The sequence below is a fragment of the Staphylococcus chromogenes genome, from assembly GCF_029024625.1.
GTDB lineage: Bacteria > Bacillota > Bacilli > Staphylococcales > Staphylococcaceae > Staphylococcus > Staphylococcus chromogenes.
Genome location: NZ_CP118953.1, coordinates 1 through 230,686 on the forward strand (window position 1 = coordinate 1; position 230,686 = coordinate 230,686).

The 230,686-nt window shown below is 37.9% G+C and carries 195 protein-coding genes, 2 tRNA genes, 9 pseudogenes, 2 riboswitches and 1 other annotated feature (1 of these 209 cut by a window edge); of the genes and pseudogenes, 157 read left to right on the plus strand and 49 right to left on the minus strand.

Annotated features, from left to right (window positions below):
- From dnaA to gyrA, 7 genes are all read left to right on the plus strand, one after another.
- A complete protein-coding gene (gene dnaA / locus PYW36_RS00005) occupies window positions 1–1,341 on the plus strand; it encodes a chromosomal replication initiator protein DnaA (protein ID WP_037575324.1) in 1,341 nt (446 codons plus the stop codon).
- 181 nt (window positions 1,342–1,522) lie between these two features.
- Window positions 1,523–2,656, plus strand: coding sequence for a DNA polymerase III subunit beta (gene dnaN, locus PYW36_RS00010; RefSeq protein ID WP_084276046.1), 1,134 nt, complete (start codon window positions 1,523–1,525; stop codon window positions 2,654–2,656).
- A 136-nt stretch (window positions 2,657–2,792) separates the two neighbouring features.
- Window positions 2,793–3,491 (plus strand): DsbA family protein, encoded by a 699-nt coding sequence (locus tag PYW36_RS00015; RefSeq protein ID WP_051604977.1) that lies wholly within the window; start codon window positions 2,793–2,795, stop codon window positions 3,489–3,491.
- A gap of 144 nt (window positions 3,492–3,635) precedes the next feature.
- Window positions 3,636–3,857: an RNA-binding S4 domain-containing protein gene (locus PYW36_RS00020; protein WP_037565318.1), complete on the plus strand. Its 222-nt coding sequence runs from the start codon at window positions 3,636–3,638 to the stop codon at window positions 3,855–3,857.
- The gene (gene recF / locus PYW36_RS00025) at window positions 3,854–4,969 is read left to right on the plus strand and encodes a DNA replication/repair protein RecF (protein WP_037575320.1); all 1,116 of its coding nucleotides are present in this window, start codon (window positions 3,854–3,856) and stop codon (window positions 4,967–4,969) included. Before PYW36_RS00020 ends, recF begins: the two co-directional genes overlap by 4 nt.
- 12 nt (window positions 4,970–4,981) lie before the next feature.
- Window positions 4,982–6,913: a DNA topoisomerase (ATP-hydrolyzing) subunit B gene (gene gyrB, locus PYW36_RS00030; RefSeq protein WP_371874982.1), complete on the plus strand. Its 1,932-nt coding sequence runs from the start codon at window positions 4,982–4,984 to the stop codon at window positions 6,911–6,913.
- A 32-nt stretch (window positions 6,914–6,945) separates the two neighbouring features.
- Window positions 6,946–9,600 (plus strand): DNA gyrase subunit A, encoded by a 2,655-nt coding sequence (gene gyrA, locus PYW36_RS00035; RefSeq protein ID WP_103159126.1) that lies wholly within the window; start codon window positions 6,946–6,948, stop codon window positions 9,598–9,600.
- A 51-nt stretch (window positions 9,601–9,651) separates the two neighbouring features.
- On the opposite strand, the gene PYW36_RS00040 is transcribed toward gyrA, so the two are convergent.
- Window positions 9,652–10,464 (minus strand): NAD(P)H-hydrate dehydratase, encoded by an 813-nt coding sequence (locus tag PYW36_RS00040; RefSeq protein ID WP_103159125.1) that lies wholly within the window; start codon window positions 10,462–10,464, stop codon window positions 9,652–9,654.
- A gap of 275 nt (window positions 10,465–10,739) precedes the next feature.
- Here PYW36_RS00040 and hutH point away from each other — a divergent pair, with 275 nt between their 5' ends.
- The 10 genes from hutH to PYW36_RS00090 all read left to right on the plus strand — a co-directional run bounded on the left by hutH (window position 10,740) and on the right by PYW36_RS00090 (window position 23,102).
- The gene (gene hutH, locus PYW36_RS00045; RefSeq protein WP_103159124.1) at window positions 10,740–12,242 is read left to right on the plus strand and encodes a histidine ammonia-lyase; all 1,503 of its coding nucleotides are present in this window, start codon (window positions 10,740–10,742) and stop codon (window positions 12,240–12,242) included.
- A gap of 65 nt (window positions 12,243–12,307) precedes the next feature.
- Window positions 12,308–12,492: a binding site (T-box leader), on the plus strand.
- A 54-nt stretch (window positions 12,493–12,546) separates the two neighbouring features.
- Window positions 12,547–13,827, plus strand: coding sequence for a serine--tRNA ligase (gene serS, locus PYW36_RS00050; protein ID WP_103159123.1), 1,281 nt, complete (start codon window positions 12,547–12,549; stop codon window positions 13,825–13,827).
- Between the two features lie 274 nt (window positions 13,828–14,101).
- Window positions 14,102–14,794: an AzlC family ABC transporter permease gene (locus tag PYW36_RS00055; RefSeq protein ID WP_037575308.1), complete on the plus strand. Its 693-nt coding sequence runs from the start codon at window positions 14,102–14,104 to the stop codon at window positions 14,792–14,794.
- Window positions 14,791–15,117, plus strand: a complete 327-nt coding sequence (locus PYW36_RS00060) for an AzlD domain-containing protein (RefSeq protein ID WP_103159122.1) — start codon at window positions 14,791–14,793, stop codon at window positions 15,115–15,117. Before PYW36_RS00055 ends, PYW36_RS00060 begins: the two co-directional genes overlap by 4 nt.
- A gap of 56 nt (window positions 15,118–15,173) precedes the next feature.
- Window positions 15,174–15,275, plus strand: a riboswitch (SAM riboswitch).
- Between the two features lie 76 nt (window positions 15,276–15,351).
- Entirely contained in the window at window positions 15,352–16,317 is a 966-nt protein-coding gene (gene metX, locus PYW36_RS00065) for a homoserine O-acetyltransferase MetX (protein WP_103159121.1), read from the plus strand.
- Between the two features lie 334 nt (window positions 16,318–16,651).
- Window positions 16,652–17,557, plus strand: a complete 906-nt coding sequence (locus PYW36_RS00070) for a DUF2232 domain-containing protein (RefSeq protein ID WP_037575303.1) — start codon at window positions 16,652–16,654, stop codon at window positions 17,555–17,557.
- An 11-nt stretch (window positions 17,558–17,568) separates the two neighbouring features.
- Complete coding sequence (locus PYW36_RS00075; protein ID WP_103159120.1) at window positions 17,569–19,536, plus strand: DHH family phosphoesterase; 1,968 nt, start codon at window positions 17,569–17,571, stop codon at window positions 19,534–19,536.
- The gene (gene rplI / locus PYW36_RS00080) at window positions 19,533–19,979 is read left to right on the plus strand and encodes a 50S ribosomal protein L9 (protein ID WP_103159119.1); all 447 of its coding nucleotides are present in this window, start codon (window positions 19,533–19,535) and stop codon (window positions 19,977–19,979) included. The genes PYW36_RS00075 and rplI overlap by 4 nt, the downstream gene beginning before the upstream one ends.
- A gap of 145 nt (window positions 19,980–20,124) precedes the next feature.
- Complete coding sequence (dnaB, locus tag PYW36_RS00085; protein ID WP_103159118.1) at window positions 20,125–21,525, plus strand: replicative DNA helicase; 1,401 nt, start codon at window positions 20,125–20,127, stop codon at window positions 21,523–21,525.
- 290 nt (window positions 21,526–21,815) lie between these two features.
- Window positions 21,816–23,102 (plus strand): adenylosuccinate synthase, encoded by a 1,287-nt coding sequence (locus PYW36_RS00090; protein ID WP_103159117.1) that lies wholly within the window; start codon window positions 21,816–21,818, stop codon window positions 23,100–23,102.
- 77 nt (window positions 23,103–23,179) lie between these two features.
- Here the strand turns inward: PYW36_RS00090 and PYW36_RS00095 are convergent, their stop codons facing one another.
- Window positions 23,180–23,464 (minus strand): YrhK family protein, encoded by a 285-nt coding sequence (locus PYW36_RS00095; protein WP_051604985.1) that lies wholly within the window; start codon window positions 23,462–23,464, stop codon window positions 23,180–23,182.
- 288 nt (window positions 23,465–23,752) lie between these two features.
- Between PYW36_RS00095 and PYW36_RS00100 the strand changes: the two genes are divergently transcribed.
- The 13 genes from PYW36_RS00100 to PYW36_RS00160 all read left to right on the plus strand — a co-directional run bounded on the left by PYW36_RS00100 (window position 23,753) and on the right by PYW36_RS00160 (window position 33,392).
- Window positions 23,753–23,827 (plus strand) — tRNA-Glu (locus PYW36_RS00100).
- 6 nt (window positions 23,828–23,833) lie between these two features.
- Window positions 23,834–23,907: transfer RNA gene (locus tag PYW36_RS00105), tRNA-Asp, on the plus strand.
- A 247-nt stretch (window positions 23,908–24,154) separates the two neighbouring features.
- Entirely contained in the window at window positions 24,155–24,856 is a 702-nt protein-coding gene (gene yycF / locus PYW36_RS00110) for a response regulator YycF (RefSeq protein WP_037575295.1), read from the plus strand.
- Between the two features lie 15 nt (window positions 24,857–24,871).
- Complete coding sequence (gene walK, locus PYW36_RS00115) at window positions 24,872–26,704, plus strand: cell wall metabolism sensor histidine kinase WalK (RefSeq protein WP_037575294.1); 1,833 nt, start codon at window positions 24,872–24,874, stop codon at window positions 26,702–26,704.
- A complete protein-coding gene (locus PYW36_RS00120; RefSeq protein WP_037575291.1) occupies window positions 26,694–28,031 on the plus strand; it encodes a YycH family regulatory protein in 1,338 nt (445 codons plus the stop codon). The genes walK and PYW36_RS00120 overlap by 11 nt, the downstream gene beginning before the upstream one ends.
- Window positions 28,028–28,804, plus strand: coding sequence for a two-component system regulatory protein YycI (locus PYW36_RS00125; RefSeq protein ID WP_103159116.1), 777 nt, complete (start codon window positions 28,028–28,030; stop codon window positions 28,802–28,804). Before PYW36_RS00120 ends, PYW36_RS00125 begins: the two co-directional genes overlap by 4 nt.
- 25 nt (window positions 28,805–28,829) lie before the next feature.
- Window positions 28,830–29,612: an MBL fold metallo-hydrolase gene (locus PYW36_RS00130; protein ID WP_037575285.1), complete on the plus strand. Its 783-nt coding sequence runs from the start codon at window positions 28,830–28,832 to the stop codon at window positions 29,610–29,612.
- Window positions 29,613–29,744: 132 nt separating this feature from the next.
- Window positions 29,745–30,083, plus strand: a complete 339-nt coding sequence (locus PYW36_RS00135; protein ID WP_275113503.1) for an ArsB/NhaD family transporter — start codon at window positions 29,745–29,747, stop codon at window positions 30,081–30,083.
- Window positions 30,028–30,441, plus strand: coding sequence for an ArsB/NhaD family transporter (locus tag PYW36_RS00140; protein ID WP_258026753.1), 414 nt, complete (start codon window positions 30,028–30,030; stop codon window positions 30,439–30,441). Before PYW36_RS00135 ends, PYW36_RS00140 begins: the two co-directional genes overlap by 56 nt.
- A 41-nt stretch (window positions 30,442–30,482) precedes the next feature.
- Window positions 30,483–30,992, plus strand: a complete 510-nt coding sequence (locus PYW36_RS00145) for an ArsB/NhaD family transporter (RefSeq protein WP_338140811.1) — start codon at window positions 30,483–30,485, stop codon at window positions 30,990–30,992.
- 404 nt (window positions 30,993–31,396) lie between these two features.
- A complete protein-coding gene (rlmH, locus tag PYW36_RS00150; protein ID WP_103159115.1) occupies window positions 31,397–31,876 on the plus strand; it encodes a 23S rRNA (pseudouridine(1915)-N(3))-methyltransferase RlmH in 480 nt (159 codons plus the stop codon).
- Window positions 31,877–32,029: 153 nt separating this feature from the next.
- Window positions 32,030–32,767, plus strand: a complete 738-nt coding sequence (locus tag PYW36_RS00155) for a Cthe_2314 family HEPN domain-containing protein (protein WP_103159114.1) — start codon at window positions 32,030–32,032, stop codon at window positions 32,765–32,767.
- 214 nt (window positions 32,768–32,981) lie between these two features.
- Window positions 32,982–33,392, plus strand: a complete 411-nt coding sequence (locus PYW36_RS00160) for a hypothetical protein (protein WP_103159113.1) — start codon at window positions 32,982–32,984, stop codon at window positions 33,390–33,392.
- Window positions 33,393–33,652: 260 nt separating this feature from the next.
- Here PYW36_RS00160 and PYW36_RS00165 read toward each other — a convergent pair whose 3' ends face one another.
- On the minus strand, window positions 33,653–34,000 hold the full coding sequence (locus PYW36_RS00165; RefSeq protein ID WP_037576453.1) for a MerR family transcriptional regulator: 348 nt from the start codon (window positions 33,998–34,000) through the stop codon (window positions 33,653–33,655).
- 77 nt (window positions 34,001–34,077) lie between these two features.
- Here PYW36_RS00165 and PYW36_RS00170 point away from each other — a divergent pair, with 77 nt between their 5' ends.
- From PYW36_RS00170 to PYW36_RS00230, 13 genes and pseudogenes are all read left to right on the plus strand, one after another.
- Window positions 34,078–34,761 (plus strand): type 1 glutamine amidotransferase domain-containing protein, encoded by a 684-nt coding sequence (locus tag PYW36_RS00170; RefSeq protein ID WP_103159112.1) that lies wholly within the window; start codon window positions 34,078–34,080, stop codon window positions 34,759–34,761.
- A 21-nt stretch (window positions 34,762–34,782) separates the two neighbouring features.
- Complete coding sequence (locus PYW36_RS00175) at window positions 34,783–35,448, plus strand: SDR family oxidoreductase (protein ID WP_037576449.1); 666 nt, start codon at window positions 34,783–34,785, stop codon at window positions 35,446–35,448.
- Between the two features lie 3 nt (window positions 35,449–35,451).
- A complete protein-coding gene (locus PYW36_RS00180; protein WP_037576448.1) occupies window positions 35,452–36,456 on the plus strand; it encodes an NADP-dependent oxidoreductase in 1,005 nt (334 codons plus the stop codon).
- Window positions 36,457–36,465: 9 nt separating this feature from the next.
- On the plus strand, window positions 36,466–36,831 hold the full coding sequence (locus tag PYW36_RS00185) for a DoxX family protein (RefSeq protein ID WP_103159111.1): 366 nt from the start codon (window positions 36,466–36,468) through the stop codon (window positions 36,829–36,831).
- 313 nt (window positions 36,832–37,144) lie between these two features.
- A pseudogene (isaB, locus tag PYW36_RS00190) lies at window positions 37,145–37,530 on the plus strand (immunodominant staphylococcal antigen IsaB family protein); the annotation flags it as partial.
- 137 nt (window positions 37,531–37,667) lie between these two features.
- Window positions 37,668–37,785 (plus strand): annotated as a pseudogene (locus PYW36_RS00195) (hypothetical protein); the annotation flags it as partial.
- 192 nt (window positions 37,786–37,977) lie between these two features.
- The gene (locus tag PYW36_RS00200; RefSeq protein WP_103159110.1) at window positions 37,978–39,477 is read left to right on the plus strand and encodes an NAD-dependent epimerase/dehydratase family protein; all 1,500 of its coding nucleotides are present in this window, start codon (window positions 37,978–37,980) and stop codon (window positions 39,475–39,477) included.
- Between the two features lie 51 nt (window positions 39,478–39,528).
- Window positions 39,529–40,029 (plus strand): TspO/MBR family protein, encoded by a 501-nt coding sequence (locus PYW36_RS00205; RefSeq protein WP_002467556.1) that lies wholly within the window; start codon window positions 39,529–39,531, stop codon window positions 40,027–40,029.
- 4 nt (window positions 40,030–40,033) lie between these two features.
- Window positions 40,034–40,507: a glycosyl-4,4'-diaponeurosporenoate acyltransferase CrtO family protein gene (locus PYW36_RS00210; protein WP_021459573.1), complete on the plus strand. Its 474-nt coding sequence runs from the start codon at window positions 40,034–40,036 to the stop codon at window positions 40,505–40,507.
- Window positions 40,508–41,998, plus strand: coding sequence for a phytoene desaturase family protein (locus PYW36_RS00215; protein WP_103159109.1), 1,491 nt, complete (start codon window positions 40,508–40,510; stop codon window positions 41,996–41,998).
- 66 nt (window positions 41,999–42,064) lie between these two features.
- A complete protein-coding gene (locus PYW36_RS00220; protein ID WP_037576435.1) occupies window positions 42,065–43,108 on the plus strand; it encodes a glycosyltransferase family 2 protein in 1,044 nt (347 codons plus the stop codon).
- A 55-nt stretch (window positions 43,109–43,163) separates the two neighbouring features.
- A complete protein-coding gene (locus tag PYW36_RS00225) occupies window positions 43,164–44,045 on the plus strand; it encodes a phytoene/squalene synthase family protein (protein WP_103159108.1) in 882 nt (293 codons plus the stop codon).
- On the plus strand, window positions 44,042–45,547 hold the full coding sequence (locus PYW36_RS00230; RefSeq protein ID WP_103159107.1) for a phytoene desaturase family protein: 1,506 nt from the start codon (window positions 44,042–44,044) through the stop codon (window positions 45,545–45,547). The genes PYW36_RS00225 and PYW36_RS00230 overlap by 4 nt, the downstream gene beginning before the upstream one ends.
- Window positions 45,548–45,723: 176 nt before the next feature.
- Here the strand turns inward: PYW36_RS00230 and PYW36_RS00235 are convergent, their stop codons facing one another.
- On the minus strand, window positions 45,724–46,149 hold the full coding sequence (locus tag PYW36_RS00235; protein ID WP_103159106.1) for a pyridoxamine 5'-phosphate oxidase family protein: 426 nt from the start codon (window positions 46,147–46,149) through the stop codon (window positions 45,724–45,726).
- A 183-nt stretch (window positions 46,150–46,332) separates the two neighbouring features.
- Here PYW36_RS00235 and PYW36_RS00240 point away from each other — a divergent pair.
- The 4 genes and pseudogenes from PYW36_RS00240 to PYW36_RS00255 all read left to right on the plus strand — a co-directional run bounded on the left by PYW36_RS00240 (window position 46,333) and on the right by PYW36_RS00255 (window position 49,134).
- Window positions 46,333–47,706: pseudogene (locus PYW36_RS00240) on the plus strand (cryptochrome/photolyase family protein).
- 21 nt (window positions 47,707–47,727) lie between these two features.
- The gene (locus PYW36_RS00245) at window positions 47,728–48,168 is read left to right on the plus strand and encodes an antibiotic biosynthesis monooxygenase family protein (RefSeq protein WP_232160188.1); all 441 of its coding nucleotides are present in this window, start codon (window positions 47,728–47,730) and stop codon (window positions 48,166–48,168) included.
- Between the two features lie 188 nt (window positions 48,169–48,356).
- Window positions 48,357–48,833, plus strand: a complete 477-nt coding sequence (locus tag PYW36_RS00250) for a hypothetical protein (RefSeq protein WP_229717309.1) — start codon at window positions 48,357–48,359, stop codon at window positions 48,831–48,833.
- A 7-nt stretch (window positions 48,834–48,840) separates the two neighbouring features.
- Window positions 48,841–49,134 (plus strand): HNH endonuclease, encoded by a 294-nt coding sequence (locus PYW36_RS00255; protein WP_229717308.1) that lies wholly within the window; start codon window positions 48,841–48,843, stop codon window positions 49,132–49,134.
- A 263-nt stretch (window positions 49,135–49,397) separates the two neighbouring features.
- Here the strand turns inward: PYW36_RS00255 and PYW36_RS00260 are convergent, their stop codons facing one another.
- Window positions 49,398–49,985, minus strand: coding sequence for a hypothetical protein (locus tag PYW36_RS00260; RefSeq protein ID WP_103159105.1), 588 nt, complete (start codon window positions 49,983–49,985; stop codon window positions 49,398–49,400).
- Between the two features lie 241 nt (window positions 49,986–50,226).
- Here PYW36_RS00260 and PYW36_RS00265 point away from each other — a divergent pair, with 241 nt between their 5' ends.
- Both PYW36_RS00265 and PYW36_RS00270 read left to right on the plus strand, forming a co-directional pair.
- Window positions 50,227–50,415 carry a hypothetical protein gene (locus PYW36_RS00265; RefSeq protein WP_103159104.1) on the plus strand — a complete coding sequence of 63 codons (189 nt, stop codon included), beginning with the start codon at window positions 50,227–50,229 and terminating at the stop codon, window positions 50,413–50,415.
- 83 nt (window positions 50,416–50,498) lie between these two features.
- Entirely contained in the window at window positions 50,499–51,005 is a 507-nt protein-coding gene (locus PYW36_RS00270; RefSeq protein ID WP_103159103.1) for a GNAT family N-acetyltransferase, read from the plus strand.
- A 113-nt stretch (window positions 51,006–51,118) separates the two neighbouring features.
- Here PYW36_RS00270 and PYW36_RS00275 read toward each other — a convergent pair whose 3' ends face one another.
- Window positions 51,119–52,588: a C3-binding domain-containing protein gene (locus tag PYW36_RS00275; protein WP_103159102.1), complete on the minus strand. Its 1,470-nt coding sequence runs from the start codon at window positions 52,586–52,588 to the stop codon at window positions 51,119–51,121.
- 129 nt (window positions 52,589–52,717) lie between these two features.
- Between PYW36_RS00275 and PYW36_RS00280 the strand changes: the two genes are divergently transcribed.
- Window positions 52,718–52,834: a winged helix-turn-helix domain-containing protein gene (locus tag PYW36_RS00280; protein ID WP_268233642.1), complete on the plus strand. Its 117-nt coding sequence runs from the start codon at window positions 52,718–52,720 to the stop codon at window positions 52,832–52,834.
- 84 nt (window positions 52,835–52,918) lie between these two features.
- Here PYW36_RS00280 and PYW36_RS00285 read toward each other — a convergent pair whose 3' ends face one another.
- The 3 genes from PYW36_RS00285 to PYW36_RS00295 are packed head-to-tail and all read right to left on the minus strand — an operon-like array spanning window position 52,919 to window position 55,894.
- The gene (locus PYW36_RS00285; protein ID WP_103159100.1) at window positions 52,919–53,899 is read right to left on the minus strand and encodes a FecCD family ABC transporter permease; all 981 of its coding nucleotides are present in this window, start codon (window positions 53,897–53,899) and stop codon (window positions 52,919–52,921) included.
- The gene (locus tag PYW36_RS00290) at window positions 53,896–54,891 is read right to left on the minus strand and encodes a FecCD family ABC transporter permease (protein ID WP_103159099.1); all 996 of its coding nucleotides are present in this window, start codon (window positions 54,889–54,891) and stop codon (window positions 53,896–53,898) included. The genes PYW36_RS00285 and PYW36_RS00290 overlap by 4 nt, the downstream gene beginning before the upstream one ends.
- Window positions 54,892–54,910: 19 nt before the next feature.
- Complete coding sequence (locus PYW36_RS00295; protein WP_103159133.1) at window positions 54,911–55,894, minus strand: ABC transporter substrate-binding protein; 984 nt, start codon at window positions 55,892–55,894, stop codon at window positions 54,911–54,913.
- Window positions 55,895–56,389: 495 nt separating this feature from the next.
- Between PYW36_RS00295 and PYW36_RS00300 the strand changes: the two genes are divergently transcribed.
- The 16 genes from PYW36_RS00300 (at window position 56,390) to PYW36_RS00375 (ending at window position 72,510) form a co-directional block, all read left to right on the plus strand.
- Entirely contained in the window at window positions 56,390–57,103 is a 714-nt protein-coding gene (locus PYW36_RS00300) for a GntR family transcriptional regulator (RefSeq protein WP_103159408.1), read from the plus strand.
- A gap of 27 nt (window positions 57,104–57,130) precedes the next feature.
- The gene (locus PYW36_RS00305) at window positions 57,131–58,249 is read left to right on the plus strand and encodes an SIS domain-containing protein (RefSeq protein WP_103159409.1); all 1,119 of its coding nucleotides are present in this window, start codon (window positions 57,131–57,133) and stop codon (window positions 58,247–58,249) included.
- Between the two features lie 94 nt (window positions 58,250–58,343).
- The gene (locus PYW36_RS00310; RefSeq protein ID WP_103159410.1) at window positions 58,344–59,288 is read left to right on the plus strand and encodes a tagatose 1,6-diphosphate aldolase; all 945 of its coding nucleotides are present in this window, start codon (window positions 58,344–58,346) and stop codon (window positions 59,286–59,288) included.
- A gap of 16 nt (window positions 59,289–59,304) precedes the next feature.
- A complete protein-coding gene (locus PYW36_RS00315; protein ID WP_103159411.1) occupies window positions 59,305–61,071 on the plus strand; it encodes a glycoside hydrolase family 35 protein in 1,767 nt (588 codons plus the stop codon).
- A 17-nt stretch (window positions 61,072–61,088) separates the two neighbouring features.
- Complete coding sequence (locus PYW36_RS00320) at window positions 61,089–61,568, plus strand: PTS sugar transporter subunit IIB (RefSeq protein ID WP_103159412.1); 480 nt, start codon at window positions 61,089–61,091, stop codon at window positions 61,566–61,568.
- 16 nt (window positions 61,569–61,584) lie between these two features.
- Window positions 61,585–62,493 (plus strand): PTS mannose/fructose/sorbose/N-acetylgalactosamine transporter subunit IIC, encoded by a 909-nt coding sequence (locus PYW36_RS00325; RefSeq protein ID WP_103159413.1) that lies wholly within the window; start codon window positions 61,585–61,587, stop codon window positions 62,491–62,493.
- Entirely contained in the window at window positions 62,480–63,379 is a 900-nt protein-coding gene (locus PYW36_RS00330) for a PTS system mannose/fructose/sorbose family transporter subunit IID (protein WP_103159414.1), read from the plus strand. The genes PYW36_RS00325 and PYW36_RS00330 overlap by 14 nt, the downstream gene beginning before the upstream one ends.
- A 15-nt stretch (window positions 63,380–63,394) precedes the next feature.
- Window positions 63,395–63,790, plus strand: coding sequence for a PTS sugar transporter subunit IIA (locus PYW36_RS00335; protein WP_037576389.1), 396 nt, complete (start codon window positions 63,395–63,397; stop codon window positions 63,788–63,790).
- A gap of 29 nt (window positions 63,791–63,819) precedes the next feature.
- Window positions 63,820–64,971 carry an N-acetylglucosamine-6-phosphate deacetylase gene (gene nagA, locus PYW36_RS00340; RefSeq protein WP_103159415.1) on the plus strand — a complete coding sequence of 384 codons (1,152 nt, stop codon included), beginning with the start codon at window positions 63,820–63,822 and terminating at the stop codon, window positions 64,969–64,971.
- A gap of 33 nt (window positions 64,972–65,004) precedes the next feature.
- Window positions 65,005–65,166, plus strand: coding sequence for a hypothetical protein (locus PYW36_RS00345; protein ID WP_157946070.1), 162 nt, complete (start codon window positions 65,005–65,007; stop codon window positions 65,164–65,166).
- Window positions 65,167–65,267: 101 nt separating this feature from the next.
- On the plus strand, window positions 65,268–66,161 hold the full coding sequence (locus PYW36_RS00350; protein WP_103159416.1) for a 5'-nucleotidase, lipoprotein e(P4) family: 894 nt from the start codon (window positions 65,268–65,270) through the stop codon (window positions 66,159–66,161).
- A 162-nt stretch (window positions 66,162–66,323) separates the two neighbouring features.
- The gene (locus tag PYW36_RS00355) at window positions 66,324–67,247 is read left to right on the plus strand and encodes a lactate/malate family dehydrogenase (RefSeq protein WP_103159417.1); all 924 of its coding nucleotides are present in this window, start codon (window positions 66,324–66,326) and stop codon (window positions 67,245–67,247) included.
- Between the two features lie 255 nt (window positions 67,248–67,502).
- Complete coding sequence (gene nrdD / locus PYW36_RS00360) at window positions 67,503–69,365, plus strand: anaerobic ribonucleoside-triphosphate reductase (protein WP_103159030.1); 1,863 nt, start codon at window positions 67,503–67,505, stop codon at window positions 69,363–69,365.
- Window positions 69,352–69,885: an anaerobic ribonucleoside-triphosphate reductase activating protein gene (nrdG, locus tag PYW36_RS00365; RefSeq protein WP_103159029.1), complete on the plus strand. Its 534-nt coding sequence runs from the start codon at window positions 69,352–69,354 to the stop codon at window positions 69,883–69,885. Before nrdD ends, nrdG begins: the two co-directional genes overlap by 14 nt.
- A gap of 203 nt (window positions 69,886–70,088) precedes the next feature.
- Window positions 70,089–71,471, plus strand: a complete 1,383-nt coding sequence (locus PYW36_RS00370) for an MDR family MFS transporter (RefSeq protein WP_169301502.1) — start codon at window positions 70,089–70,091, stop codon at window positions 71,469–71,471.
- A 79-nt stretch (window positions 71,472–71,550) separates the two neighbouring features.
- Window positions 71,551–72,510: an amidohydrolase family protein gene (locus tag PYW36_RS00375; protein ID WP_037576378.1), complete on the plus strand. Its 960-nt coding sequence runs from the start codon at window positions 71,551–71,553 to the stop codon at window positions 72,508–72,510.
- Window positions 72,511–72,643: 133 nt separating this feature from the next.
- On the opposite strand, the gene PYW36_RS00380 is transcribed toward PYW36_RS00375, so the two are convergent.
- Window positions 72,644–74,182 carry a YSIRK-type signal peptide-containing protein gene (locus PYW36_RS00380; RefSeq protein ID WP_103159028.1) on the minus strand — a complete coding sequence of 513 codons (1,539 nt, stop codon included), beginning with the start codon at window positions 74,180–74,182 and terminating at the stop codon, window positions 72,644–72,646.
- A gap of 19 nt (window positions 74,183–74,201) precedes the next feature.
- Window positions 74,202–74,921 carry an exotoxin beta-grasp domain-containing protein gene (locus PYW36_RS00385; RefSeq protein ID WP_037576372.1) on the minus strand — a complete coding sequence of 240 codons (720 nt, stop codon included), beginning with the start codon at window positions 74,919–74,921 and terminating at the stop codon, window positions 74,202–74,204.
- Window positions 74,922–75,556: 635 nt separating this feature from the next.
- Between PYW36_RS00385 and PYW36_RS00390 the strand changes: the two genes are divergently transcribed.
- Window positions 75,557–77,305 carry a hypothetical protein gene (locus PYW36_RS00390; protein WP_133171322.1) on the plus strand — a complete coding sequence of 583 codons (1,749 nt, stop codon included), beginning with the start codon at window positions 75,557–75,559 and terminating at the stop codon, window positions 77,303–77,305.
- 52 nt (window positions 77,306–77,357) lie between these two features.
- Here the strand turns inward: PYW36_RS00390 and PYW36_RS00395 are convergent, their stop codons facing one another.
- Window positions 77,358–79,439 carry an amidase domain-containing protein gene (locus tag PYW36_RS00395; RefSeq protein ID WP_103159610.1) on the minus strand — a complete coding sequence of 694 codons (2,082 nt, stop codon included), beginning with the start codon at window positions 79,437–79,439 and terminating at the stop codon, window positions 77,358–77,360.
- Window positions 79,440–79,649: 210 nt separating this feature from the next.
- Here PYW36_RS00395 and PYW36_RS00400 point away from each other — a divergent pair, with 210 nt between their 5' ends.
- Window positions 79,650–82,478, plus strand: coding sequence for a YhgE/Pip domain-containing protein (locus PYW36_RS00400; protein WP_103159609.1), 2,829 nt, complete (start codon window positions 79,650–79,652; stop codon window positions 82,476–82,478).
- A 66-nt stretch (window positions 82,479–82,544) separates the two neighbouring features.
- Here the strand turns inward: PYW36_RS00400 and PYW36_RS00405 are convergent, their stop codons facing one another.
- Window positions 82,545–83,129 (minus strand): TetR/AcrR family transcriptional regulator, encoded by a 585-nt coding sequence (locus PYW36_RS00405; RefSeq protein WP_103159608.1) that lies wholly within the window; start codon window positions 83,127–83,129, stop codon window positions 82,545–82,547.
- Between the two features lie 164 nt (window positions 83,130–83,293).
- On the opposite strand from PYW36_RS00405, the gene PYW36_RS00410 reads away from it, so the two are divergent.
- Window positions 83,294–85,069 (plus strand): oleate hydratase, encoded by a 1,776-nt coding sequence (locus tag PYW36_RS00410; RefSeq protein ID WP_103159607.1) that lies wholly within the window; start codon window positions 83,294–83,296, stop codon window positions 85,067–85,069.
- Window positions 85,070–85,174: 105 nt separating this feature from the next.
- On the opposite strand, the gene PYW36_RS00415 is transcribed toward PYW36_RS00410, so the two are convergent.
- On the minus strand, window positions 85,175–86,806 hold the full coding sequence (locus tag PYW36_RS00415) for a B domain-containing protein (protein ID WP_103159606.1): 1,632 nt from the start codon (window positions 86,804–86,806) through the stop codon (window positions 85,175–85,177).
- A 755-nt stretch (window positions 86,807–87,561) separates the two neighbouring features.
- Here PYW36_RS00415 and PYW36_RS00420 point away from each other — a divergent pair.
- The 3 genes from PYW36_RS00420 (at window position 87,562) to isaB (PYW36_RS00430) (ending at window position 90,049) form a co-directional block, all read left to right on the plus strand.
- Window positions 87,562–88,392: a CPBP family intramembrane glutamic endopeptidase gene (locus tag PYW36_RS00420; protein WP_103159605.1), complete on the plus strand. Its 831-nt coding sequence runs from the start codon at window positions 87,562–87,564 to the stop codon at window positions 88,390–88,392.
- A 49-nt stretch (window positions 88,393–88,441) separates the two neighbouring features.
- On the plus strand, window positions 88,442–89,329 hold the full coding sequence (locus PYW36_RS00425; protein ID WP_103159604.1) for an alpha/beta hydrolase: 888 nt from the start codon (window positions 88,442–88,444) through the stop codon (window positions 89,327–89,329).
- A 222-nt stretch (window positions 89,330–89,551) separates the two neighbouring features.
- A complete protein-coding gene (gene isaB, locus PYW36_RS00430) occupies window positions 89,552–90,049 on the plus strand; it encodes an immunodominant staphylococcal antigen IsaB family protein (RefSeq protein ID WP_103159643.1) in 498 nt (165 codons plus the stop codon).
- Between the two features lie 100 nt (window positions 90,050–90,149).
- Here isaB (PYW36_RS00430) and PYW36_RS00435 read toward each other — a convergent pair whose 3' ends face one another.
- Window positions 90,150–91,589, minus strand: a complete 1,440-nt coding sequence (locus PYW36_RS00435) for a 6-phospho-beta-glucosidase (RefSeq protein ID WP_103159642.1) — start codon at window positions 91,587–91,589, stop codon at window positions 90,150–90,152.
- Window positions 91,590–91,744: 155 nt separating this feature from the next.
- Between PYW36_RS00435 and PYW36_RS00440 the strand changes: the two genes are divergently transcribed.
- From PYW36_RS00440 to PYW36_RS00490, 11 genes are all read left to right on the plus strand, one after another.
- Window positions 91,745–92,449 carry a GntR family transcriptional regulator gene (locus tag PYW36_RS00440; protein ID WP_103159641.1) on the plus strand — a complete coding sequence of 235 codons (705 nt, stop codon included), beginning with the start codon at window positions 91,745–91,747 and terminating at the stop codon, window positions 92,447–92,449.
- Window positions 92,450–92,577: 128 nt separating this feature from the next.
- Window positions 92,578–93,045, plus strand: a complete 468-nt coding sequence (locus tag PYW36_RS00445; protein ID WP_229717307.1) for a hypothetical protein — start codon at window positions 92,578–92,580, stop codon at window positions 93,043–93,045.
- Window positions 93,046–93,055: 10 nt separating this feature from the next.
- The gene (locus PYW36_RS00450; RefSeq protein WP_172458454.1) at window positions 93,056–93,259 is read left to right on the plus strand and encodes a helix-turn-helix domain-containing protein; all 204 of its coding nucleotides are present in this window, start codon (window positions 93,056–93,058) and stop codon (window positions 93,257–93,259) included.
- Window positions 93,260–93,608: 349 nt separating this feature from the next.
- Window positions 93,609–94,712, plus strand: coding sequence for a DUF418 domain-containing protein (locus PYW36_RS00455; RefSeq protein ID WP_103159639.1), 1,104 nt, complete (start codon window positions 93,609–93,611; stop codon window positions 94,710–94,712).
- Window positions 94,713–94,737: 25 nt separating this feature from the next.
- On the plus strand, window positions 94,738–95,478 hold the full coding sequence (locus PYW36_RS00460) for a CPBP family intramembrane glutamic endopeptidase (RefSeq protein ID WP_169301499.1): 741 nt from the start codon (window positions 94,738–94,740) through the stop codon (window positions 95,476–95,478).
- 239 nt (window positions 95,479–95,717) lie between these two features.
- Window positions 95,718–96,455 carry a GntR family transcriptional regulator gene (locus PYW36_RS00465; RefSeq protein WP_107364088.1) on the plus strand — a complete coding sequence of 246 codons (738 nt, stop codon included), beginning with the start codon at window positions 95,718–95,720 and terminating at the stop codon, window positions 96,453–96,455.
- Between the two features lie 245 nt (window positions 96,456–96,700).
- Window positions 96,701–97,408: a purine-nucleoside phosphorylase gene (deoD, locus tag PYW36_RS00470; protein WP_103159636.1), complete on the plus strand. Its 708-nt coding sequence runs from the start codon at window positions 96,701–96,703 to the stop codon at window positions 97,406–97,408.
- Window positions 97,409–97,420: 12 nt separating this feature from the next.
- Window positions 97,421–98,779 (plus strand): MFS transporter, encoded by a 1,359-nt coding sequence (locus tag PYW36_RS00475; RefSeq protein WP_103159635.1) that lies wholly within the window; start codon window positions 97,421–97,423, stop codon window positions 98,777–98,779.
- 12 nt (window positions 98,780–98,791) lie between these two features.
- Window positions 98,792–99,454: a deoxyribose-phosphate aldolase gene (deoC, locus tag PYW36_RS00480; RefSeq protein ID WP_037577151.1), complete on the plus strand. Its 663-nt coding sequence runs from the start codon at window positions 98,792–98,794 to the stop codon at window positions 99,452–99,454.
- 35 nt (window positions 99,455–99,489) lie between these two features.
- Window positions 99,490–100,665, plus strand: coding sequence for a phosphopentomutase (gene deoB / locus PYW36_RS00485; protein WP_037576764.1), 1,176 nt, complete (start codon window positions 99,490–99,492; stop codon window positions 100,663–100,665).
- 153 nt (window positions 100,666–100,818) lie between these two features.
- Window positions 100,819–101,754 carry an alpha/beta hydrolase gene (locus PYW36_RS00490; RefSeq protein WP_371874992.1) on the plus strand — a complete coding sequence of 312 codons (936 nt, stop codon included), beginning with the start codon at window positions 100,819–100,821 and terminating at the stop codon, window positions 101,752–101,754.
- On the opposite strand, the gene PYW36_RS00495 is transcribed toward PYW36_RS00490, so the two are convergent.
- On the minus strand, window positions 101,721–102,455 hold the full coding sequence (locus PYW36_RS00495; protein WP_103159140.1) for an NAD-dependent protein deacylase: 735 nt from the start codon (window positions 102,453–102,455) through the stop codon (window positions 101,721–101,723). The two genes, PYW36_RS00490 and PYW36_RS00495, sit on opposite strands and share 34 nt — an antisense overlap.
- 168 nt (window positions 102,456–102,623) lie before the next feature.
- Between PYW36_RS00495 and PYW36_RS00500 the strand changes: the two genes are divergently transcribed.
- The 5 genes from PYW36_RS00500 to PYW36_RS00520 all read left to right on the plus strand — a co-directional run bounded on the left by PYW36_RS00500 (window position 102,624) and on the right by PYW36_RS00520 (window position 108,164).
- Window positions 102,624–104,288, plus strand: a complete 1,665-nt coding sequence (locus tag PYW36_RS00500; RefSeq protein ID WP_103159141.1) for an AAA family ATPase — start codon at window positions 102,624–102,626, stop codon at window positions 104,286–104,288.
- Complete coding sequence (mcrC, locus tag PYW36_RS00505; RefSeq protein ID WP_103159142.1) at window positions 104,281–105,318, plus strand: 5-methylcytosine-specific restriction endonuclease system specificity protein McrC; 1,038 nt, start codon at window positions 104,281–104,283, stop codon at window positions 105,316–105,318. The genes PYW36_RS00500 and mcrC overlap by 8 nt, the downstream gene beginning before the upstream one ends.
- Window positions 105,319–105,387: 69 nt before the next feature.
- Complete coding sequence (locus PYW36_RS00510; protein WP_037576752.1) at window positions 105,388–105,885, plus strand: DUF805 domain-containing protein; 498 nt, start codon at window positions 105,388–105,390, stop codon at window positions 105,883–105,885.
- A gap of 186 nt (window positions 105,886–106,071) precedes the next feature.
- Complete coding sequence (locus PYW36_RS00515) at window positions 106,072–106,572, plus strand: DUF805 domain-containing protein (RefSeq protein ID WP_051605017.1); 501 nt, start codon at window positions 106,072–106,074, stop codon at window positions 106,570–106,572.
- A 209-nt stretch (window positions 106,573–106,781) separates the two neighbouring features.
- Window positions 106,782–108,164, plus strand: a complete 1,383-nt coding sequence (locus PYW36_RS00520; RefSeq protein ID WP_103159143.1) for a cryptochrome/photolyase family protein — start codon at window positions 106,782–106,784, stop codon at window positions 108,162–108,164.
- A 158-nt stretch (window positions 108,165–108,322) separates the two neighbouring features.
- On the opposite strand, the gene PYW36_RS00525 is transcribed toward PYW36_RS00520, so the two are convergent.
- Window positions 108,323–108,931 carry a class I SAM-dependent methyltransferase gene (locus tag PYW36_RS00525; protein WP_103159144.1) on the minus strand — a complete coding sequence of 203 codons (609 nt, stop codon included), beginning with the start codon at window positions 108,929–108,931 and terminating at the stop codon, window positions 108,323–108,325.
- 166 nt (window positions 108,932–109,097) lie between these two features.
- Here PYW36_RS00525 and PYW36_RS00530 point away from each other — a divergent pair, with 166 nt between their 5' ends.
- From PYW36_RS00530 to PYW36_RS00580, 11 genes are all read left to right on the plus strand, one after another.
- Window positions 109,098–110,291 carry an NAD(P)/FAD-dependent oxidoreductase gene (locus PYW36_RS00530; protein WP_103159145.1) on the plus strand — a complete coding sequence of 398 codons (1,194 nt, stop codon included), beginning with the start codon at window positions 109,098–109,100 and terminating at the stop codon, window positions 110,289–110,291.
- A 125-nt stretch (window positions 110,292–110,416) separates the two neighbouring features.
- Window positions 110,417–110,620, plus strand: a complete 204-nt coding sequence (locus PYW36_RS00535) for a helix-turn-helix transcriptional regulator (protein ID WP_037576741.1) — start codon at window positions 110,417–110,419, stop codon at window positions 110,618–110,620.
- Window positions 110,617–111,336 carry a DUF3169 family protein gene (locus PYW36_RS00540; protein WP_037576738.1) on the plus strand — a complete coding sequence of 240 codons (720 nt, stop codon included), beginning with the start codon at window positions 110,617–110,619 and terminating at the stop codon, window positions 111,334–111,336. The genes PYW36_RS00535 and PYW36_RS00540 overlap by 4 nt, the downstream gene beginning before the upstream one ends.
- A gap of 193 nt (window positions 111,337–111,529) precedes the next feature.
- Window positions 111,530–112,066, plus strand: a complete 537-nt coding sequence (locus PYW36_RS00545; RefSeq protein ID WP_103159146.1) for a TetR/AcrR family transcriptional regulator — start codon at window positions 111,530–111,532, stop codon at window positions 112,064–112,066.
- Between the two features lie 352 nt (window positions 112,067–112,418).
- Window positions 112,419–113,615, plus strand: a complete 1,197-nt coding sequence (locus PYW36_RS00550; RefSeq protein WP_103159147.1) for a betaine/proline/choline family ABC transporter ATP-binding protein — start codon at window positions 112,419–112,421, stop codon at window positions 113,613–113,615.
- Window positions 113,612–114,247 carry an ABC transporter permease gene (locus PYW36_RS00555; protein ID WP_037576728.1) on the plus strand — a complete coding sequence of 212 codons (636 nt, stop codon included), beginning with the start codon at window positions 113,612–113,614 and terminating at the stop codon, window positions 114,245–114,247. The genes PYW36_RS00550 and PYW36_RS00555 overlap by 4 nt, the downstream gene beginning before the upstream one ends.
- A 17-nt stretch (window positions 114,248–114,264) precedes the next feature.
- Window positions 114,265–115,206, plus strand: a complete 942-nt coding sequence (locus PYW36_RS00560) for an osmoprotectant ABC transporter substrate-binding protein (protein ID WP_037576725.1) — start codon at window positions 114,265–114,267, stop codon at window positions 115,204–115,206.
- Window positions 115,206–115,883 (plus strand): ABC transporter permease, encoded by a 678-nt coding sequence (locus PYW36_RS00565; protein ID WP_103159148.1) that lies wholly within the window; start codon window positions 115,206–115,208, stop codon window positions 115,881–115,883. Before PYW36_RS00560 ends, PYW36_RS00565 begins: the two co-directional genes overlap by 1 nt.
- Before the next feature lie 15 nt (window positions 115,884–115,898).
- Entirely contained in the window at window positions 115,899–116,657 is a 759-nt protein-coding gene (locus PYW36_RS00570) for an alpha/beta hydrolase (protein WP_103159149.1), read from the plus strand.
- 148 nt (window positions 116,658–116,805) lie between these two features.
- Window positions 116,806–117,915: an NAD(P)/FAD-dependent oxidoreductase gene (locus PYW36_RS00575; RefSeq protein WP_103159150.1), complete on the plus strand. Its 1,110-nt coding sequence runs from the start codon at window positions 116,806–116,808 to the stop codon at window positions 117,913–117,915.
- A complete protein-coding gene (locus PYW36_RS00580; protein WP_103159151.1) occupies window positions 117,909–119,258 on the plus strand; it encodes a nucleoside recognition domain-containing protein in 1,350 nt (449 codons plus the stop codon). Before PYW36_RS00575 ends, PYW36_RS00580 begins: the two co-directional genes overlap by 7 nt.
- An 89-nt stretch (window positions 119,259–119,347) precedes the next feature.
- Here PYW36_RS00580 and PYW36_RS00585 read toward each other — a convergent pair whose 3' ends face one another.
- The 6 genes from PYW36_RS00585 to PYW36_RS00610 all read right to left on the minus strand — a co-directional run bounded on the left by PYW36_RS00585 (window position 119,348) and on the right by PYW36_RS00610 (window position 125,504).
- A complete protein-coding gene (locus PYW36_RS00585) occupies window positions 119,348–120,052 on the minus strand; it encodes a Crp/Fnr family transcriptional regulator (RefSeq protein WP_103159152.1) in 705 nt (234 codons plus the stop codon).
- A gap of 21 nt (window positions 120,053–120,073) precedes the next feature.
- Window positions 120,074–121,015: a carbamate kinase gene (arcC, locus tag PYW36_RS00590; RefSeq protein ID WP_103159153.1), complete on the minus strand. Its 942-nt coding sequence runs from the start codon at window positions 121,013–121,015 to the stop codon at window positions 120,074–120,076.
- A gap of 16 nt (window positions 121,016–121,031) precedes the next feature.
- Entirely contained in the window at window positions 121,032–122,450 is a 1,419-nt protein-coding gene (gene arcD, locus PYW36_RS00595) for an arginine-ornithine antiporter (protein ID WP_103159154.1), read from the minus strand.
- 96 nt (window positions 122,451–122,546) lie between these two features.
- Window positions 122,547–123,554 (minus strand): ornithine carbamoyltransferase, encoded by a 1,008-nt coding sequence (gene argF / locus PYW36_RS00600; RefSeq protein WP_103159155.1) that lies wholly within the window; start codon window positions 123,552–123,554, stop codon window positions 122,547–122,549.
- 23 nt (window positions 123,555–123,577) lie between these two features.
- Window positions 123,578–124,804 carry an arginine deiminase gene (gene arcA / locus PYW36_RS00605; RefSeq protein WP_037576707.1) on the minus strand — a complete coding sequence of 409 codons (1,227 nt, stop codon included), beginning with the start codon at window positions 124,802–124,804 and terminating at the stop codon, window positions 123,578–123,580.
- A gap of 241 nt (window positions 124,805–125,045) precedes the next feature.
- The gene (locus PYW36_RS00610) at window positions 125,046–125,504 is read right to left on the minus strand and encodes an arginine repressor (protein ID WP_037576704.1); all 459 of its coding nucleotides are present in this window, start codon (window positions 125,502–125,504) and stop codon (window positions 125,046–125,048) included.
- Window positions 125,505–125,812: 308 nt separating this feature from the next.
- Here PYW36_RS00610 and PYW36_RS00615 point away from each other — a divergent pair, with 308 nt between their 5' ends.
- Window positions 125,813–126,982: an MFS transporter gene (locus PYW36_RS00615; protein ID WP_037576700.1), complete on the plus strand. Its 1,170-nt coding sequence runs from the start codon at window positions 125,813–125,815 to the stop codon at window positions 126,980–126,982.
- Between the two features lie 76 nt (window positions 126,983–127,058).
- Here the strand turns inward: PYW36_RS00615 and PYW36_RS00620 are convergent, their stop codons facing one another.
- The 4 genes from PYW36_RS00620 to PYW36_RS00635 form a co-directional block, all read right to left on the minus strand.
- Complete coding sequence (locus PYW36_RS00620; protein ID WP_069191690.1) at window positions 127,059–127,169, minus strand: SE2200 family small protein; 111 nt, start codon at window positions 127,167–127,169, stop codon at window positions 127,059–127,061.
- 17 nt (window positions 127,170–127,186) lie between these two features.
- Complete coding sequence (gene lqo / locus PYW36_RS00625; protein ID WP_037576697.1) at window positions 127,187–128,680, minus strand: L-lactate dehydrogenase (quinone); 1,494 nt, start codon at window positions 128,678–128,680, stop codon at window positions 127,187–127,189.
- A gap of 160 nt (window positions 128,681–128,840) precedes the next feature.
- Complete coding sequence (locus PYW36_RS00630; protein WP_037576695.1) at window positions 128,841–129,341, minus strand: isoprenylcysteine carboxyl methyltransferase family protein; 501 nt, start codon at window positions 129,339–129,341, stop codon at window positions 128,841–128,843.
- A 378-nt stretch (window positions 129,342–129,719) separates the two neighbouring features.
- Window positions 129,720–131,105, minus strand: coding sequence for an amino acid permease (locus PYW36_RS00635; RefSeq protein WP_115346982.1), 1,386 nt, complete (start codon window positions 131,103–131,105; stop codon window positions 129,720–129,722).
- 594 nt (window positions 131,106–131,699) lie between these two features.
- On the opposite strand from PYW36_RS00635, the gene PYW36_RS00640 reads away from it, so the two are divergent.
- Together PYW36_RS00640 and PYW36_RS00645 are read left to right on the plus strand one after the other, a co-directional pair.
- Window positions 131,700–132,248, plus strand: coding sequence for a DUF4064 domain-containing protein (locus PYW36_RS00640; RefSeq protein ID WP_103159545.1), 549 nt, complete (start codon window positions 131,700–131,702; stop codon window positions 132,246–132,248).
- 101 nt (window positions 132,249–132,349) lie between these two features.
- A complete protein-coding gene (locus PYW36_RS00645) occupies window positions 132,350–133,513 on the plus strand; it encodes an amidohydrolase (RefSeq protein ID WP_103159544.1) in 1,164 nt (387 codons plus the stop codon).
- Window positions 133,514–133,597: 84 nt separating this feature from the next.
- Here the strand turns inward: PYW36_RS00645 and PYW36_RS00650 are convergent, their stop codons facing one another.
- The 3 genes from PYW36_RS00650 to spn all read right to left on the minus strand — a co-directional run bounded on the left by PYW36_RS00650 (window position 133,598) and on the right by spn (window position 135,540).
- Window positions 133,598–134,035, minus strand: a complete 438-nt coding sequence (locus tag PYW36_RS00650; RefSeq protein ID WP_245173732.1) for a VOC family protein — start codon at window positions 134,033–134,035, stop codon at window positions 133,598–133,600.
- 322 nt (window positions 134,036–134,357) lie between these two features.
- Window positions 134,358–134,984 carry an FMN-dependent NADH-azoreductase gene (locus PYW36_RS00655; protein WP_037576676.1) on the minus strand — a complete coding sequence of 209 codons (627 nt, stop codon included), beginning with the start codon at window positions 134,982–134,984 and terminating at the stop codon, window positions 134,358–134,360.
- A gap of 235 nt (window positions 134,985–135,219) precedes the next feature.
- The gene (gene spn, locus PYW36_RS00660; protein ID WP_037576673.1) at window positions 135,220–135,540 is read right to left on the minus strand and encodes an SPIN family peroxidase inhibitor; all 321 of its coding nucleotides are present in this window, start codon (window positions 135,538–135,540) and stop codon (window positions 135,220–135,222) included.
- Window positions 135,541–136,427: 887 nt separating this feature from the next.
- Here spn and mbcS point away from each other — a divergent pair.
- Window positions 136,428–138,011: an acyl-CoA synthetase MbcS gene (gene mbcS, locus PYW36_RS00665; RefSeq protein WP_103159543.1), complete on the plus strand. Its 1,584-nt coding sequence runs from the start codon at window positions 136,428–136,430 to the stop codon at window positions 138,009–138,011.
- A 522-nt stretch (window positions 138,012–138,533) separates the two neighbouring features.
- Here the strand turns inward: mbcS and PYW36_RS11295 are convergent.
- Window positions 138,534–138,632 carry an NAD(P)-binding protein gene (locus PYW36_RS11295; protein ID WP_324837516.1) on the minus strand — a complete coding sequence of 33 codons (99 nt, stop codon included), beginning with the start codon at window positions 138,630–138,632 and terminating at the stop codon, window positions 138,534–138,536.
- 337 nt (window positions 138,633–138,969) lie between these two features.
- Between PYW36_RS11295 and ycaC the strand changes: the two genes are divergently transcribed.
- The gene (ycaC, locus tag PYW36_RS00670; RefSeq protein ID WP_037576666.1) at window positions 138,970–139,611 is read left to right on the plus strand and encodes an isochorismate family cysteine hydrolase YcaC; all 642 of its coding nucleotides are present in this window, start codon (window positions 138,970–138,972) and stop codon (window positions 139,609–139,611) included.
- An 86-nt stretch (window positions 139,612–139,697) separates the two neighbouring features.
- Here ycaC and PYW36_RS00675 read toward each other — a convergent pair whose 3' ends face one another.
- Both PYW36_RS00675 and PYW36_RS00680 read right to left on the minus strand, forming a co-directional pair.
- Window positions 139,698–140,120, minus strand: a complete 423-nt coding sequence (locus PYW36_RS00675) for an Hsp20/alpha crystallin family protein (RefSeq protein WP_037576664.1) — start codon at window positions 140,118–140,120, stop codon at window positions 139,698–139,700.
- Window positions 140,121–140,307: 187 nt separating this feature from the next.
- Window positions 140,308–141,630 carry an Nramp family divalent metal transporter gene (locus PYW36_RS00680; RefSeq protein WP_103159542.1) on the minus strand — a complete coding sequence of 441 codons (1,323 nt, stop codon included), beginning with the start codon at window positions 141,628–141,630 and terminating at the stop codon, window positions 140,308–140,310.
- A 251-nt stretch (window positions 141,631–141,881) separates the two neighbouring features.
- On the opposite strand from PYW36_RS00680, the gene bioD reads away from it, so the two are divergent.
- From bioD to PYW36_RS00700, 4 genes are read left to right on the plus strand one after another with little or no spacing between them, the layout of a single operon-like run.
- On the plus strand, window positions 141,882–142,571 hold the full coding sequence (bioD, locus tag PYW36_RS00685) for a dethiobiotin synthase (RefSeq protein WP_103159541.1): 690 nt from the start codon (window positions 141,882–141,884) through the stop codon (window positions 142,569–142,571).
- Window positions 142,549–143,898, plus strand: a complete 1,350-nt coding sequence (gene bioA, locus PYW36_RS00690) for an adenosylmethionine--8-amino-7-oxononanoate transaminase (protein WP_103159540.1) — start codon at window positions 142,549–142,551, stop codon at window positions 143,896–143,898. Before bioD ends, bioA begins: the two co-directional genes overlap by 23 nt.
- A 1-nt stretch (window position 143,899) precedes the next feature.
- Window positions 143,900–145,012: an aminotransferase class I/II-fold pyridoxal phosphate-dependent enzyme gene (locus tag PYW36_RS00695; protein ID WP_103159539.1), complete on the plus strand. Its 1,113-nt coding sequence runs from the start codon at window positions 143,900–143,902 to the stop codon at window positions 145,010–145,012.
- Window positions 145,005–145,685, plus strand: coding sequence for a 6-carboxyhexanoate--CoA ligase (locus PYW36_RS00700; protein WP_103159538.1), 681 nt, complete (start codon window positions 145,005–145,007; stop codon window positions 145,683–145,685). Before PYW36_RS00695 ends, PYW36_RS00700 begins: the two co-directional genes overlap by 8 nt.
- Before the next feature lie 46 nt (window positions 145,686–145,731).
- Here the strand turns inward: PYW36_RS00700 and PYW36_RS00705 are convergent, their stop codons facing one another.
- Window positions 145,732–147,324 carry an L-lactate permease gene (locus PYW36_RS00705; RefSeq protein ID WP_103159537.1) on the minus strand — a complete coding sequence of 531 codons (1,593 nt, stop codon included), beginning with the start codon at window positions 147,322–147,324 and terminating at the stop codon, window positions 145,732–145,734.
- Between the two features lie 986 nt (window positions 147,325–148,310).
- Here PYW36_RS00705 and PYW36_RS11325 point away from each other — a divergent pair.
- Window positions 148,311–148,442 (plus strand): annotated as a pseudogene (locus PYW36_RS11325) (KxYKxGKxW signal peptide domain-containing protein); the annotation flags it as partial.
- A 476-nt stretch (window positions 148,443–148,918) separates the two neighbouring features.
- On the opposite strand, the gene PYW36_RS00710 reads toward PYW36_RS11325, so the two are convergent.
- Both PYW36_RS00710 and PYW36_RS11415 read right to left on the minus strand, forming a co-directional pair.
- On the minus strand, window positions 148,919–149,065 hold the full coding sequence (locus tag PYW36_RS00710; protein WP_172458421.1) for a hypothetical protein: 147 nt from the start codon (window positions 149,063–149,065) through the stop codon (window positions 148,919–148,921).
- Between the two features lie 579 nt (window positions 149,066–149,644).
- Entirely contained in the window at window positions 149,645–150,913 is a 1,269-nt protein-coding gene (locus PYW36_RS11415) for a hypothetical protein (RefSeq protein ID WP_275113504.1), read from the minus strand.
- Between the two features lie 270 nt (window positions 150,914–151,183).
- Here PYW36_RS11415 and PYW36_RS11330 point away from each other — a divergent pair.
- From PYW36_RS11330 to PYW36_RS00770, 10 genes and pseudogenes are all read left to right on the plus strand, one after another.
- Window positions 151,184–158,530 (plus strand): annotated as a pseudogene (locus tag PYW36_RS11330) (hypothetical protein); the annotation flags it as partial.
- A gap of 3 nt (window positions 158,531–158,533) precedes the next feature.
- Window positions 158,534–159,022: an LPXTG cell wall anchor domain-containing protein gene (locus PYW36_RS11420; RefSeq protein WP_479692481.1), complete on the plus strand. Its 489-nt coding sequence runs from the start codon at window positions 158,534–158,536 to the stop codon at window positions 159,020–159,022.
- A 110-nt stretch (window positions 159,023–159,132) separates the two neighbouring features.
- Window positions 159,133–160,356 (plus strand): accessory Sec system protein translocase subunit SecY2, encoded by a 1,224-nt coding sequence (gene secY2 / locus PYW36_RS00735; protein ID WP_103159224.1) that lies wholly within the window; start codon window positions 159,133–159,135, stop codon window positions 160,354–160,356.
- Window positions 160,357–160,367: 11 nt separating this feature from the next.
- Window positions 160,368–161,924, plus strand: coding sequence for an accessory Sec system protein Asp1 (gene asp1, locus PYW36_RS00740; RefSeq protein ID WP_037576305.1), 1,557 nt, complete (start codon window positions 160,368–160,370; stop codon window positions 161,922–161,924).
- Window positions 161,914–163,473, plus strand: a complete 1,560-nt coding sequence (gene asp2, locus PYW36_RS00745) for an accessory Sec system protein Asp2 (protein ID WP_103159223.1) — start codon at window positions 161,914–161,916, stop codon at window positions 163,471–163,473. Before asp1 ends, asp2 begins: the two co-directional genes overlap by 11 nt.
- Window positions 163,463–164,374 carry an accessory Sec system protein Asp3 gene (gene asp3 / locus PYW36_RS00750; RefSeq protein ID WP_103159222.1) on the plus strand — a complete coding sequence of 304 codons (912 nt, stop codon included), beginning with the start codon at window positions 163,463–163,465 and terminating at the stop codon, window positions 164,372–164,374. The genes asp2 and asp3 overlap by 11 nt, the downstream gene beginning before the upstream one ends.
- Window positions 164,364–166,754: an accessory Sec system translocase SecA2 gene (gene secA2, locus PYW36_RS00755; protein ID WP_103159221.1), complete on the plus strand. Its 2,391-nt coding sequence runs from the start codon at window positions 164,364–164,366 to the stop codon at window positions 166,752–166,754. The genes asp3 and secA2 overlap by 11 nt, the downstream gene beginning before the upstream one ends.
- Window positions 166,755–166,769: 15 nt before the next feature.
- Entirely contained in the window at window positions 166,770–168,275 is a 1,506-nt protein-coding gene (gene gtfA / locus PYW36_RS00760; protein ID WP_103159220.1) for an accessory Sec system glycosyltransferase GtfA, read from the plus strand.
- Window positions 168,268–169,608 (plus strand): accessory Sec system glycosylation chaperone GtfB, encoded by a 1,341-nt coding sequence (gtfB, locus tag PYW36_RS00765; protein ID WP_103159219.1) that lies wholly within the window; start codon window positions 168,268–168,270, stop codon window positions 169,606–169,608. The genes gtfA and gtfB overlap by 8 nt, the downstream gene beginning before the upstream one ends.
- Before the next feature lie 189 nt (window positions 169,609–169,797).
- Window positions 169,798–170,688 carry a PhzF family phenazine biosynthesis protein gene (locus PYW36_RS00770; RefSeq protein WP_103159218.1) on the plus strand — a complete coding sequence of 297 codons (891 nt, stop codon included), beginning with the start codon at window positions 169,798–169,800 and terminating at the stop codon, window positions 170,686–170,688.
- A gap of 126 nt (window positions 170,689–170,814) precedes the next feature.
- Here the strand turns inward: PYW36_RS00770 and PYW36_RS00775 are convergent.
- Together PYW36_RS00775 and fadX are read right to left on the minus strand one after the other, a co-directional pair.
- Window positions 170,815–171,753 (minus strand): annotated as a pseudogene (locus PYW36_RS00775) (class I adenylate-forming enzyme family protein); the annotation flags it as partial.
- Between the two features lie 119 nt (window positions 171,754–171,872).
- Window positions 171,873–173,457, minus strand: a pseudogene (fadX, locus tag PYW36_RS00780) (fatty acid degradation protein FadX).
- A gap of 218 nt (window positions 173,458–173,675) precedes the next feature.
- Between fadX and PYW36_RS00785 the strand changes: the two are divergent.
- The 5 genes from PYW36_RS00785 (at window position 173,676) to merA (ending at window position 177,924) form a co-directional block, all read left to right on the plus strand.
- Window positions 173,676–174,725, plus strand: a complete 1,050-nt coding sequence (locus PYW36_RS00785; protein WP_103159217.1) for an ABC transporter permease — start codon at window positions 173,676–173,678, stop codon at window positions 174,723–174,725.
- A 12-nt stretch (window positions 174,726–174,737) separates the two neighbouring features.
- Window positions 174,738–175,400: an ABC transporter ATP-binding protein gene (locus tag PYW36_RS00790; RefSeq protein ID WP_103159216.1), complete on the plus strand. Its 663-nt coding sequence runs from the start codon at window positions 174,738–174,740 to the stop codon at window positions 175,398–175,400.
- Between the two features lie 12 nt (window positions 175,401–175,412).
- Complete coding sequence (locus PYW36_RS00795; protein WP_103159215.1) at window positions 175,413–175,877, plus strand: AAA family ATPase; 465 nt, start codon at window positions 175,413–175,415, stop codon at window positions 175,875–175,877.
- Between the two features lie 305 nt (window positions 175,878–176,182).
- On the plus strand, window positions 176,183–176,611 hold the full coding sequence (gene hypR, locus PYW36_RS00800) for a redox-sensitive transcriptional regulator HypR (protein WP_103159214.1): 429 nt from the start codon (window positions 176,183–176,185) through the stop codon (window positions 176,609–176,611).
- On the plus strand, window positions 176,608–177,924 hold the full coding sequence (gene merA, locus PYW36_RS00805) for a hypothiocyanous acid reductase MerA (RefSeq protein ID WP_103159213.1): 1,317 nt from the start codon (window positions 176,608–176,610) through the stop codon (window positions 177,922–177,924). The genes hypR and merA overlap by 4 nt, the downstream gene beginning before the upstream one ends.
- A 39-nt stretch (window positions 177,925–177,963) precedes the next feature.
- Here the strand turns inward: merA and PYW36_RS00810 are convergent, their stop codons facing one another.
- Together PYW36_RS00810 and cstR are read right to left on the minus strand one after the other, a co-directional pair.
- Window positions 177,964–178,716 carry a sulfite exporter TauE/SafE family protein gene (locus tag PYW36_RS00810; protein ID WP_103159212.1) on the minus strand — a complete coding sequence of 251 codons (753 nt, stop codon included), beginning with the start codon at window positions 178,714–178,716 and terminating at the stop codon, window positions 177,964–177,966.
- A gap of 2 nt (window positions 178,717–178,718) precedes the next feature.
- Entirely contained in the window at window positions 178,719–178,979 is a 261-nt protein-coding gene (gene cstR / locus PYW36_RS00815; protein ID WP_037576274.1) for a persulfide-sensing transcriptional repressor CstR, read from the minus strand.
- Between the two features lie 137 nt (window positions 178,980–179,116).
- Here cstR and PYW36_RS00820 point away from each other — a divergent pair, with 137 nt between their 5' ends.
- The 8 genes from PYW36_RS00820 to PYW36_RS00855 all read left to right on the plus strand — a co-directional run bounded on the left by PYW36_RS00820 (window position 179,117) and on the right by PYW36_RS00855 (window position 187,269).
- A complete protein-coding gene (locus PYW36_RS00820) occupies window positions 179,117–180,196 on the plus strand; it encodes a DsrE/DsrF/DrsH-like family protein (RefSeq protein ID WP_037576272.1) in 1,080 nt (359 codons plus the stop codon).
- 12 nt (window positions 180,197–180,208) lie between these two features.
- Window positions 180,209–181,549, plus strand: coding sequence for a persulfide dioxygenase-sulfurtransferase CstB (cstB, locus tag PYW36_RS00825; RefSeq protein ID WP_103159211.1), 1,341 nt, complete (start codon window positions 180,209–180,211; stop codon window positions 181,547–181,549).
- Window positions 181,550–181,676: 127 nt separating this feature from the next.
- Complete coding sequence (locus PYW36_RS00830) at window positions 181,677–182,642, plus strand: LacI family DNA-binding transcriptional regulator (protein ID WP_037576262.1); 966 nt, start codon at window positions 181,677–181,679, stop codon at window positions 182,640–182,642.
- Between the two features lie 2 nt (window positions 182,643–182,644).
- A complete protein-coding gene (rbsK, locus tag PYW36_RS00835; protein WP_037576259.1) occupies window positions 182,645–183,526 on the plus strand; it encodes a ribokinase in 882 nt (293 codons plus the stop codon).
- The gene (gene rbsD, locus PYW36_RS00840; RefSeq protein WP_103159210.1) at window positions 183,519–183,908 is read left to right on the plus strand and encodes a D-ribose pyranase; all 390 of its coding nucleotides are present in this window, start codon (window positions 183,519–183,521) and stop codon (window positions 183,906–183,908) included. The genes rbsK and rbsD overlap by 8 nt, the downstream gene beginning before the upstream one ends.
- A gap of 12 nt (window positions 183,909–183,920) precedes the next feature.
- Window positions 183,921–185,417, plus strand: coding sequence for a sugar ABC transporter ATP-binding protein (locus tag PYW36_RS00845; RefSeq protein WP_037576254.1), 1,497 nt, complete (start codon window positions 183,921–183,923; stop codon window positions 185,415–185,417).
- Entirely contained in the window at window positions 185,398–186,336 is a 939-nt protein-coding gene (locus tag PYW36_RS00850) for an ABC transporter permease subunit (protein ID WP_103159209.1), read from the plus strand. Before PYW36_RS00845 ends, PYW36_RS00850 begins: the two co-directional genes overlap by 20 nt.
- Window positions 186,337–186,354: 18 nt before the next feature.
- Complete coding sequence (locus PYW36_RS00855; protein ID WP_103159208.1) at window positions 186,355–187,269, plus strand: D-ribose ABC transporter substrate-binding protein; 915 nt, start codon at window positions 186,355–186,357, stop codon at window positions 187,267–187,269.
- 589 nt (window positions 187,270–187,858) lie between these two features.
- Here PYW36_RS00855 and PYW36_RS00860 read toward each other — a convergent pair.
- Window positions 187,859–189,046: an MFS transporter gene (locus PYW36_RS00860; protein ID WP_103159207.1), complete on the minus strand. Its 1,188-nt coding sequence runs from the start codon at window positions 189,044–189,046 to the stop codon at window positions 187,859–187,861.
- Window positions 189,047–189,165: 119 nt separating this feature from the next.
- Here PYW36_RS00860 and PYW36_RS00865 point away from each other — a divergent pair, with 119 nt between their 5' ends.
- From PYW36_RS00865 to PYW36_RS00900, 8 genes and pseudogenes are all read left to right on the plus strand, one after another.
- Window positions 189,166–190,068: a LysR family transcriptional regulator gene (locus PYW36_RS00865; protein WP_103159206.1), complete on the plus strand. Its 903-nt coding sequence runs from the start codon at window positions 189,166–189,168 to the stop codon at window positions 190,066–190,068.
- Window positions 190,069–190,152: 84 nt separating this feature from the next.
- Window positions 190,153–190,621: pseudogene (locus PYW36_RS00870) on the plus strand (peptide-methionine (S)-S-oxide reductase).
- A 48-nt stretch (window positions 190,622–190,669) separates the two neighbouring features.
- Window positions 190,670–192,673, plus strand: coding sequence for a cation:proton antiporter (locus PYW36_RS00875; RefSeq protein ID WP_037576239.1), 2,004 nt, complete (start codon window positions 190,670–190,672; stop codon window positions 192,671–192,673).
- Window positions 192,674–193,105: 432 nt separating this feature from the next.
- Window positions 193,106–194,431, plus strand: a complete 1,326-nt coding sequence (locus tag PYW36_RS00880) for a YjiH family protein (protein WP_210433488.1) — start codon at window positions 193,106–193,108, stop codon at window positions 194,429–194,431.
- Between the two features lie 311 nt (window positions 194,432–194,742).
- Window positions 194,743–196,686, plus strand: coding sequence for a BglG family transcription antiterminator (locus PYW36_RS00885; RefSeq protein WP_172458422.1), 1,944 nt, complete (start codon window positions 194,743–194,745; stop codon window positions 196,684–196,686).
- Window position 196,687: 1 nt separating this feature from the next.
- A complete protein-coding gene (locus tag PYW36_RS00890) occupies window positions 196,688–197,131 on the plus strand; it encodes a PTS sugar transporter subunit IIA (protein ID WP_103159202.1) in 444 nt (147 codons plus the stop codon).
- Between the two features lies 1 nt (window position 197,132).
- Window positions 197,133–197,417 (plus strand): PTS sugar transporter subunit IIB, encoded by a 285-nt coding sequence (locus PYW36_RS00895; RefSeq protein ID WP_037576225.1) that lies wholly within the window; start codon window positions 197,133–197,135, stop codon window positions 197,415–197,417.
- Between the two features lie 17 nt (window positions 197,418–197,434).
- Window positions 197,435–198,781, plus strand: coding sequence for a PTS ascorbate transporter subunit IIC (locus PYW36_RS00900; RefSeq protein ID WP_037576224.1), 1,347 nt, complete (start codon window positions 197,435–197,437; stop codon window positions 198,779–198,781).
- Window positions 198,782–198,890: 109 nt separating this feature from the next.
- On the opposite strand, the gene PYW36_RS00905 is transcribed toward PYW36_RS00900, so the two are convergent.
- The gene (locus PYW36_RS00905) at window positions 198,891–200,165 is read right to left on the minus strand and encodes a YSIRK-type signal peptide-containing protein (protein ID WP_172458455.1); all 1,275 of its coding nucleotides are present in this window, start codon (window positions 200,163–200,165) and stop codon (window positions 198,891–198,893) included.
- 253 nt (window positions 200,166–200,418) lie between these two features.
- A riboswitch (SAM riboswitch) is annotated at window positions 200,419–200,516 on the plus strand.
- A gap of 61 nt (window positions 200,517–200,577) precedes the next feature.
- On the opposite strand from PYW36_RS00905, the gene PYW36_RS00910 reads away from it, so the two are divergent.
- The 4 genes from PYW36_RS00910 to PYW36_RS00925 all read left to right on the plus strand — a co-directional run bounded on the left by PYW36_RS00910 (window position 200,578) and on the right by PYW36_RS00925 (window position 204,317).
- Window positions 200,578–201,855, plus strand: a complete 1,278-nt coding sequence (locus PYW36_RS00910) for an O-acetylhomoserine aminocarboxypropyltransferase/cysteine synthase family protein (RefSeq protein WP_103159200.1) — start codon at window positions 200,578–200,580, stop codon at window positions 201,853–201,855.
- A gap of 16 nt (window positions 201,856–201,871) precedes the next feature.
- Window positions 201,872–202,024: a hypothetical protein gene (locus PYW36_RS00915; RefSeq protein ID WP_157946068.1), complete on the plus strand. Its 153-nt coding sequence runs from the start codon at window positions 201,872–201,874 to the stop codon at window positions 202,022–202,024.
- Between the two features lie 131 nt (window positions 202,025–202,155).
- Window positions 202,156–202,848 (plus strand): type 1 glutamine amidotransferase domain-containing protein, encoded by a 693-nt coding sequence (locus tag PYW36_RS00920; RefSeq protein WP_103159199.1) that lies wholly within the window; start codon window positions 202,156–202,158, stop codon window positions 202,846–202,848.
- Window positions 202,849–203,126: 278 nt separating this feature from the next.
- Entirely contained in the window at window positions 203,127–204,317 is a 1,191-nt protein-coding gene (locus PYW36_RS00925; protein WP_103159198.1) for an MFS transporter, read from the plus strand.
- Between the two features lie 18 nt (window positions 204,318–204,335).
- On the opposite strand, the gene PYW36_RS00930 is transcribed toward PYW36_RS00925, so the two are convergent.
- On the minus strand, window positions 204,336–205,349 hold the full coding sequence (locus PYW36_RS00930) for an alpha/beta hydrolase (protein WP_103159197.1): 1,014 nt from the start codon (window positions 205,347–205,349) through the stop codon (window positions 204,336–204,338).
- A 201-nt stretch (window positions 205,350–205,550) separates the two neighbouring features.
- Between PYW36_RS00930 and PYW36_RS00935 the strand changes: the two are divergent.
- Window positions 205,551–206,555 (plus strand): annotated as a pseudogene (locus tag PYW36_RS00935) (metal ABC transporter solute-binding protein, Zn/Mn family); the annotation flags it as partial.
- A gap of 46 nt (window positions 206,556–206,601) precedes the next feature.
- Here the strand turns inward: PYW36_RS00935 and PYW36_RS00940 are convergent.
- The 3 genes from PYW36_RS00940 to PYW36_RS00950 all read right to left on the minus strand — a co-directional run bounded on the left by PYW36_RS00940 (window position 206,602) and on the right by PYW36_RS00950 (window position 209,549).
- Window positions 206,602–207,495 carry a fructose bisphosphate aldolase gene (locus PYW36_RS00940; protein WP_103159195.1) on the minus strand — a complete coding sequence of 298 codons (894 nt, stop codon included), beginning with the start codon at window positions 207,493–207,495 and terminating at the stop codon, window positions 206,602–206,604.
- A gap of 297 nt (window positions 207,496–207,792) precedes the next feature.
- Complete coding sequence (gene tcaB / locus PYW36_RS00945) at window positions 207,793–208,986, minus strand: putative multidrug effflux MFS transporter TcaB (protein ID WP_103159194.1); 1,194 nt, start codon at window positions 208,984–208,986, stop codon at window positions 207,793–207,795.
- Window positions 208,987–208,997: 11 nt separating this feature from the next.
- Window positions 208,998–209,549 (minus strand): isochorismatase family protein, encoded by a 552-nt coding sequence (locus PYW36_RS00950; protein ID WP_103159193.1) that lies wholly within the window; start codon window positions 209,547–209,549, stop codon window positions 208,998–209,000.
- A gap of 269 nt (window positions 209,550–209,818) precedes the next feature.
- On the opposite strand from PYW36_RS00950, the gene PYW36_RS00955 reads away from it, so the two are divergent.
- The 3 genes from PYW36_RS00955 to PYW36_RS00965 all read left to right on the plus strand — a co-directional run bounded on the left by PYW36_RS00955 (window position 209,819) and on the right by PYW36_RS00965 (window position 212,792).
- Complete coding sequence (locus tag PYW36_RS00955; protein ID WP_103159192.1) at window positions 209,819–210,610, plus strand: arylamine N-acetyltransferase family protein; 792 nt, start codon at window positions 209,819–209,821, stop codon at window positions 210,608–210,610.
- Window positions 210,611–210,620: 10 nt separating this feature from the next.
- Entirely contained in the window at window positions 210,621–211,181 is a 561-nt protein-coding gene (locus tag PYW36_RS00960) for a TetR/AcrR family transcriptional regulator (protein ID WP_103159191.1), read from the plus strand.
- Between the two features lie 396 nt (window positions 211,182–211,577).
- Window positions 211,578–212,792 carry a 3-hydroxyacyl-CoA dehydrogenase gene (locus PYW36_RS00965; protein ID WP_308446701.1) on the plus strand — a complete coding sequence of 405 codons (1,215 nt, stop codon included), beginning with the start codon at window positions 211,578–211,580 and terminating at the stop codon, window positions 212,790–212,792.
- A 100-nt stretch (window positions 212,793–212,892) separates the two neighbouring features.
- Here the strand turns inward: PYW36_RS00965 and PYW36_RS00975 are convergent, their stop codons facing one another.
- Both PYW36_RS00975 and PYW36_RS00980 read right to left on the minus strand, forming a co-directional pair.
- Entirely contained in the window at window positions 212,893–213,603 is a 711-nt protein-coding gene (locus tag PYW36_RS00975; protein WP_103159189.1) for a hypothetical protein, read from the minus strand.
- Between the two features lie 361 nt (window positions 213,604–213,964).
- Window positions 213,965–215,761: an acyltransferase family protein gene (locus PYW36_RS00980; RefSeq protein ID WP_103159188.1), complete on the minus strand. Its 1,797-nt coding sequence runs from the start codon at window positions 215,759–215,761 to the stop codon at window positions 213,965–213,967.
- A gap of 423 nt (window positions 215,762–216,184) precedes the next feature.
- On the opposite strand from PYW36_RS00980, the gene PYW36_RS00985 reads away from it, so the two are divergent.
- The 9 genes from PYW36_RS00985 to PYW36_RS01025 all read left to right on the plus strand — a co-directional run bounded on the left by PYW36_RS00985 (window position 216,185) and on the right by PYW36_RS01025 (window position 230,093).
- The gene (locus PYW36_RS00985) at window positions 216,185–217,153 is read left to right on the plus strand and encodes a hypothetical protein (RefSeq protein WP_103158939.1); all 969 of its coding nucleotides are present in this window, start codon (window positions 216,185–216,187) and stop codon (window positions 217,151–217,153) included.
- A complete protein-coding gene (locus tag PYW36_RS00990; protein ID WP_229717305.1) occupies window positions 217,153–219,072 on the plus strand; it encodes an McrB family protein in 1,920 nt (639 codons plus the stop codon). Before PYW36_RS00985 ends, PYW36_RS00990 begins: the two co-directional genes overlap by 1 nt.
- Complete coding sequence (locus tag PYW36_RS00995) at window positions 219,056–220,777, plus strand: DUF2357 domain-containing protein (protein ID WP_103158940.1); 1,722 nt, start codon at window positions 219,056–219,058, stop codon at window positions 220,775–220,777. Before PYW36_RS00990 ends, PYW36_RS00995 begins: the two co-directional genes overlap by 17 nt.
- Window positions 220,778–220,789: 12 nt before the next feature.
- Entirely contained in the window at window positions 220,790–223,585 is a 2,796-nt protein-coding gene (locus PYW36_RS01000) for a type I restriction endonuclease subunit R (protein WP_103158941.1), read from the plus strand.
- 45 nt (window positions 223,586–223,630) lie between these two features.
- On the plus strand, window positions 223,631–224,251 hold the full coding sequence (locus PYW36_RS01005; RefSeq protein WP_103158942.1) for a restriction endonuclease subunit S: 621 nt from the start codon (window positions 223,631–223,633) through the stop codon (window positions 224,249–224,251).
- Between the two features lie 4 nt (window positions 224,252–224,255).
- A complete protein-coding gene (locus tag PYW36_RS01010; protein WP_103158943.1) occupies window positions 224,256–225,812 on the plus strand; it encodes a type I restriction-modification system subunit M in 1,557 nt (518 codons plus the stop codon).
- Entirely contained in the window at window positions 225,805–227,001 is a 1,197-nt protein-coding gene (locus tag PYW36_RS01015; RefSeq protein WP_103158944.1) for a restriction endonuclease subunit S, read from the plus strand. Before PYW36_RS01010 ends, PYW36_RS01015 begins: the two co-directional genes overlap by 8 nt.
- Before the next feature lie 547 nt (window positions 227,002–227,548).
- A complete protein-coding gene (locus PYW36_RS01020) occupies window positions 227,549–228,100 on the plus strand; it encodes a hypothetical protein (protein WP_103158945.1) in 552 nt (183 codons plus the stop codon).
- A 400-nt stretch (window positions 228,101–228,500) separates the two neighbouring features.
- Window positions 228,501–230,093: a solute:sodium symporter family transporter gene (locus PYW36_RS01025; RefSeq protein ID WP_037576163.1), complete on the plus strand. Its 1,593-nt coding sequence runs from the start codon at window positions 228,501–228,503 to the stop codon at window positions 230,091–230,093.
- Between the two features lie 373 nt (window positions 230,094–230,466).
- On the opposite strand, the gene PYW36_RS01030 is transcribed toward PYW36_RS01025, so the two are convergent.
- A protein-coding gene (locus tag PYW36_RS01030) for an acetolactate decarboxylase (protein WP_103158946.1) crosses the window boundary here: on the minus strand, window positions 230,467–230,686 show its final stretch. It continues 464 nt past the right edge of the window; only the last 220 of its 684 coding nucleotides appear in the window; its start codon lies beyond the right edge, outside the window; the stop codon is at window positions 230,467–230,469.

The window sequence follows — 230,686 nt, forward strand, 5'->3', positions numbered from 1 at the left end:
ATGTCAGAACAAGAAATTTGGGACAAAGTTCTCAGCTTATCTAAAGAAGAAGTTTCGAGTATTTCTTATCAAACTTGGCTCAAAGACACGAAATTGCATACTCTGTCTGATGAAGAAGCAATTGTACTCGTCAATCAACCTTTCGTTGCAAGTTGGTTGAGCACCAATTATACGGAATTAATTCAAGCTATTATTAAAACTGTTACTGGAAAATCCGTTAATCAGGTGCGATTTTTAACAGAAGCAGATTTTGATGAACTTGAACCCGCTTCATCAGCACAGGCCAAGCCGCCTGTCGCCAATCCCGAAACAAACGGTGAACAATTCAATACGAACAATACTTTTGAAACGTTTGTCATTGGCCCAGGCAATCGCTTCCCGCATGCTGCAAGTTTAGCTGTGGCTGAAGCACCCGCACAAGCTTATAATCCTCTATTTATCTATGGAGGCGTAGGTCTCGGAAAAACACATTTGATGCATGCTATTGGACACTATGTTTTAGAAAACAATCCCAATGCAAAAGTGCTTTACACATCTAGTGAAAAGTTCACCAATGAATTTATCCAGTCTATTCGGAACAACGATACAGAGTCTTTTCGCGAAAAATATCGAAATATTGATATTTTACTCATCGATGACATTCAGTTCATACAAAAAAAAGAACAAACACAAGAAGAGTTTTTCCATACTTTTAATGATTTGCATCAAAATCATAAACAAATCGTCATTTCTAGTGATCGCCCACCTAAAGAGATTTCAACTCTTGAAGAACGTTTAAAATCACGTTTCCAATGGGGCCTTATCGTAGACATCACACCGCCAGATTTTGAAACACGTATGGCGATTTTGCAGAAAAAGACAGAAGAAGAAAATCTTGATATCCCAATAGAAGCCCTCACGTATATCGCTAATCAAATACAAACGAATATTCGCGAATTAGAAGGTGCGTTAACACGTGTCCTTGCATTTTCAAAACTCCAAGGAAAACCGATAACAACAGAACTCACGGCGGATGCTTTAAAAGATATTATTCAAATTCCAAAATCGAAAAAGATTACTATTCAAGATATTCAAAAAGTGGTAGGAGAATACTATGGCGTACGCATCGAAGACTTTGCTGCGAAAAAACGCACGAAATCAATCGCTTACCCAAGACAAATCGCGATGTATCTCTCTAGAGAATTGACCGATTTTTCATTACCAAAAATTGGTGAAGAGTTTGGAGGACGTGATCATACGACAGTCATTCATGCACACGACAAAATTGTTAAAGACATCCAAAATGATCCGACATTAAAGCAAGAAATCGAATCTCTTGAAAAAGAAATACGCAATGCGTAAGAAAAGTGAAATGTGGATAATGTGAAAATCTTATACACACCATGCACAGTTTATCCACATGTGTACAAACTTGATTTCTCTTGTTTTTATGAACTTATCCACTAATCCACAGCACCTATGACTATGATTACTATTTTTAATATAACTATAACTATATAAACGACTGAAAGGAGTTTATGAAATGATGGAGTTTTCTATCAAAAGAGACTATTTTATCACGCAATTAAACGATACATTAAAAGCAATATCTCCAAGAACAACATTACCAATTTTAACGGGGATTAAAATCGAAGCAACGAATGAAGGGGTTGTATTAACAGGTTCTGATTCAGAAATCTCAATCGAAATTACAATTCCTAATCAAGTCGATGGTGAAGATATCGTTGAAGTTAAAGAACCAGGTTCAGTCGTACTCCCAGGGCGTTTCTTCGTAGACATCATTAAAAAATTGCCAGGGAAAGATGTTAAATTATCAACAAATGAACAATTTCAAACATTAATCACGTCAGGTCATTCTGAATTTAATCTTAGTGGTTTAGATCCTGACCAATATCCTTTATTACCACAAGTTTCAAGTGACGATGCGCTACAATTACCTATCAAAGTGCTTAAAAACATTATTGCACAAACGAATTTCGCAGTGTCCACCTCAGAAACACGCCCTGTACTTACAGGGGTCAACTGGCTTATACAAGAAAATGAATTAATATGCACTGCGACCGATTCGCACCGCTTGGCTGTAAGAAAGTTAAAACTTGAAGAAGAGATTGAAGACAAAAATGTCATCATTCCAGGTAAGGCATTAGCCGAATTAAACAAAATTATGACTGAAAATGAAGAACACATTGATATTTTCTTTGCTTCAAACCAAGTTTTATTCCGCGTAGGCCATATTAATTTCATTTCTCGTTTACTTGAGGGACATTATCCAGACACATCTCGCTTGTTCCCAGAGAACTATGAAATCAAATTAGGATTAGATAACAATGATTTCTATCATGCCATTGATCGTGCGTCTTTATTAGCACGTGAAGGTGGAAATAATGTCATCAAATTAAGTACGGGTGATGCATTAGTTGAATTATCATCTACATCTCCAGAAATCGGTACTGTAAAAGAAGAAGTCACTGCACAAGATGTAGAAGGGGGCAACCTCAAAATTTCCTTCAACTCAAAATATATGATGGATGCGTTAAAAGCGATTGATAACGATGAAGTTGAAGTTGAATTTTTTGGGACAATGAAACCTTTTATTTTAAAACCCAAAGATGATGATACGGTGACACAATTAATTTTACCGATACGCACATACTAAAATTACGTTTAAGAAGTCAGGGCGTCCTGGCTTCTTTTTTTGTAAATTAAAAAAGAAATTAGTTTTTAACGTACGTGTAATATAAAAAGAGACTTAGTTTTAGTAAAATAGAATTACATCAATTTGGAGGAATATCATGAAATCTAAAAAAACAGTGCTTATGATCGCATTTGTGTCACTATTTATTTTTCTTGTCATCGGATTAAGCTTGTGGTTTGTTTCTAAAAATCAAACGACAGACATTAAAGACGTCGCTCAACTTCACAAAGATACTGCCCAACAACCTTACCAAGGCAATGCGAAAAATAATGTGACACTTGTAGAATTTGGAGATTATAAATGTCCATACTGCGGGGCGTTCGAAAGAGAAATCAAACCCCAACTTCAAAAAGAGTATATCGACTCTGGCAAAGTCGAACTACGCTATGTGAACGTTTTATTACATGGTGAAGAATCTATGCGAGGCACACGCGCAGCCTTAGCTGTAAATACATATGCACCAGAGGCGTATTGGTCTTTCCATCGTTTTCTATATCAACACCAACCGCAGTCTAAAAAAGCTGTATCTGAAGAGACTTGGTTAACGGACGACTTAATCAAAAGTGGGTTAGATACCTTAAATATTTCTTCACAACAAAAGAAAAAAATCATCCAAGCTTATCAATCCAAATCAGATCAAACACTGACACATGCGAAAAAAGATCATCAATTGGCAAAAAAATATCAAGTCCAACAAGTGCCATCGTTGTATGTGAATGGTCGACATGTGGAAGATGTCACAGATTATCAACAGATAAAAAAAGTCATTGATCAAGAACTTGAAGCGCAAAAATAAGAGGCATGTGTCGGATTTATCGAAAAATGTTTCACGTAAAACGTTTACAAGAGAAATCACCGTATTTCTACACTTTTGCACATGAAATTTTATTGTTAAAACGGTATAATATATAAGTGAGCAAATAGGAATGGAGTGATAGATTTGGCTGAAGAAATAATCGTTGATGGTGAACTCACCTTAGGGCAATTTTTAAATTACGAAGGCATCGTGGAATCCGGTGGCCAAGCGAAATGGTTTTTAAAAGAATATGACGTCTACCTCAACGGAGAACATGAAACACGCCGCGGTAAAAAATTGAGTGATGGCGATCAACTTGATATTCCAGAAGTGGGTTCATTTATTATCAAGTTTGGTGAGCAATGAAACTAAAAACACTCCAGCTTGAAAATTATCGAAATTATGCTTCTGTTTTACTGAAATGCCATCCTGAAGTCAATATTTTAATTGGCGAAAATGCGCAAGGTAAAACAAATTTACTGGAATCGATTTATGTACTCGCTTTAGCAAAAAGCCATCGTACATCAAATGATAGAGAGCTCATTCGCTTTGATGCAGAATATGCTAAAATAGAGGGTGAGCTTAATTTTCGTCACGGAACGATGCCCCTGACGATGTTTATTACGAAAAAAGGCAAAAAAGTAAAAGTTAATCACTTAGAACAAAGTCGATTGACCCAGTATATTGGTCATCTCAATGTCGTACTTTTTGCGCCCGAAGATTTAAACATTGTCAAAGGTGCACCACAAATTCGACGACGGTTTATCGATATGGAATTAGGTCAAATTTCAAGTTTATACTTGAATGATTTATCACAATATCAACGGATTTTAAAACAACGCAATCACTATCTAAAACAGCTCCAACTTAAAAAGACAAAAGATACGACAATGTTAGAAGTGCTCAATCAACAATTTGCACTTTATGCAGTGAAAGTAACGCAGCGCAGACGTCATTTTATTGACGAACTAGAGACCTTAGCGGAACCTATTCATACAGGGATTACGAATGGCAAAGAAACATTAACATTACAGTATATGCCAAGTCTAAAGTTTGAAGACCCCTCGCAATCTGAAGAAGTCTTAACGACAGAAATATTTGATTATATTCAACAACATATGGAGCGAGAAATTGAGCGTGGCAATAGTTTGTTTGGTCCACATCGTGACGACTTATCTTTTAAAGTGAATGGAATGGATGCGCAAACCTTTGGCTCTCAAGGTCAACAACGAACAACAGCGCTGTCAATTAAGCTTGCTGAAATTGAATTAATGCATCAAGAAGTGGGGGAATACCCCATTTTATTACTTGATGACGTTTTAAGTGAGCTCGATGATTCCAGACAAACGCACCTGCTCAGTACGATTCAACATAAAGTACAGACATTTGTTACGACAACATCTGTAGAAGGCATTGATCACGAAATTATGAAAAATGCGAAAGTATATCAAATCGCACAAGGGAATATCGAGAAATAGTAGAAAGTGAAGGTGGAAACATTGGCTGATGTGAACAACTCAGAAAACTATGGTGCCAGTCAGATTCAAGTTTTAGAAGGACTTGAAGCGGTTCGAAAGCGCCCAGGTATGTATATTGGATCAACTTCAGAACGCGGATTGCATCATCTTGTTTGGGAAATTGTCGATAACAGTATCGATGAAGCACTCGCAGGCTATGCAGATGAAATCGAAGTGGTCATCGAAAAAGATAATTGGATTAAAGTTACAGACAATGGACGTGGGATTCCTGTAGATATCCAAGAAAAAATGGGGCGCCCTGCCGTTGAAGTCATTCTGACGGTCCTACATGCCGGTGGTAAATTCGGTGGTGGCGGTTATAAAGTGTCAGGGGGACTCCACGGTGTAGGTTCCTCTGTCGTGAATGCCCTCAGTGAAACACTAGAAGTTTACGTCCACCGAGATGGGCGTATTCACCACCAAGCCTATCATAAAGGCGTACCTGCTTTTGATTTGAAACAAATCGGTGATACGGACAAAACAGGGACAGCCATTCGCTTTAAAGCAGATGGCACGATTTTCCAAGAAACAACAACATACAACTATGAAACATTACAATCGCGTATTCGTGAATTGGCCTTCTTAAACAAAGGGATTCAAATCACACTCAGAGACGAGCGTGACGACGAATCTTCACGTGAGGATAACTACCACTACGAAGGTGGGATAAAGTCGTATGTAGAGCTTCTAAACGAGAATAAAGAAGCAATTCATCCAGAACCTATTTATGTCCATGAATCTAAAGAGGATGTCGAAGTTGAAATTGCCTTGCAATACAACAGCGGTTTTGCGACGAATTTATTAACATATGCAAATAACATTCACACTTATGAAGGTGGGACGCATGAAGATGGTTTTAAACGTGCGTTAACACGTGTGTTAAATAGCTATGGCACGCAAAACAAACTCATTAAAGATGACAAAGAACGTTTATCAGGTGAAGATACACGCGAAGGTTTAACGGCCATCGTTTCAGTGAAACATGGGGATCCTCAATTTGAAGGGCAAACGAAAACAAAATTAGGCAACTCTGAAGTTCGTCAAATTGTAGACCGCATCTTTTCTGAGTTATTCGAGCGTTTCTTATACGAAAATCCACAAGTCGGCCGTGTCATTATCGAAAAAGGAATTATGGCTTCACGTGCACGTCTAGCAGCTAAAAAAGCACGTGAAGTGACACGTCGTAAATCGGCCTTAGATATTTCGAGTTTACCAGGGAAGTTAGCGGACTGTTCAAGTAAGGACCCTTCTGAAAGTGAAATTTTCTTAGTCGAAGGGGACTCTGCCGGGGGGTCTACAAAATCAGGGCGTGATTCACGCACACAAGCGATTTTACCGTTGCGTGGTAAAATTTTAAACGTTGAAAAAGCGCGTTTAGATAAAATTTTAAACAACAATGAAATTCGTCAAATGGTCACTGCATTTGGGACAGGTATTGGTGGAGAATTTGATATTTCAAAATCCCGTTACCACAAAATTGTGATTATGACCGATGCAGATGTCGATGGTGCCCATATCCGAACATTATTGCTGACGTTCTTCTATCGCTTTATGAGACCGTTGATTGAAGCGGGATATGTATATATTGCGCAACCGCCGCTTTATAAATTAACGCAAGGAAAACAAAAATATTATGTGTTTAATGATCGTGAGCTCGATAAATTGAAAGAAACATTGAATCCAACGCCGAAATGGTCTATTGCACGCTATAAAGGTCTTGGGGAAATGAATGCAGATCAATTGTGGGAAACGACAATGAATCCAGAAAATCGTACGATGCTTCAAGTGACGCTTGATGATGCGATTGAAGCAGACCAAACGTTTGAAATGTTAATGGGTGACGTCGTAGAAAATCGTCGTCAGTTCATTGAAGATAACGCTGTTTACGCTAATTTAGATTTCTAGCGTAACGGTTCAATTAGAAGGAGGATATCTTGATGGCTGAAATACCTGAATCAAGAATAAATGAACGAAACATAAGTAACGAGATGCGTGAGTCCTTTTTAGACTACGCGATGAGCGTTATCGTTTCTCGTGCTTTACCAGATGTAAGAGATGGCTTAAAGCCTGTACATCGTCGTATCTTATATGGCCTCAATGAACAAGGTATGACACCAGATAAGCCGTATAAAAAGTCTGCGCGTATCGTTGGGGATGTTATGGGTAAATATCATCCTCACGGTGACTCGTCAATTTATGAGGCAATGGTACGTATGGCACAGGATTTCAGCTATCGTTATCCACTCGTAGACGGTCAAGGGAACTTTGGTTCGATGGATGGTGATGGTGCGGCAGCGATGCGTTATACCGAAGCACGTATGACTAAAATCGCACTAGAGTTATTAAGAGACATCAACAAAGATACCATCGATTTTATCGACAACTATGATGGCAATGAACGTGAACCGAGCGTGTTACCTTCACGTTTCCCAAATTTACTTGTCAACGGCGCATCAGGGATTGCTGTCGGAATGGCGACAAACATTCCGCCACACAATATGACCGAAGTGATTAATGGTGTGCTGAGCTTAAGCCGTAATCCTGAAATGACAATCAATGAATTGATGGAAGATATTACGGGGCCAGACTTCCCAACAGCAGGATTAATTCTTGGAAAAAGTGGCATTAGACGCGCTTATGAAACAGGGCGTGGCTCTGTTATCATGCGTGCCCGTGCTGAAATTGAATCACGTGGGGGTGGTCGCGAACGTATTGTTGTGACAGAAATCCCATTCCAAGTAAACAAAGCACGTATGATTGAAAAAATTGCTGATTTAGTACGTGATAAGAAAATCGAGGGGATTACCGATTTACGTGATGAAACAAGTTTACGTACGGGTGTCCGAGTGGTCATTGACGTGAGAAAAGATGCGAATGCGAATGTCATCTTAAACAATCTCTATAAATTGACACCGCTTCAAACGTCATTCGGTGTAAATATGATTGCGCTCGTCAATGGTCGTCCGCAGCTGATTAACTTAAAGCAAGCGTTATATCACTATTTAGAGCACCAAAAAGAAGTTGTGCGTCGTCGTACAGAATATAACTTACGTAAGGCGAAAGACCGTGCGCATATTTTAGAAGGACTACGTATTGCGTTAGACCATATTGATGAAATCATTACGATTATTCGTGAATCAGATACAGATAAAATTGCCATGGAAAGCTTGCAATCGCGCTTTAATTTATCTGAACGTCAAGCCCAAGCTATATTAGATATGCGTTTAAGACGTCTGACAGGCTTAGAGCGTGATAAAATTGAACAAGAATATAATGATTTGGTTGCTTATATCGCAGAACTTGAAGCGATTTTAGCGGATGAAGAAAAATTGTTAGATCTTGTGCGTGAGGAATTAATTGAAATCCGTGATAAATATGGGGATGAACGTCGTACAGAAATTCAACTTGGTGGCGTAGACAACCTTGAGGATGAAGATTTAATTCCTGAAGAACAAATTGTGATTACATTAAGTCATAAAAACTATATTAAACGTTTACCGGCTTCAACTTACCGTTCACAAAACCGTGGCGGACGTGGCGTTCAAGGAATGAATACCATAGAAGATGACTTTGTGAGTCAACTTGTGACAACAAGTACGCATAATCACGTCCTGTTCTTCACAAATAAAGGCCGCGTCTATAAACTGAAAGGATACGAAGTGCCGGAACTCTCCCGTCAGTCTAAAGGGATTCCAATTGTGAATGCGATTGAACTTGATAGCGATGAAACTATCAGTACGATGATTGCTGTGAAAGACTTGGATTCTGAAGAAGACTTTCTCGTTTTTGCGACGAAAAAAGGACTCATCAAACGTTCAGCACTCAGCAACTTTAACCGTATCAATAAAAACGGTAAAATCGCGATTAACTTTCGTGACGATGACGAGCTTGTCGCGGTTCGTCTGACAGATGGTCATAAACATATCCTTATCGGTACAGCAAATGCCTCATTGATTCGCTTTAAAGAAACGGATGTCCGTGCAATGAGTCGTATTGCCGCAGGGGTCCGCGGTATTAAACTACGCAATGATGATATTGTCGTCGGTTTAGGTGTCGCCAATGAGGATAGTGAAGATGAAGTGCTTGTGGTGACCGAAAAAGGTTACGGTAAGCGCACACCTGTCAGTGAATATCGTCTTTCAAATCGTGGTGGTATGGGTGTGAAAACTGCGAAAATCACAGAGCGTAACGGTCAATTGATTAGTATCGGTACAGTTTCTGGAGATGAAGACATTATGGTCGTCACAAACCATGGTGTGATTATTCGTATGGAAGTTCAAGATATTTCTAAAAATGGTCGTATGACGCAAGGGGTACGTTTAATTAAAATGGCAGATGATCAGTTTGTTTCCACTGTAGCTAAAGTAAAACGTGAACCTGAAGACTTAGAAGAAGTGAACGAAACAACGCCAGATGGCACAACGCAACTGACAGAACAAGTGGTTGAGGATAGTGTTCCAGGCGATACCATTCACACTGAGGGCACTGAGCCAGAAGACAGACGTCAATCAAATGAGCAACGTGAAGATTTACGTCAAGACTTTATGGATCGCGTTAATGAAGATATAGAAAATGCAGATTCAGAAGAATAATAATATAAGAAAAGCCAGAAATGAGCGTCCTTGCTCATCTCTGGCTTATTTTTATTGTTCTAAAGCTTTCATCGCAAATGGAATTTCATCAATGAGTTTAGAAGGAGGCACAACATACATCGTCTCAGATAATTTTTCACCAATATAACTATGCGTGTAAGTCGCACTAGTGATGGCATCAATCGGATTGTCAAATTGACCGACAAAGCCTGTAATCATCCCTGCTAAGGTGTCCCCCATTCCGCCTGTCGCCATGGCGGGATGACCAATTTGTAATTTATATTCATCCTCTTTAAAGAAAATTTCAGTCCCATGTTTTTTCAATACGACCGTCGCTCCTAAGCGATTGACGGCTTCACGATTACGTTCATACGTTTGTTCGGCAATAGGGATACCGCTTAGACGCTCCCATTCCATTTGATGTGGCGTATAAATAACATGGCATGAAGGAATTTCTGGTCGCAATTTGCTTACGATTGAAATCGCATCGCCATCAACGATTAATTTTTGGTGCGGTAAAATATTTTGAAGCAAGAAGGTCATCGCATTATTGCCTTTAAAATCAAGACCCAATCCAGGTCCAATTAAAATACAGTCTGAACACTCGATCATTTTTGTCAGTTTTTTCGTATCGTTAATATCGATGACCATTGCTTCTGGACAGCGTGAATGGAGTGCAGCGTGATTCGTTGGATGTGTGGCAACGGTAATCAATCCTGCCCCACTATATACGCATGCACGGGCTGCAAGCATGATGGCGCCTCCTAGATTGGCATTGCCTCCAATTAAGAGGATACGTCCGTAATCCCCTTTATGTGTTTCTTGTTTACGTTTAGGGATATTGACACTGGTTAAAGTCTGCACACGTTTAACCTCCTTTGTTTAGTTCATGATCATTACGTTATTTTTTTATATTTTAAAGATTCAAACCTATACAATTACTCATAAAAAATAGTCTAAATACAACAAGATATATTAAACCTGTCTCTCAGTTTCGTCAATAGTTAATCGAAGAATCATTTATCACGTTAAATGACTACCTCGATAATACGTTACGGATATTGTGAGAACTATTGTCACGCTATTTTTTGACAACTATACTTGAGTGGGATGAGTTATAAACAAAGGGGGAATTCATGATGACACTACGTTTAACGGGTGATCAGCTATCCATTCATGCGATACGCGAATTTTTAGCACAACAAGGCCAAATAGAAGTCACGACAGATGCGCTTCAACGTGTGCGTCAAAGTCGTGCGACCGTAGAACGCATTATTCAAAACAAAGAAACGATTTATGGTATTACGACAGGATTTGGTTTGTTCAGTGACGTGTTAATCGACCAACAAAAATACAATCAACTCCAAGTTAATTTAATTCGCTCTCATGCCTGTGGAGTCGGGACACCATTTGCGGAAAATGTAGCTTTAGTGATGATGGTGTTACGTTTAAATACATTACTCAAAGGCCATTCAGGAGTGACGACAGACCTTGTCGATCAATTGACGTTCTTTATTAATGAGCGTATTATTCCAGTCATTCCACAACAAGGTTCATTAGGTGCTTCAGGGGATTTGGCCCCTCTTTCACATTTAGCACTGGCACTGATTGGCGAAGGTCGCGTGTCTTATCAAGGGGAGATTTTAGACAGCGCGGACGTCTTAAAACGTTTGAATCGTCAGCCCTTAACGTTACAAGCCAAAGAAGGCCTTGCCTTAATTAACGGGACACAAGCCATGACAGCTCAAGGCGTTGTGACAATGATTGAAGCGGAAAGTCTAGGCTATGAAGCGGAATGGATTGCTTCACTCACACATCAAGCCTTGAACGGTATTACAGATGCCTATAATGAAAAGGTACATCTCGTCCGAAATTTTGAGGAACAAACGGCGGTAGCAAGACGGATGTCAGACTGGCTAGACGGATCGAAACTTACAACGCGTCAAGGAGAGATTCGTGTTCAAGACCCTTATACATTACGCTGTATTCCACAAATTCACGGTGCGAGTTTTCAAGTCTTTAATTATGTTCAAGAGAAATTAGAATTTGAGATGAATGCGGCGAATGATAATCCATTGATTTTCGATGAAGGTGATGACACGTTAGTGATTTCAGGAGGTAACTTTCACGGTCAACCCGTCGCTTTTGCGTTAGATTTTCTAAAAATTGGATTGAGTGAATTAGCCAACGTTTCAGAACGCCGCTTAGAGCGTTTAGTCAATCCACAACTCAATGGAGAGCTTCCAGCATTTTTAAGTCCAGAACCTGGGTTACAAAGTGGTGCCATGATAATGCAGTATGCCGCTGCAAGTTTAGTTTCTGAAAATAAAACGTTAGCCCACCCGGCAAGTGTGGATTCTATTCCATCCTCAGCCAATCAAGAAGACCATGTCTCAATGGGAACCATCGCTTCACGTCATGGCTATCAAATATTAGAAAACGTGCGCCGCGTCCTCGCAATTGAAGCGATTATTGCTTTACAAGCCGTCGAACTAAAAGGCATTGAAGGGTTATCACCAAAAACACGTGAAAAGTACGAAGCTTTAAGAAAGATTATTCCGTCTATCAATGAAGATCGTCAATTTCATAAAGATATTGAACGTATGGCACAGTACTTAAAAGAGGCCGCTTATCACATATAAAAACTGTTCACAATTTAGCCCTTGCGCTACGAAAATGAATTTGCTATATTGAAATTAAATTAATAATCAATTGTTTGTAGGCTAAGTAATATGTATCGATTTCAGAGAATTTGTGGTGGGTGCGAACAAATAATACGTGACATATGAAATCTACCTACGTGAATAACAATTCGGGTCAAACCGTTAACTTTGTAGAGTGCAGACTTTTGTCTGTTAAATAGGGTGGCAACGCGTAAACCACGTCCCTTGTAGTACAGGGGATGTGGTTTTTTTGTTACCTAAAAAATTTGAAAGGATGACATACATGTTAGACATTAAATTATTTAGAACGAGCCCAGAATACGTGAAAGAAAAAATCGCTTTACGTGGTGATGATACATCTGTTGTAGATGAGGTATTAAACCTCGATACACAACGCCGTGAATTGATTCAACAAACAGAAGAGTTAAAATCAGAGCGCAATAAAGCCTCTGAGGCGATTGCACAAAAGAAACGTAATAAAGAAAATGCGGACAATGAAATTAAAGCCCAACGTGAAGTTGGTGAAAAAATTAAAGCGATTGATGCAGAATTAAAAGAAGTGGATACTGCATTACACGATAAATTATCTCGCATTCCTAACTTAATTCATGATGACGTTCCTCAAGGCGCAGACGATTCTGAAAACGTGGAACAAAAAAGATGGGGAACACCAAGATCATTCGACTTTGAACCTAAAGCGCATTGGGATCTCCTAGAATCTCTTAAAATGGCAGACTTTGAACGTGCTGCAAAAGTAGCCCGTGCACGTTTTGTTTTCTTAACAGGTGAAGGTGCGAAATTAGAACGTGCGATAATGAACTACATGTTAACGAAACATACAACACAACACGGTTACCGTGAAATGGTAGCGCCTCAACTCGTGAACCCGAAAACAATGTATGGTACAGGCCAACTACCAAAATTTGAAGAAGACTTATTTAAAGTAGAAAAAGAAGGATTATATACTATTCCAACAGCAGAAGTACCTCTTACAAACTTCTACAGTGATGAAATTATCCAGCCGGGAGTCTTACCTGAGAAATTTACAGGTCAAACTGCATGTTTCAGAAGTGAAGCGGGTTCTGCAGGACGTGACACACGCGGTCTTATCCGTTTGCATCAATTTAATAAAGTAGAAATGGTACGTATCGAAAAACCAGAAGACTCTTGGAATGCGTTAGAAGAAATGACAAGTCATGCGGAAGCGATTTTAGAAGAACTTGGTTTACCGTATCGTCGCGTGATTTTATGTACAGGAGATATTGGTTTTGGTTCTAGCAAAACATACGACTTAGAAGTATGGTTACCAAGCTACAATGACTATAAAGAAATCAGTTCTTGCTCTAACTGTGTAGACTTCCAAGCGCGTCGTGCGAATATCCGTTTCAAACGTGATAAAGAGGCAAAACCAGAATATGCGCATACACTCAACGGTTCAGGACTTGCGGTTGGCCGTACATTTGCAGCGATTGTTGAAAACTATCAAAATGAAGATGGCTCAATTACTGTGCCAGAAGCACTTGTTCCATTTATGGGTGGTCAAACAGTCATCGAAGCTCTTTAAATTAAATAGATAAATAAAATAAAAGCTAAGACATCAACAGCGTGTCTTAGCTATTTTGATGTTGATTATTATGAGTAGGGGAGGGGAAAAGTTAGGGTTTAAACGCTTTTATATATATAAATTGTCTGAAAATTAAGGTGCATTAAAATGTTGTAAATTCAGCGTTTTTAGACATTCTTCAGTCTAACGTAAGACAAACTTCACGCTGACCTTGTAGAAATTTGATGTTGTTTATAATAAAATGGGTTTAATTTTTATGAAGGGGGTAGAAGAGATGGCTTACGTGACGTTCAAACAAGGGATTAAAGATTGTATCCCGACGTTACTCGGATATGCGGGTATAGGATTTTCCTTTGGCATTGTCGGTGTAGCTTCAGGTTTTGGCGTATTAGAAATTGCGCTTTTATCTATACTTGTTTATGCAGGTGCAGCGCAATTTATTATTATTGCGCTCATGGCTGTGCATACCCCCGTTTGGATTATTGTGCTTACGGCTTTAGTCGTGAATAGTCGCATGTTTTTACTCAGCATGACGCTTGCGCCAAGTTTTAAAAATGAACCTTTGTGGCATCGTATCGGCATGGGTACATTGCTCACTGATGAAACTTTTGGTATTGCCATCGCCCCGCATTCTAAAGGAGTGTTTATAGGGCGTCAGTGGATGCATGGTATCAATCTAACGGCTTATCTTTTTTGGATTTTGATTTGTATTTTGGGTGCCTTGTTAGGAGATATTTTACATAACCCGGAAGCGCTAGGTTTAGATTATGCCATTATTGCGATGTTCATCTTTCTAATGCTAAGTCAATTTGAAGGCGTGACAAAAACTAAACTGCGGATATATCTCTATCTCGTAGGTATCGTGACAGTGATGATGTTACTGTTAAGTGTAGTGATGCCGTCTTATATCGCTATTCTATTATCATCAATGCTTGCGGCATGTGTAGGGGTGGTGATGGAGCGATGATGTATATCTTATGGACGATTATTTTATCAGGTGTTGGGACGTTGATTTTACGTATTACACCGTTCATCGCGATTTCAAAATTAGAACTTTCTGATCGCATCATTCAATGGCTCTCTTTTATTCCCATCACGTTATTTACAGCACTAGTTGTAGATGGCTTCATCCTGCAACAACAAGGACAATGGGGTTATCAGTTCAATTGGATTTTTCTATGGAGTGCGTTGCCGACCGCACTGGCTGCATTACTCTCTAGAAGTTTGACTGTTACGGTGATTGTCGGTATTGTTACTGTCGCTATACTTCGACTATTTTTGTCGTATTAAAACAATTTGCAAGAATATTCTGAATGCGTTATGATAACTAATAATTGAATAGAACAAGCTTATTAAGAGAAGTTGAGGGATTTGGCCCTGTGATGCTTCAGCAACCACTTAGAAATAAGTACGGTGCTACAACCAACGAAAGAATCGAGTGATAAGTCGTTTATCGTTAATTTGAGTTGTATTGTCGTACTTAGGCAATACAACTTTTTTATATTTTTAGAGGGAGGGCATACTTTGGCGGAATATAAAGTAGATACGTTATATTTAGGAGAATTTACGATGGAATCTGGAGAAACGATAAATAATTTACAATTGAGATATGAACATGTCGGTCATCCGGGGCAACCCCTCGTTTTGGTTTGTCACGCCTTAACAGGTAATCATTTAACTTACGGTACGGAGGAACATCCGGGGTGGTGGCGCGAAATAATCGATGGGGGTTATATGCCTTTTCACGACTATCAGTTTTTGACATTTAATGTGATTGGAAGCCCGTTTGGTTCTAGCTCTCGTCTCACGGAAGAAAACTTTCCTATGCGACTGACGATTCGAGACATTGTCCGTGCGATTGAGCTCGGCTTACAAGCATTGCAATTTGAAAAAATAGAAGTATTGATTGGTGCTTCACTCGGTGGGATGCAAGTGATGGAGTTATTATACAATCAGAAATTTATTGTAAAAAAAGCAGTTATTCTTGCCGCAACTGCTAAAACCTCGTCTTACTCCCGAGCTTTCAATGAAATCGCACGTCAAGCGATTCATTTAGGGGGTAGGGAAGGCTTAAGTATAGCACGTCAACTGGGGTTTTTAACTTATCGCTCTTCTAAAAGTTATGAAGCCCGCTTCACGCCTGACGAAGTCGTAACATATCAAAAACATCAAGGCGATAAATTTAAAAATACGTTCGATTTAAACTGTTACCTGACACTGCTCGACGTCTTAGATAGTCATGATGTGTTCCGTGGGCGCGAGGATGTCTCTGACGTTTTTCAATCCTTAAATACAAAAGTGTTAACGATGGGTTTCACGGATGATTTATTATATCCAGACGATCAAGTCGCAGCGCTAGGAGAGTACTTCCAATATCATCGTCATTTCTTCGTGCCAGATAATGTCGGACATGATGGTTTTTTACTTAACTTCAATGATTGGGCCCCGTATTTATATCACTTTTTAGAACTTTCAAGATTCAGACGCTAAACTTAGACGAATATGTTACATTTTTGTTATAATTATGTAAATGAGGTGCACAGAGGTGGGCTGTATTTGAGTTGAAATAACTGAAATACAGCTCCACTATTGTTAACAATCTATTACAAAGCTTATTGTGGGTAACCTCCTCTTCGTAAAAGCCTCAATACAACTATTTTAAGCTTGTCAAAATATAGATGGTAAAAATGAAAGCGATGAAAGAGAGGGACACTCAATTTAATGCGCCCTTTACATCGCCATAGTTTCACTTTGACGTCTGTTGTAAACCCTTGTCAAAGCCTGTAAAATAGTGACTATAAATCTAAGTTTGGAAGTGGCGTTATTGTTTTCGAAAATTAAACCTAAAGAAACCCTTTTAGGTACCTTAGCCTTAATTGTGGTAGCTTTAGTCATGCATTTTATGCCAGTGCTAGGCGTTATCATTATCTTTTTTGCACCGCTTCCAGGAATCATTCTTTGGTACCGCTCTAAATATTCATTCGGTTTTGCAGCGCTCATTTCGATTATGGTTGCAACACTGACGGGGAGTTTGTTTGTACAAACCTTTATGATTATTTTACTCCTCGCGAGTTTAGTCATTAGTCAGTTATTAATCCAAAGAGTTTCTAAGGAACGCATATTGTATATTGTCACGATGGTGACGAGTATTGTGACGTTAGGTGCAATGATGATTTTACAAAGCATCAGAATGTTTCCCTATGCGCATGAATTGTTAGAACCTTATAGAAAAGTTGTTAACGAAGCAATTCGAATAGAAAATTTAGATGCCCAATCTTCAAAAGTGTTGGAAGCATCTGTAGAACAAATGGCAATCCAAATGCCAGCGTTTATTGTAGTGGGTCTCACGTTGTTCTTTATGTTGTCGTTACTCATTATTTTTCCGATTTTACGTCAATTTAAAGTAGCAACGCCGGTATATCGACCTTTATATTTATGGCAATTAAGTAAATCTATCTTTATTATATATGCCATTGCTTTGCTCGTAAGCATTGTGACAGAACCATCAACAACGGCTCAAAGCATCAGTTTAAACTTTATCATCGTCTTAGGTTTCTTACTTGTCATTCAAGGTTTAAGTTTTATTCATTATGCTTGTACACTTAAAAAGTTTCCAATAGGTGTGACAGTCCTTTTAATTATTGTAGGGATTTTCGCATATCCACTTACACGCCTGATTGGCTTGTTAGATCTTGGATTAAACTTAAAAAGCATGCTTAAAAAACGTTGAGAGGTGACAAAATGAAACGTCAATCGGTAAAGAAATCGTTACTCTTACCTTTTATATTGATTACGTTAATCGCGATTGCCAGTGTTGGTGTAAGCTTTTTCTTTAGTGTCGTATTTGGTTTTATCGCTGCGATAACACTGTTTATCGTGTTGATTGTGTGTGCTTTTTTATTTAGATGGACGTTTAAAAAACTAGATACGTACTTAGAAGATTTAAGTGGAAAAGTGACATTAGCGAGCAATCATGCTGTTAAAAATATGCCAATTGGGATTATTGTGTTAAACCAAAATGACCAAATCGAATGGATGAATCAATTTCTATCAGAACGGACAGAGCGTAACGTTATTTCCGATCCAATCAATGAAGTGTATCCCAACATACTGAAGCAATTGGATAAGGCGAAAGAAATTGAACTCACGCAAAATGGCTATACCTATCGTGTGAAATATTCCAAAAACGAAGGGATTTTATATTTCTTAGACATTACAGAAGAAGCGGAAATTAACAAAGCCTACGAAGATGAGCAACCGATTATCGCAACACTCTTTTTAGATAACTACGATGAAATTACGCAAAATATGAATGATACGCAGCGTTCTGAAATCAACTCTATGGTGACACGTGTGATTAGCCGATGGGCACAAGAACATAACGTTTATTTTAAGCGTTACAGTTCTGATCAGTTTGTGGCTTACTTGAATCGTCGGATTTTGCGTGAAATCGAGGAAACCAACTTTGATATTTTAAGTCAGTTGCGTGAAAAGAGCGTCGGCTATCGTGCACAGTTAACGCTCAGTATTGGGGTTGGGGAAGGATCAGAAAACTTAATCGATCTTGGCGAAATGTCGCAATCTGGCTTAGACTTAGCTCTAGGACGTGGGGGAGACCAAGTGGCGATTAAAAGTGCGAACGGTAATGTGCGCTTTTACGGCGGTAAGACTGACCCGATGGAAAAACGGACACGTGTGCGTGCTCGAGTGATTTCTCACGCGCTCAAAGATATTTTACTTGAAGGCGACAAGGTCATCGTGATGGGGCATACACGACCGGATTTAGATGCGATTGGGGCAGCAATCGGTGTCACACGTTTTGCGATGATGAATAACCTCGAATCCTATATCGTTCTCAATGACTCAGATATCGATCCGACATTACGTCGTGTGATGGACGAAATCGATCAAAAACCTGAGCTCAAAGAACGTTTTGTCACATCAGATGAAGCGTGGGATATGATGACGAGCAAAACAACTTTAGTCATTGTAGATACGCATAAACCTGAAATGGTCATCGATAAAGATATTTTAAATAAAGCGAACCGTAAAGTCGTCATCGATCATCATCGACGCGGGGAAGACTTTATCGCCAATCCTTTATTAATTTATATGGAACCTTATGCAAGTTCTACAGCTGAACTTGTGACGGAGTTGTTAGAGTATCAAACGACAGAACAACGTTTGACACGTTTAGAGTCGACAGTGATGTATGCGGGTATTATTGTAGATACACGTAATTTTACGCTTCGTACGGGTTCACGTACCTTTGATGCGGCGAGCTATTTACGCGCGCACGGCGCAGATACGATTTTAACGCAACATTTCTTAAAAGATGATATCGATACGTATATCAAACGTTCAGAGTTAATACGTACGGTGAATCTGCAAGACAATGGCATCGCGATAGCCCATGGCGACGAGGATCAAATTTATCATCCTGTGACAGTGGCTCAAGCTGCAGATGAATTGTTAAGTTTAGATGGCGTTGAAGCCTCATACGTGGTCGCTAAGCGTGAAGATGATGTTATCGGGATCTCTGCCCGCTCTCTAGGTGAATTTAATGTGCAGTTGACGATGGAAGCGCTTGGCGGGGGCGGTCATTTAACAAATGCCGCGACGCAAATGAAAGACGTTACCGTCGAACAGGCCATTGAACAATTACAAACAGCCATCCAAGAACAAATTGATAGGAGTGATAATGCATGAAAGTAATTTTCACACAAGATGTTAAAGGTAAAGGTAAAAAAGGTGAAGTTAAAAACGTACCAGTCGGTTACGCAAACAACTTTTTAATTAAAAACAACTATGCGGTCGAAGCGACACCTGGAAACCTTAAAAAGTTAGAACAACAAAACAAACGTATTGAAAAAGACAAACAACAAGAATTAGACGATGCGAAAGCGTTAAAAGCTCAATTAGAAGATCTTGAAGTCGAAGTCACAGCAAAATCAGGAGAAAGCGGTAAACTCTTTGGTTCTGTGAGTACGAAACAAATCGCAGAAGCATTACACAAACAACATGGCATCAAAATAGATAAACGTAAAATGGAACTTTCACATGGTATTCAAGCGTTAGGCTATACGAACGTGCCAGTGAAACTTCATAAAGATGTAGAGGGCGTTATTCGCGTGCATACAGTTGAGAAATAAAACTTTCTCATAATTTATGATTTAAGGGAGTAGGATAGAAATCGATGAGATTTCAAGATTCTACCCCCTTAATTTTTTTGTGAACCACTATGAATAGTGGTAAAATATGTAAAGTATCTAAAAGGACGTAAGGGAGGTTAATCGCATGGATGGAATGTATGAGCATCAACAAATGCCCCATAGCAATGAAGCGGAACAATCCGTGTTAGGTGCGATATTTTTAGATCCAGAATTAATCGCTTCAACGCAAGAAATTCTTTTGCCGGAATCTTTTTATCGTACTGCACACCAACATATTTTCCGTGCGATGATGAACCTAAATGAAGACGGTAATGACATTGACATTGTGACAGTGCTCGACCGTTTGACACAAGACGGGGTCATCAGTGAATCGGGTGGGCCTCAATATCTTGCTGAAATCACATCCAATGTTCCGACGACGCGTAATATTCAATACTATACAGACGTCGTCTTTAAAAATGCAGTGAAGCGTAAGTTAATCCATACGGCGGATAGGATCGCGAACGATGGATATAACGAAGAGTTAGATATTGATACTGTATTAAATGATGCAGAGCGACGCATTTTAGAATTGTCTTCGACACGTGAGAGCGACGGGTTTAAAGATATTCGAGACGTTTTAGGCCAAGTGTATGATAATGCTGAAGCCCTCGATCAAAATAGCGGGCAAACCCCTGGGATTCCAACAGGTTATCGTGATTTAGACCAAATGACGGCAGGATTTAATCGTAACGATTTGATTATATTAGCGGCACGTCCATCGGTAGGTAAGACTGCTTTCGCACTAAATATTGCGCAAAAAGTGGCCACGCATGAAGACCAATATACCGTAGGCATTTTCTCACTTGAAATGGGGGCGGACCAGTTAGCAACGCGTATGATTTGTAGCTCTGGGAATGTCGATTCGAATCGTTTACGGACAGGAACAATGACTGAAGAAGACTGGAATCGCTTTACGGTCGCTGTCGGGAAATTATCTCGTACGAAAATTTTCATCGATGATACCCCTGGGATTCGCATTACAGACTTGCGCTCGAAATGCCGTCGTTTAAAACAAGAGCACGGACTTGATATGATTGTGATTGACTACTTGCAGTTAATCCAAGGCAGTGGCTCACGTGCGTCAGATAACCGTCAACAAGAAGTCTCTGAAATTTCTCGTATGTTAAAAGGGATTGCTCGTGAACTTGAGTGCCCGGTCATTGCCCTTAGTCAGTTATCACGTGGGGTAGAACAACGTCAAGATAAACGTCCGATGATGAGTGACATACGTGAATCAGGATCTATTGAGCAAGATGCGGATATTGTTGCCTTTTTATATCGTGATGATTACTACAATCGTGGCGAAGGAGAAGAGGATGACGATGACGGAGGATTTGAACCCCAAACGAACGATGAAAACGGTGAAATTGAAATCATCATCGCCAAGCAACGTAACGGCCCGACCGGTACAGTGAAACTACACTTCATGAAACAATATAATAAGTTTACAGACATTGATTATGCCCACGCTGAAATGGGATAATAATACAATATAAAAATATTTTTCCGTACATTAAGCAAATTTTTGTTTTTAATGTACGGATTTTTGTTCTTTTCCAAAGCCTGATTTCAACTTAAGTATGTTTTTGAAGAATTCTAGTTTTTGTCTTAAATAAGCTTATTATGCGCTGTGACAAGGTTAAATGAGATTTTCTAATATGTTTTTCTTAAGAGATGATTCTAAAATTTAACGTTCGTTTTTTGGTTTGCATTCCAACTGTGAGACTGGTAAAATACACTTTGGTTAATTGAGAAAACGTTGGAGGTGCTCTTATGTCATCAATCGTAGTAGTTGGGACACAATGGGGAGACGAAGGAAAAGGTAAAATTACAGACTTTTTAGCAGAACAAGCAGATGTCATTACACGTTTTTCAGGCGGTAATAATGCAGGACACACAATCAAGTTTGACGGTGAAACGTACAAATTGCACTTAGTACCCTCAGGTATTTTCTATAAAGAAAAATTATCTGTTATTGGTAACGGTGTGGTTGTAGATCCTGTTGCATTATTAAAAGAATTAGACGGATTAAATGAACGTGGGGTTGCAACTGATAACTTGCGCATTTCGAACCGTGCTCACGTCATCCTTCCATACCACTTAAAGCAAGACGAATTAGAAGAAGAACGTCGTGGTGATAATAAAATTGGTACGACGAAAAAAGGGATTGGCCCAGCCTACGTCGACAAAGCACAACGTATAGGTATTCGCATGGCAGACCTGTTAGATAAAGAAGTATTCGAACAACGCTTAAAAGAGAATTTAGCTTATAAAAATGATTACTTCCGAGGTATGTTTGAACAAGACGCACCTTCATTTGAAGAAATTTTTGAAGAATATTACGAAGCGGGTCAACGTTTAGCACCTTACGTGACAGATACTGCAAAAGTTTTAGATGATGCATTTGTCGCAAATGAAAAAGTATTGTTCGAAGGGGCACAAGGTGTCATGTTAGACATCGACCACGGGACATATCCATTTGTCACTTCAAGTAATCCTGTCGCAGGGAACGTGACAGTAGGTACTGGCGTAGGTCCTACACAAGTTTCAAAAGTCGTTGGCGTATGTAAAGCTTACACATCACGTGTCGGCGATGGTCCATTCCCAACAGAACTTTTCGATGAAGATGGCCATCACATTCGTGAAATCGGCCGTGAATATGGAACAACAACAGGTCGTCCTCGTCGTGTCGGTTGGTTTGACTCAGTCGTGTTACGTCACTCACGCCGTGTGAGCGGTATTACGGACTTATCTATCAATTCGATTGATGTTTTAACAGGTTTAGATACAGTAAAAATCTGTACAGCTTACGAATTAGACGGTAAAGAAATTACAGAATACCCGGCGAACTTGAATGATTTAAAACGTTGTAAGCCAATTTTTGAAGAATTACCAGGTTGGAAAGAAGATATTACAGGCGTACGTAGTCTAGACGAATTACCAGATAATGCACGTCGCTACTTAGAACGCATTTCTGAATTATGTAACGTCCACATCTCTATCTTCTCTGTCGGTCCTGACCGTAATCAAACGAATATCGTTGAAAAACTATGGATTTAATCTTATAGAGGGAAGTCTAACCGTAACGTTGCGGTTAGACTTTCCTATTTTTGTTTTACATGAAGAAAAGACGCATATTAGCGCGATTTAGACGTGGATTTGTCATTGTGATGACGATCAAGTGCCGCCATATGTAAATCATGAATCATCGCAATCAGTGGTCGAATAATCATTTGAATACTTCCGATGACAAACAGTACGGTGCCTTGAAAAACAGTTGTCTCTGAGAAAAATAAAAAGCTCCCAATTAAAAAGATGAGACCTAACACAACATCATTCAGTTGGTAGAGGGCTTTATAAATAAATGATTTCGCATTTTTTTGTTCACTAAAGTTGAGTTGAGCTTGTGGCTTTTTTGGCATTTTATCTGTACCTCCTCGTATTGTTTGATTTACTTTACCCGTTATTAAAAATAAAACTGACATTATGAGAGGACTTTTAGTTGAGGAACCCCCCCTTTAAATGTGAAAAATGTCTGATATTATAGTAAACTAACGCTTCACGCCATAAGTGAAACATATTGATATGACAGACTTTTGAGTGTGTTTTTAAACAATGTAAAGCGTATGTGAAAATTTATTGAAAAAAATTTAAAAATTGTCTTGCACTCAGGAAATGGGGGTGCTATAATCAATCTTGTGTTCAAAAGAGGCTCCTTGGTCAAGCGGTTAAGACACCGCCCTTTCACGGCGGTAACACGGGTTCGAGTCCCGTAGGAGTCACCATGATATGGTCCCGTAGTGGAGCGGTTTAACACGCCTGCCTGTCACGCAGGAGATCGCGGGTTCGATTCCCGTCGGGACCGCTAATTGCTCATCCAAATATGGATGGGCATTTTTTTATACGTAAATATAGGAAAATGTGAGTACGATATAAAGAGCAATGGGTTAAGTTGGAACAGACTTAATGCCGTTGTTTTTTTATTTGAAGCAGAAGAGATTCAAGTAAATAGATAGAATTTGCCCTTTAGAAGTGATACATTATAAGGTATAGGATTATGCCAATTGGAAACGTATAATTTTGCACTTTAATATGAAATGGGGTCAAAGCATATGGCAAGAAAAGTAGTCGTAGTCGACGATGAAAAACCAATTGCAGATATATTAGAATTTAATTTGAAAAAAGAAGGTTACGAAGTCTACGTCGCTTACGATGGTGACGACGCCGTAGATTTAATTTACGAACAAGAACCGGACATCGTTTTATTAGACATTATGTTACCTGGACAAGACGGTATGGAAGTCTGCCGCGAAGTTCGAAAAAAATACGATATGCCAATCATTATGTTAACAGCCAAAGACTCTGAAATTGATAAAGTTTTAGGGCTCGAGCTAGGCGCGGACGACTATGTGACTAAACCTTTCAGTACGCGCGAATTAATTGCACGTGTGAAAGCCAACTTACGTCGTCATTATACACAACCGACACAAGAAGCTGAAGCGCAATCTAATGATATTGCGATTAAAGATATTGTCATCTACCCTGATGCGTATTCCATTAAAAAACGTGGCAAAGATATTGATTTAACACATCGTGAATTTGAATTATTTCATTATTTAGCCAATCATATGGGACAAGTTATGACACGTGAACATCTGCTTCAAACGGTCTGGGGTTATGATTACTTTGGTGATGTACGTACAGTTGACGTGACGATTCGCCGCTTACGAGAAAAAATTGAAGATGATCCCTCTCACCCGGATTATATAGTCACACGTCGTGGTGTTGGTTATTTTCTTCAACAACATGATTAGAGGATGATGCTTAATATGAAGTGGTTAAAACAATTTCAATCCCTTCACACTAAGCTCGTTATTGTCTACGTTTTACTCATCATTATCGGTATGCAAATTATCGGTCTTTATTTCACAAACAGTCTTGAAAAAGAAATGACCGAGACATTTAAGACAAATATCTCCCAAAATGCGAAACAAATAGAGCTCAGTATCGAGAAAATATATGCGGATGAAAATGGGGCGACAAACACCCAAAAAGATATTCAAAATTTATTGAATGAGTACGCCAACCGTAATGAAATGATTGAAATACGTTTCATCGATACAGATCAAATCATTTTAGCGACTTCGAAACAATCGAATCGTCATATGATCAATCAAAAAGCGAATGAAAGTTCCATTCAAAAAGCACTGTCACTTGGGCAAGAAAATTCAGACACAGTACTTAAAGATTATGGTGAAGGAAAACAACGTGTCTGGGTGAAAAATATGCCTGTGACCACAAGTGAAGGAATTATTGGCGATATTTATATCGAATCCAATATCAACCAAGTCTATGACCAATTAAGCAACATTAACCAAATCTTTATCGTCGGAACTTTAATTTCTCTTATCATTACAGTGATTCTCGGGTTCTTTATCGCACGGACGATTACAAAACCGATTACAGATATGCGTAACCAAACGGTAGAGATGTCAAAAGGGAATTATACACAGCGTGTTAAAATCTACGGCAATGACGAGATTGGTGAGTTGGCGCTTGCCTTCAATAACTTGTCAAAACGTGTACAAGAAGCACAAGCCAATACCGAGAGTGAAAAGCGACGTCTAGATTCTGTCATCACCCACATGAGTGACGGCATTATTGCGACAGACCGACGGGGCCGTGTCCGTATTATTAACGATATGGCACTTAAAATGCTCGGTAAAATGAAAGAAGATGTTACAGGACAACATATTTTCGATATTTTAGACTTACGGGATACTTATACTTTAGAAGAGTTGAGTGAGGAACATGATAGCTTTCTCCTCGACATTAACGAAGAAGAAGGCATTATTGCCCGGGTGAACTTTAGTAACATTGTGCAACATACGGGCTTTGTCACGGGTTATATTGCCGTACTCCACGATGTTACAGAGCAACAACAAGTCGAAAAAGAACGTCGGGAATTCGTGGCCAACGTGTCGCACGAGCTCCGCACCCCATTAACTTCTATGAATAGTTACATCGAAGCGTTAGAAGAAGGGGCTTGGAAAGATGAATCCATTGCGCCACAATTTTTATCTGTCACACGTGAAGAAACCGAGCGTATGATTCGACTCGTGAACGATCTCCTTCATTTATCAAAAATGGATAATGAAACCGAACAAATCACAAAAGAAATTGTCGACTTTAATCTATTTATCAATAAAATTATTAACCGTCATGAAATGTCCGCCAAAGATACAACCTTTGTCCGCGACATTCCACAACAATCGATCTTTACAGAAATTGATCCAGACAAAATGACGCAAGTATTTGATAACGTCATTACGAATGCGATTAAATATTCTCGAGGTGAAAAACGCGTGGAGTTTCACGTGAAACAAAATGCGGTTCATAATCGATTAACGGTACGCATTAAAGATAACGGCATCGGGATACCGATTAACAAAGTCGATAAAATATTCGACCGCTTTTTCCGAGTGGATAAAGCGAGAACGCGTAAAATGGGCGGGACAGGTTTAGGCCTCGCCATTTCAAAAGAAATTGTCGAAGCCCACAACGGACGTATTTGGGCTAACAGTGTGGAAGGTCAAGGTACGTCCATATTCATTACGTTACCATGTGAAATGATAGAAGATGGTGATTGGGATGCGGATTAGAGAGTTAATCAAATCTATCATCTTAACCCTCCTCGTCATTTCGAGTCTCGTCTTAACGTTCATGATATGGAACTTTTCACCCGATGTGAACGACACTTACAGTGATACGAATAAAGAAAATACGAAGGCGATTGGTATGCGTTACGATAAAGATGCGGGCCAAGTGATGACTCCCTTACAAATGATACATGTGGATGGGGAGAAGATGGAAGGTGCTCCAGCGACCCCTTATGTAAATGATTTCGCCAAGTTATTCGATAAACATCACATATCGAAAGTTGAAGAATTTCAAAATGATAACGGCCTTGCATTAAATACGTTAAGTGATCGATTAATCATTTTTGACTACCCGACAGACACCCCGCTTGCGATGTATTTGAATGAAGTGATGAACGTCCCGGCAAAAGTTCCGGCGAATTTTAAGTTTAACCGTATTATTTTAGATATTGGGCAGCGTCAAAAAGTAGACGCTTATGCGATTGATGCTGAGCGACATCGTGCGATTCGAATGCGTACCAACGTTTCTGTTAAGACGATTAATCAATATTTAAGTAATATGTCCTCGAGCTTAGAATCGTATACAGATATATTGACGGATCAAACAACAGTCAATAATGCGACGTATTTATATGCGCCGAAAGAACCGAAAGATTTACGCACGTACCGTACGATTTTTAGTAATATCAATGTCGAAGATTTAAATTCAATCTTATTTGACGATACGCCTATTGTGCGAACAACGAAAAGTGGCAACACGACTTACAATAACAATACAGGCATGGTCAATTATGATGCGAACAAAGAAACCTACAGTTATACGAATTTATCCGAAGACGAACATAGTACAAGAGATATGAATGTCGGGATACCAAGAACCTTTGATTTTATAAATAAACATGGTGGGTTTACAGACGATTTTCGTTTGTTTAAAGCCAATAGTGACAAAGGTGAAATGGTCTACCAAATGTTTGTCAACGGTCGACCGATTTTTGACTCAACCATTCGTAACCAAATTAAAGTCATTTGGGGCGAACGAGGCATCTTTGAATACAGTCGAGGATTGTTGAAGACAAATGTGACGGTCGATAACGGTGAAAAACCGAAAGTCTTACCAGAAGCTGAAGAAGTTCGCTCTGAGTTAGCAAGTAATGGGCGCGTGGATTTTGGCAAAGTGCAACTGATGACAGTTGGTTACCGTATGGTGACGAACAATGCATCCAGTGATGGCCTTGAAATTCAGCGCAATAGTCAATTTGTGCCCACGTGGTATATTAAGTATAATCATGCGTGGTATGAATTCAGAGATGGGGAGTTGATTAAACCGTGAACTGGCAACGTGCAAAAACCCTTTTCATTATTGTCTTCTTCCTCGCGAATCTCTGCTTAATTTATATTTACGTAGATAAAGTGAACAAATCACATGTAGATGATTCTGATAACGAAAATGCGGTGAATTTCGAACAAGAAAATATTAAACTGCCGAAAGATATGCCGAACGTAGAAGGTGTGAAAATGCGTTTAATAACCGCAAATTCCCACAATTTCGAAAGTGAAGCCAAAGATGATGACAAAGCTGATACAAGTAATGACGGCTTTACACTGACGCAAAAAATGGATAAAGCCGTGAATGTGAATGAAGATCCGATTTCTACCCTGAAACCGTATATCGATGCGAATGTATACGGGGGAACGGGCTATCAATATCATGAAACAAAAGACGGTAAAATCATCTATGAACAAACGTATGACGGTTATCCAATTATGAATAACAATCGTGCCCGCCTCTCATTCGATGTGGATGGGAAGAAAGTAAAATCCTATACACAGTCAACGATGGAAGACATCCGTCCGTCTAAAGGCGAGAATAACCAACCACGTGATGTCCTTAGCGCACGAGAAGCGATTGAAACGCTATACTACAACCAATATTTAAAATCAGGTCAATCTGTAGACAGTATTCGTTTAGGCTACTACACTGTCGTAAAAGAAACGAATGTACAAGTCTTACAAGCGAACTGGGAAATTACCGTCAATAAAAATGGAAAACCTCATACGTATTACGTTGAAGCGGTATCGTCAAATCCGCAAATTACAGAATAATAGAAAGGGTGGTCACTTGATACGAATGAGTGTCCTCGCAAGTGGGAGTACAGGTAACGCCACTTATGTAGAAAGTGATAAAGGGAGTTTGTTAGTCGATGTCGGCTTAACAGGCAAGAAGATGGAAGCACTTTTCGATCAAATCGACCGAAAAATTTCAGATTTAAACGGAATCCTTGTCACACATGAACATTCCGACCATATTAAAGGGTTAGGCGTGCTCGCAAGAAAATACAACTTGCCCGTCTATGCGAATGAAAAAACGTGGACGTGTATCGAAAAGAAAGATTCACGTATTCCGTCTGCACAAAAATTTATTTTCAATCCATATGAAACAAAATCTATTGCGGGATTTGATGTTGAGTCCTTTAATGTTTCACATGATGCGATTGATCCGCAGTTTTATATTTTCCATAATGACTATAAGAAGCTAACGATGATTACGGATACAGGCTATGTGTCTGACCGTATGAAAGGAATGATTCGAGGAAGTGATGCTTTTATTTTTGAAAGCAATCACGACGTCGATATGTTGCGCATGTGTCGTTATCCTTGGAAGACGAAACAACGTATTTTAAGTGATATGGGTCACGTTTCGAATGAAGATGCGGCACATGCGATGACAGATGTCATTACGGGTCAGACGAAACGCATTTACTTGTCGCATCTTTCACAAGACAACAATATGAAAGATTTGGCGCGCATGAGTGTCGGCCAAATTTTACGAGAACATGATATTGATACCATCAATGAAGTGAAATTATGCGATACAGATAAAGCACAAGCGACACCGATTTATACATTGTAACGACACGAAGGGTTAAAAACGAGAGAAGGCGTTTTTAACCCTTTTTTCAAATTTGGGATAGCACTAAGGGGGAAGCGGGATGTCTAAAAAATCAAAGCAGGACAACGTTTCTAAAATTCAAGCTGATGTATGATGCTGACGCTACTCGCTGTAATTATTTTTGGTCTCACCTTATTATTTTTCATATCGCAACCAAAAGGAGTAGACATCGTCATTACTGCTGTCACAGGGGCACTCATCGCATTTCTCGTCGGTGTGGTCACTCTAAATGATGTGGTGACCGTGACACATATCGTATGGAATGCGACGCTCACATTTATCGCATTAATTATTATTTCTCTTATATTAGATGAAATCGGCTTTTTGAATGGGCAGCGCTTCATATGGCTCATGCTTCTCGAGGCAGTGGGTTTAAATGTTTCTCTATATGATGTTGTTAGGCGCTATTATAGCGGCGTTATTTGCGAATGATGGCGCAACGTTAATCTTAACGCCCATCGTTCTAGCTATGGTGCGACACCTTGGATTTAAAGCGCGGGCAGTCTTCCCTTTTGTGATTGCTTGTGGATTTATCGCAGATGCGACGTCACTACCATTTGCGATTAGTAATTTGGTGAACATCATTTCGGTAGACTACTTTCAAATAGGATTTACGGACTATCTCAAACACATGATAATACCGAACCTTTTTTCGCTAAGCGCGAACATCGTCGTCTCATGGCTATATTTTAAAAAAGCAGTGCCAAAATCTTTTGATGCAACACATATAAAAGCGTCGCATACAGCGATTAAAGATGTCACCCTCTTCCGACTCGCTTGGGTATCTTGATCTTGTTAATGATTGGCTATGTTTTGAGTGAATGGCTCAAAATGCCTGTCTCCTTCATCGCATGTACGGTGGCCGTGATCTTTTTAATCTGTGCGCGTCGGTCATCTGCTGTGAATATGGCAGCCGTCATGAAAGGCGCACCGTGGAATATCGTGTGCTTTTCAGTAGGCATGTATATCGTCGTTTATGGCCTCAAAAACGTGGGCATAACGCAACTCTTAGGCAATGTGCTCACATCCATTTCCAACTATGGATTATTAGGAAGTATTATGGGGATGGGCTTCATCTCGGCACTCCTCTCGTCCAGTATGAACAATCTACCGACCGTCTTAATTGATGCGATTGCGATCAGTCAAGCACAAGTATCAGGACACATTCAAGAGAGCATGATCTACGCGAACGTGATCGGTGCCGATTTAGGACCTAAAATCACGCCCATCGGTTCACTCGCGACGTTATTGTGGCTCCATGTGCTTAATCAAAAAGGCGTAAAGATCAGTTGGGGCCTGTACTTTAAAATAGGCATCGTCATCACCATGCGATTCATATAACAGGAGCCCAAAAAATAGGCTCCTGTTTTTTTTACGTTTATAGAAGAATATACAAAGAAAGTGCTTTGAACAAAAGAGACATTCATGACATATACATAACTGAAAATTGTGATACCGCATGAAGTGTGAATTTGATAAAATGATATGAATAAATGTGCAAAAAGCACTAAAAGTTATCCCCAAATATGTGCACAAAAGTGGAGAGTTATAAACAATCCACATGTTAATAACCCTTTTACTCACAAAGTTATACACATATACACAGACTTATTCACAATTATAGTGGATAAAATCGAAGTTTAGTGTTAAATAATTTATGCAAATTCGGTATAATGAGGATAAACCTGTGAGTAACTGAATAACTTGTGGATAACTCAAGAGTTATAAACAAACTGGAGGAAATTATGAAAATCACCATCATCGCAGTTGGAAAATTAAAAGAGAAATATTGGAAACAGGCTATTGCAGAATATGAAAAACGTTTAAGTGCCTATACAAAAATTGACATTATCGAAGTGCCAGATGAAAAAGCACCCGAAACTATGAGTGACAAAGAAATCGAGCAAGTGAAAGAAAAAGAAGGCCAACGCATCCTATCCAAAGTCAAACCTCAATCCACAGTCATCACACTAGAAATCCAGGGGAAAATGTTGAGTTCAGAAGGCCTCGCCAAAGAACTAGATCAACGCATGACACAAGGTGCAAGTGACTTTACCTTTATCATCGGAGGATCGAACGGCTTACACCAAGACGTCATGAAGCGCAGCAACTTTGCGTTATCATTCAGTAAAATGACTTTCCCACATCAAATGATGCGCGTCGTATTGTTAGAGCAAGTGTATCGGGCATTTAAGATAAACAGAGGGGAAGCTTATCACAAATAAAACTAAAAAAATAGATATTGAGCGATAATATATAATTAATATTTTTAAAAATTTTGAATGTATGAGCTTATTAGGTTCTACATTTTTAATTTTTGGTGTAAAAAACCAACTTATAAATAGTAATATTGTAGTACAAAAAGGAGATTTTCTACAATGACAATAATAATTCACCCGCTACAACATATTGAATCTGCAAATATGAATGATTTGCTTGATCATCTTCCGTTTAATTACTCTATATTAGAAGACTTACACTTTGCTTTTGAGGAAACTGACTCATTTTTTGATTTAACGAAAAGTCACGAAATCCGATATTGGAAAAATATGTTATTTAATCGTATGAATCTTCTAATTCGAAATTATACATACACGATATTCTACTATAATCAAGATATACCTGATGAAGTTTGGTATAAGAGGTCTGGTACCAAAGGACAATCAGTTGAATTTTTTCCTGATTTTAAAGAAGAAGACTATACTAAGCAATTTAATTTTAATTACTTTTCTGAATATTTCTTCTTACAAGGTTTTAGCATATTTGAATTGTTAGGACATATTATAGTAAATATTTACGACATACAATTAAAAATGAATGAAATAAGTTTTCATAAAGCAATAAACAAACTTAAAGAAAAAGATTTAGTAAAATTTTATGCACTTGATAAAATTCGTAATTCCAATGAATTTGATGATGCATCTAAACACAGAAACAACATTACACATAAACAGCATCCACAATTTATATCTTCAGGAATAACTAAATATGAAAATGGTATAGTTACAGCTGGTGTTGGAAATTACACTACGTCTCAAAAAGTTAAAGAAATAATGGATGGGATGTTAATGTGTTTAGAAAAGACAATAGAAATTTTAAATGAAAGTAAAGATTAAATTCTCTTTTAAAGATGTAATTTAAAGGATATTGAATAGAATCAGTAGCATTGTATATAAATGTAGTATCAGGGAGTGAGCAAGAAGCAAAATAAGATATGAAACTCTCAATGCTGCAGATTTGTAAATATTTAATGCTTACCCGATTTTTAATTTATATAAAAAATTAATGGAAAGTTGAGATTATGACGAAAAATACTTTTAGTTCACATTAATGATTGATATTAATGAATGTATAGATAAAATGGGTAGATTATATATTGGAGAAAATGAAAATTCTAAGGGTTTAACACAGGATTCTAGAGAATACTTTGAGCAAAATAATAAAAAAAGTAGCAATAAAAAGTACTATCCTAATTTACCTGACAAAAGTAATCGTAAAACGAGGGACTACAGAAATAAAATAACACATGAAGGTTTGAGTTTTTACCAGACTAGCCATATTGAAATCAATGGTTTAATTTTAGGTGGCCCACAGGAATTTATGACATTACAAAATGAGAAGGAAATAACTGACATAATAAGGTTATTAAAAGAAGATACAGATATATTAGATGAAGAACAGCAGCAACTAGATAATATTATCCAAAAACACCTCAAGTTAACTAAGTTTCCAAATGGTTAAAAAGGAGTGATGAAAATATAGAATGAGCTCATTATTAGAGTTCATTCTATATTTTTTTAGCAATATCATTGATAAGGGGAACGCGTGAAGAGATGGCAGATAAGATAGTTTTAGTACTCTGTAATTTTAGGTATAAGGTATATTATAACCGTTTTAGTCTATCCATCCATCGCCTACTCATTCTATTCTAGCTTATCCGCCCGACGCAATTTTCTGACTCATTCCAGCTTTGCCTATCCACCTATCGCCCTTTTCCTTCGTCACTCGGTCATGGAAGTTTGTATTTCTTGTTCAATTAAGTCGATACGTTTACTGATCAAATTCCGTTGTTCATTCAAGAATTCTAGGTGTGCGCGTAACACGCTTGGGACATCTATTTGGTTTTGATAAAGCATGTCTGTGTTTTTTCGGATTTCTTTTAATGGCATATTCAAATTGCTTAGGCACTGGATAAATTTAATCATTTCGATATCGTCGTCTGTGTATAAACGCTTGTTATTGCTATCTCTGTCGATGTGTTTCAAGATATTCTTTTTCTCGTAATAACGCAGTTTGCTTTTAGGTATATTGCAATAATCTGAGACATATTCAATGTAATATTGTTTCATGTAAGCATATCCTTTCTCTTAAACCAAGGTTTAACTGATATTGTAATCTATATAAACATGAATGAGGAGGAAAGACAATGAAAAAGGCTTTAATTGTTGTAACAAACATTGCGAAATACGATAATTTAGACAGACCTACAGGTGCGTGGTTCTCAGAGGTTACGCATTTTGCGAAGGACTTCTATGATGCAGGTTATGATGTTGATTTCGTAAGTCCGAACGGTGGATATGTACCTATTGATCCTGTCAGTCTTAGCCCTGAAATGATGAGTGTTGAGGACTGGGAATATTATACGGATCACGATTATATGAATCAATTTGGACAAACGTTATCTCCAAAAGAGGTTAATCCTAGCGACTATCAAGCCATTTACTTTGCAGGTGGACATGGTGCGATTTGGGATTTAAGAAATAACAAAGAACTTAACGACATTGCGTTAAGTATTTACAATAACCAAGGCGTTCTCTCTTCTGTATGTCATGGTGCGGCTGGTCTACTCGACATTAAAGAAAATGGCGATTACCTCGTTCGTCATAAAGACGTGACTGGTTTTACAAATAGTGAAGAACAAGCAAATGGTACAACTGAATACATGCCATATTTATTAGAAGACGAATTTATTAGTAACGGTGCACATTTTAAAAAAGAGAATGACTGGAGTAATTTCGCAGTCGTAGATGGTCGCATTGTCACTGGTCAAAATCCTCAATCAGGACATGCAGTTGCTGAACATGCTTTAAAAATCTTAGCTAATCAATAATTTTAAAAAGGAGCGATACACATGAAATCATTAATAATTGGCGCTCATGGTGGCGTTGGTCAACATCTCGTACGCAAACTCAAAGCACGAAACGTTGACTTTAATGCCGGTGTTAGAAAAGAAGAACAAGTTGAAGTTTTAAAAGCAGATGGTATTGATGCAACTTACATTGATGTTGCAAAACAATCTATTGATGAATTAATAGAATTATTTAAACCGTATGATCAAATCCTTTTTTCCGTCGGTTCTGGTGGAAGCACAGGTGACGATCAAACAATCATAGTAGATTTAGACGGTGCAGTGAAAGCAATTAAAGCAAGTGAACACGTCGGTCGTCAACACTTTGTTATGGTATCAACGTACGACTCACGTCGAGAAGCTTTTGATGCGTCAGGCGACTTGAAACCATATACCATTGCAAAACATTATGCGGATGACTACTTAAGACATGCAAATTTAAAATATACCATCGTACATCCAGGCACTTTAACAAACGAACATGAAACGCAACAATTCAATATGAGTGCGCAATTTGAAAATGTACAAAATCCGTCTATTACAAGAGAAGATGTAGCAGAAGTGCTTGTTTCTGTATTAACTGATGAAGCATTACAAGGTCACGAATTTCAAATCATCAATGGTGATTTGTCATTATCAGACGCTACGACTAAATATCTGGAGGAATAATAAATGAATAATCAACAAGTTGTACTTGCAAAACGACCACAAAGTATCCCTCAAGACGATGTATTTAGATTTGAAACAATAGAAACTCGAGAACCACATGCAGGTGAGGTTCAAGTAGAATCCATTTATGTATCTGTAGATCCTTACATGAGAGGCAGAATGAATGATACAAAAAGTTATGTTCAACCTTTCCAAGTGAATGAGCCATTACAAGGTCATATTGTTGGAAAAGTCACACAATCGAACGATGAACGTCTATCTGTCGGCGATTATGTCACAGGCATATTACCATGGAAAAAGATAAATACAGTGAATGGAGACGATGTGACCCCTGTGCCATCAAAAGATGTACCATTACATTTATATTTGAGTGTTTTAGGCATGCCGGGAATGACGGCCTATACAGGATTGCTTCAAATTGGTCAACCACAATCTGGCGAGACGGTTGTCGTGTCAGCTGCATCAGGTGCAGTAGGCTCTGTCGTAGGACAAATTGCTAAGATTAAAGGCGCAAAAGTTGTCGGTATTGCTGGTGGTAAGCAGAAAACAGCATATTTAACAGATGAATTAGGATTTGATGCGGCCATTGACTATAAACAAGATGATTTCGCACAGCAACTCGAAGCGGCTGTACCAGATGGTATTGATGTGTATTTTGAAAATGTAGGCGGCGCAATTTCTGATGAAGTGTTTAAACACTTAAATCGATTTGCACGCGTTCCGGTATGTGGTGCAATTTCAGCATATAATAATGAAAAAGACGATATTGGACCACGTATCCAAGGAACGTTGATTAAAAATCAAGCATTGATGCAAGGTTTTGTAGTAGCACAATTCGCTAATCATTTTAAAGAAGCAAGCGAACAACTCGCACAATGGGTGTCTGAAGGTAAAATTAAATTTGAAGTGACGATAGATGAAGGTTTTGACAATTTACCTTCTGCATTTAGAAAGTTATTCACAGGAGAGAATTTTGGTAAACAAGTTGTCAAAGTCGCTGAAGAATAGCAGAAGACTATGAAAAATATCATCGTAAGATTCATATTTAGTTTACTGTTTTATAAAAGTGGTGTTGCACACTTTAAAAATAAAGATATGTTTTTAAAAATCGTGCCGTCCTATTTACCTTTCAAACAAGCAATAGTTAAGTATTCGGGCATATTAGAATTTATAATTGCTTTTTATGTACTCAGTGCTAAAAATAGATCACGCGTAAGAAAAGTAGTACAAGGATTCCTTTGGCTCGTATTTCCTGCAAATATTTACGCTGCACGTAAGAACATCTCTTACAAAGATGAAAGAGATGAAACAGATAGTGTTAAGCAGCATGTCATTCGTTTACCATTACAATTTGTCATGGTCGCACTTGCGAAACTATTATAAGACTTATCATAGCCACGCCTGGAACATTATTTTTGTTCCAGGCGATTTTTTAATATTTACACTTAAAATCGACGTATATCAAATGATTCTCTTGACAACGCTTATGTGCTCTTTGTTTAAATAAGCTCATTTCAGACATTTACTTTTCAATTTTTCTATAGTGATAAGCTTCTAAATTAAGAAAAGCATAAGTTAATTTGCGTGTATGAGTATAAGAAGAAATAAAAAATGTATTTTATCATGTGATGCTATCGCAACATTGTAACATTAATGTAATAACGTGACCTGTAAGACAAATATGAGGAGGGTTTTTATGAAAAAAGTTTCTAACTTTATTTTAGCTAGTAGTTTAGTTTTGGGCTTTTTCGTAACGCCCGAATTATTTAATATCACTCAAGCACATGCGCAAGAATCTGTGAAACCTTATTATAGTTACAGTGGTTATACAGCAAATCAAAGTAATTTTATTCTAGATAAGAATTTTAAAACATATCAAAAAGCTAATTACTTCAAGATTAATAATCACAAGATTACTAAAAATGCATTAGCTAAAAATAATAAAGATTTACACGATCCAACATATTACGGGGTTTCTAATCATAAAACGAATGGTGTTTTCTTCTTATTAGACGGTAAGTCAGTGAGCAAAAAAAATTATTGAATCATTACGGTGAAGCAAAGTATACATCTACATCAGCCTGAGGCAAAGCATATATGTATAAAATAGAAAATGATGACTTTTAAAATATAAAGTTGTAGTAGATACATTGTAAAATTAACTTAAATTGCTCAAATACTTTTCAATAATATCAGAATATATATTAAATCGAAAGTGATTATATAGTACCAAAGTAAATATAGTACTAATTCCAGCTTATACAGGAAAGGGGAAAGAGTTTTTTTTATACTAGTGACATCATTAAAGCAAGTAAGATTATCCCCTTTTTTAGATAATTGTGATGATTCGTAGACTTAATTCATAATTTCTTGCTAATAAAGATTGAAAAGCTTTAAGAAGGGTACAATATTAAGTAAGAGACTTGGAGCTCTTGTCAATTAAGATAATGAGCAAGTGAGCTTGTTAAGTTAAAGATGAGCTGAGGTAAAGTTTACCTGCCCATCATTTTCTATTTGGAGGCTAAATATATGAAAAAAATATTATTAACAGGCGCTTCGGGATATATCGGTAGTCACTTAATGAATAAATTAAAAGATAACTATGAAATTATAGCTATTTCTAGAAATATAGAAAATAAATCAAATGAACACAATGTTACTTGGAAGGCAGCTGACTTGTTTGATTTAAATGAAATCACTGAGGTAATGGAGGATATTGATATCGCTATATATCTTGTCCATTCTATGATGCCTTCAGCTAAGTTGACGCAGGCGAGCTTTGAAGATATGGATGCATTATTAGCTGATAATTTTGCTAAAGCCGCAAGTTATAACAAAGTTCAGCATATTGTATTTATGAGTGGTTTGATACCTAATACAAATGAATTATCACCACATTTAAGAAGCCGTTTAGAGTGCGAACAGATTTTAGGATCATATGGTGTACCAGTAAGTACTTTAAGAGCTGGTTTGATTATAGGCTCTAAAGGAAGTTCTTACCCTATATTAAAAAAATTAGTAGAAAGATTACCTGGCCTGTTACTACCAAAATGGGCTTATAATACAACATTGCCAGTTGCAATAGACGACGTGATTGACGGTTTATATAAAATTGTAGAGCGTAATCCAAATGAGAACGAATCGATAGATATTGGTGGACCTAGTCATATGACTTATAAAGATCTATTCAAGCAAACTGCAGAGGTACTAGATAAACGATTACCTACGATAGATTTGCCTATTATTCCCATTTGGCTAAGTAAATATTGGGTGAAACTTATTTCAGGTGTTCCAAAAGAAATGGTCTATCCGTTAATGGATAGCTTAATTCATGATATGATTAGAAATGATGAAAATATTGTGAAAGACATTTCTATAGGCAAGATTGATTATAAGGAAAGTGTGCGTAATGCCTTGGAAGAAGAAACTAAGACACAAAAGAAAGGGAAGTCATCACGTAAGGGCAATATTAAAGATGTTAGAGCAATATCAAGGGTAGTCTTACCTAAAGATGTAAATATGATTCAATTGGCAGAATCATATGCAAATTTTTTAAATAGAATTACATTAAATGTCGTTAATAGTGATTTTAACGAAGATAACTTTACGATTAGTGTACCGTGTTTAAATAAGGAATTATTATTATTAAGTAAAGATTTTAAAGCTTCTAATAACGAGAGAATTTTATATCGAATTGTTGGTGGAGATTTCGCTTTAGATTCAGATGGTGGTAATGCGAGATTAGAGTTTAGAAGATTACCTAATAGTGACGCATGTATCATAGCGTTACAAGAATATGAACCGACGTTACCTTGGTGGGTATATAAGTATACCCAGGCAAAAGTTCATAAAAGTGTAATGAATCTTTTTAAATTCAAGATTAATATCCAAAAAACTAATAAAGGAGAATACTTTAATATGAAGAAATTTATTTTACCAATTGTTATTTCAGGTGCAATTGTTTTGAAAGTATATGGATTGAAAAAGTATTTAGCTAGAAAAAATAACATGTCTAATGCCGAACTATAGCTATTAGATATAATAGCTAGTTACTTTTACAAAAAAAAGAGGGGATCAACTATGAAAGCAAACGAGATAATTAAAACAATTATAAAAGTCATAACACCAATTACAGGTGGTAAATTTATAGGGAAATTTGCAGTGAAAAACGCGAGAAAAGATTATAAAAATAATGTTAAACCACCTTTTTCACCACCCGGCTATGTCTTTCCAATTGTGTGGCCAATACTTTATACAACGATGGGCGTAGCTTATGCATTAGTGACTAATAAATCTACTAGTAAGGCTTTGAAAGGTGCTTATTACTCACAATTAAGCCTGAATTATCTATGGTCGATATTATACTTCAAATATAAATTACGCTTTAGTGCGTTGATAGAGAGTGTTGTATTACTGGGCGCAGTAGTTACAACAACTGTAAAATTTTTCAATGTAAAAAAAGTTGCTGGCATTTTACTAGTTCCATATATGCTTTGGAGCGCTTTTGCTACTTATTTAACAGCTGGTAATTGGTATTTAAATAAAGATAACCCAAGCTATACAGCGAAATCTGAGCATTAAATTGATGAAAAAGATTATATATATTGCGCTATATTGGTTTATAGTTCAAATGATTATTGCTCAACTTGGTACTCGTATTAGTTATAAGTTCTTAGAAAAAGATAATAAGTATTTTCGAAGTTGGAATTTTGAACAAGAGGGTCAATTATGGCAACAATTAGTTAAAGTGCAATATTGGAAAGATCATTTGCCAGACGGTCAAAATCTTAACCCTAATATCAGTAGTAAAGCGACTTTCGATTTATCTAAAAATATGAATGATATACAGCGATTTATATTAGAAACTAGACGTGCAGAGGTGGTTCATCTGCTATCCATATTTCCTGTTATTGCGTTTTTTAAAGCGTCAAAAAGTGTTAAAATAATTAATTTTATATATGTCATTATTGCTAATGTGCCTTGTATGATTGTTCAGCGCTATAATCGCCCTAAGTTAATACGTATTTATAATAAATTACAAAAAAGAAAAGGTGATTAAATGGGAAATAAGAAAGTGGTTGTCATAGGAGGTGGCTTGGGAGGGATTGCCAGTGCAATTTGTATGGCTCAAGCAGGCTATCAAGTGGATTTATATGAACAAAATAAGCATATCGGTGGAAAGGTAAATAGGTTGGACATAGATGACTATGGATTTGATCTCGGCCCATCAATTTTAACCATGCCTAAAGTATTTCAAAGCTTATTTCAACGATGTAATGAAAGGCTAGAAGATTATGTTAGTATTCGTAAGTTAAGTTTACAGATTAGAAACGTTTATCCAGATGGCCAAATTTTAGATTTATATGAATCCATGGAAGATATGTTAACAAATAATGAATCGTTAACAAATAAAGATATAGAGCAACTTTCTTCGTTTTTTAGTTATGCACAAAAGATACATCAAGTGGCTGAAAAAAGCTACTTTGATAAGGGGTTAGATACGATGTATGCAATCATTCGTTATCATGGTCCATTTTCAGCTTTAAAACAATTCGACTATTTTCACACAATGCAACAAGCCATTAATAAAAGGGTGGATAACCATTATTTAAGAGAAATGCTAGGTTATTTCATAAAATATGTCGGCTCCTCATCTTATGATGCTCCGGCTGTATTGAGTTTATTACCTCAAATGCAACATGAGGAAGGTTTGTGGTACGTAGATGGTGGCATTCATAAGTTAGCGGAAGCGATGGAACAATTAGCGAGAAAATTAGGTGTGGGCATACATTTTAACACCCCTGTAAAACGTATCAATTATAATAGTCAAAATAAGGTGACAGGGATAACAATAGAAAGTAATAAGGAAATATATGCAGATTACATTATATCTAATATGGAAGTAATCCCTGTTTATAAGTATTTATTGAATTTTGATGCAAACCAAATAAACAAATTGGAACGTAAATTTGAGCCAGCTAGTTCAGGTTATGTCATGCATCTTGGTGTGGACAAAAGTTATCCAGAGCTTCAACATCATAACTTTTTCTTTTCAAGTAATTCTAAAGTTAATTATGATCAAGTTTTTCACCAGTATGTTTTGCCTGAAGATCCGACTATTTATGTGGTGAATACAAATAAAACAGATAAGACACAGGCGCCAGAGGGACACGAGAATATAAAAATATTGCCACACATACCGTACATTCAGAGTAAGTCATTTAGTGAAGCAGAATATCTGCAATTCCGAGAACGTATATTGGATAAATTAGAGTCCATGGGGTTGAAAGATTTGAGAAAGCATATTGTATATGAAGACGTATGGACACCACATGATATAGAAAATACATACAATTCTAATAAAGGAGCTATATATGGCGTAGTATCCAATAAGAAGAAAAATAAAGGTTTTAAATTTCCTAAAAAAAGTCAGTACTTCAAAAATTTGTACTTTGTAGGTGGTTCTGTAAATCCTGGCCCTGGTATGCCTATGGTCACTTTGAGTGGTATGCAAGTAGCAGAAGCTATTATTAATGGAGAAAGTAGTTGAGGCTGAATGATACTTTATATAATAGCAATAGTATTGACGATACTATCACTAATAAGTGGCATGTGTATGTATGCGCGTCGAGCGATTATAAATAACTCCGGAAAAGAAAGAGGTCAGACAGCCGTCAGTGTTATTGTACCTGCTAGAAATGAAGCGGAGAACTTACCTAAATTACTTAACAGTATAAGTAAAGAGCAAGAAATAGAAGTAATTGTTATGGATGATGGTTCAACTGATGAGACACAAGTTGTTGCTAGATATTATGGTGCGAGCGTATATACTGTTGAAAATGATACTACATGGCAAGGTAAGTCACATGCTTGTTGGCAAGGTAGCAAATATGCAACGCATGATTTATTGATGTTTGTTGATGCTGATGTTCAGTTTACTTGTGATGATAGTATTCAAAATATAGCCAATCAATATGATTTACAAGGTGGTAAAGGTTTGTTATCAATACAACCTTATCACAAGATAAAAAAGCTATATGAAAATATATCGGCGATTTTTAATTTAATGACAATCGTAGGTATGAATCAATTTTCAATCACGAAATCAGCAAATAATGAGCAAGGCGCGTTTGGACCCGTCCTTGTGACAAATAAGCAAGATTATAAATTGACACAAGGACATTTGAAAGCTAAAAACCATATCATTGAAGGTTTTGCAATAAGTAAGGCATATCATGAATATGATTTGCCAGTGAATTTGCATGAAGGTCAAGGTGTGGTCAATTTTAGAATGTATCCTCAAGGATATAAAGCTCTATTAGAAGGGTGGAACAAACACTTTGCACTTGGCTCTCAAGTAACTAAAAAGTCTACGCTTACGTTTGTATTTTTATGGCTTTTTGGTTCACTTGTAACAGTATTAGCGATAATTTTTTCAATTAATTTAGGCTTGTTATATATATTATTAGCTATTACTTTATATTTTATATATGCGGTACAGTTTCACATGTTTATTCGGAGAACAGGAAATTTTAATCTCGTTGCGAGTTTATGTCATCCACTGCTCTTCATATGCTTTGTCGTGATATTTTTTAAATCATGGTTAGATATCAATGTATTCAAACGTATATATTGGAAAGACCGTAGAATAGATTTATAGCTTAGTTTTTTATACAAATGGCAAGAAGTTCTAGGCTTACTTAGGAGGCCAATAAATGAATCAATTAGAGAGAGATTATAACCATTGTCACAATATAATGAAAGAACATTCAAAAACGTTCTCATATGCCTTTGATTTTTTGGATCTAAAAAGGAAAAAAGCAATTTGGGCTATTTATGCAGTTTGCAGAATTATAGATGACAGTATTGATAAATACAAAGACCTTGAGCAATTAGACGGCATAGCTAGAGATTTAGATGTGATTTATAGCGATTGTGATTATATTCAAGCGTATCAAAGTGATGCAGCTATTATGAATGCTTTAAGTAATACATTGAATACATATTCAATACCTAAAAAGCCTTTTGAATCTCTTATTCAATATGTGAAAGAAGATTTAGATTTAAAAGTAATCCAAACTGATTCAGATTTATACGATTATTGCTATGGTGTTGCAGGTACTGTCGGGGAATTGTTAACTCCTATATTAGCTTCATCAAATAAAAATAGTTTTGAGCAAGCTAAAGAAGCTGCGATTGCTTTAGGTAAGGCACTGCAAATAACTAATATTTTAAGAGATGTTGGTGAAGATTTTCAAAATGGAAGAATTTACCTTAGTGCAGAAAAGTTAGTTGAATATCAAGTTGATTTGCAATCTGTATATCATGAAGGCATTACGTCAAATTATATTCAACTATGGGAAAGTTATGCTTTAAAGGCAGTTAGTTTATATGATATTGCATTAAATGGTATCAATTATTTTGATACAGAGGTACGTTACATTATCGAACTAGCTGCGACTGCCTATCTTGAAATACTTGAGGAAGTTAGAAAATCAAACTATAGCTTGCATAAGAAAGTATACGTGAGTAAATTGAAAAAAATGAAAATTTATCGTGAAATCAGTGAGAAATATAATAGGAGTGAACCTTTATGAAAATTGCGGTTATAGGCGGTGGTGTTTCAGGGTTAGCTGCAGCTTCAAGATTAGCAGCAAACGGTCACCAAGTAGATTTATATGAAAAAAACCAACAGATAGGCGGCAGGATGAATCAAATTAAGCAAGATGGTTTTACATTTGATATGGGACCAACTATTGTAATGATGCCTGAGATTTATCGAGATGTTTTTAATTATGCAAAAAAAAATATGAATGATTACTTGGAAATTAAACAATTATCACATATATATGATGTTTATTTTAGTGAAACAGATCAAATTCGCGTTCCTACAGATCTTGCTCAATTAAGAGAAATGCTCGAAAGTATTGAACCTAACTCTACACATGGTTTTATGTCCTTTTTAACAGATATATACGAAAGGTACGAAATAGCACGAAAATATTTTCTAGAGCGTACGTTTAGGAAGCCTACAGATTTTTATAATCCTTTTACAATATATCAAGGTATAAAACTTAAAACTTTTGATAAAGCAGATAATTTAATTGAAAAATATGTTGATAATGAAAAAATTCAAAAAATCTTAGCATTTCAAACATTATATATAGGTATCGATCCTAAACGAAGTCCCTCATTGTATTCAATTATACCTATGATAGAGTTGATGTTTGGTGTTCATTTTATAAAAGGTGGTATGTATAGCTTTGTTAAAGCACTTCAAACACTAAATGAAGAATTGAGTACTCAAATTTATACAAACGCAAATGTTGAAGAAATAATCATTGATAGCAGGTATAAGCGTGCGGAAGGTCTAAAAGTAAATGGACGTATAGAAAAGTATGACAAAATAATTTGTACTGCTGATTTTCCATATGCTACTTCATCTTTAATTAAAAAGGAACATCATCCTAAGAAGTATACGACACAGAAAATTGATAATATGGACTATTCTTGCTCAGCCTTTTTAATGTACATAGGGGTTGATAAAGATTTATCTGAAGATATCTTGTTACATAATGTTATATTTTCAAAGGATTTTGACAATAATATCAATGAAATATTTTCCGGGGAAATATCCCAAGATCCATCAATATATGTATACGCTCCTAGTGTGGAAGATCAGTCGTTAGCGCCAGAAGGTCAAACAGGTATTTATGTGCTGATGCCCGTTTCAGAATTGAAAACAAGTAATACGGATTGGTCTGATGAGTCAACAATCACACAAGTGAAAGATATTATTTACAATAAGCTTTCTACGATTAAAGCGTTAAAAGATTTGAAAAAGCAAGTTGTGACAGAAATTATTTATACGCCTAAGGATTTTGAAGGAGATTATAATGCTAAATTTGGAGCAGCCTTTGGTTTAATGCCTACTTTAGCGCAAAGTAACTATTACAGACCGCCTAATGTGAGCAGAGATTACAAAAATTTGTATTTTGCTGGAGCTAGTGTTCATCCGGGGGCAGGAGTGCCAATTGTACTGACGAGTGCTAAAATTACAGTTGATGCTATGTTAGAAGATATTAATAATGGTATATAAAAAACGGGAGTGGGACAGAAATCAAATTTTCTAATATAGATTTCGTAGTCCCACCCCGGCAAGGGTGACTAGGATTGAAAAAAGCTTGATATAATCGCATTTTCAATTCAGTCACCTACTGCCAAATTGAAAACGAGCCTGAGACATCTATTTATGTCCCAGGCTCGCCTTTTTAACTAATCGAACGTAATGGTTTGTGGTGCGTCTAATTTTTTATCGTTCATAATTTTTATGGATTTTGGTATTACTTTAATTACACACAAGTTTGGATCATCCTTAGAGTCAAAAAAGGACTTATCTTGTTTGTTCCAAATCCAATCAATAGTCTCTTGATCTTTCAGTATTTCAACATTAGCATCAATTTCTAGAAAACTACGATTATTCGTTTCATCGTAACCTATAAGTACATGAGCTTTGGGATTATCTTTAAATTCAGCAATTTTTTTAGACTCAATGCTTGTCTTAGTATAAAGTGTGTGTCTATCATTATAAAATACCATGTATCTACTATTAGGTGTATTGTTATGTGCAGTAGATAGGACACCTATTTTTGATGTATTTAATATATTTTCAATTTCATTTTGTAATTGTTCGTTATTCATAATTTAATCACCTCTGATAATAATATACCCTGAAGTTACCTATAATATGTAAGGTATTAAAATTTATTTTATTTTTTAGTGAATTATACAAAAGTTAAAACGGGTATATGATTGAAAACACAATCTTAAGTTAAAGGACAATTATAAAGTGAATTTGTATGAAACAAGCTGGGAGGCAATAAAATGCATTTAGGAGTCATACTTAACAGAGTTTTTAGAACGAAAGATAATCCACTTTTTCAATATATAGTGAAGCATCAAAATGAGATAAATAAATTGTATTTTATCTTACCTTTAGAAGATTTAACTGACGCATCAGAAGTAAAACGTGACTATTACTATAAAGTTGTAAAAGGATTTGTAAATGCTTTAGATAAGCATGATATACAACCTTATATTGTCACATACGAAAAGCTAGGTGAATTAGCAGAAACATTGGCGTTATCTCACGTATTAGTAGCAAAAGATATTATGAGTTATCACAAAGAAATATATGACTATCCTCATGTAAAAAAGGCTTTTGAAAATCACCAAGTTACAGTAATTGGACAGCGCGTGAATCATTATTTTGAGCCAACAAAGATTTTTAATAAACAGCAACAGCCTTATAAAGTATTTACTAGTTTTTATAAAGCAAATCGTCAGGACTTAGTACACACCCCTAAAAAAAAGTTATTAATTTAAGCAGTTGTCTCAAATTGCGGAAAAGGGTTCAAATCAAAGTGACTTAAAATTTGAAAATAATAAAGATATAGAAAAGTTAGCGCGTAAAGCTTGGGATGATTTTTTAAATGGTGACATAGCTCATTATGATAAATTAACTGACGATGTGTCGCAGGATTTTGTAAGTGGATTAGGTAAATATTTAGCATATGGACTACTCGATATTCGTGAAATTATAAATGATTTACTTGAAGATTATGAGAGCGATGAAAAAAATTATGAAGCTTTTATAAGAGAGGTTCTATTCCGTGAATTTTATTATGTGTTAATGACACAGTATCCAGAAACGGCAACTAAATCTTTTTCTGAAAAATATCGAAACATGCAATGGTCGTATAATAAAACACATTTTGAAGTATGGAAAAAAGGTCAAACTGGTTACCCAATCGTTGATGCTGCAATGAAGATGCTGAATCGTACAGGATATATGCATAATCGCTTACGAATGCTCGTATCACAATTTTTAACGAAAAATTTATTTATTGATTGGACTTGGGGGAGGAGTACTTTAGACAGTATTTGATAGATTATGATAATGCATCTAATGTACATGGATGGCAGTGGTCAGCATCAACTGGAACAGATGCAGTGCCTTATTTCAGAATGTTTAATCCTATACGTCAAAGTGAGCGTTTTGATGCGCAAGGGTATTTTATTAAAACACAGCTAGAAATATTTAATGATGTGAGCAGTAAATACATTCATGATCCAACTAAATATAAAGACAAGTTACAAGAAATTTATCATATTGAAATTGGAAAAGATTATCCACAGACTATCGTGAATTATAAAAATAGTAGAGATTATGTTATGGATAAATTTAAGAAATTTTGACATATCATCCAATAAAAAGGAGTGATTCATTTGTTGAAAAATGAAATACATCGTATTTATTTAGAAAAAAATAATAATGAGGTAACTATTAATAGATTTAATGTGACATATCACTATACTATATTAGAACAAATTAATGATTTGCCACAATACGGTTATGCAGTTTTAAACCATTTATATGCTAATCCTGGTTTAGAGGCAGACTTCGAGCGTGTGTTCTTAAATAGAGATAAACATCTAGAGAATACTGAAGGGTTTGAAAATCTATTATTTCTAAAGCCACATAGTACACATGAACATCATGTTATCATTACGTTTTGGCAAGACGAAGCAGCTTACAAACATTGGCAAGAGTCTCAGGAATATAAAGCATCCCATAAAAATAGAGGAACCAAGCAAGGTGCTGATAAATCTATTGTAAACAGAAATCTATCATTTAATATTAGTTTAGAATTTAAATAACATAATTTTTTAATTAAATGATATTTCTACAAACATATAGGCGAGTTATTTAAATACTAACTTGCCTATTTTTTAAGCGATATAAAAATTTTAGCAAAATCACTGATAAGGGGAAGCCTATCATAACAGATGCGGTTTTAAATAATTTAGGAAAGTTAAAATAGTGAATATTCAGGGGGGATGGAACAATGAGGTATTGGGTTATTCCGTGTAATGTAAAAGATTACGATGTTATAAGTGCATTCGAAAAACTAAATGAAGTCGATTGGAAACAGAGCAATAATATGAAATCAGCAGAGAGTGGGGATACAGTTTTAATTTATCTTTCTCGTCCATACTCTTGTATTAAATACATATGTAAGATCAAAAAAGTAAACAAGTCTAAGCCTACAATTGATGATAGTGGTTATGTTAAGAACGGTAGAAATTATAATAATTATGGTAATTACATGCAACTTGAATTAATTGATAGTATAAATGAATCACTATTAACCCGTGAAAACTTAAAACTAAACGGTCTAAAGGGAAATATCCAGGAACCAAGATCATTAAAAGATAACTCGCTAGTGTACATATTAGAAAAATTATCTTCTTTTCAAGAGATGCAAGTGAAAATGAACCTGAACTCGAAAATTTTGTGTATAAAGAAGGAAAATTCAAGTTAGATATGGAGTGAAATTTGAACGTAATCCTCAATTAAGGCAAAAAGCAATTGAAATTCATGGAACGACTTGTAAAGTTTGTAACTTTAATTTTGAAAAAATGTATGGTGATATTGGAAAAGAATTCATCGAAATTCATCACATTAAACCGATGTATTCCATTAGAAGAGAAATTTCTGTCAATCCAGAGACAGATTTAGTTCCATTATGTTCTAATTGTCATAAAATGATACATAGAAAAAGAGACAAACCTCTGACAGTAGAAGAATTGAAAAATAAAAATAAACTATTTTATTTACTCTAATTCAGATGATTCATCATCATATGATGTAATTGACCTTTCTAAACCATATAGAAACTCTTTAGATCATTGTTTAGAAGCAATCCCACAAAAAATAAAAATCGAAGAAAATTATGTTACTAATATCATTGATTATATTAAGTACTTTGGTGAAAATTTATCTGACACTCATTCTGAGTTAATTTATAAATATTATTTATAAATAAACAGAGCATCCTGAACTTTACAATGAGGGATGCTCTCAATATTTTATTTCTTGCTATTACTTAATGTATATTAAAACTATCTAGGATTACTATTAGCTTTCTTCTTTTATTTATATCAGGGGTTCTTACAAAAGTGAGATTATTCCTTTTTATTTTCTTTAATTTCTCTAATTCGATATTCGTATTATACCGAGCCCAATTAAACATATCATCAGTCATATTTTTATGGCTTAAGGTTTTTAAATACAGCTCTTCTTTAGGTGGGTTATACTTACATGTATTGGTGTATTGTTTGTCTTTAGTATAATTTATGGGGATATGATTATTATTATTTATAATTTCTTCTAATTTCGAATAAAACTCATTCAAGCTATTATCATTAGTTATGCAACTTAATAGGGTATATGAGATATTGTTTAAATACTTAGAACTAAAGTCATTGTTTTTTATATTTAAAGTAGTTAGGTAATACTCTGAATTATTATGAAGAATAAGTTGGAAATTTAAGTTTTCTCGATCCCAAGCATCAAAGTAAATAATTATATGTATGCTGTTAAAAACTCCAGTATATTTAACTGCTGTAGTTTCTTTAGGGGAATTTAAACTAAAGTAATCTTTTAATAATTTATCGTAAGTTTTCTTATTCATTGGCCCACCTCTTTTTTATAGAATATCATAACGTGTTGTAAAATAATAAATAAAAAGTAAATGAAAATGACAATAAAAGTGTGTTATATATAAGTGTTTGAATATATTGTTATGTATCTTACGTGAGTTTGTGATTGCTACGTATGGAAATTTAATGAATATAGACCTATAGAAATGTTTTAATATACATTAGGGAAAACTATGTGTTTTATGTCGTATTGTTCCTTGAGGAGATGATAATTTGATTACAATTGATTCAAAAATAAACAAACAAATCGCTAAAAATTTGTCGCTTGAAGGTATGGAAGTATCGAAGGAACAACAAAAACAGATTCTCGAGGTAATTAATAATAAGAAAAAAGTTACGAATGAAATGATTCGTAAAATTGCCTTTCAAAAACAATTAAAGGAGATTAGTGAGTATTTCTGAAACCGCATAAAAGGAATTAAAAATGTGGCTCCAACAAGCTTTTTATAAGTCTTTCTTTAATCAACCCTAATGGAGGAATCTATATGAGAATTAGAGCGCTTGAAGAAACAGATTTAAACTTTATCCACCAGTTAAATAATCAACATGCGACGATGGCCTATTGGTTTGAGGAGCCTTATGAATCGTTAGGGGAACTCAAATCGTTATATCAAAAACATATTTTAGATGAGTCTGAACGACGATTTATTATAGAAGCTGAAAATGAAAAAGTTGGGATTGTAGAACTTGTAGAAATTAATTTTATTCATCGAAACTGTGAAATCCAAATTATTGTGGATGGACAATTCGCAGGGAAGGGTTACGCCAAAGAAGCTTTTAAGCAAGCGATAGATTATGCCTTTTTTATTTTAAATTTACATAAGGTTTATTTATACGTAGATGTAAAAAATGAAAAAGCCATCCATATTTATCAAAAATATAATTTTGTAATTGAAGGTACGTTAAAGGAACATTTCTTTACTAGAGGGACCTACACTGATAGCCATATGATGGGACTTTTAAAACAAAATTGGATTAACAGTAGTATATAACACGTAACATTCCTGATCGAAATACTTTTCGTGATAGTAGTGGTAGTTTTATCTACCACAAAAAAGCCATCCGCATGATACGGATGGCTTTTTCATGTCTTAAAGAGATTCAATTATTTCCAAATTGATGACCAAATGTTTGAAATTGTGCTTGTGATAGAATTTGTCGCCTCAGCAACTTTAATTGCATTTTTTACTGTATTTGGGTTTTGGTAAAACGCATATAAAACTTTACCTGTATTAATGCCTTCAGTGACGTAGTTACGCGTTTTCGCATAGGCGTTGTAAATTGTAGAATATTCATCTTTAGTCTCAAGTGGATTAATGTATGAATTCAAACCACCACCTAAAGTGATCAATACGGATTTATCAACAATGCCTTTATACTCATAATACTTTCCTACGTAGTATTTAGCATCTTCATATTTTTTACTGTAACTATTATACGTATCTGCCACATATTTGTAGCCTTTGTTGAATGTGTCAGAAAGTTTATTGTAACCGTCTGTCACATAGTTTTTGAATGTTTGGCAGTAGCTTGGTGCTTTTGGTGCTATTTCTGTTTGAACGGGTGCTTCTACTTTTGGTGTTTCTGCATTTGGCGTTGTTTGTGCTTCTGTCGCAACGGTTGTGCTTGGTTTTTGTGTATCGTGCTTTTGAATGATCAAGTCTAATTGTTTTTGCAAACGTTCTTTCATGTCGTGAGTGGCTTTGTTCACTTCACGTTGTGCTTGGCGACGGTGATCGATTGAGTCTTTATCTACTAATTGTGTTAAAGCGTCGTTGATTTTGCGGACTTGTTCATCTTGACGTGCGTAGGCGTCATCGATACTGCTGTTTGTAGCTTCAGTTGCTTTTTGATTGTTTTGACGTACTGTTTCATCGTGTTGTGCTGTGATGAAGTCGAGTTGCTGTTGTAATTGTAGTTTTACGTCTAAGGGTGCTTTGTTGACGTTGCGTTGAGCTTGACGTCTGTTTTCAATAGAATCTGTTTTTAATAATTCGGATAATGATGTGTTCGCTTCTGAAGTAAGTTCGTTATCACGTGCAATAGCTTGTTCTCGTGTGAGGTGACCGTTTGTTTGTTGTGTTGTTTCGTTTACTTTTGGAGTTGATTCTGAAGGTGTTTGTTCTGTGTTGTGGTTGACTTCTGGTTGATGATGTAAAGTTTGATACCAAATGTCTTGGCTCTTGTCTGGATTTTGTCTAAGTTGAGAAATGTAATGGTTTTTGTCGTCGTCTGTAAGTGAGTCATTGTTTAAAATGCTGTAATAGGCGTTTTGTTGGCCGGCACGTCGCTCTGGATGATGGCTGTCTTTGATGGATTCTGAGAAAACTTCTTGTGCACGGTTAGGATTTTCTCTTAATGTTTGAATGTGTGTTTGACGTTGTTCTTCTGAAAGACCTTCAAGGTTTAAAACTTTGTAGTAAGCGCGTTGGGCATTGTCGACTTGGTTTGTTTCTGGTTGTTGACCTGTTGTGTTTGTCTCCTCTGCTGCTTTTGCTTCCCCATTCGCAATCATTGTTGTGAGTGTAATTGTTGCTGCTCCCATTAATAATCTAGAAATATTTTTGTTGATCATAACTATCCCTTTCTTTTTTAAATAGAATAACTTTTATTAACACAGAAAAGTGTAACACGCAACTAGTTGTTTTAACATTAAATATTTCTTAATTATCAAATATTGGAATCTAATTTACCGTCCTTGCACGTGTTTATGACAACATTGCGCAAAAAAATTGAATATGATCCAAAAAATCCACAATATATTCGGACGCATCTCTCCGTAGGCTATCAAATGATGAAACAAGAACAAGCGTCACTTTGAGCGCTTACCCGTAGAAAAAATAAAGCACTCAAACCGTTCTTTTTAAAAGAAGGTTGAGTGCTTTTGTTTATATTTTCTTGACGGTCAGTAGTAAATAAATAAAAAAGGGGGCGCCAAAAGCGGCAATAAAGACACCGGCAGGCACTTCTTTTGGTAAAAAAGCAAACGCCCCATAAGGTCAGCGAGGACAAGTGAGGCACCGCCTACAATGGCGGACATTAAAAGCTTTTTGAAATAACTCCCTTTTATAATCGTTTTTGCGATATGGGGCGCAATCAGACCGACAAAGCCAATATTTCCAACAAAACTGATAGCTGCAGCCGTTAGCACTGCTGTGATCATCATTTCGAAGCGTTTCGTCTGATTGACGTTTAGTCCTAATCCAGTGGCGACCTCATCGGTCATTGTCGCAATATTGAGCCTTGGCACGATGAGGAAGAGCAAGGGTAACATCAGGATGAAACATCCTAAAATAATCAAACTATCTAAAAATGTAGCGCCTGATAAACTGCCGACGAGCCAAAGATAAGCTTTTGAAGCGGAAAGTTGACTGGTTGTGACGAGTAGACCGCTCACGAGCGCCATAAATAACGTTTGTAGGGCAATACCAATGATGATAAGCGTCGTCGGTTGGAGGTTTCCACGTTTTTGAAAGGCCATTAAAATGAATGTTGCAACACCTGCGCCCATTAATGTAAAGACCGGTAAAAAGTGGATGCTGATGCCACTCACGAACGCAATAAACAACACAGCCCCTAACGTTGCACCGCCCGTGACCCCTATAATATCAGGAGAGGCAATAGGGTTTTTTAAGACGTTTTGTAAAAGCAGCCCACTGATACCGAGGGCAGCGCCAGCGACTAAAGCTAACACAAGGCGCGGGAGCCGTAACACTTCAATCGTAAATTGATCGGGACTCTCCATGGGATTCATAATATATGACCACAACATAGAGGGACTAATGAACGTTGACCCGAGCATCAGACTCAAACATGAAAGAAGGACTAAGCCTATCACGGCAATGATTAAACGGAGACGATCGTGTTGATGGATGATTGGATTCATAGGCGTTGTATTCCTTTCTTCATAATCGCAATTAAAGTCACAGAACCGATGACGGCGGTAATGACCCCAATAGGAAGTTCCAAAGGTGGAATGATGATGCGAGCGATAATATCAGAAATCATCATCAACATGGCCCCGCACATGGCGGTCATTGGAATTAAATATTTGTAGTTAGGTGGAAGCAATTTTTTCGTAATATTAGGCACAATCAAACCGACAAATAAAATCGAGCCGGCAATAGCGACTGAAATCCCGGCTAATGCACTGATAATCACGATTATTAGGCCTTTCGTTAATTTGATATTTTGACCAAGACCTGTCGCAATTTCATCACTCGTCATTAAAATATTGATGTGCGACGACATTAAAAACGCGATAAATATTAAGCCGAGGACAAGCACAATGACCCAAGGGACCTCCCATAAATTACGAACGGAAACAGAACCCGCAAGCCAAAATAAGAAACCTTGTAAGTTACGTTCATTCATAATCAATAAGCCTTGTGTAAAAGCATGGAATAATGCCGCAATAGCTGCCCCAGCTAAAATGATGCGGTTCGGTGAAAATTGGGCTTGTTTAAACATACCGAGTGCGATAACTAAAAAGGTGACAAAGAGCGCTCCAATAAATGAAATGATAATTAAAAGTTTAAAGGAGCCTAAGCTAAAGAACGTTAAGCCGACAATAACGAAAAATACGGCGCCCGCATTCACGCCAAATAAACCTGGAGAAGCAATAGGATTTCTCGTTAACACTTGCATTAACAGTCCTGCCACAGATAACGCCGCTCCCGTTAGTAATGCAATACCCGTGCGGGAACCTCTAGATTCTGCGAGGAGAATATGGATATCGTTATGAGGATCAAAGTGGAATAACGCCTGTAGCAACTCACTGAGCGGCACAAGCGTCGTTCCTATAATTAAACTCAATATCGTTACAACGATAAGACATAACCCCGCAAGCATCAATTGATAGCGCGGTTTAAGTAACATGAGGTAACTCCTTTATGGATTATGATTGTTTTTTAATCTCTAATTTTTTGTACAAGTCATCGATCATTTCGATAGCAGAAGTGTAGCCCCCTGCCATGTTCCATGTGATTTCATCGACATTGTCAGAAACGCCACCATTTTTTACACCGTGCAAGTTTTTCCATTGTTCACTAGAAGTCCATTCTTCTTTAGTTTTACGAGCTAATTTGGCTTCAGAAGGGTTGGAATCTGAAGTGAAGATGAAAATATGATCAGCATCCATGAGGGGAATACTTTCTTTTGAGGGTAATTGAATAATGTCTTGTCCACTATCCACTAGTTTTTGCTGTTCTTTTGGACGTTTAAATCCTAAATCATGAAGTATATCTCCAGCAAACCCACTGGCATAAATACAAGCATGATCGGTGCGGAAATTGACAACTGAAGCACTCATTGGCCATTTATCGCCAAGTGACGCTTTAGCATCTTTCTTAAATTGAGCGACTTTATCTTCATAGTTTTGTTTCAAGTCATTCGCTTTTTTCTCTTCACCTAAAGCTTTACCCATGAGATCTAACGTCTCTTTAAATTTATAAACCGTTCCAATTGTAATAGTTGGCGCAATTTTGGAAAGTTGTTCATATTGCTTTTCGTTACGGATTTTCGAAGCGACAATTAAGTCTGGTTTTAAATTTGAAATTTCTTCTAAGTTAGGGGAAGGTTCTTGACCGACGATTTGCGTCTCTTTAAGATCTTTCCTCAAATAATCGTATTTCGGTTTTTGCGTCCAAGATTCAACGGCGCCGACAGGTTTTACACCTAAGACCACAGAAATATCTGTGGCGCCTTGATAAAGTGTGACGACACGCTTAGGTTTTCCTTTAATTTCAGTTGTCCCTAAGGCATGTTTAATTTCAACAGATTTGCCGTCCCCTTTCGAATTTGAAGAACCCCCTTTACCACAAGCGGTTAAAACAAAAATCATCGCCAAAGCCATGATGAACATTTTTGATAGTTTTTTCATCCACATGATGAGACCTCCTAGTTGTTAATTGATAATCATTATCAATTATAATGTCTTACATTTCACGTTCTAAGTCAATTAAAATATTTAATTTTTTTAATTTACGTATATGCAACTTTTTGAAATATGGATTTTTATAAAAGAAATATTGATGATTCAACACAATTAACACAACAAAAATTCATAGTATACAGACAGTAGTGATGCCTATTCATAGTAGTCACAGTGTAATCAACATTTTTTAAAGAGATACCGGATAATTTTTAGAACATTTTTGGTCATGTCAAAAAAGTCACTTAGTTCATACCATGAGTGAAGTGAGATTTGATACATAAACATCTATATTTTTAAGGCACATCATAGTAGTAATGGTAGGTTTAAAAAAATACTAAGTTTAAAAAAGAATTTAAAATTACATTCTATGTAAGCCTTTACATCTTAAAAAACAGAAGTTATACTATAAGTGGTTATAACCAGTTGGTTGGAGGTGCGGAAGTGGATAAAAAGAATACAGCTTTGTACTTTCGAGTTTATGAATCTATTCGTAAAGGGATAGAATCTGGAACTTACGCAGAAGGGGGTAAATTACCTTCAGAAAGAAAACTTTGCAAAGATTTCGAGGTTAGTCGTATTACAGTGAGAGAAGCGTTAGATCTTTTAGAAAAGGATCATTTTATTAAAAGAGAACATGGTAAAGGCTCGTTTGTATTGGGCAATCAATATACACAGTTTTTAAACAATTTATATAGCTTCAAAGACGAAATAGAAAAAAATGGTGACAAAGCGAGTACGAAAATGCTCAATATTCAAAGTATTGAAGCGTCACCGTTTTTACAAGAAAAAATGGGGCTTAAGAAAGGTGACCGTGTATATGAATTAGAAAGATTGCGTTTATCCAATGATAAGCCACTCATTTATGAGGTGAGTTACCTGCCTGTGGCGCTTTGCGAGGGATTAGATCAATATGATTTTAATCAAGTTTCACTTTATGAAACGTTGAATCAACATTACAACATTCAAATTACGAATGCATATGAAAATTTAGTAGCAAGCAAACTTAGTAAAAAACATGCTGCGCTACTCAATGGTAAAGAAAATGACAGTTCGATGTATATTGAACGTTTGAGTTATGTCGGTAATGCGGTGATTGAATATACCCAAAGTATTACCGGCAGCAATAAATATAAATATACCGTCAAATTGATGTAAAGGTATACCAACAAGGAGGTTATTATTGTGTTAAATCAAACAGATACTTATAAAGAAATTAAGCAACAACCCGAGATGTGGCGTCGTACAGCCGATATCGTTGCTCAAAAAGTAGACAGCTTTAAAGCATTTATCAAACATATCGAAGATGCAAATCAAGGGAAAAAGTTAAAAGTTTTATTCACAGGTGCAGGTTCTAGTGCTTATGTCGGCGATGTGGCACGCATGGCATGTCACTCCGACCTTTTAAAAGCCTTTGAATTTGAGTCTGTGCCGACGACTCATTTCGTGACAAACCCCGAAGTGTACATTCAGGAGGACACGGCTTATTTAATCGTCTCATTTGCACGTTCAGGTAATAGTCCAGAGACAAAAGGAACCGTTGAAATTGCGAATCAACTGACTAAGCATGCGTATCACTTGTATATCACAAACAATAAAGAAGGCTTTTTAGGGGCATCTGAAGAAAATGATCATGTTTTTAAAATCGTCCTTCCTGATGAAACGAATGACAAATCGTTAGCGATGACGTCTAGTTTCTCATCAATGTTATTTGCGGTTTATGTCCTATTTGGCGGAACTTACCACGAGTCATTTTTCGACATTGCGCATGATAATTTTGATTGGATTGAAAAACAAGCAGAAGCAGTCAGTCAATTAGACTATTCAAAGGTCTTTTACGTAGGAACAGGATTAATTGGAGAATTAACTAAAGAAGTGAGTTTGAAATTAAACGAGCTGACATCAGGTCAGATTGAGATCGCTCGAGAAACAACACTTGGGTTTAGACATGGTCCTAAAGCAGGTTTGAGCGAGGATGCCATCTTTATTATGCTACGCAGTAATCATACTTATATTCGTCAATATGAAGTAGACATTATTGAAGAGGTGGACCAAGTAAAAGATAAATATCAAATCGTCGTGCTAGATGCTCAAGAAGAACAGCGTCCTCACACACTCACGTTACCGGAGTCATCCAACCTCAATGATTTAGAGTTAGCGTTACTCTACCTCATGTTTGGCCAATTACTGGCTGCGAAGAAATCGGTAGCTTTAGGCTTAAATCCCGACAATCCAAGTCCTGATGGATTTATTAATCGCGTAGTAAAAGGGGTTACCATCTATCCTTTGGAAACAGCGGACTAAACCTACACTTTTAACCCATCAGTAGACCTTACTAATAATATTGAATCGTTAAAAGTTGAAAAATAAAACTGAGGTAGAAGGGGAGCGGTTGTAATTGAAAACAAAAGATTTAAGTAAATTAGTAGATAAAAACGGAATTTATGCCGCAGTCGCAGTAGACCAACGCGGAGCATTAATGAACCTTTTAGGTGATAAGGGAACCACTGAGAATTTGACGGTGTTTAAAAAACTTGTCGCTGAAACATTGACTCCAGAAGGGTCAAGCTTTCTAGTGGATCCAGAGTTTGGGACAGAGGCGATAAAGGAAAATGATGCGCATTCTGGTTTGATTTTAGCTTATGAACAAACGGGATATCTCAAAGAACAACCTGGGCGCTTACCACGACTCATTGAAAATCAAAGTGTAAGACGTTTAGTACAAATGGGTGCCGATGCTATCAAGTTTTTACTTTATTACGATGTGGATGAATCAGAAGAAATTAACCAAAAGAAACAAGCGATGATAGAGCGTGTGGGTTCAGAGTGTAAAGCAGAAAACGTACCATTTTTGTTAGAGATTTTAACTTATGACGACACTATAGGTGACGAAAAAGGTGAAGCTTTTGCTAAAGTAAAACCGCACAAAGTCAACCAAGCGATGAAATTGTTTAGTGAGCCACGCTTTGGGGTGGATACATTAAAAGTCGAAATACCTGTAAATATGAACTTTGTTGAAGGGTTTGGTTCAAAAGTCATAATGACGCAAGAGGAAGCCGCCCAAGCCTTTAAAGCGCAAAGTGAGGCGACCGACCTGCCTTATATTTATTTAAGCGCTGGGGTGACTGCACAGCTATTCAATGATTCGCTTGTATTTGCATCTGAACATGGTGCTCGTTTTAATGGCGTTCTATGTGGGCGTGCAACTTGGAAAGGTGCCACAGAGGTATTAATGAACGATGGAGAACAAGCGGCACAGGAATGGTTAAAGAATGAGGGCTTACAAAATCTTATCGCCCTTAATCAAGTGAATCAGCGCACGGCAACGCCTATTCCCGAATAGTATAGGAGGTTATTCCATGAGTCGATTTAAAATTGAAAAGGACTTTTTTTTAGACGATAAGCCTTTCAAAATATTATCTGGAACAATTCATTATTTTAGAATGCCTAAAGAGGATTGGGCTCATTCTCTTTATAATTTAAAGGCACTCGGATTTAATACAGTTGAAACGTATGTCCCTTGGAATTTTCACGAGATGATTGAAGGAGAATATGATTTTACGGGTCATAAAGATGTAGGACTTTTCTTAAAAACAGCACATGATTTAGGTTTATATGCCATTGTAAGGCCGTCCCCTTTCATCTGTGCAGAATGGGAATTTGGAGGTTTACCCGCATGGCTATTGAATGATAGAAATATGAGAATTCGCTCACGTGACCCTAAATTTTTAGAAAAAGTAGAAAAATACTTTCATGAGCTGTTTAAAATTTTAATGCCCTTACAAATCGATAACGGTGGTCCCATCATTATGATGCAAATTGAAAATGAATATGGTTCATTTGGTGAAGATGCAGAATATTTACGTGCCATTCAAGACATGATGATAAATGAAGGCGTTGTGGTGCCTTTTGTGACGTCAGATGGGGCATGGGCGCAATGTTTACGTGCCGGAAGCATGATTAAAGATAATGTTTTACCCACTGGTAATTTTGGCTCTCGCACCCAACAAAATTTTGAAAATTTGAAAGCCTTTCATCAAGAATATGGCAAAACATGGCCGTTAATGTGTATGGAATTTTGGGATGGTTGGTTCAATCGCTGGGGAGAAGACATTATTAAACGAGATGGTCAAGATTTGGCAAATGAAGTGCAAACGTCCATTGAAATGGGTTCAGTAAATTTGTATATGTTTCACGGAGGTACCAATTTTGGTTTTTGGAACGGATGTTCAGCACGTGGAACGAAAGATTTACCTCAAGTGACCTCATACGATTATGATGCGCCTTTAGATGAAGCAGGTAACCCGAATGATAAATATTTTGCCTTACAAAAAATGCTGAAAAAATCGCTACCGTCCATTGAACAATTTGAGCCGAAAATCAAAACGTTCATGGAAGTTAAAAATATTCAATTAGCTGGTAAGGTAAGTTTATTTGAAATTTTAGAGGACATTTCCCATAAAACGCTTCATTTTTATCCGCAAACGATGGAAGAAGCGGGCACAGGATATGGATATATGTTGTATAGAACCACTATTAAAAAAGAAACAGATAAAGAAAAATTCCGTATCGTTGATGCTAGAGACCGTGTCCATTTTTACGTGAATCAGCAACTGGAATATCAGGCCTACCAAGAAGAGATAGGAGATCAGTTTGAAGTCGCATTGGAAGATGATGCTACGATAGATATTTTAGTTGAAAATATGGGACGCGTGAATTATGGCTACAAATTGCTAGCAGCGACGCAACGCAAAGGACTAGGCCAAGGTTTAATGCAAGATTTGCATTTTGTTCAGAACTGGGAACACTATGATATTCATTTTGAGTTACTTAAGGAAGAACATTTTGAAAATGCATGGCATGCCAATCATCCTGCTTTTTATAAGTATGTGTTTGATGTTGAGCATCCTGAAAATACACATATCGATATGCGTCAATTTGGAAAAGGAATCGTATTAGTAAATGGATTTAACATTGGCCGTTATTGGAATATAGGGCCGACGCAGTCTTTATATATTTCAAAAGCTTTATTAAAAGAAGGAAAAAACGAGATCATTATTTTTGATACAGAAGGAAAATTTAGTGAATCTATAAATTTATTGAAAAAAGCACAGTTTTCAAATTAAAAAAGGAGAGATGTAATATGGCAATTATTGCAAATAGAATTGACGGAAGACTGATTCATGGACAAGTCGCAAACTTATGGGCAACCAAATTAAATATTAGTCGTTTTATGGTCATTGATGATGAAGTCGCACAAAGTGATATTGATAAACAAGCACTTAAATTAGCGACACCCGCTGGGATTAAATTAAGTGTATTACCTATTGAAAAAGCGGCTCAAAATATTAAAAATGGTAAATACGATTCACAACGTGTGATGATTATTGCGAAACGCCCAGATCGATTTGTCGAACTTGTACGTCACGGTGTGAAAATAGAGGAACTCAACGTCGGCAACATGTCCCAAACGAATGAAACACGCTCAATCACAAATTCAATCAACGTAATGGACGAAGATATTGAAAACTTTCAAAAATTAAAAGATGAAGGTGTAAAAATTATTTCTCAAATGGTACCAAACGACAAAGCTGTAGATTTTATGACATTAATTAAAGAGTAAATAGGGGGTGTTTGCTATGGAAATTATGTGGTGGCAGATACTATTATTAACAATTTATGCAGGTTATCAAATTCTTGATGATTTACAATTCAACATTTTTGGACATCCTGTGTTTGCAGGGATTGTCTCAGGTTTAATCATGGGGGACATTACGACTGGACTTATCATTGGTGGTGGGATGCAGTTAACTATATTAGGGGTTGGTACCTTTGGCGGTGCGTCTCGTATTGATGCAAACTCTGGAACAGTGTTAGCTGTAGCGTTTTCTGTAGCGTTAGGGATGAATCCACAACAAGCACTCGCAACATTAGCGGTGCCTGTGGCCAGTTTAATGATTCAAACAGATATTCTTGCGCGATTCACAAATACATTTTTTGCGCATCGTATTGATGCAAAAATTGAGCAAATGGATTACAAAGGGATTGAACGTAACTTCTTATATGGTGCAATTCCATGGGCTTTATCTCGTGCGATCCCTGTATGTTTAGCGCTTGTATTCGGTGGCGGCGTGGTGAAAAGCATTGTGAATTATTTAAATGGAGATTTAAAATGGCTTGGAGATGGCTTAACAGTCGCTGGCGCACTATTACCGGCAGTAGGTTTTGCAATTTTACTTCGTTACTTACCATTAAAAAAACATTATCCATATTTTATTTTTGGATTTATTATTACAGCAATTATGGTGACGCTATTTGATGGCATGTCAGGACTCGGTACTGCGGTGGCAGGATTAGATAAAAAGTTTGATATGACGTTCTCATCATTACCTATGCTTGCAATTGCTGCAATTGGCTTTGCTTTTGCGGCTTTAGAATATAAACGCTCATCTACACCAAGAGCGGTATCAGCAACTTCTAATAGCCAGAATAATCAAAATAGTGAAAATGTTGAGGGTGAAGGAGAGATTGATGATGACGAACTATGATCAAAATAATATCAATATATCTGATACTGCTGACACTAAGAACATGAAAAATACAGATAAGCTAACGGGGACACCTCCAAAAACACCTTATCAACTCACTGACAAAGACTTTAGACAAATCAATATTAGAAGTTTATTCTTCTATCAGTTGGGTTGGAACTATGAACGTATGCAAGGTTCGGGTTATTTGTACACAATTTTACCGCAACTACGTAAAATTTATGGCGATGATACTCCTGAACTTAAAGAAATGATGCAAACACATACGCAATTTTTCAACACAAGTAACTTCTTCAATACGATTATTACAGGTATTGATATTGCAATGGAAGAAAAAGAGCAATTTGCGGCAAAAGAATCAATCAAAGGGATCAAAGTAGGTCTGATGGGACCGTTTGCGGCAGTCGGTGATGCCATTTTCGCCTCTTTAATTCCTACAATTTTTGGGGCAATCGCTGCAAATATGGCTCAAGATGGCAATCCGTTTGGTGCATTATTATGGTTTGTGGCTACTTTGGCGATTATCGTTTTCAGATGGAAACAATTGAAGTTTGCCTATAAGGAAGGGATTTCGTTAGTGACAACCATGCAACATCGACTTGAAGCCTTAACCAATGCAGCCACTTTATTAGGTGTATTTATGGTAGGCGCATTAGTAGCCACAATGATACGTGTTAAATTTGCATGGGCACCTAAAATTGGTGATTTAACGATTAATATTCAAAATAATGCAGATATGATATTACCACGTTTATTACCCCTGATTATTGTTTTTGCAATTTATTGGTTGCTAGGTCGAAAAAATATGAACTCTACTAAAGCCATATTTATCGTGATTATTGTTTCTATTATTTTATCTGCATTAGGCGTTATTACAAATATTTAAAAGGATGGGTAGATTATGGAAAAATTGATTTTAGTCAGTCACGGCTCATTTTGTGAAGGCATCAAAGACAGCGTTGAAATGATACTCGGTCCTCAAGAAAATATATATACGGTAGCCTTAACACCTGAACAAGGACAAGAAGATTTTGAAAGCCATTTTAAAGCCCTTGTTCATGAGGGAGATGACATCGTCGTCTTTGCAGATTTACAAGGAGGCACACCAGCGAATACAGTCTCAAAGATGATTATGCAAGGAGAACATTATCAACTTTACACGGGTATGAACTTACCTATGATTATTAGCTATATTAATGCGCAAATGATTGGCCAAGAAGAAGACTATGCACAAAAAGCAAAAGATGGGATAATTCATATTAATGATTTATTAACTTCTGACGATGAGGATGAATAAAGAAAATATTTAAGAAAAGAAGGTATACTATGTCTTATGCAATCGTGAATGGCTCAATCTACACGGAAACAGGTCGAATTCCTAAAGGATATCTCATTATTGAAAATGACATGATTAAAGAAATTAAAGAAGGCCCTTATACAGGTGACTTAGAAACAATTGATGCAGAGGGACAACATATACTTCCTGGATTTATAGACATACACATTCATGGAGGATATGGTGAAGATGCGATGGATGCTTCCTATACAGGACTGCAACACTTAGCCTCTCAGTTGTTATCAGAGGGAACGACCTCCTTTCTTGCCACAACAATGACGCAATCGACTCAAGCGATTGAGCGCGCGCTAAAAAATATTGTTAAAGTGCAACAGGACCAAAAAGGGACAGAAGCGGCTGACATTATCGGTGTCCATTTAGAAGGCCCCTTCATTTCTGAACATAAAATAGGCGCACAAAACCCTAAATTTATTCAGAGACCCACGCCAGATCAATTACAACATTTACAAAATGTAGCCCAGGGTCAAATTAAAATTGTGACCATTGCACCTGAAGTTGAAGGGGCTGAAGAAACAATTAAAGCCATGAAAAATGACGTTATTTTTTCAATGGGGCATTCAGAGGTCACATTCGATCAAGCCAACCATGCTTCTGAAATAGGGGTTAAACATGTCACACATCTTTATAATGCCGGAACACCTTTTGTCCATCGTGATCCTGGAATGTTCGGCGCAGCATGGTTAAACCCAAATATCAATTGCGAAATCATCGGCGATGGCGTACATTCCCATCCAGCGTCAGTAAAAATTGCCTATAAACAAAAAGGGGCAGACCATCTCTACTTAATTACTGATGCAATGCGTGCGAAAGGTATGCCAGACGGTTGTTACGACCTTGGCGGACAAGATGTGATTGTGAAAGACAATGAAGCGCATTTAAAAACCGGTTCATTAGCAGGAAGTATTTTAAAAATGAACGAAGGCTTAAGAAATTTAATGGCATTTACTGAAGACTCCTTAGAAACGCTTTGGAGATGTACAAGCTTCAATCAAGCACAAGTATTAGGTATTGATGACCAAAAAGGCAGTATTAAAGAAGGTAAACTTGCCGACCTTGTGATACTTGATGAGCACATGGATGTGAAACAAACCATAAAAAGTGGTTGCGTTCATCAATTTTAAAAACTATATAAATCCCTTTAAGTGTTGATATTAATGGCACTTAAAGGGATTTTTTCATTTTTACTAACATCAAGAGAGGAGAACCAAAGCCTGATTAAATTAAAAGATTTTAAAAATACCAGAAGAGGCGAATGTGAACACGCCATTTCAATAGCATTTGCACCAGAAAATAAACCCATTAAAACGCTCTCATAATTGTTGAGCTTTTTCATAAAAACACTTATGATATAAACGTATAAGACAATAATTAATTGTTCTACTTTTATACAATATACATAAAAAGGTGAATGGATATTATGAACAAATGGACAAAGACAGCAACGACACTTTTAGCCCTCGGTATGATCACTTCAACAGTTCCTGCCGATACGTTTGCGGGAACACAACAAGCACCGACACAACAAACTCAAGCGCAACATGAACATGACTACACGAAGCAATTAGGCGAACAAAATGTCATGAGTGTGGCGTGGTACCAAAATTCTGCAGAAGCGAAAGCGTTATATGCGCAAGGGTATAACAGCGCAAAAGAAGCGTTAAGCAAAAAAATTAAACACCATAAAGGCGGTAAAAAATTAGCGATTGTGCTAGATATCGATGAAACTGTACTTGATAACTCTCCCTACCAAGCCGCAAGTACTTTAAAGGGGCAATCTTTCCCAACAGGTTGGCATGAATGGGTGAAGAGTGCGCAAGCTAAACCCGTTTATGGTGCGAAAGACTTTTTAACATATGCAGATAAACATGATGTTGAAATTTTTTATGTGTCAGACCGTTCGCATGAAAAAGATTTAGATGCGACAATTAAAAATTTGAAAAAAGAAAAGCTACCTCAAGCTGATAAAAAACATGTGTTACTTAAAAAAGAAGGCGATAAGAGTAAGGAAGAACGTCGCGATAAAGTACGTACAGATTACAACTTAGTGATGCTATTTGGTGACAATTTACTTGATTTTGATGAGCCTAAATCAGCAACACCGAAATCTCGTGATGAATTAGTAAGACAACATGAAGATGAATTTGGTAGTAAATATATTATTTTCTCGAACCCAATGTATGGGAGTTGGGAAGCGACATTATACAACAATGATTACAGTATTGATGCCAAACAAAAATTAGAAAAACGTAAACAATCTCTGAAATATTTTGATATGAAAACGAATAAAGTTAAAACATACCAAGGGGAATAATCCCAAAAGTGGAGGCCCCGTTTTAAAGCCGTAAAACTACTAAAGTTGACGGCTTTTTTGTTTGAAAATACACGACATTTTACGTTTTTATTTTAAATCTGTATCGTATTATATTAAAATATGCTTTAACACTTAAAATCGTTAAATAAAGGAGAGGATAAGATGAAATTAGGTATTATTGGTGTTGGAAAAGTAGGAAGTCAAATTTTAACAGATGTGCAGTCTACCAACTTGTTTTCAAGTATTGTTGTCATTGATTCCAATGAAACGTTAGCGTATGGTGAAGTACTCGATCACCACCATACTCAAGGATTAAAAACGACGAACCATATTGAGATTATCCAAGGAACTTACGACGATTTAAAAGATGCGGATGTGGTGGTCGTTACCGCAAGTGTCCCTATGGACCCTGAAATTTCGGATCGTACGGCTTTAACGAAAGGGAATATTTCTTTAATTGAAGATATTATGAATCAAATTAATGCGGTGACGCAACAACCCCTCGTCATTTTCATTTCAAATCCTGTAGATGCGATGACTTATATTGCGACACAAGCGAATGATTATCCAAATGAAAAAATTATGGGGACAGGGACGTTACTTGAAAGTGCACGCTTTAGAACGTTGATTGCGGATCATTACGACATCGACCCTAAAAGTGTTGAGGCATTTGTTATCGGTGAACATGGTAAAAATGCGGTGCCTGTTTGGAGTAAAGTGACTATCTCAGGGATGTCATTAACAGAATTTGAAACATTGTCTCAAAAACCGGCCATTAATAAAGAAGCCATTACACAAAAAGTCGATAAAGTCGCTTTTGATGTTCTTAAAAATAAAGGATGGACGAATGCGGCGATTTCTAAAACGACGGTCGACTTAATCAAACGCTTAATGTTAAATGAAAAATCTATCTTACCACTCACTTCACTCAACGAAGAGAAAGCACTAGCTATCGGTTTACCGACGTTAACCAATCGCTCAGGGGTCGCACATGTTTTTGACATTGAACTAGATGCCGATGAACGTACCCATTTTGAACAAGCGGAAAAGTATATTAAAGCAACGATTGACGTGAAAAATCAATAATTGATAAGTGATTTTCTCCTATTGAACAACGAACATTGTGTGAGACTTTGTTCGTTGTTTTTTCATATCTCCAACGGTGGAGTTGATTTTTGAACTTTTTATAATCACATTCATTTTAAAATTGTTTACGCTTCAAAGTTCAAAATTTCTCAACAATGCTATGACAGTTATGTTAACACTTCTATTTTTGTTTGAACTACTATATATAGTGTTTTAAATTAACAATAGATACTATATATAGAATGGAGTGGTGAAATGAAACAACTTGAGGTTGCCTTACAAGGTCTCATCACAAAAGATCCAACGGTAGTGAATGAGAATGCGAATAAAGATAGCAACACGTTTTCAACAATGCGAGATTTAACCGCAGGGGTGGTTTCAAAGTCCTATGCGTTAGAACATTTATTACCTCAACGCGTGGCAGAAGCACATATAAATGGTGACATTCACTTTCATGATTTAGATTATCATCCGTTTCAACCGTTGACGAATTGTTGTCTCATTGATGCAGAGTCCATGCTTGCCCATGGGTTTGAAATTGGAAATGCGAATGTGACCTCCCCTAAATCGATTCAAACGGCGACGGCGCAACTTGTTCAAATTATTGCGAACGTGTCTAGCAGTCAATACGGGGGATGTACAGTAGACCGTGTTGACGAATTGTTGAGTACATATGCCCGTCATAATGAGGCACATCACCGTGCAGTTGCTGAACAATTTGTGAAAGCTAAGGCGCAAGAAGACTATATCGATCAACAAGTGACACAAGATATCCACGATGCGATTGAAAGTTTAGAATATGAAATTAACACATTATACACTTCAAATGGACAAACGCCATTTGTCACACTTGGTTTCGGACTCGGAACAGATGAATTGAGCCGAAAAATTCAAACGGCGATTTTAAAAACACGGATTAAAGGGCTCGGTAAAAATCGTATGACTGCCATTTTTCCAAAATTGGTCTTTTCGATTAAAAAAGGCGTTAATTTTAGTAAAGATGATCCAAATTATGATATTAAACAATTGGCGCTCGAATGTTCGACGAAACGCATGTATCCAGATATTCTAAATTATGATGCACTCGTAGACATTTTAGGGGATTTTAAAGCGCCGATGGGATGTCGTTCTTTCTTGCCGGCTTGGCGTGATGTAGAGGGGCATTTTGAAAACAATGGACGTTGTAATTTAGGTGTGGTCACGCTCAATCTGCCTCGAATCGCGATTGAATCTCAAGGGGACAAACACGCTTTTTGGCAATTGTTCCATGAACGTATGGACATTCTCCATGAAGCGCTCCTGTATCGGATAGAACGTGTGCTTCAAGCGACGCCTCAAAACGCCCCGATTTTATATAAAAGCGGCGCATTTAAATATAAACTCCAAGCGGAAGAAGCCGTTGCTAAACTGTTTAAACACCAACGGGCGACAGTGTCTATGGGATACATCGGTTTATATGAAGTTGCCACTGTATTTTATGGACCTAATTGGGAAACGAATGCTGAAGCCAAAGCGTTCACATTAGAGATATTAAAAGAAATGAAAGCGTATCAAGAGCAATGGACAGAAGAAACGGAGATTTGGTTTAGCATTTATAGTACACCGAGTGAATCATTGACGGATCGTTTTTGTCGTTTAGATTATGAAAAATTTGGGGCGATTCCAAACATTACAGATAAAGGGTATTATACTAATTCGTTTCATTATGACGTCCGTAAAGATGTGACGCCTTTTGAAAAGATTGATTTTGAAAAAGACTATGCGCATTTCGCGAATGGTGGATTTATTCATTATTGTGAGTATCCTAAATTAAATCATAATTTAAAGGCGCTTGAAGCGGTATGGGATTATGCTTATGACAAAGTCGGCTACTTAGGGACAAATATCCCGATAGACCGCTGTTATGAATGTGGATTTGAAGGGGATTTTGAAACGACGGCGCAAGGCTATACGTGTCCACATTGCGGGAATCATGATCCGAAAACGATTGATGTGGTGAAGCGGACGTGTGGCTATTTAGGAAATCCAGTTCAAAGACCGGTCATTGAAGGACGTCAAAAAGAAATTTGTGCGCGTGTGAAACATTTAAAGGAAACGGATCCTCATGAGTGCTCTTGATATTGTAGAAGGTCGCGGCTATATCGCTAAAATTGAACAACAGAGTTTTGTCGATGGCGAAGGGGTGCGCGTCAGTGTATACGTTTCAGGGTGTCCCTTTCAATGTGAGGGGTGTTATAACGTGGCCGCGCAAAAATTTACTTACGGGGAGCCGTTCACGGATGAGGTCCTTTCTGAAATCTTAAAGGCATGTGAACCTGACTATATTGCGGGGTTAAGCATTTTAGGTGGGGAACCTTTTTGTAATGTTGATACCACATTAAAATTGGCAGAAGCCTTTCGTAAACGATTTGGTCCGCGCAAAACGTTGTGGGTCTGGACAGGATTTTTGTTTGAATATTTGGCGCGTGATACAGGTCTCCGCTATCAATTGTTATCTCTGATTGATGTACTGGTAGATGGTCCTTTTATTCAGCCTTTGTATCAACCGAATTTAGCCTACAAAGGTTCTTTGAATCAACGGGTCATTGATGTGCGCCAATCATTGGAAAGTGGTTTGCCGTTGAGTTACATTGAATAAAGTTCACAAGAAAATAAGTGCACCACCGATATGCTAAAGACCACCCGCTGTCACTCGGTGGAAAACCCGGAGGACAGTGGGTGTTTTTTATGGAATTCAGTTGTTTGACAAGCGGAATTGATTCCGAATAAAATAAAAGAGAGTTGATTCCGTTTATAGAAAAGAGGTTATTCAAAGTGGATTCAGGTATACAACAGACAGTGATGGATAAAAAGGGCAGTCAACGTGTCGTTGCCGTCATGATGATTGGCGCATTTATTGGGGTGCTCAATCAAACGTTGCTTGCGACCATTTTGCCTGAAATAATGCACGATTTTCAAATTTCAAGTAATACCGTCCAATGGCTTACGACTATTTTTATGTTAGTGAATGGGATTATGATTCCTGTCACGGCCTTTTTAATAGAACGTTTTACGTTACGACAATTATTTTTTACAGCAACCGGGTTTGTAGTAGTCGGTTCTTTTTTATGTTTTATTGGACCAAACTTTTCAATATTATTAGTCGGTAGAGCGGTTCAAGCGTTAGGCGCAGGCATGTTGATGCCACTCACACAAACGCTTCTTTTCATTATTTTCCCCCCAGAAAAACGTGGGTTAGCGATGGGCATGTTTGGGTTGGTCATTGGTTTTGCCCCAGCGATAGGGCCGACAGCGTCAGGGTGGTTTGTTAACTTTTTCGACTGGCGTTACTTATTCTTAATTGTGTTACTTATCGCAGTCGCTGATTTTATTTTCGGCTATGTCACACTTCAAAATATGACACAACTAACGCATCCGAACTTCGATGTCCTCTCGGTGATCGAAACGACGCTTGGATTTGGGGGATTGTTATATGGATTTAGTGTGGCAGGTCAACTTGGATGGACACACCCCGTCGTCTATGTGACGCTCATCCTTTCTATCGTGATTTTAATATTATTTGTGCTACGACAACTGCGTCTTGAAACACCTTTATTAGAATTTAGAGTGTTCAAATATCGTAATTTCACCATTTCTATGATGTTGATTATTTTAATGTTTATGTTATTTATCGGCAGTATGACGATTTTACCGATATTTATGCAAAATACGCTTCACTGGTCGCCATTATTATCAGGTTTAATTCTTTTACCAGGGGGACTTGTCATGGGCTTGCTTTCTCCTGTAATGGGAAAAGTTTTTGATAAAATGGGCGGTCGCAGTTTGAGTATTTTAGGGATGAGTATTATTTTGATTGGCGCTTTATTGTTGGCTCAAATTCATGTGTCAACGCCGATACTCTACATCATCTTTAGTTTTTCTGTCATGATGCTAGGAAACGCCATGATTATGACACCGATGACTACGGCAGCTCTCAATGCGTTACCGATGAAATATATTGCACATGGTACAGCGATGAATAATACGATGCGCCAAATTTCTGCGGCCATAGGTACAGGATTGCTTGTGACAGCGATGACCAGCCTCGCGCAAGGAACGTCTCGAAGCGGAACAGCAAGTGTGGTGTTTGGATTGAATATGACCTATTACATCGTGGCGCTCGTGGCGCTCATCGGTGTTGGACTTGCCTTTTTTGTAAAAAACGAGGTTCCAACAACGAAATAACTGTGAAACAACGTTTGAAAATAACGACGAGTGATACTACTAATATATGAGATGTAATAAATAGTGGGAGGTTGTTGCAATGAGTGATGTTAAAGCGATTGATACACATGCGCACTTATGGAGTGAAGCTTATTTAGAAAAGCTAGGAGCGTTAGGAAGTCAAGGGACAGAGGTGGCCAAAGGGATTCATCAATCTGAAAGTGACGATGACTTAAACAAACGATTCAAAATGATGGATGATGCCGGGGTCGATTTACAAATTCTTTCAGCAACCCCGCAATCGCCACAATGGGGCACAAAAGAAGAAGCGCATCAAAGCGCCAATGAGATTAATACATTATACGAAGCATTAGTGGAAAAACATCCTGACCGTTTTTTAGCCTACGGGGCAGTCTCACTTCCTTACGTGGATCAAGCGATTGAAGAAGCAAAAGCCTTATTGAAAAAAGACGCTTTTGTAGGGATTGCGATTCCAACGCTTGTGAAAGATAAAGTGTCCATTGCTGACCATCAATTTGAAGACTTTTTCAAAGCCATGAATGCGCTACACGCAACATTGTACATTCATCCGACCGGTTGTGGTGCGCAAAGTCCATTAATCAATGACTACGGTCTAGAGTGGGTCATTGGTGCACCGTTAGAATCCACATTTATCACATTACATTTAATAAAAAATGAAATTCCTCAAAAATATCCAAACATTCAATTTCACATTTCTCATCTAGGAGGCGCACTCCCATTTTTCATGACCCGTATTAAAGACAATTATGAAGATTGGCATGCGTTTAATGCCGATCCATATGAACTTTTAAATCGTCAATTTTGGTTCGATACCGCGAACTTCCAAGGATCTTCGTTAGTGAATGCGATTGAAACGTTCGGAGAAGACAAATTTATGATGGGCTCTGACTTCCCATATTTCCAAGATGAAAAATATACACGTGGGGTACAGTACATTAAAGAGAGCGGATTAGATATGGAAGCGGTTGAAGGTGTACTGAGAGGTAACGCTATTCAATTTTATAACTTTAACCATTAAATATAGACAGCGGAGGGTTATTTCAGAAGGGAGAAACTGAAATAACCCTCGCGCTGTTTTTTATTTATAAATAAAGGAGTGTAGTGAAATACATTTTTTCATTGGTCCATCATTCTGCCATCTGTTGTTGCCTTTAGTGACCTTTGTAAATATTGTGCGCTAGTTCTTTTTTATCATAAGCATTGAAATATGTGAGGACATTGCCCAGCTTGTCATAGCCTCTGATTTCATCGCCTACTAGCTGATAATAAGCGGGTGTCACTTCAAGTAACTCATCGAACACTCTCTCTTTCTTTTGTTCTTCAGACTCAGCGACTTGAACTTCTTTAGTGACTAATTTACTTAAAATGTTCCCATTCAATGGGTTTACAACTGTAAAATGAAGTTTTTCTCCATTATTTAAGCGATAACCTGCTTCAGATGCATTGAATGAAAATTCTCCTCTATTATTCACTTGTAAGTCTGGGAATTCATTACCTTCACCGAGACTTGAAGTGACGTTCACGACTGCATTCGCAAACTTAGTTTTACCTTTGATAATTCTAGTGCCTTGACCGCCTTCTACAGGTTTGTCGATTCCGCGATCACTTTCATAAACAAACCCATGTATATTTTCAACTTCTAAATCATCTGCATCATTGTTCAAAGTAACTACTTTTTTCACATCATCAGGACGATACGTTGTTGTTGCAGATGCGACAGTGTCAAAGTCGCTTACTTTAACATTGAAAATTAATGGATTTAACGCTTCTTCCTCATCATCAGGTTTAAATGTAAGTGAGACTAAATCCTCTTTTTTAAGATGATAATTTTCAAAAGGTTTACGTTTAAGGTCAAACTCAAAGTAGCCTTTGTCATCAATATGTTTCCAAATACCTTCATTACGTGATTTCGCTTTTTCTAATGGTGTATTTTTGTCAAAATCGTCAAAACCTAGATCAACAAACTTATTGTTGATGGCAAGTGCTACGCGGCCTTTCACGGATGTATGGCCTTTAATAATGCCAGAATCTTGAATAATAGGTTCTACTAACACTTGGTGATGACCATTCTTTTTCTCTAATTGTTGCGTAGGGATTTCGTATGCCTTGTCGTAACGGCCCGTAGTTGTAGTATCAGTAGCCTCTGCAATCTCTTCTTCCATCATTTCATCTTCTGAACCCTCATCCTCAAGTTCAAAATTTAAGTTTGATGATGAAACATCCACTTTTTGGTTATAAACAATTTTTCGGTCTTTTAAATCAAATTCAAAATCTCCAGATTCACTTGCCGTTGTAAATCCATCATTCTCACCTTCAACAGAGCCTACGCTTTTCCCGTCCAAAGTGAGTGAAACAATTTGATTAGGCACCGTTTTACCTGTGATTTTTGTGTCTCCAGGCTGAACTTGATTTAATCTAACAAAGTTCTCCTGTGTGTCTGCTTTTGTCTCTTTTTGTTTTGGATCAACTTGTTCAAGGGAGTGAACAGTTGGATTCACTTGTGTTTCAGTATTAAGCTGAGGTTTCGTTTCAACCTGCTTTTCTAAAACAGTTTGTTTTGCTGTTGGCTGATTAACCTCAGCTACATTTTCAGAAGCTTCCGCTTGGCCTTGTATTGTTATATACATTGCCGCGATGGCAACCGAAACTAAGCCGACTTTCATTTTACGTAGCTTAAAATTCTTTCTCATCATAAACTCCTAGATATTATTATTTATATTCCACATCGATACGATCAATATATTTAGTATCAACTACATCACCCATGCGTTCTTCTTCTAATTTTTTACTTAAGTCAAAAGTATAGTAATCATTTGCAAGGTCTCTGTCTTTCATTTTTATAACAATTTTTCCGGCATTATTACCATAGCTATATAAGCCATGTTTATCTATTAATTCTTTTCTTAACTTGAAGTCCAGTTCTTTAAGAGATACTTCTTCCTTTTTTATTTGATATTGCTGAAGGTCTTGAGTTGTTTTAAGGCCGTTTTTATTTCTTTCTATTGAAAAAGGTACTTTTTTAACGTAGTCAGTGTATTCTTGGCTATTTGGTTTTGTAATACCACCAATTGACTGATTATTGACTTGTCTGGAAGAGTCTTCTCTAACGACAAATACATCTACATTAGTTAGATCGCTATCGTTTTTAAATCTATCTTTATCTGAACCAGTTAACCTTACATCAATCGGTTGATGTATAGTTTCATCTAAGAATTCAACTTTATTATCAATTCTATGTCCAGAAAGATTGTGATGGTCGAAGCTTGATTTTTTATAGTAATTAATTAATTCTTGAGTAGACTTTGGTGTTAAGTAAACACCATCAGAATTAAAACCAGTAGCATCTACAGATTGAGCGTGTGTTGTCATAACACCTGTTGTTAAAATTCCTAATGCTAAGCTTGTTTTAGCGATTGTAGATAATTTCATTTTCATTGCTCCTCTTTTTCTATTTCCCAAAGTAATTGATTATTCGTGATTACGTAATACTAACAATCACCCTTATTATAAGCGTGAGGAGTTCTATTTATAATTAAATTCTGCTTAACTAAACATTAATGATTTTTAATTAAGTTATAAATAGTTAAAGTTTAGAGAGTAAATGCTATTAAAGGGATATCTTTTCCAAGGATTAAATATGAATGAGGGGAATATAGAAATAGTAATTCTGTTAAGAATTATGGGGAATCACATTGTAATAGCACTAAAAAAGTACCGAGGCCTCATTAGGTCATCGGTACGATTCTGTATTTTTATTTTTTTGAAAATATTATTGAAAATTTTTAATTAACCAATCATGAACATACTCCTAATTTCCAATAAGGTAGTTTGTTTTAAAATATAATAATAGAATGTTTCATTTGCACTATAAAAAATTATCATTTTTGAAGGAAGTTAAAAAGAAATTTATGATAACTTCACTAGTAAAGATGAATAAAAATAACTAAAAGAGCTATTATCTTCATCTCAAAATATAGTATAATTTCAAGGTACATTCCCATGTGATTTTGCGAGAAAATGTGTTAAATTACGTCTATAATGTTATTGAGCAAAAATAGAAAGGTATGAAAAAGGTGAGAGACACATATTGGAATAAGTCCAATCATTTAAGCCGTTCATTGAAGATGTCTAGTGCTACTTTGATTATCATCACGGGTATATTGGGAAATCAATTTACGCCAATCGCGCATGCTGAACAAGTGACACAAATCGAGCGTCCGACATCTCTAGAAGCATATATACAAAAAAGCCAAGCGGACATTCAAAAGTTAAAAACACTCTCGGCTCAACAAAAAGCACAGTTGAATACAGACATTCATCAAGCACAAAGTATTGATGAAATAGACCGTTTATTAAAAGAGGCTCATGTTGATTTTTCATCAAGAGAAGAGGGAAATCAAGCATCTTCTTTACGTCAATCTCCTTCAGAAATGAATCAAAAATTAGAAGAACTGCGTAGCAATCACGAACAAATCAATCAAAATATAGACCGTTTTTTTACTGAAGTTGATTCTTCTACTCATAAAGTTGATGGGGGTAAACTATCTGACGTAAATTTAAATGATGACGCGACATTATCTGCCCGTCATTTAGCAGAGACATTGAATCAAAAAGAGCCCGATACCAGTAATTTGAAAAAGAATCTTCACCAGTTGTTATCTGTTTCTGATGAAAATCAAGGTGCTTTAGACCATTACGTCGCAACGAAAGAGGAGGGCTTAAAGGCTTTTGAATCTAAACTTGCGACTGAACCGAATTTATCAGAGGAACGTAAGGCACTCTTAAATAAAGAGATTCAGTCTATCCAACGTGAGTTAAATGAACAAAATGATGTTGTGCGTCAACGCTTAAATACGGTGGATAATAAACCAGAAGCGGTACGTGCGTTGATTGGAGAGACGCTAAACGACAAAGAAGCGGCTAATGTATTAAAACGGATACAAACAGATGGCAAATCGAATGCGCAAATTGCGAATCAAATTGTGAGTCAATTAGACCGTTTCACAACGTTAACGAGTGATGATTTACTACGTTCAATGTTAGAAAATACGACGCAACGTAAAGATTTAATTGAAACCTTATTGTCTACGCGTTTTGATAGCACAGAAGCATCGAAAATAGCAGATGACATTTTAAAAGGTAATCCGACGAATGCGCAAATCTTGGAACGTCTGAAACAGCGTTACGGCCCTGATATGACAGCGGATGATATTTTAGAAAATGTGTTTGACCAAGCGCATAATCAACGCCAAGCTTTAGAAACTATCTTAAAGTCTAAATTCAGTCCTGACGTAGCCCATGCCCTTGCTGAGCGACTTGAAAATAAAGCAAACGCACGTGGAGAACTTCTCAAATTGTTAAAATCAGATGCGGATACGCATTTTAATCAGCTTATCAAAGCGAATAATGATATCCAACGGTTAAAGTCTAAAATACATGGGATGTTTAATCCTTTAGACCGTATGCAAGATTTATTTAATCCTTCGCATAGTCGTCTTTTAGAGGGAGGGTTACTCAGAGGGCAGTCTAACCTCTTTAATCCATTAGGGTTATTAGACCAATTGTTAAATGGTAAAAGTCTATTAGATAATATTCCGGACCTGCCTAATCCGACACAAGGTCGCGCGTTATCTTTACTTAAACCGACAGATAGTTTCTTGAGTGGTCTGTTTGATCATAATGGCAATTTTGACTTACCGGCAGCAGGCCAAATCGCGAAACAACGCCTTCTTCCTTTAGGTATATTGATGATTGTTATCGGTGGCTTCCTCTTCTGGGGCCTCAAACGGCGTCATTCCCATAAGTCTTCATAAACAAAAATGCTCCATGTCATCACCTTAGAGTGATGGGCATGGAGCTTTTCTATTAATGTTTTCCTTGGATATAAGTTAGGTCTTTTGCTTCTTGTGCGTCAATCGTGCGGTAGGAGATAACGCCAAGGCCTTTGACATTGGATTCTGAAATAACGATAGAGCCGTCACGGTTTACTTTTTCAACGAATGCGACATGACCATAAACACTGTCTGCCCCTTGTTGACCGGCTTCAAATACAACGGCGCTATGTACTTTAGGAGTCATACTGATGTCGTAGCCATCATCTTCCGCACGGTTATCCCAGTTGCGTGCATCTCCTAAATCTCCTCCAATATGAAGGCCGTATTGTGCCATACGGTTGTAGACGTACCATGTACATTGACCATGTGGATATGGAGACGTACCGTCCGTTTCAACAAATGGTTTATAGTCTGAGCCTGCCTCTTCAGGAGTTGTAGTGTCATGTGTGAGGTCAGGCATCTGTTTTTTATCAAATCGTGTTAAATCATAATGTTTAATAATGCTGTTGAGCTTATCAGCATAATGTGAGTCCGTCGCATAAGTTGTTGAGAGATGTTCTGTTGCTGAACGATAACTTGCGGCTTCACTTTTCCATGTAGGCTTGTAGATGTCAGGGTTGCCATCAATGCCGTTTTTCATTAAGTCCGCATAGTCTTCTAAAGACGCTTTTTGGTTTGGATAACTGCGAAATGATGCTGAAATTTGATACATCTGACCGCCATTGTCTTCTAGTGTATTGAACGTTGCGGATTGCCCTTTATAGGCGCCTTTAATGCCAAATAAATTATAATGAGGCGCTCGAGCTAATGCACTATTTCCGGAATCCGATTCTAAAATTGCTTGTGCCATCATGACAGAAGCATAAATGTCCTCTTTTTGTCCGATATCATGCGCATCTTTTGCGATTTTTTTTATGAAATCACGTGTACTTTTATTTTCCGCAATCACAAAGTCTTGAGAATCGTCAGAGCCAGAGAATCCTGGTAATGTTTCGAATGTAGCTGTCGATCTCAAGTTCGCATCTTTAAAATCATCTTCAAAAGATTGTTTAGGCGCTTCACGTTTTTGATACGCTTCTTTTGAAGGGAGTTGAGGATTTTTTGTTTGTGTATTGCTCTGATCTTTTGATGTCTCAGTTATTTGATTTTTTTGGTTTTCATAGTGAGACGCTGTATCTTTTGATTTTTCACTGTATTCATCTAATACCGCATCAATCACATGGTCGTCTGAACTTGAGGCGGACGCATCTTCATCTGAAGAGGGTTGTGATGTCTCTGTTTCAGTTGAAGGTGTTTCGTTTGAAGACACATCTGTGTCAGCATTTGTCTTAGGTGTTTCTGATGTTTCCTCTGTAGCGTCCTGTGTTGTGGACGGTTCCGTCGTTTCCTCAGTAGAAGACGGTTCTTGAGAGGTATGGTTCTGTTCGTCTGACGTTTGAGATGGTACCGTAGAGTCACTGATACGATCTAGTTCATCGGCAATAGCTTTGTCGCTTTCAGAAAGGTGACTGTTATCACGTGATGGTGTGGATTCAGTCGCCGGTTTTTCTGGTGAGGGTTCGTCCTGTGTTGTTGGTGCCGACTGCGCTTCATCAGTTGACTTTGTGTTGTCTGTTGTTGGTGCTTCCGATGATGGTGTTTCAGTAGACGGTTGCTCCGACTCTGTCGCTTGATGATTTGAAGAGAACCACGTGTGCCACATATTTGAAAGACTCAAAGATTTGAGAGGCGAAGGATTAATGAAATCATAGTCATTTGAAAAATGGTCGTTCAAATAAGATGAAGTGCGGTCTGAATCCTCATCACGTTGTTCTTTTTGTGTTGCACGTGGCGTATCTTTTGTTTTAGATGATTTTGTATTTTCTTCTTTCTTATTTGAAGAGGAAGATTTTTCGGTTTGTGTTTCTTCATTAGATGATGCAGTTTCATCAGAGGGTGTTTCTTCTGATTTTGATTTGTCATCGAGGGATGATGATTCATCAGAAGAGATTTCTTCTGATTGGGGTGTTTCAGATATATGTTTAGCGGTTTCTGCATGGACGTGAGAAACGGGGAGTGACGGTATTACTAAAGTACTCGACAGCATGCAAATCAGCAATTTCTGTTTCTTCATGAACTTACCTCTTTCTAAAAATTTTAGTCTTACTCTATACAAATGACAATACAGCTTGTTAAAATGATAATGATTATAACAAAAGTTGACGGTCATCAACGTTATTGTTGGTATGTACTTATTGAACTCATTATAACAATTTATTTGAAAGAAACAAACTGCCATTTGAATTAAATGTATGAGAAATATAAAATATGCTTGAGGTGCAAAATGAAAAACGCAATTAAATTATTTTTAATGGATTTGAAAAAGATTATGAAAGCACCCGCTGTATTTGTCATCCTTGCAGGCCTCTCTTTACTCCCTTCTTTTTATGCGTGGTTCAACTTAGATGCCACTTGGGACCCTTATGGGAATACGAAAAATATAAAAATTGCCGTCGTCAATGAAGACGAAGGGGACAAGGTGAGAGGCAAGCATATTAATGTCGGTAATACAGTGGTGGATCAATTGAAAAAGGATGACCACTTTGACTGGGAATTTGTCAGTCGAGAGAAAGCAGATCATGATTTAAAAATGGGGAAATATTATGCGGCGATGTACATACCCAAACCGTTTACCCATGAGATTACAGGCACGCTTCGTAAAAAGCCACAACGCGCCAATATCGAGTATAAGGTCAATCAAAAACTGAATGCGATTGCGCCGAAAATGACAGATGCGGGTACGAGTGCGATTGTGCAAAAAGCGAATGATAAGTTCAACGAAACGGTGACCAAAGCATTGTTAAAAGAGGCCAATCGTCTCGGCGTTAAACTTGAAAATGAAATTCCAACAATTAATAAAATTAAAGATGCAGTTTCTACAGCCAATCATGCCGTACCGAAAATCAACGAAATTGCGAAAAAGGTTTTATATTTAGACAGTCATCAAGATGAGATTGATCAATACGCAAATGAGTTTAGAAATTTGGGTCGTCATAAAGGAGACGTCTTAAATGCTGTAGATAAGCTTAATCAAGTAAACGCGGCGGTGCCTGCCTTAAATGAGCGTGCGAAGTTGATTTTAGCGTTAGATGCGTATATGCCAAATATTAAACGTGCGTTAAATGTAGCATCGAATGATGTCCCGAACGCATTCCCTAGAATCAATCGCGGGGTGGATGTGGCGAGTCAAGGCGTCGATGCAGGATTACAAGGGTTGAATGATGCTGAAAGTTATTTGAATGCCATTGACCAACGTTTACAACGCATACAAGGGAATGTTCAAAATGCTCAAAATACAAATCAAAACGTGACAAATCGTTTGGAAAATAATGTTCAAACCGCACCACAGAGTGCTTCAGCACATCAACACATCCAAACGGCACAAATGAGTACAAGTAGTAGTGACGCGCCAAGCGGGTCACCGTATGATGCGAATGATATCAATGCGATGGAATCAGCGTTATCTAAAGCGCTGTTAACGATGTCTCAGCAAGCAGACACACAAGCTGAGAGCAGTCAAAAAGATATTTCAGCATTAAAAAATGTGCTTTACGGGGTGCTCTCATCTGATCAACCGAAAGATTTTGTTCCAACGCTTGATCATTTAAAATCACGTTTAGAAGTCACAAGCCAAACGAATCAACAACTCATCGATACGATGAAAGAGCTTGAAAATAAAGAAGGGATTGACCTTTCAGCGCCGATTAAAGAGCTAGAGTCTACGAACAATCAAGTGAACAATGTCATCAAAAATTTGAATCAGCTCAGCACTTCATTGTCGAATGGTAGTACAGGTAAAGCAGAAGCCGTGGATATTTTGAAAGCATTGCCAGACTTAAATGACACGCTAGGACAATTACGTCAATACATTCAATCTGATTTAAATCAAATCTTAGTGGATGTTTCAAAAACAATTACAGCGGCCTTAGCTGATGGCAATCAGAAGTTATCGACGGTTCAATCTAAATTAGATACGATTCATCAAGTGATTCAAGACGGACAGTCTCTACTTACCACAGTCAAAGATCGACTCAACGTCATTCAAAGTGAATTACCATTAATTGAGCAACGTTACATGGATGCGATGGCAGTGGCTCAGCGCTACTATCCTACCCTTGAAAATAATGTATCGCGTGCAGCGTCATTTGTACGCAATGATTTGCCAAGATTAGAGCAACGCTTAGCCGATACGACAGCAACTGTGAATCAAAATGTGCCAGCCTTATTTAGTCGCTATGACCAATTAGTACAACTGTTAGATGAAAATCAACCCCAAGCGAAACAACAGTTACATCTACTGGCACAATTTATCCGTAATGATTTACCAAGTGTTGAACGTGACTTAGCGAAAGCGGATAAACTTTTCAAAGAAATTGACAAAAATGACACAGTAGATCGACTGGTTGATTTATTGAAAAATGATTTGAAAAAACAAGCGGATGTCATCGCCAATCCTATTAAAATCAACCAAGAAGATATTTTCCCAGTGAAAGATTACGGTTCAGCGAGTACGCCGTTCTATACAGCGCTTGCAGTATGGGTGGGGGCACTCTTAATGGTGAGCTTGTTAACGACAGATAATAAACATAAAGAGTTAGATTCAATTTTAACGAAACGTCAAATTTATCTCGGTAAGCTCGGCTTATTCTATTTAATAGGTACGATTCAAGCCCTAATTGTCTCCATCGGTGACATTGTCATTTTGAATGCGCAAGTTGAAAGTGTGCCATGGTTTATCGGCATCACGGTTTTATCATCATTTGTTTTCGTGACAATTGTGTACACACTTGTATCACTGTTAGGAAACCCAGGGAAAGCCTTGGCGATTATCTTACTTGTCTTACAAATTGCAGGAGGTGGCGGTACTTTCCCTATCGAAGTGACGCCAGAGTTCTTCCAAAAACTACATCCATTAATCCCGTTCTCCTATGCGATTGATGCATTAAGAGAAGCTGTGGGTGGCTATGTTCCTGCGATCTTGACACAAAAACTCGTCATATTGATAGCGTTCGGCTTAGCCTTTTTGATTATTGGTATCATATTAAAACCGATTACAGATCCAATTATGAGAAAAGTTGCTGAAAGAGCTGAAAAAAGTGAAGTTATGGAATAATGCAATAAACCCCGAAATAGGGACGTAAAGGTCTCTATTTCGGGGTTTTTCTATGTATCGTTCTTCTTATTTTAAGTGTGCTTTTCTCGCACTATCCATCAGTGCGACAATATTCGATTTTACGCTTTCCACACTTTGTAGATTGTCGGACGTGTAAGTCCAATTAATAATAATACTGATCAGCCCACCGGCTAAAAAGTGGGAGTAAATATTTAAATTAATATCTAATTGTTTTCCAGCGCGCATATCCGCGAGCGTTTGTTGATACACAGTTTGATACACTTGTTTGTAAATGATGGTCGTCACTTCGTCATGCAAATTATGTGAAATCACATGTTGAATAATCGCCTTATTTTCACAGACAAACGTCAATAAATTATCGATGTATTGCTCAAGACGCAAGCGATGGTTTTGCGCATGTTGTTCAGAGATTTGTGCTTGTTTAATATGTTCTAATGCAGTTTTTGTCGCAGACGCTAATAAATGGTATTTGTCGTTATAGTGTCGATAAAATGTTGAACGTTGAATGACCGCAACATCACACAAATCTTGGACAGTAATACGGTCGAATTCCTTCGTTTTTAACAAATCCGTGAAAGCCTGCATCAATGCTTTTTGTGTTTTGAGTACGCGCAAATCTTGTTTGTTCATAGTAGGACACTCCAATTATCGAACATTTATCAGAATATGTAGCTTATGAAACACATGAGTCAATGTGAAGCCCAACTCATTTTGATGAGAGGTTACAATAAGAGTAGAAAGTACTTTATGTTATCTATTATCGTATTTTTGAATAGAAAAGGGAAGTGTTAACGATGTACTATAGTAAAGGTAATTATGAAGCATTTGCACGACCTAAAAAACCTGAAAATGTAGAGAAAAAATCGGCCTATCTTGTCGGATCTGGTCTCGCTGCTCTTGCCGCGGCATGTTTCCTTATTAGAGATGGTCAGATGCAAGGGTCACAAATTCATATCTTAGAAGAATTACCTAAGCCTGGAGGCAGTTTAGACGGCGACCAACTCCCAATGAAAGGTTACGTTGTCCGTGGGGGTCGTGAAATGGAAAACTACTTCGAATGTTTATGGGATTTATTCCGTTCTATCCCTTCTTTAGAAGTTAAAGATGCCTCAGTACTGGATGAATTTTACTGGTTAAATAAAGAAGACCCGAACTATTCACGATGTCGTGTGATTGAAAAACAAGGTCACGAATTGCCCACAGATGGGGATTTTAAATTAACTTCAAAAGCGCAAAAAGAAATATTGAAATTATGTTTAACAAATGAAGAAGATTTAAATGATGTTAAAATTACAGATGTGTTTACACAAGACTTTTTCGATTCCAATTTCTGGACGTATTGGAAAACGATGTTCGCCTTTGAACCTTGGCATTCTGCGATGGAAATGCGTCGCTATTTAATGCGTTTCGTGCATCATATTGGAGGGTTATCAGATTTTAGCGCATTAAAATTTACGAAATACAATCAATTTGAATCGCTTGTCATGCCAATGGTGCATTATTTAAGAGATCACAACGTGCAATTTGAATACGATGTTGAAGTTGAAGATATTAAAGTCGATGTCACCACTTCTCAAAAAGTCGCACGTGAAATTGTGATGAAGCGGGACGGCAAGCGAGAGTCTATTTCTTTAACCCCTGACGATCTCGTTTTTGTCACTAATGGCAGTATTACGGAAAGTTCAACCTATGGGGATAATGATACGCCTGCACAGCCAACAGAAGAAATTGGTGGCAGTTGGCAATTATGGCAAAATTTAGCAAAACAAAGTCCAGAATTTGGTAATCCTGAAAAATTTTATCGTAATATTCCTAAGAAAAGTTGGTTTGTTTCAGCAACAGCGACAACAAGCAATAAAACCGTCATCCAAGCGATTGAAAAGCTCTGTAAACGGGACCCATTAGCAGGTAAAACGGTGACAGGCGGTATTATTACGGTGGATGACTCAAATTGGCAAATGAGTTTTACCGTCAATCGCCAACAACAATTTAAATCACAACCGAAAGACCAAGTAAGTACTTGGATTTATGCGTTATATTCCGATGTGAATGGGGACTATATTAAAAAACCAATCACGGAATGTAGTGGCCATGAAATCTGCCAAGAATGGCTGTACCATATGGGCGTGCCTGTGGATCAAATTGAACAACTCGCCAAAGAAGAAGTGAATACGATTCCTGTTTATATGCCATACATTACAGCTTATTTCATGCCACGCGCACAAGGCGACCGACCACTTGTGGTGCCGCATCAATCACGCAACTTAGCGTTTATCGGTAACTTTGCTGAAACTGAACGTGATACGGTATTTACGACAGAATATTCTGTGCGAACAGCGATGGAGGCCGTTTATCAATTATTAAATATCGATCGAGGCGTTCCAGAAACGATTGGTACAGAATTTGACGTACGAGAACTCATGAATGCGATGTATCATTTGAATGACCGTCAATCACTCGATGAAGTGATGCAAGACAGCAAAGTGCAACGGACGCTACTCAAAGGGGTAAAACGCAAAATTAAAGGCACTTATGTCGAAACATTGCTTAAAGACTATCACTTGCTTTAAAACACAATAGAAAACACGAAAAGACACGTGGCATCGCGCTTGGCGACGTCACGTGTCTTTTGTATGTGATAAGAATGAGGTGATACGACGGTCATTAAATCTGACTTATTTCCACCAATTTGAAACAAAGGCAGACGCAATATTTTTCAGTGCAGAAGCTGTGTCGGCAGTCGCAATGACATTTTTAACTGTAGTCGGATGTTTGTAAAAGGCGTGTAAGACTTTCCCTGTGTTAATGCCTTCTGTGAAGAAATTACGCGCGTGTAATAAGGCATTGTAAGCGACATTGTCATTTGGACGCACTTTTAACGGTCTAATGTGAGAGCTAGCGTCGTCACCTAATGTTGTTAATACAAATTTATCAATCGTATTTTTATATTTGAAATATGTGCTCACGTAATATTTTGTGTTTTCATATTTTGTTTTATAGCCATTGAACGTATTAGCAATTTTGTTATAGCTTTCGCTAAAGAAATTTTTCACCGATTGGTAATAGCTTGTTGATGCTTTTTCAGATTGGACTGAAGGCGTCACTTTTGGCGCTTGTGCAACATGAGCTGTCGATGTTTTCACGGCTGATGTCGCGCTTTGTGTTTGACCGTTAGTGGCAGACGTTTCGTTTTTCACTGGAATCGGTGGGAAATAAGATAATAATTTTTCAAGATCTGCTTTACTGATTCTGTTGACTTTGTAGAGCTCTCTTAAATCATTTAGTAATCTTTCACCAGACAAGTTATTGTCAGGGAAAAGGGTACTCAATTGTACAGTTTTGTTTTGGTTCACGCCAATCGGTGGGAACCATTTAAGTAAACTTTCTAGGTCGGCGTTAGAGATTTGTTTAGTGTCACGTAAATGTCTTAAATGACTAAAGATTTCTTCATTTGAAAGGTCTTTATAAGGGAATAACGGTGCCAACTTGACTGAGGGTGTCTCCGCTTTCGCAGTTTGGGCCACCGGAATAGGTTTAAATGTATCTATGATTTTATGAAGCTCCTCATCGACTAAAGTATTGTCTCTATTTAAATTTGTTAAGTACTCATGATGCTTTTGTTGATGCTCTAATTTAATGTTATGGTTTGGATAAACAAACTTTTCAAACTCTGCTTCAGTTGCAGTGTTATATTGATTTTGGCTTGGTAAGTGATGTTTTTGTTGATATTTTGGTGTATGTTGGTTAAGTTGAAGTGGTTTTGATTGTGTGAAATTTAGGAAATCCGCTTCAGAAGCTGTATTTCCACTATTACCACTTGGGACACGGTTGGATTCTATCCAAATTTGTTGACTGTGATCTGGGTTTTCAATCAATTGCCCAATGTAACGTTCACGGTCTTGAGATGATAGTTTTGGATTGTGAATGATTTCAAAATAAGCATTACGTTGTGCTAAACGACGGTCTGGATTGTTGCTGTCTTTTGTGGATTCTGAAAATACATTTTGTGCTGTCGTTTCATGATTCGGATTTTGACGTAATTGTTTAATATAACGTTGACGTTGTGAATCCGTAATGCCATTGATATGTAATGTGTGGTAAAACGCACGTTGCGCATCAGAGACGTTTTGACTGTCAAATGTCGCTTGCGCTCTTTGCGTTTGTTGAACAGGTGTTTGTTGTGTTTGTTGAACAGGTGATTGTGTTGGTGTTTCTTCAGATGCTTTTGCTTCTCCATTCGCAACCATTGTTGCAAGTGTAATTGTTGCTGCTCCCATTAATAATCTAGAAATGTTCTGTTTTTTCATAATGATGTCCTCTCAATCTATAATTAATAATTGTTCAAGCAATTAGAATTTTAGCACGCGAATATAAGAAAAAGAATTAACCCTCGCTTAAATAAGGGAGGGGAAAACATTAATTAACATTAAGGAAAGTTTATATCCATGATTTACGCACAAGGATGCGCCAGTACAATGAAAAACACTCCTCCATCATCGGAGAAGTGTGACAAAATTTTATCTTTCGAGAGGGAAAGTCTCTCAAATAGAGAGATTAGTTTTTGTGATAGAGTGCTTTGAAAATCTTATTTTGATATTTACGTTTAATGATAAAATAAAGTGCCATTGAAAAGTAAATGAAGCTACAATACATGGCAATTTTATAATAAGAGATAAACGTAAATTGATAGAGATAAATGACTGTACTCCAGGTGATGATGAGCGCAATTAAAAAAGGTAAGAATCTTTATAATTATCACAAAGGACGACTTCATAAGTATATTTCGTGAGATAAGATTGAATTAAATGTGCTAACTGTGCATCATCTTCAATCATAAAAATTTTATAAGCCGTTCAAAGACCTCCTTTAAAATATAAATTTAGAAAAAATAAATAATGAAAATAAGAGATGTAGGTTAACTCAACAATTAATTTTATTTAAATGATGTATTTTAAACTTATTGTTTTCCAAATTATACTATATGATTATAATATAGTCCATTTGGTTTTAAACATAGGGCTTAATACCGATTTGAAATGAAAATATTTAATGGAGGAATCGTATGAAGTGGATTAAAGTGCTTTGTTTAGTGATTATTGGCTTTTTAATTATGGCGCTCGGTCAAGCTGTAGCGTCTATTTGGGATGTCTTTATACCCTATTACGGGATTGGTGCGTTGCTCTTCGGAATAACATACATACTCGTCTCATTATGGATGATAAGACTTATTATTAAGAAAGTATTTAAAGAAGATTTGGTAGATTATCGTATCACCCCTTTTAAATGGAATAAAACTGCATTTTTGATTGCGCTCGCATTACCCATAGGCATTTATGCGGTGTATATTTTATTTGTGCCAGGGGAATGGATTACACATTTGAATGGTTCGAATAGTGAGTTATTGAACCAATTAAGCTGGAGCATTTTTGTCAATGCAATGGGCGCGGCAGTGGTTGAAGAATGTATATGCAGAGGCCTACTGATGGGATATATTGAAAAGCAATGGAATATACAAATTGCTATTATGATGACTTCGGTATTTTTTGCCTCGATTCATTTGTTGAATGGCGTCTCGGATTTTTACGATGTGTTACTTTTATTAATGAGTGGGAGTCTAGTAGGTTTCATGTTTGGATTGTTAGTTTACGTTTTTAAAACAATATGGGCGAGTATAATCGTTCATTTCTTTTGGAATTTATTCCAAGTGATACAATTCTCGACTAATCCACATGAAGCGGCACCCTTAATCTATCTTATGAAATTGCAGGTGCGGTGGATTACTGGGGGCGATTATGGCATTGAAACGTCCGTCATCTCTATTTTGGGGTATCTTATGGTGATTATGATACTCATGTTTTATTATTTCAAACAACGTGAGCAACGCATCCACTAAGTAGTCGTAAAGGTATTTTATGCTTCGTTCCGATATAATAATGACGTAAATGAAGAATAGAGGTGGATATGTGAAAAAACGAATAATCGGACTATCAATCTTACTAGTCGCCGTCTTAATTATTGCCGTTATTGCGGTGAGTCTATTTCAAAAGCGTGCCCATTGGGAGGAACAAAACAAAAAGCAATATGTTCAAGCGCCCACACCGACACTCTTTTTACATGGGTATGGGGGAACCAAAAATTCGATGAAATATTTAATCAACCAAGCTGAAGCGCGAGGCGTCACAAAAGATATTGTGGTGGCTCATGTTTCGAGAGATGGGGATGTCACGTTTGATGGAAAAATCTCAAAAGGGGCGACAAATCCCATTGTTCAAATTGTGTTAGATGACAATACACAAGGAGATTTAAATGAAAATGCGTTGTGGATTCGACAAGTTTTAGAAAAACTGCAACACGATTATCATGTAAAGCAGTTCAATTTCGTAGCCCATTCGATGGGGAATGTCTCTTTTGCGCAATATATGGTCGAGTATGGTAGGGACACCTCTTTACCCCAATTGAAAAAAGAGGTAAATCTTGCTGGGACATTTAACGGCGTCCTTGGAATGAATGAGGAGGTCAACGAGATTCAAGTTGATCGTAACGGAAAACCAAGTGATATGAATCCACCCTACCAAGAATTTATGCAGTTGAAATCTATTTATAAAGATAAAAATATTGATGTTTTGAATATGTATGGTGATTTGTTAGATGGGACACATTCAGATGGACGTGTGTCTAACAGTTCTTCAAAATCTTTAAAATATTTGCTTGGGGATAGCCCAAAAAGTTATCAAGAAGTGAAATATGAAGGCAAAGAAGCCCAACATAGTGCACTTCATGAGAATGAAGAAGTGGCCCAACAAATGATTCGCTTTTTGTGGGAGAAATAATAATCACCTTTTATTCAAAGAATTGAACTCTGGTAAATTATCGTTGTGATGACTTATCAGAGTATTTTTATTTAATAAAATAATACTTAGAGGACGCATAATAAATAGATTTTCAAAATTTGATAATAAAATAATATAAAAAATTTACGTAATAGTATCATATTATTTGTAACTTTAATGTAATATAAAGGTGTAATTTAACTATTTATGGGAGATGATAAAATGTATAAGGTTGCAAAAGTATTTTTAGCTACAAGTATTTTAATCACAGGAGTATCTTTTACTGCATTGCCAACGGAATCTAATGTCGCTCAAGCTGCTGTTACACCGTACTATACTTACAATGGTTACGCAGGATACAATGCGAAATTTGTCACTGACAAAACTTTTATTAATGCATTGAGATACAACAACATTACAATGAACAACGTGAAAGTCGACGCTAAAATTAGAAAATTCGAAGCAAGTAACGATTATTTCTTCAAGAAAAAATATGATCAAGTCATTGAATACATTAATCACAAACCAACTGCAATTACATTTTCAGTAACGAACAAATCCTTAAAATTATCTGATGTGAAAAAAGCTTATGCGAAATATCAAATGTCTTCAGATAAGGTTCATCGTGCAATCATTTACAATGTGAATGGTCAACAAATCAGTTTTGTTTATAACGGTAATGATGTCACAAGTGTGATTATCGGTCGTTATCATTCATAGTCAAAAGAAGAAGCCATCGACAAGAGCGTCGATGGCTTTATTTTTTGATAAAAATCCAACTGAAAGTTAATTAAAACAGATGTTTTATTCTAAGGCGTGGTTATAAATCTTGCCCATTTGAATTAATGACATCGCGATACCAATAGAATGATTTTTTTCTAGTGCGCTTAAGGGTCCCCTTACCGTCATTATCTCGGTCGACGTGAATGAGGCCGTAACGTTTTTTCATTTCACCGGTTGTAAAAGAGACACAATCGATGATGCCCCACGGGGTGTAACCTAACACATCAACGCCATCCATATCGACAGCTTCAACAATGGCTTGGATGTGTTGACGCAAATAATTAATGCGATAATCGTCATTAATCTGGCCGTTATCATCCATTTCATCCACAGCACCTAAGCCATTTTCAACGACAAATAAAGGGATTTGGTAGCGATTAAATAAAGTATTTAAAGTATAACGCAAGCCTATAGGATCAATCGCCCAGCCCCAACTGCTTTTTTCAAGATAAGGATTAGGTACAGAATTTAGCAAGTCACCGAAAACTTCATGTTCATTAGAAGTTAGGGTTTTGTGATGTTGAACGGTTGTAGACATATAATAACTAAAGCCGATAAAGTCTACAGTCCCTTCTGCCAATATTTCTTCGTCACCTTCAAGGATGCCGATATGATATTGCTTATGTTCAAACATTTTTTGAGCGTAATTTGGATAATAACCTCTCACTTGAACATCAGGGAAGAAGAAGCGCAATCGGTTATTGATTTCAGCTTCCATCATATCTTTAGGATGACAAGAATAAGGATAGATAGGCACATGAGAAATCATATTACCAATTTTGAAATTTGGATTAATCGATTTTCCCACTTTTACCGCAAGTGCGCTCGCAATCAATTGGTGATGTGCGACTTGATACATCACTTCCTCTGGGTTTTCGTCCTCCTGAAGTAATACACCAGCATTGGTCCAAAGATAAATAGGATGGCGTGTCTCCATTTGATTATTAATTTCATTAAAAGTCATCCAATACGTCACTTTATGTTGATATCTTTCAAAAACGACTTTCGCAAATTTAACAAAGTGATGAACCACTTCACGACTTCTAAAACCTCCATATTCCTGAGCCAAATGGAGAGGCATTTCAAAATGTGAGAGCGTGATGACTGGTTCGATGTGATGTTTCAGAAGTTCATCAATCACCGCATCATAAAATTGAAGCCCTTCTTCATTAGGTTCCTCTTCATCGCCATTCGGAAAAATACGTGTCCATGCGATAGAAGTACGAAGACATTTGAGATGCATGTTTGCAAAAAGTGCGATGTCTTCTTTATAGTGATGATAAAAATCAATGGCCTCGTGATTAGGATAATAAAGATGGGGGTGAATCTCTTTTGTGATTTGACGCGGAGTCTCATGAGTTCCTGACGTCATAACATCGATTACACTTAATCCTTTTCCACCTTCACGATAGCCCCCTTCAAATTGATTGGCAGCGAGGGCACCGCCCCATAAAAAGTCTTTGGGTAATTTGGACATAAAAGTCACCCTTTCATAATCTGAACTCATAATTTCTAATTAATCATATACATTATAATTGTACCGGTACAATTTGTAAATTCGGGTAGTATTATTTTTAAGGGGAAAGTCAGTGATATAATAAGAGATAACTCAATAAAAGTGAGGCACTGAAAATGTTAAAGTATGAAGAAGTTGCGCTTAAAATAAGAACATTATTAGAAAATGGAATATATAAAACAGGTGAGCGCTTACCAAGTTTAGAACAATTGAAAGCGGACTATCATGTTAGCAAAAGTACAGTGATAAAAGCGCTCGAAATATTAGAAAAAGAAGGATATATTTATCAATCTCGTGGAAGTGGCATATTTGTCAGAAGTCCGAAAAGATCAGGATATATTAATTTATTTACGAGTAATGGCTTTACAGATGATTTAAAAGATCATCGAATTTCAAGCCGTGTCATTGAAGTGTGTGAAATCAAGACACCAAATACCGAATTACAACAACGACTTCATTTAACAAAACAAGAAACAGTCTATTATGTTCAGCGTGTACGTTATATAGATGAGAAAGTTTTATGTATTGAAAAGTCTTATTTTCGCCGTAAGCTCATCCCTTATATGAGTGAAGATATTGCCAAAGGCTCTATATTTCAATATATAGAAGACAATTTGAAGATAAATATTGGTTATTCAGATATTTATTTTCAGATTAGTACACTCAATCAGGAGGAAGCCCTCTTACTTAATCAAACGGATGGCGCACCGACATTACGTTATGAACAAGTCTTTTATACACAAACGGGCGTGCCGTTTGACTACAGTCAAATTGTGTTTGAACAATCAAGCGCAAAGTTTTACATACCGTCGATTAAATAACGATAACATTAAAATAATAATCTCTTTATATGGAGAGATAGCAGAAACCTACATTTTGATTATTTACTGTTTTTCGATAAATAGATTGCTATAATTTTATTGAAAAACGATAAAAGTGAGTGATTGAAATGAACAAAAAAATGTTGGTCTTGATATTATTGTATGTATTGGTCATGTTTTTAACGGTTTTAACATCTATTCTTTCTATATGGGAATACTATAAACTGATAGGGGAGCCATTCTTTGAAGTTCAATGGAATTATCAAGTTTATGCTTTATTGTTTGTTCTTCAATTATGCTTATTCATTCTTATAGGTATATTGACATTAAGACTGTTTTTAAAAGTGTATAAAAACTTTGAATTTATTGATAAGCATTACTATTCTATTGTGGGGGTTGCTCTAGCACTGTTTATTTATGGTGTTTTACCAAATTTTATTTCCTTTACTACAATCAGTGGAAAATACGTGGAAGTTTTAAACAGTCATCAAATGACGAATACACTTGTGCTAGTGATGGGCATCGCTATGTTTGTTTTATCTGTCATTTATGAAAAGTCTCAGAAAATCAAAAAAGAAAATGAGCTAACGATTTGAGGTAAACGTGATGATAAAAATTAAACTAGACGAAGTGCTTAAAGACAAAAATGTATCATTAACCGAGCTGTCAGAAGCGGTAGACATCACGATTGCCAACTTATCAATTTTAAAAACCGGTAAAGCAAAAGTGATTCGTTTTAGTACGCTTGAAGCCATTTGTAATTATTTGGAGTGCCAACCGGGGGATATTATTGTTAATGAAAAGAATTGAAGGAAATTTTATACTAGCCGTCTCTATTTTATAAAATGAGTGATTATACTTATCCCTTGAAATTGTAAATGATTATTTCAAGGGATATTTATTTTGAGCTACATTTAATTTTAAATCTTTCTTAATTCACGCGCTTTTTTAGTCCTATCCCTTTATACTTAATTCAAGCGTTGCATTTACGTTTTTGTATATGAAAGTGTTAATTCGTTACGAAATATATTGAATCAAAAAGATTTAATTTTCTATTGTGATGAAAAGACGTTTCGTGTATAATCCGTAATTATTACGATTTATAATTAAGGTTTTTAATTTTATAAAAAGAGGGCTGATTAATATTAAAGAAAGAATTATGAGCTTAGACGTGATGCGAGGCATCAGTTTAATGGGAATCTTATTTATGAATGCGTTAGGAGTGCATTATTTCACTGTATTTGATGCACCGTTCCAGGTTTACAAAGATTCGTGGAGTCAGTTTTTATATAAGCTGAATTTAGTATTTATCCAAAATTCGTTCTATCCAATTTTTGCTTTTTTATTTGGCGTGGGTTTGGCGATTATGTTTACTAATATGACGAAAAAAGGGATGAAACCTGGCATAGTCTTGTATCGTCGTGTCCTTGCGATGCTAGGGTTTGGGCTTATTCACGGCTATTTCTTATATAATGGTGATATTTTACACACGTATGCTACCCTTGGATTAGTTGTTATACTATTTTTATTTGTACATCATCGCTATGCGTTGATGGTCTCTATAGGCTTATTACTCTTGAATTTCTTACTGTACGTGTCATCACTATTCAATGAGCAGGCGACGAAGTTAATTCCATTCAATCGTAATCCACACACAACAGAAATTTTGCAAAGTGGGCACATTTTGGAGATTATTAAGTGGAATATGAATGAATTTAACCATGTTAACACGGTGCTGAGTCTCGGTAATTTCTTTGCAGGTATTTTAACTGTTTTTCCTTTTATTATGCTAGGTACGTGGGCCTATCGTTTCGGGTTATTTGATAAAATGCGTCGTCACTTGAAGGTTATTTCGGTGATCAGTGTGATGGCCTTAGTTATTGGTATTTTCATTAAAATGCAATCATTTGAAGTGATTGGCTCTGCAATTGCTCCACAAATTGTATTTGTCGGTGGTACGTTTATGGCTATTGGGTATTTCTGCCTCGTGACATTATTGTGTCAGTTTCCAAAATCAGCAAAAGCGTTAAATCCTATGGTGGCTGTTGGTAAATTAGGATTCACAGTGTATATTACGCAAAGTGTCATTTTGTTCTTTGCATTTTACATTTTAAGATTGTACGGTACGATGACGATAAGTCAGGTTTATCTTCTTATTATCGGTGTGATTATACTTCAAATTGTCGCTTGTAATATATATATGAAATTTTATAAGATGGGACCACTGGAATGGTTATGGCGTAAAATCACATATTTAAAATAAATACAAAAAAGAAAGTGGGATGCACATGAAAAAGCATTATTTATTTTTAGCGCTTTATATGTTTGTCATGGGTTTAGGTTTGATTGTAACGAAACACGTATTCAATACGTCATATGAATCAGAACACTTTGGACAAACCTTTTTGCCGTTCATGACAATACTCGCCGTTATGTCTGTCATTTATGGATTACGCAATAAATCAACATTAGCATTAGCGCCTACCAAAAAGCATGGATGGTTGTTCATTTTACCATTTATTACAATTACGCTACTTTGGATTTTGACAATGGTGGATAATGCCAATGCGGGTCTGATGTTTATTTTGGCAATGATTGATGCAATCTTGATTGGTATTGCAGAAGAAGTTGCATTTAGAGGCATTATTTTGGGTGGATTGGCACAACGCATAAAACCCCTCTATGCTGTATTGTTATCCGCTATTTTATTTGCTGCATTACACCTATTAAATGTTCTTGGTGGTGTGACGTTGAGCGATGTCTTGAACCAAATGCTATCAACATTCTTGATGGGTATCTTTTTAGGTGCTGTGTACATCTATACACGAAATATTTTTTATCCAATCTTTTTCCATTTTGCTTGGGATTATGTTTTCTTAAATAACGGATTAGGTGCTGTATCCTTTGCGCCAATGTTATTTATTGGCACAGTAGTGTTAGAAGTTCTTGTTATTGTTTGGATTCTATGGAAAATGAGACATGTTCAAACACTTGAGCCGAAAAGTGACGTGACAGCTATCAAACAATAAATACAAAAAATTGTTCATTACACTAACAATGAAGGCTTCAAGATTCTTTTGAATTTTGAAGCCTTTTTTAAATTATCTCAAATCATCACATAGCCATATCTAATGATACGTATGTGAAAGAAAACGTTTTTAATAAGTGCTATTTTATAAATCGTGGATGTTATGAAAACATGTATGCCATTTGGAACATCTTATTGTATGATAAAGGAAGGAAGAGTATATGTAATGGAGGTCATGTCGTGACACAATCACAACCAAAGTTTCTAAACATTTATAATACATTGTACGAAGAGATACAAATGGGGAAATTTCCAGGGGGACAAGCTTTGCCAACAGAAAAAGCACTCTGTGAACGATTTGGTGTGAGCCGTATGACGCTACGTCAGGCGATAAAAATTTTAGTGGAAGATGGTGTGATCGAAAGTATTCGCGGAAAAGGACACATCGTCATTCCGAAAATAAAAGGCCATCATGCGTCCAGTGTGACATTACTCCAACATCCATTGCATCAAATGTCACGTCATGCGATGACGCTAGAGTCTTTAAATTATCGTGTGGATCTAGAAAGTGAGTACACTAATCATCTATTTCCAGATCATCCTTCTGCAGTGATTGCGATGGAACGGTATTATTTTCAAGAAGGGAATACGACAACTAAAGCTGATGCCCTTTGTTTTACGTTCATTCCGCTCAATGTGATTGATACATTTCAAGTAAAGACACAAAGTGAGCGCCAAATGAAAACTTTTGTTGAAGAAACGGTGTATGCAAGTGCGTACCAATCGGATTTAAAATATTCCATCACGAAAGCACCGATGTTTAAAAATCATCAACATGTTTTCGAAGGGGGCCCTGCTTGTTGGCTCGTTGTGGAGTCTATTTATGGCAATCATGCCAGTCCCATTTTAGTGAACAAATGGTATTTACCGCAAGATCATTTTGAAATTATCGTGTCACGTGTCCGTGATGAGTACTAAATTAGACAACTTTAAATAAATTAGACAAATATTATGGTAAAAGAAGTGTTGCTGAACCTTAAGCAAGACTTCTTTTTTGTTTGCAATGACTGGATGATTAAGCCATATATGGAAGAAATGGTGTAACAGTGATGTTCTTAAAGTTGTCATATTTTAAATATTGAAAGCGCTATCTTTATATTGTAAAATATATGCGGTTAGACAATTAGACAAATTAATAGACAAATTAACTGGGGGTTTTTAAGATGAAAGCAACACCACATATTAAGCCGATGAACGATGTAGAGATTGCCGAGACAGTCTTATTACCAGGAGACCCATTACGTGCGAAGTTTATCGCAGAAACGTATTTAGAAGATGTTAAACAGTTTAATACTGTCCGTAATATGTTTGGCTATACAGGGACTTATCAAGGGAAAAAAGTGTCCGTGATGGGTTCAGGTATGGGAATTCCTAGTATTGGGATTTACTCATACGAACTGATTCACACGTTTGGATGTAAAAAATTAATTCGTGTCGGTTCTTGTGGCGCGATGCAAGAGGACATTAATTTGTACGATGTCATCATTGCACAAGGAGCTTCTACAGATTCCAACTACGTAAATCAATATCAATTGCCAGGCCATTTTTCACCGATTGCTTCTTATAACTTATTAGAAAAAGCGGTCAATACAGCACGTGAAAAAGGGACAACGTATCATGTCGGTAACATTTTATCGAGTGATATTTTCTACAATGCAGATGAAACAGCGTCTCAACGTTGGATGCGCATGGGCATTTTAGGAGTAGAAATGGAATCTGCCGCATTGTACATGAATGCGACATATGCTGGGGTTGAAGCTTTAGGTATTTTTACAGTGAGTGACCATTTGATTCGTGAAGAATTCACTACACCAGAAGAAAGAGAACGTGCTTTTACAGACATGATTGAAATCGCACTTTCTTTAGCTTAAGGGGGAACAAAGATGGATTATGTCAAAGTCAAAAGAGCCGTACCGATTCTATTATTTTTATTCGTTTTCAGTTTAGTCATTGATAACTCATTTAAGTTGATTTCGGTCGCGATTGCTGATGATTTAAATATTTCTGTCACAACAGTGAGTTGGCAAGCAACTCTTGCAGGCTTAGTGATTGGGATTGGGGCTGTAGTTTATGCCTCTTTATCCGATGCCATCAGCATTCGTACATTATTTATTTATGGGGTTTGTTTAATTATCATCGGTTCGATTATCGGTTACGTCTTCCAACATCAGTTTGCGTTTGTGCTTGCAGGCCGTATTATTCAAACAGCGGGACTTGCCGCAGCGGAAACGTTATATGTCATTTACGTCGCAAAATATTTATCGAAAGATGACCAAAAAACATATCTCGGTTTAAGTACGAGTAGTTATTCCTTATCTTTAGTTATCGGAACTTTATCAGGAGGCTTTATCTCTACCTATTTACACTGGACAAATATGTTTTTAATCGCATTAATTGTCGTATTCACATTGCCATTCTTATTCAAACTATTACCTAAAGAAAATTCGGTGAACAAAGCGCATTTAGACTTTATTGGATTGGTACTCATCGCAACAATTGCGACAACAGTGATGCTATTTATTACGAATTTTAATTGGTTATATATGGTTGGCGCGTTAATTGCGATTGCGGTATTTGCGTTTTACATTAAAAATGCGAAACACCCGCTCGTGGATAAATCATTTTTCCAAAACAAACGGTATGCTTCATTTTTATTTATCGTATTTGTGATGTATGCGATTCAACTGGGCTATATTTTCACATTCCCATTTATTATGCAACAGATTTATCACTTTGAACTTGATACAACATCATTATTGCTTATACCAGGCTATCTTGTGGCGGTCGTGACAGGGGCATTGAGTGGTAAAATTGGTAATTACTTATCATCAAAACAAGCCACGATTACGGCGATTACCTTAATTGCGTTAAGTTTAATCTTGCCGGCATTTACAGTCGGTCAACATGTATCTATCTTCGTCATTTCAATGATTTTCTTTGCGGGTAGCTTTGCATTAATGTATGCGCCATTGTTAAACGAAACGATTCGTACGATTGATGTCAATATGACCGGCGTTGCGATTGGTTTTTACAATCTTATTATCAACGTTGCAGTGTCCGTGGGAATTGCGATTGCAGCCGCATTGATTGACTACCAAGCATTGAATTTCCCAGGAAATACAGCACTTGAGTCTCATTTCGGTATTATTTTACTCATCCTCGGTCTGATGAGTATTGTCGGACTCGTCTTATTTATCGTCTTAAATCGTTGGACAAAATCAGAAGTAAATAAAGAAATTTAAGGAGCATTCAAAATGAATTTTGAAAAATATATTGATCACACATTATTAAAACCTGAATCGACACGCGACCAAATCGATCGCATTATCGAAGAAGCGAAAACGTATCATTTTAAATCCATTTGTATTAACCCAACACACGTGGCTTATGCCCACGACAAATTAGCGGACTCAGACGTCCTCGTTTGTACCGTGATTGGGTTCCCCCTTGGCGCATCGACGAAAGAAGTCAAAGCGTTCGAAACGAAAAACGCCATTGAGAATGGGGCTGATGAAATCGATATGGTCATTAACATTGGCGCCTTGAAAGACGGGCGTTACGACGACGTTCAAGCCGACATTGCTGCGGTAGTGGAAGCGGCCCAAGGGAAAACAGTCAAAGTGATTATCGAAACAGTCTTATTAACAGACGAAGAAAAAGTGAAAGCGTGTCAATTAGCCCAAGCGGCGAACGCGACTTTCGTGAAAACCTCCACAGGCTTTGCCGGAGGCGGCGCGACTGTAGAAGACGTCAAATTAATGAAAGAAACCGTTGGCGACACGATGGAAGTGAAAGCGTCAGGCGGCGTGCGCAATTTAGACGACTTTAAAGCGATGGTCGATGCAGGCGCGACACGTATTGGCGCGAGTGCCGGTGTTCAAATTATGCAAGGGTTAGAGGCGGATTCAGATTACTAATTTTAGCTTGAGACAGAACAAGAGGAGGGGTTACAATGGCAACATTTAACCGTGTACATTTAATCGTCATGGACTCAGTCGGTATCGGAGAAGCGCCCGATGCTGCTAAATTTGGCGATGAAGGATCTCATACATTACGTCATACGTTACAAGACTTTGATCAAGCGTTACCGAACTTACAAAAACTAGGCTTAGGCAATATTGATGACTTACCGGTCATCGACCGCGTGGACCATCCACAAGCGTACTATCACAAATTGAGTGAGGCCTCTGTCGGTAAAGATACGATGACGGGGCATTGGGAAATAATGGGTCTCAATATTATGCAGCCGTTTAAAGTGTATCCGAACGGTTTCCCAGAGGAACTCATTCAAGAAATCGAAAAGATGACGGGACGTAAAGTCGTGGCGAACCGTCCAGCGTCAGGCACACAAATCATCGACGAGTGGGGCGAGCACCAAATGAAAACAGGGGACTTGATTGTTTATACGTCTGCCGACCCTGTGCTTCAAATCGCCGCACACGAAGACATCATTCCGTTAGAAGAACTCTACGATATTTGTGAAAAAGTGCGTGAACTCACGAAAGATCCAAAATACTTAATCGGACGTATTATCGCACGTCCTTATGTTGGTGAGCCTGGCAACTTTACCCGCACAAGCAACCGTCATGACTATGCGTTAAAACCGTTCGGTCAAACAGTCATGAACGCCTTAAAAGACGACGGTTACGATGTCATTGCGATTGGTAAAATCAACGACATTTATGACGGAGAAGGGGTCACAGAAGCGATTCGTACGAAAAGCAATATGGACGGCATGGATCAGTTGAACCACGTCGTGCAAAAAGACTTTAACGGGTTAAGCTTCTTAAACTTAGTTGACTTTGACGCCCTTTACGGTCACCGTCGAGACAAACCGGGCTATGCCCAAGCGATTAAAGACTTTGATGAACGCTTGCCAGAGCTATTAGGAAACTTGCGAGAAGACGATTTACTCATCATTACCGCAGACCACGGCAACGACCCAACGGCAGAAGGTACAGACCATACACGCGAATACATTCCAGTGTTATGGTATAGCCCGAAATTCCAAGAGGGCGGCGAACTGAAAGGCGATACGACCTTCAGTTCTATTGGGACAACCATCGCAGACAACTTTGGCGTGAAAGCACCAGAATTTGGCCACAGTTATTTAAATGAATTAAAATAAAACGACGCATACACGAGGTAAGAAACGTGACTTCTTACTTCGTGTATTTTATATTGTAAAAAACGGGTATAGAGGACTATTCAACTGCGAAGACAAACAGAGAGACAATAAGCCCAAAACAGGATGGAAAAGGGTGGAATCGAGGTTACGTATGTGAAAAAATTTAAAATTTGGGGCATTTTATTAATTGTAAGTGTATGTTTCATCGTCGGTGGATTCATATTTTTTGAAGAAAATGGGAAAAGCTATGAAAAAGCACATGCCCATTACATCAATAGCCCGACACCTACGTTATTTTTACATGGCACAAGTGGTACACTCAATTCCTTTCATTACCTCATACAACAAGCTGAAGACCGCGGCGTCACACAAGATGTTCTTATCGCCCATGTTTCAAGCGAAGGCGACGTGACTTTTGAAGGGGACCTATCGAAGGATGCCGATAATCCTATCGTACAAATCGAACTCGAAGATAATGACAATATGGATTTAAATGCCAACGCCAAATGGATTAAAAATGTGTTAACCGAACTACAAGCCCAATATCACATTAAAGATTTTAACTTTGTTGGGCATTCAATGGGAAATACTTCATTCGCACAATATATGATAAATTACGGTAAAGATAAAACATTACCCCATTTAAAAAAACAAGTGAGCATTGCAGGAACATATAACGGCGTACTTGGTCAGAACGAAGACGTTAACGAAATCACCGTCGATAAAAACGGAAAACCGAGTCGCATGATTCCGCCTTACCAAGGGTTTCGAAAATTAAAAGACGTGTATCAAGGTCAAAACATTGAAGTCTTAAATATTTATGGCGATCTTTTAGACGGAACCAATTCTGATAGACTCGTCTCAGAAAGTTCCGCCAAATCATTAAAATATCTCCTCGGTAACAGCCCAAAAAGTTATAAAGAACTCAGATATGAAGGCGAAAACGCAGAACATAGCGCCCTTCACGATAACCAGGACGTCGCTAATGATATTCTTCCATATTTGTGGGGGAAACAACGAAACACCCATGCTCAAAATGCACAGAGCGTGGGTGTTTATGATTCTGAAGTTAAAGCCTCAATCACTTGAACCATATCTTCATGAATGACCAAATCAGATTGTTGGTCGTAAGGCGTCGCATCTCGATTAATAATGACTAAGCGACCGTGATTAAAATTGCCTACAAGTCCTGCAGCGGGTTGGACAACAAGTGAAGACCCTAACACGATGAGCGTATCAGCTTCATTAATTAACTGCATCGCATAAATGAGCGTGCCTTGGTCTAACATTTCACCGTATAACACGATATCAGGTCGAATGACGCCGCCACACTGTTCACAGCGATGTAACTGATGTTCTAAAACATAGGATTTAGTATATTGTGTCTCGCATTCTGTACAATAAAAACGATTTAACGTTCCATGTAACTCCGCCACATGTTGACTCCCCGCATCCGAATGAAGCCCGTCTATATTTTGAGTAATTACCCCTAAAGCACGCCCTTCAGCCTCAAGTTGCGCGATCCATTGGTGCACCGCATTCGGCGCTTTATCCGCAAACAATAAATATTGATAACAAAAGTCGATAAACCCTTGAGGATCCTCATGTAAATAATCCGCACTTAACATGTATTCAGGCGCATACCCTTGATTGGCAATCTTGTCATTTAAGCCACCTACTGAGCGAAAATCCGGAATACCACTCGCCACAGAAATACCTGCTCCTGTAAAAAAGACAATTTTGTTAGATTGGTTAATAATATCTTTCAACTGTTCAATTTGATCAGTCATTATTCTTACCACCTCAAAAAGTTTGTTTTAATACTCCTATTGTAAAAGTCAAAAGAAAGAGAGGCAAATGAGAAAGGGATTGATTTGAGAAGAAATCGAAAACTGCATTTATAAATATAGGTTTTTCAGTATAATATAAAAGTATTAGTATTAAGTGGAGGTTTTTTCATGGGTGAGATGTTAAATAAATCATGGGTACCGTTTTATGAGTCATTTGCAAAAGAATTATTAAAATTTAAAGATAACCGCGATGGTTTGATTGATTTGGTAAAAAAAGTTTATCAAGAAATAAATCTTAAAATGCCAACTTTAGATAAAAATAATAATGTGACAGATATTGACCCTTTCACAATTTATGGGTTATTCAATAAATCCTCTCAAAAAGAAGAGAATAGAATTAAAATAATCAAAGCGTTCGCAAAGATACTAAATATAGATGTCACAATGCCTCAATCATTCGATAGTGTCCCCCGCCTCAATAATGTGAACGCATTATTTTATAATTTTGAGGGTGATCGTGGTGAAAATGATATTGACGAACTGTGGTCATTTTTTGAGACAGTACTTCAATTTATTGAAAATAAGAATGACTATACTAGGGAGAATTTTAAAAAATATTTCGATATGGTGATGAAGAAAAAAGGGATTCACAACAGTAAGCTTACAAGTGCACTTTACTGGATATCGCCTAAAAACTTTGTGAGTATTGATAACCTAAATGTAAATTTCATTTTAGAATCAGAATATATTCCAGATGAAATTAAAGGAATATTTAAAAAAAGAAGTGTTAAAATCAGTGGTGAATCTTATTTGTATGTTGTGAACCAATTGCAAAAATATTTACAACATACCTCTGACATGCACGATTTTATAGATTTTAGTTACAAAGCATGGGAATATTCAAAACATAAGGTAGAGTCAAATGTAACGGAGGAACGAGGAGAAACTATTTATAGTGTTGACTCGAAAACTACTTGTCAATCATATACTAAAGAAGATTTTCTAAAAGAAGTATTTATAAATGAAACGGATTACCAGCGTTTGGTACAGCTTATTACAATAAAAAAGAATGTTATTTTACAAGGACCTCCAGGCGTCGGAAAGACATATGCTGCTAAACGTTTAGCCTTTTCAATGATGGGTGAATTGGATGAAAACCGTGTGAAAATGATTCAATTCCATCAAAGTTATTCATACGAGGATTTTATTATGGGTTATCGTCCAACGGCTAACGGGTTTGAATTAAGAGAAGGATCTTTTTACAAATTTTGTAAACAAGCTGAAGCAGACAGTGAGCATGATTATTTCTTTATTATTGACGAAATAAATCGTGGGAATTTAAGTAAAATTTTCGGTGAATTATTTATGTTAATCGAAAATGATAAACGTGGCACTCAACTCGAATTATTATACTCAGACAAACTTTTTTCTGTACCTAAAAATGTTTATATTATCGGTATGATGAATACAGCGGATAGAAGTTTAGCAATATTAGACTATGCACTACGACGTCGTTTTGCATTTTTTGAGATGACTCCTTCTTTTGAGATGGAAGGTTTCAAAAGATATCAATCTGAATTCTCTAGTTCGAAATTTGATGCATTAATTGAATGTATCCGTATGTTAAACAAAGAAATTACTAATGATGAATCTTTAGGCGCGGGATTTAATATTGGACATAGCTATTTTTGTAATTTAAGTCATGTAAATGAAACTATTTTATCAAATATTATTGAATATGAAATCATTCCTTTATTGAACGAATACTGGTTTGATGAACCGGAAAATGTTCATTTCTGGAGTCAAAAATTAAGGGATACGCTTCATGATTAAAATAAAAAACTTTTATTATATGTTATCTTATGCGTTTACTGTATTGAATCAAAAGGGGTATCGTCAAATATCAAAAGAGAACTTTAATCATATAGGAGACTTATATGCATCTATATTAATTAAGGGAGTTTCTAATCAATTAAAACGTGGATTACATCAAGAATTTAAAGAACGTAATGAAACGATTTCTATTCTCAGAGGTAAAGTTAATATCTCTGATTCAATTAGGAGTTTGAGCTTTTTAGATAAAAAGTTGAACTGTACTTACGATGCGTTAACCGAAAACATATATTTTAATGAAATTCTTAAAACAACATTATTAGTATTGGTAAAGCTAGACATTACTAAAGAAAGACAAAAAAAGATTAAAAAATTACTTATACATTTTAATCAAGTGGATTGTTTGAACCCCCAGAATATAAATTGGAACTTTCGTTATTCAAGGAGTAATCAAACATATCAAATGTTAATGGGTATTTGTGAATTAATTATAAAAAGTTCGTTACATTCCTTTAAAGATAAACAACAAAAAATTATGGATTTCGAAGATGAACAACAGATGGCGAAACTTTATGAAAAGTTTATATTGGAATATTATAAGAAAACATTTCCTCAAATTAAAGTGAACTCATCACATATTCCTTGGTATACAGATGATGGAATGACATCAATGCTACCTACGATGAAAAGTGACATTATGCTCTCATACAAGGATAAGTATTTAATCATAGATGCTAAATATTATACTAAAACGATACAAAATTATTACGACACTCCTAAAGTTCATTCGGCAAATATGTACCAAATATTTACGTGTGTTAAAAATTATCAAATGAGTGTAGCAAATCCATCCTCTCAAGTAACAGGTATGTTGTTATATGCAAAAACGGATGAAAAGATATTACCTAATGCTACTTTTCTCTTAGGAGGTAATGCAATAAGTGTGAAAACGCTCGATTTAAACTGTGAATTTGAAGATATAGAAAAGGAATTAAAGAAACACGTTTTTGAGTACTTTGATATAGAATAATTTAATCGCAAATAACAATGCTAAATATGCTACTATATATTAAAGATATACTGACAGAGGGGTGCAACCATGAATTCATCACAATCGATTTTATCTTGCTACAAACTTTACTGGACACGTGCGTTTGATGTCAAAGGGCGCGCTACGCGTAAAGAGTTTTGGCATCCATTTTGGATTAACATTATCCTTCACGCAATCGTGATACTACTCACGACAGAAGTCGGGGGCGATATTCTTTCCTTGATTCTCGTTATTCCGACGTTTTCTGTGATGGCGCGTCGTTTGCACGATATTAATCATTCGATGTATTTATCTATCGTGCTTAACGGAGCGTCAGTCCTTTATTTAATTGGGACGTATGCGTTACGTCCGTTCAATGAACTAGATAATCCTGAGTCGACGTTCTTAATGACTTTATTTATTATTTTCTTTATCGTGACGTTTATTTTGCTGATTATGGGCGTTTATTCCCTCGTGTTGATGTGCCTCAAAGGTGATTTGAAGCCGAATCGCTATGGTGCAGGTGGGACAAATGCCTTGCATGAATCGGTAAGTATACCAGAATAACCGTTGAAAAAAGTTGCCCAATGGCCAGGTCGCCGTTGGGCTTTTTGAGGTCCTTTTAAAAGCAGTGTCAGCGAGGACTTAATGTTTTTTAATTTTAATTAATCCTCGTTTAATGGGCGCGAGTGTTGGAACATGCTAATCTGTATTTAACAATAATATGAAAAATAAATAGTTAGGAGTGCAACTATGAATCAACCCCAAAGTATTTTAACGTGTTATCAATTGTTTTGGACACGCCTTTTCGATTTTAAAGGCCGATCGACAAGAAAAGAATTTTGGCATCCGCTTTGGATGAATGCGGTCATCATGGTGTTATTATCTTTCATCATTTCTGAACGTGCGAGTTATATTTTCAGTTTTTTAATCTTTATTCCGAATTTAACGGTGATGACGAGACGTTTACATGATGTCAATCGTTCGATGTTTCTTGCGATTGTGTTTAACTTGAGCAGTTATATTACGCTCGTATTATTTTTCCTACTGCTATTAGTGCCTACAGGTGTCGTGACGCACCCATTCGGTGAAAGTCTGTTAGTGATTACCGTATTTACTGGGGGGATTGCGCTTGTCTTCTTATTATTTTATACGTTATTTGCGATGATCATGAAAGGCAACAGCGAACCAAACCATTATGGCGATGGAGGCACAGCCGCATTAACACAAACTTCAAAAACAATAGAGACCTAACCCTTACTGCCTAAGTGTTTGAAAGACGAGACACTTAGGCTTTTATGCATTTATAGCGATTATTCTATTATTGATAGGGTAAGAGTAAGATAATCTATGTATTGACTTTAGACCCAAATGAGTAAGACGCACGTCTGCTCATTTTTTCTGAATCAAGGCGAACATACTCTATTACCCAGGAAATATAAGTCAGCTAGGAGGTTCAGCGGATGAATTTAGGTGTGATTTTAAATCGTGTTTTTCGTATTCAGTCGAATCCATTGCTTCAATATGTTGAAGACCATTTGGAGGCGATTCAACAGCTTTATGTGATTGTGCCCATCGAGGAAATGTTTGATGCGTCTGAGGTTAAACAGAAAGATTATCAAGACGTCGTCAGGGGTTTTATAGCACAACTTCATGCTTACGGTATCACGCCGTATATCGTTAACTATGAAGACTTAGGAGCACTCGCAGAGGAATTGGCTTTAAGCCATGTGCTTATGGCGAGTGATACGATGAGTTATCACCATGCGAACTATGACTTTCCACATGTGAAGCGGGCCTTTCAAAAGCATAAGATCCAAACCATCGGTGTGCGGGCCAACCATTATTTCAATCCGAAAAGTACTTTGAATCGACAAGGCGAGCCATACAAAGTTTTTACAAGTTTTTATAAAGCAAACCGTCCGCATATTCATGACAGACGTGTGACGCGTTATGATATAGAAAGCATTCGAAAAGTTGCAGCGACGGGAGAGAATAGAACAGACTTTTCATTTAACAATGCACAAGATATGGAAGCAGCTGCACGCAAGCATTGGGGGTCCTTTTTACAAGAAGATATGACACAGTATCAAACCTTAACAGATGACATTACAATCGCTTATGTGAGTGGAATGAGTCGTTATTTGGCCTATGGTTTGATGGACATACATGAAGTGTTGCGTGATGTGCTAGAAGGGATTGAAATGGAACCCACACCGTATGAAGCGTATTTACGTGAGCTGATGTTTAGAGAATTTTATTATGTCTTGATGGTGGCCTATCCTGAAACAGCGACACAATCCTTTATAGAAAAATACCGTGAGTTACCTTGGTCGCATCATCAAGCATCATTTGAAGCGTGGAAGCAAGGAGAAACGGGGTACCCCATCATTGATGCCGCAATGAAACGACTGCAACGGACAGGCCAGATGCACAATCGGTTACGCATGGTGGTTGCACAATTTTTGACGAAGCATCTCTTTATCGACTGGACTTGGGGAGAAATGTATTTTAAAGAACAACTGGTAGATTACGATAATGCCTCTAACGTTCATGGTTGGCAATGGTCGGCCTCTACAGGAACGGATGCGGTCCCGTATTTTCGAATGTTCAATCCGATACGTCAAAGTGAACGGTTTGATGCAAAAGGGGAGCTCATTAAATCAGAGCTACCGTTATTTGAAAATGTACCCGTAAAATATCTTCATGATCCGACTAAAAACCGTCAAGTGCTTCAAGAGCATTACAATATTGTGATAGGACGAGACTATCCGGAAACGATTGTAGATCATAAGGCGAGTCGTGCGTATGTGATGGCCGTTTTTAAAGGAGAACACGACATTTAATACTTAAGCGTCAACTTTAAACACATATGAGGGGGTACAAAAGCATGGGGTGACCCATGCTTTTAAACATTGCTTTATTTTAATTGAGGAGACATAAATCGCTTTCCCTCAGACATCATGAACCACGGACTGAGGAGATTTTCTAGGGTCTTTATTTATTATATTTTTTCAATATGCCCTTGAATCACAATTCCCTCACCTCGATGCTTTGAGCCTTCGTTACGTACGACTTGATGTTGGTCTAACGCATGGATATATACAGGGAGTGTCGCAAGGATGGCTTTAATTTCACTCACGTCATACAACATGTCGATATCTTTTGGCCCACCTGTACCCATTTGAAGTTGATCTTTGGCGTAAAATTCAAAATAACTATGACCATGTGGTACGAGGGAGGACACAAGGTTGGTAAACATCATCGCTTTCTCTTCGCTTGGGACATGGCCAAAAATATTAATACTGTAATCATACGTATCTTTTGGAACCGCATCCTCTGCGGTAATGTCTCCGAGATGCGCCTCAATCTCTACGCCTTTCTCACTGGCTAATCGTTGTTGTTTAGCAATTCCTTTTTCTGAAGTGTCATACGTCGTGACGTCATAGCCTAAATCAGCTAAATAAACGGCATTACGCCCTTCACCTTCCGCAAATAAGACGACTTTTTCATGCTGGTTTGTCGGTCGGTTAAAAATGGATTGAAGATAGGCATTGGCTTCTTTGCCGTAAAAATAATCCTCTGTTTGATATTTTTCATCCCAATGGTTCATATGAAGCGCCCCCTTTTATAATCATATTAATGATATACCCTAAATTAAGTGAATAATTGCACTCGTAAAAGGGTAAATAATGAATATTAATTAATATAAATTAAATTATGAATCTATAGACAATAATTAGAAAATCAGATTGAGTGATATAAAAGGAGTGAGTTAGGTGACAAAACAACATAAAATTATCATTATCGGTGGAGGTTCAGCCGGCATCATGGTAGCTTCAAGACTGCTTAATCAACGTCAAGATTTAAAAGGACACATTACCCTCATTGATCCAGCTGAATACCATTACTATCAGCCACTATGGACACTCGTGGGGGGAGGCGTGGCTAAATTAGAAGCGACACGTAAGAAAATGAGAAAAGTTATACCTAAAGGTGCAAATTGGATACAAGAAGCTGTAAAAGCGATTCAACCTGATGAACAAACCGTGACTTTACACAATGGTGACGTCTTGCCATATGATGGACTCGTTGTATGTCCTGGATTACAACTAAACTGGGATGGGGTAAAAGGATTGAAAGAAACAATGGGTCAAAATGGAGTATGTTCCAATTATTCGCCTGAATATGTAAACGAAACATGGCGCCAAATTGCTAACTTTAAGAGAGGGACAGCTATTTTTACCCACCCTAACACCCCGATTAAGTGCGGGGGCGCCCCAATGAAAATCATGTATTTGGCTGAAGATTATTTCAGAAAACAGGGCATACGAAATGAAACTGAAGTCATGTTTGAAACGGCAAAAAATGTTCTATTTGATGTAGAAAAATATTCAAAAGAATTGGAGAAAATTGTTGAAAAACGAGGAATACACGTCGATTATCAGACTCACTTAGTCGAAGTGGATGGTGCAAAGCAACTTGCAACGTTTGAGGAGATTAATACAGGTAAACGAAAAACAGTACATTTCGATTTGTTACATGTGACACCGCCGATGGGGCCTCTACCCTTTCTTAAAAACAGTGGATTAACGGATGAAGCGGGTTGGATTGATGTTAATCCATCGACATTACAACATACACAATTTAAAAATGTCTTTGCATTAGGAGATGCTTCAAATGCGCCAACGTCTAAAACAGGTGCAGCGATTAGAAAACAAGCCCCCGTAGTCGCGTCCAATTTACTTCAAGCGATGCAAGGGAAAATGTTAACACATCATTATGATGGTTATACGTCTTGTCCAATTGTGACGGGGTACGATCAACTTATTTTAGCAGAATTTGATTACAATCATGAAACGAAAGAAACGATGCCTTTTAACCAAGCCAAACCGCGACGTAGTATGTATATATTAAAAAAAGACGTATTGCCACGGATGTATTGGTATGGCATGTTGAAAGGACGTTTATAGCATATTAACAAATAAAGAGCGAGGTGCTGTCATTTAAATGGCAGCATCTTTTTTAAAAACGAATGACAAATATAGTTGTCAAAATGACTATGATATTGTATATTTTGATTGAGGAGTTGATCAGCATGCGGAATCGACTTAAAGAACTACGCGCACGAGACGGCTACAACCAAACGCAACTCGCCAAAAAAGCAGGTGTCTCCAGGCAAACGATTTCACTTATAGAGCGTAACGAATTTACACCTTCTATTAAAACGGCAGTTAGCATCGCGCGCGTTTTTGACGAAGCAGTCGAAAAAGTCTTTATCATTGAGGAGGAAGATTTATGAAAATAGGTAGGTATTTTTTTCAAATATTGATAGCAATTCTTGTTGGTGGCATCATTGGTGGACTCTTTAATAGTGGATTTTTACATGGTTTCTTTTCAAAGTTGAATTTTGCGCAATCACAATCATTTTTAATGATTTCATGTATATGTGTATCGATAATCGTTATTGTTTTAACGATTTATCAATATTTTGTACAAAAAGATGCACTTTTCTTAAAAAGAAAAAGTGAGAGCGGACACGATGATACATTAGATGAGTTATTGGCTAAAGCAGACTTACAATATAATAAATCGGATATTCTATTCTATAGTCAAATCACAGTTGTAATGGTATATATGATTATTCTGCTTGTAGGGGGCTTTGAAATACGTCATATCTTATACTTTTTTATTCCATTTTATTTAATAGGCGTACCTTCATTGATGTCTGGATTTTTCTATCGGAAATATGATTCAAGATACCCAAAACTAGGGGAAAAAGATTACACTAAAAAAGTATTAGACATCAAAGATGAGGGTGAAAGACATATTACGTTGTTATCTATGTACAAAATTTACCAATTTAATCTAGTTGGTTTATTTCTATGTATTACTGTCGTATTTTTATTTTCACTCTCTCAAGGAAACAATCAATCGTTTAGTTTATTAATCTTGACCCTTCTCTTCATCTATAATGCATTTGGCTATTTGTTCAAAGTCCGTCGCCATTATAAGTGATGAGACTATCTGTAACACCCAATTTTAGACGGCCTTGTTAGAGGTCTCGTTCTCTCGATTTACAATGCACGCTCTGTTTCATTTCAATCATTTGATTGCGATTTTTATAGAATTTGCTTAAAATAAGGCTGTTTCCTAAAGAATAAGACGGTAGTCAAGGGTTTAATATTAATCATGACAGCAGGTGGTTCAATTGGCGAGAAAGTCAAAAAGGATTGAAATTATTGAAGCGGCGTCTCAAATCGTGTTTGAACATGGGGTGGATGCCCTCACACTCGATGCGGTATCAAAAGCAGCAGGGGTCAGTAAGGGTGGCCTATTATATCATTTTAAATCGAAAGAAGGTTTGGTCGAAGCACTTGTGCAATATGCCAATGATATGTATCAAAGCAATGTCGAAAATGCTTTAGATGCAACGCTTTCGCAAGGTCAATATTTAAACGCGCTCATAGAAGCCACACGTCAACATCGTACTGAACAGGCGCCGATTACGTCAGGGTTATTGGCCGCCCATGGGACTAATAAAGACTATTTGGCCCCTTTAAAACAGTCCTATGCGGAGTGGCAGTCAACGATTGTCAATGAAGGGATTGATCCTGTGGATGCGACTATTATGCGTTTGGCCATCGATGGGCTGTGGTTGTCTGAGATTTTCGAATTCAGTGCGATTGATGAAACAATGCGTGAAGCAGTGCTCAATCGCTTAAAAGATTATACGCAACAATCTTAATGATAGGACTCCTCAAATCAGAGGAGACATGCGGTCTTTCATAAATGTGAAAAAACCAAATTGTGCAAATGTGCATGATTTGGTTTTATATTTGTGTTACATTTGAAATAAAACTGACCGATTGGTATAGTAATGAAGTGAACTGTTTACATAAGATGAGCACGTGACAGTGATAAAGTTCGACTTCTGAGTGCAATCTTCTGTGTTATGACTGGAATGTGCACGCTTGATAGACGTAAATATGAGCGCTTAGGGGCTTTTTGTGCCTGTGTTTTACTTAGTACGCTTTGTATGACATTCACAGAAGGTCTTTTTTGTATTCGTCAATTTAAAAAGGGAAAGGAATGGACATATGTTAAGTATTAAAAACTTATCAAAAGTCTATGCTGGGAGTAAGAAGGCTGTAGACAATATGAATATTGAGATTCAGCAAGGGGAGTTTATCGCTTTTATAGGCACGAGTGGTAGCGGTAAAACGACGGCATTACGTATGATTAATCGCATGATTGAAGCGACGGAAGGTCAAATTATGATTAACGGCAAAGACGTGCGTCAAATGAACACCGTACAACTGCGTCGAAGTATCGGTTACGTGATTCAACAAATTGGACTTATGCCACATATGACCGTCAGAGAAAATATCGTGCTCGTACCGAAATTATTAAAATGGTCTCAAGAAAAGAAAGATGCCAAAGCACGTGAACTTATTAAATTGGTGGATTTGCCGGAAGAGTATTTAGACCGTTATCCTTCAGAGTTATCTGGGGGTCAACAACAACGGATTGGTGTTATTCGTGCCCTTGCGGCTGAGCAAGATATTATCTTAATGGATGAACCTTTCGGGGCGCTTGACCCGATTACACGTGATACGTTACAAGACTTAGTGAAGAAGCTACAACAAAAATTAGGCAAAACTTTTATATTTGTGACACATGACATGGATGAAGCGATTAAACTGGCGGACAAAATCTGTATTATGTCATACGGCAAAGTGATTCAATATGATACACCGGACAATATTTTAAGACATCCGGCCAACGATTTTGTGCGTGATTTTATTGGTCAGAACCGTTTAATTCAAGACCGTCCAAATGTGCGTAAAGTGGAAGATGCGATGATTACGCCGATTACGATTACGGCAGATCAATCACTGAACGATGCGGTGCAGTTAATGCGTAATAAACGGATTGATACGCTCTTTGTCGTGAATCATGAAAACCGCTTACTCGGCTTTCTCGATATTGAAGATATCAATCAAGGGTTACGTGCGCATGCGGAACTCATCGATGTGATTCAGCGCGATGTGTACACGGTGCCTTATGATAGTAAGCTACAAGACTCGGTGCGTACCATTTTAAAACGAAATGTGCGGAATGTGCCGGTGGTTGATGCTGAAAATCATATTATCGGACTGATTACACGTGCCAATCTTGTCGATATTGTTTATGACAGTATTTGGGGCGATCCTGAAGAAGGTGTAACAACGTCAGAACAAGACATAGCTCCAACACAAGATGCAACGTCGGATACTGGAGTTGAGCGCTCATGATGAATTTCATTGCGAATAACGCCAGTGATTTATTTTCGAAAACGATGGAGCATCTCTATATTTCAGTCATTGCGCTTATCATCGCGATTATCGTCTCTGTACCACTCGGTATTTTGCTAACACGAACGAAGCGTTTGGCTAAAGTGTCATTAACCGTGGCCAGTATCCTTCAAACGATACCAACGTTAGCGGTTTTGGCGTTAATGATTCCATTATTTGGTGTTGGGAAAGTCCCAGCAATTATCGCACTCTTTTTCTATGTGCTCTTACCGATTTTGAATAATACGATTATCGGTGTTGAAAGTATTGATAAAAATGTTCGAGAAGCGGGCAAAAGTATGGGAATGACTGAGTTTCAACTCATGAAAGATGTCGAGTTACCGCTCGCGTTACCGATGATTTTAAGTGGGATTCGGCTCTCCTCTGTGTATGTCATTAGTTGGGCCACGTTAGCAAGTTTTATCGGGGCTGGCGGTCTCGGTGACTACATTTTTAACGGTTTAAATTTGTACGATGCCAATATGATCATTACAGCAACGATTTTAATCACCGTCCTCGCGTTATTGGTGGACTTGATTTTATCGCGTATTGAGAAATGGATTGTACCTAAAGGATTAAAAGTTTCTAGATAAACATTGGAGGGGAAAAGATGAAACGTTATCAAAAGTATATTGCAGTTGTTGTCCTTTGCCTCACGGTGTTATCTGGATGTAGTTTACCAGGACTTAAAAATGCGTCTGCACCGGATGAGGTTCAAATTACCGCATTGGCAACATCAGAATCACAAATTATGTCTCACATGTTGAGATTGCTTATTGAACATGATACAAATGGAAAAATTAAACCAACAATTATTAATAACTTAGGCTCAAGTACGATTCAACATAATGCGATTGTCGATGGTCAAGCCAATATGTCTGGTACGCGTTATACGGGCACAGACTTGACAGGTACGCTTAAAATGGATCCGATTATCGATCCAAAAAAAGCGATGGCCGCGACACAAAAAGGATTTAAAGAGAAATACAATCAAACGTTTTTTAATTCTTACGGTTTTGATAATACGTTTGCGTTAATGGTAACACAAGAAACGGCTAAAAAGTATCACTTAGAAAAAGTGTCTGACTTGAAAAAATATGCGCCTAATTTGCGCCTAGGCATGGATACGACATGGGAAAACCGTGAAGTAGATGGTTATCCAGCATTCCAACGTAAATACGGTTTCAAATTTGGTGAAAATCGCCCAATGCAAATCGGTTTAGTTTATGATGCGTTAGAAAATGGCAGTTTAGACGTTGCGGTCGGTTATTCGACTGATGGACGTATTGCGGCGTATAACTTAAAAGTCTTAAAAGATGATGAACATTTCTTCCCACCTTATGATGCCAGTCCGCTCGCTTCAGACAAATTGTTGAAAGAACGTCCAGAATTAAAGCCAATCATTCAAAAATTAGAAGGTAAAATTTCAACAAAAGAGATGCAAAATTTAAACTATCAAGCGGATGGCGAAGGGCAAGAACCTGCCATTGTGGCACAGAAATTTTTAGAAAAACATGATTACTTTGATCATGACAAAGGAGGCCAAAAATAATGTCAGGGAATATTATTCAACAACTTTGGTCTTACTACCACACCAATTATGGCTATTTGTGGGAGCTATTTATGAACCATTTATTAATGTCGATTTATGGGGTGCTCTTTGCGGCGATTATCGGGATTCCGCTTGGGATTATCATTGCCCGTTACGGTAAATTGTCAACAACCGTCATTACGATAGCCAATATCATTCAAACCGTGCCTGTCATTGCGATGCTTGCGATTTTAATGTTAGGGATTGGTCTAGGGATGAACACAGTTATTTTCGCAGTGTTTTTATACGCACTCTTACCGATTATTAAAAATACGTATACCGGCATTCAAGGGGTAGACGCCAATATTAAAGATGCCGGAAAAGGGATGGGGATGACGCGCAATCAAGTGTTACGCATGATTGAATTGCCGTTATCACTCTCTGTCATTATTGGTGGACTTAGAATTGCGCTCGTCGTCGCGATTGGCGTCGTTGCGGTCGGTTCATTTATTGGTGCGCCGACGCTCGGAGATCTTATCATTCGAGGGACGAATGCGACGGACGGGACGCTCTTTATTGTAGCCGGGGCGTTACCCATCGTGGTTATTGTTTTACTTGTAGACATTCTTTTACGTATGCTAGAGAACAAGTTAGATCCTTTAAAACGGACAAACAAAAATTCAGCAACCTCTCATTAAAAGGAGTGACAGTCTATGGCATTCATGGAATTTAACTACAAATCAAAAACACTCGGGATGCATCAATCTTGTGCGGTGATTTTACCTGAAGATACCAGTTTTTTTGATACGGAACGTTCCCCTAAGCCATTAAAATCATTGTTATTGTTACACGGGTTATCGAGTGATCACATGTCGTATATGCGCTATACATCGATTGAGCGTTATGCGAATGCGCATCAATTAGCGATCATTATGCCAAATGCCGACCACAGCTTTTATACAAATATGAAATATGGTCATAGTTATTATGATTATATTCTTGAAGTGTGGGATTACGTGCATCAAGTGTTGCCATTATCTATGGAGCGAGAAGATAATTTTATTGCCGGACATTCGATGGGCGGTTATGGCACGATTCGTTTTGCTTTAACCGCGGGAGAACGCTTTTCAAAAGCGGCCCCATTGTCTGCGGCAATCGATGTGGGTCAGTTGGTGCATTATACGTATCCAGACTTTAAACCTCAAGCGATTGCGGGCGATGATTACAATCCGGTAGGGACACCATTTGATCCGTATTATCTTGTGGACGAAGCCATCAAAGAAGGGCGACCGATACCTGAGTTGTTATTCATGTGTGGCACAGAGGATGACCTCTATCAAAGTAATGTTGACTTTGTCGAGGCATTGAAATCAAAACAGATTCCATGCCAAATGATTTCAGGTGCAGGGGCTCATGATTATGCCTATTGGGACAAAGCGATTGAAACAGTGATTGCGAAATTTACAGAATAGAATTAATTGATTAAAGCGTTCTTTGCGATAAATATCGTGAAGAGCGCTTTTTGCATGTGTTCAAAGTGAATAAAGATTGCAAATCTCATCATAAAGGTCTATAATGTTAAATCGTAATTATTACGATTTATAAAGTGAGGTTTTTGAAATGACCCAACATCATCGCGTCATCATTATTGGGGCAGGTGCAGCGGGAATCGGGATTGCAGTCACACTAAAACAGATACAAATGGAAGATGTACTTGTCATTGAAAAGGATACGATTGGACATTCCTTTAAACATTGGCCGAAGTCGACACGCACCATTACACCGTCATTTACATCAAATGGTTTCGGGATGCCTGATATGAATGCGATTTCTAAAGATACATCACCGGCGTTTACATTTAATGAAGAACACGTGTCAGGTGAGACTTACACAGAATACCTTGAAATTGTCGCCGACCATTTTGAGATTGATATTGCGACAAATACAAAGGTCAGCACTGTCCAATTAGTGGACGGGATTTATGAAATTAACACAAGCCAAGGGGATTTTACAGCAGATTACATTTTTGTAGCAACCGGGGATTATGCTTTCCCGAATCAACCGTTTACCGTCGGTCTCCACTATAGTGAAATCGAGGACTTTACAACATTGAAGGGACAAGATTACGTCGTTATTGGCGGCAATGAAAGTGGCTTTGATGCGGCGATACAACTGGCTAAAAATGGCGCTCGTGTGGAAATGTATACGACTACAACTGGTTTTGGTGATGAAGATGCAGATCCGAGCGTACGTTTGTCTCCGTATACCCATCAACGATTAAAAGAAGCGGTTGCAGCGGGGCATGAAATCGAAATGCACGTTGGCCATGAAGTGATTGATACCCGTGAAGATGAAGATGGCTATCATCTTTTATTAGCGAATGGCGAAACTGTCGTGACACCGAATATTCCTATCGTGGCGACAGGTTTTGATGTCACTCAGAATCCGCTTGTGCAACAACTGTTTACGTTACAAGACGGCGAAGTAAAACTCACGGCGCAAGATGAGTCGACCCGTTACCCGAACGTCTTCCTCATCGGGGCAACTGTGCGTCATGAAGCCGCTATTTTGTGCTACATTTACAAATTTAGAGCGCGCTTTGCGGTACTTGCGGAAATGGTAATGAAACGTGAAGGTCTGTCTGTGGATGAGGCGATCATTCAATCGTTTAAGGCGAACAACATGTACTTAGAGGATTATTCATGTTGTGAAGTGGACTGTTCATGTTAGAGGTGACGTTTAATGTGCATACAGGCGCATGTTCACCTATTCCAGAGGAAACACACGAACTCCGACTAACACATCTCCAGCGATTGACACATGCGGAACAACTACGTTTACGACGCTATATTATCAAACACCGTTTAGACGTCGGCATCCACGTCCCTTTGACTTCTACACCCGCACAAACGCGTCAGATAATAGACGTGCTGGAACAATTTGTGAAAGAGAACCGACAACACGCACCACGAGGGTATGAAGGACTCATCGGATGGAGTCTTATTGCCTTGATGTTTGCGGTTCCGATTTATTTAGCCTATCATTTATCAGGCTATTTAGAAGCGCATATTTTTGAACCGCTTCTCACATGGTTAAGCGCCCTCCCAAATATTCAACAACCGTGGCTCCAACAAATATTATTCGGAGATTACGGGATATTGTCGTTAGGGACTTATTCATTTGTATGGGCCTTACCGGTCGTGATTTTGATGAGTATTTCAACGGCGGTGTTAGAACATTCAGGTTTAAAAGCCTACGTGATGAATGCCATTGAACCGTCCATGAGACGGATTGGATTAAATGGGATGGATATTGTTCCATTGTTAGAAGGATTTGGTTGTAACGCAGCAGCGGTAACGCAAGCTGCTCATCAGTGTAGCGCATGTACGAAAGCACGTTGTGTCAGTTTAATCGGTTTTGGCACGTCTTGTAGTTATCAAATCGGAGCGACGTTATCCATTTTTAACACAGCACACATGTCATGGCTCTTCGTCCCGTATTTATGCATGGTCTTTATTGGAGGTGTTATACATAACCGTATATGGTACCCTCCACAAAACGGTGGCCTGTCGACTCCGATGCCTCCGTATCAAGGGATGCATTGGCCATGGTCCCGAGCGTTTATAAAACAAATCGGAGCGACCATTCAAATGTTTATCGTACAGGCCATGCCAATTTTCATCGGGATTTGTTTTATTGTGAGCCTTTTATCGTTTACACCAATCTTAGAGATGTTGGCCAAAGCCTTTGCGCCTCTGTTACGGTGGGTACAATTACCGACGGATTTGGCGACAGGTATCTTTTTCTCAATGATTCGTAAAGATGGCATGTTGCTTTTTAATACGAATCACGGCGCACTCATACAAAGTCTCTCGCCTATACAATTATTGATGGTCGTATTTTTAGCTTCGACAATCACCGCATGTTCTGTGACGATGACCATGATGGTGCGGCATTTTGGTAGTAAAATCGCTAGCCAAATGATTGCGAAACAAATGTTGACCTCCATCGGCTGTGTCGTCATTTTATTTATAGGTCTACAAGTCTGGCAATTTATTATTTCCCATTTATAATAGAACACCCTTTAACGGCAATGATGGATGAGACCGTTAAAGGGTGTTTTTCGATGAAATGTATGAAGGAATCAACGTCTTAGTCTTAGCTAGGAAGGTAAGGTTTGAAAGAGCTGTTTACTTACGATCCAAGCGTTTTTATCTTTAAAAATAAAGTTCTCCAATATTAAATGATGCATAATATGACTCACAGTTTCTCTCGACATGCCAATCAAGTCTGCAAGCAATTGTATCGTAATCGCACTCGAGATTTCGTAATACGCCTCTGTATTTTGACCGACGTACTTGCATAGCAATTGTATGAGGTGAATGACTTTTTCACGTGCGTTTTTACAATTTAAAATCATATTATGTTGAATATGTTGATCCTTGCTCTTCACTAACAAAGCGTAAAGACGCGAGAGGACTTCTGTATCGTGTTTTGAAATTTTTTCAATCAAATACAGTGGAATACTTAAAATGTCACATTCCGTTAAAGCTGTACATGTTTCATCGACGGATGGAATACGTAACGCTTGGCTGAGAGGAAAACAATGTTGCGCTTTATTTAACCATTTGTAGTGGGCGCCGTTTTCCATAAAGGCTTCACGGAGGACAATACCATTGACCAAAAATTTCAAATGGGTCATTTCTGTCGTATCGTAGTAGACCACTTGGTTTTTATCAAAATGACGCAAAACAAAGTCCTCTACAAATATTTGTAATTGTGTCGGTGAAGCATGGATGTAATGCGCAAATGTCTGGATTGCAACGTTTAACGCTTTTGCGTCGTGTGTTTTGTAATGCGTATTCATATCAAAGACATCCTTACATAATTATAAATGAATGTGTGTGCCCGTCCCTTTTTCAAGTGCGTCAAATGCGTTGTCTAAATCTGTAATAATCACTTCTCGGTGAGGGTGATGACCGATAAAATTCATCGCTGCTTCAATTTTTGGCAACATCGACCCTTCTGAGAATTGGCCTTCATCAACGTAGGTTTTTAATGTAGCGACATCTACGTCAGTCAATGCTTGTTGTTTAGGAGTATTAAAGTTCACAAATACATTTGGAACGGCCGTTAATATCATTAACGTATCAGCTTCAATCAATTCAGCCAACTTTTCACTCGCAAAGTCTTTGTCAATGACCGCTTCAATCCCTTCAAAGGTGTCACTTTGGCGAATGACAGGAATGCCACCGCCCCCACAAGCAATGACGATATTGTCTTGTTCTAGAAGGGTTTTAATCATTTCGTGTTCCAAAATAGACACTGGAAGCGGAGAGGGCACGACTTTTCGAAAGCCCCGTCCGGCATCTTCTTTGTACGTACTGTTGGGCTCTTTTTCTTGTAAGCGTTGGGCGTCTTCTTTGGTATAGAAAGGGCCAATCGGTTTTGTCGGATGTGACAAGCGTGGGTCATCTGGATCGACTTCTACACGCGTGATGACTGTCCCGACTTGTTTGTGACTGTTAATTTTTTTGAGCACTCGGTTCGTTTCTGTTTCGAGCCAATAGCCAATCATCCCTTGCGTCATCGCACCACAGACATCAAGTGGCATTGCAGGGGTTTGACTGCTGTTGGCTTCGGCTTGTTGAATTAGAACATTGCCAATTTGTGGGCCATTCCCATGAGACATCACAATCGACGTGTCAGATTGAAATAAAGGTTTGAATTTTTCGAGTGTTTGTCGAATCGCCGCTTGTTGACTATTTGCTGTTGCTTCTTTCGTTTGAATCGCGTTGCCACCTAACGCGATGACCATTGTTTTAGCCATAAGTATCTCTCCTGACTTAAATGACGGTAATTGAGTGCGTCATGAGTTTGACGATACCGATAATCGCGAAGAGTAATATCAAACCGATGATGACCCATTCCACCGTTTTAGGTTTTTTATTGAGATTGTTTTGTACTTTGATAAAGACGATGACACCTGGAATATAGAGAATCATCGTTAAGAGTAAATATTCTAGTCCAGCTGCATAGATCAGCCATATCGCGTAAATTGACGCCACACCGCCAGTAATCCATCTCACCATCGATGTTTCACGTTGGGCGATGTTGTATTTGACGAGGTAAAAAGCACTGAACATATAAGGGATTAAAATCGCACTTGAGGCGAGTGAAAAGGCAAATTGATAAGCACTTTCTGTAAACAACATACTGATTAAAAATAATTGCACTAAAATGTTAGTAATCAGTAACGAATTGACGGGTGCGCCGTTGCGATTTTCTTTTGCGAACCATTTTGGAAACAAATCATTTTTAGCCACGACATAGGGGAGTTCTCCTGCGAGTAACGTCCAACCGAGCCATGCACCTAGAACTGAAATGATTAAGCCAATATTGACGAAAACAGCTCCCCAATCACCTACGATATGGGCTAAAACGTGTGCCATAGAGGGGTGACCTAAATCCGCAAGATGATTTTGTTGGATGACTCCTTGAGCAAGCACAGTCATTAAAAAGTAAATGATGAGGACGGACGTTAAACCAATGACGGTTGCAGTGCCGACATCTTTTTTTGATTTTGCACGGCTCGAAAAGACAACAGCACCTTCAATCCCTGTGAAAATCCATACCGTTACTAACATAATGCCTTTGACTTGCGATAGAATCGCAGGCCATGTGATCGCATCAGAAGCGGTTCCGCTAAAACCTGCCATAAATGTATCAAAGTTAAAGACGACAATCATACACACAATGACTAGAAAGATAGGAATCAATTTAGCCACTGTGACGATACTATTAATAAATGCAGCTGTCTCTACACCTTTTAAAATTAAGAAATGTACGCCCCATAACAAAATAGAAGCGACAATAATGCTTGGCAAGGTGTTCCCATTTTGAAAAATAGGGAAGAAATTACCGACTGCAGACATGAGCAATGTCGCATATGCCACGTTGCCTAAAAAGGCTGCAAACCAGTAACCCCATGCACTACAGAATCCGATAAAATCACCAAATCCTGCCTGAGCATAACTATATATCCCTCCATCTAAATCAGGACGCGCATTTGTTAAACTTTGAAAGACAAAGGCGAGCGCAATCATACCAATCGCGGTAATCACCCAACCTATAATTAAGGCAAGACCACCTGCCTGACTTCCCATATCAGAGATGATATTAAAAGCACCGCCTCCAATCATAGAACCTATCACAAGACCTATGAGTGAAGATTTATTTAATTTTTGTGGGTGTCCATTCTCCATCTGTTTCATCTCCTTTTTATCAAAGCAAAGGTGGGGCGAGAATAAGGATTAAATAAGTATGAGAATATAATATAAATTCTCGCCCCAACGGCTGCTTTAAGCAAGTGTTGATGCAATGACAGATTTAATCGTATGCATACGGTTTTCTGCTTGATCAAACACTTTTGATTGTGGGCTTCTAAAGACTTCATCAGTGACTTCCATTTCACTAATTCCGTATTTTTCTTCAATGTCTTTACCGTAAAGCGTATGTGTATCGTGGAAGGCCGGTAAACAATGTAAGAAAATAGTATCGTCACGACCGGTTTTGGTCATTAAAGTGTGATTCACTTGATAGTCTTTGAGTAGATTAATACGTGTTTCAAACTCGCTTTCTTCTCCCATAGAAACCCAGACGTCTGTGTATATGACGTGTGCGTTTTTCACTGCTTCATCGATATCGTCTGTCACCATTACAGAACCGCCATCTTGTTCACCGCGTTGACGGGCTATATCGATGAATTGTTGCTTAGGAAATAATGATTTTGGTGTACAAATGCGGACATTCACGCCAAGCATGGCACCTGCCACCATGAGAGAGTGGGCCATGTTATTGCGACCATCACCAATATAAGTAAGATTAATGCCTTCTAAATAACCAAAGTTTTCTTTAATTGTCATATAGTCGGCAAGCATTTGCGTTGGGTGCCAAGTATCTGTTAAACCATTCCACACAGGTACACCAGAATGTTTAGCGAGGGCTTCTACCACATCTTGCGAGAAACCACGGAATTCAATACCGTCAAACATGCGACCGAGCACTTTGGCAGTATCTTCGACAGACTCTTTTTTACCGAGTTGAATGTCATTTTTCCCTAAAAATTCAGGGTGTGCGCCTAAATCAATCGACGCGACTGTAAACGCCGCACGTGTTCGTGTGGATGTTTTTTCGAAAAGTAAAGCGATATTCTTACCGTCTAAATAACGATGTTTGATACCGTCTTGTTTATAAGATTTTAGTGTAATCGCAAAGTCGATAAGTGCGTCAAATTCTGCTTTTGTAAAATCATTTTCTTTTAATAATGAACGTCCTTTTAATGCGACGGGTTTTTGTAATTCAATCATTATGAATGCCTCCTAAATTTTCATTAAATGTCTTCACGATATAAAGGTTGACTCATACAACGAGGCCCCCCTCGGCCTCGAACAAGTTCGCCACCAGGGATTTCAATGACTTTTAAGCCTTTTTCACGTAATAATGTGTTAGACACGTAGTTTCGGTCGTAGGTCACGACAACTCCCGGACGAATACAAAGCGTGTTTGAGCCGTCATTCCACTGTTCACGAGGCCCATCAATTGTGTCGCCATTTCCAGTGGGAATGAGTTCGATATGGTCGATGTTGAGTGCCTCTTCTAATGTTTTTTTCAGTTGATTAGAGTGTGTAATTTTAATGTCATCATCACCAGGTTCAATCGTAAAAATATTCATATGACCTTCAGATTTTAGAATGGCGGCATGCATTGTAAATTTGTCATAGTCAATCATCGTAAATACTGTGTCGAGATGCATAAACGTCCGGCTTGTTGGAATTTCAATCGCAATAATTTTTTTAAATGTCGCGTTTTCATTATTGAATATACTGCGTGCGAGACGTTCAATTGCTTGGGCAGACGTACGTTCTGAAATCCCTATCGCAAGCACATCTTTTGATAATATGAGTTCGTCGCCACCTTCAATGTTGAAAGGACTGTCACGATCAATCCATACAGGAATGTCACTATCTTTAAAATCAGGGTGATATTTTAAAATATATTGCATGAAAATCGATTCACGACGGCGCGCACGCCAATACATACGATTGATCGTCATGCCATTGCCGACGGACGCTTGTGGATCTCTTGTAAAATATAGGTTAGGCATAGGATCTAGATAGAAAGGATATTTATCATCCATGTATTCTACTAAATGCGTTGTTTTTAAATTGATTTCTTCTTTACGCACACCGGCCATAATTTTGTCGACGAGACTTTGATTGTCGAGTTTTGAAAATAATGTTTTAATCTCTTCTTCATGGCCGAGCACAGTTTTCCGAGACTCTTTTAAAATCTCATCAATAAATTGTTCGCGAACGTGAGGTTCTGTTAAACTCTCTGCTGTCAGTTTTTCAAGGTATAACACTTCCACCCCTTCATTTCTTAACACTTCCGCAAAATGGTCATGTTCGCGTTGGGCGACTTTCAAATACGGAATGTCATCAAAGAGTAGACCACCTAGATAATCTGGGACAAGGTTTTCAAGTTCTTTGCCAGGACGTTTCAGTAACACGGTTTTCAAACGTCCAATTTCGCTATTAACGTTGATGGTGCGTTTCATAGGTCATTCCTCCTTTATTTGTTTACAGTTACACGATATACGATATGAACCGCTTTCATCGTGATTAATTTCACAAATAAATGAAGGAAAATTTACCGTTTTAAAGAGAGGTGTATACAGAAATGTTTATTTTATTACATAAGATACGCCTTTTTCCTTAGTTTTTAATGAATAATAGATGAATATTTGTATAGAGCTGAGACGTAAAACTGTCGTTGATACATCTACATGTATAAAAATACTATTGTGCGTGAGTTGGAAATAACAACGTGACAACATGATGGGCCTCTTCTTCTGAACGTGTGATAATCATCGTCGTATCGTTGCCACTGATGGTACCGACGATGGCGCTATTTTCTATAGCATCGATATAAAAATTAATCGTTTGTGCAAAGCCAGGTGAAGACTGAATTAATATACACTGATTGACAACAGAAATCCGTAAAACTTCATTGTTATATAACTTTTCGAGCATTTTAAGATATTTTGATTTATTGTTATACATCATCTGATAGTGTGCAGGGTGATGTTGTGACGGTTGTTTATGTATGTTCAACTGCAATAAGTCATTCGCAATTGTTGTAAGGCTATAATGAATGCCGAAACGTGCTTCGATAATGTCAATCAATGCTTGTTTAGAGGTAATACAGTTTTGTTGCACAATCATTTTAATTAATTTTTGTCGTTCTTCACGTTTCACTTTGAAAACCTCCTTTGATTGTGAAAACAAAAAATAAAAATAGCAACCATCATTCATCATTATTAACCAATTTTGTAAATTAAATCAAAAATAATAGTATTTACATTTGGTGGGTGCCAGATAAAAAGAGCCGTTAACGTAAGGAAAAATAAGGATTTTTACGAAGTTGTGACAAAATAGGTGCAGTATTTATAGAGACAAATTTACAATATAAAGGTTGTGTAAACTAAGCAACCTTCTTTCATTTTGCTGCTATTTTAGGTAACATTGCATGCGTGTGAAAATAGTGTCGAATGGGGAGGCGTGAGATGAAACCATCATCGAAAATGACAATTTTCTTCTTTATGTTAGGGACATTTGCGATTGGGATGTCCGAATATGTGGTCATTGGATTATTGTCTCAAATTGCATCCGATATGCGGGTTCCGATTTCAACAGCTGGGCTACTCGTCAGTGTTTACGCCCTAAGCGTAGCGTTCATCGGTCCTATATTGCGGATTTTCACGTTACATTACCGTGCACGGGTATTATTACCTATTTTTGTTTGTATCTTTATTTTGAGTAATATTTTAGGGATGTTAGCCCCTAATTTTTATGTATTATTGTTGTCACGATTATTATCAGCAGCGATGCATGCGCCGTTTTTCGGTGTGAGTATGAGTGTGGCGACACAAATTGTGCCTCCGTCTAAACGCACACAGGCGATTGCGCTCGTTCAAACAGGGCTCACAATTGCGATTATGATCGGTGTGCCTTTTGGGGCGTTTTTAGGAGATTTAGCCAATTGGCGCGTGGTCTTCGGTATTATGGTGCTCGTGGCGATCGCGACGTTACTAGGGGTATTGAAGTTCACGCCTGACGTTGCGATGAGTGCGGAACCGAATTTGAAAAAGGAACTTAAAGCCTTTCGCCAACCGCAGATTCTGATCACGATTGCGATGATTGTTTTTGGTTTTTCGGGCGTATTTACGTCTTATACTTTTGTTGAACCGATGCTAAAAGACTTGTCGCCTTTTGGCACAGTGGGTATTACAATCTGTCTATTTTTATTTGGACTCGGTGGCGTTATTGGCAATGTCGTTTCTGGTAATGTTACAGAAGAGAAGTTAACGATAGGCTTGTTTATTTCATTTTTACTCTTATTCTTAACGATTGTTTTACTCGTTTACGCATTACCTATCAGTATTTTTGCGTTCATTATTGTCTTCTTATTTGGGTTTGGGACTTTTGGAACCACACCTTTGTTGAACAGTAAAATTATATTTGGGGCAAGTGACGCACCGTTACTTGCCAGTACAATGGTCGGCTCCATCTTTAATTTAGCGAACTTTTTCGGTGCGATGCTAGGTTCAGGTCTCCTCAGTAAAGGATTACCTTACGCCCAAATCACTTGGATTTCAGGTGGTATCATTGTTCTTGGTATCTTATTGAACATCGGTAACTTTGTTTATGAACGTCGTGTTGCTAAAACTGAATAGTGGTGTTTCATATGAAACAAGATTTTAAAGCATCAAAAAACACGTATCATGGACGCATGATACGTGTTTTTTAGGCTTAGTATTCGATATTTGGTGCTTTGTTTACGTGTTGTTGGTAACGTTTTAAAGCAACAAACGCGCCACCAAGGACGCCAACTACGACTGTTAGTGTCACTAATGCTTTCATGTCGCAACGACTCCTTTTTATTCGTAATAGTTTAATTCAAGATCTTTAGACGTTTGTTTACGTGTTTTACGCATTAAAGCAGGATCATCAATTAATGATTTACCGTATGAAGGAATCATTTTTTGGATTTTCGGTTTCCATTCTGATGCCAATTCAGGGAAGTTCTTTTCAACAACTTCTAAGGCAACAGACACAGATGTTGAAGCCCCTGGTGATTCACCTAATAATGCGATAACTGTATGGTCTTGAGAGTTCACAACTTCAGTACCGAACTGAATGAAACCTCTACCGTATTCTTCAGTATCTTTAATCACTTGAACACGTTTACCCGCAGTGTATAATTGCCAATCTTCGTCACGTGCTTCAGGGTAGAACGTACGTAAGTGGTTCATACAACCTTCTTTAGTCATTAAGATTTGGTCGAATGAATACTTAATTAATGGTAAGTTTTTCGCTGCAGAAGCGAGTAACGTTAAAATATTATATGGTTTAACCGAACGGAATAAGTCTAAGTTAGAACCATTTTTCAAGAATTTAGGACCGACACTTGCGAATGGTCCGAATAATAACGTTTTTTCACCATCAATATAACGTGTGTCTAAGTGAGGCACTGTCATTGGAGGTGTACCAGGTGGTTCTTTACCATAAACTTTGACCCCGTGTTCTTCGATAACTTTAGGGTTTGTACATGTTAAGAATTGACCTGTGATTGGGAAACCACCTAAGTGTTTACTTTCAGGAATTCCAGTTTTTTGAAGTAATGGAATCGCGCCACCACCAGCACCAATAAAGATGTGGTGTGCAATTTCAGTGAAGACTTCACCGCTGTTACGGTTACGGATTTTAACTTCCCATTTTTTATCTTCACGTTGTTTGAAATCGATGACTTCGTGGTTGAATTTTACTTCAGCGTTGTCATGCGCTTCGATGTTTGCTGTCATTTTACGTGTTAATTCACCGAAGTTCACATCTGTTCCTTCATCAATTTTACTTGCGGCCATAATGTCGCTCGCATCGCGGCCTTTCATCATTAATGGCATCCATTTGCGCATTACTTCGATATCTTCTGTGTACTCAATGTTGTCAAACATTGGTGATTGTTTCATTGCTTCGTAACGATTCTTTAAGAACTTGCGGTTATTTACTCCGCGCACAAAGCTAATATGAGGTAATGGATGAATGAAGTCACGAGGGTTTGAAATATTGTTATTTTTTACTAGGAAGCCCCAGAATTGTTTTGAGATTTCAAACTCTTCGTTAATGTGTTTCGCTTTTTCAATGTCGATTGAACCATCAGGTTGTTGGACCGTGTAGTTCAATTCACAAAGTGCAGCATGACCTGTACCGGCGTTGTGGCGTTCGTTAGAACTTTCAAGACCTGGACGATCTAAGCGTTCATAAAGCTTAATGTTCCAGCTTGGTTCAAGTTCTTTAATCATAGAACTGAACGTCGTACTAAGCACACCAGCACCTACGACAATGATGTTTCTAGGTTCTGACTGATTAGACATATTTATCACCTTTCAAATTTAGTTATAACCATTAGCAAATGTTTATATTTAACCAATATATCTTAATTATATTACATTTGCTTTTATTATGGAATTGTACGGGCAAAGAAATTTAAATTTGTATGGTATAAACATGATATAGGTTGAGTAGAAAATAGAATTAGTGTAAAGAGGCCATGACTTTTTCTTCTTGTTTAATACGTTTAATTAAGAAATAAGCATACGGCAATAACAAGATCCACGTGAAAGCGGCGCTTGTTAACAACAATACACCTATCAGTTCAGGAACGATGTTTAAGAAATAGTTTGGATGTTTTGTAATTTTATATAATCCTGAATGAATAATTGGATGCTTAGGTAAAATGAAAATTTTAAGTGTCCAAATACGTCCTAACGTACGAATTACATGAAATAACACGAAATAACTGAGAATGAGTAAAATAAGACCGAAAATATTCATGTAACCTAACGTGGTATGGTTTACAAAAGCCTCGATAGCTGCCCCAACATAAATGAGAATATGTGTGAGTGCGAGTCCTTTTGAATTGGCTTGACCGTATTCTTTGGCACCTTCAGCAACTAAAGCTTTGGCGTTGTTAATCGATATGTATAAGGTATACAAACGAATAATAAAAAATGCAGCTAATAACGTTAAAATCATGATGTTTTGTCATCTCTTTCTTTATGGAATAAAAAAATGCAACCCAACGTGATAATGGTGAGAGATCTAGGTTGCCATCTACGGGTATCACGTCGGTATTGCATTGTAGTTATAGTTTAAATGGGAATGCCAAACAAAGCTATTAAATCCAGCTTAAATCTAGCTTTAATTTATGTTAATGCGTAGGCAAAATGATTGAGACTTCCACTTTAGAAAAAGATGCTATTTTACAATATCACTTTAAAAAAATGCTAGAAATTTCAAAAAACTTGTTTATGATAGGGCTAATCATAAATCCGAATGTGTAAGATTCAATAAAAGTATGGTTACCAAATCCTGAAAAAAAACACCCCCTTCAAAAGAGGGGATGCTTTTTCATTATGCATGTTTAGGCAATTGGTTGGCATTTTTTTTAATCGTTGAACGGTGTCTCCAATAGGCAATTGACAACACGCCATACCAAATCGGTGACAAGATAAAGCCGATACGTGTATTTGGTTCAATTAAAAGTAAAACTAAGATAAAGGCAAAGAATGCTAAAACAGCATAAGCGGTAAAGACACCACCTGGCAATTTAAATGTGCTCGCTTGATGCAATGCATGGTCTTTGCGGAAGTAACTAATATAAGCGACAACAATCAATGCCCAAACCACAACTGTAATGGATGTTGCGACAGAAGTAATGTACACAAATACGGTTTCCGCATTTGGAATGAGTAAGTTTAGTAATACTGTTAAAGAAATCAATGCACATGTAACAAGTAACGCGTTTCTTGGCACGCCACGACGAGATAAACGGTGCATCGCTTCAGGTGCTTGCTTTTGGTTCCCTAATGTAAAAAGGACACGGCTATTCGCAAAAATACCACTATTGGCTGAAGAAGCGGCAGCTGTTAAAACGACAAAGTTAATCAATCCAGCCGCAAAAGGAATACCCGCGAGTGCGAAGAGTCCAACAAATGGGCTGTTCGCTGGATCGATTTGATTCCAAGGCACAATCATCATAATGACCGCTAATGCGCCTACATAGAAAATGATAATACGGAGTGGCACACTATTGATTGCACGTGGTAGTGTTTTTTCAGGATCTTTTGTTTCACCTGCTGTAATACCGATAAATTCAATACCCGTAAAGGCGAAAACAGCCATTTGGAATGACGCTAAGAAACCAGCAAGTCCAAATGGGAACATCCCTTGATGACTCCACAAATTCGACACTTGAGCTGTGTTACCAGAAGGTGATTTGAAAGCTAAAAATACCATCACTGCTCCAACAACAATCAATGCTATTATAGTCACGACTTTAATAATCGCAAACCAAAATTCAAGTTCACCAAATAATTTTGTACTTGTTAAATTGAGTAGAAGTAATAATAGAATAATCGCAAAACATGTTAACCATGTCGGAATGTTAGGATTAAAATATTTGATATATTGAGATATTGCTGTCACGTCGGCCATAACTGTAATTACCCAAGACATCCAATACGACCATCCGACAATAAATCCTGCAAATGGCCCTAAGTATTCATGGGCAATTTCTGGGAAGGATTTAAATTTTGACTTAGCTAATAAAATTTCTCCCATTGCACGCATAAACATAAATAAGAAGAAACCGACAATCATATAAGTAAATAAAATCGAGGGACCTGCTTTTGAAATCGTATTCCCTGATCCAAAAAACAGTCCGGTACCGATAGCTCCGCCAATCGCTATCAACTGAATATGGCGGTTGCTCAATTCTCTTTTTAATTCATTTGTCATAAATGTTCTCTCCCATCACCTTAAAGTGAATAATACCCCTTTGATTTTTAATGCTTCCCTTTGAGTTGTTAAATGTAAAAAATCATAGCATTTTACCCCTTGCTTATTTGTATGTGAGTATTTTATACCTATTATCTGAAAATAACAACAATTCGCAAAAATGTTTTTTGATATGAAATCAAAATCGCTTTGAACAATATATAAATATAACGCGTTTTCTTTTGTGAAAGGTATAATATATAAAAGTTAAGTAAATGAAATGGGATAATGTCGCTATTGTAAGCGCTTATAAATAAAAGGAGAGATGAAAATTAACTGAGATTTTATTTGAAAGTAAAAGTTTATAAAAGATATTTATCGAACGGAATGTAAATCTGAAATAACTTTATGATAATAGTGTTTTAGAAGTAAAATTATTTAATTTTCAGCGATGAATACGTTGGTTTTATAATGGGGAGTGTAGATTAAGATGAAACATACAAGTGTTATATAAGTTAAATTTAAACTAATTTTTAAGAAAATAAGTTCGTGTTTGTATTGAAGAACGCATTAATATCCTTTAACATTATAGAAAACAACAAGGAGATTGAGACTATGAAAAGAACAGCAGAACATGTATTAACGTGGATCGGTGTCGGTTTACAAACGATTGGAATGCTAATCATTGCCTTTTTCGCATTATTTTTTGGTGCTAGTGGAGATGATTTTAAAGAAAGTTTAGTTTCAGATGGGGCCTATACACTTCAAGAAGCGAACGATGTAACAACACTATTTACCTTTATGATAACATTTGGTGTCATTGGCGGCATCATTTTACTCATCTTAGCTGTCGTGGGCGGTATCTTTATTAATAAAAATGCGAAATTAGCAGGTATTTTATTATTAATTGCGGGCGTCCTCAGTTTATTAGTTTCAATTTCAGGCGTTTTATGGCTTATTGCAGGTATCATGCTACTCGTAAGAAAGCCAGTACAAAATCGACAAAATGCGCCATATAAAAACACAGCGACACAACCATCGCCTGAAGGTTATGAGCACGTAGAAAACCATAATCCACAACGCCCTAAAGTGGACCAACACTTTGAAAATGCCGAAGCGGAACAACGTTCAAAAGACATTCAAAAAGATCCATACAAATACTAATTTTATGAAAAAGAGCCTTAGGGATAAGGTTCTTTTTTTATATAGAACAAACAAATACGTTACACTTAAATTAATACAATTTGTTATTGAAGGGGATTAAAATGGCTAAATCACTTTTTGAAGTTTTAGAATCGAAAGAACAACGCATGATTGAAATACGACGTTATCTTCACCAACATCCAGAGTTATCCTTTCATGAGGAACAAACCGCAAAGTATATTGAAGATTTTTATAAAGACAAATCGGTCAAAATCACAAAAAATGTAGGGCCACGAGGAATCAAAATTGAAATTGATTCGGGTCGTCCCGGGAAAACACTTGCGATTCGTGCCGATTTCGATGCATTACCTATTCAAGAAGAGGCAGATGTTCCTTTTCGTTCCCAAGTGGAAGGGGTTATGCATGCCTGTGGCCATGATGCCCATACCGCTTATATGTTGATACTTGCGGAAACTTTAATTGAGATGAAAGATCAATTGACGGGGAAAGTCATCGTCATTCACCAACCTGCAGAAGAAGTGCCTCCTGGAGGAGCTCAAGCAATGATTCGTGATGGTGTATTAGAGGGGGTTGATCATGTCCTCGGTGTACACGTCATGAGTCAGATGGAAGCGGGGAAAGTATTTTATCGTCCAGAATTTGCTCAAACCGGACGCGCCTTTTTTAAACTCAAAGTGAAAGGTCAAGGCGGACACGGGTCTTCACCACATACTGCGAATGATGCCATTGTGGCTGCAAGTGCTTTTGTGATGGACGTACAAACGATTGTTTCACGTCGATTAAACCCATTTGAAACGGGCGTAGTAACGATTGGATCGTTTGACGGCAAAGGGCAATTTAATGTCATTAAAGATGCCGTTGAACTTGAAGGGGACGTTCGTGCGTTAACAGATGACACAAAAGCAAAAATTGAGAAAGAAATTAAACGATTGGCCCATGGATTAGAAGAAACATTTGGTGTGACTTGTGAACTCGATTACCACGATGACTATCCGGCATTATATAACAATCCAGAGTTCACAGACTATGTCGCAAATACAATTGCTGAGACCGGTTTAGATATCGAATTAGTCGAGCCCCAACCGCCATCAGAAGATTTTGCGTATTATGCGAAAGAAAAACCGAGCGCTTTTATTTATGTCGGCGCCCAACTTGAAGAAGGAGAGGCCTATCCGCATCATCATCCAAAATTTAAAATCAGTGAGAAATCTTTATTAGTGGCCGCAAAAGCAGTTGGGGCCGTTGTGTTAGACTACTTGAAATAATTGTGTTTAAGACTGTAACGTGAAAATGTGTCACGTGAAACATCAAAAACGCTGTTCATCGTAATGACGAACAGCGTTTTTGTTTTAACATGCATTAATCATCCATGTGACCCCGAACGGATCTTGAAACATGCCATACAGTTTTGACCATTCTGTTTCACCGAGGGGCATTGTTTCTTGGCAACCTGCATCCAAAGCACGTTGATAAAACGTTGTCGCCGCTTTTACGTCCTCTTCATTATTGCCATCAAATGTAAAACAGACGTTCATGCCTTCATTATTAACGGGACGTTCACCTTGTGTGGAACTGACCATAAAGTGTTGCCCTAAAATCTTAAATTCTGCATTCATCACAAAACGTTTGGCCAACTCATCTGGCATTTTGTATTCCTCCGGTAGGTTTTTAAACATCTCGTCATCGCCCATGGTTTTCGATACGATTTCTGCGCCGAGTTTTTCTTCATAAAACGTTAAAGCTTCTAAAGCATTGCCAAAGTTGAAATAAGTTACCGCTTTAATCATGTTATCCATCCTTTTTAAATACTATGATAGCTACCTATACCCGAATTAAAAAAAACAGTGCGCGAAATTTGAAGTTAAGAATTCTATTTTTCAAGTTACGAAAAATACCCTTTTTGCAGGTAAAATTATTTATTATCTATTAGGTATTTTAGGAGTTCGAGATATCTCACTATTTTTAACGAGTTATATTGCTGTTATATTTGCCGTTGTTATAACTTATGGCTTCATGTACTGGGTGACTTCAACTATTTATTACAAAATAGTACAAACAAAATAAAAAAATCCCTCTATCTCCTCATGAGATAGGGGGATTTTTGATATCTTAGAATGTTTGACCTAATTCTTTAGCTTTAAGAATAGCAGCAGATTTGATTTCTTCGCTACGTTCTGGTGCTTTGTTGTGACCTTCAACAATAACATTTTCATAAGTTGGTACACCGAAGAATGTCATCATTGCGCGAAGGTAGCTATCACCATGTTCTAAATCTTTAGCAGGACCTTCGTTGTAATAGCCGCCACGAGATTGAATGTGAAGGGCTTTTTTATCAGTTAAAAGACCTACAGAACCTTCTGAAGTATATTTGAATGTTTTACCTGCAACAGCAACTGAGTCGATATAAGCTTTCATTACTGGAGGGAATGAAAGGTTCCACATTGGTGTGACAAATACATATTTATCAGCAGATACAAATTGATCTGAAAGTTCATTTAAACGTGAAACTTTTTTCTCTTCTTCTGAAGTTAAAGCTTCGCCATTTTGTAATTTGCCCCAACCTGAAAATACATCTCCATCAATAAATGGAATATAGTCTTTAAATAAATCGATGTGTACGATTTCATCTTCAGGGTGGTTTTCTTTATAAGATTCAATAAATGCTGTTCCAGCAGCCATTGAGTTAGAAACTAATTCATCTAATGGGTGTGCAGTAATATAAAGTAATTTTGACATCTTCAATTCGCATCCTTTTCTATTTCGTTTAATTCGTTTGATTGATTACAAATCATATTATACACAGTATACAAAATATATCAACAATTTATTTCGAATTCGTAACAAATCGGACTAATGGCCGATATGAAGAGGTGTCAAAGTACACTTTTTGAGGGGTGAGACAAAACAGAATGCCATGACGGGGAGTCATGGCGCAAGATTTGAAGTTAGACATATATTTATAGTAGTTTTTTTATTTTTTAATTAAGTAGTCGTATTTAGACGTATCTAAACCTTGAGATTTTGCTTTTTTTACAAAGTCTGATACGGAATTGAATCCTTGTAATTTTAAGTAAGCTTTTAAGTTTGCCTTAATTTTTTTGTCGGCTTTTTTATCGACGATAATTCCGACGTAATCAAGCTCATGTTCTAAGATACGTGAATCATCTTGTAAAACAATACCGTTCTGAGATTTAACTGCGGCATCAGCTTTCTCGTGTGGGACTGCGACAAATAGACCTGTTGCTAAAACTCCTGTAGTTACTGCTGTTAAAATGACTTTGTTTACATTCATTAGAATCACTCCTATTTGTTTGATGAGTTAACTATATCACGAATTTTTTTAAAATTGTTTTTATTTAATCATTCTTAAGACGATTTAAGCACCTGTTAAATGTGACGAAGTTTGATTTAATATAGTGCTGATATAGTGCATTTTGAGAGGTTCGGGTAGACTAACGGGAGAGCGCGGGAAGACTGACGCGAGGCATAACTATGTGAGCGGAAAGCACACATTAAGTTAAAAGTTTAAGTTAGAACAAAGTGATTCATTAATGTAGAAATGCATTTTGAAATGATTGAGGTGTGAAATAAAAAATTGAGATTCACTTCTATAGTGGAGGGGGAACGTTCTCAAAGTAAGATAAAAAGTGGCTAAATGCCTAGGCTTATTGCGTATAAACGACGTTTAATTCACATATTTTGACTTATCCATCGTCAACTGATATAGTATCAATGAATTTAAATTAAAAAAGGGTTGCATGCGGCAACATCCAACCCTTTATGACCGATAAACGACATTTTATAATATGCAAACCATTTAACACTGTGTTAAATGGTTATTTTTTTTGTTGTGTCATCATCAGTAAGCTCATGACGGTGAACACAATCATCAGCATTTGATAATCTGACATGACATACGACTCCTTTGTTTTATGGACTCTATAAGCATCACCCCATTTTAAAGATTTCTTACGTCATCAACCGGTCTAAATGTATACTAACACAATGCGAACGTATGTTCTACTTTTTCGCATGAAAATCTGAAACAGTTTCCGATTATCAACGACTTAAGCCATATTTTAGTACCTGATGTCAATTCTTTTTACGCTATAAGTGTATTTTCTTTGGTGACGCCCGTTCCTCTGATACCATTATTTTAGAGAGAAAGGAAGTTTAAAAATGAACAAAGCTGAATTAGTTGCACCGAAAAACTATAATATCGTTGATGAAATTGAAAAACATTCACAAAACCCACAAAAGCTCGCCTTAATTTATGAAAAAGGTTTTGATGCGCCTGAAAAAGTTACTTACACCGAGCTTATTAAACAAGCGAATCGCGTTGGCCACGTCTTAACTAAAAGTGGTTTGAAAAAAGGAGACCGCATTCTAGTCATGCTTCCACGTGCGATTGAAACTTATGAAATTTATATCGCTGCTTTAAAGTTAGGACTCACCATTATTCCGAGTTCGGAAATGTTGCGCACGAAAGATTTGCAATATCGCATTACGCATGGCAGTGTGGCTGCTGTAATTACAATGTCTGAATATATTAAAGAATTTGAACGTGTGGAAGAATATGAGACCCTGATCAAATTGCTCGCCAATGGAGAACATGAAGATTGGACGGCAATAGCATCTGAAAAAATGAAACAACCTGAAGAATTGGAAAGCGTCTCGACAACACGTGATGATTTGGCCATTTTATCATATACCTCGGGCACAACAGGGAACCCTAAAGCGGTGATGCATACGCACGGATGGGGATTTGCGCATATGCAACTTGCCCCGAAACAGTGGTTAAACATTCAAGAAGATGATCTCGTGTGGGCAACAGCAGCACCGGGATGGCAAAAATGGGTATGGAGTCCCTTTTTATCAATTATGGGTTCAGGCGCTACCGCATTTGTCTATAACGGAAAGTTCAAAGCTTCTCGCTATTTAGAATTACTCCAAGACTTTAAGATTAACGTCATATGTTGTACACCGACCGAGTATCGTATGATGGCGAAACTAAATAATTTGGATTCGTACGATTTATCACATTTACGTAGTGCAGTGTCAGCAGGGGAACCGCTGAACCGAGATGTGGTCGATAAATTTGAACAACATTTTGGGTTAACAGTACGCGATGGCTATGGACAAACAGAAAGCACATTACTCATCGGCTTTTTAGAAGATACGCCGAAACGCCCAGGTGCAATGGGAAAAGCGATACCTGGAACCGGTGTGACCATTATTGACGATGACGGAACGGAATTAGGTCCTAACGAAGAAGGCAATATTGCGGTGCCGTTAGACTTACCTGCGTTGTTTAAAGGGTATTTAAACGATGAAGCCCGTACGAAAGAAGCTCGTCTCGCAGGGTATCACATCACAGGCGACTTGGCACAAAAAGATGCAGACGGTTATTTCTGGTTTGAAGGACGTAAAGATGACATTATTATTAGCTCGGGCTATACGATTGGGCCATTTGAAGTAGAAGATGCATTAACACATCATGAAGCCGTGAAAGAATGTGCCGTTGTCGCAAGCCCGCATCCTGAACGAGGGAATATCGTCAAAGCTTTCGTTATTTTACAAGAGGGCTATGAAGCAAGTGACGCACTTATTCATGATATGCAACAGTTTGTGAAGCAAAGTGTGGCACCTTATAAATATCCACGCGCGATTGAATTTGTCGACCATTTGCCGAAAACAAATTCTGGTAAAATTCGTCGTGTGGTTTTACGCAATGAAGAAAAGAAAAAACATCAGTCAAAATAGCATTTTGAGATAAATGACTTTTAATGATGCTCAATGTCCGTGAAGCGTCTATTTTTCGTATTTAATTTATATAAAAATAGCCATCAAAATTTATCTGAGAGTAAATTTTGATGGCTTTCTCACTTTAAGTGGGTGCGCCGTCCAGATTTATAAAAAGTAAAGCGAAAAGACGCTATATATTAATGCGCACACATTGATGAGACATAAACTGATATACAATATGTAGTCATAACTTTTAAGGATACCCATGACGCAAATGATGAAGGATAGACTGCTCCAAGCACATATAAGAAACCCCAAAGTTTGAAACAACGAAGGGGCAATCAGTGTGCCCACGCTTAAACAAACGGATAGAATTGTAAATGAAAGAACGAGCCATTTATAAAATAGAGACATGATATTATAAACTCCTAAAAATGTTCCGATTCATTATATCATAATTATATTATTTCGTAACGTCTTTATGGATGCCTTCTGCTGCGCGGATGCCACTGAAAATACAGCCTCCTAAAAATGTTCCTTCTAACGCACGATAGCCATGGACGCCTCCTTTTTTAAAAGTTCTGTGGCCGCAACCAAACCACTTAATCCAGCACCAATAATATGGACGTGCTTCTGCATATCATCACCTCATTATTTATTACAATAATTATCTCATAGTTTTATAAAAGGAAAAAATGATATTGAAAAGTGTATCGAAATAAGAAGGCCATCACACCCAAGTTGACGAATGACAATAACTTTGAAAATGGGGCGAGAGAAACTGTAAAATTCGAAAAGCGTTTGATTGAAGACTGAACATGGGTAGAGTTAAAAGTTCCATTTTTAGAAAATGACAAGTTTTCAAGAAAATATACAACATAAGTGTATGCGTTTACATCAAGTGTGAATTTTGCGATAATGAAAGCATATGTAGGTATACTATTTATATTGAACATGGATACAGGAGGGTTTTTCCATGGCAAAAAATCAAGATTTGTATCAACGTTTAAACAAAGATGATGCGGTTGTATTATTAGTCGATCATCAAACTGGATTAATTTCTTCACTTGTTCGTGACTACGGTGTAGATGAATTTAAAAACAATGTCGTGGCATTGGCAGAAACGGCGAAATTCTTTGATCTTCCCGTTATTTTAACGACAAGTTTTGAAGAAGGGGCCAATGGGCCATTAATGAAAGAAATTACAGATATTTTTCCGGATGCTACTAAAATTCCAAGACCCGGTCAAATCAATGCTTGGGATAATGAAGATTTTGTGGAAGCGGTTAAGAAAACAGGTAAAAAACAAATTATCATTGCCGGCGTAGTGACAGACGTGTGTGTGGCACACCCAGCACTTTCAGCAATTAATGAAGGATTTGAAGTATTCGCAGTTGTCGATGCCTCAGGTACCGTCAGCAAACAAGTCGCAGATGCAGCGCTCATGAGAATGCAACAAGGGGGCGTACAGTTAACAAACTGGTTCAGCGTCGCAAGCGAATTACAACGTGATTGGAGAAACGATCCAGACGGTTTTGGCGCGTTACTCACAAATAACTTACCAGGATATCAAAACGTGATGGGCAGTTATCTTGCTGCACAATCACAACAAAAATAGAGAGAAAAGGGTGAGAACATTGACGTCTCACCCTTTTTTACATAAAAAAGCTGAAGTGAGAGGGGAGTCACTTCAGCTTTTATTATTTAGTTAATAGTAATACGTGAACTTGAGTCATTTTCATTTTGGTTTTTAGGCAATGTAATGTGAAGCACACCTTTATCGTAAGAAGCTTCAATATTGTCACGACGCACATCGTTAAATGAAAATTGACGTTTCACACTAGACGTATGGCGTTCACGGTGAATGATGACACCTTCATCATTTTCCTCTTTATTATCTTCACTATGACTAGCCGCAATCGTTAAAATATTGTTGTTAAAATCAACACTAATATCAGATTTGTCCATACCTGGTAATTCAGCAGACACGATATAAGCATCGTCACGTTCAGTAATATCTGTTTTAAAGTCGTTTGTATTTAATAAACCTTGTCCAAAGTCTCTAAATAAGTCACTTGGATTCATGTCAAAAATTGAATTGTTAAATGGTTTCATTTGGAATGCCATAAAGCATCGCTCCTTCATATTATCATTATTTCGTCAATATCAAGAAACTGGTTGTGATGAAGGGAGGTAACTGATGTCCTATCCCTTACAAGTCTTATTATAAGACAAAGGTCAAAATTAGTCAAGGTCAAAGTTTGATTTTAAAAATTCCCCTTAGTTTTCTATTCTAAGGGGATACAGTGGAATTCTACATCATTTCCATAAGAGTACTTATAATCAAATAGATGTTCAATATGCATAGAATTAGAGTGAGTAGCCAGCCGACAATATTTACCCATCTTGTGTTGATAAATGCGTCGCCCATTATTGTCTTATTATTTGTAGCCAAAATGAGCGGAATCATACTTAGAGGGAGGGCTAGGCTTAAGAAGACTTGAGTGAAAACTAATAAATCTTCAATTTTTTGCGCATTTGCCCCGTAAATCAATAAACAAAAAAATACGGGTAGAATGGCGAGTAATCGTGTCACTACACGGCGGACCCACGGTTGCATTTTTAAATGGATAAAACCTTCCATAACGATTTGGCCAGATAATGTACCCGTAATGGTTGAATTTTGGCCTGCCGCAAGTAAAGCGACTGCGAAAAGTGTACTTGTCACGCCACCACCAATCGCATTTGCCACGTGTGATGTTTTGAGCGCATCATACAATTCATAAAAACGTCCTAAGTCTTGGCTGGTGCCGTAGAACAATGCTGCTCCCAAAATTAACAATAAACAGTTAACAACAAAGGCGATAGACAACTGAATATTTGAGTCGATTTGCGCAAATTGAATGGCTGATTTTTTGGCGGTGTTACTTTGTCTGTCGTATTTACGGGATTGCACGATTGATGAATGTAAATAAAGGTTGTGTGGCATAATTGTTGCCCCGATAATTCCTAAAGACATGTACAAAATACCATTATGGGTAACGATCTCTTTTTGTGGAATAAACCCTTTTAAAATATCGCTCACTCCCGGTTGAGCCATATAGACTTCGAATAAAAATATTATGAGAATCGTGAAAATCAGAACGCCGACAATGGCTTCGATTTTTCTAAATCCAAATTTCATAATGAGCAATAGTAAAAATACGTCGGCAATTGTAATGACTGCGCCAACGATTAACGGAATATGGAACAATAAGTTTAAGGCAATCGTACTCCCAATGACTTCTGCAATATCTGTTGCCATAATCGCGAGTTCCGCAATTAACCAAGCGATGACAGCCATTTTTTTAGAAATCATATGACGTGTCACTTGTGCTAAATCCATACCACTTGCGATACCTAAACGTGCGCACATGGATTGTAAAAACATCGCACTTATACTCGAAATGAAAATGACGAATAATAAGATATAGCCATAACTTGCGCCACCCCCTATGGAGGTGATCCAGTTACCGGGATCCATATAACCGACTGCAACTAAAAGGCCAGGACCGATAAACTTTGATAAACGTGAGAGGTAGGACCCTTGGTCATCGAAACTGACTGTGTTGTTGATATCTTCTAAACTTTTACTCATTTTAAGCACCTCCACACAATTATTTAGGTTTACCTAACAAAGTTATTATACAATAATTTTTGAAGGTGTAAAGTGTGAGCGGTTTTGAGGTTAAGAGTAATTCTAAGTAGATTTTAAATCAATTGCTACAAAAGGTGATTGATCAATTTGCACACCTATATTGTAAACTTAATATTTAAATAGGTTTACAATTAAAGGAGTTCGTTTTAAGATGTTAAAGTGTACTTATTTTATACATATAGGTGAAAATGATGAAAATATTTATTACTGGTACAAATACAGATGTAGGTAAAACTTATGTCGTGACAAGATTATGGCAATGGTTGAATCATCGAGGGATTTCAACAGTGATTTTTAAACCTTTTCAAACTGAAGAACTGGAGGAAGGGCTTTATCCAGATCTTGAAGCCTATCGCACGTTATGCGGATTAGATTATGAACTTACAGGGCTGTATACCTTTCATGAAGCGGTGTCGCCGCATCTTGCCTTTAAGCAGGAACCACATCAACAGTTTGATTTAAATAAAGTCCTTTCTAAATTGGCGTATCTTGAAACGCAATATGATGTTGTACTCATCGAAGGCGCTGGTGGCATTGCTGTGCCGATTTATGTTGAAAATGAGACTTTTTTTATGACAACAGACTTGATAAAGGCAACGGCTGATGTTGTGTTGAGTGTCGTACCGGCAAAGCTTGGCGCAATTAGTGAAACGCTCGTGCATCAATCGTATCTAGATACACATGAATGTCCGCCGAATATCATATTAATGAATCGCTATACGGATACGGTCATCGAACAGGACAATCGGTTGACCTTGCAATCCTATTTGAAAACACCCATTGTCACCTTTCCTGAAAATGGAAAAATGACAGATATTCCAGAAACTATTTTCAACTATTTCAAGGAGGTCACTTTTCATGAAACATCAAACACTCGTTGATAAAAACTTAGAATACGTTTGGCATCCTTTCACGCAAATGGGGGTCTATCGTCAACAGGATCCCATCATTATTGAAAAAGGGAAAGGGAGCTATTTATATGATACGAAGGGGCGACGTTATCTTGATGGTTACGCATCACTTTGGGTGAATGTTCATGGGCATCACAACAAACGTTTGAATAAAGCCATTGAAAAACAATTAAAATCGATTGCGCATTCAACATTACTTGGTTCTTCCAACATTCCATCGATATTATTAGCTGAAAAGCTCGTCGATATCACGCCACGTACTTTACGCAAAGTGTTTTATTCTGATACAGGCAGTGCGGCAGTGGAAATTGCGATAAAAATGGCCTATCAATATTGGAAAAACGTCGACCCCGTCAAATATCGCAAGAAGAATAAATTTATCACGCTTAAAAATGGTTATCACGGTGACACGATAGGTTCCGTGAGTGTCGGGGGCATTGAGACGTTTCATCAAATTTTCAACGATTTGATTTTTGAAAATATTCAAGTGACTTGTCCCTCTTTTTATCATAGTACTTATGACACAGAAGAAGATTTAAAAGAAGCGGTATTAAATCAGATTGAACGTGTACTTAGAACGCTTGGTGATGAGATTGTGGGCGTCGTGATGGAACCGCTTATTCAAGGAGCGACCGGTCTCTTCGTACATCCTAAAGGGTTTCTCAAAGGGGTAGAACAATTGTGTCGTCAATATGACGTGCTCATGATTGTGGATGAAGTGGCGACAGGATTCGGTCGCACTGGGGAACTCTTTGCCTGTGAGCATGAACAAGTGGAACCGGATATTATGTGTCTTGGAAAAGCCATTACTGGCGGTTATTTACCACTCGCTGCCACAGTGACGTCTCAACGGATTTATGATGCGTTTTTAAGTGATGCACATGGGCAAAAAACGTTTTTCCATGGTCATACTTACACAGGCAATCAAGTCGTTTGTGCGTTGGCGCTCGAAAATATTCAAATGATCGAAGAAAAACATCTTATTCGTCATATTCAAAAAACGTCCAAAGTGCTGGAAAGACAATTAAGACAATTAGAAACATTGCCACACGTGGGGAATGTGCGAGGTAGAGGATTGATGTTTGCGGTTGAACTCGTCTCGGATCGTCAAAAGAAATCGCCACTCGCGATTGCGACGGTGGAGCGCATCATTGCGGAATGTAAAAAACGAGGATTGATGATTCGCAATTTAGAGCACATCATCACATTTGTGCCTGTACTGAGTATGTCCAAACGTGAAGTTAAAAAAATGACCCATATTTTCAAAAAAGTTTTAGAAGATATTTTGGGAGATTAAGATGCAGTTTCAATCATATTTAGAACAGTTGCAGGAACAAGGTCAGTATCGTCAGTTGAGGGAAGTCGAAACGGCGCGACAACAAAGGTTATATCGGGATGGACAGGCATGGATAAACTTCACCTCAAATGATTACCTTGGCCTAGGGCAGCGTTCTATAAAGATGGATGAGTTAGAGCGAGCTATTCAAAAATATGGGGCACATTTAGGAAGTTCTCGATTGGTTAGTGGGCATTCGACATTATACGCAGAGATAGAACAAGACATTAGTGAGACCTATGGATTTGAAGGGGCCCTTTTATTGGGAAGCGGTTATGAGGCGAATTTGGCCGTTTTTCATATGTTTAAAAAGCAGGATGTCGTCGTTTTTTCTGATGCATTGAATCACGCGAGTATTATTGATGGCATTCAGTTAGCACGTGTCAAAAAGGTCGTCTTTCCTCATTTAGATTATGCACGTTTAAAAATGGAAATGGCCAAATATCCTCATCAATTGAAAGTGATCGTAACGGATACAATTTTTTCAACAAATGGACATATGGCAGATCTTCATCAATTGAGACGCCTCAAATCAGAATTTCCGGGGACGCTGTTGGTTGTCGATGATGCCCATGGGTTTGGATTAGGCTACGGTACGGGTTATGAAAATATTGATATTGTCACGACAAGTTTATCAAAAGCAATGGGGGCACACGGGGGACTTATTTTATGTTCCTATGTGATTCGAGAGATGTTGATTAATACCGCACGACCCCTCATTTATTCAAATTGTTTGCCCACAATGAATCTGTTTTTAATTCAAGAGCAGTTTCGGGCTCTTCAAAACGCAGATTTTGAAAGAAGACAATTACATCAAAATATTCAGTACTTTAATGACATGAATGAAAATACAGAACACACTTTAACATCAATTAAAACGGTGACATATGAAAATGTACATACTGCCAAAGCCATGCATAGTCAGTTACTGGATTCAGGATTTTGGGTGAGTTTATTTCGACCACCGACAGTCGCAACGCCAGCGTTAAGAATGTCGTTAAGTGCATTTCATGAACAAGAAGACATTATGCGTTTACACACTATACTCAAAAAAGGAGACACCCCTCATGTATAGTATTAAAATGCGTGCTTCAGAAGATAACCAACATATCAGTGGCGCAGAGACGATTTGTGAAGCGAAGGATATTGAACAAGTCATCGCCGCATATTTTCATAAAGGCTTCCAACATGAAAATGGAGACGCTGATTTTTTAAATTTAAAAATTGAAAAAATCACTTCACCACTTGTTCAACTCCAAGCGTTACCTATTATCGAGGTACAATCACAAACTTTTAAACAACTCGCGTTAGATAGGAAAATTACTGATAAAGCAATGGAGCAAGCATGGCGGTATATTACGAACCCAACGTGTTATCGAGGAGCGATTATTCTCGATGCTACTACAGGTGAAAGGTTAGATAACTTTGGGGAGCGGGGGTGTCGTGTGACGCATTTTTGTTTCCAACACCAAAGTTCCAAATCACCTCTGAATGAACGCGTGAGAGATGCGCTTTCTATTGCCTCTATTATTCAATCGAACGAAGGGGTTGTGGGAGAGCTGTGTGTTTCTGATGATGTGAACTACACCACGGGCTATTTTGCTGATGCAAAGGGGTATCATCGCTTGCACAATGTAAAAATGAAAGGTTCTCGTGTCGGAGGACGAATCATTTTTGTGAATCAGAAATTTCAGCTAGAGTCATTTCTTTATTTTTGCCAACAACAACCCAAACGGGTGATATATTAAAGGCGTATGCGAATCATCGCACACGCCTTTTTTACATGTCTTTATATTATAAGAAAAATGTCGTAAATAGATAAGCACTAATACCTGCGAGTAAGCAGTAAAGGAGGGCAGGGCCTAAGGTTTTACGGATAACACTACCTTCTTTACCTGCCATATTTACTACCGCACACACCGCAACTACGTTATGCACACAAATCATGTTGCCGGCAGCCGCACCGATAATTTGTGCAGCAAGGACAGTAGTTGTATTCCCTTCAATCGCAGCGGCTATATTCGCTTGAACAGGAGCAAAAGTTAATGTTGAAACAGTGGCACTTCCCGTAATGAAAGAACCTAAAGCGCCGAGGAAAGGTGCCACGAAGAGCCACATTTGGCCAAACGTTGACGCCATACCATTCGCAATGTATTCTGGCATACTGATTAAGTCTTTGGTGTTAATACCAGAATTACTAAAGACGTGAACCATCGCGAGGGTCGCGATTAAAGTGATTCCTGTAATACGAATGGTTTTAATCGAATCTTTACACGCTTTCGTGAAGTTTTTCATTGATTTGCGTTGAATGAGTACCGCAAGAAAAGCTGCGACGACTAAAATCGTTCCTGGAGAATATAAGACTTCCCAACTGGAAGAAATCGATTCATAACCTAAAATGTTGTTCCATGATAAGTTGAAGACCGATGTCGTAAATGCCTTAACGGGTGCAACCACACGTGTCAATAATAGTAAAGCAACAACAATTAGGTACGGAGACCACGCTGAAAGCAAACTCATTTGATGCGTTGCTTGTGGTTTCGACTCATAAACTTCAGATAAAGCGTCTTTCCATTCATTTTTTGGCACAAGCCATCCTTTTTTAGCTGTGAACACTGCAACAATAATCGTTGTCAATGAACTTAAAATAGAAACAAATTCTGGACCTGTTAATAACGCATAAGCCAAAGCGGAAAGGACGTAGGTAACACCAATTAACAACGTCCAAGGTAAAATTTCTAAAATTGCTTTTAATTTATCACTTTTCCCAAAGAAAACAATCATTGTAATGACAATAATGCTTGGTATTAAAATACCACTTAATAAGTCAAGCATCGTAATACGAATGGCCGTTTCTGAAAACAAATGGGCATTCGCATTCTTTAAGGTACTTAAGCCAACAATAACAGGCGTGCCTACTGCGCCAAATGATACTGCAACACTATCCGCAATCAACGCGGTCGCCACACTTGTTAAGGGTTTGAACCCTAAAGCCACCATTAAAGGTGCAGTTACCATGGCAGGTGTACCAAAACCTGAAGCCCCTTCGATTAATGACCCGAATAAAAACGCCACAATAATAACTTGTACACGCATATCACCGGATACATTTTGGAAACCCGCATTGATACGATCAACGGCTGATGTTTCTCTCAATGTATTTAATAATGTGAGTGCACCAAACAATATTAAGATAATCGTTAACGTTTTATGTATCCCCTGTAAAAAAGAAGCAGCAATGACGCCAGCTTCGATGCCCCATGCAAACATTCCTAAAATCGTTACTACAACTGCACTAATCGTCATCCCAACTAAAGCAGACATACGTAGTAAGACTAAAAAGATGAATGGAACAATAACTGCACTTAATGCCACAAGCATTAACATAGTTCCCACCTCGAATTTCAATTTTTCAAACTACATTCAACACTCATCTGATGACCAGATGATAGTGATATGCAAATTGTAAGCGTTTTTCTGAATTTATTCAACTGTACACTTAAGGATTATGTAATTAAATGAAACGATTTCATAAAAAATACTTATTTTAAACTAAAGAAGGAATATCGACAGTTCAAATTCAGAAAAACAGTGTAGTTTTTCTTCTTATTTAAATATAATAATGGGCATGTTTACTTGGGGTATGCAAGCTTTTATTTAAGGGTGTGAAAACGCTTGAATTAACGAAATGAAATGATAATGATTCGAAAATATTATGATAAAAAAATATAGACACAACAAGAAATAAGATATAGAATATAGCAATCAATTGTTTATTTTTAAAATCACTTAAGCACACAACAATTAATTATTACGATTTTTAGTTCCAAACATACATAAATGACAAATTAAGTGCATTACAAGATGAGGTATCGTGCATTTGACCCATGAACAAAAAATTCAACAGTGACAAATCTCTGTAGCACAATGTTTTCATTAGTTTTCAAATATGTTCATGAGACAAATGGACAAACCAAAATTATTTTTGAATTAGTCATTTCTATTTAATGATTAAAAAAATTAACGAAACAAGACAATTTTGTTGTGAAAATCAAATAATTAGGATGCAACTTATGTGAAGCTAGAATTTTCAGACAATTGATAATAAAGCTTTTCTAGCACGTCGATAGATTGAATTGCTAGAACAATTTCAAAGAAAAGTATAACTAAAAATAATTTGTTTAAATATATATCTTTTTTATATTAAAACCATAGAAAGAAACGGACTAAATTATAAAAAAATTTAAGTTGCTCCAAATTTAAAATGGGTATATGATGTAAAAGTATATTTTTAGTTTTAAAGTAGTGGGATAATTTTTCGGAAATAAAGAGAAGGTTAAAAGTTTCCCGAATACATTAACGGGAGTTTTGCAATGACAAAAAAATTAAGGGAATTTAAAAGAAGTTTTGGTCAAGAAAAAGCAAGAGTGAAATTGTACAAATCCGGTAAAAACTGGGTTAAAGCTGGCATTAAGGAAATTCAATTGCTCCGTTTAATGGGTCTGCCATTTTTAACGGAGAAAGTAGAAAAAGAAGATGAGGGACCACAAAATATCGGTGGATTCATCAAAAGAAACGCATTGAAAACAACTGCCTTAACAGGCGGGATGTTTACCGTTAATATGTTGCATGATCAACATGCTTTCGCTGCTTCTGAAGCCCCTGTAACGTCAGAACTTACGACGCAAAGTCAAACAGTCGGAGATCAAACGTCTGTAACGATTGAACAATCACAATCGACAACTGACAGCCAAGCATCAACGTCTGTAACAAGTGATGCATCAACTTCTACTGCAAGTGAGAGCAGTGCGTCATCTGAGCGTCAGACTTCAACAGATAGCCAAAGCACGTCTACAAAGGACAGCCAATCAACATCAACAGACAGTCAAAGCACGTCTACAAAAGACAGTCAAGCAACATCAACAGATAGTCAGAGTATGTCTACAAAGGATAGCCGAAGTACATCGTCTGATAGCAAAAGTCAAAGCACTTCTTCGGAGAGTACGTCAAAAAGCACGAGTACGAGCGATTCCTCATCAACAAGCAGTAAGTCTGGTAGCCAATCAACAGACGCTACCTCGACGAGTGCGACATCGACTTCGGCATCATTGTCAACCTCTGATAGCACAAGTCAAAGTACAGCACCGTTATCATTACGTTCATTAAGCCTAAGAGCAGCGCCGACAACATTTGCTGCTGTCGCTGCAACAGCACCTGTGACACAGACATATACGGGAACAGGCACAGATACATTGTATAAATTGCCAATTTATTACAAGTTGATCGTGACAAGTGATGGTACGGCATTAAACTTCACGTACTATGTATCTTATGACAATCCCAATACCGCCACAGTGGAAAAACCATCAGATATAGCACTTTCTGCAAATATTAAAAATACAAATGATAGCTTGCAAACAATGTTGAATTTGGGTAGCGGCTATGGACAACCGTCAGCGGTGACACAGTCTATTACTACAGGGGGCTATACAACAACGAACGAAAATCTAATTGCTCCTGCTACGACACCAATGCAAAGTAATGGTAGTGGTTATTATTGGCAAGGGTTACCTGCGATGAATGGTACGTATGCACGTTTAGGTGATGCCATTATGGCAAAGTGGTCAGTGCCGATTACCAATCCTAACGGCGATTTAAATTGGACATTCTCACCTTATGCCAGTCGAACAGGGGCAACATTGCCAAACTATTTTACAGGGGCAGTCACTGGGAATGATCCTGTAACAAGTACATCATTGAGTAACTCAACGAACGCATCGATAAGTGCATCAACAAGTACGTCACTCAGTAACTCAAGAAGTGCGTCATTAAGTACGTCATTAAGTACATCGTTGAGTGCATCACAAAGTGCGTCAACAAGCGCGTCATTAAGTACATCGTTGAGTGCATCACAAAGTGCGTCAACAAGCGCATCATTAAGTACATCATTGAGTGAATCAGAAAGCGAAAGTATTTCTACTTCCATAAGCGAATCAACGAGCATTTCACTCTCACTATCAGAGTCAATAAGTAATTCAGAATCACTTAGTACGTCAACGTCAGTATCAGATTCAGAAAGTGAAAGTACCTCAACTTCATTGAGCGAATCAACAAGTACATCAATTTCATTATCAGAGTCAGTAAGCATTTCTGCATCACTGAGTGAGTCGACAAGCACGTCAGTGAGTGATTCAGAATCAGTGAGCACGTCAACGTCGATTTCAGATTCAGAAAGTGCGAGTACTTCAACATCATTAAGCGAATCAACAAGCACTTCTGTGAGCGATTCAGAATCAGTGAGCACATCGACATCAATCTCGGATTCGGAAAGTGCAAGCACATCAGTTTCATTGAGTGAATCAACAAGCACGTCAGTGAGTGATTCAGAATCAGTGAGCACGTCAACGTCGATTTCAGATTCAAAAAGCGTAAGTACTTCAACTTCATTAAGTGAATCAACGAGCACATCAGTGAGTGACTCAGAATCAGTGAGTACTTCAACGTCAATTTCAGATTCGGAAAGTGCAAGTACTTCAACTTCGTTGAGCGAATCAACAAGTACATCTGTAAGTGACTCAGAATCAATTAGTGCATCAACATCAGTATCAGACTCAGAAAGTTTGAGTACTTCAGTTTCATTAAGTGAATCGACAAGCACGTCAGTGAGCGATTCCGAATCGGTTAGCACTTCAACATCAGCATCGGATTCAGAAAGTGCAAGTACATCGACTTCATTGAGTGAGTCAACGAGCACTTCTGTTAGCGATTCAGAATCGATTAGCACGTCAACATCAATCTCGGATTCGGAAAGTGCAAGCACATCAGTTTCATTGAGTGAATCAACAAGTACTTCAGTGAGTGATTCCGAATCGATCAGTACTTCAACATCTGTATCGGGCTCAGAAAGTACAAGTACTTCAACATCATTGAGTGAGTCAACGAGCACTTCTGTTAGCGATTCAGAATCGATTAGCACGTCAACATCAATCTCGGATTCGGAAAGTGCAAGGCAAGCACAGTTTCAGTTGCCACCCTGAGTGAATCAACAAGTACTTCAGTGAGTGATTCCGAATCGATCAGTACTTCAACATCTGTATCGGACTCAGAAAGTACAAGTACTTCAACATCATTGAGTGAGTCAACGAGTACTTCAGTGATCGATTCTGAATCAGCGAGTACGTCAACATCAGTATCAGATTCAGAAAGTGCAAGCACATCAACATCGATCTCAGATTCAGAAAGTGTAAGTACTTCAACGTCATTAAGTGAGTCAACAAGTACATCAGTAAGTGACTCAGAGTCTGTAAGCACGTCAACGTCAATCTCGGATTCAGAGAGTGCGAGCACATCAACTTCACTAAGTGCATCAACAAGCACGTCAGTAAGCGATTCAGAATCAGTGAGCACTTCAACGTCTATCTCAGACTCAGAAAGTGCGAGTACTTCAGTTTCATTAAGTGAGTCGACAAGTACTTCAGTAAGTGATTCAGAAAGTGTAAGCGCATCAACTTCGTTGAGTGAGTCAACAAGTACGTCCGTAAGTGATTCAGAATCAGTGAGTACGTCAACATCAATCTCAGATTCCGAAAGCACAAGTACTTCAGTTTCATTAAGTGAGTCAACAAGCACGTCAGTAAGCGACTCAGAATCGGTGAGCACGTCGACATCTGTGTCAGACTCAGCAAGTGCAAGTACATCGACTTCATTGAGTGAGTCAACGAGCACTTCTGTGAGCGATTCCGAATCGATTAGCACGTCAACATCAGTATCAGATTCAGAAAGTGCGAGTACTTCAACATCATTAAGCGAATCAACAAGCACTTCTGTGAGCGATTCCGAATCAGTGAGCACATCGACATCAATCTCGGATTCGGAAAGTGCAAGCGCATCAACTTCGTTGAGTGAGTCAACAAGTACGTCAGTAATTGACTCAGAATCAGTGAGCAGTTCAACGTCTATCTCAGACTCAGAAAGCGTAAGTACGTCAACATCGATCTCAGATTCCGAAAGTGTAAGTACTTCTACATCGTTAAGTGAGTCAACGAGCATGTCAGTGAGCGATTCCGAATCGATCAGTACTTCAACATCTGTATCGGATTCAGAGAGCGCAAGTACCTCAACGTCACTAAGTGAATCGATAAGCACATCAGTAAGTGATTCAGAATCAATCAGTACTTCAACATCAGTATCAGATTCAGAGAGTACGAGCACATCAACATCACTAAGTGAGTCAACAAGCACATCAGTGAGTGACTCAGAATCAGTGAGTACATCAACATCTGTATCAGATTCAGAAAGCGTAAGTACATCGACTTCATTAAGCGAATCGACAAGTACATCAGTGAGTAACTCAGAATCGGTTAGCACATCAACATCAGTGTCAGACTCAGAGAGCGTAAGTACTTCAACATCGTTGAGTGAATCAACAAGTACGTCATTAAGCGATTCAGAATCAGTGAGCACATCAACGTCAATCTCGGATTCAGAGAGTGCAAGCACATCAACTTCAATCTCGGATTCAGAGAGCGCAAGTACTTCAACATCACTAAGCGAATCGACAAGTACGTCAGTAAGCGACTCAGAATCGGTGAGCACGTCAACATCAGTGTCAGACTCAGAAAGTGTAAGTACTTCTACATCATTAAGTGAGTCAACAAGCACATCGGTAAGTGATTCAGAATCATTGAGCACATCAACGTCAATCTCAGACTCAGCAAGCGTAAGTACTTCAACATTATTAAGTGAATCGACAAGCACATCAGTGAGCGATTCAGAATCAGTGAGCACCTCAACGTCAGTATCAGATTCAGAGAGTGCAAGTACTTCAACTTCATTGAGTGAGTCAACAAGTACCTCAGTAAGCGATTCAGAATCGATCAGCACGTCAACGTCAGTATCAGACTCAGAAAGTACAAGTACATCGGCTTCATTAAGTGAATCGACAAGTACGTCGATAAGCGATTCAGAATCAGCGAGTACATCAACATCGTTGAGTGAATCAACAAGTACGTCAGTGAGCGACTCAGAATCGGTTAGCACATCAACGTCAATTTCTGATTCCGAAAGCGCAAGTACATCAACTTCATTAAGTGAGTCGACAAGTACGTCAGTGAGTGATTCAGAATCAGCGAGTACGTCAACATCAGTATCAGATTCAGAGAGCGCAAGCACATCGACTTCATTAAGTGAGTCAACAAGCACATCAGTAAGCGATTCAGAATCAGTGAGCACATCAACATCAGTTTCTGATTCAGAGAGTGCGAGTACTTCAACATCACTAAGTGAATCAACAAGCACGTCAGTGAGCGATTCCGAATCGGTTAGTACCTCAACGTCACTTTCAGATTCCGAAAGTGCGAGTACATCGACTTCACTAAGCGAATCAACAAGCACATCAGTGAGTGATTCAGAATCGATTAGTACATCAACGTCAATTTCAGATTCCGAAAGCGCAAGTACATCAACGTCAATTTCAGATTCCGAAAGCGCAAGTACATCGACTTCACTAAGTGAATCGACAAGCACATCTGTTAGCGATTCAGAATCAGTGAGTACGTCAACATCAGTGTCAGACTCAGAAAGTGTAAGTACTTCTACATCATTAAGTGAGTCAACAAGCACGTCAGTGAGTGACTCAGAGTCAGTGAGTACATCAACATCTGTATCGGATTCAGAAAGCACAAGTACCTCAACGTCACTAAGTGAATCGACAAGCACATCTGTTAGCGATTCAGAATCAGTGAGTACGTCAACATCAGTATCAGATTCAGAGAGTGCGAGCACATCAACTTCGTTGAGTGAGTCAACAAGTACATCAGTAAGTGATTCAGAGTCAGTGAGCACATCAACGTCAATTTCAGATTCCGAAAGCGCAAGTACATCGACTTCACTAAGTGAGTCAACAAGTACATCATTAAGCGACTCAGAATCAGTAAGTACATCAACGTCAGTGAGCGACTCAGAATCTGTAAGCACTTCAACATCATTAAGTGAGTCGACAAGCACTTCAGTAAGTGATTCAGAATCAGCGAGCACGTCGACATCAATCTCTGATTCAGAAAGTGCAAGTACATCAACTTCACTAAGCGAATCGACAAGTATATCAGTAAGCAATTCCGAATCAGTGAGCACTTCAGCATCTATCTCAGATTCAGCAAGTGAGAGCACATCAATTTCATTAAGTGAGTCAACAAGCACGTCAGTAAGTGACTCAGAATCAGTAAGCACATCAACGTCAATCTCGGATTCAGAGAGCGCAAGTACTTCAACATCACTAAGCGAATCGACAAGTACGTCAGTAAGCGACTCAGAATCGGTGAGCACGTCAACATCAGTGTCAGACTCAGAAAGTGTAAGTACTTCTACATCATTAAGTGAGTCAACAAGCACGTCAGTGAGTGACTCAGAGTCAGTGAGTACATCAACATCTGTATCGGATTCAGAAAGCACAAGTACTTCAACATCGTTGAGTGAATCAACAAGTACATCAGTGAGCGATTCAGAATCGGTGAGCACGTCGACATCTGTGTCAGACTCAGCAAGTGCAAGTACATCGACTTCATTGAGTGAGTCAACGAGCACTTCTGTGAGCGATTCCGAATCGATTAGCACGTCAACGTCTGTATCGGATTCCGAAAGCGCAAGTACATCGACTTCATTAAGTGAATCGACAAGTACATCAGTGAGTGATTCAGAATCGGTTAGCACATCAATATCTGTTTCAGATTCGGAAAGCGTAAGTACTTCAACGTCACTAAGTGAGTCAACAAGTACATCAGTGAGCGATTCAGAATCATTGAGCATGTCAACGTCTGTATCGGATTCCGAAAGCGCAAGTACATCGACTTCATTAAGTGAATCGACAAGTACATCAGTGAGTGATTCAGAATCGGTTAGCACATCAATATCTGTTTCAGATTCGGAAAGCGTAAGTACTTCAACGTCACTAAGTGAGTCAACAAGTACATCAGTAAGTGAATCAGAATCAGCGAGTACGTCAACATCGGTTTCAGACTCGGAAAGTGCAAGTACATCGACTTCATTGAGTGAATCAACAAGTACATCAGTAAGTGATTCAGAATCAGTGAGTACATCAACGTCTGTATTGGATTCGGAAAGCGTAAGTGCTTCTACATCACTAAGTGATTCAGCAAGCACATCAGTAAGTACATCAACATCTGTATCAGATTCGGAAAGTGTGAGCACGTCGACATCAGTATCGGATTCAGAGAGTGTAAGTACATCAACTTCACTAAGTGAATCAATAAGTACATCTGTAAGTGACTCAGAGTCAGTGAGCACGTCAACATCAGTATCGGATTCAGAAAGTGCAAGTACGTCAACTTCACTAAGTGAATCGACAAGCACATCTGTTAGCGATTCCGAATCAATCAGCACGTCAACATCAGTATCGGATTCAGAAAGTGTAAGTACTTCAACTTCATTGAGTGAATCGACAAGTACGTCAGTGAGCGATTCCGAATCAGTGAGCACATCAACATCAATCTCAGATTCGGAAAGCGCAAGTACTTCAACTTCATTGAGTGAATCGACAAGTACATCAGTAAGCGACTCAGAATCAGTAAGCACGTCCACGTCAATTTCAGATTCCGAAAGTGCAAGCACATCAACTTCACTAAGTGAGTCGACAAGCACTTCAGTAAGTGATTCAGAATCGGTTAGCACGTCAACGTCGATCTCAGACTCAGAAAGTACAAGTACTTCAACATCATTGAGTGAGTCAGCAAGTACATCAGTGAGTGATTCAGAATTATTGAGTACGTCAACATCAGTGTCAGATTCGGAAAGTGGAAGCACATCGACTTCACTAAGTGAGTCAACAAGTACATCAGTAAGCGATTCAGAATCAGTTAGCGCATCAACATCAATCTCAGATTCGGAAAGCGTAAGTACATCAACGTCATTAAGTGAGTCGACAAGTACATCAGTGAGCACATCAACATCAGTGTCAAACTCAGAAAGCGTAAGTACATCAACTTCATTGAGTGAATCAACAAGTACTTCTGTGAGTGATTCAGAGTCAGTAAGTACGTCAACAGCAATCTCAGATTCAGAAAGCGTAAGCACTTCAACTTCGTTGAGCGAATCGACAAGCACATCTGTGAGTGACTCAGAGTCCTTAAGCACATCAACGTCAATTTCAGATTCGGAAAGTGGAAGCACATCGACTTCACTAAGTGAGTCAACAAGTACATCAGTGAGCACATCAACATCAGTGTCAAACTCAGAAAGCGTAAGTGCATCAACTTCATTGAGTGAATCAACAAGCACATCTGTGAGTGACTCAGAATCAGTAAGTACGTCAACATCAGTTTCAGATTCCGAAAGCGCAAGCACGTCAACTTCATTGAGTGAGTCAGCAAGTACATCAGTGAGTGATTCAGAATCATTGAGTACGTCAACATCAATCTCAGATTCGGAAAGTGCGAGCACATCAGTTTCATTAAGTGAATCAACAAGCACTTCAGTAAGCGACTCAGCATCAGTAAGTACGTCAACATCAGTGTCAGATTCGGAAAGTGGAAGCACATCGACTTCACTAAGTGAGTCAACAAGTACATCAGTAAGTGATTCAGAATCAGTGAGCACATCAACATCAATCTCAGATTCAGCAAGTGCGAGCACATCAGTTTCATTAAGTGAATCGACAAGCACATCTGTTAGCGATTCCGAATCAATCAACACGTCAACATCAGTATCGGCTTCAGAAAGTGTAAGTACTTCAACTTCATTGAGTGAATCGACAAGTACGTCAGTGAGCGATTCCGAATCAGTGAGCACATCAACATCAATCTCAGATTCGGAAAGCGCAAGTACTTCAACTTCATTGAGTGAATCGACAAGTACATCAGTAAGCGACTCAGAATCAGTAAGCACGTCCACGTCAATTTCAGATTCCGAAAGTGCAAGCACATCAACTTCACTAAGTGAGTCGACAAGCACTTCAGTAAGTGATTCAGAATCGGTTAGCACGTCAACGTCGATCTCAGACTCAGAAAGTACAAGTACTTCAACTTCATTAAGTGAGTCAACAAGCACATCAGTAAGCGACTCAGAATCAGTAAGCACTTCAACATCTGTATCAGACTCAGAAAGTGTGAGTACTTCAACTTCATTGAGTGAGTCAGCAAGTACATCAGTGAGTGATTCAGAATTATTGAGTACGTCAACATCAGTGTCAGATTCGGAAAGCGTAAGTACATCAACGTTATTAAGTGAGTCGACAAGTACATCAGTGAGCGATTCAGAATCAGTGAGCACATCAACATCAGTGTCAAACTCAGAAAGCGTAAGTACTTCAACATCAATCTCAGATTCAGAAAGCGTAAGCACTTCAACTTCGTTGAGCGAATCGACAAGCACATCTGTGAGTGACTCAGAGTCCGTAAGCACATCAACGTCAATTTCTGATTCAGAAAGTTTAAGTACTTCAACTTCATTAAGTGAGTCAACAAGCACATCTGTGAGTGACTCAGAATCAGTAAGTACGTCAACATCAATATCAGATTCAGCAAGTGCAAGTGCATCGACTTCATTGAGTGAATCAACAAGCACTTCAGTGAGTGATTCAGAATCAGTAAGTACGTCAACATCAGTTTCTGATTCAGAGAGTGCGAGCACATCAACTTCGTTGAGTGAGTCAACAAGCACGTCAGTGAGTGACTCAGAGTCAGTGAGTACATCAACATCTGTATCGGATTCCGAAAGCGTAAGTACTTCAGTTTCATTGAGTGAATCAACAAGCACATCAGTAAGCGATTCAGAATCAGTGAGCACATCAACATCAGTATCGGATTCAGAGAGCGCAAGTACTTCAACTTCGTTGAGCGAATCGACAAGCACATCTGTGAGTGACTCAGAGTCCGTAAGCACATCAACGTCAATTTCTGATTCAGAAAGTTTAAGTACTTCAACTTCATTAAGTGAGTCAACAAGCGCGTCAGTAAGTGACTCCGAAAGTGTAAGTGCTTCAACTTCATTGAGTGAATCGACAAGTACGTCAGTAAGTGATTCAGAATCAGTGAGTACATCAACGTCAGTGTCAGATTCCGAAAGTGTAAGTACTTCAGCGTCATTAAGTGAGTCGACAAGTACATCAGTGAGCGATTCAGAATCAGTGAGCACGTCAACATCAGTATCGGATTCCGAAAGCGTAAGTACATCAACTTCATTAAGCGACTCAACAAGCACGTCAGTGAGTAGCTCAGAATCAATCAGTACTTCAACATCAGTATCAGATTCCGAAAGTGTAAGTACATCGACTTCATTGAGTGAGTCAACAAGCACATCAGTGAGTTATTCAGAATCAGTGAGTACGTCAACATCAGTATCGGATTCAGCAAGTGCAAGTACGTCAATAAGTGATTCAGAAAGCGTAACTACTTCAACATCACTAAGTGAGTCAACAAGTACATCAGTGAGCGACTCAGCATCGGTTAGTACATCAACGTCAATTTCAGATTCCGAAAGTGTAAGTACTTCAACTTCATTAAGCGAATCGACAAGTATTTCGTTAAGCAATAATGACTCGACAGTTACTTCAACAGGTACTGGTGAAAGCCACTCAATGAGTGAAATTGATGTCACAAGTGTTAGTGTTTCACTGTCTGAAAGTATCAGTGCATCATTAAGTGAATCAGTGAGCACATCAACATCTGTATCAGACTCAACAAGCGTAAGCACGTCAACATCATTAAGTGAGTCAACGAGTGCATCATTAAGTGACTCAAGCTCAGCAAGCGCATCAGACTCTACTACAACGTCTGTAAGTCAATCAGCGTCAAGTGTGACATCAACATCGTTATCGACTTCAGATTCAACAAGTGGATCAATGTCATCCTCTGAATCTCAAGCACCGTTTATCGGTAGCACATCTATGAATCAAGGTGACAACACAACGACAGCACAACAGGCAAAAGTGACTGAAAAAGCGCAGTTACCTGATACAGGTCAAGCGACAAGCAACAATGGATTAGTTGGGGCGGTTGCCGCAATGTTGGCTGGATTAGGTTTACTCAGAAAATCAAAAAAAGATAAAAAGAAAGCAACGAAGTCTAACAAATAATAAATAGACAACATGGGTTAAAGAGGCTAGACACAAGTGAACTTTGGAAAATTTGCCAGAGACTCGTGCTTCTAGCCTCTTTGGCAACATGTTATTAAAAGAGGGTTAATGTGAAGAATAATCTATTTTTTCGTATTTTAGGACAATACGAATATAAAATTTTACATAAACGTATATTATTTACGTTGTTCATATTATTGATATACATATTCGGTAGTCACATTTCTATCGTTAGCTCAGATAAAATGAATGCGCAAGAAAATTCATTTTATAAACTTGCGGTGTCAAATATGGGCGGGGACTTGCATACACTCAATATTTTTTCGCTAGGTCTTGGACCGTGGTTAACCGCAATGATCTTTTTAATGTTGTTACGTTACCGTAATTTTGAAAAAGCGATGCGCCAAACGCGTAAAGAAAAACACTACCAAGAAAAATTATTGACGCTCGCCTTATGTATTGTTCAAGGTTATTTTATGATTCATCAATCAGTGGTGAAAGATCATATTAAAGAAGCAAATGTCTTATTGCTTTTGTTAGTTGTTGTGACCGGTGCGATGTTATTGGTTTGGATGGCGGATCAAAATGTACGCTATGGGATTGCAGGGCCTATGCCGATTGTGCTTCTCAGTATTGTGCGGTCGATTTTTAATCAACGTCTCCCTGAACTTCACGTCCAAACATTTATTTTAGTGACCATCATTGTCCTTGTTATAGTTGCTTTATTTGTTTTATTACTCATTGAATTGGTCGAATATCGTTTAAACTATCGAGACATCATGCATATAACGGATACACGAACGCCTTCTTATTTGGCTTGGAAATTAAATCCGGCGGGCAGTATTTCAATTATGATCAGTTTATCTGTCTTTATTCTTCTTAATAGTGTCATCAATTTAATTATTGGTTTCGTGACGGGGAAGACAACGCATATCGCATTTTTAAGTTTCAATAATGCGATAGGAATTACTGTCTATATTTTGATGCAAATAATTTTAGGTTATTGGATGTCACGTTTGTTGATTAATACTAAGCAAAAGACGAAAGATTTTTTGAAAAGTGGCAACTATTTTGTCGGTGTGTATCCAGGTACTGAGACGGACGCTTTCTTAAACAGTAAAGCACGTCGCATTTGTTGGACAGGTTCGATAATTGTCGGTTTGATTATTGGTATTCCTTTGTATTGCACGTTATTTGTCCCTCAACTTTCACAACAAATCTATTTTGCAATTCAATTGATTATCATGGTCTACATCAGTATTAATATCGCTGAAACTTTGCGGACGTATTTGTATTTTGATAAGTATCAACAGTTTTTGACTAAATATTGGTAAGGAGATTTTTCATGAAACGTTTTATCCCGGCGTGGTATAGCTCACATCAATGGTGGGAAAGTCAAGCAGAGCCTTTTTATCGTAAGCGTTCGATTACAGAGTTTGATGATTTGATTAGTTTAATGGCGATGCATCAAAAAAATGACTGTGATTTCGAAATGATGATTCTCAATTATAGTCCGCATTTGCGCACGTTTTTACATCGTCATGATTTGTTTGAATCAAAGTATTGGTCTGTTTTTGATGAAATTCAAGGATTTACGCATCAAACCCCACAATCTGTAGATTATAGACAACTCAATTGGCCAAGTGGTACGGAATTCGTGTATACGCCTTACCTCATTCGGGCGATTACCGCTAAAAATCGTTATTCCAATATTTACTTTAGTCAAGAAGGTTATTTAATTTGGATTGAGGACTTTGAAAATCAAACCAAATGTCGACGTTTTGTTTTTGATGATCGTGGATGCTTATCCAGTGTGCTTTATTTTGATGCGCAAGGTACGCCACAAACGCTTCGTTACATGACGCAAGATGGGGATTGGATTTTAGAGGAAAATCTCGTTCAAGGAACTGTGGCGGTACACGAAAAATATGAAATTCATTTTTCAAAATACACCTATTCGACGATGTCAGAGGTCATTCAAGAATATTTGGGCTATCATCGAGACCGTACGATGAACGATTTAGATGAAATCATTATTGCTGCAGATGTTCGACATAACGCTTTGATTACGAAGACGTTCAAGACACAGCGTTTATGTTTTTCTTTATTCCAACAGCGTAATCTAGACATGACTGAGCACGACTTGCAAACTATAGAAGCGGGGCAAAGTTGGCTTGTGGATACCCGGGAAAATGAACGGAGACTTGAAAAATATAAAGCCAAACATCATTTATCGAATCGTCTCATGCGGATTACGCCTTTTGATGCACAAGTCATGCCAAACCGCAGTAATCAGTTACATGAAACGTATATTGGTTTATGGATAGACGGTCTCAGCGAATCACAATTAAAAAGTGTGCTCCCACAACTTGTCCATTATATGGAACAACATGAAGAGGTGCGCCTCGTCCTACTCACAGAATGGGAAAAACATCGTGTCTCTCGATGGTTGCTTAACGAAATTACAGCGATTAATGACCGTTTTAATCATAAGAAAGATCTTCCTGAAGAACTTATGGAATTGATGAAAGAAGTTGAAGAAGTCGTTTACATCGAACTGAAAATGGTGCCTTTTGAATTAGACATTGTCGAAGCGATGACGACCCTCCGTATTGTCATCGATTTATCAGAAGAACCGGATTTGTTTTTACAAATCTGTTGTCTAGGTGCAGGGTTGCCTCAAATCAATCAAACGGAGACAGATTATGTCCAACCAGGGACGAATGGATTAGTCATCAATACGGAACAAGCGTTAATTCCAGCTTTAGATTATTTTTTAACGCACTTAAAACATTGGAATCATTCCTATGCGTATTCGCAGAAACTGGCTAAAAATTATGCTTCTGAAAAAATAATCGACCAGTTAAATCAATTGATTGAAGGTGGAGAGTATGGCGCGTAAATTTAGAGTGCTCCAAATTGGAGGGCACGACTATGGTCCTCATTTTGAAGATGACAAGAACACAGATTGGGATTATTTGAATCCACAAATTTTTAGTAATTATGAAGATTATAAGCGAGCAGTCAAAGATACCATTTATGTTCATGGTCAATTTAATTTGATTTTTGTCCAAACTCCTTTTTCTGAAGGGCTAATGGAAACTTTGGAAGTCGCAAGTCAACCCTATACGACCTATGTAGATAGTCAGTTTTGGGATGATCAATTTGAAGCACATCCTCTTGTCACACAACGTATTATACGTCCACTTGAATACAAAGATTTAAATGATTTATATGAAAAGTTAAAATCGGTGACGTTCTCAGGACAATATGGAGATAAATTGTCGCCTAAATTTTGTATGGTCAACCCGTCCTTTCAAGGCACAGCTGACTATGTCGGGAATAAAGCTTTAGTGCTTTCAGGGGACTTTGGAGAGGAGATGACGCCGATTTTGTCTTGGCAAAAGCATCTCTTCTATGATGAAGGTAAAGTGATTCAAGTTTGGCCAGAGTTCACGTTGTCAGGAAATGTTGAGGTTGAATTTGTGTTTCGTCTTATTTCCTCAGGGACGGCAGAGAATATTGTCGAAGAGTTTGTTTCATCTCATCATGATTTAGCGACACCTTTAGAAATTCCGAGACGTACCCACGATGCTTATATTGTATTGAGTGCACGTGCGAAAGGGCAAGGGACGTTTGAAATGGGAGCCATGCATAAACGCTGGTCACGTTTAGAGATGGGACAGTTTATTTTAGGTGGCCAACGCTATGCCGATGCGAATAGAGATGAATTCATTCATTATTTCAATCCTGGGGACATGAAACCACCGCTCAACGTTTATTTTAGTGGTTATCGTTCTGCGGAAGGATTTGAAGGCTATTTTATGATGAATCGTTTTAAAGCACCGTTTATACTCATCGGTGATCCTCGAATTGAAGGTGGGGCCTTCTATTTAGGCTCTGAAGAATATGAATCGGCGATAAAGCAAGTGATTCAAGACGGACTCGATCGCCTTGGGTTTGCGCCAGATGAGTTGATTTTATCAGGATTGTCGATGGGGTCATTTGGTGCATTGTATTACGGCACACAACTGAATCCGGCAGGGATTGTCGTGGGTAAACCATTAATCAATATAGGGACGGTGGCGGAGAATATGCCCCTGCTTCGTCCGGAAGATTTTGGGACTGCACTCGACGTCCTTTTGAAAAATGAATCCGGTCTTAAGCAAGAGGATATCGACCGGCTCAATCAAAAATTTTGGCAAAAGATCGAGGCGGCTGACTTTTCAAACACGACCTTTGCGATTTCATATATGCAACATGATGATTATGATATGCATGCCTTTGACATGTTGCTTCCTATTTTGACGCGACAACATGCACGTGTGATGAGTCGAGGCGTACCGGGAAGACATAACGATGATTCACCGACAATTACAAGTTGGTTCGTCAATTTTTACAACATCATTTTGGAAAGTCGATTTGGGAGAGTGACACAACGTGCAAAATAACAGTGATACGATTCGTTGGACACAAATTACGCCATCGACGTTTATGTATGGCTCACAATTACAATTTAAAGAAGATGAAACCATTTTTAAAAATGCGCTTATGCCTTCAGGAATCGTGATTCATGAATGGCAGATGATGACCCAATATACCGCAGATAAAATGATTCCGACATTACCTATTTTAAAGAGAGGACAGACGTATCATTTTTTGTTTGACTATGAGGTTGAACCAGCGGACCATATTTATTTCAAACTCATTTTTAAACGACGTAACGGGACAGAAGCGGGTACTCAAATTATAAAGGGACACGAAGCAGACGTTGTTTATCCGAAAGACGCTTTTTCATATGTATTACAGATGATTAATGCGGCAGCACAGGACATTCGGTTTCGGACGATTAAGATTGTCCCACATGAAGGAGATGCGCTTCATCAACAATTGTCGATTTCAGAGGTTGTCAACGAAGATCAGACATTGCCGGTACGCAATATCATTTTTGTAGAAGCACAGGAATTGTCTTATGATGCGATTCGAAATATGAAAAATGTGATTGGGATTGAACATTGGCAACAAGTAGAGGAAGAGACAGTGTTTGAAAGACTGAGCCCCCTTGTTGAGGAGTTCTCACACTTACATTTTATCGGTTATCACGAAGCGTCCAATGAAATGGCCTATCACATGGCAGAAAAATTTGGAGGCACTGCCTTTATGACGCATCACCATGCACAAACTAAGCCAAGCTTCCCATCTCGACGGGGCACGGAGAGGGTAGTGTATATGGATGAAGAAAAGGATGCGATGCAATCTCTGGGCATTGTTGAAAATTTGTTAAATCCAAGTCGTTTTTTAAAGTATATCAATATCAATCAGCTGAATGGAGGGCGTCACGATGAAATTTAATATGACTCATACGATCAACCAAATGCGTCTTAAACGCCTTCGAAAAATCTTGCATCAAGTCAATAGCTATAGTGACGCGTATGCACAACTTGAAGACGTCGCACTCCAAGCAAAAACGGCTGAATTTCAAAAAGCCATTCAGGCAGGGACCTCTTTATCTCAACTGTTACCTGAGGCCTATGCGGTGATACGAGAAGCCAGTCGACGTGTACTTGGGATGTATCCCAAAGATGTCCAAGTGTTAGGGGCCATTGTGTTACATGAAGGTAATATTGCGGAAATGCAGACAGGAGAAGGCAAAACGTTAACAGCGACGATGCCACTTTATCTCAATGCGCTCACTGGAAAAGGGGCCTATTTGATTACGACGAATGATTATTTGGCACGTAGGGACTATGAAGAGATGAAACCGTTGTTTGAATGGCTCGGACTTACGATTGCCCTCGGTTTTGTAGATATTCCGGATTATGAATACATGCCAGGGGAAAAACAAAAAATTTATAGTCATGACATCATTTATACGACAAATGGTCGTTTAGGGTTTGATTATTTAATCGACAATTTGGCAGATGGTCAAGAAGGAAAATTCTTGCCCGATTTAAATTTTGGGATTATCGATGAAGCGGATTCCATTATTTTAGATTCTGCGCAAACCCCACTCGTTATTTCAGGGGCACCTCGGGTACAATCCAATTTGTTTCATATCGTGAAAGCCTTTGTAGAAACGTTAAAAAAAGACGTCCATTTCAAAATGGAAAAAACTAAAAAAGAAATTTGGCTTACGCCAGAGGGAATTGATGCGGCAAATGCCTACTTTGGTATCGAAAGCATTTATGAAGAAGGCTATTTTGACTTGGCACGTAACATTAATTTAGCGATACGTGCACGCCACTTGTTTGATGCCAATTTAGATTATTTTGTCTATAACGGGGAGGTCGTCCTCATCGACCGTATTACTGGACGTATGCTACCCGGAACAAAATTACAATCGGGTCTACATCAAGCGATTGAAGCAAAGGAAAATGTCGAATTGTCACTGGATATGAGTGTGATGGCCACGATTACGTTTCAAAATTTATTCCGTCAATTCAACGATTTTTCAGGAATGAGTGCCACAAGTAAGCTAGGTGAAAAAGAGTTTTTCGATTTGTATTCGAAAGTTGTCGTACAAATTCCGACAGATCGACCGATTGCACGTCACGATGAGGAAGACCGTGTGTTTAAAAATGCAGAAGACAAAAATAAAGCCATTTTAGAACGTGTTCAAGCGTTATATGAATCGCAACGCCCTGTCCTTTTAATCACCCGTACGGCAGAAGTGGCTGAATATTTTTCGATGGCGCTATTTGAGTTGAATATCCCTAATAACTTATTAATTGCGCAAAATGTAGCGAAAGAAGCGCAAATGATTGCCGAAGCCGGACAACTCAGTGCGGTGACAGTTGCAACGAGTATGGCAGGTCGTGGAACCGACATTAAACTAGCAGAGGGTGTCCAAGAACTTGGTGGGCTTGCGGTCATTATTAGTGAACATATGGAAAATAGTCGTGTGGACCGCCAATTGCGCGGGCGTGCAGGAAGACAAGGGGATCCGGGATCTTCTCAAATTTATATTTCACTCGAAGACTATCTCGTTAAACGATGGGGTAAAGGCCATATGTTAAATAATGACAAGCTGAATCAAGTAGACAGTGACGCGCTCCAACAAAGCCGTATGTTTCAAAAGCGCGTTCAAAAAACAGTGGCGCGTGCACAACGGGTCTCCGAAGAACATGGGGTGCTTCAACGTGAAATGGCCAACGAATATGAGAAAAGTATCAGTATTCAACGGGAATTGATTTATCAAGAACGCGATCGTGTGTTAGCACTCTGGGATATCGGACGCTTGAATTTAACACAACTTGCGGAAGAAGTATTTCGACGCGATTATCGTCAAAAAGCCCTCAACAGCCGAGAAAAATTAATCGACTATATTTATCAGCGCGTGAGTTTTCAATTTGCGGATGACTTAAGTGACCTCTCATTACACAATGAAAAAGAAGTCGTCACTTTTTTAACCAAACTATTTGAATCAACGTTACAGGCACAAGAACAAGCATTAAATGATAATTATCTTTACACACGCTTTGTACAAAAAGCGATATTAAAAGCCATAGATAGTCATTGGATTCAACAAGTCGACCATTTACAACAACTCAAAAGCAGTGTTCAAAATCGACAAAATGGCCAACGAAATGCCATTTTCGAATACCATAAAGTCGCTTTAGAATCTTTTGAAACAATGAGTACGGAAATTAAAGGGCATATCATTCATAATCTTTGCCAAAGTGTCACGACTTTTGACAAAGAAGGGAAGCTCGTCGTACATTTTCCAAATTAAAGAGGTGGGAGTAGCGTGACAATTTACAATATCAATTTTGGCATTGGATGGGCAAGTAGCGGTGTGGAATACGCACAAAGTTATCGCGCAAAGCTATTAAGAGGGCTAGATGTGCCCCTCAAATTTGTGTTTCTTGATTTTATGAGTTCTGAAAATATCCAAACATTAACTGAAAATATAGGTTTCCAAGATGACGAGGTCCTTTGGCTCTATCAATATTTCACGGATATTCCAATAGCGCCGACAAGTTATACCCTCCAAAATATCAAAGATGAAGTCTATGAGCCTATCGTTCGCGAAGAAACGGACGGTAAAGTACATCGACTATTTTTAAATGAGGGCACAACGTTTATTACCTGTTACTTAAAAGAAGCGGGCGAACCCTTTGTGGATCGGGCAGAGTTTGTGATCGACGGTAAATTGGTGCGCAAAGATTATTACAGTTATGTGCGCATTTTCTCTGAATATTATGCCCCTAAAGACAATGTTGCTAAACTCTATATGCGACAGTTTTATAATGAAGATGGGTCCATTGTTTATAATGAATATATTGACGGCCAAACGCATGTGTATCGTTTTAAACATAAAATATTGTACAGTCGTCAAGCGTTTATTGCGTATTTTATGGAACAACTCCATTTAACTTCAAACGATATTGTCATTTTAGACCGTGCCAGTGAAATAGGCCAAGCACTCATTCAACATAAAGGTGACAGTAAAATGGGTGTCGTTGTGCATGCTGAACATTTTAGTGAACATGCGACAGATGACCAACACGTGTTGTGGAATAACTTTTATGAATATCAGTTTATGCAAGCAGATGAAATTGATTTTTATATTACAGCGACGCAGTTACAAAACGATATTTTGACGCAGCAATTTCATAAGTATTTTCAAAAAACACCGCGCATTTTTACCATTCCGGTAGGCAGTATTCATGCGTTGAAACAACCGAAAACAAGACGTCCGTATTCGATGATTAGTGCATCTCGTCTCGCAAATGAAAAACATATTGATTGGTTGGTACGCGCGGCCATTATTGCGAAAGAAGAAGTGCCCGAACTTCAGTTTGATATTTACGGAGAAGGCGGCGTTAAAGGACAACTTGAACAACTCATCAAAGAGCATCACGCCGAAAACTATATTCATCTTAAAGGGCACGTCCATTTAGAGGAAGTCTATCAAGACTATGAATTGTTCGTTTCGGCCTCAACAAGTGAAGGTTTCGGTTTGACGTTATTAGAAGCAGTCGGTTCAGGTCTAGGCATGATTGGGTTTGATGTGAATTATGGCAATCCGACATTTATCCGTGACGGTGAAAATGGTTATCTCATTCCGGTTAATGCGAAAGAAGAGGCCTCAGACGACATCGTAAAACGCTATGCGGCACATATTGTCCGTTATTTCAATGAAGGGCCGGATGACCCGCATACTAAGTCCTATCATATTGCGCGTCCATTTTTAACACCACGGATTCAAGAAAAATGGAAAGCATTTATAGAAGAGGTGTCCCATGATTAATTTATTTGAACGGTTTGATTTAAATGCACGTACACTTTACGATACGCTACGGCTTTCGAAACAAGCCACAACGACATTGGTTATTGAAGATGACGGATTTTTACCGGAAGATATCGTGACACCGTATCGCTTTTTTGCCGATATGGAGATTGCGCCTCATGCGAAACCTTTATATTTCAACGAAGTGCCTATCCCGCGTTTTTGGGAAATTGAAGGGAATAATGAGGTCGCTTGGGTGAAAGATATGGGCATGACCCGTGCCAAAATCAACTATCGACAAGATCAAAAACCTCGCGTCGTCAGTCATGTCGACTGGTATGATGCACACGGGCGTTTACAATTTGTCGACCATTATACAGAACAAGGTGTTCATTTTGCGCAATCCGTTTATGACTTAGAAGGCACATTGATTTTACGTAAATATTTGGATCAACAAGGCAAAGAAGTCATTTACGAAAATTTTGTCGTGCGTTCGATTATTTTAAATTGGAAAGGGAAAACATATCATTTTCAACATAAAGTGAGCTTTATTTTATTCTTTATTAAAGCACTCAACTTAACAGATCATCGCTTCATCATCAATTCACTCGGGCTTCCTTATGCGGTGTTATACAATCTAGAAACACCTGGCCATGATTTACTATTTTGGCAAGAACAAAGTGGAGGCAATGTCCCGGGAAATATGCAACTGATGCTTCAAGGCAAAAGTACGCGTCAATTTGATGTAGTTGTCCCTGATGCGAACGAATATCAAGCACTCACTGCCTCTATGACGGAGCCAGAGCGTCAACATGTACATCAAGCAGGCTACTTGTATGACTATCAAAAAAAGAATGGCTATACGATGAATATTTTGATCATGACCAACTCAGATCAAATCCATCATCTGCCCTCTATCATCGAGGCGTGCCCATTTGCGATGTTTCATATCGGCGCTGTTACAGAGATGTCGAGCAATTTAACGGTGTTAGATCAGTATTCGAACGTTAAGTTGTTTCCCGCGATTGAAATCGAAACCGTCAACAAGTTATATCAACTGTGCGATGTCTATTTAGATATTAACGAAGGCGGCGAAATTATTAATGCCATCCGTCGCGCATTTTATCATCAACTATTAATTTTGGCATATGAGGAAATTGCGCATAATCGTACGGTGACAGCCCCAGAAAATTGTTTTACCAAAGCAGATGGAGCTCAAGCGTTAAAAGAAGCACTCAAAGATATCCAACAGAAAAAACGATTCTTCAAAGTACGCGAAACGTATCAGCAACAACATGTGAATCAAACAGATATCAAATCTTTTAATGCATTGATGTCCCAATTAACAGTATAAGTAATGCGGGTGTTCCATGACTTTAGCGGTCTACTAAAGTAAGGGGCACTCTCTTTTTGTAAAACTGTATGCCGTCACCTCTGTGTCAGACTTCAGACTGAAATGTGCAATATATAGGCTTAACCGTCGAATGCCACAGGCAAACGTGTTAAATTATAAGGTATTACAACGAACGAAGAGGAATGTGTTATGAAAACAGTACAAGTGTATCAGTACGATGCGTTTACCCTTGAACCGAATAAAGGGAATCCGGCGGGGGTCGTTTTAAATGGGGATGCGTTGACTACTGATGAAATGCAAGCTATTGCTTATGAAGCGGGGTTCAATGAAACGGCTTTTCTTATCGCTTCATCTACCGCTGACTTTCAAATTCGCTACTTCACACCCCAAACCGAGGTAGATCTTTGTGGTCATGCCACGATTGCGACAGTCGTTGCCGCAAAGTCCAAACAACTGATTAAAGAGGATGTCAATCATATTCAAATTGAAACGAAAGCAGGCGTGCAAGACATCGCCCTCAAATTAAAGGCAGGGCACTGGGAAGTGACTATGGGTCAAAACCCAGCACAATTCAAATCCTTTCAAGGTGAGGTCTCTCAATTATTAACTGCGATTGGCATTGATTGTGAGGATCTTGATTCGAAACTTCCCATCGTTTACGGCAATACAGGGGTTTGGACGTTAATGGTCCCTGTGAAATCGCTCGCCGTATGTCAAAAAATGCAACCCCATAATCAAGCTTTTGCGGATATATTAACTGAAGAACCGAGTGCGTCCGTCCATCCGTTTTGTTTGGAAACCTCAAAAATCGGACGTGACATGCATGGACGTCATTTTTCATCGACTTTTGCGGGCACGGTTGAAGATACGGTCACTGGCACAGCAGCAGGGGTGATGGGTGCCTATTATGTGACGTATATTCATCCTGACCAAACGACGGTGTACTTAAATATTGAACAAGGGCAGGAAATGAATAAAGATGGCACCATTGGCGTTGCTGTGAAAAAAGTACAGGGCGCGTGTCACGTTGCCATTTCAGGACATGCCGTTGAAGCTCATCGTTACACAATCGTGTTATAAAAAGCAGAGCGCTCAAGTTAGAAAGCCACCAAAATTTACCCTCAGATAAATTTTGGTGGCTATTTTAATACGTAAATGAGTCTCAAAAGATAGAGTTATCAATGTCGTCTTGTGAACAAATGCAGGCTTGGTCTGCCCGGGCGTGTTGACCATGACGAGAGGGGCTTCAGTAAGACCGTAACCGTTAATGATATTGACTCCGTATTGTTTAAAAGCGGCTTGGATACTTGGAAGCGGTTGAGACCCTCCTTGAATGACGTATTTCATTTTTCTAAAATTTTCTGGACTGAAATTCGGTTGTTTAAGCGTTGAATAATACATCGTCGGAATCATAATGATAAAATCGGGTTCATATTGGGCGATTAAATCATTTAACGCTTCGCCATTGAAATAGCGTTGGAGCACCAGTGTCCCACCAGCCATCAAGGTCGGTAACACGGTATCGTTAAACCCCAATACGTGAAACATCGGTGTGGAAATAATCGTTGTATAGTCCGAATTGAATTTGTAAGTTAATTCGATGTTCGTACCGTTGTTGACGAAAGAATCATATGAAAACATGACACCTTTAGGTTCACCTGTTGTCCCGCTCGTGTAAATCAGTGCCGCTAAATCATTAGCGTTCACTTTCACAGCTTTAAAAGGGCGATGGGTCTCAGGATTCACGATAGCCTGATATTCTGGGCTATCAATATCCATATGCAGCAAAGTCTCATCGATTTCTGTGAGCGAACTTAAATGTTTTTCGGCGTAAAATAAAATTTTTAACCCGGAATCTTGCACAACAGCAGCAATCTCTGTAGGATTGAGACGCCAGTTTATCGGAAGAAAGACGGCACCCATTTTAAATGACGCAAACAGTAAATCAAGTAAGGCGACATCGTTTGGCGCAAAGACCCCGATGACGTCTCCTTGTCGAAGGCCTTGTTCTGTTAAATAATGGGCCATATGATCTGCGCGAATGTTCAATTGTTGATAGGACCATTGGGTGCCTTTCAACGGATCAATGACCGCTGGCTTTTCAATATCAAAATCAGAACGCGTTTTAATCCAATCAAAATTCATTGTGTATACCCCCTTGAGTCAGTGCGTTGTCAATCGGTCTTCCCCTTAAAAACCTTATTGACGCTACACTTTTTTAGACGTGTGTGGTAATCCACTTTCGTCTTGTTTACAGTTTTTCTTTATGCGTTGTGCGAGTGGTTCGAATACGTTTGAATCGATTGGGAAAGTTGTCCCCATGTTTCGTTGTAAATTGCTGAATCCATTGTTTGAAGTGGTGTTGCAATGCTAGGTTTAAAAGCGATATATTTGAGGACGTCTTTTTCTAAATCCAGACCGGGTGCAATTTCGGTTAAGGTGAGTCCTGTGTCTCTTAGCTCAAAAACCGCACGATCGGTAACGAAGGTGACGTCTTGGTGTTTGGCAATGGCTTCTGCAGCATTAAAATCAATATGGCTGACTTGTGTCACAAATTTTTGTTTGGGTGTCTCGTCATGTGCGTGCAGTTTCGCGTTTTCGATGGTCAATTTACCACCAGCGACGAGAGCTCCGCAAAAGACGAGCCGTTGCACAGATTGGCTAATATCAATAAAGCCACCACAACCATTCATACGGTCCCCGAAATACGACACATTGACGTTGCCTTTGGCATCAACTTCGGCAAAACTTAAATAGGCGACAGAGACCCCACCATTATAGATAAAGTCCCACGTTAACTCATGCCGCATACGTGCTTCTGTGTTGTAATTCATCCCAAAATGTTGACGACTGCCGATAAATCCTCCGAAAATGCCCGTATCCATCAAGGGCTGTACTGCTTCTTCTACCCCTTCCTCATGCAGGAGGTTTGTGAGCTCGTTGTTGATGCCGTACCCGATGCTAATCGTGTCGCCGGGTTGTAACAGTTGAGCGGCACGGCGTAAGATCAATTTTCGTGTAGTAAAAGACAATATCGGTTCTGGATAGTCTGTGATGCGCTGTTCACCTGAGAGTTCTGGTTGATAATAGGTTTGAATCAGTTGACGATGGTGTTTGGCTTCTTCTGCGACATAGACATAGTCGACAAGGCTACCTGGAATGTAGACGTCATTCGGATTTTGTTGACAAATATCAACGATTGCTTTCACTTGAACAATCACTTTGCCTCCGTGTGCTTTTGCATTGAGTGCGACGCTATAACTTTCACCGAGGTGGGCTTCATGTGTCATGTAAATGTTGCCTTTCGTATCTGCATATGTGCCTCGGAGGAGGGCCACGTCGACAGGAGGGAGTTGATAATGTAAATACGTTTCCCCATTCACCTCGATGCATGTCACGATATCTTCAGTCGTCGCTTCGTTCACTTTGCCTCCTTGATAGTGCGGGTCCGACCCCTGTGTTTAAGCCAATTTTTGTGATGATGCCAGGACTGAGTGCATTCGATTGACGATAGTGGGTAGCGACGACGCCTTGCGGAATGAAATACGCTTCAATTTCATTTGCCTTAATGGCTGCGACCGTTTTAGGCGATGCGGTCATAATGCTCATAATCAAGCGTCGAACCATCCCTCTTTCGACAAAGTCATCGAGTTCCACCGTCAGACCGCCACTACTAATATCTTTTGCGAGCATCATTGTTAATTGTTTTGGTGATTGGGTCTCATCGTATTGCGTTAAAAGATGTTGCAACACTTCGGCGGGGAGGTTTGACACAGTCAATGCAGCAAGTCCAATCACATCTCCATCTTGCACAATTGATTTTAATTCCGTCTGAGTCACTTGTTTCATGTCATTCACTCCTTTAATTTTTTTAAACTGCATCGCATCGTGTAAACCCTTACAAAAAATATAACATATGTCACAAAATTGTAAAAATGTAATGATTGAATTTTCAAACAATTCTTGATTTTATTGAGATAGCGAAATAATAAGTATAGCATTGGGTATAAGAAAAAGACGTTCAATGTTAAGATAAGATGAAGATGAAGTAGAAGAGGAGGTAAGTTATGTTTTTAGCGTGGAATGAAATTAAACGCAGCAAATTAAAGTTTGGTTTAGTCATTGGCGTGCTCGTCATGATCAGTTATTTACTATTTTTGTTATCTGGTTTGGCGAGTGGGTTGATGAACATGAACCGTGAAGGCATTGATCGTTGGCAAGCAGATGCCATTATCATGAATGACAATGCGAACCAAACGATTCAACAATCGAAGTTTAAAGTGTCAGAGGTGCCTGATGATTTTAAGGATAAAGCGACATTGAAACAAACGGCGCTTATCGTAGCCAATGGTCAGAAAGAAGAAAATGCCTTGTTATTTGGTGTGGAGGCGCAGTCATTTTTAGTGCCACATCTCATTGAGGGGCGCAATTTTACAAAAGAGAATGAAGTCGTGATTGATAAAACATTAAAACAAAAAGGCTTTCAGGTCGGGGATACGCTCACGCTTGCACAGTCAGACGAAAAATTAAAAGTGGTGGGTGTGAGTGAAAGTGCGAAATTCAACGCCTCCCCCGTCATTTTTAGCAACAATGCGACAATCGCAAAAGTGAACCCGATGCTCTCGGAAAAAGAAACGAATGCTGTCGTGGTAAAAGACCCGAATTGGAAAAAGGTAAAGTTAAATCAGGATTTAGAAGCGATTTCAATAGATTCATTTATTGAAAACTTACCAGGTTATCAAGCGCAAAATATGACGTTAAACTTTATGATTTTCTTCTTATTTGCAATTTCAGCGACTGTGGTCGGAATCTTTTTATATGTCATGACCTTACAAAAAACACATTTATTTGGCGTGTTAAAAGCACAAGGATTTACGAATGGTCATTTAGCGAACATGGTCGTTGCACAAACGTTAATCCTCGCTGTTATCGGCACGGTTCTCGGTTTAGCGTTGACTTTATTGACCGGCGCATTTTTACCAGAAGCTGTCCCTATAAAATTTAATCCAGTGACACTTGTGGTATTTGCGGTCGTACTCATTTTTGTCTCATTACTCGGAAGTCTATTCTCAGTATTGAGCATACGGAAAATCGATCCACTCAAAGCAATCGGATAAGGAGGTGGCAACATGCTTATATTTAAAGAGGTTAAGAAAACATTTAAAGATGGGAATCAAACGATTGACGCCGTTAAACCGACATCGTTACAGTTTAATAAAGGCGAATTGATTGCGATTGTCGGACCCTCAGGTTCAGGAAAAAGTACTTTTTTAACGATGGCCGGCGCGCTTCAAACGCCGACATCTGGAGAAATTCACATTAACGGTCAAAATATTACAGCGATGAAAGAAAAACAATTGGCCCGTATTCGCTTGAATGAAGTTGGTTTTGTATTACAATCGACAAATTTAGTGCCTTTTCTCACCGTCAAACAACAATTTCAACTGTTAAAGAAAAAGAAAAAAGACGTATTGCACGAAGAAGACTATCAACAATTGCTCGAGCAGTTAGGTCTTTCGACACTTGAAAATAAATTGCCAAGTGGCTTATCAGGAGGACAAAAACAACGTGTAGCTATCGCCAAAGCCTTGTACACCAATCCTGCGATTATTTTAGCCGATGAACCGACCGCCGCACTCGATACGGAAAACGCACTCGAAGTCATCAAAATTTTACAAGACCAAACGAAACAGCGCCAAAAAATTGGCATTATCGTGACACATGATGAACGTCTGACAGACTATTGTGACCGTGTGTTTCATATGGAAGATGGATGCCTAACAGAACAATAGAGGGGTGACAACATGATGAGCCTAAACCGCATCGTTATTATGGGCTCCCCTGGCACAGGGAAATCCACACTGGCTTACAAAATCGCACAACAGACGAAATTACCTTTATATCATATGGATGCGCTCTTTTGGGAGGGCACGCAAAACGTCTCTGATGACGTCCTTTTAGAACGGTTAGACACCCTATTACAAAAGGAAAAATGGATTATTGATGGCAATTATAAAGACACACTCGAAATGCGTGTCGCCAAAGCTGACCTCGTGATTTGGATGAAAGCCCCGCGATGGAAATGTGTACTTCTTGTGATTTATCGATATTTAAAAGGTAAACGGCAAAAAGGACCGGGGGCCAATCCTGATAGTCTAGAACCGAGCTTTATTCAATATATTTGGCGTTTCCCTGAAAAAAGTTTTCCTGAAATGAATCGAATCTATGAGACCTATAAAACTGAATGTCGTTGGATGATCATCGAATAAAGATCAAACGTTAGCATGTTGGTCAGATGCGCGAGCAAGATTTTTAAAAGGATTTTCGGCTTAGGCGTCCATCAACTTTACGATATGTCATCATAAGCAGACGCCTTTTTCAAATATAAATTGTTTTAAAATAGCTATCAAAATTGACCTGAGCGTCAATTTTGATGGCTTTTTTAAGTTAACTGAATCTCATATTCTAGCGCCGAATAAAGTCATTAATAGTGGAAGAAGGCATGGCGTTAAGTGACAAAGGAACAAAACTATGCTTAAATGTAACTATAAAAGTTACAATAAGAGGTGGCCACATGAATTTAGAATTTAACATTGCAGTTCATGTTATGTGTTTTTTAGTTAAACACTCAGAAGAAAGATGGAGTAGCCAAGCATTAGCCGATTCGGTGTGTATTCACCCCGTACAAATTCGTCGCGTCACGACGAAACTTATTGAAGCGGGCTGGGTAGAGGGGCATCGTGGAAAACAAGGGGGCTATCAAGCGAACGTCCGTACAGCTGAAGTTTCATTAACAACCTTGTACGATGTGTTTGTCCCCCAAGATATGACGAACCAACGTGTACTTACAGGGGCTACGGATAACATCTGCCAAATTTCCCGAGAAATCGGACACACCATGTCGACCTTCTATCGCAGCGAGCACGACTATGCGAAAAAAGTGTATGACGGACAAACGATTCAAACGATTTTAAACCAATTATTAAAGGAGTCTATACGATGAAAAACTACGATATTGTCATTATAGGATTTGGGAAGGCAGGGAAAACCCTTGCGAAAACCGCAGCAAGCCAAGGCAAAACAGTGGCGATGATTGAACAATCTCCTAAAATGTACGGCGGAACATGTATAAATATTGGATGTATTCCTTCAAAAACGTTAATTCATGCGAGTGAGACGCTAGATTTTAATGCGGCAATGGTACGTAAGACAGCGGTTGTCGAAGCGCTGAACAATAAAAATTATCATAACCTTGCTGATGAAAAAAACATTGATGTGTACGATGCGAAAGGTCAATTTCAAACCGAACATGAAATCGCGCTCATACATGAAAATGATGAAGTGACGACGATTCGTGGAGAAATTATTGTCATTAATACGGGTGCAACACCAGTCATCCCTTCGATTCAAGGTGTTGACACTTCTCACTTTATTTATGATTCTACAGGGATTATGGCACTTTCAACACAACCAAAACGTTTAGTGATTATTGGTGGGGGATACATTGCGCTAGAATTTGCCTCACTTTTCGCAAGCTTTGGTACAGAAGTGACGGTCCTAGAACGTCATGACAAAGTGCTCGCCAAAGAAGATGAAGTTATTGCTGAACAAGTGATTCATGATTTAGAAGAGAAAGGTGTACAAATCGTGACTAATGCTGACACGCAAAGCATCAAGGATCAAGACAATGAAGCCATTGTGGAAACTTCTGAAGGAACTTTCCATACTGATGCGATTTTACTTGCGGCAGGCAGAACACCGAATACAGATCTTGCTTTAGAAAACGTCGGCATTGCACTCGGAGACAAAGGTGAAATTCCAGTGAATGAACACCTACAAACAACAGTGCCCCACATTTATGCGGTGGGAGATGTTAAAGGAGGCGCTCAATTCACGTATGTCTCATTAGACGATTTCCGAATTGTGCGTGATCATCTGTTCGGTGACGGAAAACGGACAACCCACAATCGTGGTGAGATTCCTTATACGGTTTTTATTGATCCACCGCTCTCACGTATCGGCTTAACAGCCATAGAAGCAAAAGAACAAGGCTATGAGATTAAAGAAGGCGTTCTTCCAGTCAATCAAATTCCACGTCACAAAATTAACGCCGATGCCCGTGGCCTCTTCAAAGTGGTGGTCGATGCCAAATCACACCTTATTTTAGGGGCATCCCTTTACGGCGCACATTCTGAAGAAATGATTAACTTCATTCACCTTGCCATGAAGCAACAAACAACGTATGATGTTGTGCGGGATATGATTTATACGCATCCAACGATGATGGAATCGTTTAACGATTTGTTTAATATATAATTAAAGCACCGTCACTCTCCAGTGGCGGTGCTTTAATGTTTAAAAAATCAGTTGAATAATAGCGATAATAATCAAGAAACTAATAATCCCTTTTTGAATAGAACTTGAGATTCGGCGACCGATTCTAAGGCCTATCGGTGCAAAAATAATACTTCCTAGAATAATAGCTATAGCTAAATCTAGAGGGATGTGGCCTTGGAAAGCTTTCATCGCAAAAGCCCCAATTGATGAAATAAAGGCGATAACAATACTATTAGCAACCACTGTATTCATTGGTAATTTAAATACGGCTAGAAGTATGGGGGTAATAATGAATGCTCCTCCAGCACCTACAATACCAGATAATGTACCTATCACTAAGCCAATCCCTATGAGTAAAATAGGGTTAAAATTAGATTTTTGTGGCTTTGGAGTGACTTTAAAAAATAGTAAGAGTAAAGCCAGTATAGCGATGATAATATAAACAGTATTCACAAAAGTGGCGTTTAAAGCGTTGGCCATCGAAGCGCCTATTATACTTCCTAAAAACATTCCTGAACCCATATTTAAAACGAGATGAGATGAAAATTCAGGTTTCTTTTTTGCAGAATAAGCGCCACTTAATGTGCTGAAAAATACTTGAGCTGAAGTCAATCCTGAGGCAAGGTAAGGACTCATACTCGAAAACCCAAATAGTGGAGGAATAAGAAGTATAGCCGGATAAATAATGATGGCCCCACCTATTCCAACTAGGCCTGAAATAAAACCACCTACAGCGCCAATAGCAAAGAGTAAAATGATTTCGTAAGTCATTGTTATTTAGCTTTCACGAGTAACTCAACAGCTTCATTTATAAGTTGTTGAGCGTCTGCATCATTTTCCTCAGCTTGTTTCACACATTCTATTAAGTTTTCACTAATAATAATACTAATTAATCTTTGAATAGAACCTTTCGATGCACTCAATTGTGTGACAATATCTTTGCAGTCCTTATCCTCTTCCATCATTTTAATGACTCCGTTTAATTGCCCTTGTACACGTTTAATTCGATTGACTAATTTTTTATCATATTCCATAACTTTGTCCTCCATAAAATTTTAAGTAATCCTAGCATAAGTGGAAAAAATTATTTTGTCAAATACCCCATACCGTATTTGACAAATCGAAATCGCCTTGTTAATATACCCCTATAGGTATTAAAAGGAGGTCAAAAATGACAAGTTTTAAAACGAAACTCATTACGGAATTTTATCAAAGTGAATTAGAAAAGTTAGGGGAACAACAACAATTAATAGATGTAAGAACAAAAGAAGAATATGAAATTGGACATATTAACGGAGCGCTTTTATATCCTGTACAACAAATAGAAACGTTTGATTTACCTAAAGACCGTACGTACTATATTCATTGTAAAAGCGGGGGGAGAAGTCGAAAAGCAGCAGAGGTATTATCGGCAAAGGGTTACAACGTTGTAAATTTAGATGGGGGATTTGATGCGATAAAAGGGCAACTTTCAAATGTTGAGACACCTATGATACGTAAAAATATTTCTCATAGTGATGAATTGAAAGAAAATCGTATTAAACGTGATTATAGTGGTTTACAATGTCCGGGGCCTATTGTCGAAATCAATAAAGAAATGAATCAAATGGGCGAAGGAGAACAACTTGAAGTTTCGGTCACTGATTTTGGATTTAAACAAGACGTGCAAAGTTGGGTGAAACAAAGAGGCTATCATCTTGTCATGTTAGAAGAAAATGTGGATCACATTCATGCGGTTATTGAAAAAACAAAAGAAGAAGACATGAGTGTCACACATAGAGACAATGGAACAACAATTGTTTTATTCAGTGGTGAGTTGGATAAGGCTATTGCTGCACTCATTATTGCGAATGGCGCAAAGGCTGCAGGACGGGACGTTAGCATTTTCTTTACGTTTTGGGGACTTAATGCGCTCAAAAAAATCAATCAAGTTCCAGTAAAGAAAAAAGGTATCGCAAAAATGTTCGACATGATGTTGCCAAGTAAACCTGAATACATGCCAATTTCAAAAATGAATATGTTGGGTTTAGGTAACTTAATGATGCGCTACGTCATGAAAAAGAAAAATGTCGAAACATTACCTACATTACTCGAAAAAGCGGTCGAACAAGATGTAAAGCTTATTGCTTGTACAATGAGTATGGATGTGATGGGCATTTCAACAGAAGAACTTAGAGAAGATGTAACTTATGGTGGTGTCGGTGCCTATATTGGAGACACTGAAAACGCACGACATAATCTATTTATTTAGGAGGAGAATTCAATGTATTTTAAACAATTTTACAATGACCATTTATCACAAGCATCTTATTTAATCGGGTGTCAACGCACGGGTGAAGCAATGATTATTGATCCGATTCGTGATTTAACGCAGTATGTTGAAGTTGCTGAAAAAGAAGGGTTTACCATTACACAGGCTGCAGAGACACATATTCATGCGGATTATGCCTCTGGTATTCGTGAGGTTGCTCAACGCTTAGGGGCAACGATTTATGTTTCAAAAGAAGGAGAGGAAAGTTTAGGATATCGAAACATGCCTAAACAAACACAATTTGTAGGGCATAAAGATAAGATAAAGGTTGGAAATATTGAGTTAGAAGTTTTACACACACCTGGTCATACCCCAGAGAGCATCAGTCTATTGTTAACTGATATTGGAGGAGGAGCCTCTATACCAATGGGACTTTTCAGTGGAGATTTTCTTTTTGTGGGTGATATAGGTCGTCCGGATTTACTTGAAAAAGCCGTACAAGTGGCAGGATCTACAGAAAAAGGCGCTAAACAAATGTATGAGTCGGTTCAAATGATAAAAAATTATCCTGACTATATTCAAATTTGGCCAGGTCATGGCGCTGGAAGTCCATGTGGAAAAGCGCTAGGCGCGATTCCTATGTCAACATTAGGCTATGAAAAAATAAATAATTGGGCTTTTCAAATAGAAGATGAAGCCGCATTCATCGAATCATTAACGACAGACCAACCTGCACCTCCAAAACATTTTGCCAAAATGAAGCAAATTAATCAATTTGGAATGGAGGATTACCAACCTTATCAAGTTTATATGAGTCAAGATGATGAAACATTGGCTTTTGATTTACGTTCAAAAGAAGCTTACCATGGTGGCCATCAATTTGGAACGATGAATATTCCATATGATAAAAATTTCATTAACCAAATCGGATGGTATTTAAATTACAATGAAGACATTCAACTTATTGGAGATAAACCAACAGTTGATGCAGCAGTACACACGCTTCAACTAATTGGATATGATCGTGTTAAAAGTTATAAAAAACCTTCATTTGAAGTCAAGACAAAATCGATACACAGTTATGAAGTAACTGGGGAAGAAGAGCATGTCTTAGATGTTCGTAACGATAAAGAGTGGGCAGCGGGTCATTTAAGTCAAGCGCAACATTTAGCACATGGTCAACTTTTAGAAACGACAGTTCCGTTTGCGAAAGATGCCCCTTTATATGTCCATTGTCAATCAGGCGTAAGAAGCTCAATAGCAGTTGGAATACTAGAAAAGCAAGGATTTAAAAACATTATTAATGTGCGTGAAGGTTACCAAGCTATTCCAGATAAAGCGAAACGCGTATAAAGTTCAATTAAAACACACTTTAATCTAGGTTAAGGTGTGTTTTTTATTTGAAAATTCAATTTGCCAAATTGTAAAAAGCGTGATAGTTTATATGTAAACGTTTACACATTTAGAAGAGGTGAACGCTGTGGCAACGATTAAAGAAGTGGCGCATTACGCCAAAGTGTCTGTAGCGACGGTCTCACGGGCAATTAATGGAAATGGTTATGTGAAACAAGAGACACGTGACAAAATTGAGGCTGCGATTCAAGCTTTAAACTATCAACCGAATGAAGTGGCACGTTCACTGAATATGAAAAAATCAAAACTTATTGGCTTATTGTTGCCAGATATGAGCAATCCTTTTTTTACACTTGTCGCGCGTGGGGTGGAAGATATGGCGATGGCACGAGGATATCATATTATGATTGGCAACGGTGCGATGGATGAAACGAAAGAATTAAATTATTTGTCTATGTTCAAAGTCAATCAATGTAGTGGAGTCATCGCTTCACAACTGTCGACGCCGCACGCTTTTGAACAATTACATGCGCTCCAATCTCCATGTGTTCTTATTGACCGAGCGGCCGAAGGAGATACATGTGTTGAAGCGGACCATGTGCAAGGGGGCACACTTCAAGCTGAAACAATCCTACAGGGCAACGCGACTTCTGTATTACTGCTCTATCAAAACTTAGATTATACGTCCTTTCGTGCACGGTTCGATGCAGCAAAAAAAGTGCTAGAAGAAGCAAATGTGTCGGTGGTAACCCAATTAGAAGGCGCCTTGACAGAAAAATTACTGGAACGCTACATCGACACCTATACTATCGATAGTATTATTTGTAGTAATGACGTGATGGCGTTTAAAGTCATGCAGTGGTTGTACACCCTCAATATCAAGGTGCCAGAAGAGGTGCAAGTGGTGGGCTATGATGACATTCCATTTGCAACAATGTTTATTCCGACATTAACGACAGTTCGCCAACCGGCTTATGAACTGGGCCAACAAGCGACACAACAATTAATCGATGAACTTGAAGGACGTGTAGCGCCAACGTCTACTATTTTAGAAGTCGACATGGTGCATCGTGCATCAACAAGGAGGTCATAAAAATGAAAAAAATATATGTCATCGGTAGTGTTTCTATGGATTTAGTGGTTGAAACAAACGTCGTGCCTCAAAAGGGCGAGACAGTCTTAGGGGAATCCTTTTTTACCGCGCCTGGGGGTAAAGGGGCGAACCAAGCGGTGGCTGCTGCCCGTTTAGGAGAAAATGTTCATATGATTGGACGCATCGGCGATGATGATTTTGGCCAAGAGATTGTTCAAAATTTCCAACGTAACGGTGTGGACGTTACCCATTTGAAAGTCGTGCCAAATATGCCATCCGGGACAGCGCATATTACGTTAGCAGACCACGACAACAGCATTATTGTCGTCCCTTCAGCGAATCATGAAGTGACCTATGCGAACATAAAAGCGCAACTTGCAGAACTGCAGTCTGGCGATATTGTGTTAATTCAGCAAGAAATTCCAGCAGAAACAGTCGAGCAAGTGTTGGCGTATTGTCACCAACACCACATCACGTCTATTTTAAACCCAGCACCGTATCGGGAAGTCAGTGACGCGGTGATTGCGCATGCGGATTATATTACGCCGAATGAAACAGAAAGTGAGGCCCTTTTTAAAGGAGATCTCGAAAAAGCTTTAGAACGTTACCCTAATAAATTGATTGTCACGATTGGCGACAAAGGGGCGCGTTACTTTAACGGAGAAGACCATATTACAGTAAAAGGCTATACACGCGAAGTCAAAGATACTACTGGGGCAGGGGATACGTTTAACGGTGCACTTGCTGTCGGCTTACAAAAAGAGTGGCCGCTAGAAAAAGCCATCGCGCTAGCAAACCTTGCTGCAAGTGTTTCAGTGACGGGCATGGGTGCACAAGGCGGCATGCCAACGTGGGACGAGATTAGAGGTGAACTCGATGTATAAAACAGGCATTTTAAACAGTGACATTTCCACGGTGCTCAGCCAACTGGGTCATACGGATTGTATTATGATTGCGGATTGTGGGTTACCTATTCCAGAAGGGGTCAAGCGCATTGACCTTGCGTTAAAGTTTGGCGAACCGTCATTTATGGACGTTTACACCGAAATTTCAAAACATATGGCCATCGCCTCAGCAACGATGGCTAAAGAGATGCAATACCATAATAATTTGTTATTTGAAAATCTTAAAGAGGACTTTTCAGATTTCAAGACCGTCTCCCATAATGAATTGAAACGCCAATCTCACAATGTCAAAGCGATTATTCGGACTGGAGAAGCGACCCCATACGCTAACATCATTTTACAGAGCGATGTCTTATTTTAGGAGGAATGCGACATGATTACGATGCGTCAAATTCATAAAGCCTTTGGCGAAAACAAAGTGTTACAAGGCGTCGATTTTACTCTCCGACGAGGTACTGTCCACGCCTTAATGGGCGAAAACGGTGCAGGTAAATCGACACTGATGAAAATTTTAGTAGGGATTCATCAAAAAGATCGAGGGGACATTCTCATCTCAGAGGAATCCAAAGTATTCAATAATCCGAAAGAAGCCGAACGCGCTGGATTTGTTTTTATCCATCAAGAATTAAACATTTGGCCTGAATTAACTGTTTTAGAAAATATGTTCATCGGTAAAGAAATTAAAAACAAATGGGGCCTCTTGAAAACAGCAGAAATGGAAAAACAAGCGAAGGCTATTTTTGAAAAATTAAATTTCCATATTCCGCTTCATAAAACAGCCAAACATTGTTCTATCGGGGAACAACAAATGATTGAAATCGCCAAAGCCCTCATGACTGAGGCGAAAGTCATTATTATGGATGAGCCCACTGCAACTTTAACAGAAACAGAAATTACAGAATTGTTCAAAATGATACGCCATTTGAAAAAACAAGGTGTAGCGTTCGTCTACATTTCACATCGGATGGCGGAAATTTTTGAAATATCGGATGAAATTACGGTGATGCGTGATGGGCAAACCGTTTTTTATAAACCAACACAAGAAACCGCTTACAATGACATCGTGCGCGCCATGGTCGGCAGAGATTTAGAAGATCAATACCCGGACCGCCATTATGAACCGCAAGATATCATTTTAAACGTGTCACACCTCACCAATCCTCAACATCAGATTAAGGATGTCGCATTTGATTTAAGACGCGGAGAAATTTTAGGTGTCAGTGGTCTGATGGGCGCTGGGCGTACTGAAATGATGCGCAGTCTGTTTGGCTTAGATAAGGGAACGCATCATATTGAAATCAATGGAGAAAAAGTGTCTATTAAAACAGCCGAAGATGCCATGAAACATGGGCTCGCACTGATTACAGAAAATCGAAAAGATGAAGGGCTCATTTTAGATTTTTCAATTCGTGACAATATGGTGTTGCCCTCCTTAAAAAGCTTTTCAAAATACGGCTTTGTGAAAGAAAAAGAGTCCAATCAATTTGTCGATCGCATGCGAGACCGCCTAAATATAAAAACACCGCATCAGCAACCTGCGGGCACTTTATCAGGAGGCAACCAACAAAAAGTCGTGCTCGCGAAATGGATAGGTACCGCCCCGCGTATCATTATTTTTGATGAACCGACGCGCGGCATTGATGTAGGGGCGAAACGTGAAATTTATCAGCTGATGAATGAATTGACCGAACGTGGTGTCTCTATCATTATGATTTCCTCAGAACTGCCAGAAGTGATTGGGATGAGTGACCGTGTCATGGTTGTTCATGAAGGGCGCATTGCCGGTCATTTGACGGGAGAGGATATGACAGAAGAAAAAATTATGACACTGGCGACAGGAGGAACATTACATGAAAACATTAACCGCTAAAACATCTTTATTTGAAAAGCTGATTCCATTCGTAGGACTCATCTTATTGATTGTGATGATTAGTGTGCTGAATCCAGCATTTTTAGATTTATCGAATTTACTCAATTTATTAAGACAAGTGTCAATTAATGGGCTGATTGCGTTTGGGATGACGTTTGTCATTTTAACCGGTGGCATTGATTTATCCGTGGGGTCTATTTTAGCGCTTTCGTCGGCATTTATCGCATTAATGATTACGAGTGGGGTTGACCCAATCATTGCCATTATCATCGGCGTACTGATTGGCTTTGTTCTAGGTGTAGTCAACGGAATTTTTGTCACAAAAGGCAACATGGCACCATTTATCGCAACACTAGCGACGATGACCATCTTCCGTGGACTGACACTTGTCGTGACGGATGGGAACCCGATTACGAATTTAGGGGACAATTACTTATTCCAACTCTTTGGTAAAGGTTATTTCTTTGGTATTCCAGTGCCAGCCGTTACGATGACCCTTGTTTTTATCGCTTTGTTTATCATTTTACATAAAACAACTTTTGGACGCCATACGTATGCGATTGGTGGCAACGAAATCGCAGCTAAAATTTCAGGTATTAAAGTGAATCGCGTCAAAATTTTGATTTATGGGATTTCAGGATTTATGGCTGCATTAGCCGGCGCCATTTTAACTTCACGACTGAACTCTGCACAACCGACAGCAGGAACGGCCTATGAACTCGATGCCATTGCGGCCGTGGTATTAGGTGGAACGTCACTTACAGGCGGTAAAGGGCGCATTGTGGGTACATTGATAGGGGTGCTTATCATTGGTGTGTTAAACAATGGGTTGAATTTACTCGGTGTGTCTTCGTTTTATCAACAAGTCGTTAAAGGGGTCGTTATTTTAATAGCGGTGCTCATCGATCGAAAAAAATAAGGAAAGTAGGAGACGTTCATGAAAAAAACTATCGTCATCTTTTTGGCATGTCTTTTGCTATTAGCGGGATGTTCCTTAGAATCACCCGTCAAAAAAGACAAAAGTGGCAAAACGAATAAAAACAAATCTGACATCACAATAGGTGTAAGTATTTCCACATTAAATAACCCATTTTTTGTGACAATCAAAGATAATATTGAAAAAGAAGCCAAAAAGCAAGGCATGCAAGTAAAAGTCGTTGATGCACGGGATGATTCCGCAAAACAAACGAATGACATCGAAGATCTTGTGCAACAACAGGTCGATTATTTAATTGTCAATCCGACTGATTCAAGTGCGATTTCCAGTGCCGTCCAATCTGCGAATAACGAGGGCATTCCTGTCATTACGTTAGACCGTTCGGTAGATAAAGGCGAAGTAGCTTCATTTATTGCCTCAGATAATGTTGAAGGCGGTAAAATGGGCGGTAAGTTTATAGTTGATAAAGTTGGGGAACAAGCGAAAGTCGCCGAGCTTGAAGGGGTGCCAGGAGCGAGTGCGACACGCGAACGAGGCAAAGGCTTCCATGAGATTGCCGATAAAGATTTAAATATTGTCTCTAAACAAAGTGCCAAATTTGATCGTGCAGAAGGGTTAAATGTGACACAAAATATGATTCAAGCGCATCCGGATATTAAAGCGATTTTTGCGCATAACGATGAAATGGCATTAGGCGCAATTGAAGCGATTGGAGATAAAGACATTGTCGTAGTGGGCTTTGATGGTAATGAAGATGCGATGAAAGCCATTAAAAATCATCAACTCGATGCGACCGTGGCCCAACAACCGCAATTGATGGGGAAAGAAGCGGTGCAGACCGTATTGAAATTAATGGACGGGAAAAAAGTAGAAAAAGCCATTAAAATCCCATTGAAACTTGAAACAGCGAAATAAGAAGAGATGTGAAAAAAAGCGCTCTGTCAAATCAGACGGGTCACATCAAATTAAGGAGTTAGGCAATCATGAATTGCTTAACTCTTTTTGTTTAGGAGCAAAAAGACTTGAACATTGATGGCACCGTCAGATTTTTATAGACCTCAAAAAATCGAAAATTCTTGAGCTACTCCTCATTTTTTACCACAACAAACCCCTGACGTGACCAGACGTCAGGGGTATTATTGAGGGTTTTAAAATAGGTTGAACGTATCGGTTGTTACAACCGTATGTAACATACCGCTTTTTAGGAGAACCATATGTGTGTATCGCTTTATCGCAATAACCACCCTATTAGGTTGACCTTTTGAGGTGAGGTGGATATGTAGTAGGGGACCCAACCTCCCTAGAAGGTCTTCAGATTTGGACGACGAGCATGTGAGACTAATTTCTGAATTACGATGCATTTTTGGAGGATGTAATGCCAGAAAATCACAGCTCATACTTTTGAAGGGAAATGTGTTCAAAATGTAAGGGTATCATCTTGAACATCTTTAAGATAACACAAATTTTAGAATATGTAAAATAAAAAGTTAGGTATACCTAAAAATTATTTGTTAGAACTTGATATATGGCGTTTTGATGCACTTTTACCATGTGCGAAAAAGTAGCCAATAATAGCGAAAACACCGATCATCGCCATTAAAAGATACAACATACGATAACCTGTAAATGGTATTAGCGCACCTAAAATAAAAGGACCGATTCCTGCCCCAAAATCTAGAAAAATAAAAAAGGTGGATGTCGCAAGACCCATTTTTTCTTTGGGGGATTGTTGAATCACAATCGTTTGCCCACTTGGCACAATCGTACCATAGCCAATCCCAATAAGTCCGGCTGCGAGATATAGCAGCACTGGTTCATGTGTGAGAGATAAAAAGACAAGCCCTAACGCAAACGCAAATAACACAGGATAGACGATGACATTGGGGCCGTAGTAATCAAATATTTTGCCGGTGAAAGGACGCGTCACAAATGTAAAAATCGCAAAGACCACAAAGAAAAAGCTTGCAGCTGTCGAAAGGTTGATGGTCTCAGCATAAATCGTTAAAAAGGATAATACGCTTGAATAAGCCACACCGACTAAAACAATCACAAACGACATCGGAAGCGCTTCTTTTTGGAAAAAAGCACTCAAACCTTTTGGACGTTCATGGTCCTCTTTGTTCAATGTGCTTGGGAGATCTGTTAACCCGAAACTCAAACCTAGCGCAATAATAATAACGAGTGTACTCATGATGAAAATGGAAGCAAAGCCCATGGTTTGATTAAAGACGATTCCTAAAAATGGACCGAGTGCAGAGGCCATAGTTACACTTAAGGCATAATATCCTAACCCTTCTCCTTTTTTCGCATCAGGTACAATTCGAGAGGCATAGGTCCCTGTAGCGGTAGAGGCTATCCCGAAAGCGCCCCCATGTAAAAAGCGCACAATCAACAATAAAGTGAGCGATTGTGTCAAAAAATATAGGCCAATCGTCACGATAGAAAAGACAATACCGAACATAATCAATTGTTTTGGACGTAGGCTGTCAATGATACGACCTGTGCCGAGACGACCTAACAACATGCCGATAATGAAAATCCCCGCCGCTAGTCCACCTAAACTTTCTGGCGCATGAAATTCAGCCATCGTATACGTAGCTACCGTCACAATTAACGTATAATGAATCAAATACATTAAAAAGTTAATACCTGTGACAAAGATAAATGGCTTTGACCAAAGTTGTGTATTCAATTGAAAGACTCCTTTAACTCCTAAAATAAGACACTCTTTATTATAGTAAGTTGGAAATCTTATGTATAATTAGAAATAATGATAGATACATTAGTTTTGCTAATGGATAGAGGTGACTTATGAATTTTGAACAATTACATTATGTTAAAGCAATATTTGAAGAAGAATCCATCATTCATGCGGCACAAAAAATGAATATCACACAATCAGCGTTGAGCCAATCCATCGCAACGTTTGAGAAAGAAGTTGGTTACCCCCTATTTCACCGTTCGAAAAAAGGTACACTCCCAACCGAAATGGGCAAACATTTAATGCCGTACATTCTTCAAATGATAGAAACCGAAGCCCAATTGAAAAACGAAGTCAAAGCGATGCAATCAGACGTCAGTGGCACGATTAAAATTGCGACAATTCCTACGCTCTTTCATAAAATTATTCCAAAAGCGTTGTCACGTTTTAAAGAAGATTATCCGCATATTTCAGTGGAAGTCATCGAAAGCGAACGCGATGACATCCTTCACATGGTCAAAAACGAAAAAGTGGATATCGGTTTAGGAGGCATGCGAGCTGATGAAAATTTAAGTCAAGAGGTTCACATCCATCCCTTAAATATAGAAACCGATTTTAGACTGATTGCTCCTAAAAAATCAAAACTTGCGCTCAAACAAAAGGTGACATTAGAAGAGGTGCAACCGTATCCTTTTGTATTATTTGATCGTAATATTTATCATAGTAACTTCGAAGCTTACGAAGCGAAAAACGGTCCATTAAAAATTGTATTTCGCACCTCTAATCCGAGTGTCGTTATCCGAACTGTATCAGAGGGATTAGGCGTAAGTGTCGTCTCAAATCTCATGATTGAAGACAACCCATTTATTTTACAGGGAGAGATTGCGGCGATACCCATTGGTGCGCCTTTTGATTTCAAAATGTCATTTGCGGCATTTACAGCCAAACACAACGATGCCTCGCGTCATGCGACGGTCCAAAGGTTTATTTCCTATTTGATGCATCATGTTTAAAAATGGGGCATAGTGACTCTTACTTCAGATTTAGGATAACAGTCATGTATAATAAAACTAATCACGATAAAAGGAGAATCGCTGATGGAAACGATCTATCTTGCAGGGGGGATGTTTATGGGGCGTGCAAGCTTTTGTGAAGACGATCCCCGGTGTCATTCATACTGAAGCGGGGCGCGCGAATGGTCAAACGACAAGTCTCGATGGGCCTTATGATGGCTATGTCGAATGCGTCAAGACGACATTCGACCCCGAACAAGTGTCAGTGGAAGCGCTTGTGCGAGACTTATTTGACATTATCGATCCATACGCCGTCAATCGTCAAGGGTACGATGTCGGGCCGAAGTATCGAACAGGTGTATATAGCGAAAATAAAGCACATCTTGACATTGCGCGCCAGTACATCGCGCAACGCGAGGATTATGATAAAGTTCAAGTGGAAGTCTGTCCTTTAACACAATATGTTCCGAGTGCGGCGGAACATCAGGACCGCTTGGATCATTTTCCTGACGATTATTGTCATATCCCACACGCCTTATTACATAAATATTAGCGAGGAGATCGCGTGATTCAATAAAAGTTGAGAACAGGGGTTTTTTGAATGCAGTTATTAGAAGCATATATCTTTTTTATTGTGGCGGTGATACTCAGTTCAGTCATAAGCATGAAAATACCAAAAGTACCTGTCGCGTTCATACAAATTGCACTTGGGGTGTTGTTGTTTTTAATTCCGATTACGATTCATTTCGAATTTAGTTCCGAAGTGTTTATGTTAGCCGTGATTGCGCCACTCTTATTTGTCGAAGGGGCGAATGTGCACCGTGAGAAATTACTCCAATACATTAAGCCCATCACATTGATGGCGATGGCGCTTGTGTTTGTGACCGTGATTGGGGCGGGATTCTTTCTCCACTGGGTATGGCCGGATTTACCGATGGCTGCCGCTTTTGCGATTGCCGCGATTTTGTGTCCAACAGATGCTGTTGCCGTCAAAGCGATTACAAAAGGGAAGATTTTACCTAAAGGCGCCATGACGATTTTAGAAGGAGAGTCATTATTGAATGATGCCGCAGGGATCATTTCATTCAAAATTGCCATCACTGCTTTAATTCTACATACGTTTTCAGCAGTTCAAGCGATCGAGCAGTTTGTATTGTCGACGATTTTAGGGATACTGGTCGGTCTAATTATTGGTGTGATGGTTGTACGTCTTCGCATTATGTTGCAGACGAAAGGGATTAAAGACAATAATACCCTCATCTTCATCCAATTATTGACACCGTTTGTTGTTTATATCGTCGCTGAACTGGTTCATGCGTCAGGAATTATTGCCGTGGTGGTGGCGGGGCTTATTCATGGCTTCGAACGCGATCGACTCGTCCGGGCACAACCTGAAGTGCAAATGAGTTATGGTCAAATTTGGAGTACGATCAGTTACGTGCTCAATGGATTTGTGTTTGTGATTTTAGGTTATATCGTTCCGAATGTGATTGTGGAAATCATCCAAAATGAACCTGAAAAATTAGTCTTTTTATTAGGCGTTACGGTGCTCATTGCGATTGCCATTTACGTTTGTCGCTTTTTGTGGGTCTTTGCCTTTTTCAAGACTTTTTATTACCCGAGAAATACACGGTTTTCGTTTAATAATGATGAGACACCTGAACCGATGAGCCGTTTCCATTATGCATTTATTATGACGATGTGTGGGATTCATGGGACGATTTCAGTGTCATTGGCCTTAACGTTACCTGTCTATTTGGCCCATCAGCAGTTATTCGAGTTCCGAAATGATTTGATTTTTATCGCTGCGATGATGGTATTATTGAGCCTAATTATGGCACAAATCGTATTGCCGCTTGTGACGAAATCTGCAGAAATTGTGCCGAATAAAGGGTTAACTTTTATAGATGCTAAAATGCGGATATTAGCCGAAGTCATTCATCGGATGAAAATGACACCCGAAGCGAGTACGATGACGTCCTTTGGTCCGGTCGTTCAAGAATATTACAATGAATACATGTTTTTATTGCGCAATCAAAGTCATCGTAAAGATGCGAAAGAGTTTCGGAGATTAAGTGAAATTGCGAGCGAAGTCGAACAACACACCTTAGAACAACTTGTCCAAGAAGAAAAAATAGATAAACAGGGTTTAACGCAATATCGCATCATCGTCGACAATTCGCAACATTTTAAAGAAGCGGATTTTATTGAAAAATTAAAAATGATGATGAAAATGTTTATGTTACGTTATCGTGCAAGAACAGGTAAAATGAAAAAGCACATCGATATCAAAACGTTAGACCAAACGTTGGACCAAGTGTATCGTAATGTATCCGCGCGTTTGGCCGAAGAAAGAAACAGTCAAAACGTATTAGAAATAGGGATGATTAATACGTCTTACTTCACAAGAATCCGCAGTAAATCCCGTCGTAAACCGAAAGAACCTAAAGCGAAAGAACAAACGCGCCGAATGAAACTCTATGCGGTCTATACACAACGAGAAGTGCTCGATGAAATGGTCTTAAATGGTGAAATTACTGAACATGACATCGCCGTTAGACTTCGAGAAGAAATCAGTTATAATGAAATTTTAGCCGATAAATAATGAAAACGCCTAAAGCCAAACCCATGCTTTAGGCGTTTTTGATGTCTTCTTGATAAAAAGGGATGAGATTATGAAAAACGGAAAAGAAAATTCAAAAGAGTTGAGGGGATAAAATTACATCTTTCCAATTTCTGAAACTAGTGCATTTGACCTATAATTCATGTAAAATAGAAAAGTGAAAATAAGCGTTTTATTGCATATTTATACGCAAAAGTGAGGAGTCGCACGTCGCGTGAATGATAAACATACAAATAGAGAACGAAATATAAAGACAGATTGCGCTGTTTTTGAAATACACAATGTAAAAAAATCCTCCTTCCCACAAGGATTTATGACATTATTAAGAAAAGAAACTTCATATGAGAAGGGGTGGAAAATGTGAATACGTATAGTAAAAAAGAGATCATTAAAGGACGACTAAAATTTATTATTATGTCATTAATCGGCATTTTCTTGTTTTTATTACCGATTAGTCTCCCTAATGATCAAGGACAATCAGAAACAACACTTCCGATTGCATGGTTGTCCAATTTAATGAAAGATTTGATTGGTGGGGCGATGCCCATCATTATTTTAGCGATTATTACACTTTCAGGAATTTTAACGGTCCTCTGTAGTACCATTTATAAAGACAAGCTTGATCCAGAAAGACAAATGGCAAAAACATTTTCTGTGGGGCCATTATGGGTGATTGTGCGTTTACTCGCGGTAGTATTTGTGTGGCTAGTTTATTTCAAAGTTGGCACGGAAGTCATCTATTCTAGTGATACAGGAGATCTTGTATTTAGCAGTTTATTACCGACATTAGTCACTATTTTCTTTTTTGCAGGTTTGTTTTTACCATTTTTAATGTCTTACGGTTTATTAGAATTTTTCGGGCCGATCTTCAGACCAATTATGCGTCCCTTATTTAAATTGCCAGGACGTTCAACCGTGATTAACTTGGCTTCGTTTTTAGGCGATGGTACAATCGGCGTCATGATCGCAAGTGAACAATACAATCAAGGCTATTACACCCGTCGTGAGGCAACGACGATTGCGACGATGTTCAGTGTGGTCTCTATCACATTTGTTATCGTCATAGCGGAAACCATTCATTTATCACATCATTTTTATTATTTCTATTTAACAGTGATACTCGCATGTTTGGCCTGTGCGATTATTTTGCCACGTTTATGGCCTTTAAATCGTGTGCCAGACACATTTAGAAATAACAAAAAACATGCCACGTTACAAGAAGAGGATTTAGGAAATAAAAATCCTGTCGTTTATGGTTTTGAACAAGCGACAGAACAAGGCATTAAAGCGCCAGGTGCAAAACAATTTTTCAAAGATGGCTTCAAAACAGTGATTGATATGTGGCTTGCGGTATTACCCGTCGTGATGACGATTGGAACGCTTGCGACAATTCTCGCCACGTATACACCGATCTTCCGAATATTAGGGTTGCCGTTCTTGCCACTGTTTGAAATCTTGCAAATTCCTGCAGCAAAAGAAGCCTCTGAAACAGTGTTAATCGGTTTTGCGGATATGTTTTTACCGTCATTACTCATTGAAGGCGTATCCAGTGATTTAACACGTTTTGTGGTAGGGGCATTGAGCGTCAGTCAATTGATTTATTTATCCGAAGTGGGTGGCGTAATTTTAGGTTCTAAAATCCCAGTGAGCTTGCCAAAACTGTTTGCGATTTTCTTAATGCGTACGATTATCGCATTACCGATTATTGCATTGATGGGGCATCTCTTATTTACATTTTAAACATTAAAAACGGATTTTTAGTTGCAATTAAAACTTAAGAAGTCTTGGCTTTGGAATCAATCAATCTGCCATATTTACTTACAAATCAAAGTTAAAAATTCTGTTTTACTGATTTAAGTGTTACTCAAATAGCCATCAAAATTTATCTAAGGGTAAATTTTGGTGGCTTTCTAATTTTAAGTTGGTTATAACCTAGCTCTTTAATGAAATGATGATTTTAGATATGAACTTTTGCGGATTTTCAAATGCAAAAGGTTGCATATCTACCTCTTCTGGAAAGCGTTTACAATAAAAGTATAGGAGGCATAAATTTGTTAAGCAATCGTCAACATCAGATTTTAAATCGAATAAGCAACGTTTCACAATTTGTCACAACGAGCCAACTAGCTAAAGAATTCAATCTTTCTGAGAGAACCATTCAATACGATATTGAGTATTTAGAAGCTATGTCTGAAACGTTAGGCTATCGTATTGTCAGAAGTAAATCTGAAGGAGTTAAAGCGTTTCATGAAAAAAATGAAACTGATATAAATGGAATGAATCCTACCCAAATTAAACAGTATCATTTTTCAAAAGATGAACGATTAACATTGCTCAAACTAATACTGTTAGAACAAGAGAGACCATTAAGTTCAAAAACTTTGGCAGAGGAATTGCGTGTCAGTCGCCGTACAATAGCGAGTGACATTAAAGAAGCTATCCAGTGGTTTGAAGTCAACAAACTTGCTATGACCTATATTAAAAACAAAGGGTTCATTATCAAAGGGGAAGAATCTGACTATCGAAATGCGTATGCCCAACTTCTACATAGGTATTATGAAGAGATGAATGATGCCATAATTGCTCACTTTAATGGTACTGAAGACTTAAAGAATATTCGTAAACTGGTTATTAAGGTACTTAAAAATGAAGAGTATCAATTAGTTCAAACTGCAATCGAAGGGCTTATATTACATTTATTTATCGCAATCAAGCGCCTTAAGCAGAATTATCCCTTACCATACACATCTAAAGAGGATGCATTCCATCAGGTTAATCAGCAATATCAAGTAGCGATAAAGTTAAAAACGGAAATAGAACACTATTTTAATATTGAATTTCCAGATTCTGAAGTTGAATTGATTACTTTACATTTACTTGCTTCTAAACAATCTACATTGAATGTAGAACGACATCACGTTTCAGAACTTGAAGAATTAATAAGTCAATTTGTAGAAAGATTGAGCTTCGAAATGGGGATTGAATTTTTTACAGATCACAAATTAATTCAAGGATTATCGATTCATTTATCTCCCGCAATTTATCGAATGCAAAATCAACTCAATCATATTAATCCCTTACATGAAGATATTGTGAATGAGTATCGTGAATTGATAGATATGATTCAAAAACATGTAACTTTATTTGAAAATCATTTCGATATCCAGTTCAATGCGCATGAAATCAGTTATCTTACGCTTCATTTTGCATCAAGCTTTGAAAGATTATTAAATCAAAAACGTAAACAGATTAAAGTTATATTATTGTGTGGGTCTGGGGTTGGAACTTCTCAATTGTTAAATGCGAAGTTAACGAATATATATCCTGAGTTTGACATTATAGAAGCGTATTCAATTTACGAAATAGATGAAGTTGAATTAATGGAAATGAATGTGGATATGGTTATTTCAACTGTACCGACGCAATATAAAACAATTAAAAGCATTACAGTTTCTCCATTGTTAACACAGGAGGACATAAAAAAACTCAATCATATTATTAATTCCAAACGCGTAGAAAATGCAAGCTTAGATTACACTACAGGAGTGTCACTCAGTGACATTCTTACAGATTCACGTATCTTTGAGATTTCCGTCAAAAGGACATTTGAAGAAGCAATTACCCAAACAGTATATCCGTTAGAACAAGATGGGATTGTCTTAAACACATACAAAGATGAAATTATGAACAAGTTGCATGAACTTGGCCCCTATATGGTTATTGGGCCGCATATTGCATTAATTCATGGTAGTACAACTCATGTGAAAGGCGTAGGAATGAGTTTAGGATATTTCAAAAAAGGCGTTGTTTTTAATCATGATAGGTTTGATCCAGTAAAAATCATTGTATGCTTAGCAACTGAAAACACAAACGTTCATTTAAAAGCATTAAAGCAATTAAGTGAACTTTTGTTTAGAGATGAAATAAGAAACCAATTAATTAATGGTCAATTAGAAGACTTTAAAAAGAATATCCGAAAAATGGAGGGGAAATAGAGTGACTTTAGACGTCCTTACAAAGGATAAAATTATAGTAAAAGATCAAGTGGACAGTTGGGAAGAAGCAATTGAGTTCGCAGCACAACCTTTGTTAACACAAAAATATATTGAATCTTCCTATATAGATTCTATGATTCAAAGTGTTAAAACACTAGGGCCTTATATAGTTATAGCACCACATGTCGCTATTGCCCATGCGAGGCCAGGAAATGATGTGCATCAAGTGGGCCTCAGTTTATTGAAGCTAGATGAGGCGATAAATTTTTCAACTGACAGTCACTATGCAGAGTTGGTTTTTGTACTTAGTGCTACTGATTCTACATCGCATTTGACGGTTTTACAAAATTTAGCTCAGTTGCTAGGGCAACAAGAAAATATTGAAGCATTATTAGAGGCTTCAAATGAAGAAGAAATTATCAATATTATTAAAGGAGTAGATTAATATGAAAATTTTAGTCGTATGTGGACATGGTTTAGGAAGTAGTTTTATGGTTGAAATGAATGTGCAAGAGGTTCTAAAAAATTTGAATATTGAGCAAGAAATTGAAGTTGAACATAGTGATATTATGACCGCAAGCCCAGAGATGGCTGATTTGTTCATTTGTGGACGAGATTTAGAAGAAAACGCAGCCCGTTTAGGCGAAGTTTTGATTTTAGATAATATTTTAGATAAGCAAGAATTAGAAGAAAAACTAACGGATAAATTACGTGATTTAGATAAAATTTAAAAACTGGGGGTGTCATCATGAAAAGCATTCTTGATTTTATCGTTGATATTTTAAGCCAACCTGCAATATTAGTGGCGTTCATCGCATTGATTGGACTTTTAGTTCAAAAGAAACCGGCCTCTGTCGTGACGACAGGCACCATTAAGACCATTTTAGGTTTTTTAATATTAAGTGCAGGTGCCGGGGTGGTTGTTCAATCATTGGAACCTTTTGGAAAAATCTTCCAACATGCATTTGGTGTACAAGGGGTAGTTCCAAATAATGAAGCTATTATTTCCATCGCATTAGAGAAGTATGGCACAACCGCAGCACTTATTATGGTATTTGGTATGATTGTTAATATTTTAATTGCGCGCTTTACGAACTTGAAATACATTTTTCTTACTGGACACCATACATTTTATATGGCAGCATTTTTAGCCATAATTTTAACTGTTGGAAAAGTAAGCGGTACGCTAACTATAGTTATTGGAGCGATTATTTTAGGATTAATTATGTCTGTTTTTCCTGCGTTGGCACAGCCAACCATGCGAAAAATTACCGGCAATGATCAAGTAGCGTTAGGTCATTTTGGTACGGTAAGCTATTGGGCGGCAGGAGAAATTGGCAAATTGTTTAAAGGGAAATCAAAATCAACTGAGGAAATTAAGTTTCCTAAAGGGTTGAGCTTTTTGAGAGAAAGTACCATTAGTATTTCAATTACAATGGTTGCATTATATTTGATTGCGAGTTTATTTGCGGGGGTAGGTTTTGTTCATAAAGAGATTAGCCATGATCAAAACTTTATCGTTTTTTCACTGATTCAAGGAGTTACTTTTGCGGCAGGGGTCTTCATTATTTTGACAGGTGTCCGATTGATTTTAGCTGAAATTGTTCCTGCCTTTAAAGGGATTTCTGAAAAACTTGTTCCTAATTCTAAGCCTGCATTGGATTGCCCAATTGTTTTTCCATATGCGCAAAATGCAGTATTAATTGGATTTTTTGTTAGCTTTGTGACAGGTGTAGTAGGTATGTTCATCATGTTTATGCTTGGCGGTGTGGTTATTTTACCAGGTGTCGTTCCACACTTCTTCCTAGGCGCAGCTTCGGGTGTGTTTGGAAATGCACGCGGTGGTATTAAAGGTGCTGTTTTTGGTGCAATGATGAACGGTATTTTAATTACTTTCTTACCTTTATTATTCTTACCTTTCCTTGGAGATTTAGGTCTTGCTTCAACAACATTTTCTGATACAGACTTTTTAGTGGTGGGTATCGTATTTGGTAATATTGTAAAAACACTAGGTGTTATTGGTGTTATTTTAACTATTATTGTTATTGCAGCTTTAGCTATCTTTTTACAAAAACGTTCAAATAAAGCAGTATAAATCAAAGAGATCTTAACAAATTGCGAAAAAAACTTATATAACAAGAAAAAACGGATTGGGAATTCACCCAATCCGTTTTTGTTGCATGTCGAAGGTGTATCGCTTTGAATTACGCTTTACGACGTAAGCCAAAGAAAGCTAATACAGCACCGATGAATGCAACAAGTCCTCCGAATAATGTACCTTGTTCTGTTGAACCAGTTTCAGGTAAAGCTTGTCCTTCTGCTTGACCTTCAGCTTGTGCTGGTGTTGCTTCAACAGATCCTTGAGCAGTTGCTTCGTTTGCTACGTGAGCATCAGCAGCAATTGCTTCTTGACCTACAGCAGTTTCAACTGGTGTAGATGCTGCATCGTAAAGGTTTGTGCCTGCAGCCACTTCTTCAGCATCAGTGTAACCGTCAAAATCAGTATCGACAGTTGCCGCTGGTGTGATAGAGGCATCAGTTGTGCTTGTGCCTTCAGCGATTTCTACGTCATCAGTGTAACCATCGTTGTCCGTATCTAAAGTACCCTCTGGTAATTCATGAGTGACACCTGTACCGTTAAGTGAAATGTCGCCTTCAGGTAATTCGTGTGTTACGCCAGTACCGTTGATTGCGATGTCACCTTCAGGAAGTTCATGAGTAACACCCGTACCGTGGTCATATAAATAACCATCTAAAGAGCCTTTAGGAAGCGCTTCAGCATAAGCAGGTTCACCGTTAATACCGATGTGACCTTCTGGTAGTGGTTCAGCATATGCAGGTTCTCCTGTTGCTGTTACTGTTTCGTTAAGGTTGTTTTCTACCCAAGCAGAGCCTGTTTCAGGACCTTCTGCTAATGTAGGTTCCCAAGCTTGACCATCGACGTTGCCATTAGCATCTACGTAAGCAGAACCGTAGCTTTCCCCTAAGTTGTCATTTGTCCAAGCTTGACCGTCAACGTTGCTTGAAACCGCGTTGTCTGCAACCCAAGCAGAACCCTCAGTATTGCTTTCTACTGCAGAATCCACAGCATTGCTTTCTGCTAATGTAGGTTCCCAAGCTTGACCATCGACGTTGCCATTAGCATCTACGTAAGCAGAACCATAGCTTTCTCCTAAGTTGTCATTTGTCCAAGTTTGACCGTCAACGTTGCTTGAAACCGCGTTGTCTGCAACCCAAGCAGAACCTTCAGCATTGCTTTCTGCTAATGTTGGTTCATAAGCTTGACCTTCAGCGTTGCCGTTAGATTCTACATAAGCTGTGCCGTAACTTTCCCCTAAGTTGTCGTTTGTCCAAGCTTGACCATCAACTTCAGCTGCATCTGCAGAAGCATTTGCGCCAAAGAATAAAGTCGCACCTACTGCGATAGAAGCTGCGCCTACTGTAAACTTGCGAATCCCAAAATGTTGCTTTTTAAACATTCTCTCATCCTCCAAAAAATAAGTAAATTTTTGAGTGGCATAATTAATTAAATGGCACCCTTTACAATTTAAGATTATCACAACTAACATACTATTACCACATTACACAATTTAATTATTTCAAAATTATTAAACGATAATATTTAGTTTTGTATAAATAGGAAATACTAGATATTATTAATCTTATTCAAGAAATCGGAATTCGTATTGACTTCTACATGAGTATGTTATACACTAAGTTTAATTTCATAATTACTTATCTAGATTGGTGGAGGGACAGGCCCTTTGAAACCAGGCAACCTATTCAGTTAGGTGCTAATTCCTGCAGGTGATGAACCTGAGAGATGAGTCTTAATGCGTAAAGTCTATCTTTCAAGGTAGGCTTTTTTTATTTATTTAAGGGGGAGTACTCATGACTCAAGACTATCGATTTGAAACGTTACAATTGCACGCCGGCCAAGAAGTGGACCAAACGACGAATTCACGCGCAGTTCCGATATATCAAACGACATCTTATAACTTCGACGATACGGAACACGCCGCACAATTATTTGGACTCGAAGAACTGGGCAATATTTATACACGTTTAATGAATCCAACAACAGCAGTATTAGAAGCACGTGTCGCAGAGCTAGAAGGGGGCGTAGCAGGCGTCGCTGTTGCGTCAGGTATGGCGGCGATTACATATGCCATCCAATCGGTTGCGCAGTCAGGAGACCATATTTTGGCGTGTGAAACCTTATACGGAGGCACACATACATTATTCACACATACGTTGTCAAAATTTGGCATTGACGTGACGTTCATAGACACACTTGATCCTCAAAATGTCGCAAAGGCGATTCAAGAGAATACGAAAGCTTTATTTATCGAAACCATTGGCAATCCTGAAGGAAATGTTGAAGATATTGAAGCGCTTGTGAAAGTGACAAAAGCCCACGGTATTCCACTCATCGTAGATAATACGTTTGCGACGCCTTACTTACTCCGTCCGATTGCGTATGGGGCGAATATAGTGGTGCATTCTGCGACAAAATTTATTGGTGGACATGGTACATCGATGGGAGGTGTCATTGTTGATGCGGGCAACTTCGATTGGACAAACGGAAAATTCCCAGGACTAAGTGAACCAGATCCGTCCTATCATGGTATCGTTTTTAGCGAGAAATTTGGAGATGCGGCATTAGCCTTTAAAATACGAACAACATTATTACGGGATACGGGGGCGGCACTGTCACCTTTCAATGCATTCCAACTGACACAAGGGTTAGAAACATTATCGCTACGTATGGAACGTCACGTCGAAAATGCTGAAAAAGTGGCCCATTATTTATCCAAACATCCGAAAGTCGCTTGGGTAAAATATGCGGGACTTCCTTCAAGTAGTTATTATGATTTGAAAAACAAATATTTACCTCGAGGGGCAAGTTCAGTATTTACATTTGGGGTTAAAGGCGGTTATGAAGCGGGGAAACAATTTATCGAAGCTTTAGATTTGTTTTCACTACTTGCGAATGTCGGGGATGCCAAGTCACTCGTCATTCATCCCGCATCAACCACACATCAACAATTAACCGAGGACGAACAATTAGCAGCAGGTATTGCGCCAGAAACGATTCGCTTATCCATAGGCTTAGAACATATCGATGATATTATCGATGATTTGGCCAAAGGCTTCGCTGCAATTTAACAAATGGGGGATTATGGTGACGATAACGATAGAAGAACATTTAAAACAATTGATTAATAAAAAAGAAGAATGGCAAACTTATGAACCGATTAACACAGCGGCAGAAATGATGAAAGATCAAAAATTACAAGAATATGAACGCGCAATTCAACGTCTTCAAACGCAATAATGAGGGGTAACGCATGGTGACCCCATCCCAAAATAGAGACGTACACGATAAATATGCAAACAAATGATTCGTAAGCATCCCAAAACTACTTTATAATAGATGAAAATCTTATAAAAAGTGGTGAAGGTGACATGAAAAAGATAATGATTGTCAATACAAGCCATACACATTTTGACGGCACAGATAAAACTACTGGCTTATGGTTAAGTGAACTCGTGCATTTTTACGATGAATTTCAAAATGATGAAAATTTCCAAGTTGACTTGTATAACATTAAAGGTGGGGAAACGCCTTTAGATCCTGTAAGTTTGATTCCAGGCATTTTAGATAAAGTGACAAAACGCTATTATGAAGACGAACGGTTTATGGCGCAATTGAAACTTACGCCAAGTATTGAAACCGCAGATCCCACGGCTTATGACGCGATTTATTTTACGGGTGGTCACGGTGTGATGTATGATTTCCCAGGAAATGAATATATCAATCAAGCCGTCAACACGATTTATGACAACGGCGGTATCGTTTCCTCCGTGTGTCATGGGGCGGCAGCATTATTAGAAGTAAAACGTCCGAACCACCGATTTTTCATTGATGGCAAGCGATTAACTGGGTTTTCCAATGCGGAAGAAGTCTTAGCCAATCGTAAAAGTATTGTGCCATTCGAGTTAGAATCTGAATTGAAAGTAAAAGGCGCGAAATATGAAAAATCAAAAGTGCCGATGAAAGGATTTATCCAAACAGATGATTCGTTAATTACAGGCCAAAATCCTGCTTCTGCGAAAAAAGTGGCTGAAGCGGTCAAAGCGGCATTAGCTTCAAAATAAATTTCGAGGATTCCTCGGGAAAACTGTCTACAAATTATTGATTTTGTAGACAGTTTTTTAATGCCCACGTTTTCTCTAGTAGGAGTTTCACTCGACCCATGATTGTTCTTCAATAGAGGCGCGATGAAAAGAAGAAACCTACACGTGTTGAGATTGACGAAGAGGATTTGTTGTGAAAAATATAGAAAGGTTTTTGAATAGCATTCCCGTGAGGGTTTATGTGAAAATAGAATAGCATTAATTCATCATTGGAATGATATTTTGAGAGGTGAGCATATATGAATCGGGTCCATTATCAATGGATTACCTTCGTATTATTTTTTACGGGGTTACTCGTCATGTTTAGCTTATATAGCACGATTACTACAGGTACTTTCATCGCACAAGATTTGTCAGTTCCTGTTTTTCAAGCGCCGTATGCGAGTATGGCATTTTCATTTGCGTTTGCCTTCGGATGTCTCGTTTATGGATTGTTATCAGACAAATTGGGGCGTAAACGTGTCATGATTTATGGCTTAATCGCACATACGATATTTACAGTCATTTCAGTATTTTCGACGACGTTTACCATGTTTGTCGTGCTTCGTGCTTGCCAAGGCTTGGCGGCTGCAGCTTATGCACCCATCATTATTGCGTACATTTCAGACGTATTCCCAGCTCAAAAACGTGTCACAGCAACGAGCTTTGTGACAATGGGCTTTTTATTTGCGGGAATATTTGGCCAAGTAGTGAGTGAAATGATTGCGAACGTTTATTCATGGCGCATGGTGTTTTTAATATTAGGCAATGCGTATGCGCTGCTCACAATCATCAATATTTGGTTGTTGCCGAATACGCCCCTACAATCGACCTCCGTGCAATTTAAAGATTTTGGGCGTAGTGTCGTCTCGGTTTTTCGAAAGCCAACCCTTCTCCTGTGCTATATTATCGCATTTTTCTTATTGATGACGTTTATTAATGTGTATGTCGTACTCGGAGAAAGTCTTTTAGGAAAAAACAGCCAGGGCATGCAAACAATTGCTGCGGTCAGCAAATTTTTCGGCGTCGGGGGCATTTTAGTTTCCTTAACCGCAGGCAAATTGTCCGAACATTATTCTGTATCGAAAGTTCTCACGGGGGCGCTTGGACTTACCGTTTTGGCCATCGTACTTATGGCGGTCAATACGAGTCTCCTCGGCGCAATTTTGCTGAGTGTGCTCTTCGGTTTAGGCATTGGTTTGGCACTGCCGACCCTGATTTCTAAAGTCGTGCAATCTGTCGATGTGAACAAAGGATTTTATACGACATTGAATACGTTTGTTATTTTCTTTGGAACAGCGGTAGCACCGGTGACTTTAGGCTGGGTTCAGCAACAGCCTTCATGGTCTATGCAATTTTTAATGCTTGCGGGTCTTATCAGTATCGCATTCATTGCGTCAATCATAATATTAATCAGAGATCGACAAAAAAAGGGTCCGCCTGTGTCATAAAGACAGGCGGATCCTTTTTTATGCTAAATGTTGTTTGAGAAAACGGATTAGGGCGTCAAAGTTGATTTTGGATTCATATAAAGACATATCAAATTGATACTCGTGCTGAAGTGGACTTTCGTGAAATGTGCCTTCAACAGGGACACCATTGCGTTCCATCGTCTCAATAAATTGGAGTGCTTGATCTTCAAAAGAACGATGCTTGGCGTCCGTCAAATAACTTGGAGGAAATTGTGCGTTCATATTAAGGGTCACACTGGCCTCCATCGTTTTCGGGCTGACACGCCAATGTCTGTCATCAAAATAAGCCCAAGCCAGTCGACTAAATAATTGATTGGCCATCGGATCATCAGTACGATCCATACGTTGCGTATTTAAGAGGGACGAATAAAAGACAGCTGCTTTTATCGTTGAAGGGTCCACCGTTTGCATAAACGACGTCGTTTGGCGATAGGCTTCGTTCACTTGAATATTAATAAACTGACCAATAATTTGTCCCCCAGCAGAATCTCCTCCAAAAGCAACACGGGACATGTCCGCTTTATAGGCCTGGGCATTTTGGTGAACCGCTTGAACGGCTTTTTCTAAACTATAAATCGGTTCAGGATAACGCGCCTCTGGAACGAGGGCATAGTTAATATTGACCACGGTATACCCTTGTGCGGCAATCAGCTCCATATAAGGTGTGAGGTCAGATTTATCCCCGCTCATATAGCCACCACCATGCACCCAAAATAAAATTGGATAACCTTCTTTATCCCCTATAGGCATAAAAATATCCATTTGACCGGTGCTTTCTGTAGCATCATACACGATGTCGTGTAGCGCAGTGACTTTCTCTTTAATATTTGTATAATGCGGATCGTTTTGCATCGTTTGTTTTAAATAATCTTTATGTTGTGGTTGATTAAACAATAGTTTTGAAAGAAACACACCTGGCATCGGTGTCAGTTGATTTAAAGTATATAAAGATGCGGCTGTGGCAGCGGCAGTACCGAATGCCACTTTCGCGATGTGATTGAGATGTTTCATCTTGTTGCCTCCTTGTCATGAAAAAATAATTTATTATTATCCCATAATATCTTGGAATGATTGCGACTACTGTCATTTTACTATGTGAATGTCGTTTGAAAAAGCAAAGTGGTCATAAAAAACTATTGCAAGCACCCCCACCTTACTGTATAATTTTAAATCGTAATAATTACTATTTAAACAGAAGGAGATTGCGCTAATATGAAGAAACGTTTTTTAGCTTTTTTAACTATCGCATTCGTAAGTATTCTTTTAGTCGCATGTGGCCAATCTGATTCTGATTCTGGAAAAAAATCATCTTCAAGTGACAAACTCCAAGTGAAAACAACAGTGTTTCCAGTCGAATCATTTATTAAACAAATTGGCGGCAAACATGTCGATGTCGAATCCATTTATCCAAAGGGCACAGATTTACATAGCTATGAACCTTCACAAAAGGATATTTTAGACGCGAGTAAATCAGATTTATTTGTTTATACAGGGGATAATTTAGATCCAGTCGCTAAAAAAGTGGCGGGAGCGATTAAAGAGGACGATAAAAAATTGTCACTCGAATCACATTTGAATAAGAGCGAATTATTGAAAGAAGAGCATGAACACGAACATGAGGGCGAAGATCACGACCACGAGCACGGAGAAAAAGCGCACGATCACGAAGCGGACCACGATGAGCATGAACATCATCACCATGGCATGTATGATCCACATGTATGGTTGGATCCGAAAATGAATGAAACAATGGTTAAAGCCATACGCGATGAATTAAGTAAAAAAGACCCAAGTCATAAAGCAGAATATAAGAAAAACGCAGATGAATTGTTAAAAGAACTTGATGGCATCGATAAAGATATGAAAAAAGCGACAGAAGGACATCAAGGGGATACACTTTATGTTTCACATGAATCTTTAGGCTACTTGGCCAAACATTACGGATTTAAGCAACAAGGTGTTCAAAATATGAACGCAGAAGATCCATCCCAAAAAGAACTGACAGATATCGTGAAAGCGATTAAAGATTCGAATACAAAATACATTTTATACGAAGAAAATGTATCCAATAAAGTGACAGACACGATTCGCCAAGAAACAGACGCACAACCTTTGAAATTTAACAATATGGAATCCGTGTCTAAATCACAAAGTCAAGATGCGACATATCAATCTTTAATGAAAGAAAATATTAAAAACATTGAAAAAGCGCTCAACAAATAAACTAAAGCCACACTCCAAAGGCGGGGTGTGGCTTTTCATATTATTGAACTTTGTTGACAGAAGCGTCATAAATAGAATCAATCGTTTCACCAAGAATTTTATCAAACTCTTCATCAGATTGACTGACACGTAAATCGTTAATCAGTGCACGAGAGAAACTTGCGATTAAGCCGTTATTTGTTTTTAACACTTCATTGGCATGTTCACGGCTATAACCTCCAGATAATGCGACGACACGCACCACGTTTGGATGATTGATTAATGATTCATATTGATTTTTGTTCGTCGGAATCGTTAATTTTAACATTACGAGAGCATCTTCAGGAAGGGCATCTAAATGTTTTTGAATAACCTCACTTAAGTAAGCCTCTATCTCCGCTTTATCTGTCGCATCAATATTAACCTCAGGTTCAATAATGGGTACTAAGCCTTTTGCGATAATTTGTTGAGCGACTTCAAATTGTTGGTCAATCACTTGATTGATGCCATCTTTATTAAACTCTAAAATGTTAGAGCGCATTTTAGTACCGAAAATTTTATGCTCAGTGGCACGGTCTAATAATGATTCTAATTCAGGCATCGGCTTCATGAGTTGAACGCCATCTTTTTGTTCTGCAAGTCCTTTATCTATTTTCAAGAAAGGAACAATCCCTTTGTTCGCAAGATAGTCGCCTGTATGTTGTCCTTCAACTTCGCGATCCATCGTTTGTTCAAAAAGAATCGCACCAATCACTTTATCAGAAGTAAAAGAAGGAGAAGTTACGATACGCGTACGCATTTCATGAACAAGATTGAACATTTCATCATCATTACGATATTGATCTTCATTGACACCATAACCACTTAATGCTTTAGGGGTACTCCCGCCACTTTGGTCTAGCGCAGCAATAAAACCTTTACCATTTTTAATCTTCTCTAATTGTTGTGTATTCATAGTTTCACTCCTCGTAAAAATATCGTACACCTACAGTATGCCTAAAACATGAGTTACGTTCAAATAATTCATGCTTTTTCAAAATTTTCTCGTCAGTGTCGCTTTTTAATATAATTCCACACAGCAGCAAAAGGCGACTGGGTGGATGCAGCGAAGCAAGAATTTGAATCGGTACAAAAAGCACTTGAAGCGATTAAATAAAGATGAAACCACCCGGTAAGAAAGGTAATCTTAAAAGTTAGACTAAAATCTACCTTTAAAGGATTCATTACCTCTCTAAAACGGGTGGTTATATATTTACAGATGTGCTTTTTTTAAATGTCGTATGTGCACGGCATGAAGGATAAAAATCAAGATTAACGTAATGATAAGTACAATAAGATATGGAATAAAACTCCGTTCTCCCATGAGTCCGACAAGAGGCGTTGTTGCGGCTCCGACAAAATATTGAAGCAAGCCTACTAAACTTGAGGCACTCCCCACGGCTTTTTTCTGACCATCCATGGCGATAGAGAAACCTAAGGTCGCCACCCCTGATACGGAGGCCACAATGAGAAAGAAACCTGGAATAAGAAACCATAACGATGCGTGATTTAAGAGGGACACAATTACGATGATTGCCCCAATCAATTGAATCACGCTAAAACTTCTAAATAATTTGAACGCATTCATTTTTTTGACAAGACGTGCCGTCAATTGTGCGGTAAAGATGAGGCCAAGCCCTGTAAATGCAAAAATATAACTATAGGTTTGTGGTGTTAAATGGTAAATATTTTGCAAAATAAAGGGTGAAGCGGCCATATAACTAAAAAACAACGCAAAAGTTAAACTTTGGATTAAAATTGGTAAGATAAACGTTTGACGTTGGATTAATTGACGAAAGTCTTGGAAAACTGGCTTAAATCCTGCGTCACTTCGGTATTCCTTTGCCAAACTTTCGTCCACTTTAAAGAGCACACCGATAAACATTAATGTACTGAGAACCGCTAAGATGTAAAAAATGATGTGGTAGCTCATATGATCAGTCAACACTCCGCCAATCATTGGGGCGAAGACAGGTGCTGCACCATTGACAAGCATGAGTAACGCAAGGAATTGTGTTAATTCATTACCTTTATATTTATCGCTGGCAATCGCTCTTGAGAGGACAATGCCAGCTCCTCCAGCAATCCCCTGTATGAATCGCGCAGCAATCAGCAGTTCAACATGAGTTGCGAGTGCACACACGATGGAAAAGACAATATAGAGGATTAAACTGACAATCAAAGGTCGTTTTCGCCCCGTTTGGTCTGAAACGACACCGAATATAATATTACCTAAAGCCAGCCCGAACATAAAAAAGGTAAGGGTAAGTTGCGTTTGCGTGGTGGACGTATGCAAGGCATCGGCCACTTGGGGTAGGGCAGGTAAATACATATCAATGGAGAGTGGACCAAAAGCAGCGAGCCCTGCCATTACTAAAATGAATATAAAACTTGGTTTTTGTTTCATCTTAGGCTCCCTTATTGTAAGAGGTCATCTGTCGTTGTAATCTTGCCCATTAATGGGAATGAATAGTTTAAAGAAAACTCATGTAATTCAGCTTTAGGTGCAGCCATCATATCACTGACAAAATATTGTTCATAACCGTGTTGATACGCATCACGTGCAGTCGTATCTACGCCCATATGCGTCGAAATCCCACCGAGAATAATCGTGTCAATGCCACGGCGGCGCAATTGTAAATCTAAGTCTGTTCCGAAAAACGCACTGAAACCACGTTTGTTGACGATAAAGTCACGGTCTGTAATATTAAAACGTTCAGGAAACTCAGAAAAGTCTTTGCCTGGTTTTCCAGGTAACGCTTGTTCTGCAAGACGTGGACTTAAAGCATCTTTGCCATCGTGAAAATTCACACGAACAAAGGCGATAAAACCATCGTTTTCTCTAAACTTTTGAATCATTTTTTCCGCATTGCTCAATACCGTTTCTGTAGAATTCGGTGCTGTCTCCATAGAAACAATGCCTTTTTGTAAATCAATTAATACTAATGCCGTTTTTTTATAATTAATCATCATTATAACTCCTTTATATTCAATATCATGTTCCTATTATACATGCCGAATTTCATAAAGTTCTATGGATGTGCCTACAAGCGTGATGCAATAAATGAGAGTCTAGAAGCTTATATTTTTCTAAAAGTTGATAATAAAAAGATAAAGCGTAGTTATAAACGGAATCATGCCAGAAAAACATTCGGAATGCATTCCGTTTGAAAGGGGAGATATTTCGTATTACCATATTCATGTAGAAAATGTAGTTTAAAAGAAATGGAGTGAACGCTATGGATATTCAAGGATTAGAACGTTATTTAAATATAGATACAACACGTTTTCAAGCGCCTACAAAAGAAACATTAAATCATGATGTAGAGCGCTTCATGCGTACCGTTCCATTTGAAAATATTGATGTACAAAATGGTATTCCAATTTCTGTGGAGGTTAACGACCTTTATCATAAAGTCGTTGAGCGTCAGCGTGGGGGATTTTGTTACGAACTAAATACGCTCTTTAAAACGTATTTAATCGAAAAAGGGTTTGAGGTCTTTAATGTATCAGCAACCATCCATACCCCAGGCGGAGGACGTAGCCAACCCGACTCTCACATGTCCACAATTGTCGTGATCGATGGAACACATTACATTGCAGATGTCGGTTTCGGTGATCTACCTCTACAAGCAATACCGTTGACAGAGGATGCAGAACATAATGTTGTTCAAGATGTCACAGGAACATTTAGAGCGGTGTTTATCGATGAAGCGCACAAACAATTTGAAGTTCAAAAATGGGAAAACGACGCATGGGATACAAAATATGAGTCCGATATTTCTCCACGCACGATTGATATGTTTGAGGACAACATCAAATACAATCAAACAAATCCGAATTCTGTTTTTGTGAAACGCTTAGTCATAACAATGCCGACTGAAAAAGGACGTGCCACAATGTCACAAAATCACCTTACATTAACAGAAAAAGATGAAAAACGTAAAATAGACGTCACATCAGACAATTATCGTCAACTTTTAAAAACGTATTTTAACTTAGATGTTGAGATTCAACGTCTAGAAATATAAGGAGGCCCTCATGCCAGAAAACAAACAGCGTAGTGACGCACGTCAAAATAAAGCGCGCATACTCGGGACCGTCAATCAATTATCACAACAAGGCGTTGACATTTCAGAAATGAAAATGACAGAAATTGCCAAACAAGCAAATGTTGGGGTCGGCACATTGTACCGTCATTTTGAAAATAAAGCTGTCCTCTGTATCGCTATGATGGATGCCCAAGTGGAAACGATGTTTGATGAAATTCAACATTTTTTAGCTACACACGCTACTGCCACGGCTTACGAACGGGTAAAAGGGATTCTCCAAATTTATGTTGATCTCAAAGAAACACACTTTCACACGTTATCTTTTATTGAAAAGTCGATTAACCGTTCGATTTCAATCGTACAAATCCCATTTTATCAACAATTGGCCGAGACGATTAGTGAACAACTGGATGAAACAGAACAAAGCCATTTTAAAACACATTTGTTGTTGAATTGCTTTTCAAATGAATTTTATTATTTTGCCAAAAATGATTTGAAATTGTCTAAAGAAGCCTATATTCAACAAGTCTTAGATGTGATATTAAAATAGTATAGTCAAAATTTAAGTAACAATGAGAACTAAGAACACTTATTAAATGAATGTGTATGAACAATGGTTTTGCTAAGTCCCATTTTAAGGTTGGCCGTTTATGAAAAATCAATGAAACAAGGGATTCTATAATGGTGACAGTCGTTTAAATATTAGTGATTTAGTGATTACAAGGTTTTACTAAGCGCATATCTACTATATAAGTTTAAACAATGCCACGAAATAAGAAGAGTTTTCCAAATTAAACAGTTGCGAGTGGAAATCTCTTCTTTTGATTTTCAAAGGTATATTAATTACACTTATGTTGTGAATAAATTGTGACACCCCATAAAAATAACACCTCATGATTTTGTTAATTTTTAGATGTCATAATAAAGTTATTTACTAAAATTATTTCTGAAGGGTAGTGTAGAGATGAATATTAAAAATGTAGTTGTCGCTGGTGGCGGTGTATTAGGTAGCCAAATCGCTTTTCAGGCTGCGTATTCAGGTTTTAACGTTTCAATTTATGATGTGAATGAAAAAGGGCTTGAAGCGGCAAAAGACCGTTTAGAAAAATTAGTACCGCGTTATATTAAAGATTTAGATGCGCCAGAAGACAAATTAAAAGCAACCGTTAAAAGCATCCAAACTTCAACAAATTTAAAAGAAATTGTCGCAGATGCGGACTTAGTGATTGAAGCCATTACTGAAAAATTATCAATAAAACAATCATTTTATAAAGAACTTGGAGAAGTTGCGCCAGAAAAAACAATTTTCGCAACAAACTCTTCAACATTATTACCAAGTGATTTTAAAGATGCGACAGGACGTACAGATCGTTTCTTAGCGTTACACTTTGCGAACGAAATTTGGTTAAATAATGTCGGCGAAATTATGGCGACTAAAGACACAGATCGTGCTGTATTTGATGAAGTTGTTGAATATGCAGGAGCAATGGGCTTACACCCAGTGCCAATTAAAAAAGAACATGCAGGTTACGTTCAAAATTCACTTCTTGTGCCATTCTTCCACGTGGCTGAAGAAATGTATGCGAATGAAGAAGAAACACCACAAGAAATTGATAAAATTTGGATGAACGCTATACATATGAACGTGGGTCCATTCGGTGCGATTGACGTCGTTGGTTTAAATACAAATACTGCGATCGTACAAGCAGAATATGAAAAAGACGGCACACCTTGGAAAAAAGCGTACGTTGACAAAAATAACGTCAAAATCGAAAATGGTGAACTTGGTAAAGCAACAGGTAAAGGATTCTACACATATCCAAACCCTGAATATAAAACTTGGGATATTCCTGTAGGCGAAAAACCATCTGACGAACATTTACAACAAGCCGTCGCGAATGACAACAATGGCGTGTTATCTAAATTGTTATTGTCTTTATTCAAAGCCGCTGAAGATTTATACGTTAACGAAATTGCAGAATACGATGTCATTGATACCACTTGGCATATCAACTCACGTTCACCTATTGGACCATTCGAAATGATGGATGCGATAGGTATTGATAAAGTCATTGAAATTCATGAAAAATACGACAACAACATTGATCAAGACGTGATGAAATTTTTAGAATCACGTCGTGGCAAAACATTTTATTCTTAAAAATGTGTGAATAAAATTAAGCGCGCTCATCTTCAAATAGATGGGCGCGCTTTTTTATGGAACACTTATATAAAATGCGTTGATACGCTCATTTCATCTCTTATTTGTTGTTAAAGTATTCCGTAATTTTATCTTTAATATCTTGTAATTTGCTGTTTACTTTATCGAGTTCACGTTGCATTTCATCGCTATTGCCATTTTGGCGTTCATTTTCCGCATTTTGTAAGTTGTCTGCGGTTTTGTTATAGTCATTGACTACTTTTTCGGCTTGTTGACTGTTTGCGCTATTTTTTAAATTCGCGATTTCTTGTTTGAGCGCATCGATTTTACTTTGGGTATCAGACTGGTTATTTTCAATACTTTTTTTCGCTTCTTCAACTTGTTGTTGGAGTTGATCATTTTTTTGTTGAACCACTTGGGAATCGTTTGGATTCGTTTGTTCCGACTGTGGTTCAGTGTTAGACGTTTGTTCCGAATCGTTGGCCCCCGTACAAGCTTTGACGATAAAAGCGACGAGCGCAATGGCCACGATAAAGAGGAGGACCATTAACCATTTGTTTTTGCGTTTGGAAGATTCAATTTCTTGTTGTTGATATTGTTCGCGGCGATAGTCTCTTTCATTGTAATCATTAGCGCGACGCTGAGGACGGATGAGAATACCACCGAAGACCTCATGTTGTTGATGATCGGTTAACGTATTAATATTTAAATCGGTATTCAATTGATTAAATTTGTCGTAAGCAATAATCGTCCCATCATCTAAAATCTTTTCAATTCTTGGATAATCCCGATTGCGATCTTGACGTTTCACAGTAATTCCTCCTCTTTGACTCGGTTGATATGCATCTCACTTTGATAAAAAAATAATGTAATAACAACGTATTTTAGTTTATATTTATCCTACCATATAACCCTTTTGGATACCAAATGGGGTGGGATATAAAATGTTATTTGTTTGATTGTTCCATAAAGCCTCGCTTTTCTAGTCGCCTCAGAAGTCTCGGCTTAGGAACCAATCAAATTTGCTATATTAAATCACACCTCAAAGCTATAAAATCTGTCTCATTTATACTGATTTAAGTTGTAATAAAATAGCCATCAAAACTTATCCTGTTGATAAATTTTGACGGCTTCTAAATTATAGGCGACCGTAGTATCCTATCCTTAGCACATTATTTGTCATGTTCATGTTGTTTTTTCAGTTCATCAATAATCAGTTTGCTTAATGCTTTTTGTCCCGCATATTCTAAGTGAACACCGTCATACGCAAAGTATTCAGGATGCCCCCCAGAAGCTTTATGCCAATCAATCAGATGCACATTTTTATGTTTATCAGCGGCTTTTTTCAAGCTATCATTGACGTTTTGTTCATAATCACGAGGCACACGAACATTCACGAAATAAATGTTGGCATCGCCTAAATCGTCAATAATTTGATTCACTTGGTCTTCGGTAAAGGCTCCGTTTGTACCTAACTGCATCACCACATCTTTTTTCGGTTTCGCAAAGCTTTGATATTGCGAAGTGATGAGAGCGTTCGCTTCGGATAATTGGCGACCCACTTTACCATCAATTGTGGCATTTGGTACCTCTTTTTGGAAAACATTACCGATATCTACCATGACCGAATCCCCAATTAACAGTGGCGAAAGTTGCTTGGCGTCCACTTTAGAAGATTCTGGTGTAGGGGTCGGTTCTGCTTTAGGTTTTTTCGCCGTTTGATTTTGGAATTCCGTTTGTTTTTGATCACTATGTGCTTTACCTAAAGCATCAAACTGCCCACTCAAAAAGAGGAGCGAAGGAATTGCCAAAATTACGACGAGCGCTAAGCGTACAAAGTGCTGAACGTGTGTCGGTTTGAACGAAAACGCACGGAATCCTTTTTTACGGATGGGATTTTCAATGAAGCGATACGATAATTCGGCAAACAGAAACATTAGCACAATATCAATGACATACACATAACTTGGAATTTGTCCTGCGACAAAATGGCGATGTAAAAGGACAATGACCGGATAATGCCATAAATACAAGCTGTATGAGCGTTTACCGATAGCGACGAATAGCGGATTACCCATGAATTTTGCGAAGAATCCAGAAGGGTGCACCACACTGGCAATCGTAAACAACGTCACAAACGAGATTAAATAAAAACCACCATGATAAATCCATTTGTCATGTTCACTCACATTGAAAATAAAATAAGCGACAAGTGCGAAACTCAAAACGCCAATCACGTCGACAAACAGGCGTAATCGATGGGCGACATTGACTTTTAATCGGAAGGGCGGCCACACAAGCGCAAGCATCGCCCCTAACAATAAGGTTTGAAGGCGGGTATCCGTTCCGAAATACACACGCGCAGTACTACTTGTCACACTCGATAAATAAATCATTAACGCTAATGAAATTAATGAAACAATAAAAAATATGATAAACGTATACTGTCTTTTTCTAAACTTGAATATCATATAAAGAATAAATGGGAAAAACAAATAAAATTGTTCCTCAATCGCAAGCGACCACAAATGTTTTAACGGTGCGATCGAAAATTGGTTGAAATAATCGACATCTTGCGCGATATACCACCAGTTCGACACATAGAAAATGGCCGCAATGGCATCCTTTTTCAAAGCGAGTATAATACTCGGCTCAAAAATAAGCGTATACGTCAATACCACTGCCAACATAAATAACACGGCAGGGATTAAACGCTTCACACGGCGTAGCCAGAAAGCAGGTAAATCGATCTTCCCTGTTTTGTCATACTCCGTAATCAATAACGAAGTAATTAAAAACCCAGAAATCACGAAAAACGTATCTACACCAAGAAAACCACCTGGCAACCATTGAGGATTCAAGTGAAAAATAATAATTGCGATGACGGCAATCGCTCTAAAACCGTCGAGACCAGGAAGATAACGTTGCGCATGAACAGGTTTTGTTCTTTTTAATTCCTTTTGTGTCATTCATAACATCCTTAAACTCATAGAATTAGACATCGATGACATGTCATCAATACGAATCATATGTATATCGATGCAAAAGGTCACCCACGTACTTCATTTCGCAAAGTACGGGCAACCTGTCTTACTCAATTATTATATCTTAATAATAGGAACATATGAATAATATATATGACTTTTACCATTTGTACAAATAGAAGGGGAGAGAAAAGGGGGGGAAATTGATACAAACTATTATGATTTTGATAATCACCGTTTTAGAAAGAGAACATTAAATATAAGACTTAAAATTTCTAAAAATATTTGACTGAAAATTCCTTTAATTATGATATATTTGATGTAGTCAATAGATATTTAAGATTCATTTATATAGATGAGTTTCGTATAGATAACCGCATAAATAAAATGGGGAGCAGGGGGATGAAATTGGATAGAAATAAAACCATTCGAGAGCTTTTTAAGCTACAAAGTAATGAGAAAAAAGTTGAAATTATAAAAGAGTATGAATTAACTATAAGAGGTTTCTCTAATATTGAAGTACATAATATTAATAGTAATAGCGAAATGTATATTGTAAGTGAGGCTTCAAATAAACAAAATATTGAAAGAATACAAAAATACATTAAAAGTAAATTAAGAATTGAAGATGATCTCTCTAATCTTTTGGATAAAGACTTAATTATTGAACGCTACGGTGACGATTTCACAAAGCTTTTGACAATTTTTGAAAAAGATCAATACGGGGACCTTTCAAATTACATAATTAACAAATTAAGCGAAAAACATAATAATACAAGCATTCAAAAAGAGGCGCCAAGCAATGGAAAAGAGAAGTTAAATTCATCAGAACATGAAGATAAATTAAAAAAGTTAAGAAAAATTATCAGTGATTTAGAAACAACAGTAAGTGAAAAAGACAGTAAGATAAATAGTCTTTTGTTTGAAAGAAAAACATTGAATTCAAGAATAGAAGAGCTTGAAAAACTATATTACCAATCCAAAAAATCATGGCAAACCATGAAAACTTCTTTAGATGAAGAAGAAAGAGTAAACAGTGAACTTAACAAAAAGAATGATGAATTAAATCTGCAAATCGCAGAGCTAAAGAGCGAAAAAAATAAGATTATACACCAATACGCGGAAGCAAGTACAAAATATCAATTTCATTTGTTGGGAATTCCTCAATTTTGGATTGACGATCATAAAAATAGTAAAGTCTATCAGCCGACGGAAGTTGATTATTTTATAGAGGAATTTCATAAAAAACCTAGAGATATATTTATTGTATTTAGAAGCGGCATTGCACTCTATGATTTCAGACGGTTAAAAAAGCTAAGAGGTATGAAGTTTATTTCATCATTTGAAGAGTTTAAAGATATAAAGGGGGACTTCTAGTGATTAAGGAAAATTGGGAAAATGTCGATATGATAGGGGTATTAGCAACTAAAGAAGAATTGCAAAGAGTGTATGGGAAAGAAAATATATTTGTGAATAATACCGATAGAATTCAATTCTACATTAAATTACTTTCTATGCCGTATGACTATCCAAGTTCAGATAATCGTTCAAAATATATCGCTTGTTACCAAACGAACCTCACACAAATTGAAGATAATTTTTATGCAAGTGATGAAGAAAGAGTTGAAAATTTTTATAACGAAATCAGTAATAAATTATTAAGATTGAACGTGCAAAAGAAAGTCGACTATGATATTAACCAAAAAGTATATTACAACGGCTACGTAAAAGAAATCATTTATGCCAACGACAAAATGCTAAACGAGGGATCCTTGAATCCTATCCCCATTTTTAACAAACATAATTCAGTTACAAATGTGGAAGAATTTGAAAAATTATTAGCCTCTGGGAAAGTGGTTGGTGACTTACAGAATGTATCAATTGAAAAAGAAGATTACCCTCAATTTGTCATTTATAACGATATTATCGATGATTATGAGGATCGATTTTATGTGTATGGAAATGTAAAATCATTCGAATACATTGAAAATGCAGGATTTAAATATGATTTTGAAAATGAGATTAAAAAATATGAAATTGAAGATGTTGATTTCAATGAAATGTTAGTGACTGATAATAATATTGGGTTTATTACAAATGATTTAATTAGAAAATTTGAAGAGAATATTGATGCAAAAGAAGTCGTAGCGCCTGTTATTAAAAAAATGGTCGAGGACAACCATCAAAATGTCAAAAAAGAAAAAGAGTTCTTAGAACATTTATTTAAGAAACTGGAAAGTGAAAACTTACTTTACGATAAAAAAGATATAATTAACTTTCACGTTTCAATGAAAACGTCAAAACTTGTCATTCTATCTGGGATGAGTGGTACAGGAAAGTCGAAATTAATTAAGTCTTATGCGGCTGCCTTAGGCTTAAAGGATAATTTTAAGTTTATACCCGTAAGTCCGAGTTGGAACGATGATTCAGACTTAATTGGATATGTAGATACGATTAACAATATTTATAGACCAGATGATAATGGCTTAATTGAAACGCTAATTCAAGCGAGTGATAACCCCGATAAACTCTATATCGTATGTTTTGATGAGATGAATTTATCGAGAGTAGAACATTACTTTTCTAAATTTTTATCCATCCTTGAAGGAGATATCGGTAGTCGACAATTACAACTCTATAATAAAGAAATGGGCGGTAAATTGTATAATTCTACTAAATACCGATATGAAATAAAGATTGGTAAAAATGTAAGATTTGTAGGCACTGTTAATATCGATGATACAACACATCATTTTTCGAACAAAGTGCTAGATCGTTCAGACTTAATTTCATTAGATGTTATGCCGATTAAAGAATTAATAGAATTAAGTAAAAAAGAAAAAAGAAAAGTCCTTGAAGATGACTCATATGAAAAAGAATTTATTGAATATTTTTGTAAGGAGTCTAGCGAAATCAATTTGTCCCAAGATAATGCGGAATTTCTTCAAGAATTACATAATGAGCTCGTGAAAGTGAATCCTCAAATTGGCATAGGACCACGCGTCGTGAAACATATCGATTACTATTTGAAGAATATCCCTAATGAATCTGAAGTCTTAAGTGATGACATAGGTTTTGATTTTCAACTTTCACAAAGAGTGCTCTCCAAGGTCAGAGGATCACGTGAAGAATTGACGGATTTAGTGGGACTCTATGATGCTGATAATGATGAAGTTGTGAATTCTAAAATCATTGATTTGATGGATAAGTTTTCATCTATTTCAGATTTCACGAATGCGAGAAGTTTAATTCGAAACAAAGCGAAGGAATTGAAGATTAATGGATACACATTCTAAGGTCGCTATTGTCATTGGAAACGATAATAATCATGAAACTTTAAAACCTTTAAAATTCTTTGATAGTCTACAAAGTATAGACTTTAACCGTGACATTTCTCGCATAAAAGAATATACCCATTTTAAGTTGCGTATTAATGGGAAAGAATCGATTAAGGTTTATTCAGATTTGTTCGAGTTATATGATGACCCCAAAATTCAAGTTGATGAAGATAACCGAAATTATATGGGTAATGGTGAAATAGATATTGTGGATAGCGACATTGCTAACAATCTTGTACCTGGATATTATCTTTTAACATTAAAAGAAGAAGATTATAAATATGCGGTTATCGAGATTGTTCCAAAAGACGTGAGTAACGTTGAATGGAAAACAATATATCAAGATGTGAATAATTATATTAAAGGCTTATCAAATTCTTTATATCATAAAAATAATTCAAGTATTTCTCCAACAGTGAGAAATAACAATATTGTGGAGAAGATAGACTACTTAGAAGTGAATTTCACTCATATTATTTTTGCTTTGAAAAATATATATGATTCACCAAGGTATCAAGTTCAGAAAAGATATGCTTGGCGACCGATTTATACACAACCTAAAGTAGATAAAAATACTTTGAAATATCGTTCAAAAAGACCAGATAAAACAGAGGAGCTCTATTCTTATAATAAAGAGTTAAATTATAATCTAAAGGAAAATATATGGTTGAAAAAAGTACTGAAATTTCTCCAATATGAGCTAGTTGAAATTAAAGATTACTTAAATTTGGCAGAAGAAATTCATCTTGGACATAAAACTTCAAGATATAGTAGTGATGTGCTTATTGCAACGAAATCATTAGAAAATATTTGGACAATTAGAGAAAACATCAATCGCATTCAGCATATGTTGCAGATGATTATAGAGTCAGAATGGTATCAAAACATTGAAAATAAAAGCCATGCTTCTATCACACATTCAGCATTAATGGATAATAAATACAATATTATTTATAAATGGTATTCTGAGTTCAATAAGTCATCTTTAGAATTTGTATTTTCTCAAAAAGTGAAAAATTGTTGGAAAAGAACAGATGAACTTTATGAAATATGGTGTTTTATCAATGTATTAGAGTTATTGATAAGAAATGATTTTGACCCGATAGATGGATGGATTTTTGACGATTACTCTTATAATGATTTGCCTGATAATACCGTCATCACACTCAACAAAAATGATATAAGATTAAAGTTGCACTTTAACTCCATTATCAAGAGTGAAAGAAGTCAAACGACTAAAGAACATCCATTATATACAGGGGATAAGAAAAATAAACCGGATATACGTATAGATATTCATGTAAATAATATATATATTAAAAGTATACCGATGGATGTAAAATATCGAAAATTAAAAAATATTACTAAAAAAGAAAAAGGATCTTTAGAACAACTGTTGGCTTATTGGGCTCATCCCAAATCCAATTTACATTTAGAAGGGGCTAAGGTATTTAGAAGAAGAAATCATAGAATTATTTCAAAAGTCGCCGTCCTATATCCTAAAGATCACTCAAATAACAATAAAACAGATAAATTAGCAATAGATCATAACTTACATTTTTTTGAATTTAGTCCTAGCTATAAAGATGAGGATTTTACAAATATGATTAATGAAGAAATAGATGAAGCTTATGAAATTTATGAAGATATATATGGTTTCTAAGGGGAAGATATTATGGCTTATCAGAGTGAGTTTGCGTTAGAAAATGAAGTGATCCAACAATTGGTGGGGTTGGGTTACGAACAAGTCGCTATCCATAATGTGGAAGCGATGCATCAAAACTTACGACAAATTATTAATGAACGTCATTGGGATAAATTAGAAGGGAAACCCCTCACAGACAGTGAATTTGATCGGCTTATGACAGATATTAACAACAAAACGGTGTTCGACAGTGCAAAACTGTTGCGTGATAAGTATGTGTTACGTCGTGATGATGAACAAACAGTGGCCTATATTGAACTATTAAATACGCGTAAGTGGTGTCAAAACAAGTTCCAAGTCACGAATCAAATCAGTGTGACAGATCGCTACAAAAGTCGTTATGATGTGACGTTATTAATTAACGGTTTACCGCTCGTTCAAATTGAATTAAAGCGCAGTGGGGTGGCGATTACGGAAGCCTTTAACCAAGTTAAACGCTATCGTAGGCAAAATTTCACGGGGTTATTTCGATTTATTCAATTATTTGTCGTGAGTAATAAAATGGAAACGCGTTATTTTGCGAATAGTGACAAAGAATGGTACAAAAGTCACATGTTTTACTGGAGTGACGACAAAAATGAACGCATTAATCATTTAAAAGATTTCGTACATGCCTTTTTAGAGCCGTGTCACATTGCTAAAATGATTAGTCGTTATATGATTGTTAATGAAACAGATGAAATTTTGATGGCGCTTCGTCCGTACCAAGTTTATGCGGTAGAGGCGATTGTGAACCGAGCGCTTGAAACGAACAACAATGGTTATATTTGGCATACGACAGGAAGCGGTAAAACGTTGACGTCATTTAAGGCAAGTCAGTTATTATCTCAAGAAAAAGAGATTAAAAAAGTGATTTTTCTTGTGGACCGGAAAGACTTGGACAGTCAAACTTTAGCGGAATTCAACAAATTTCAAGATGATTCTGTAGATTTAACGAGAAACACCCATACGTTATTACGTCAGTTAGGGGATGCCTCCTTGCCGCTCATCGTGACCACTATTCAAAAAATGGCCAATGCGGTAAAATCAGGCGCAAAAGTGATGGAGCGTTACCAAGAGGATAAAGTCGTGTTTATCATTGATGAGTGTCACCGTACGCAATTTGGAGACATGCATCGGTCGATTCGCCAGCATTTTAAAAATGCGCAATATTTTGGTTTTACAGGGACGCCTCGTTTTGAAGAAAACAAAAGCCAAGATGGTCGCGCAACGGCAGACATTTTTGAAAAATGTTTACACCATTACTTAATTAAAGATGCGATTCGTGATGGCAACGTCTTAGGTTTTTCGGTGGAATACCATAAAACCTTTGAGCCAAAAGATGAGATTGAGGAAGCGTATTTATCAAAAATTAATACGAAAGAACTGTGGGAAGCAGATCAACGGATGGAAGCGGTCGCCGAACATATCATTCAAAATTACCAAAATAAAACGAACAATGGTCAATATACAACGATGTTCGCCGTACAAAGCATTCCGACAGCTATTAAATATTATCATATTTTTAAAAAGCTTAAAGACGCAGGTAAACATGATTTAAATGTCACGACGATATTTACGTATCAGCCGAACGAAGAGACGCACGACAAAGATGAGGCGGAAGTAGAACGTTCTAGAGAAGTCCTCGATAAAGTGATGAATGATTATAATAAGGCCTTTGGGACGAACTTTCACACCGATAACTATGAAGGGTATTTCTCTGATATTTCGAAAAAAATGAAGAAAGTGATCCCCGGGGAAAAAATAGATATCTTAATCGTAGTGAACATGTTTTTAACAGGGTTTGATAGTAAGAAATTGAATACCCTATATGTCGATAAAAATTTAAAATATCACGACCTTATTCAAGCTTATTCTCGGACGAACCGGGTTGAAAAAGAGACGAAACCGTACGGCAATATCGTATGTTATCGTGATTTGAAACAACAAACTGATGAAGCGATAGAAATCTTTTCGCAAACGGATAATACCGAAACTGTTCTCAGTCCATCATATGAAGAATACCTTGCGATGTTTAAAGAATGTTTAGACCGTGTCTTTCATATTGCACCGACGCCTAAAGCGGCGAGTGATTTGGAACGTGAAGATGATAAAAAAGAATTCGTCCTCGCTTTTAGAGAATTGGGTGGCCTTCTCTTACGCCTCAAAACATTCGATCAGTTCCAATTTTCTGAAGAACACATCGGCATTGGGGAACAAACATTTGAAGATTATAAGAGCGTCTATTTTAATCTTTACGATGAGGTGACCCACCGAGAACCGACGGACGATGGGGAATCTGTGTTAGACGACATTGATTTTAAAGTAGAGCTGTTGCGCAATGACTTGATCAATGTTCAATATATTCTTGATTTACTCGCAAGTATTGACCTAACGGATGAAGCGGACCGAGACCATCGTCGTCGTCAAATTCATCAATTGCTAGATAAAGCAGACGATGAACAATTGAGACTCAAAGCCGACCTCATCCGCAAATTCTTAGATAAAGTCATTCCAACATTAGCGACGGATGCCGATATTAATGAGGCATACTATGATTATGAAGAACAAGAAAAAGTGAAAGAAGTCCAACAATTCGCCGAATCTAAAGAATACTCATCCAGTAAATTGTTATCGATTATTGGAGAATATGAGTATAGTGGCATTTTAGACCGTGCGGAACTCCAAGAAGGGATTAAAGGAGGTCTCCTCGTTCGTCGGAAACAAGCGGATGAAATGGAGAAATTCGTAAAAAATACTACGAACAAATACAGTCATAAAGAATAAATTTAAAAATCTCTTGTATTTTCACTTTACTACAAGAGATTTTTAATGTATGATATAAATGTAGTTAATAAAAAATACAAGAAAGGGGTATGCGCAATTGGGACTTTAGTGACTTATCATAATGGTTCTTTATTACGTCGTTTAGAAGAGGTCGACAAAGCGGAAGGACATGCATTTCCAGTGTATGACCAGTACATGTTTGAATATGATAAAGGGGAATTTGATGCGATTACGCACGAACCCAAATATTTATATTTAAAGGCCAATCATAATGCCAAATTAGTTCATACAGGAGATATCGTCTTAAACATGATGTCAGGAGAATGTGTCATCGTGAGCGAACGTCATGAGGGGAGTGTGCTTCCGTACAATTACACACACATTGAAGTGGACGCTACTCGACTTGATGCGGCTTACTTTGCCTATTGGTTCAATGCCTCAAAATCGGCTAAATCACAGTTACACCAAATTTTACAAGGGGGCTCTCTCGTTAAAAAGCTGACGTTACAACATTTGAAACAACTCGATATTGACTGTCCACCGATTGAAAAACAACGTCACATCGGAGCGATAGCTGAAAAACGGAAAGCGTTAAAATACTTAAAAGCCAAACGAGATTATCAAATGGATATTTATTTAGCACATACATTATTTGGGGAGGAATAACTTTATGTCTACAACTGAAAAACAACGCCAACAACAAGCTGAATTACAAAAGAAATTATGGAGCATTGCCAACGATTTACGTGGCAACATGGACGCCAGTGAATTTAGAAACTATATTTTAGGTCTTATCTTCTATCGTTACTTATCTGAAAAAACGGAAGAAGAAGTAGCCAAACTCTTATCAGACGACAACCTTTCATATGAAGAAGCTTGGCAAGATGAAGAATATCGTGAAGCCATCGAAGCAGAACTCATTTCACAAATTGGATTCGTCGTAGAACCACAATATTTATTCAGTAATTTCATTCGGAAAATCGAAAACCAAACATTCGATATTGAAGAATTGCATAAAGCCGTGAATAAAGTAGAAGAGTCTACACGTGGGGAAGAAAGTGAAGATGACTTTAACCATTTATTCGCAGATATGGACTTAAACTCTTCACGCTTGGGTACTTCTAATGCCGCACGTACAAAACTCATTAGTAAAGTGATGGTGAACTTATCGACATTACCATTCGTCCACAGTGATTTAGAAATAGACATGTTAGGGGATGCGTACGAATATTTAATCGGTCAATTTGCGGCGACTGCAGGAAAAAAAGCAGGAGAATTCTACACACCACAACAAGTGTCTAAAATTTTAGCTCAAATCGTAACAACAGATAAAACAGACTTACGTAATGTGTATGACCCGACGTGTGGTTCAGGATCCTTATTATTACGTGTCGGTCGTGAAGCGCGTGTGCGTCACTATTACGGTCAAGAATACAACAGTACGACCTACAACTTGGCGCGCATGAACATGTTGTTACATGACGTGAATTACAATCGCTTTTCAATTGATAATGCGGACACGTTGGAAGACCCAGCCGTAGATGAAGAAAAATTTGAAGCAGTGGTAGCGAATCCACCATACAGCGCGAAATGGAGTGCGGATCCAAAATTTATGGATGACCCACGTTTCAGTAACTATGGTAAACTCGCACCTAAATCAAAAGCCGACTTTGCGTTTATCCAACATATGATTCACCATTTAGACGACAATGGAACGATGGCCGTCGTGTTGCCACACGGTGTATTATTCCGGGGTGCAGCAGAAGGTCAAATTCGCCGTTACCTCATCGAAGAAAAAAACTATTTAGATGCGATTATTGGCTTACCTGCGAATCTGTTCTTTGGGACAAGCATTCCAACAAGCATCCTTGTCTTCAAAAAATGTCGACAAAAAGACGATTCTGTACTCTTTATCGATGCCTCCCAATCATTCGAAAAAGGGAAAAACCAAAACCACCTCTCAGATGAAGACGTCGAGAAAATCGTCAACACGTATCGCAACCGAGAAGAACTAGATAAATTCAGTCACAACGCAACACTCGAAGAAATCGCAGACAACGACTACAACTTAAACATTCCAAGATACGTCGATACCTTTGAAGAAGAAGCACCGATTGATTTAGACCAAGTTCAACAAGACCTTGCGGACATCGATAAAGAAATTGCGAATATCGAACAAGAAATCAACGCCTATCTTAAAGAATTAGGAGTGGTGAAACATGACTAAGACACCACAACACAATGTGCCAGAATTAAGATTTCCAGAATTCGAAGGAGAATGGAATATTCTAAAGTTGAATGAAGTATTATTAGATAAGACTGAGGGAATAAAAAGAGGCCCTTTTGGTGGTGCGCTAAAAAAAGAAATTTTTGTTAATGAGGGATATGCTATTTATGAACAAAGGAATGCTATCTATGATAATCAAGAGTTTAGATATTATATTAACAAAGATAAATATGAGGAAATGAAATCATTTGAAGTTCAACCTGGAGATTTAATAATGAGCTGTTCTGGTACAATCGGTAAATTATCAAAAATCCCTAAGGATTATAAAAAGGGTATTATAAATCAAGCTCTTATAAGGTTTAGAACAAAATCAAATATTCTAAGTCAATATTTTTTGTTTTATATGAGAAGTAATATTATGCAAAGAAAAATCTTAGAAGTTAATCCAGGTTCAGCTATTACCAATTTAATCCCTGTAAAGGAATTAAAAAATTTGTGTTTTCCACTTCCAAATTTGAATGAACAAGAAAAAATAGGTACGTTTTTTAGCAAGCTTGACCGTCAGATTGAGCTTGAAGAAAAGAAACTTGAACTATTAGAGCAACAAAAGAAAGGCTATATGCAAAAGATTTTCTCACAAGAATTACGATTTAAAGATGAGAATGGGAATGAATATCCAAAGTGGGAAGAAACAACTATAGAAAAAACAACTAAATATTCAAGTTCTAAAAAAAGTTCTAATCAGTATACTGAAAGTAATGACTCTGAAGGCTATCCTGTATATGATGCAATTCAAGAAATAGGAAAGGATTTACAATATGATATGAAAGAACCGTATATTTCTATCCTGAAAGATGGAGCTGGAGTCGGAAGGTTAAATTTAAGAGCTGGTCAGTCGTCTGTAATTGGTACTATGGGCTATTTACAACCTAACAATGTAGACCTTCAGTTTTTATATTACAAAATGAATATGTTGAATTTTAAAAAGTACGTCATCGGAAGCACTATCCCACATTTATATTACAAAGATTATTCAAAAGAAAAAATACAAATACCATCAAGTTTTGAAGAACAAAAGAAAATTGGTCATTTTATATTAAACATAGATAAAATGATAGAAATCAAAACTTTTAAGATAGATTATTTAAAACAACGTAAACAAGGCTTATTACAAAAGATGTTCATCTAATTCTGATAAGTCTTTCTATGTTAACTGATTATAAAGTATGTATTAAAATTGTTCATACGAAGTCGGGTTTTTTTACTCTAGTCTAAATAGATGATATATCTTGTCTAAGTTGTTGTTTAAATACTCACCCCATTACGATATGAGAGGTCGTTTTGGGGTGTTTTTCTAGTTTTTACCGGTAAAATCGTTGCCCCAAAATTTATTTTTGACCCCGTTATCTCCTTCATTTTTTCATAAATTCTCTTATTTTTGCTTCAAAACGAAAATTTTCAGCGCTTTGGGTGTTCACCTCATAAAGAATGTCTTTTTTAAATTAACTTTAAAATAGTATTGTGTGAATTAAAGTTATGTGTTATATTAAATTCATCAAGAACAGAAGTCGCTTTTTATACTTCTCGTTTCTCCTTTTTGGAACGTCACTTCTTTAAGCTTTATTTAGGAATACACTAGTTTAAGTTGAAAAAAGAGACGCACAACAATGATGAGACAACAAAAGTTTTAACTTAAGTGATGGATCATTCTTGAAATATACATTCGAGGTGATTTCATGAATATTGGAATAACTTTAGTCAGAAATTCGGTACCGATGATTGCGTACTACAAAAACAAATTAAAGGAACACGGTTGTGATGAAACGTATGTCTATTACTGTGATGCGTTTTACGAGCCATTCACGATTGATGATTTGGAGTTCGTCAAGGCACTCACACCGGGTGATACGGTCACAACAGTCGAACTGACGACATTGTGTAATTCGGTAGAAACGTTCGAACAGCTTTTAAGAATGTTTCAACGTCGTAATATTCATTTCAAAGTGTTGGATCACAAATTCGATTTTTCGCCTGAGGATTTAACGGACAGTGTGATTGAAGAATTGATTGGTTATTTTGAAAGTGAATATCAACAATATGGCTTTATTGTTGATGAACAGTTGGTTGACTTTGGACGTTATCGTTTTACGCCAACAGAAGTAGAAGAAATTTCAGAACTGCTCGAACAGCAATCTCTCACGTCTTTAGCTCAAGAGACAGAGATTCCTAAGACCACGCTCGAAACTTTCCTCTCACTCTACAAAGAACATCAATTGTATGCTTCCTAATGTATTTTCAATGCCTTAGTGTTTAAGTCCATTTGAGGATTCTACTGACTCATGAGAGGGTTCTCCATAGTCACTTACTATTAAATTTATTTTATTACTATATTTATTTTATTATTATTTAGAATCTCTACCCCAGCATTGATATGTTTTTCTTTTAAACGTAAAAACTATATTTCGACTATGGGGGCCCCTCTCATGAGAGAAAGGAGACTTTCTTTTCAGTAGGATCCTCTCATTACAAAAACCTTCCTTTCACACGAGTGAAATGGAAGGTTTTATTTTTTTGGTTTGTATATCTATGTTTTCTTTTTTTAATTATGGATAGAACAAATAGGATTAAAATTTATTGGAGGTTTAAAGCGATGTTTGTAAGTTGTCGAATCTTTCGGGGGTGGTATGAATGAATGGATTTTCGTTGATATCTTTTCTTGTGGTTGTCATTGGTGTCGGTCTTTATGCGTTTAGGCGGAGCCGACGGGTAGATACGGACAATGCGGAAGGCTATTTTATGGGTGGCCGAAGCTTGTTTGGTTTTACGATTGCTTCTACTATTATTATGACCAACTTATCAACAGAACAAATTGTTGGTCAAAATGGTCAAAGTTTTCAAGCGGGTATGGAAGTGATGGCTTGGGAAGTGACGGCAGCGATTGCAATTGTTATTCTCGCATGGGTCTTTTTACCCCGTTATTATCAATATGGTATTGACACAGTTTCAGACTTCATTGCGTTGCGCTATGATAAATTTACACAAAAGTTAGTCTCTTTTTTATTTATTTTTACATATGTTTTTTCTTTTTTACCGGTGGTCTTGTATTCTGGGGCACTCGTTTTTGATAAAATTTTTCGGGTGAGTGAAACATTACATATCAGTCAGCTCACTGCCATTATAATTATTTCAACATCTATCGGTGTAGTGGGGATGATATATCTTTTTGTTGGGGGACTGTCTTTAAGTGCGTTCAGCGACTCGATTTATGGAGTAGGTTTGTTGATAGGGGGCTTGGCTATTCCCATTATTGGTCTTTATCTATTAGGTGAAGGACACTTATTAAAAGGATTGGATCACATTGTGACGCACACGCCTGAAAAACTGAATGCGATTGGCGCTATAGATTCAGACATTGTCCCTTGGCCGACACTGTTCTTTGGAATGATGTTCAACAATTTGTTTTTCTGGTGTACCAATCAAATGGTGGTACAAAAAGCACTTGCTGGTCGAAATTTGAAAGAAGCACAAAAAGGTGCACTTTATGTCGGCGTATTTAAAGTGTTTGGGGCGCTCTTTTTAGTGTTTCCTGGAATATTAGCTTTTAATTTGTTCGGTCAACAAATTAAAAATCCAGACAATGCGTATCCAACATTAGTGAATATGGTGTTACCGGATTGGTCTTATGGATTGTTTGGGGCAGTCATTTTCGGAGCAATTTTGAGTTCATTTGTAGGTTCTTTAAACAGTACGACTACGTTATTTACGTTAGATTTTTACAAAGAGATGTTTCATAAAGAGGCGTCAGAACGGCAAGTGGCACGCGTTGGACATATCGTGACATTGGTCGTGGGAGCCATTGTTGTCGTTATAGCCCCACTTATTTCGCTATTTCCGCAGGGCCTTTATGCGGTGGTTCAAGAATTTAATGGTATTTACAATATGCCCTTGCTTGTCCTAATTTTAGTTGGCTTCTTTTCTAGAAAAATATCCAACATAGGGGCGAAAGTGATGTTTGTGAGTCATGTGGTACTTTATGTGCTCTCTAAATGCTTTCTTTCAGAAGTGCATTATCTTTATGTATTAAGTGTGTTGTTCTTTGTTGATTTAATGATTTTATGGCTATTTAATCGCACTCGGCCGACGAATACGTTTGATTTGAAATCTGTTAATGCGAAAGTTGATTTAACTCCGTGGAAATATCGTTATGTACTGGGAATAGGGGTGATAGGTTTAGTGGTTGTGATGTACATTCTTTTTTCTCCTATAGGGTTTGCGCACTAAAAGCCACCCTTGACCTGAGGTGGGGTGTCAAAGGTGGCCCGAAATAGATATGAATGTGACAGTCAGATATACAGGGGGAGCATACAACCTATATTGCCTATTGAAGGATCAAAGCAGTTGCAACTTAAGAGGTAAGCACGTCGAGGGACAAAGCGATGTCGTGTCGGACGTTTCAAAGTTGGGGTCCCGATAAGCGCGAATCGTTCTCCCCCTCACAGTGAAATGAGTATCTTCAAATGTGACACGTCGGTTTATTAGATGAGTGTATGACGGCTGTAAAATGTGAGGGTCTTTTCAACGTAAGATGTCTATTCTGTGTTGTGTATCTCGGCGTGCGTAGGTTCAATAGGCAAGGGAAGATGTTGTACTATGATCAGGAGTACAGCGCATCTCCATAAGGTGTTGTCAACGTGACCCCATCAAAGACGTCCATCGTGAGGGTTGCTGTCTCTATCTTAAAATCAATGACTTTCCCTTGGATGTGCGCGCGTTCGGAATGAAAGTAAGCCATTGTCCCTGTCGGATGGAGTCCATGATAGGCCATAGGTGTGAACAACAGCACCATGTCACCGGTAATGTGGCGTTTTTCATAT

What these genes read in the sequence shown, in the direction of transcription:
- dnaA (WP_037575324.1), top strand. Translation starts at nt 1, where the DNA reads ATGTCAGAACAAGAAATTTGGGACAAAGTTCTCAGCTTATCTAAAGAA.
- dnaN (WP_084276046.1), top strand. Translation starts at nt 1,523, where the DNA reads ATGATGGAGTTTTCTATCAAAAGAGACTATTTTATCACGCAATTAAAC.
- PYW36_RS00015 (WP_051604977.1), top strand. Translation starts at nt 2,793, where the DNA reads ATGAAATCTAAAAAAACAGTGCTTATGATCGCATTTGTGTCACTATTT.
- recF (WP_037575320.1), top strand. Translation starts at nt 3,854, where the DNA reads ATGAAACTAAAAACACTCCAGCTTGAAAATTATCGAAATTATGCTTCT.
- gyrA (WP_103159126.1), top strand. Translation starts at nt 6,946, where the DNA reads ATGGCTGAAATACCTGAATCAAGAATAAATGAACGAAACATAAGTAAC.
- hutH (WP_103159124.1), top strand. Translation starts at nt 10,740, where the DNA reads ATGACACTACGTTTAACGGGTGATCAGCTATCCATTCATGCGATACGC.
- serS (WP_103159123.1), top strand. Translation starts at nt 12,547, where the DNA reads ATGTTAGACATTAAATTATTTAGAACGAGCCCAGAATACGTGAAAGAA.
- PYW36_RS00055 (WP_037575308.1), top strand. Translation starts at nt 14,102, where the DNA reads ATGGCTTACGTGACGTTCAAACAAGGGATTAAAGATTGTATCCCGACG.
- PYW36_RS00060 (WP_103159122.1), top strand. Translation starts at nt 14,791, where the DNA reads ATGATGTATATCTTATGGACGATTATTTTATCAGGTGTTGGGACGTTG.
- PYW36_RS00075 (WP_103159120.1), top strand. Translation starts at nt 17,569, where the DNA reads ATGAAACGTCAATCGGTAAAGAAATCGTTACTCTTACCTTTTATATTG.
- rplI (WP_103159119.1), top strand. Translation starts at nt 19,533, where the DNA reads ATGAAAGTAATTTTCACACAAGATGTTAAAGGTAAAGGTAAAAAAGGT.
- dnaB (WP_103159118.1), top strand. Translation starts at nt 20,125, where the DNA reads ATGGATGGAATGTATGAGCATCAACAAATGCCCCATAGCAATGAAGCG.
- PYW36_RS00090 (WP_103159117.1), top strand. Translation starts at nt 21,816, where the DNA reads ATGTCATCAATCGTAGTAGTTGGGACACAATGGGGAGACGAAGGAAAA.
- PYW36_RS00095 (WP_051604985.1), bottom strand. Translation starts at nt 23,464, where the DNA reads ATGCCAAAAAAGCCACAAGCTCAACTCAACTTTAGTGAACAAAAAAAT.
- yycF (WP_037575295.1), top strand. Translation starts at nt 24,155, where the DNA reads ATGGCAAGAAAAGTAGTCGTAGTCGACGATGAAAAACCAATTGCAGAT.
- walK (WP_037575294.1), top strand. Translation starts at nt 24,872, where the DNA reads ATGAAGTGGTTAAAACAATTTCAATCCCTTCACACTAAGCTCGTTATT.
- PYW36_RS00120 (WP_037575291.1), top strand. Translation starts at nt 26,694, where the DNA reads ATGCGGATTAGAGAGTTAATCAAATCTATCATCTTAACCCTCCTCGTC.
- PYW36_RS00130 (WP_037575285.1), top strand. Translation starts at nt 28,830, where the DNA reads ATGAGTGTCCTCGCAAGTGGGAGTACAGGTAACGCCACTTATGTAGAA.
- PYW36_RS00135 (WP_275113503.1), top strand. Translation starts at nt 29,745, where the DNA reads ATGCTGACGCTACTCGCTGTAATTATTTTTGGTCTCACCTTATTATTT.
- PYW36_RS00140 (WP_258026753.1), top strand. Translation starts at nt 30,028, where the DNA reads ATGTTTCTCTATATGATGTTGTTAGGCGCTATTATAGCGGCGTTATTT.
- PYW36_RS00145 (WP_338140811.1), top strand. Translation starts at nt 30,483, where the DNA reads ATGCCTGTCTCCTTCATCGCATGTACGGTGGCCGTGATCTTTTTAATC.
- rlmH (WP_103159115.1), top strand. Translation starts at nt 31,397, where the DNA reads ATGAAAATCACCATCATCGCAGTTGGAAAATTAAAAGAGAAATATTGG.
- PYW36_RS00155 (WP_103159114.1), top strand. Translation starts at nt 32,030, where the DNA reads ATGACAATAATAATTCACCCGCTACAACATATTGAATCTGCAAATATG.
- PYW36_RS00160 (WP_103159113.1), top strand. Translation starts at nt 32,982, where the DNA reads ATGATTGATATTAATGAATGTATAGATAAAATGGGTAGATTATATATT.
- PYW36_RS00165 (WP_037576453.1), bottom strand. Translation starts at nt 34,000, where the DNA reads ATGAAACAATATTACATTGAATATGTCTCAGATTATTGCAATATACCT.
- PYW36_RS00170 (WP_103159112.1), top strand. Translation starts at nt 34,078, where the DNA reads ATGAAAAAGGCTTTAATTGTTGTAACAAACATTGCGAAATACGATAAT.
- PYW36_RS00175 (WP_037576449.1), top strand. Translation starts at nt 34,783, where the DNA reads ATGAAATCATTAATAATTGGCGCTCATGGTGGCGTTGGTCAACATCTC.
- PYW36_RS00180 (WP_037576448.1), top strand. Translation starts at nt 35,452, where the DNA reads ATGAATAATCAACAAGTTGTACTTGCAAAACGACCACAAAGTATCCCT.
- PYW36_RS00185 (WP_103159111.1), top strand. Translation starts at nt 36,466, where the DNA reads ATGAAAAATATCATCGTAAGATTCATATTTAGTTTACTGTTTTATAAA.
- PYW36_RS00200 (WP_103159110.1), top strand. Translation starts at nt 37,978, where the DNA reads ATGAAAAAAATATTATTAACAGGCGCTTCGGGATATATCGGTAGTCAC.
- PYW36_RS00205 (WP_002467556.1), top strand. Translation starts at nt 39,529, where the DNA reads ATGAAAGCAAACGAGATAATTAAAACAATTATAAAAGTCATAACACCA.
- PYW36_RS00210 (WP_021459573.1), top strand. Translation starts at nt 40,034, where the DNA reads ATGAAAAAGATTATATATATTGCGCTATATTGGTTTATAGTTCAAATG.
- PYW36_RS00215 (WP_103159109.1), top strand. Translation starts at nt 40,508, where the DNA reads ATGGGAAATAAGAAAGTGGTTGTCATAGGAGGTGGCTTGGGAGGGATT.
- PYW36_RS00220 (WP_037576435.1), top strand. Translation starts at nt 42,065, where the DNA reads ATGTATGCGCGTCGAGCGATTATAAATAACTCCGGAAAAGAAAGAGGT.
- PYW36_RS00225 (WP_103159108.1), top strand. Translation starts at nt 43,164, where the DNA reads ATGAATCAATTAGAGAGAGATTATAACCATTGTCACAATATAATGAAA.
- PYW36_RS00230 (WP_103159107.1), top strand. Translation starts at nt 44,042, where the DNA reads ATGAAAATTGCGGTTATAGGCGGTGGTGTTTCAGGGTTAGCTGCAGCT.
- PYW36_RS00235 (WP_103159106.1), bottom strand. Translation starts at nt 46,149, where the DNA reads ATGAATAACGAACAATTACAAAATGAAATTGAAAATATATTAAATACA.
- PYW36_RS00250 (WP_229717309.1), top strand. Translation starts at nt 48,357, where the DNA reads ATGAGGTATTGGGTTATTCCGTGTAATGTAAAAGATTACGATGTTATA.
- PYW36_RS00260 (WP_103159105.1), bottom strand. Translation starts at nt 49,985, where the DNA reads ATGAATAAGAAAACTTACGATAAATTATTAAAAGATTACTTTAGTTTA.
- PYW36_RS00270 (WP_103159103.1), top strand. Translation starts at nt 50,499, where the DNA reads ATGAGAATTAGAGCGCTTGAAGAAACAGATTTAAACTTTATCCACCAG.
- PYW36_RS00275 (WP_103159102.1), bottom strand. Translation starts at nt 52,588, where the DNA reads ATGATCAACAAAAATATTTCTAGATTATTAATGGGAGCAGCAACAATT.
- PYW36_RS00285 (WP_103159100.1), bottom strand. Translation starts at nt 53,899, where the DNA reads ATGAATCCAATCATCCATCAACACGATCGTCTCCGTTTAATCATTGCC.
- PYW36_RS00290 (WP_103159099.1), bottom strand. Translation starts at nt 54,891, where the DNA reads ATGTTACTTAAACCGCGCTATCAATTGATGCTTGCGGGGTTATGTCTT.
- PYW36_RS00295 (WP_103159133.1), bottom strand. Translation starts at nt 55,894, where the DNA reads ATGAAAAAACTATCAAAAATGTTCATCATGGCTTTGGCGATGATTTTT.
- PYW36_RS00315 (WP_103159411.1), top strand. Translation starts at nt 59,305, where the DNA reads ATGAGTCGATTTAAAATTGAAAAGGACTTTTTTTTAGACGATAAGCCT.
- PYW36_RS00320 (WP_103159412.1), top strand. Translation starts at nt 61,089, where the DNA reads ATGGCAATTATTGCAAATAGAATTGACGGAAGACTGATTCATGGACAA.
- PYW36_RS00325 (WP_103159413.1), top strand. Translation starts at nt 61,585, where the DNA reads ATGGAAATTATGTGGTGGCAGATACTATTATTAACAATTTATGCAGGT.
- PYW36_RS00330 (WP_103159414.1), top strand. Translation starts at nt 62,480, where the DNA reads ATGACGAACTATGATCAAAATAATATCAATATATCTGATACTGCTGAC.
- PYW36_RS00335 (WP_037576389.1), top strand. Translation starts at nt 63,395, where the DNA reads ATGGAAAAATTGATTTTAGTCAGTCACGGCTCATTTTGTGAAGGCATC.
- nagA (WP_103159415.1), top strand. Translation starts at nt 63,820, where the DNA reads ATGTCTTATGCAATCGTGAATGGCTCAATCTACACGGAAACAGGTCGA.
- PYW36_RS00345 (WP_157946070.1), top strand. Translation starts at nt 65,005, where the DNA reads ATGGCACTTAAAGGGATTTTTTCATTTTTACTAACATCAAGAGAGGAG.
- PYW36_RS00350 (WP_103159416.1), top strand. Translation starts at nt 65,268, where the DNA reads ATGAACAAATGGACAAAGACAGCAACGACACTTTTAGCCCTCGGTATG.
- PYW36_RS00355 (WP_103159417.1), top strand. Translation starts at nt 66,324, where the DNA reads ATGAAATTAGGTATTATTGGTGTTGGAAAAGTAGGAAGTCAAATTTTA.
- nrdD (WP_103159030.1), top strand. Translation starts at nt 67,503, where the DNA reads ATGAAACAACTTGAGGTTGCCTTACAAGGTCTCATCACAAAAGATCCA.
- nrdG (WP_103159029.1), top strand. Translation starts at nt 69,352, where the DNA reads ATGAGTGCTCTTGATATTGTAGAAGGTCGCGGCTATATCGCTAAAATT.
- PYW36_RS00370 (WP_169301502.1), top strand. Translation starts at nt 70,089, where the DNA reads ATGGATAAAAAGGGCAGTCAACGTGTCGTTGCCGTCATGATGATTGGC.
- PYW36_RS00375 (WP_037576378.1), top strand. Translation starts at nt 71,551, where the DNA reads ATGAGTGATGTTAAAGCGATTGATACACATGCGCACTTATGGAGTGAA.
- PYW36_RS00380 (WP_103159028.1), bottom strand. Translation starts at nt 74,182, where the DNA reads ATGAGAAAGAATTTTAAGCTACGTAAAATGAAAGTCGGCTTAGTTTCG.
- PYW36_RS00385 (WP_037576372.1), bottom strand. Translation starts at nt 74,921, where the DNA reads ATGAAATTATCTACAATCGCTAAAACAAGCTTAGCATTAGGAATTTTA.
- PYW36_RS00390 (WP_133171322.1), top strand. Translation starts at nt 75,557, where the DNA reads ATGAAAAAGGTGAGAGACACATATTGGAATAAGTCCAATCATTTAAGC.
- PYW36_RS00395 (WP_103159610.1), bottom strand. Translation starts at nt 79,439, where the DNA reads ATGAAGAAACAGAAATTGCTGATTTGCATGCTGTCGAGTACTTTAGTA.
- PYW36_RS00400 (WP_103159609.1), top strand. Translation starts at nt 79,650, where the DNA reads ATGAAAAACGCAATTAAATTATTTTTAATGGATTTGAAAAAGATTATG.
- PYW36_RS00405 (WP_103159608.1), bottom strand. Translation starts at nt 83,129, where the DNA reads ATGAACAAACAAGATTTGCGCGTACTCAAAACACAAAAAGCATTGATG.
- PYW36_RS00410 (WP_103159607.1), top strand. Translation starts at nt 83,294, where the DNA reads ATGTACTATAGTAAAGGTAATTATGAAGCATTTGCACGACCTAAAAAA.
- PYW36_RS00415 (WP_103159606.1), bottom strand. Translation starts at nt 86,806, where the DNA reads ATGAAAAAACAGAACATTTCTAGATTATTAATGGGAGCAGCAACAATT.
- PYW36_RS00420 (WP_103159605.1), top strand. Translation starts at nt 87,562, where the DNA reads ATGAAGTGGATTAAAGTGCTTTGTTTAGTGATTATTGGCTTTTTAATT.
- PYW36_RS00425 (WP_103159604.1), top strand. Translation starts at nt 88,442, where the DNA reads ATGAAGAATAGAGGTGGATATGTGAAAAAACGAATAATCGGACTATCA.
- isaB (WP_103159643.1), top strand. Translation starts at nt 89,552, where the DNA reads ATGTATAAGGTTGCAAAAGTATTTTTAGCTACAAGTATTTTAATCACA.
- PYW36_RS00435 (WP_103159642.1), bottom strand. Translation starts at nt 91,589, where the DNA reads ATGTCCAAATTACCCAAAGACTTTTTATGGGGCGGTGCCCTCGCTGCC.
- PYW36_RS00440 (WP_103159641.1), top strand. Translation starts at nt 91,745, where the DNA reads ATGTTAAAGTATGAAGAAGTTGCGCTTAAAATAAGAACATTATTAGAA.
- PYW36_RS00445 (WP_229717307.1), top strand. Translation starts at nt 92,578, where the DNA reads ATGAACAAAAAAATGTTGGTCTTGATATTATTGTATGTATTGGTCATG.
- PYW36_RS00450 (WP_172458454.1), top strand. Translation starts at nt 93,056, where the DNA reads ATGATAAAAATTAAACTAGACGAAGTGCTTAAAGACAAAAATGTATCA.
- PYW36_RS00455 (WP_103159639.1), top strand. Translation starts at nt 93,609, where the DNA reads ATGAGCTTAGACGTGATGCGAGGCATCAGTTTAATGGGAATCTTATTT.
- PYW36_RS00460 (WP_169301499.1), top strand. Translation starts at nt 94,738, where the DNA reads ATGAAAAAGCATTATTTATTTTTAGCGCTTTATATGTTTGTCATGGGT.
- deoD (WP_103159636.1), top strand. Translation starts at nt 96,701, where the DNA reads ATGAAAGCAACACCACATATTAAGCCGATGAACGATGTAGAGATTGCC.
- PYW36_RS00475 (WP_103159635.1), top strand. Translation starts at nt 97,421, where the DNA reads ATGGATTATGTCAAAGTCAAAAGAGCCGTACCGATTCTATTATTTTTA.
- deoC (WP_037577151.1), top strand. Translation starts at nt 98,792, where the DNA reads ATGAATTTTGAAAAATATATTGATCACACATTATTAAAACCTGAATCG.
- deoB (WP_037576764.1), top strand. Translation starts at nt 99,490, where the DNA reads ATGGCAACATTTAACCGTGTACATTTAATCGTCATGGACTCAGTCGGT.
- PYW36_RS00495 (WP_103159140.1), bottom strand. Translation starts at nt 102,455, where the DNA reads ATGACTGATCAAATTGAACAGTTGAAAGATATTATTAACCAATCTAAC.
- PYW36_RS00500 (WP_103159141.1), top strand. Translation starts at nt 102,624, where the DNA reads ATGGGTGAGATGTTAAATAAATCATGGGTACCGTTTTATGAGTCATTT.
- mcrC (WP_103159142.1), top strand. Translation starts at nt 104,281, where the DNA reads ATGATTAAAATAAAAAACTTTTATTATATGTTATCTTATGCGTTTACT.
- PYW36_RS00510 (WP_037576752.1), top strand. Translation starts at nt 105,388, where the DNA reads ATGAATTCATCACAATCGATTTTATCTTGCTACAAACTTTACTGGACA.
- PYW36_RS00515 (WP_051605017.1), top strand. Translation starts at nt 106,072, where the DNA reads ATGAATCAACCCCAAAGTATTTTAACGTGTTATCAATTGTTTTGGACA.
- PYW36_RS00520 (WP_103159143.1), top strand. Translation starts at nt 106,782, where the DNA reads ATGAATTTAGGTGTGATTTTAAATCGTGTTTTTCGTATTCAGTCGAAT.
- PYW36_RS00525 (WP_103159144.1), bottom strand. Translation starts at nt 108,931, where the DNA reads ATGAACCATTGGGATGAAAAATATCAAACAGAGGATTATTTTTACGGC.
- PYW36_RS00535 (WP_037576741.1), top strand. Translation starts at nt 110,417, where the DNA reads ATGCGGAATCGACTTAAAGAACTACGCGCACGAGACGGCTACAACCAA.
- PYW36_RS00540 (WP_037576738.1), top strand. Translation starts at nt 110,617, where the DNA reads ATGAAAATAGGTAGGTATTTTTTTCAAATATTGATAGCAATTCTTGTT.
- PYW36_RS00550 (WP_103159147.1), top strand. Translation starts at nt 112,419, where the DNA reads ATGTTAAGTATTAAAAACTTATCAAAAGTCTATGCTGGGAGTAAGAAG.
- PYW36_RS00555 (WP_037576728.1), top strand. Translation starts at nt 113,612, where the DNA reads ATGATGAATTTCATTGCGAATAACGCCAGTGATTTATTTTCGAAAACG.
- PYW36_RS00560 (WP_037576725.1), top strand. Translation starts at nt 114,265, where the DNA reads ATGAAACGTTATCAAAAGTATATTGCAGTTGTTGTCCTTTGCCTCACG.
- PYW36_RS00565 (WP_103159148.1), top strand. Translation starts at nt 115,206, where the DNA reads ATGTCAGGGAATATTATTCAACAACTTTGGTCTTACTACCACACCAAT.
- PYW36_RS00570 (WP_103159149.1), top strand. Translation starts at nt 115,899, where the DNA reads ATGGCATTCATGGAATTTAACTACAAATCAAAAACACTCGGGATGCAT.
- PYW36_RS00575 (WP_103159150.1), top strand. Translation starts at nt 116,806, where the DNA reads ATGACCCAACATCATCGCGTCATCATTATTGGGGCAGGTGCAGCGGGA.
- PYW36_RS00580 (WP_103159151.1), top strand. Translation starts at nt 117,909, where the DNA reads ATGTTAGAGGTGACGTTTAATGTGCATACAGGCGCATGTTCACCTATT.
- PYW36_RS00585 (WP_103159152.1), bottom strand. Translation starts at nt 120,052, where the DNA reads ATGAATACGCATTACAAAACACACGACGCAAAAGCGTTAAACGTTGCA.
- arcC (WP_103159153.1), bottom strand. Translation starts at nt 121,015, where the DNA reads ATGGCTAAAACAATGGTCATCGCGTTAGGTGGCAACGCGATTCAAACG.
- arcD (WP_103159154.1), bottom strand. Translation starts at nt 122,450, where the DNA reads ATGGAGAATGGACACCCACAAAAATTAAATAAATCTTCACTCATAGGT.
- argF (WP_103159155.1), bottom strand. Translation starts at nt 123,554, where the DNA reads ATGATTGAATTACAAAAACCCGTCGCATTAAAAGGACGTTCATTATTA.
- arcA (WP_037576707.1), bottom strand. Translation starts at nt 124,804, where the DNA reads ATGAAACGCACCATCAACGTTAATAGCGAAATTGGACGTTTGAAAACC.
- PYW36_RS00615 (WP_037576700.1), top strand. Translation starts at nt 125,813, where the DNA reads ATGAAACCATCATCGAAAATGACAATTTTCTTCTTTATGTTAGGGACA.
- PYW36_RS00620 (WP_069191690.1), bottom strand. Translation starts at nt 127,169, where the DNA reads ATGAAAGCATTAGTGACACTAACAGTCGTAGTTGGCGTCCTTGGTGGC.
- lqo (WP_037576697.1), bottom strand. Translation starts at nt 128,680, where the DNA reads ATGTCTAATCAGTCAGAACCTAGAAACATCATTGTCGTAGGTGCTGGT.
- PYW36_RS00630 (WP_037576695.1), bottom strand. Translation starts at nt 129,341, where the DNA reads ATGATTTTAACGTTATTAGCTGCATTTTTTATTATTCGTTTGTATACC.
- PYW36_RS00635 (WP_115346982.1), bottom strand. Translation starts at nt 131,105, where the DNA reads ATGACAAATGAATTAAAAAGAGAATTGAGCAACCGCCATATTCAGTTG.
- PYW36_RS00640 (WP_103159545.1), top strand. Translation starts at nt 131,700, where the DNA reads ATGAAAAGAACAGCAGAACATGTATTAACGTGGATCGGTGTCGGTTTA.
- PYW36_RS00645 (WP_103159544.1), top strand. Translation starts at nt 132,350, where the DNA reads ATGGCTAAATCACTTTTTGAAGTTTTAGAATCGAAAGAACAACGCATG.
- PYW36_RS00650 (WP_245173732.1), bottom strand. Translation starts at nt 134,035, where the DNA reads ATGATTAAAGCGGTAACTTATTTCAACTTTGGCAATGCTTTAGAAGCT.
- PYW36_RS00655 (WP_037576676.1), bottom strand. Translation starts at nt 134,984, where the DNA reads ATGTCAAAATTACTTTATATTACTGCACACCCATTAGATGAATTAGTT.
- spn (WP_037576673.1), bottom strand. Translation starts at nt 135,540, where the DNA reads ATGAATGTAAACAAAGTCATTTTAACAGCAGTAACTACAGGAGTTTTA.
- mbcS (WP_103159543.1), top strand. Translation starts at nt 136,428, where the DNA reads ATGAACAAAGCTGAATTAGTTGCACCGAAAAACTATAATATCGTTGAT.
- PYW36_RS11295 (WP_324837516.1), bottom strand. Translation starts at nt 138,632, where the DNA reads ATGCAGAAGCACGTCCATATTATTGGTGCTGGATTAAGTGGTTTGGTT.
- ycaC (WP_037576666.1), top strand. Translation starts at nt 138,970, where the DNA reads ATGGCAAAAAATCAAGATTTGTATCAACGTTTAAACAAAGATGATGCG.
- PYW36_RS00675 (WP_037576664.1), bottom strand. Translation starts at nt 140,120, where the DNA reads ATGGCATTCCAAATGAAACCATTTAACAATTCAATTTTTGACATGAAT.
- PYW36_RS00680 (WP_103159542.1), bottom strand. Translation starts at nt 141,630, where the DNA reads ATGAGTAAAAGTTTAGAAGATATCAACAACACAGTCAGTTTCGATGAC.
- bioD (WP_103159541.1), top strand. Translation starts at nt 141,882, where the DNA reads ATGAAAATATTTATTACTGGTACAAATACAGATGTAGGTAAAACTTAT.
- bioA (WP_103159540.1), top strand. Translation starts at nt 142,549, where the DNA reads ATGAAACATCAAACACTCGTTGATAAAAACTTAGAATACGTTTGGCAT.
- PYW36_RS00695 (WP_103159539.1), top strand. Translation starts at nt 143,900, where the DNA reads ATGCAGTTTCAATCATATTTAGAACAGTTGCAGGAACAAGGTCAGTAT.
- PYW36_RS00700 (WP_103159538.1), top strand. Translation starts at nt 145,005, where the DNA reads ATGTATAGTATTAAAATGCGTGCTTCAGAAGATAACCAACATATCAGT.
- PYW36_RS00705 (WP_103159537.1), bottom strand. Translation starts at nt 147,324, where the DNA reads ATGTTAATGCTTGTGGCATTAAGTGCAGTTATTGTTCCATTCATCTTT.
- asp1 (WP_037576305.1), top strand. Translation starts at nt 160,368, where the DNA reads ATGAAACGTTTTATCCCGGCGTGGTATAGCTCACATCAATGGTGGGAA.
- asp2 (WP_103159223.1), top strand. Translation starts at nt 161,914, where the DNA reads ATGGCGCGTAAATTTAGAGTGCTCCAAATTGGAGGGCACGACTATGGT.
- secA2 (WP_103159221.1), top strand. Translation starts at nt 164,364, where the DNA reads ATGAAATTTAATATGACTCATACGATCAACCAAATGCGTCTTAAACGC.
- gtfB (WP_103159219.1), top strand. Translation starts at nt 168,268, where the DNA reads ATGATTAATTTATTTGAACGGTTTGATTTAAATGCACGTACACTTTAC.
- PYW36_RS00770 (WP_103159218.1), top strand. Translation starts at nt 169,798, where the DNA reads ATGAAAACAGTACAAGTGTATCAGTACGATGCGTTTACCCTTGAACCG.
- PYW36_RS00785 (WP_103159217.1), top strand. Translation starts at nt 173,676, where the DNA reads ATGTTTTTAGCGTGGAATGAAATTAAACGCAGCAAATTAAAGTTTGGT.
- PYW36_RS00790 (WP_103159216.1), top strand. Translation starts at nt 174,738, where the DNA reads ATGCTTATATTTAAAGAGGTTAAGAAAACATTTAAAGATGGGAATCAA.
- PYW36_RS00795 (WP_103159215.1), top strand. Translation starts at nt 175,413, where the DNA reads ATGATGAGCCTAAACCGCATCGTTATTATGGGCTCCCCTGGCACAGGG.
- hypR (WP_103159214.1), top strand. Translation starts at nt 176,183, where the DNA reads ATGAATTTAGAATTTAACATTGCAGTTCATGTTATGTGTTTTTTAGTT.
- merA (WP_103159213.1), top strand. Translation starts at nt 176,608, where the DNA reads ATGAAAAACTACGATATTGTCATTATAGGATTTGGGAAGGCAGGGAAA.
- PYW36_RS00810 (WP_103159212.1), bottom strand. Translation starts at nt 178,716, where the DNA reads ATGACTTACGAAATCATTTTACTCTTTGCTATTGGCGCTGTAGGTGGT.
- cstR (WP_037576274.1), bottom strand. Translation starts at nt 178,979, where the DNA reads ATGGAATATGATAAAAAATTAGTCAATCGAATTAAACGTGTACAAGGG.
- PYW36_RS00820 (WP_037576272.1), top strand. Translation starts at nt 179,117, where the DNA reads ATGACAAGTTTTAAAACGAAACTCATTACGGAATTTTATCAAAGTGAA.
- cstB (WP_103159211.1), top strand. Translation starts at nt 180,209, where the DNA reads ATGTATTTTAAACAATTTTACAATGACCATTTATCACAAGCATCTTAT.
- rbsK (WP_037576259.1), top strand. Translation starts at nt 182,645, where the DNA reads ATGAAAAAAATATATGTCATCGGTAGTGTTTCTATGGATTTAGTGGTT.
- rbsD (WP_103159210.1), top strand. Translation starts at nt 183,519, where the DNA reads ATGTATAAAACAGGCATTTTAAACAGTGACATTTCCACGGTGCTCAGC.
- PYW36_RS00845 (WP_037576254.1), top strand. Translation starts at nt 183,921, where the DNA reads ATGATTACGATGCGTCAAATTCATAAAGCCTTTGGCGAAAACAAAGTG.
- PYW36_RS00850 (WP_103159209.1), top strand. Translation starts at nt 185,398, where the DNA reads ATGAAAACATTAACCGCTAAAACATCTTTATTTGAAAAGCTGATTCCA.
- PYW36_RS00855 (WP_103159208.1), top strand. Translation starts at nt 186,355, where the DNA reads ATGAAAAAAACTATCGTCATCTTTTTGGCATGTCTTTTGCTATTAGCG.
- PYW36_RS00865 (WP_103159206.1), top strand. Translation starts at nt 189,166, where the DNA reads ATGAATTTTGAACAATTACATTATGTTAAAGCAATATTTGAAGAAGAA.
- PYW36_RS00875 (WP_037576239.1), top strand. Translation starts at nt 190,670, where the DNA reads ATGCAGTTATTAGAAGCATATATCTTTTTTATTGTGGCGGTGATACTC.
- PYW36_RS00880 (WP_210433488.1), top strand. Translation starts at nt 193,106, where the DNA reads ATGTCATTAATCGGCATTTTCTTGTTTTTATTACCGATTAGTCTCCCT.
- PYW36_RS00895 (WP_037576225.1), top strand. Translation starts at nt 197,133, where the DNA reads ATGAAAATTTTAGTCGTATGTGGACATGGTTTAGGAAGTAGTTTTATG.
- PYW36_RS00900 (WP_037576224.1), top strand. Translation starts at nt 197,435, where the DNA reads ATGAAAAGCATTCTTGATTTTATCGTTGATATTTTAAGCCAACCTGCA.
- PYW36_RS00905 (WP_172458455.1), bottom strand. Translation starts at nt 200,165, where the DNA reads ATGTTTAAAAAGCAACATTTTGGGATTCGCAAGTTTACAGTAGGCGCA.
- PYW36_RS00910 (WP_103159200.1), top strand. Translation starts at nt 200,578, where the DNA reads ATGACTCAAGACTATCGATTTGAAACGTTACAATTGCACGCCGGCCAA.
- PYW36_RS00920 (WP_103159199.1), top strand. Translation starts at nt 202,156, where the DNA reads ATGAAAAAGATAATGATTGTCAATACAAGCCATACACATTTTGACGGC.
- PYW36_RS00925 (WP_103159198.1), top strand. Translation starts at nt 203,127, where the DNA reads ATGAATCGGGTCCATTATCAATGGATTACCTTCGTATTATTTTTTACG.
- PYW36_RS00930 (WP_103159197.1), bottom strand. Translation starts at nt 205,349, where the DNA reads ATGAAACATCTCAATCACATCGCGAAAGTGGCATTCGGTACTGCCGCT.
- PYW36_RS00940 (WP_103159195.1), bottom strand. Translation starts at nt 207,495, where the DNA reads ATGAATACACAACAATTAGAGAAGATTAAAAATGGTAAAGGTTTTATT.
- tcaB (WP_103159194.1), bottom strand. Translation starts at nt 208,986, where the DNA reads ATGAAACAAAAACCAAGTTTTATATTCATTTTAGTAATGGCAGGGCTC.
- PYW36_RS00950 (WP_103159193.1), bottom strand. Translation starts at nt 209,549, where the DNA reads ATGATTAATTATAAAAAAACGGCATTAGTATTAATTGATTTACAAAAA.
- PYW36_RS00955 (WP_103159192.1), top strand. Translation starts at nt 209,819, where the DNA reads ATGGATATTCAAGGATTAGAACGTTATTTAAATATAGATACAACACGT.
- PYW36_RS00960 (WP_103159191.1), top strand. Translation starts at nt 210,621, where the DNA reads ATGCCAGAAAACAAACAGCGTAGTGACGCACGTCAAAATAAAGCGCGC.
- PYW36_RS00980 (WP_103159188.1), bottom strand. Translation starts at nt 215,761, where the DNA reads ATGACACAAAAGGAATTAAAAAGAACAAAACCTGTTCATGCGCAACGT.
- PYW36_RS00995 (WP_103158940.1), top strand. Translation starts at nt 219,056, where the DNA reads ATGGATACACATTCTAAGGTCGCTATTGTCATTGGAAACGATAATAAT.
- PYW36_RS01000 (WP_103158941.1), top strand. Translation starts at nt 220,790, where the DNA reads ATGGCTTATCAGAGTGAGTTTGCGTTAGAAAATGAAGTGATCCAACAA.
- PYW36_RS01005 (WP_103158942.1), top strand. Translation starts at nt 223,631, where the DNA reads ATGTATGATATAAATGTAGTTAATAAAAAATACAAGAAAGGGGTATGC.
- PYW36_RS01010 (WP_103158943.1), top strand. Translation starts at nt 224,256, where the DNA reads ATGTCTACAACTGAAAAACAACGCCAACAACAAGCTGAATTACAAAAG.
- PYW36_RS01015 (WP_103158944.1), top strand. Translation starts at nt 225,805, where the DNA reads ATGACTAAGACACCACAACACAATGTGCCAGAATTAAGATTTCCAGAA.
- PYW36_RS01020 (WP_103158945.1), top strand. Translation starts at nt 227,549, where the DNA reads ATGAATATTGGAATAACTTTAGTCAGAAATTCGGTACCGATGATTGCG.
- PYW36_RS01025 (WP_037576163.1), top strand. Translation starts at nt 228,501, where the DNA reads ATGAATGGATTTTCGTTGATATCTTTTCTTGTGGTTGTCATTGGTGTC.